Below are 230,686 nucleotides of genomic sequence, written 5' to 3' on the forward strand. Positions count from 1 at the left end.
GTGCTGGTGAGCAGCGCATTTGCGATGGCAGCGAGCGACTCCGGTGACAGGAATCCAGTCTTGTTTGCCGCAATGACGTTACGGGAGAACTTTTCGACATCCAGTGTAGGGTCGGCGCGGCGCAACTGATGCCATTCACGCTCGATCGTCCCAACCCAGCTTTCCATTTGCACGGTGAGCAATCCCTTGGTGAAGAATGCACCTGATTCTAGCTGACCTTTTGTCGATTGCAACCTGCGGATCAGATAGAGACTGCACGAAGACCCTAGCGGTGCGATTTTTCTACATAAGTGGTTCCGCGATGAAGATCGATGGCTGCAGCGCGGTGCCCGTCATCGGAAGAGCGCGTTGAAAATACCTGGGGCAGTCAACGGGTGGTTGACTACAACGTGAAGGTCCGCGTGAAGTCGGACAACACGGGTGTCGACATTGCGAGTGTGAAGGTGTCGATGAACCCGTTCGACGAAATCGCCGTTGAAGATGCGGTACATCTGAAGGAAGCCGGCGTGGCGACGGAAGTGGCCGCCGTGTCGGCGGGCGGTCGCCCAATGTCAGGAAACGCTGCGCACGGCGCTGGCGATCGGCGCATACCGCGCGATTCTGATCGAATCGAATGAAGGCCTGCAGTCGCGAAGCTGCTGAAGGCGCTGGTCGACGAGGAGCAACCGCAACTGGTGAACCTCGGCAAGCAGGCCATCGACGACGATTCGAACCAGACGGGCCAGATGCCGGCTGCGCTGGCGAATCTGCCGCAGGCGACCTTCGCGTCGAAGGTTGTGGTGGCTGACGGCAAGGCGACGACGGTGTCGCGTGAAGTCGATGGCGACGCGGAAACGTTGTCGCTGAAGTTGCCCGTTATGTCGCAGTCCGGACGATAATATTGACTTCATCGCAACGGTGGCTGTTTTATCCCATCCATAAATTGGACGGTCTCGTAGTCACGCACGAGTTTTTCGAAACCGCGGACGACGTCGGCTTCCATCGCGTGAAGACCTTTTTCGCCTTGAAAGTTGGATCTGAAGGCTTGATTGAACCGGTTGTTCAAGTAGGAACTGACTTCCTCAATCTTTTTGGGACTCCCTGAGTTCGTGAAGAGAACTGACTTGGGTGAAGCAGCGTCATAGAAAAGGTTGTGCGGCCACTTGGGTACAAAGTTCGCGGGCCTCTCGTCGATAATCCACATGGAACCGATAAGCTTAAGCTTCCCCTTCATCCCCTTAGGCGTTATGAACGTCCACACCTTGCGCGGCAGCCGCTCCTGAAGTTCAGCCAGCTTGTGAGTATCGGCGCCAAGTGTACCTATCCGCCCTTCGTTTACATCCGATACGAAGTCTTTCCAGTAGTAGAAGATGTCCAAATCTACTCCGTTCTCAAATTGACGATTTCGGGTCAAACGTCGGGACGGTCGACTGGAGGCCGACGCTTGGCAATTCAGTTCCCAAAGGCGCCTCCAATCTTCGAATGACCGGCGCAGCGGACCTGCAGACGGTGGAAGCGGCTCGCGACACCTGGTACACCTCTACCTCTACCGCTTGAACCGTATCCGGTCGAAGCCATCCGGGCGTACCTGAAGGAACATGAGATTGCACAACCGGTGCCCTACGCATCTTCCCGAAGTCAGTGACTTCGCGCGCCGACGGCTGAAGCCGATGCAGCGTCGCCCGAGTGCGCGGCGACATCCGTTAGAGCGAGCCGGTGTCAAGCAAACAGGCGAAGTCAGGCTTGCAGCATCAGGGTGGGGTGATAGCGCCACACCTTCGGGTCGGCGCTCAGCAGGGGCATCCCCTCGTGCAGCGCCTGGGCGATCATGAGGCGGTCGAACGGATCCGCGTGATCCGCATGGAAAGGAAGCATCGAGACTGCCTCCGTATGTTCACCCGTGATCGGCAGTTCGACGAAACCGGACAGGCGGAACGCCGAGCGGGCATCGCGCGGATGCACGCGCAGGTTGCCTTTCGCATGCTTGATGGCAATCTCCCAGATCGCGGCTGCGCTGACCAGCAACGTATTGGCCGGATCCTCGATCAGGCTGGCGGCCTGCGGTGACAGCTGTGGCGCACCTTCGGCGGCCCACAGCGCGATATGCGTATCGAGCAGCACTTTCACGGAGTGAGTCCCTGCTGCGCGCTTGCCTCGAAGTCGGCGGCGATCGCGTCATCAGCGGCGTTGAACGCCTCGACGGTGGCGGGCACGGCCAGGCCGGCCAGCAGGTGCCGCGCGGCGCCGATGCGCCGCGGCGCCGCGAACGGCAGCAGCCGCGCGACGGGCGTGCCGTTGCGAGCGATGATGACCTCGTTTTCCTGGCCGACCTCCAGCCGCTCGACCAAGCTTGATAGTTTCGACTTGGCGTCGTGCATGTTGATCGTGAGCATGGCCCCACCTACGTATTAGCTAATCAATGTTAGCTAGTATGCAGGCATGGGCCGCCAAAGGCAAGCACCAGCATTACTGACAGGTCGCGGCATCGCATGGTTCAGTAGGTGTAGCGAGGCTGTCGCGCGCATGATGTAACTAGATACGTCAGAGTGATAATTTGTATTATGTCAAATCAATGCTCGAGGGAGGGCAGGCGGTCTCATTCTGCGGTCGTGGCCGCCACGTTCATGCGTCGATACAAACGAGCCGAATCGCTTCACGGGCTCGCGCAAGGAATTCTGCGAGCTGAACAGCGGCGGATATCGACGGTCGACCGTTTTCTGGCGCAGCAGTCCGCCGCGCCGGATGGAGAAAGCGTCGCCGCTACAAACCGTGCGACGCCCGATGACGAATTAGACGGCGGTCAACTGGGTGATCGGAACGGATTGACCACCGTCAGCCGGTCGAAGATGACCTGACCGTGTTGCATATCTTCGCTGTAGAGTACTTCGCAATCTTCAAGCAAAGCGAAGGCGATGATGCACGAATCGTAGAACCTGATTCCGTAGTGTTCGGCGATACGGCGTGCTTTCTTGTGGACTTCAAGCGTCAGTGGCACGATCTCGCAAAACTCCTCCACATCGCCCAGGAGAACGTTGATCTCCGGCCACGAGAGCCCCATTTTCCGCCTCATGACGAGCGTAACCTCGTTCATTACCTGCGTGCTGATGACGGGCATCGGAGCCCCCTGCACCACCAGCGCCTCGGCCCGGTCAGCCTTCGCGGCGTCGCTGGAGAACAGATAGGCAATCACATTGCTATCGACGGCAAATCGCGCCGGTGCCTCAACCGTCATTCAGCGTTTCCCCTTTCGCTGAGCGATTCCCGATCGAACTTGAAGTCGGCAGGCAGTCGTCCGCGGTACTTGCGCAGGCGCTCGATCCGCTCAGCGACTGTCGGCCTTTTGCTGACCGAGAACGCGCCGGATTGTTCGGCATAGATCTCAATGTCGTCGCCCTCCTTCAAACCCAGTGCATCGACGACGCTCGCGGGCAGCCGGACGGCAAGGCTGTTGCCCCATTTAGCGACTTGCATCATTATCTCCAATAGATATACATTAACCGTATTGTATATCCAACCCAATGCTTTTCAAGTGCGAAGACGGTTCTGATGATTGCCTCGCGGGCGACTATCCGTGCACGTCGCTCCCAAGCGCAGGCTCATGCTTCGGCGAGCCCAACGGCATACCGCCCCCCGAGGGGTCTTTTTGGTCTCAGGTGCAAGAGGGGCCCCACCTGATCGACGCCTATCTACCTTCGAGGTCCCGTCCGGCCGCGTGATCCACAGCGCGGTATCGACTGGCGGCAGTTCGTGCGTGTCGAACTGGACATCGACGACCGCGCCGCGCACGGCGCTCACGCGCCCGCTTGCGGCGACCGTAGCCGTGGGCGGTGCGGTGTTCTGACAGGCTTTGCTCGCGGCTATCGGCACCTCGCGCTCTCCACGCTCAGGTCAGCAATGCACTCACGATAGCGGTGTGCCCCGCATCAAAACTGATCCTGATCAAAGCTTGTGGCATTGCCTGCGCGTGAACCTCGCGGAGATCCGCACGGCGGCCGAATCATGCTCCGTTGACGACGATCAAGCCTCGAGCGCGCGGGCCCCTATGCTGTCGATGCGCGTCGTCACCGTCACGCACGCACCTGCAGCAAGGGCACCATGAGATCCGCACCGATCGCTTCAATTCTGTTCGCGCTGCTTCTGATGTGCGCATGTCGGTCCAGTTCGATGCCGGGCGCCGATCAAGAAGTCGACGCAGCGTTCGCCGACGTGCTTGACCTCTACAACGAACGTCTTGATCTGACAGCGCAAGCATCTGGCGGCCGACGCGCCAACGCTTGCGCAGGTGAACTCCGCCGCGCGCGTATACGCTGCGCCGGATGGTCGAGCGGGTGCTCGGATCCGCGGTTCAACCGTACATCGAATGCGATTCCCTCGAGCTTAGCCTGCTGCTCGTGTAGCAAGCGACCCGGCGATGCGAGTGGCCGACATCAATGGCGAACTCTTCGCGGCGTCAGGTGAGCAAAGCCGCACGGTCTCGAGCAGGTCAAAGTCGCGGTGCAGGCGGTCGAGCAGGGCAGCTGTCGGGTTCAAGCAGGGGCAGACTACGACCATCGCCTCGATCGAGAGCCTTCTTCGGCCCCAGCATTGCAGGCAGTACGTTCGTTGGACGGCGCTCTGCCGAGTGCGCCAATGGAGATTCATGGCCGTCGGCCAACGGCGGGCGGCGTCACTTTACCGGCACGTTTAGGAGCGCATCGAATGCCAGCCCGCTGCTGCCCTCGCCTCGCCCGGTTTGACGCACAACGCGTAGCCACGTGTAAACGCTGCCGTCGGTCCACCGCGTCCGCTCGAACGCCTGGAACAGGCGCGCACCGGCCCGCGATACTTCTTCCTCATGCACGAAATAGGGCTGCGCGGGGACGGCGTCCAAGCCATCGCGCATGAGCACGGCGCGCGGCTGCACCTTGACCGGTGGATCGGGATCGCCTTCCAGGATTCGAGGCAGCGCCGCGCGTTGGACTTGGATCTCGCGATTGCTCCCGGGAACGTGGACCGGAATGAAGGGGATCCAGTTCTCTGGAACCGTGCTCATCACCGTGTAACGGATCGGCGCCTTTGCCGGGGGCGGCGGCGGCGGTCCGCCGAGCCGCGCCGCCAGCTGCGCTTCGAGGAACGCGCGCGTCTGCCGGGCGGCCTCGATGCCGCGCTTGGGCTCGCCGGTCGCAAGCGGAATCGCCGTCTCAATGCCCCAGACCATGTTGGCAACTTCGTCGCGCACCATCATGACGTCTTCGACTGGGGCGCTGCGCTGGATTTTGGCAAGCGTCGGGGGCAGCAGGAGGCTGGTGTCCGCGACCGCGCCCGGCTTGTTTCGGGTGTCGATTGTGAACATGCTCCAGCGCTGCCAATCAGTATCGGCGCCGCTTCCGGCCGCCACGATCCAGAAGCGCTCGTTGAACACGTTGGTTACGACGAGGCCATCGACCGTGGCCACCGCGCCCGAAGGCAGCGTGAACGGGATAACGAGCCAGTCGTTCGAGTAGACCAGGGCAAATTCCATGAACAGGAGTTTCGCAAGGTCGGTGGTGGCGGCGTCAATGTCCCCGAAGTTGGTGCGGTTGTCCTCGAACGTCCACCAGCGGGTGTTCGGCATCCCGGCGAAGGACACAGGGATGGGGATCATCGCCCGCGTTATCTGCGGCGGAAACCCAGTGACGTTGGAATTCGGGACCGGATCGAGCGCCGCGATGGAGGCATCGACGTCGAAGCTGTACCAGTCCAGCCGGTCCTGATAGAACTCATCAGCCACATAGACTTTCTCGGTGCCGTCTGGCTCGGGGGCGGATGCCGCGAACTGGTATTCGAGCCGCGTCGGTGCCCAAGCATTGTCGCCCGAAGGCGGCGGCTGCATCAGAAGTCGCCCGAACCAGGCGATGAAGCGCACTCCGGCATTGTCGATTGCCGCATGGTCGGCTGCAGCGATGCCCGCAATGCCGTCATAGGCATGGTTGGCGGGATTGGCCGCAAGAAGTTGCAGGAGCGCACCGCCATCCATTGCTCGCCCGGCGACGGCGGCAAGGAACTGCCACACTTCCTGATGGGCGCAGCGGTCGGCATCTTCCTGCTTCGTCGGATCGGGTGCGGCGATCGGGTAGGCGTTGACGAAGGCGTCCCGGAACGGGCCGATGCCAGCAATCAGTCTCAACCATTCACGACCCAAGGCGAGGCGTAGGTCGAACGCCACAGGCCTGCCGGCGACAGTTAGGGGAATCGGCCTCCGTTCGACCTTGGCCTCGAGCGGCACATCCTCTTCAAAAAGCTGCGTCGATCCAGCGTCAGGACGGTACTTGGTGAGCCGCGTCAGGGCGATCTGCAGCTTGGCAAAGGTCGGCGAACCCGCGTCGGAGCCGCGAAATTCGCCCATCTGCCATTGCTTGGTCAGCATCCAGAGAGGATCCCGGATCTCTGCGCGCAAAGCGCGCTCGAAGCTCGGCGTGCGCGGCCGCGCTTCAAGTCGGTTCCAATGTGTGATGGTTGGGAAGAGCCGCTGCTGCAGCGCCGCGACGAGCGGACCCACCGACAGAGAACTAGGCATTGTAGGTAGCTCCCAAATTCCGCAACGCGTCATTCGCGACGCCGAGGCTCGTGCCGATCGAAATGGCGTAGAGCGTCACCGCCATCGTGGTGGCTGGCAGCAGCGGCGCATAGGGCGTCATGTCAAGCTGCGTCGGCTCTACTGCACGCTTCTTGGCAAGATCCAATGTTTCATGCAGGGCGCCCACGAGGTCGTCCCACTGCCACTGTCCCGACGCCGAGGCTGGGGTGACAACGAGGATGGTCTGCGGCGGTTCGTTGTCCGGACGGGTAAAGTTGAAGGTAACGCCCGTGTCCCGGTCCGTGTCCGGAATGACCTCGCTCCACTCGTCGAAGAGCAGGCCGCATTGGTGTGCCGACCTGTCGAAGGGCGTCGCGTAATGCGCCGTATAGAGGAGGCGGTCGCTTGCAATTGTGTAGTCGGGCCGGAACTGCAAGGCCAGCCACGGCGCGGTGGCCTCGAAGGGTAACTGAATGGGCAGGAGTGGCGGCTCTGTCCGGCCAAGGGCGCTGGCCAGGGTCACGATGGTCTCCCAGGCCCGTATCATCGGACGCACCCGCGCCGCGCCGCAGAACCACTCCTCGACTGGGAATTCGATCTTTGCCGTCGTCTTAAGCCAATCGAGCAGCGCGCCTCCAGTCGACGCGGTGACAGCATTGTCCCATTCGTCGGCTTGCACCGCGGCAAGGCCGAATTCGGGGATAAGCGCGAAATCGTCGCCGAGCAAAGCTTTGGCGGCGGCCTGCAGCGCTTCGACCTTGGCGGTCGCCGCCGCAGCTGCATCATGCGCGTCCAACTGAGTCTGGACGGCTTGGCTTCGCGCGGCGATCGCCGCCCGATGCGTGGTCAGGTTGGTTGCAAGGTCATTGGCGAGCGCTACCGCACGGTCCGTGTAGGGCTCGAGATCAAAGGGCTGGAGATCCCATTGCGTTACCGGCAGCAGCGCCGCGACGGCGTTGAGGAACACGCCAAACGTGGAGCCCGGCATCATGCGAATCGCAGCGAACTGATCGCGGCGTGCGACGAAGGACGCACGCTTCGCGTCGAGGTCTCCTCGCAGCGTTGCCGGCAGCGGCGGCAGCGGCTCCACTTGCGTGTCGATGTCGGCTTCGGCGGCGAGTAGCGCTTTGAACCGATCGTCGTCGCTCGTGGCGGCGGGGAGCGCGTCGTAAGACGTGATTTTCGCATCGAAGTCGAGAAGCTTGGCATTCCACCGGGTGAGGAGTTCGGCCACTTGCGCCATGATATCGGCGACGGCCCGCTGTCGCCAGGCAGAGGCAAACCCCCAGCCCGAAAGCGGGATGTTGAAGCGGGCCGCCCGCTCAAGTAGCGCCACAGCGCCATCAAGAAGCTCATCGATCCCCGCGAGGATCGCGGCCCGAGTGGCCGGCAGGTTGGCGAGGAGCGCCTTGAGAGGCGCGAGATAGGCGTCGATGTCCGCCGCAAGCGCGTCGAACTGCGTCTTTGGCGTCTGAATCCGGGCGCGATCGGCAAAGACTATGGCATCGTCGACGGACTTCGCCTTGTTTTGCAGAAGGACATCGGTTGCGCGCAGGGCCCGCGCCCCGGCGATCAGCGTTTTGAGCGCACGGACGAGCGCCATGATCTCGAAGATGCTGATCCGGTACCCACGAAGATCGTCACCGACCAGTTGCGCAGCTACCCGACGGCCAAGGCGCTAGTGCCCGAACTGGCGGGTGTCAAGCATGTGTTTGTGAAGGCCTGCGCGCGGGTGAATAACCGCGCTGAGAATAGCCATCAACCGACCCGCCGACGTGAGCACCAGATGCAGGGTTTTCGCGACCCGCGGCGAACGCAAACGTTTCTTTCCCGCTTCGGACCTATTCGCCAACACTTCGCCTTGCCCCGCCACCGGATGAAGGCGCCCTGCCACCGAGACCAACTCAGGCCCGTTTGCTCGCATGGTACGACTGGGCAGGCGTGCAAACCGCCTTCGCAAATTGATGGGAGAACCTACGGTTTAGTGAAGTTGACCCAGAAAAACGGACATCTATCCTTTGGAGAAGGAGGTGCCGATTATGGGCAAGCATCGTACCCCGTACCCGAATTGGTAAGGAGCGTCGCCTGCCGCTGATGGCATGATCCCGTGCCATCATGGGCTGACATGCCACCATCGTCGTACGGAGAAAGTCATGAACGCCATTGCCCGCATCGGTGTAGATCTTTCCAAAAACGTGATGCAAATCCATGCTGTCGATCATATGGGCCGCGTTGTGGTCCGCAAGGCCGTCACGCGCGCAAACTTCCTCAACTGGTTCGTCAACGTCCCGCCGTGCCTCGTCGCCATGGAAGCATGTAGTGGCGCCCATTACTGGGCGCGGCGGCTGCGTGAACTCGGGCATGAGGTACGCCTGATTCCTCCACAATTCGTGGCGCCTTACCGCAAGGGCGGCGCTCGCATGAAAAATGACGCCCTCGATGCCGAGGCGATATGCGAGGCGGCCAGTCGTCCCCACATGCGGTTTGTGCCGCCCAGGTCACCCGCGCAGCAGGGCGTGCTCGTGCTGCACCGCCTGCGCAGCGGCTACGTCGAGGAGCGAACTGCCCTTGTAAATCGCATCCGCGGCCTGCTCTCAGAATTCGGCGTGTTCATCCCGCAGGGCATCCACCGGCTGCATTCTCTCTTTCTTCAGCATGTTGAAGACGCCAGCAATGAGCTTCCCGGTATTGCCCGAGAAGCATTAATGCGCGCCTGGCAGCACTGGCATGCCCTCGATCTCGAGATAGCCTGGTTTGACCCATCTCGTTATACAGAAGTGTCGTAGCCGTCGCGCAAGATCTGGATGGTGATCACAGCATCCATGACCCGCTGCATGCCGATCCACAGTGTCTTCGCGCCGGGTTCGCCATCGCCTTTGCGGCCCAGAAAGCCGCCCAGTGACGCAATCATCCGTGTCATCTGGTTCAGCGTCGGTAGCTTTGGGGGACGCGGTTTCTTCGAGAGCACATGAGCGCCATGTATCTCGTCAGCAGCGAAGAACAGCGACGCGTCCAGCTCCGGACACGTCCTGCCCAGGCGCATGAGCCGTGCAATACGCCACGAGACGACCATGTACAGCACGAGCGCCTTCTCCACCCGCTCCATCTGCGAGAGCTGCAGCGCCTCAACCCGGCAGGCGTTCTTCAGTACATTGAAGAACATTTCTATTTCCCAGCGCGCGCGGTACCAGTCGACGAGCTCGATGAGTGCATCCGCATCGCCCGCCTGGCGGTTGGTCACAAGACGCCAGATGACGGGTTTCACGCCCGCTGGCGCCTGCACCTCATACGCCTCGACGCAGGTGAGCGTGACACCGGCGCGCCCGGGCAGCGTGATGCGCTGGCTACGCAGTTCCTGCTTCACTTCACGCGCCTTGCGCCCGCTGCGCCCGGGCAGCACGAAGCTGATATGGCCAAGTACGTTACTCGCTTGCACCTTTTCCCACAGCTTTTCTTCGTCCTTCAAGGCACGATTGTGCTGCGACCGGATCAGCCAGTCCGCCGGTTCACCCAGTTCCTGCGCCCGCTGCATGAGCGCGGCGATGTCGCCTTCACGATCGGCCACATACACCAGTCGCGTGTCAGCCAGGGCCCGCGCCTGTTCGGCCACGATCTCGTAACTTTCAATCCACCGTGCACTTTCCCTGACACCGCCACGACTGCCATTTGCGTCGCGTGGCTCGCGCGCTCACATCCAGGAATTGACCATTCCCAGCGGCTCGCGATCCGGTGTCACCGCATAGGTCGCGTGAAGATACATGCCCACCTGTGCTTCGTAACTGAGCGGGCCAGCCCCCTCGATGTCCTGACCGTTAAAGTTCAGCTCTGTCGTATCGGCAATGCACAGCACCACCGGCAACTGGCCCATGCGCGTCGTGGTGCGATCCCAATGCGGCTGCATCATGTCGCGCCAGTCGATGCGCTCGTTGCCCAGAAAGCGATACGCCGCCATGGTTTCGGCCCAGCCGTCGCAGGCGCCTGGGATGCTGGCCGTGGGCCGCGAAGCAAACCGTTTGACCAGCTCCTTCGCCCGCCGGTCTCGTCGTGGATCGCCCAGGTCCAGCGTTTCGAATTCCTCATCCACCCATGCCTCCGCGTCGTCTCGCATCATCATGCCGAAAATACGAGAGTAAACGCGAAATCCGCATCGTTTACAGCTCTTTGTCCGCACTACTTCACCGCGTGTCGCCCGGAGGTGACACGCTTACTTGTGTATAACGAAATGGGTTTGACCGCCTCATTGCAGCACACGCACGCGAGGACGAGCACGCCGCGCGCTGCATGGATATGTGCGGCGTTGGCCCACTTACCGCGTCGGCCACGGTGGCCACGATTGCTGATGTACATCAGTTCAAGAACGGTCGCCAGATGGCAGCCTGGCTTGGCACAGTACCCAAGCAAAAGAGCAGCGGCGGCAAATGTCGGCTCGGGCGCATCACCAAGCAAGGCAATGGCTATCTGCGCACGCTACTCTTTCAGAGCGCACGTGTGGCGGTCCTTGGCGCACACCGACGCAATGATCGGCTCTCGCGCTGGATCGTCCAGCTGCAGGCTCGCGTGGGTTACTACAAGACACTGGTCGCGGTAGCCAACAAACATGCGCGCATCCTATGGGCAATCCTCGCGAAGGGTGAGAAATTTGATCCGGCTCATGCACCTGTCCGACAACGACCAAGTGCTGATGCGTGAGGGTCGATCAACAGTTTCGTCTCCAACAACTTCCACCTAGGAATGCAACGGCAACGATAGCGACAGGTAAGACCGGCAGCAGGCGAACTCGAAAATTCCCCAGGCGCTACACATCGTGTATTCGCCGTTACCCGGATGGAGTCCTGCTGCGCGGTTACTATCCGGGCCCGGGCGCGCACCAATCGCATCCATAAAAGGCCGTTTATAGGTGTGCAGTCTTTCCGCCGCTCAACGCCCGTTCGTCTCGACCCAGGAAACATGATATGAACTAAACCCGCAAAAATAACCTTCCCAAACTGCGACGCTCCTTATAGGCGGAATTTCGGGCACAAATGGTCGAGCTGGTGAAGGCCGGACGCAGGCCGGAGGAACTGGAAAAGGAGTTCGAGCCAACTGCACAGACCATCTACAACTGGGTGGCGCAGGCTGATCGCGACACAGGTGTGCGGCATGACGGTCTGACCACAGCCGAACGGCAGGAGCTCACTCGGTTGCGTCGTGAAGTCCGGCAACTGAAGATGGAGCGCGACATCCTCTCTCACGCGGCAGCCTGGTTCGCGAGGGAGACGGGATCCATTCCACCGAAGGGCGGTACGGATTCATGAAAGCGAACCGGGCCCGCTGGCCCATTGCGATGATGGCGCGGCTGCTCGGCGTCTCGACGAGCGGCTATTACACGTGGCTGGTGCGTGAGCCCGCGATGCACACACGCAGCGATGCGCAACTGCTCTCGCGCATCCGCACGCTACATGCGAGCTCGCGCGGCACGTATGGGGCACCGCGTATCCATGCGCAGCTCGCGCGCGAAGGCGTGCAGGTGGGGCGCAAGCGGGTGGCGCGCCTCATGCGTATGGCGGGTCTGTGCGGGGCAAGCCGGCGGCGCTGGCCGCGCACCACACGGCCACGCGCAGGCGCCCGGCGGGCGCCTGATCTGGTGCGCCGGCACTTCAGTGCCGACGCGACAAACGTGCTGTGGGTCGCAGATGCGACCTATGTACCCACTGGTGAAGGATTCCTCTATCTGGCAGTCGTGCTGGATGTGTTCAGCCGTCGCATCATCGGCTGGGCGATGTCCAACCATCTGGACACCGAACTGATGTTACGCGCGCTGGACATGGCGTTGCAGCAACGACGCCATGACGGTGTGATTCTACATTCCGATCAAGGCTGTCAATACACGTCCATTGCCTTTGGACGGCGCTGCCGCGAAGCAGGCGTACAGCCGTCGATGGGCACGGCCGGCGATGCCTATGACAACGCGATGTGCGAGTCGTTCTTCGGCACACTCGAAGCCGAACTGCTCTGTCGCGAACACTTCGCGACCCACGAACAGGCACGGCGGCGTCTGTTCTCGTTTCTGGAGAGCTGGTACAACATACGCCGCCTGCACAGCAGCATCGGCTACTGTTCGCCGCTCGAGTTCGAAAACCTGCATGCGCAAGGTCAAAGCTTATCGACGCGCGGGTTGTCCACCGCCAGGCAGCGTCGTGGTCGTGACAGGCGACCCGCCGCCCGGCCGTGGACAACCCGCGATTCAACCTTATCGGGAGGTGCCACACCGCATTAAACTCAACTGCAAATCTATCCGTCGAACCGGGTCAACCTCATAGCGGAAAGTATCAAACCATTCTACTCAGATTGACAAAGCCTAATCACGGTTAAAGTGACTCACTTTCAGAAGCGCGTCAGCTGCGGGCACTCTGACAGTGAGACAGCCGTTAATCCGCCCGCGCATCGCGCATCAGCCGATGCGCGGTACGCTCAGTAGTTAACTACCGTGCGAATCGATTCGCCGTTGTGCATCAGGTCAAACGCCTCGTTGATTCCGCTCAGCGGCCTGGTATGCGTCACAAATGGTTCAAGCTGAATTTTGCCGCTCATTGCGTCTTCGACCATGCCGGGCAGCTGCGAACGTCCCTTCACGCCACCAAACGCAGTGCCCAGCCAGCGCCGTCCTGTCACAAGTTGAAAAGGACGCGTTGAGATTTCCTGACCCGCGCCAGCCACGCCAATGACGACGGACTGTCCCCAGCCGCGGTGCGCACACTCTAAGGCGGCCCGCATCACGTTCACGTTGCCGATACATTCGAAGCTGTGGTCCACACCCCAAGTGGTCATCTCGACGATGACCTGCTGGATGGGCTTGTCATAGTCTTTCGGATTGATGCAGTCCGTCGCACCGAAGACATGTGCCAGTTCGAACTTCGATGGATTGGTATCAATTGCGATAATACGACCAGCTTGCGCGAGCTTCGCGCCTTGGATGACGGCAAGTCCAATGCCTCCAAGCCCGAAGACAGCGACGGAGTCGCCGGGTTGCACCTTCGCCGTGTTCTTCACGGCACCAAGGCCAGTGGTCACACCGCAACCCAGCAAGCAAACCTGCTCCGGATTCGCGTTCGGGTCAATCTTTGCGAGCGAGACTTCGGCGACAACCGTGTACTCAGAAAAGGTCGAGCAGCCCATGTAGTGATGGATGGGTTGACCATTGTAACTAAAGCGCGTAGTACCGTCCGGCATCACGCCCTTGCCTTGGGTTGCGCGCACCGAAACGCACAAATTCGTCTTGCCGCTCTTACAGAAGAGGCACTCTTCGCACTCCGCCGTGTACAGAGGAATAACGTGGTCGCCCGGTTTGACGCTCGTCACATCTTCGCCGACTTCGACGACGATTCCGGCTCCCTCATGCCCAAGCACGACTGGAAACAATCCTTCAGGGTCGTCTCCGGAAAGGGTGAATGCATCGGTATGGCATACGCCCGTGTGAGTGATTTTGACGAGCACCTCACCTTTGCGGGGCGGTTCTACATCAATCTCGACGATTTCGAGAGGCTTGCCAGGTGCGAATGCGACTGCGGCTCGTGATTTCATAAAGACCTTAATGACGGTGACGAGTCGACAATGGTCTGACTCGACTAGCGATGTAGGGCAAACGAGGGAAACGGCCTCACATTTGAGGCGATGCGCCGCTTGCCCGACGTTTTACACGCGAGAGCTTGCGGTGACGCGGACCAGGTCCCCGTCTGTTTCGTGCACCAACCGTGATGACGGAGGCCGAGAGCTGAACATCACTGTCTCCCGGCGGAACAATACATCCAAAAAACGGAACTTCCAAGTTCCAAAATAAGCGAGAAGGAGTAGGTATTTTCCCTGTGCATCGGCTGAGGATGGGTGCCTATTCATCGATTTATGTCTTGAAATCGATGATCTATGTCGAAATGTTTGTGCCATTCCACAAAATTTTGATGAACGAAATCTGCTGACGCCGGGTTCCTGCGTCGTTCAGGCCCAACAAATGCCCCGTTGCTGCGCGGAAAGCATGTCTTCACATCTAGGCACGCGATGATGTTCCGAAAAATGGCTGTACCCGTTTCCACTAATCGGGATTGTGTTGACTTTGATTTTTGATAAACGTTTAATCTTCCCACGGGGTTTGCAGCGTCTGGAGCGGCCACCGGAAAGGCGAAGAATCGTTTCGACACTTGTGAGGTGACCAAATGTTTAAGAAGTACGTCATGCAAGCTGTACTGGTGGGTGTTGCGTGCGCAGCATCGGCGTCCGCTCTTGCCGGCCCAACGTTGGACCAAATCAAGAGCAGTAAGGAAATCACGCTCGGTTATCGTGAGGCATCCGTCCCGTTTTCTTACATTGATCAGAACCAAAAACCGGTAGGTTTTTCTCTCGACCTCTGCGCCCATGTCGTCGACGAGCTGAAGAAGTCGCTCAACCTTCCGCAGCTCAACGTCAAATACCTTCCGGTCACTGGCGCGAACCGAATTCCGCTCATTCAGAACGGCACGGTCACCATCGAGTGCGGCGGCACCTCCAGCAGCGCCCAACGCCTGCAGCAAGTCGGCTTCTCCGTCGCCACCTTCGTAAGCCATTCGATGTGGCTGACCAAGGCCGACAGCGGTATCAAGAGCGCGGCGGACCTGAAAGGGAAAACCGTCGTCGTGACGCAAGGTTCGAACGCCGTGCAACTTGCCAAAGAGGTAAGCGAAAAGAATGGTCTGGGCCTCAACGTCGTCCAGGCGCATGACCATGCCGAGTCGATGCTGATGCTTCAATCGGGCCGGGCCGCGGCATTCATGGAAGACGACATCCTCCTGGCGGCGAAGAAGGCCGAAGCGCAAAACCCGGGCCAGTACAAGTTCCTTCCGGACTCGTACAACACGCTCGTCTATGGCCTGATAGTTCCGAAGAATGACCCTGAGTTCAAAGCCATTGTTGATAAAACTCTTAGCAACCTGATGGCGTCGGGTCAGTTCGTCCAGATTTACAACAAGTGGTTCGAGAAGCCGATTCCGCCGAACAACACGAATCTGAACTTTCCAGTCTCCACTGACCTGAAAGAGCGCATCGCCCATCCGAGCGACAAGCTCCCCGCCTGATTGCCAGGCACCTGAATTTGGGGAGAACGGAACATGAGCTTCCTCTTCGAACAAACCACCGACGGCAACACGTACTTCGCCTGGCTCATGTCCGGCTTGTTGTGGACGATTGTGCTGTGGGTGACCGCCGGTGTCGCGGCATTCGCTATCGGTGTTGTGGTCGGCTCGTTCCGTACGGCTCCATCGCTCATCCTGCAGGCAATTGGGCGGTGTTACGTTCAGGTTTTCCGGAATATCCCGCTCATTGTTCAGGCGTTCCTCTGGTACTTCGTTTTCCCCGAAATCGTGCCGGCGTCTTTCGGCAACTACATAAAATCGGTGCCGCCGCCGTGGGCGAGCTTCGTCCCTGCGGTGATTGCACTAAGCCTCTATACCGCGTCGCGTGTTGCCGAACAGATTCGCGCTGGCATCAAAGCACTGCCGGACGGGCAGCTCAAGGCCGGCCACGCACTTGGCATGAGCACGTTTCAGTCGTATCGCCTTGTGCTCATCCCTCAGGCGCTGCGCATCACGGTGCCAACCTTGACCAGTGAAGCTCTGGGACTGCTGAAGAACACGTCCGTAGCGTTGACGATTGGACTGCTTGAGTTGACGGCACAAGCGCAGCAAATCAACGAGTTCACGTTCAAGACCTTCGGCGCGTTTGGCAGCGCAACCATCATCTATCTCGTAACGGCTTTGCTGGTCTACCAGGTGGCGGCGCTCATCGAGCGTTTCGTCGAGATTCCCGGCACCAGCACGACCGCCTCGCGTGGCTAAGGAGTACGACATGCATTTCGATTTCCAGGCCATCGCGAGAGCCTTCCCGTTTCTGATGGACGGACTTGCGTTCACGCTCGAGTTGACAGCAGTCGCATGCATCGGGGGGCTCATTCTCGGTACCGGGATGGCCGTCATTCGGCAACTGCAAGTCCCTGTGGCTTCGAAAATTATCAGCGCCTACATCACGCTGATGCGATGTATTCCACTGATTCTCGTCCTCTTTTGGTTCTTCTTTCTCGTGCCGCTTGTGCTTGGTCATCTGTCGGCGGCAGGCCGGCCGATTCCCTTAGGCCCAAAGATAACTGCCTTTGTGACGTTCACGATGTTTGAGGCGGCTTACTACGCTGAAATCGTGCGCTCGGGCTTCAAGGCAATCAACAAGGGCCAATACGAAGGGGCGAAGGCGCTTGGGTTGTCGACGGCGACGATGTACGGCTCGGTCATCATCCCCCAGGTCCTGCGCGCGACGGCACCAATTATTGTCACCCAGACCATCATTCTGTTCCAGGACACGGCACTCGTGTACGTGCTGTCGCTCAACGACTTCCTCGGCACGGCCGCGAAGATTGCGCAACGTGACGGAAAGCTGGTCGAATTCTACACGTTTGTCGCGTTTGTCTATCTGATTCTTTGCTCTGCGGGCTCCGAACTCGCCGAGCGCCTGCGCCGCAAGACACCGGGCACGGCGCGTCGGGCGAAGTCTTTTCGTGCCCTTGGTCTTCCCCGTCCTTGAATAAACAGTGTTCGTGTCGAGGTCAAGCATGCAAGCAGAAGCAACATCTAACGAAATCATTGTCACGGTCTCGGGGCTTGAGAAGAGCTACGGTGACCACCGCGTTTTGAATGGCATCAATCTGTGCGTCAAGCGCGGGGAACGAATCGTCATCTGTGGGCCGTCGGGTTCGGGCAAGTCCACGTTTATCCGGTGTATCAACGGTCTCGAAACTTTCGAGAGCGGTACCGTCGCGGTGAAGGACCCGGAGACGGGCGAACAGCTCACCAAGCTCTCGGACATTCGTCGTGAGGTGGGCATGGTCTTCCAGAGCTTCAACCTGTTCCCGCATATGACCGTCCTGCAGAACTGCATGCTTGCCCAAATCAAGGTGCGCAAGAAGCACAAGAATGCCGCGCGCGACCGTGCGATGCACTTCCTGCAGAAAGTACGCATCGCCGAGCAGGCGCACAAGCATCCCGGGCAACTCTCTGGCGGTCAGCAGCAGCGAGTCGCAATTGCGCGCGCGTTATGCATGACCCCCTCGGTGATGTTGTTCGATGAGCCGACCTCAGCGCTCGACCCGGAAGTCGTGCAAGAAGTGCTCGACACCATGGTCGGGTTGGCCAAGGACGGCATGACGATGTTGTGCGTCACGCACGAAATGGGCTTTGCACAGGCTGTGGCCGACCGCGTCATCTTCATCGACGGCGGAAACATCGTCGAAGAAGCGCCGCCTTCCGAATTTTTCTACAAACCCAAGCACGAGCGTGTCCGTGCATTCCTGAGCCGCGTCCATGGCCACGGCGACAAAGTCGCCGCGTGACATGCTCAGAGATTTCGACAAAGTGAGACAAGCAAATGATTTCGCCCGAAAAACTCGCCGCCGTTCGTGAACAGTTTCCTGTCACCAAGCGTCAGCTCTACCTCGATTCCGCTCATCAGACGCCGTTGTCGCTGAGCGTCCGCGAAGCACTGTTGTCGTTCCTGAACGAGGGCTATGAAATGGCCGGTCCGAAGCCGGTTTGGGTACGCCGCGCCGAAGAAACACGTGCGAACGTAGCGCGGTTCTTCAATGCGTCGCCATCGGAAATCGCGTTCACGAAGAACACGTCGGAAGGCCTGAACATCGCCGCAAACGCGGTGCCGCTCGAGGCAGGCGACAACGTGGTGCTCATCGAAGGCGACCACCCCAACAACGCGTACGCCTGGCTGAACCTGAAGCGCAAGGGTGTGGAAGTTCGCTTCGCTCCGCTCAAAGACAACGAAGTCGCGACGGCGAAGACGTTCGAGCCGTTCATCGACGAGCGGACCAAGGTCGTCACGCTCTCGCACGTCACATTTCACGCTGGTCAAGTGCACGACCTGACGAGCATCGGCAAGCTGTGCAAGGAGCGCGGCCTCTATCTCGTCGTCGATGCGATGCAGTCTGTCGGCGTCATTCCGCTCGACGTCAAGGCGTTGAATATCTCTGTGCTGGCCGCCGGTACTCACAAGGGGCTGCTGGTTCCGCAGGGTCTCGGCGTGCTGTACGTTGCAGACGGTCTGGACCAGTTGCAACCGGCTTACGTCGCCATGTCGAGCATGCTGAATCCTCCGGCCGACTATATTGCGCGCCCTGAAGACATTGCTGTTCGAAAGGACGCGCTGCGATTCGAGTTCGGCAATGTGAACCTCCCGGACTTGCATGCTCTGGACGCAGCAATCAGGCTTATCGATAGCGTTGGCGTGCCGGAGATTCAACAGCATGTGAACGAGCTGGGCGATACGCTGCTGGCGAAACTGGATGAACTCCGCGTGAGCGTCGTCGGCCCGCGCGAGCGCGGTCAGCGGAATCACATCTATGTTCTTGATTTGCCGGTCGAGATGTGGGCGGACTACTTCGCGCGCAACGACGTTCGAGTCTCTCCGGAGCGCGGTGGCATCCGGGTGTCGCTGGCTATGTTCAACACCGCGGAAGACATCGAGCGTCTCGCTTCGGTGATTCGGGCAGGTCAGAAAGAGAACATGCAGTCTGTCGCTCTACAGCTCGACTGATTGAACGGCGCCGCCCGTACAGTCCCATGGCGGTCGTCGCGGAGGAGTGAGCCGTCCTTTCGGGGACGGTTATTTCTAGAACCATTGATGTTGTCCCTTTGTGCAATGGCGTGTTCGGCATTCTTCGAATAGCTCGGTGGCAATTTCGGTGAGCGCGCGGACAGTCGTTCCCTGGTGGCCCGCGCAGGCACTCCGGCCGCCGACGACAACGTTCACACGGATTTGCAAGCAGCGGTGGCTTGAATTGACTTCGATATGGACCAACAGGGTCCCGCCGGAGGCCCGCGATGGAGCACATCGCACAGTGGTCAGCCAGCAAACTGGACTCGCGGCCGCGATGCGCCACTCGGAATCGAACAGGTTTCCGGCCGACGCGAAACATGGACTGAAGCAGCCAGGCCGAAGTGCCGTTTCTTGACGGTCCTTGCAGCTCCTGTGCTCGCGTCTTGGAGAATGGCGCGCGCGTCGCTGCATCGGACACGCGCGGGGACGGATGGGCTGCAGCGTACCAAGCGGGAAAGAATTAAGGGCTACCCCAGAGGTCACCCTTAATTGTTTCAGGACCGCTTGCGCCGAGGCGACTTCACTTCAGGCTCGTCTTCGGCGTCTGCCGAACCGACCGTGCTTAGAATCTTAGTAATGCGCAGCGAAGCCGCTTGCATCATCGGCACGAGAAGGGTGACCTCTTCAAGGGACTTTCGAGCTTTTGGAGCCGAAATGCTTAGGCACGCGATAACGCGTCCGTTAGGGCCAGAGATGGGAATCGCGGCGCCCACAACGCCGATTGCAAACTCTGAGTCGTTAGTCGCGTAACCCTGCTTGCGCACTTGCTCAATCTCGAGCCGAAGCCGGTCCGGGTCAACAATTGTGTACGGCGTGATTGGTTCCCAGGGACCGCTCAGCATGTAGGCGTCAAGCTGCTTCTTCTCCATATTCGCAAGGAACACGCGCCCGCTGGACGTGCAGTGCGCCGGCGCCCGATGACCCTTCTGGAAATTCAGGGTCAGCGGTGAGTTGCCAATAGCGCTGTCGATGTAGACCACTTCAGAGCCGCGCATCACGCCCAAGCTGACCGTCTCAGCGGTCCGACGAGACAATTCCATCAAGAGCGCGTGTATCGGTCCATGAGATGTTGATGCCGCAAGAATGTTGGTTGCGAGTTCGAGAAGGCGCGGGCCCACCTGGTAGCGGCCGCGTTCCATACCGTGCTCGAGAAAACCAAAGTCTTCAAGATTGCTCACCAGCCGGTGAGCAGTGGTCTTGGGAATGCCCAGCGCCGTCACGATGTCTGAAGTCGTTACGCGGCCAAGCTGAGCCGTCATCTCGATGATGTGGAACGCGCGCTCAGTTGGCGAAACTTCCGGCTCTGGCGTGTCAGGAATCGGGATGTCAACCTTATGCATGGCTTTCGTAGTCTCGCGCTCTTCAGGCAAGCCGGAGCGCTTACTCCAGGCGATATGTACGGTGTGTGGACGCATAAGAATACCCGAAATATTTAAGTGCCTGAGCAACCAGAAGGGTTGCTCAGGCATTTTTTTAGGGTTTATTGAACGGTTTTGGGAACCGGCAAACTGCACCCTCGCTCGGTTCACAGCTGACCGGTATTTCAGGGGTCAGCTGAGAACGAGGTTGGTTTTCGGGAACGGTGAGCGCCAACGGGTCCAGAATTCGGTCGAGGTCTGCCTTCGACAAGAGGCCGTGAGCCAAGACGAGGTCATAGACCGGTGCACCGGTTTCCAGCGCTTCCCGGGCAATCTTGGTTGCATTGGCGTAGCCGATATAGGGATTCAACGCGGTGACTACACCGATAGAACGCTCAACGCTTGCCCGGAGCTGGTCGACATTCGCCAGAATTCCACGAAAGCATCGGTCGGCGAGCGTCTTGCAGCCGGCAGCCAGGTGCTAAATGCTCTTGAACAGGCTGAATGCGATGATGGGCTCGAAGGCGTTGAGCTGGAGTTGGCCGGCTTCGGCCGCCATCATGACGGTCAAATCGTTTCCGATAACTTCGAACACGATTTGATTCGTCACTTCCGGCATGACCGGGTTGACCTTGCCCGGCATGATGCTGGAGCCGGCTTGCATCGGCGGAAGCTGGATTTCTCCCAAAAAGCCGCAGCGAGGACCAGACGAAAGCAGGCGCAAACCGGCACACCCGTACCGGAGTTATGCCGGGAGCACGGGATGAGCAGCGCGAGCATCTACAAGTGGCGCTCGAAGTACGGCGGCATGGACGCGGCGCTGATGACCAGGATGAAGGGGCTTGAGACCGAAAACGCGAGGCTCAGAGGATGTACGCAAAAGAGCGACTAAAGGCTGAGGTGGTGCGTGAGGCGCTCGAAAAAAAGTGGTAAGGCCATCTCGTCGACGCGAGATGGCCATGCGTGCAGTCAAGGAGCGCGCGATGAGCGTACGGGTGGCCTGTGAGGCGTTCGGCATGAGCGAGACCTGCTATCGGTACCAGGCAAAACGCTGTGCAGAAAACGAAGTTATTGCAGAGTGGCTGGTGAGGCTCACGCACAACCAGCGCAACTTGGGCTTCGGTCTGTGCTTCCTGTAAGCCACAGCAGAACGCCTATATCGGGCGTTACAACAAAACGGTTCGGTACGACTGGCTCGCCCATTACCTGTTCGAGACGGTGGCTGAAGTTCAGGAGTATGCGACGAAATGGTTGTGGTCATACAATCACGAACGGCCGAACACGGCGATTGGCGGCGTCCCGCCGAGACAGAAGTTGCCCATCGCGGCCTAACCTCTCCTTCTGACCACCGTTAAAAACGGGGGGACTACCACGCACTGCCGGCCTCGAGCTGACCACGCGGGACGGACAGAAACGCACCTCGAAACGTTTCCGTGAAATATGCACCGTAGATGAAGCCGAGCACAAACACGCCCGCTCCGAAGGGGTCGATGTCAATCTGATTCCAGGCCAACGCGTCAGTCACTTGGTTTAGCCAGATCTGCAGGCCATAGAAGAGCAGCAGCATCAGCACGAGATCGGGCACGCCCCGAACAAGCGTCGTGTAGGCCGTACTGACGGGAAATGTGAAGCGGTTCCTTGACAATTTCGCTGCCGCTCCGAGCAGTCCGAGCACGAACGACAACGTGAGCGACAACAGTGACAACTTGATGGTCTGCGAAGTGCCCGCAAGGATTATCGGGCCATAGCCTTGTAAGAACATACTCGGTCTCCAACTGCATCGTCTGAGCTAACTGCTGGCTTTCCCGTTACCCGTCCAATTTCCGCTCCAGCCGTTGCAAACCGGACGGCATGGCGCATGTAGAAGACACCTCTAGTTCTGCTCTTTACTGTGGTGATCCTCTCGTCCAAGGGATCAACAATATCGAACAGAGAATCCCCCTCATCCACGAGAACGCCAACTTTTGCGAGATAAACGACTATGCCACTATGAGGAGCGTGGTACTCCTCTCGTGAGGCCCACAAGGTCGCCGAGTACGGCAAGGGCGGCAACGGCTTTACCTCCCCTTCAATCACGCCCTGGTACGTCAAATAATCTATGATCGCATCGGCGTCCTTTCTGGCATAGGCATAAGATACGTCTCGCTCACCTCTGAGCTCTACCGTAGCAGCTACCGCACCGTCAGGGACGGGTTTCGAAATGCCGCATTGATTGCGGAGTTCGCACCAGAAGCTACCAATCGTTTCGTCGAAGGCCCCTCCCTCGAATTCATTGCCCAAAAGCTGAGTGGTAGAACCGAGATATCGGGCAAGAGGCTCTATCTGAGACCATCCTGAAATATTCGTGTAGATATGAACGTCAGCCTCGAGTGAACAGTGAAGATCCAAAACGATATCCGCGTCACAGGCCAGTTTCAAAAGCGTCAACTGTAGCGAATCGAATTCCGTCCTGGGAACTTCAAGGTCGATGCCTTCCCGGAGAACTGATCGAATTAGATTCATATTTCCCGCCTTGTCATCGGAAAGCAGCGGCTCGATCTTGGGCACCAGGTGCCTTAATGGATAGAATTGGCGATTAAAGTTTCTGGACGTATTCATCTCGAAACAGCCGAGAAATTGCCCGAGCAGATGCTGATTCAGGCTGATCGGATTGGCCACTGGTACAAGTGTGATCTCTCCTCTAATTTTTCCCGTACTCTCCAATTCCTGGAGACGTTTCTGAAGCATTACGCTCACCAACATCGCAGGGATCTCGTCAGCATGCAACGATGATTGAAGATACACCTTCTTCTCAGCTGGCTTTCCAAACGTCAAGGCCACCACCTCGCGTTGGGTTCCAACCGCGGGCGAGACCAAGGGGAATTTATGCTTCTTCATAGATACTCACCACCTTTCAGTATTCTGTAGAGACAGAAGAGTGCGACGCAGGGTACTCGACGGTTTGCCATCAAGTACCGTCACCGCACTCGACATCGCGAAGTGTCACTTCGCATTTTTAAACGGCAGTCGCCAGCGCCTCATCGCAAGAAAGCTCATTACGCAGGCGAACACACGTCATTGCATTGCCCCAATGCACGGCGGTTTCAAGAGTGAAACGCAACAGGCGGCTAATGTCATGAGTTGGAAATTCATTGTATTTCCCAGATCGCTGATTGTCATTCGCACATCGTCCTTTCCCGGCCAAGAGGCGATAATGGAGCATCATGGGGATGATACGCGGGGCCTGCAAAATTCGCCGCAATTGACGTTGCCCCTGTTTCGCGAATCCCATAGCTGAGAGATTTACGCGGCTCGTCCCTGTTGAGTTGCGAGCCAATTTTTCTCGAACGTCATGGGACTGACGTAGTCGAGCGTCGAGTGTAGCCGGCGAGAATTATACAAGCCGTCAACACAACGCCCATATCAGCGAATCAAAGGAGGTTCTCTACCGCTGGCATCCGTGGTACGGGCACACGGTATGGATTTTCACCACGATAGAGAGGAAGAACGCCGAGTCAGTGTTGCGCTGTGGGCGAGAGCCGTTCGACACGGCAGGCTTGCTGGAGGTGCCGCAATGGATGTTCGATCCCGTTGCCTGCTGTCGCATTACCTCGGCAACGTCTCCCGCCGTCAGCTGTGAAGCATTGAGGGAACTGAAGTACCTGCTGGCGCAGGCGCCTGCTGCCACGCCGCGCGGTATGGTACAAGCCGAGCACCATCCTTTGCTCCGTACAGGAGGTGCTGATGCGACGCCAGACAAACCCCCAACCGGGCGGTCAACTCGACCTGTTCCGTCCCTTTCCGAAGACACCACAATGGGCGCACCTGCCGCAGGAGGTCCGGCAGCAGACGGTGCGTTTGCTGGCGCAACTGCTGCGGCAACACCGTCGCGGGCTGCTCGCCGCCGTACACGAGCCGGAGGTGCGCGATGAGTGACAAGATTCGGGCGCAGCATCTGGCGCGCAAGGCCATGCTGTACGTGCGCCAGTCGTCGGCCTATCAGGTCAGCCACAATCTGGAGAGCCAGAAGCTGCAGTATGCGATGCAGGATCGTCTGCATCAGTTGGGCTGGAACGAGATCGAGGTGATAGACGAGGATCTGGGACGCTCTGCGGCCGGAACGCAAACGCGCACGGGCTTCGAACGGATGGTCGCAGAGGTCTGTCTTGGGCACGTCGGCGCAGTTGCCGCTCGCGAGGTTTCACGATTCGCGCGCAACAGTCGCGAGTGGCAGCAACTGGTTGAGGTGTGCCGCGTCGTCGACACGGTGCTCGTCGATCAGGAGACCGTCTACTCACCGCGGCAGAGCAACGATCGTTTGCTGCTCGGCTTGAAAGGCAGCCTGAACGAATACGAGCTGGATCTGTTGCGTCAGCGTTCGCTCGAAGCTCGTCGGGAGAAGGCCAAACGCGGCGAACTCATTGTCGCGGCGCCGGTGGGTTACTGCAAGACCGAAGACCAGCGCCTGGAGAAGGATCCGGATTTGCGCGTGCAGGACGCCATCCGCTCGGTATTCCGCCAGTTCGGCGCGATTGGTTCGGTGCGTCAGACGTTGTTATGGTTCCTGGAGCACGGCCTGCAGTTGCCGGCATGCATGCCGCGCGGCGAAATCCAATGGAAACGGCCGAGCTACGGCACGGTGTACCGGATCCTGACCAACCCGATCTACGGTGGCACGTATGCCTATGGCAAGACCGAATGCGCGATCCATTACGAGGCTGGGGAACCACGCAAACGTGATCGCCGCAAACCACGGGATCAGTGGCTTGCGCTCATTCCGAATGCCCACGAAGGGTACGTTGACTGGGACGAATTCGAACGGATCCAGTGTGCCATTAGCGGCAACCTGCGTCTGGCCGGACACGCTGGCGCCCCGAAGAACGGTGAGGCCCTGCTGTCGGGACTGTTGCGCTGCAGGCGCTGCGCGAGCAGGCTGACGCTACACTACACGGGTAACAGGCACGACGCCTTGCGCTATAGCTGTCATCGCGGCTGGATGGACAAGGGGCAACCGCGTTGTATTGCGTTCGGTGGCACACGCGCGGACGCGGCCATCGCCGAGGCGGTCTTGCAGGTCGTTCAACCGGCGGCAATTGAGGCAGCAATCGTGGCGCGCGAAGAAGAGACCCTGAAGCAGGACGAAGTGCTGGCCGCGTTGCAGCGGGATCTTCAGGCTGCACGCTACGCCGCGCAACGCGCGCAGAAACAGTACGATGCTGCTGACCCCGAGAACCGGCTTGTCGCCGACGAACTGGAGCGGCGCTGGAATCATGCGCTACTACGCGTAGAGGAACTGGAATCGCGTATCGAGCAACAGTCGGGCACATCCGGCCAGATACCGCCTACCCAGCCAGAGGAGTTTGCCGATCTTGCCACTGCATTGGAATCGATCTGGCCGCAGGCCGACGCCCGCCTGAAGAAGCGCATAGTGCGCACCCTGATCCACGAAGTCGTCGTTGACGTTGACGACGCAACGAGCGAAATCGTGCTCGTCATTCACTGGAAGGGCGGAGTACATACCGAGATTCGCGTGCCGCGGCGGCGCCGCGGAGAGAACACTACGCATACGTCACGTGAAGCAATTGATGCCGTGCGCCAGCTTGTCCGTATCTGTCCGGATCTGGTGATCGCCGGCGTACTCAATCGCAATGACCTGCGAACCGGCCGGGGTAACTTCTGGACCCAGGAGCGAGTCACCGCGTTGCGCAGCCACCATCAGATCCCGGTCTATTCGAGCGAACGACGTGCTGCTGAAGGATGGATGACGTTGACCGAGGCATCGGCGTTCATCGGTGTGAGCCCCGGAACGCTCAGGCTCGCAGTTGAGCGCAACAAGATCCCAGCCGAACATCCGTTACCCAACGGGCCATGGATCTTCAATCGCAATTCGCTGACCGGGGACGCAGTTACCGAACTCGTCGGACGGGCTCGCGCACGGCGTGGACACCCCACAATACCAACGACACAACAGGGCTCTCTAGATTTATCAACAACATAGCGAGGTTGGGCAGTATGAAACGCACTTGTCGAACAGGCGGAAGGCCGGCAGGCCAGCAGTGCCGTTACTGATTGCGTCATTGGCGGCATGCAGGGTTTCGGGACGCAGATAGTTTCGCGCGGTGCTCGCGAGCGAGGCGTAGCTCAGGCCGGAGACCTCCGCCATTTTTCGCAGGCCCATGTTGGTACCCATGGCGACCACGCAGGCGAGGATTTCGCGCGGGTCGGCGTCGTGCTTTACATAGCGGTCTAGCACGTGCGTAAAAGCCTTCAGGAAGCGGGTACGCTCAGCGACGAACCACAGGAGCCTCGCGACGTCGATCCCCGGTAACTGGCTGTAGAACGAATGATTAACCGATTCGTCGGTGTCCGGGTAGACGAGGCTCCAGCGGCGCTTGTCGCCCTGCTGTCGCACCCTGATATGCGGGTTGTCGCGCTGTTCGATGTGGTGGTTGACGAGCTTCAGCTGGGCCTCGATGTCATCATGCAGTGCGGCCAGTGCTTCCTCGATGGGTGCGAGCAGGACCGGCGAGCCGATGTCGCGCAGGATGTCGTCCCGGTTCTGCCAGCGCGCGTCGCTGATCAGGTCATCCTCGAAGCGGCGATACTCGTTGCTGTCGCTGCTGAACACATCGCCCGCCTCGAGTGCGTTGCGCAGCAGCCGATAGACGAGAAACTCGTAGCGATCGACGTCGAGCCGCTTTTTCTTTCCGGCTTCGGCGTGGTAAAGATGAGACTGCAGGGGCTTCGGGATGACCGCCATGGGAAATGAAGCTGGCTTGCACTGACGGGGCGATTTGCCGCCGCGCCGAAACGCGCTTACCACTTCCGACACGGGAAAGAGCCGATACGTCAACGGGTGTGTCGTCGCATCCGAGAGCTGCCTCATCGCTTGCTCCATGACCGTACGAACAAACTCCGGACGGTCGGCGTACACTCTGTCGAGGTCGATCCCAAAGTAAGATAAGTTTTTCCTAAACGGCCTCAATTCTATTTTGCTATTTTCAATAATGTCTCGCTTCCCGATTTCGATAAACCTCCCATATGTCCGAAGGACCGAGAAGCTTTTTGAAATCGACTCGCCAGAGAGTGAATTCAACACGATGTCGACGCCATCGCCACCGGTTTCCTCCAAGATCTCATCGGCAAAGCAAAGCGACCGCGAATCGGCCACGTGACGGATGCCCAATGCACGAAGCAAATCGCGTTTCACCTGGGTGCCCGCAGTGGCGAAAACTTCAGCGCCGGCTGCCTGCGCGAGCTGGATCGCCGCAAGTCCGACACCGCCAGCAGCGGCATGAATAAGCACCCGTTCGCCCTTCTTCAATTGACCTAATGTATGGAGAGCATAGTAGGCCGTAGTGAACGCTATTGGAATCGTGGTCGCTTCTTCGAAGCTGAGGTGAAGCGGCATATGCGCAACCGAGCCCGCGTCGACAACCAGATGGCTGCGAAGGGCGCCCGGAGCGCACGTTACTACTGCGTCACCGATCGCAAATTCGTCCACCCCTTCCCCGACAGTGCAGATACGTCCAGAACACTCCATGCCAAGAGCATGTCCAAAAGCGCCGCCTTCAACGGCTTCATCGGGCAATAGGCCCATTGCAAGCATAACGTCACGGAAGTTCAGCGCCGCTGCCACGACCTGGATCTCCACCTCACCACTTTCCCTGGTGCTGGAATTTCACCGGTGCGTCGACGCCGGGCGGTTCGAAGAGATACCATCCGTACCACTTCCAGCTTGAAGCTGGTGTCAAATTGTCGGCGCCTTCTAGTCATCCCGCTCTTTTTCCTCGTCGATTCCGGATTGTCCTCCTATCGACCTGTCCGAGAAATTTAGACCACTACAGACCTTACTCCGCCGAGTAATTGGGTAGCCGCAGCCCCTCTCGGGAACGCGCCCCCCGAAGAACGCACCATGCGACTTTCACAGCACTGCGCTCGGGCGCGGCATTAAGCGTCACACTGACGCCGGTCTCGTCTACTGTACCGCCCCTTCGCGCGCGTTCACGATGTTGATCCGCCTCATCGCTGAGACGAAGGACGCTTTGAGCGAGAGTTCGTGCGTTTCTGACAGACAGTGCATCTGTCGCTGGATGAACGACAAAGGCAAGCGTACTGACGCCGTGCCTCCTCCTCGATTGACCCGCCGGTGGATCACAGAGTAATTTATGTTGAGGATGTCCACTGACTATTACTCCCTCTCATTGAGGAACAAAGAGCTAGTCCAAATGGTGCGCGATTTTTTCGATGCTTTCATTTCTATGCGTTCATCAAAGCGATAACCGAGTAACATGTTCTTAGAATTTACCCGTTTATTGCCAATACATCTAACCGCGAATCACATCTCACTTCTCTACTGACAAAGATATGCATGCGGATATGATAATCTGGATCGCCACGGCGGAAGACTTGGCTCGCTCCGTCGGGCGCAATCATGTCGATGTCTTGTTCGATATCCTGAGCGATGACGAGCACGCGCGTCTGAATCGATTTCGATACCAGCGCGACCGTGATGTGTATCTGCTCGCACATAGCCTTCTGCGCATAATCTCGGCCGGATATCTCGGCTTGCCCGACCCTGCTGCTCTGCAGTTTAACGCGAACAGCCGCGGCAAACCGGAGCTTGCTGAGCATGTCGAGCGGTTTTCGTTTAATCTCAGTCACTCAGGAACCTGGGTCGCGGTGGGGGTATCCGAACATGGACCATGCGGCGTTGATATTGAGGCACAACGCCAGACTCGGGATTGGCCGGCCATCGCGGATCGTTTTTTCTGTGCTTCGGAGCGGAATGCTATTGCAAATAGCGTCCATCCGTACTCCACGTTCCTTGGAGTGTGGACTTCGAAAGAGGCTTATCTGAAGGCAACTGGCGACGGACTTTCGCGCGGCCTGAACAGTTTCTCCGTGGTAGACGCGACAGGCGCATGGCGTCTGGACGACACGAATGCCGACGAATCGGCAAGCCTCACGCGCGAGGCCGGTACGCATTACCATGTGGCGGCCTGCGTGTTGGGTAAGGAAGATGCGTCTTTTGACTTCAGGAGGGTCGAGATGCTTGATCCTGAGGCACTGTATCACATGGCCAGGCAATCAAGACGCGTCAACATGCAATAGCTGTTGGTGTTCGTTATTTGGCATTTTACGACTAAGTTGTTCCTGGTAAATCCGTTTGAATTTCGCTAACCTGGCCGCGCCACCTCGAGGGCCGTGGCGATCATCGCTTCGGACAACGCCGGTCGGCGACCACCGTTATGACCGCCGATCAGGCCGCACACGCCACTGTCGCGCCGCGCATGCGACCAGTTGTAGACGCTTTGTCCGCTCACACTAAGCTGCCCGGCGATGACCTTGAGTTTGATCCCGCGCCCGAGCAGCAACAGGCCCGCTTCTTTCGCTTTCCTATTGCCGCATCACCATAAGCAGACTTTGCAGTCTGCTGTCCCCGAAGGGAGCGGTACGGCTTTTCCACGTTCCACTTGCAGAAGTATGTTGGGTTAGGTGCCTGCTATCGACCGGGAGGCGTATGGGTCACGAGGACGCAAGTCTGAGGACGTCGCTCCCACCTCCATTACCTTTTTTGGTTCAAGCGTATTAGCCATTTCCGCCTTGTTATCTCTAACGATCTTTAACGCATATTTACATATGTTCACCATACCAACTGTCTGGCACTTATCCGGCTTATGGCTGCCAGAAGGGTCTAGATGCACCCGGTGACACGGGTGGTTCCTCCATTGAAGTGGGAACAACTTCTACAGGCGACTTCGTGTCGCACGATCATCGTATAGGCGCCCCTAGCCCGAATAGCGGCAACCAGTCACGCACTCCGCAGGCGCCGATGACGGCGTCCTTCGGTCTCGACCACCTTAGCGGCCGAATCGCGGCCGTAATTGCGCGCGCAGCGTCTCCGCGAGCGATCGAGTCGGCGGTCGTCGATCTCTTGCTCGCCACCGACGCGCAGGATCTCCCGCGCGAGACGCACACGCAGCTGCATGAGCGGGCAATCGCCCACCACCAGGTCCCGATCGACGGCGCGCGCCTGGCGCACGGCCTCGTCAACGAGCTCGCGCATCGCGAGCAGCGCGAGCCGCTGGTGTTGCACCGTAAGCACCCGGTAAAGGCACCCGAGGTATTGGGCTGCCTGCGTTCAGGCAGTGGCGGGTGTCCAGCGATGCGGCAGCAACTGAGCGATGTCGTCGGCTCGATGGATTGTGGCAATCGGGTGAGGACGTCTTTCAGAGGGTTGGCCTGGATGCGTCGCGCGCGAGCCGATGCTCGTCCCTATCCCGGGATAAACGGCAGAAATACACCCGGGCTAAAGGGCGTGAGGTTGCAAAAAAACCAACGGCGTGCGCCCGCTAGGGTCGCCGCAAAACCGGCATGGGCGCGCGGGCCGGTGGCGGTTGCCGCGCGTCGCAGGCGATCACCGGAAATCGCCAGCCGAAGCAGGTGCCGCTGCCACGGCGCCATGCGCCGCACGCTCACTAACCGGCCTGCAGATTGACGACCGTCCTGCCGTGTCCCTGCCCCTTCGCCAGCTCGCCCGCGGCATCGACGAGCTGCTCGAGGGTCACCTCGCGAATGATTCCGTCGAGCGCCGGGCCCGGCACGCATTGCGCGAGCCGTTCCCACGCCTCGACGCGGCGCGGCGTCGGGCAGCGGACCGAGTCGATGCCGGCGACGGTAATCCCACGCAGCAGGAAGGGAAATACGGTGGTTTCAAGGTCGATGCCGCCCACGAGCCCGCAGACTGCCGCGCAGCCGCCATACGCGAGCCGCGCGATCGCCGACGACAGCACTGGTCCGCCGACCGTGTCGACGACGCCGGCGAACAGTTCCGGTTCCATCCCGTGGCGCCCGGGCTTCAGCGGCGCCGAGTAATCGTCACGCCCGATCGTGCGCGACGCGCCGAGCGACTTCAGATAGCTGTCGTGCTCGGGGCGCCCGGTCATCGCGACGACAGTGTAGCCGAGCCGCGCGAGGATCACGATCGCGAGACTGCCGACGCCGCCGCTCGCGCCGGTCACAAGGATCTCGCCGCTCGCGGGACGCACGTCGTGCCGCTCAAGCGCGAGCGCGCAGAGCATCGACGTGAGGCCGGCAGTGCCGACGCCCATCGCCTGCCGCAGCGTGAGGCTCGCCGGCAGCGGGACGAGCCAGTCGGATTGCACGCGCTCGACCTGCGTGAAACCGCCCCAGTGCCGCTCGCCGATCCCCCACCCAGTCAGCACTACGGCGTCGCCGGGCCGGAACCGCGGGCTCGCGGACGTCCTGACGATACCGGCGAGATCGATGCCCGGTATTGCCGGAAACGTCCGGATGATGCCGCGATTGGCGAGCGCCATCGCGTCCTTGTAGTTGACGCTCGAATAGTGGACGTCGACGACGACGTCGTCGTCGGGCAGATCGTCGACGCTCAGCCATTCGATCGACGGCACGACGCTGCCGCCCGCCTTCTTCAGCATCAATGCCTTGAATCGGGATTCGCTCATGGTCGTTCCCCCCAGGTTCGGGTCGCGGCGGGTTGCGGCGGGTCGTAGCGGGACGTTGTGCGCCCTGGCGGCGTCATGGCGACGCATCGCGTTTTGCGAAACTGTCCGCAGGCCGCATGCCGGGCAGCGCGTCGACGAAGAAATCCGCCTGCAGCGGCGCCCCGGGCTGCATGTCGTATTGCGCGAAATCGCGCACGCCGGCGGCGAGCAGCACCTCGTCGTCAATGAAAAAATTGCCAGTGCACGTCGCCGCCGGCTGCGTCAGGATAGCGTACGCGGCATCGGCGACGATCTCCGGCTTGCGCGACGCGGCGATCATGTCCTCCCCGCCAATCTCGTTGCGCACGGCCGCCGTCGCGATCGTCGTTCGCGGCCACAGCGAATTGACCGCGATGCCGAGGCTCGCGAACTCAGCCGCGAACGCGAGCGTGAAGAGGCTCATCGTGTATTTCGCGATCATGTACGGCGGAAAGTCGCGAAACCATCGCGTGTCCGTCGACAGCGGCGGCGACAGCGTGAGGACATGCGGGTTCGTCGACTGGCGCAGGTGCGGCACGCACGCCTGGACGCAGACGAACGTGCCGCGTCCGTTCACGCCGTGCATCAGGTCGTAGCGCTTCGGCGGCGTATCGAGCGTGCCCGTCAGGCGAATCGCGCTCGCGTTGTTCACGACGATGTCGATGCCGCCGAACGCCGCGACCGTCTCGTCGACGACCGCCTGCACGCGGGCTTCGTCGCGAATGTCGGCGACGAGAGGCAGCGCATGGCCGCCTGCGTCCTCGATCGCCTTCGCAGCGGTATAGACCGTCCCTTCCAGATGCGGGTGCGGCGTCGCGGTCTTCGCGGCGATCGCGACGTTCGCGCCGTCGCGGGCCGCGCGCAACGCAATTGCGAGGCCGATGCCGCGGCTGCCGCCCGACATGAACAAGGTCTTTCCGGCAAGGTTCATCTGTCCCTCCGTTTCGCTTGCGCGTGCTGTCGTTCTCGCGCATGCATGCAGCGCTGGCCTGGCCCTGCTGTAGGCGCTTGTCGCGAGGCGACCGCACGCGTCGCGTCAAGCGGCGCGCCCGTCCGGCGGCCCGGTATCGGCGCGCGCGCCCGGAGCCGGCACGACCGGCAGGTCCGGCGGCACGCGCGGCCGTACGACGCCCTCGTTGAGATCGGGGAAATGCCGTCGCATCGCGCGTTCCAGCTCCGGGACGCTACGTCGCACTGCGAGCCAGACGAGCTTCTTCAGCCGGTCGGGATCGCGCTGATGCATCAGGTAGTCTACGCGCGCGCCGATCAGCCGCCACGGAAAATCGGGCAGCTGCAGCCGGTATTCGGGGCTCAGACACGTCCACGTGTAGCCGATCATCTCGATGTTGCGCACGACGGCGTCCTGCATCAGGTTCGAGTTCATGAACGCGCGGCGCCCGTCCCGCGTGTATTCGCGGATGCGTTGAAGCCGGCTCCTGATGTCGCACAGGTACAGCAGATCGTCGTCCATGGTCGGTGCTCCTTGCGTCGCCGTCGGGCGACGCTCATTGCAGGTCCGCGGTCGTGCTGGACAGTTGCCGCGCGATCGCATCGAGCACTGCCCGCTGTGCATCGCGCAGGTAGAAATGGCCGCCCGGAAAGACGCGCACCGCCACCAGCCGCTCGCACGCATGCCAGCGTTCGAGGTCCGCAGCCCGCACGATCGGGTCGTCGGCGCCGCCGAACACCGTGACCGGGCAGCCGGGCCGCACGACGGACGGCCGGTAGGTGTCGAGCAACGTCATGTCGGCACGCAGCACGCGCACGACTTCCTGCGCGAATTCGGGATAGCGCAGCAGCGCGTCCGGCATGCCCCCGTAGCGACACACCGCGTCGAGCAGTTCCGCGTCGGTCGCGCGGTGCGGCAGCCGCCGCGGCCGCATGAGGTTCGGCAACGGCCACGACGACACGAACAGGTGCACTGGCGCGCCGGCGAGCCGCGTCGCCAGCTCGGACGCAATCGCCGCGCCCATGCTGTGGCCGAACAACGCGAACGGACGGTCGAGATACGGCGCCATCGCCACGGCAATCTCGTCGGCGGCCTCGTCCATGCTGCTGAACGGCACGTCGTCGAGCCGGTTTTCCCGGCCGGGCAGTTGCACCGCGAACACATCGATCGCCGGCGCGAGCGCGCGACTCCAGCCGCGAAACGTCGACGCCCCGGCTCCCGCGTGCGCAAAGCAGAAGAGCGACATCCGCGCAGCGGCCGTCGGCGTCGCCGACGGAAACCACGGGTTTGTCATCGCGGGGGCGGAGTTCACGGGCGCTCACGCCGCAAGCGCGTCCGAAATCGCGTTCAGAATGAACGCGCGGTCCTCGACGACGCCGAAATGTGCACCGTCGCGCGTGTACAGATTGAACGCGTCGGTCGTGAAATCGCGCCACGCGAGCGCATCCTCGTGCGTCACGTAAATGTCGTCCTTGCCCCGAAAGCTCGTGATCGGCACCGGCCACGGCGACGCCGGCACGAACACGTAGCGGCTCGCCATCTCGAACTCCGCGCGCACGACGGGTAGCACCAGTTCGCGCAGCTCCGGAATCGCGAGCATTTGCTCGGTCGCGTCGATCTGGAAGTGCCGCAGCGCTTCGGCCAGCACGTCGTCCGTCTGTCGATAGAGCGGCGCGATGATGTCGAAATCGCGCAGATTGGCGAGCGCCGCGGCGAGCTTGCGCTCGAACGCGGCGTCGGCGACGAGCCGATGCGGCGGCCTCGCGCCGGACGCGAACAGGTGCACCGGCGTCACGCCGTCACGCTCGATCAGCGCACGGGCCGTCTCGTACATCGTGAGACCGCCGATGCAGTGGCCGAAGAACGCTACCGGGCGGTCAAGCAGCGGGCGCAGTTCGGCGAGCAGTCCGTCGACGAACGCGTCGATCCGGTTCACCGGCGGCTCGTTGATCCGCGACAGTCTACCGGGTGGCTCGACGGCGAGAATCTCCGCGTGCGGGTCCGCGCCGTCGGCCCACGCCCGATAGATCGCCGAGCCGCCGCCCGCGAACGGAAAGCAGATGAGCCGGTAGCGCGCGTCGGGATTCGACCTGATCTCGACCAACCAGCGCTCGCGCTGCGCGGCCGGCACCGTCTGCTGCGTCGCGCCCGCGGCAGGCGCGGTGCTCGACGACGCCGGCCGCGGCACGACGGCGACCGTGGCGGTCGACGCTGTCGTTGCGCGCGCAGCGATCGCCGACGGTTCGGATGCCGCCGCGTCGGTCGCGATCTTGACCTTCGGCAGCAGTTCGTCGACGAGCTGATCGAGGCTCGGCCCCTTCAGCATGGCCGCTGCAGGTAGGCGCACCCCGACAGCCGCATCGAGCTGGTTGAGCAGCGTGATCGCCATCAGCGAATCGAGGCCGAGCTCGCGCAACGGCTGTGCCGGATCGAAATCGCCCTTGATTTCGAGTACCGCGCGAACCATCTGGCCGACGATGTCGTGCAGCACGGCACGCCGCTCGTCCTCCGGCGCGGCCGCGAGCCGCGCTTCGACCTGCGCGCGCGTGAAGAGCGCGTTCGCCGCGGGCGCTGGCGCGCCGCGCACGAGCCATTCGAGTAGCGGCGGCCGCTTCGGGTACTGCGCGGCCCATTGCGGCCATTCGGTGAGCGTAGCGACGCTCTGATGGACGCCGCGCGCGAGAATCGCGTGCAGCAGCGCGATCCCGTCTTCCGCGTCGATGTAGTCGGTGCCGCGTGCGCGCCAGATGGTTTCGCCGCGCTCGCCCGATTCGGTGGCGAGCCCCGAACCGCCCCACGGCCCCCAGTTGATGGCCTGCGCCGGCAGACCGAGGCGCCGGCGGTATTCGGTCAAACCGTCGAGAAACGCGTTGCCGGCCACATAGTTCACCTGCCCCATCGCACCCGTCACGCTCAGCACCGACGAGAACAGCACGAAATGGTCGAGCGCCAGATGGCGCGTTTGCGCATGCAGCCCCCAGCCGCCGAGCACTTTCGGATCGGTCGCTCTCGCGAACTTGTCCCAATCCATCTGCACGAGCACGCCGTCGTCCAGATTACCCGCGCAATGAAACACGCCCTTCAGCGGGGGCAACTCCGCGCCGATCTGCTCGATAAGCGCATGCGTGTCGGCTGCATGTGCGACGTCGGCCTGCTTGACCACCACGTTCGCGCCCTGCTGCCGCCACCGTTCGATGACCGCCGCGACCGCGTCGCCGGGCGCACGGCGCGCCGTCAGCACCAGATAGCGGACACCCTGCGCGCTCACGAGCCAGTCCGCGACCTTCAGTCCGAGCGCGCCGAGCCCGCCGGTGATCAGATATGTCGCCGCTGGATCGAACGGTGGGACGATCCGCTCGGGCACCGGCGCGTCGTCGTCCCGATCGAGACGCAACGCATAGCGGCGCCCGCCGCGCAGTGCGACTTCGTCCTCGCCGTCGCCTGCAAGCAGCTCCGCGGCCAGCGCGGCGACGTCGTCGCCCGCGACGTCGACCATTCCCGCCCACAGCTCCGAATGTTCGAGCGCCGCCACGCGGCCGATCCCCCAGACAGACGACTGCAGCGGGTCCGCACCCGGCGTACGTGGTACCGGCGCATGCGCGCCGCGGGTAACGAGCCACACGCGCGGCACGGCATCGGCATGGGCTTCGGCAAACGCGGCGAGCGCGCGCACGATCGCGAGCGTGCCGCCGCTGAACCGGCGTTCGGCGTCGGCAAGACTCTCCACTGTCGTCGCCTCGTCGACGTGTTCGCCGAGCCCGTGCGCGAGCACGACGCCGATGTGGCCGACCGGGCCCGCTGCATCGGCCCGCGCGGCAAGCGCCGCGCTTAGCGTGGCCTGAGTATCCGCGGCATTGAACGCGCCCGTGCCGTCGCCGTCCGGCAGCGGCAGTACGGACGTACGACGGCCGAACGCGCGGAGCCGCGCGTCAAGCGCATCGGCCATGCCGCGCGCCGCGCTAGCGACGATTAGCCACTCGGTCGGCCCGTCCGCCGCCGCGTCGGACACGTCCGGCAGCGACAGCGCCGGACGCTCGACCCACTCGAGCCGATGCAGCGCGCGGTAGCGCGACGCGGCCGCCTGCGGCGCGATCTGCGTGCGAGTGATCGGCTTCACGGTGAGCCCGCCGATCAGCGCGACCGGCGCGCCGTCGTCGCCGTAGATTTCGATGTCGACGGTCACGACGCCCGCCTGCGCGACGTCGCGACGCTTCGCGCGCACCCACACGCGACTCGCGCCGGCCCGGTCGATCTCGAACCGCTCGATCGAGATGGGCAGCCACGTACCGCCGGGCTTCGCTTCGAGGCCGGCGAGGCTGCGGTAATCCGGCACGAGCGCGGGATAGATGTGCAGGCACGCATCGAGCAGCGCCGGATGCAGCAGCGGGTACGCGGTCGCGTCGAGGTGCTCGGGCAACTGCACGCGGCTCACCGCCTCGTCGTCGCCCTGCCACAACTCGACGATGCCGCGAAAGCCCGGCCCGTAGCCGAAGCCGAGCGGCGCGATCGCTTCGTAGTAGCGCGCGGGCTTGACGGGCGTCATCCGCGCGACGCCCGCCGATGCGGGCAGCGGCGTCGCGACCGGCGCAATATGGGGTGCCGCGAGCGCGCTCACGCGCGCGCGGATGTGGCGGCGCCATCCGTCGTCGTATGCTGCGCCGCGGCTGACGAGCTCGCCGTCGACATCGCCGCCCTCGCCCTGCAGCACGGTCTGCACGACGCGCGCGCCGTCGTCGGGGATGACGAGCGCGTCGTCGTACGTCAGCGACTCGACCGCGACGGCCGCACCGCCGAACCGCTCGCGCCCGACCGCCGCGAGCGCGACGAGGCCGGCCATCACGGGCAGCACCGCCATCCCGAAGATGCGGTGATCAGTAAGCCACGGGATCGCGTCGAGGTCATACGTCGACTCGAACTGCCATGCGGCGAGCGGCGACGACAGCCGCTTGCCCGGAATGTCCGCGCCGGGGCCGGCCGCGGCGCTGCTCCGCGCGGCGTCCAGCCAGTAGCGCTCGCGCTCGAACGCATAGGTCGGCGCGGACACGCGACGGCGCGCGTACGGCTGATCGAACGCGCGCCAGTCGACCGGCGCGCCGCTGCGCCACAACGCGGCAAGCGTCGCCGTGAGCTCGCTCCATTCGCGGTCGCGGCCGATCGACGCGAGAAAGCGCCGGCCGCCCGCCTTGTCCGCTTCGCCCGCACCGGCAATCTGCTGCGCAAGCGACACGAGCGTCGTGCCCGGACCGACCTCGACGAAATCGACGATGCCGGCCTGCGCGAGCGTGCGCACGCCGCTGATGAAGTGCACCGGCTGCAGCGCGTGATCGCGCCAGTACGCAGGCGTGGGCGGGCCGTACGCGATCGCGCCGGTCAGGTTCGCGACGAGCGGTATCTTCGGCGCTTGGGCGGCATAGCTGCTTGCGAGCGCTTCGAGCGCCGCGGCCGCGGGTGCCATCAAAGGCGAATGGAACGCGTGCGAGACCGTCAGCTCGCGGCCGCCGATGCCCGCCTGCTGCGCGCGGGCGAACGCGTCGGCGACGGCTTCAGCCTGCCCCGACACGACCGTGTTCTCCGGCCCGTTGTACGCCGCGATGCCAATCGCCTGCGGATCGTTGTCGTCCAGCAGCCGCTCGACGGTCTCGCCGTCGGCGAAGAGCGCGGCCATCGCGCCGCCCTTCGGCAGCGCCTGCATCAGCCGGCCGCGCGCGGCGATCAACGCGATGCACGCTTCGAGGTCGTAGCAGCCGGCCACGCATGCCGCCACGTATTCGCCGACGCTGTGGCCGAGCACCATGTCCGGCACGATGCCCCACGACCGCCACAGCTCGGCGAGCGCCCATTCGACGGCGAAGAGCGCCGGCTGCGCGTACGCGGTCTGGTCGATCCGCGTCTTCGACCGCGCATCGCCGTACAGCACCGACAGCAGCGACTTGCCGAGTTGCGGACGCAGGAGCGCATCGCAGCGTTCGAGCGCGTCGCGGAACACCGGCTGCGTGCGGTACAGCGCAGCGGCCATCCCGGCGTATTGCGCCCCCTGGCCCGTGAAGAGGAACGCGAGCGGCCGCTTGCCGCCGCGTTCCGCGGAAGGCTGCAACCCGGCGGACGACTGCGCGGCGAGCTGCCCGGCAAGCTCGCCCGCACTGCTGCCGATCGCGGTCATCCGCACGTTCAGCGGTGCGCGTCCCGTGTTCGCGGTATAGCAGATGTCGGCGACAGGCTCGTCGGTCCTCGTCAGGTACTGGCCCCAACGGTCCGCGAGCGCGACGAGCGCGTGCTGCGAACGGGCCGACAGCGTCAGCACGTGCAGCGGTCGATCGTCGGCCACCGGCGACGGCACGCGCGCGGGCGCTTCTTCCAGCACGGCAAACGCGTTCGTGCCGCCGAGCCCGAGCGAGTTGACGGCCGCAAACCGCGGCGTCGCGTCACGCGGCCAGTCGCACAGCGCCGTATTGACGAAGAACGGCGTCTGCGCGAACGGAATCTTCGGGTTCGGCGTCGTGAAGTTCAGGCTCGGCGGAATCTGCCCGCGATCGAGCGCGAGCGCCGCCTTGATCACGCTCGCCACGCCCGATGCCTGCTCAAGGTGCCCGATGTTCGTCTTCACCGAGCCGACCGCGCAAAAGCCGCTGTCCTGCGTGTGTCGCCGGAACGCCTTCGTGAGCGCGTCGATTTCGAGCGGATCGCCGACCACCGTGCCGGTGCCGTGCGTCTCGACATAGCCGACCGCGCGCGGCGAAACCCCGGCGCACGCGAACGCGTCGAGCATCGCCTTCGCCTGCCCGATCACGCTCGACGCCGTATAGCTGACCTTCGACGCACCGTCGTTGTTGATCGCCGTACCGCGGATGACCGCATAGATGTGGTCGCCGTCCGCGAGCGCGTCGTCGATGTGCTTGAGCACGATCGCGCCCGCGCCGCTTCCGAACACCGTGCCCTGCGCGTTCGCGTCGAACGCGCGGCAATGCCCGTCCGGCGACAGGATGTCGCCTTTGCGTGCGGTATAGCCGGCGATGTGCGGCACCCGCACGGTCGACGCGCCGGCAACCGCCATGTCGCATTCGCCGTTCAGAATGCTGCTGCACGCCAGGTGGATCGCGACGAGCGACGTCGAGCAAGCCGTCTGCACGGTCACGCTCGGCCCCGTCAGGTTCAGCTTGTACGACACGCGCGTCGCGAGAAAATCCTTGTCGTTGCCGATGTGCTCGACACCGCCCGTCGTGCCGCGCAGCGCCGGGTTCGACGCGAAATAGCTGCTCACCACGCCGCCCGCGCCGGCGAACACGCCGATCGAGCCACCATAGCTGCCGGGCGCGTATCCGGCATCTTCGAGCGTATCGTGCGCGACTTCGAGAAACACGCGGTGCTGCGGGTCGATCACGCGCGCCTCGCGCGGCGAGTACTCGAAAAGACCCGCGTCGAAACGGTCGAAATCGTCGATGACAGGCGACGCCTTCACGTAATCGGGCGCGGCGAGCTGCGCGGGATCGACGCCCGCGCGCAGCAGTTCGGCATCGTCGAAGAAGCGAATCGACTCGACGCCGTCGACGAGGTTCTGCCAGTACGCGCGCCAGTCGTTCGAGCCCGGCAGCCGGCAGCCGATGCCGATGATCGCGACCCCGCCGCCCGTAGCCGGCGCGCTCGCGTTCGCCACGCCTTCCCGTTCCTGCGGGTTCGTCGCAGTCATTCCCGCGCTCCCCGCCGTTGGCGGCGGCGTTCGCTCGCCGCCTGCGCGTCGGCCAGTTCGTCGGGTGCGTCGGCCGGCAACGCCGTGTCGTCGAAGAGCCGCCGGTACGCGCCGACGAGCTGCCCAACGGTCTGGACCGACGTGATCGGCACGAGCGACTGGAACGGGTCAGCGCCGAAGGTCAGTTCGAGATCGAACACCAGTTGCGCGAGATCGAGCGAACTCAGGCCGAGCGTCGCGTTCAGCTTGTCGTCGTCGCGCAGCTCGCGCGCCGGCAATCCGTGCTGACTCATGACCTTGCCCACGGCGGTATGGACGAGACGCTCGGTCTCGTGACGGTCGAAGTGTTGGGTCAGCATGTGATGCCTCCATCCACGGCGATCGTCTGCCCCGTGACGAACGAGGCGCGATCGGATACGAGAAATTCGACGACGTTCGTGATGTCGGTCGTGTCGGCGAGCCGGCCGAGCGGCGTGCGGCGGGCAATCCGCGCGCGCGCGGTCTCATCTAGGTGCTGCACCATGTCGCTCTCGAAGTAGCCTGGCGCGACCGAGTTCACCCGGATATTGCGCGCACCGAGCTCGCGCGTGAGGCTGCGCGTGAGGCCGTCGAGCGCGGCCTTCGTCGCGCTGTAGACGGCGACGCCGGTATGTCCGCGAATCGCGTTCACCGACGCGATGTTGACGATCACGCCGCGGTTCGCGCGGATCATCCATTTCGCGCAGCTTTGCGTAAGCAGGATCGTGCCCGTCAGGTTGACCGCGATCATCTGCTCGATTGCGTCCTCGCGCATCAACGCGAGAAGCCCGTCCTGGCTCACGCCCGCGTTGTTGACGAGCGCGGCGACGCCGCCCCACCGTTCGGCGACGTCCGCGACGAAACGCGCGACCGCCGCGCTGTCCGTGCTGTCCACCTGCCGCCAGTGAAACCCCGCGCCGCGCGTATCGCGCTCGATCAGATCGTCGATCTCAGGCGTGCGCGACCGGCTGAAGGTCGCGACGCGCCTGCCTGCGGCGACGAACGCGCGCACAAGCGCGAGCCCCAGCCCCCTGCTTCCTCCACTGATGATGACCACGTCGTCTGCGTCGCTCATTTGGGTTGCTCCGTAGCTCGTGACACTCTGGCCTTCTTGAACCGGTCGTTGTGATGCGCGCCTTCGTCGATCTCGATGTGGACCGGCACCTTGAAACGTTCGAGGCGGTTCGTGCAGAAATCGCGCAGTCGTGCGACAAGCGCCGCCGGCGCCTCGGGCTCGATCGGCGACACGCGGGCGACGACGACATGCCCGGTCACCGGGTTAGGCCGGCCCGCCACCGTCACGTCGCGGACGTTGCCGGCGGCGAGCAGCGTGCTCTCGACTTCGCTGGGGTAGACCTTCTCACCGCCGACGTTGATGATCTCCGAGCGGCGTCCGAGCACGCGCACGTACTCGCCCTCGGTCTCGACAACGTCCTGCGTGTTGAACCAGCCGTCGTCGTCGAACGGCGTCGGCGCGTTCAGGTAGCCGAGCATCGCCGTCTCCGATCGCACCCACAGCACGCCGTCGACGATCTTGTGCTCGAACCCGTTGGTGCCGAGCTTCATCCACAGCGAGCCGGAGTCTTTCGACTGCGTCGGCAGGATGCCGAGTTCGGACAGCCCGTACGTCTGCTTCAGCTTCACGTCAGGCAGTGCGTCGTGCAGCGCGGCGAGCGTCGTCTCCGGCATCGGCTCGGTGCCGTACGTGATCAGCTTCAGCGACGAGAGGTCGTAGCGCGCGCCAGCATCGGAGATCAGCATCATGTTGATGAACGTCGGGCTCGTCGGCAGCAGTTCCACCCGGTGTCGCGCGATCGCGTCGCATACCGCGTCGGGCGACCGGCTGGCCGGCGTCACGATCGTGCCGCCCTGGGCGAGCACGTTGAGCAGCGTGTTGATCCCGCCGATGTGGTCGAGCATCAGGAAGACGAGCGTCACGTACGCGCGGCCCGTCGCCTTTTCGAGCTTCGCGACGAGCCGGTCGAAGTCGAGCAGCGACGCCTTGCTGCGGCCGGTCGAGCCGGAACTGAAGAGAATCAGCCCGGCCGCGCCGTCGTTGCGCAGGCGCTCGATCAGCGGATGCGCGTCGGCGAGCGTCGCGCAACGTTCGACCTGCGGGCGGCCCGCACCGTCGAACGTGACGACGAGCCCCACTTCGGCGGTCCCGAGAAACTCGTCGCGCTTCACGCCGGCCGATGCGATCGGTACAACGATCGCGCCAGCAAACGCGAGCGCGAGCAGCAACGCGCAGACGTCTGGCACGTAATCGCCGCACACGGCGACGATGTCGCCGCGCCGCACGCCCCAGCGATCGAGTTCCGCGCACCAGAAGTCAATCCGCTCGCCGAACGCTTCGTACGTGACGGTCTCGCCGGCCGACACGAGGCATGCCCGCGTGCCGAACGACCGGATTCGCTGCAGAAGAAAGGCAGTCATTGCGCGCTCCACTCACTTCGCAGCCGGAACGGTCGTCGTATCGTCGTTCGCCGGCGCATACGACGCGCTCCGCACGGCGGCGGTCATCGCCTGCCGCAGCGGTTGACCGAGCAGCTTGCCGGCGGCGTTCTCGTCGATCGCGACGCGCAGCACCGACTGGAACGATTCGAGCGACGCGACGCCGACGTCGAGCGCAAGCTCGCCGATGCGCATCTGCGAATCGGCGAGCCGGCGAAACGCTTCGTACGAGTCGCTCACGCCCTGCACCCATTGCTGATAAACGAACGCCTGACTCGGAATGACTTCGATGGACATCGCGACAGCCTCCTCATCGAAGACAGGCACACACATGGCGTCGCGCGACGCCACGCTGCCTCCTGTCGTGAAATACGGGTACGGGCAAGCGCCCGTCAGGACTCCGTTCGGCGAGGTGGGGCCCGCAGGCCGAGCGTTTCGCGCAACGCGAACAGCTCGCGTTCCATCTCGTCGCCGCGGTAGTAGAGTAATGCGCCGATCTCGCCGCCGACGACGACTTCGAGATAGGGCTCGGCTACCGCCGGCCCCGAGCCGGCGTCCCAACCGGCGTTCAGGACATCTACGCTGTCGCCGAGCGGCTCGCCGACCGTCGTCACGACCGACGCGAGGCCGAGCGTGCGCAGCCGGTCGCTCCACGCCGCGAGCTGTCCTTCGGTGCTATCCGGGCCAGTCGGCACGTACAGACAGAACGACCGCTCATCGAGCCAGATCGCATGGTCGTTCGGCGAGGTTGGAGGCTGCTGGGGCGCCGGCGCGGAACGAACCCCGGACGGCTGCCCGGGTTCGGTTTGCGCTTCCGCTGCTCTTTGCGCGTATTCGACCGCGGCGACTTCGGCAGGCCGACGCCGGCCGGACGGCAGCCCGACAAGACGCGCCACCACTGCCGGCCACGCACGCGCAAAAGCGGATCTGTTCACTTGCGTCATTGAATGCTCCTTCTACCGCCGTTAATCAGGTCGAATTACAGCATTCGCTCAACAAGCGCCATTCCGGTGCAATTTTCATCCACTCGATATGAAAAGCACCGTGACAAGCTTGTTCATGCAACGGAAGTACCGAACCGTTCTTCCGCAGTGCAAAGGCCAAGTTAAACAGACATGGGGATACGCAGCGCGATACGGCACGTCCTCCGCTGGCCCGCCAACCAAGACGGTCGGGGCGGGAGGCCGTTCCCTATGCCGTTGATCATAGGAGCAAATCCGAAAGATGCAAGGCCGCAATCGGACGATATGCTGCTTTGTGTCAATCGAACTAAACATAGAACCGCGGCATCGGCTGAAACCCGCTTCAGGCCGCAACAACGTTGATGAGGGTTCCAGCTCGGTCATCGACATGGTGATCGTCCCAGATGCGTTCATGGCCGGCGCTCCTTAAGGAATGCTGGCCACCAGCCTGAACCCGCAAACACGACATTTCAATTTAGCGGAAACGCGACATCTGAACTTTGGACTAACAGCTTTGACGTTGATAACTTTACTTATGTCAAATTACATAGGAATACGAACTATATGATGCCATGAAAGCGGCTTGCAATCTCCTGCCTGGCCACAGCGCTCATCTGCGCGGCGCCGTTCGCCACCGGCAAATCGCTGACCGGCTCCCTGCTTGATCAGGTGCGCAGCCTCACGTCGCCGGCATCACCATCGACATCGAACGCACTCGATGCACCGGCCGGACAAACCGTTGAAGTGGGGTTTTCTCCGGAAGGCGGCGCCGAAACACTCGTACTGGGGTTCCCTTGATTTTCGTGCGATTTGCCGGCGTAGGCCGATCTAGCTGCGACAAGGCGTAGCGCTTCGGCACTAAAATAATCCTAAATAAAATCAGGTACTTCCTGATGGGGCGAAAGCAGCGCTACTCGCCGCTCTCGATGGCTCATGTAGATCTGCACGCGGCAACGCCTGCCTTTGCCGTGGGTTTGTCGCTTCCTACTAAATGCTGTCGCGATTAATGGAGTTCCGGCGCCCCATTAACGCAGATCGACATCTAACCGCAGCTACGGGGCGGCTCGGTACGTGCATCGCATCGCCAAGACTCGCGCCTCAATCAGAACGACGTCCGCACGCCGACCGTCACCGCCCATGGATCGAAGCCGGGCGTGACCTTCGCCGCCACACTGTTCAGCAGCGCGAAGCCCTGCTCATTCGGCGTCAAATAATTTATAGAATAATTCAATTAAATGTAATGCAAAATGTTCAATCAAAATCAATGTAATGCAAAATGTTCAATCAAAATCACTTGAACTGACGATCTACATTTCATAAGCTTCGTCGAGCGTGCACGAACACTCCCGTTCTGACTGACTGAAGCGAGGATACCCATGTCAAACAGCGATAAATGGCGCGGTGTGGCAGCCAATGTGATTGCGCATGCCTGGCGCGATCCTGCCTACAAGGCGAGCGTCCTGCAAAACCCCAAAGCCGCGCTGGCGGCCGCCGGTCTTACCCTGCCCGACTCGGTCCAGGTCTCGGCATTGGAAAACAGCTCGCAAAACAAGTACGTTGTACTGCCGGCCCAGGACCGCCTCGAAGCGGACCCCGTTGCCGGAGCGAAGCTCCTCAAGGCGATTACTCCGCTGCCCAAGGGCGTGCGCGTCACGCTGCTGCAGGACACCGCGGACACGCGCCATTTTGTATTGCCTGTCCCGCCGGCCCAAACCACGTTGCAGCCTCACACCGATGCGGCGGCGGCCACCGCCATGGCTGCCGGCTGGGAAGCCGTCAATCTGTACAGCTCCGCCAATGCGGTGGGAGAAGCCAATGCGGCCGGCGTCCAGAACGTGGTTGGCGCGGCCGAGGCCGCGGCCGCCGGCGTGGTCGTCGCGGTCGGCGCCGCCGTGCTGACCTGATCTTGTTCGACACGCGGTGAGCGATCCCCGGATCGCCGGCGTTTGGGGATCGCGTGAGCCGATGCGCCCATTGACAGGGCGAACCTACGCCGGCGCCAGCGTTGAACGGACGAGGAGACGGCATGGCCGACATGCGCAAAGAGCGTGAAGAGCGGGCCTGGGAGATCGCGCGCAGCTTTGGCGAGGACGTTGTACCGCTGTTTACCGTTCCCGGCTGCGCCGATTCCGAATACGTCAGCGCCGTCGCCCGGACCAAGCGCCTGCTGGAACGGTGGTCGATGGACAACGTGTTCCGCGCCCGTCTCTACGAGCATCCGCAGGAAGCATGCGACGCCTACGGCATCGACATCGATCCGCAGAACGTTCGGATCCTGTGGCACGAACAGGAAGCGCGTCAACGCAAGCAGGATCGGGCAAACGGCCTGCCCGCCCCCGAAGACTCCCGCTCGGTGCGGCGCTATCGTTCCTTCATTGCCGAAAAGCTGGCGTTTCGCGACTGGATGCGCGACGTCAAGGCAGGCGTTTCCGGCCGGTTCGGCCTGTGGCGGCTGCAGCAGATGCATCGCTGCACGCTGGAACTCGGGCCAGCCAAGTCGGCGGGGCTCGTGCACGCGACGGTGGCCTTCGAATTGCAGAAAGGATGTTCGGTCGGATGTTGGTTCTGTGGAGTGGGCGCGGAGAAGCTGAGCGCTCATTTTGCCTACTCGCCCGAGCATGCGGCCTTGTGGCGCGACACTCTGGACGTGTGTCGCGACGTCATTGGCGATTCTGTCTTCAACGGATTCTGCTATTGGGCGTCCGATCCGCTGGACAATCCCGATTACATCCATTTCATTACCGATTTCCGGCGCGCTTTAGGCCGGTATCCGCAGACCACCACCGCCATTCCGTTGCGCAACGAGGCGAAGACGCGCGAGATCCTCGACATGGTCAGGGATTGCGCCGGCGAGATCCAGCGATTCTCGATCCTCACGCTGAAAATGCTGGACGACGTCCACAGTCGCTTCACCCCGGAAGAACTGATCAACGTGGAGCTGCTGCCGCTCAATCGCGAGTCCGGCGTGCCCAAGGCCAATGCAGGCCGCGCCCGCGTCAAGTCGCCGCGCGGCCATGCCAAGACGAGCGACGAACAGCCGCAGACCATCGCTTGCATGAGCGGCTTCCTCTTCAACATGGTCGACCGCTCGGTCCGGATGGTGACGCCGTGCCATGCATCGGATCGCTGGCCGAACGGCTATCGCGTGCTGGCCCAAGGACATTTCGACAACGCGGAGCAGTTGCGCAAGCTCCTGATCCGGTTGATCGACGGCGCCGGGCATGTCGTGACGCACGACACCACGGTCGCCCTCAACCCCTGCCTCGTCGCCACGACCGTGACCCGGGAGGGCTACGACATTGCGTCCATCTGGGTCAAGCGCACCCTGGTCAACTTCCCCGCGTTCGCGGCGCTGGATCGCCTGCTGCGAGACGGCGTCCACACTGCGGCCGACGTCGCGACCCGCATCGAGGACGAAACCGGCACGCCGTTGGCGGACACGTTCAACATCCTCAACGAGTTGTTGCGCCTCGGCGCACTGGATACCGAACCTGCGGAGGCCGAACCGGTCGTGCAACGCGTCGGCGCCGTCAAGGCCATGGATTCGGCATGACTAGGGGGCCCCAATCCGCGGCCGACGCTCCGCCCCCAGGCGTCGACATCGTATTGATCAACATGCCGTATGCCGGCGTCGAGCGGCCGTCGATCTCGATCGGCCTGTTGCATCGCATCCTGACGGATGCCGGATTCTCGGTTCGCTCGGACTACGCGAATGTGCGTTTTGCCGAGCGCATCGGCATTCAGGCCTATCAGTTCATTGACATCATGCGATCCGAGGATGTGGTCGGCGAATGGACATTCCGGCAAGCGGCGTTCCCCGACTACCAGCCCGATGACGACGCCTATCTGGCGCAATTGCTGGAGCGCATGCTCCCGGAAAGCCGCGAGCGCTTGGGCCTCGACGGCTTGCGCCGCACGCTGCACGGCATGCGTGATGCGGCCAACCGGTTCGTCACCGATACCGCGAACCGGATTCTCGAGATGCAACCGCGCATCGTCGGGTGTTCGTCCACCTTTCAGCAACACCTTGCGTCGCTCGCGCTGCTGCGGCGAATCAAGGAAATTTCACCCGGCACGGTCACCATGATGGGCGGCGCCAATTGCGAAACCGTCATGGGCCGAACCACCCATCGCAATTTCGCCTGGGTGGACTATGTCGCTTCCGGCGAGGCGGACAGCATCATCGCGCATGTCGTCGGCAGGATCCTGCGGGCGAAGCCCGGCGCGGTTCCGTACGGCCTGCCCGATGCGATCCTGACGCCGCGTCACCGAACGGCGGGCTACCCTGTCGATCCCGGCTCGAACGACGGCGTGCCGCGCCACTCGTCGCCCTCGATCGAACATCTGGCGACGCCCGCCTTCGGCGACTATTTCGACACCCTGCGCGACAGCGCGCTGGCCGCCGTGATCGATCCGGGCCTGCCGGTCGAAACCTCGCGCGGCTGCTGGTGGGGGCAAAAGAAGCACTGCACGTTTTGCGGATTGAACGGCGGCGGTATGGCCTATCGCAGCCGCAGCGCGGAACGCGTGCTCGGGCAATTCGACGAGCTGTCGGCATCCTACGGCATTCGCAAGTTCGAGGTCGTCGACAACATCCTCGACATGCGCCACTTCGAGACGTTGCTCCCGCAACTGCAAGGCCGCGGCTTCCGCCTGTTCTACGAAACGAAATCGAACCTGCGGCGCGACCATGTCGCCGCGCTGGCGGCCGCCGGCGTCACGTGGATCCAGCCGGGCATCGAAAGCCTGCATTCCCGGGTCCTGGCGTTGATGGACAAGGGCGCGCAAGCCTGGATGAACGTGCAACTGCTCAAATGGTCGCGCGAATTCGGCCTGCGGCTGTCGTGGTCCATGCTGTTCGGATTTCCGGGCGAAGACGACGCCGATTACCAGGTCATGGCCGACATGGTGCCGAAGATCTGTCACATGCAGCCGCCCGGCGGCATGATCCACATTCGTTTCGACCGCTACAGCCCGTATCACGGCAAAGCGGCGGACTATGGCCTGGAGCTCGTTCCGGCCCGGCTGCTGCAGTACGTCTATCCGCTGTCGCCGGCGGACCTGATGGATCAAAGCTATTTCTTCGAAGAGCGCGGCGTCGCGGACCTGGGCCGCAACCTGTCGGTCGGGCTGACGCTGGAGCGCCCCGGAGCCGATGCGTTGCGCAAGGCGCTGGTCGCGTGGTCCAGGGCGTTCTGGTCCGGCATGCCGGCGGTGCTGTGCGAGGAACCCGACGGCGCCGGGCTTCGCCTGCTGGACACGAGACCGATGGCGGCCGAGCGGCAGGTCCGGCTCGATGGCGCTGCCGCCGCCATCCTCAGGCTGTGCGACGGCGCGCGCAACACCGCCACGCTGCCGGAAAAGCTGCGCTCGGACGGGCGCTTCGCCGGCAGTGACGAACAGATCGCCGACGCCCTCGCCTTTTTGCTCGAACGGGCCTACGCCATCGAACTGGACGGACGGATCCTGTCGCTGACGTTGAAAGGCGATCTCCCCAGCCTGCCCGACGGCTCGGAATTTCCGGGCGGCTTCGTCTGGCGCCCGGACTACACCACGGGCAAGGTCGCCGCGCGCCCCGAAACGGCCGTGGAGGAATGAGGTCATGCCGATGCGGATGGACGCCGACCCTGGATCGAACCACCACGACGACGCCGACGATGGCCCGTGCGACGTCCTGTTCGTCTATCTGCCCTATGGCGCAATCGAACGTCCGTCCATCGCGCTCGGGCTGTTGAAGCAGGTGCTCGTCGATCACGGCTTTTCGGCGGGCGTCCACTACGCGAACATCACGTTCGCCGAGCAGATCGGCTTGCCCGTCTATGACGCGATTTCCCGACTGTCGCGAGAAATGGCCGGGGAATGGACCTTTGCCGGCGCCGCGTTTCCCGGCGCGGAGAGCGATCACGACGGTTACATGCGCACGCTTGGCGAGATACTGAAGCCGTCCGTCGCCGAAGCCGCCGCGCGCGAAATCGCGGCGCAACTGTGGCCCGTGCGCCGGCTGGCCGAGGCGTTCATCGCCCGCACCGTGCGCGAAATCGTGGCGCGGCGCCCAAAGATCGTCGGCGTCAGCTCGATGTTCCAGCAGCACTGCGCCGCCCTTGCGCTGCTGCGGCACCTGAAGCATGCGGATCCCGACATCGTCACGCTGATCGGCGGTGCGAACTGCGAAGAAGAGATGGGGCTCGCGACGTGGCGCAATTTCCCCTTTGTCGACTACGTGGTGTCCGGCGAAGCCGATGAACTGTTGCCTGACCTGGTCGCCAATGCGCTGCGATACCGCGCCAAGACCCCGCCGGCCCTGCTTCCGGCCGGTGTCCTGGGACGCGGGGGGCCGGCGGGCGTCGCCCCGCCCGCTGGCATCGGGCGGGCGCGCGTCGAGCGGCTGGACGGCAGCCCGATTCCCGATTACCGGGACTATTTCCGCCGCTTGTCGCATTCGCCATTGCGCGACCTGATCCGCCCCGGCCTCCCGATCGAGACGGCGCGAGGCTGCTGGTGGGGCGCCGTGCGGCACTGCACGTTCTGCGGCCTGAACGGGAGTTCGACGGCGTTTCGCGCCAAGTCGCCGGAACGGGCAATCGGAGAATTCTCGACGCTCGCGGACCGGCACGGCATCAACCGTTTCATGGTGGTCGACAACATCATCGACCTCGATTATTTCAAGACCGTGCTGCCTCGTTTGCGCGAAGACCACGCCGGCGACTGGCAGATCTTCTACGAAACCAAAGCCAACCTTCGTCGCGACCAGGTCGCGCTGATGCGCGATGCCGGCATCGCCTGGATCCAGCCCGGCATCGAGAGCCTGAACGACAATCTGCTGAAGCAGATGGCAAAGGGAACGACGGCGCTGATCAACACGCGCCTGCTCAAATGGGCGCGGGAAGACGGCTTGTCCGTGTCCTGGAACATCCTGTTCGATCTTCCCCAGGAGAACGATGACGATTACCGCGACATGGCCGGGCTGATCCCGGCCCTCGTCCACCTGCAGCCGCCGCAGGCGATGGTGCGGATTCGCGTCGAACGATTCAGCCCGTACCAGAAAACGCCCGAGCTTTACGAGCTGAACATTGCGCCCGCGTGGCCCTACCGCTACATCTACCCGTTGGCGGAGCAGCCGCTCGCCCAGCTTTGCTACAACTTCGACACCCTCGGCAAGGCGCGCCTGCAAACGACCGGCGACTCGATTCCGGGCGCGAGCCCGCCGATCGAGCCCGGCAGCGGCCTTGCCCTGTGTCATCAGGCCGTGACCGCCTGGCGGCAGCTTCACGACGCCGCCGCCAAGCCGCTGCTGTGCATTACCCCGCGCGCCGACGGCGGCGCCACGGTGCTCGATACGCGTCCCTGCGCGCGCCAGCGCGTGAGCCAGGTGTCGGCGGCGGCAGCCGGGATACTGGCGCTGTGCGACGGCGGAGCGACATCGGCGCAGATCGACCGAGGCCGGCTCGCGCCGGGAGAATGGGACGCGCTGATCGGCAACCGGTGGCTGCTCGCCCTCGGCGAAAAATACCTGTCGCTGCCGGTCAACGGCGACGTACCGGCCTTGCCGGCCCGCCAACGCTTTCCCGGCGGCTACATCACGGCCGGCCCCGAATCGTCGGGGCTGCTGCTGGCGGAATGACGGCGGCATTCCACGGGAACGCGTTGCGTCATGCCGGCCGACACCAGAATTGGTACATCGCGCGAAAGGTATCGGGATAAATCTCTTCGAACGCGGCCCATCCGGCGAGATCCGAATCGTCGTCCGCGGTGAGCAACGCGCGCTTGCACGCATGGATGTCCGGATCGACCTGATCGAAACCGAGGAATGCCAGCCCCAGCGCCGTCAATGCGCGGGCGATGCGGGGAATGTCGAACGGATCTTCATGTTCATTGACCATCAGATCCCGAAAGCCGGCCAGGCTATAGAAATCGGTGTAGCGCCAGACCGATGCGAGGGCATCGTCATGAGGAAGGGCAAGCAGCCGGGCGCGCGCCGCCCGCAACGCATCGTCATCGCATGGCGGAACGACCAGGTCCGCGATGCGCTGGCGCGCCGCCGCCACGCCGCGGCGGGCCAGCGAGCTGTACAACCCGATCCGCATCGTGCCGCCGGGCGCCAGCGTCGGCATCAGCGCGCGCCAGCCGGCCTCGGGATCGGCCAGATGATGCAGCACGCCGCCGCATTCGATGTGGTCGAAGGCCCCGCCCAGCGACGCCGCATCGTGCAAGTCCACGCATGCGAACGAAATCGTCGAGATCCTCAGCGCCCTCGCCCGTGCTTCCGCATATCGCAAACTGGCGGTGCTGACGTCGATGGCAACGATGTCGGCGTCGGGCATCGCCGATGCCAGTTGCGCCGCATGTCGTCCCGTGCCGCAACCCGCCACGAGGATCCGGGGCCGCCCGCGGGGCGCCGGGGACGACGCGTGGCGGAACGGTCCGCAGAATCCGGCAAAGCCTTGCGGCGGCCTGCGCGTGATGCGCTGCCAGACCGGGTAGGCATGCGCTTCGTACTGCGCACGCAGACGTGCGGCAACGTCGCCCGATTCGACGCCCTGCGCCGTGTGCGCCGGTTCGATGTCCGGATACGCTTCGCAGATCGATCGGGCCGCATCCAGCCTGCAGCGCGCCGCTTCGTCGGCCGGCACCGGCCACGCGCCGCCATTCAGCCGGCATTGAGCCGCCAACGCCCAGCACAACGCCGGATAGCGATCGCTCTCGTGCGACAGCAGCAGCCATCGCCGCACCCGGGACAGCATGCGCTCGATCGTTCGATTGGGCGGCAAGCCCTGCGAAATCAGTTCCAGCGCAAGGGGACGCGCATTCAGCAGCGACGCCAGTGCCGCCGGATCCTCGGCGTGCCCATCCGCGCCGATCAGGCGTGCCAGGCCGGGGTCGCGCGCCTGTTGCAGCCATCCCGCCGCCGTCAGTTGCTGTGCGTCGACGTCCGCATCACGCAACAGCGCGACGAGCGGCGCTTCGTCGTCGGCCGAACGCACGATGGCGTCCGGATGAGACTTCAGCAGATCGACCAGTCGCGAACGGACAGACAGATCGGCCGGCCAGCGTCGCACCGCGTCGAACAACAGCGGGAGCGCCGCGGCGTGTTCGCCGCGATCCGCGAGCCAGCTCGCGAGCAACGGATAGGCCGGCGCAAATTCCGGCGCATCGGCGATGCAGCAACGTGCCTGCGCGATGGCGGCATCCAGGTCGCCTTGCGCCGCGAGGGCCGCGCCAAGGTTGAAGCGCGTCGCCACGAGGCCTGGATCGACGGCGAGCGCGCGACGAAAGTCGTTTGCCGCGCTCGCCGCCCGCCCCAACGCAAGCAACGCGCGGCCTCGATCGTTCCACAACGGCGCCGATCCCGCCGCCTGAACCAGCGGCAACGCGGCGTCGAGCCGGGCAAGCGCCAGTTCCGGCAGACCGCACGCCAGCGCGACGGCCGCAGCCAGGTGCAATCCCGCTGCGTCGCCGCGCTCGGCCGCGGCCTCGGCCAGCCGATCGGCGAGCGTTCTGGCGTCCTCTCGCCGCCCCGACGTCCACGCGTCGCGAACGTGTTGCGACAGGGCTTCTCCGCCCGGCGGGAGGGAAGTTCTGGAGACGCTCATGATTGCCCCGTTCGTGTCGTCGGCAAACTCACCGCAGTCCATTCAACCGTGTCCACTCAGTGAACGATGCGTACAGCTCCTTCGCGTGATCATAGCGCGCCGTCATCGGCGTCCGAACTGCAAGCCCGCCAGGCGCGGGTCTGGCGGCAGATTTGCCATATGGCGGAAGGACTGGCCATCGCTCCGGCGATTGACAGCCTGATCCGTCACGATGCAGTGGTCGCGCGCGCGGATACGGACGTCCCGTCCGCGTCATCGCGCAATCCCGGTTTAGTCGGCGTCGCCCGGCGTGCGCTGGCGCAGCAGGGCCGGCTGACACCGGGAGACGCGGCGAATCACGACTGGTTGAGGCGGCTGGACGACTATCGTCACGTGCCCGCCCTGCTGGACCTGTGTCACGCGCTGCTGGCTGGCGAGCCAGGCAACGCGCTGCGCGCGATGGCCCTCCTGCTGCGAGCCTGGAGAGTGGCCAGCGATTTCCCCGACCGCATCGCGACTGAATTGCTCGCGTTCGTGGCGGCGCCGACGCTTCTGACGCTCGCTGATAGCGGGTGCTTGCCGCCGTTTCGGCCTGAATCCTTCCCGTTGCCGGCCGATGTTTGGCCCGTCGGCGCCGCGGGCCGGCATGCGGCGCTGCGATGGCTCGGCTGGGTCGACGGACCGGCGGCGGCCCCGCAGTTGACAACGGAAGGCCGCATGGCGGCCGCCTTTTCCGGGCAGTTCCGCTATCCGCTGTCCTACCTGCCGATGTTGACCCGCATGGACTCGCTCCTGTTCGGCGATCCGGGCATCGCGCTGGCACGCAGCGGCGACGCGACGGAGCGTCACCTGGACCGTGCCGCCGACATTCGCTTCTCGACCGAAGTGTTCCAGCGCAGCTGCGCGCCTATCCTGTCGGCAATGGTCGTGCCGCTCTTTCATCGCAGCCGGGGGGACAGCCGGCCACGGGTCGTCGTCGACGTTGGCTGCGGCGAAGCGACGTTACTGGTGAGTTTGCTTCGTGCCATTGCGGGCGACCCCGCTTCGGCGGACGCCGCGGAAAATCTTCTGCTGGTCGGCGTCGAAAACAATCCGGTGGCGGAGCAGGCGGCGAAGCGCACGCTGGCAACTTGCGGAGCGAAGCACGTACTGATACGCGGAGACATCTCGTACCCGGACGCCATTGCCGCGCGTCTCGCCGTCGACGGAATCGATTTTGCCGATGCGCTCCATGTCAACAAGTCAGTCATCCACGACCGGGAACTGGTTGACGCGTCGCCATCGGAGGCGGCGCATGCGGAACGGCACGGCGCGCGCGCCGGCCTTCCGGGTGCGAATGCCGGTGACGGAATCTTCGCGCGGCCCGACGGCAGCCTCGTCGATGCGTCCGCCGCGCAGGACGATCTCGTTCGTTTCTTTCGGCGCTGGCGCCCCTATCTCTTGCGTCACGGCATGATCGCGCTCGAGCCGCACGCACTCACGGTCGATGCGGCGGCGGCCCTGTCGGGGCGCAGTATGACGGCCGTGATGGAGGCGCTGCACGGATTTTCCGGCCAGTATCTGGTCACCCTGGACCGCTTTACCGAGGCGATCGGCATCTCGGGACTGCGCCTCGCCGCGCAACGGCTTATCGGATCGGAACTGACCGGGCACGTGCACATGAGCTGCAGCCATCTCGTCGCCAAGCGCGATTCACGACATGGCCTGTAGAAAACCGGCCACGACCGGCGCCAGCGCGCTGACGTCGAATTGGTAAGCCCCGTGCCCGAACGGGCTGGTCAGATGATGATGGGAGACGGCGGTGCCGTTGCTCGCGATCGCATCCGCGAGCCGCGCGATCTCGGCACGCGGGTAGCGCCAGTCCGATTCGTAGGACACCAGCAGCATCGGCTTGTCGATGGCCGACACGCCGGACGGCAGGTCGGGATATCCGTCCGCCAGATCGAACAGATCCATCGCTTTGGTCAGGCAGATCAGCGAATTGGGATCGAAGCGCAGGCTTGCGTTCGCGCGCACGCGGGCAAGAAAGGCTTCGACGGCGAATTCGGGTGCCGGAAACGCGAGCGGCGGCACACCGCCATCGGCCGCCGGTGAATCGGCCCGGCGCCTGCCGAACTTTTCCGCCAGCGTGTCCCGGTCGAGCCACAGCACGGACCCGATCATCGCACCCAGCCCCATGCCGGCCAGCGGCCCCTGCGTGTGTCCGTAATAATCGCCGCCCTGCCAGGCGGGATCGGCGTAGATCGCCTGCCGCATCAGCTCCCACAACGCGATGGTGTACGCGGACGTGAACGGCGTCGCGCTGATGGCGATCGCGCACGACAAGCGAGTCGGATGACGTCGCGCGAATTCCAGTACCTGGAAGCCACCCATGCAGCCGCCGGCGACTGCGCGAAAACGGGGAATGTCCAGGCGATCCTGCAATCTGACCCATGCATCGGCCATGTCCGCCATGGTGACGCGCGGAAAGCGCATGCCGAAAGGCCGGCCGGTATGCGGATCCGTGGCTGCCGGCCCAGTCGATCCGGCGCATCCGCCTGGCACGTTCGCACAGACGACGAAGTGGCGATCGGTATCGAACATCCGGCCCGGGCCGATCGCCAGTTGCCACCATGGCTGCGGCGGCCCGCCGGGAAGCGGGGCTCCGGCCGCATTCTGATTTCCCGTCAGTCCATGGCAAATCATGATCGCGTTATCGCGACTGTCGTTCAGCCTGCCATACGTTTCCACGGCCAGATCCAGGCGAGCAAGCATGCCGCCAGTCGCCACGCGCATCGGTTCGTCGAACGAGACCGTGAAGCGGCGTTGGCCCAAGCTCGGTTCCGTTTCTTTCTCGTTCATGGGCGGAGCAACCTCGTCTACCTGCGTTTCACGATGGCGGCAAGATCAAGCCCGGCCGCCGCGCCACATGACCGTATCGAGTTACTCGGCCATCGCCAATTCATCAACCGAGTCTCTCTGACCGGCCACTGAAATCTGAGGCGAACGCGACCGCCGTGGCCGACGATGGCCCGCACGCCGTAGCGTTCGTGCAATCGCGTGGAGCTGTTCCCAGATACGGTCCGCCTCAGGCGGTGCCAAGGTATCCGCAGCGACGCCCAGCGCATCGACGATCGATGCATGCCGCGCTGAGGCATCAGTCAACGCTACGCGCGCGCTCAATCTCGGCCGCGTGCGATACGCGCCGAGCCAGGCCTCCAACGCCCGGCGCTCGCTCTTGTCGAGCAACTCGAGCAGCGACGCGTACGGGATCGTTCGCCACGAACGTGCCGACGACACGCTGTCGAAATCGGCCGGTATCCGCTGCTTTCACTTTCCGGATCACCTTGATTTTCCCGCCCTGCGCTCGAATCAGGATCGGCATCGCCTATCTCCAAAAAATCTCCCGGAAAGGATAGCGCAAACCGCGTGTCGCGTTGATGCCGCGACACGCGGGCCTGCCTGTCCAGTCTCGCGGCCTTTGGGCCGCTCGAAGGGGCGCTCGCCGCACGGCGAGCTCGTGCTGCCTCACGTATCCGCATGCCACCAGTCCCTGAGCTCGTCGTCCCAAACGCGACCGTAGCCCTTGACCGTTCCCGCTCAAGGATGCGCTTCGCCGGCCGCGGCACCCGTTCGGTGCTCGCCCGTTGGGCTGCGCTCCGCGTGCGGCTTTGCGTCCGTCCTTTATCGCCGCCATGTAGGCTCGACCGTGCCGGCGAATGCACGCCTACGCCCGCTGGGGCCCGGCGCAGAGGTGTTGAGGAAGAGCAGAAAGACCAGTCAGGAAGTGGCTGATTTGATTGATTATTGTTTTGGAGGCGGAGCGCTAACCCTCGTCGCAGCTAGATCGTCCTACGCCGGCAAACTGCACCGAAATCAAGGGGACCCCGCACTGAAAGTCATTGATTCCGCGCACACGTCGATCCGGCTCGCAGGCTATTCGTTCACGTCGCCGAAGGTGGTTCGCGGGCTGCTCGATGCGGAACGCCGCGGTGTTGACGTGGCGGTCGTGGTGGATGACAAGGGCAACCGGTCGAAGACTTCGCAACAGGCGCTGAACCTGCTCGTCAACGCCGGCATCCCAACCCGCACCATCGACCGTTAAGCTATCAATCACGACAAATATGTCGTCGTTGACGGGCGGCACGTTCAGACCGGCTCGTTCAACTACTCCGCGTCAACGGCCAGCCGCAACTCGGAGAATGTGCTGGTTGTCTGGAACAACGCGGCCCTGGCCCTTGCTCAACGCTATTTTCAGCATTGGGAGAATCGCTTCGCGCAGGGTAATGACTATCGGTCCGCCTATTAGCGCGTCGGTCACTCTGTCGAACGCTTGCGCGCCGGCTGCGCCGGTCGCGATGCTTCGAATTGGCCACGCAGTTGAGCCGCCTGCTCGCCGGCTGTTTTGGCCACTGCTCGAGCACGCTCGGCATCTGCTGTCGCGGTGGCCACTTCACGCTCGAATGCCTTTGCGCGGGCCTCGGTCGCCTGCAGCGATGCACGCGTGTCGGCGAGCTCGGTAGAGAGCTTGTCGTTGCGCTGCTGCTGCGCAGATAGCATCTCTTCGGTGCGCTCACGTCGCGAGCCGACGTCAATCAGGCGAGCGGTCAAATCATCTTTCTGTGCGGCAAGCACGGCGGCCGACTGCTCTGCCGCCACACGAGCCTGTCGTTCGGTGTCGAGCTCGCCGCGCACGGCCGCGAGGTCGCCTTCGAGTCGCGGCATCGCTTCAAGGCGCAACTGCGCCTTGGCGAGCTCCGTTCTCGCGAGCTCGGCTGCATGACGCTCGCGCGTGGCTTCATCGCGGGCGGTGTCGAGGTCCGCTGAAAGCTGGCCGGCCTTCCCTTCCGCTTCGGCCTTCTCGATCGCGAGCGCTTCAAGCTCTTCGTCGCGAGCGGCGATGAGTTCGGCCAGTCGCTCGTTCTCTGTGGCGAGGTCGGCCGCTTCCTGCTGCTGTTCCGCGAGCTCGGCTTCGAGCGTCGCGCGAGCAGCGGTGAGCTCCGCGTCCATGAAGTCGATCAGTGCCTTTTGAAGCGCGGGCGGGAGCGTGAGCACTGCCGTTGCCTGTCGAGCCTGCCCCGCTTTCCGTTGCTGCAGGAGCTTGTTAATCGTGCCCATGCTGCCGGTATTTCCCAAGCGCTCACGCACGGCGCGCGACGTTGGCTTGATGCCCTCAACCTTCATCGCGTCGACGATGGCATTGACCTGCTCGGCGGTAATGGTGGCTTCGCGTCCCATCTCGGATCCTGTTGATACGTTACGTTATGATTGTTATGATACGATATGTTATCGAAAATCACAAACTCGGACCCCAACCGCAATAGCTAACCCCCGTGGGCCCTCGCACCGCGCTATTTACAGGCTGGAAAAGCCACTTCGAGCAAGACAGCGGTTATCGATCTACCTACGAGGGGACGTCCGGCCTCCGAACGGGACAGCTTGCAAGGGGTGTAACCTACGGGCTACACTTGGTTTTGTTATGGCGCTGGAGCTTGCTCGTGGTCCCTATTCACCCGCAAAAAATCGAAGGCCATTTCCGCTCCGACATTGCGCTGGATCTCCACACCACGAGCAGCACGCCGATTGGATATGACGAAGCCGGCCATATGCAATTTGATACGCTGCGGCCCGAGATAGCGGAGTTGCTATATCAATTCAAATATCACGGCGATCAAGAGGCAGCGAACGGCATCATTGAGGCGGCCGCCGCATACCTTCACCCGCACCGGGGACTATTCGACGCCATGATTCCCGTACCGCCGTCGACCGCCCGAGCCGTGCAACCTGTGCTCGTCCTAGCACACGGAATTGCTAATACGGTGGGGTTGCCCGTTCTCGAATGCATTGGCACGACACGTGCGACAACGCAGCTAAAAGGGGTAACCGACCCCGACGAGCGTATGAGGCTGGTCGCTGGTCTATATGCCGTTGACCCCGCGAACACTACTAACAAGAACATCCTGCTCTTTGATGACCTGTTTCGTTCCGGCACGACGATGAACGCAATCACCGACGTGCTCCTGCAACAAGGCCGCGCCAGGAGTGTGTGCGCGTACACCATCACCAAAACCCGGAGGAACCGATGATGAACACGATTTTCATCGGCGGCTCACGCCATGTCTCACGACTACCGGTCGAGATTAAGCAGAGACTCGACAACGTCATAAACAGCGGCCATCGCGTCATCGTTGGAGACGCCAACGGCGCCGATAAAGCCGTGCAAAAGTATTTCAGCGAAGCCGCCTACGACAAGGTGACCGTGTTTTGCTCTGGTGAGAGTTTCCGTAACAACCTCGGTCATTGGGCAACTCACAAGGTCGATGCGCCGAAGCATCTCAAGGGCTTCCAGTTCTACGCCGCCAAGGATCGCGAGATGGCTCGCGAAGCCGATTTCGGTCTGATGATTTGGGACGGCAAGAGCCCCGGCACAGTTCTCAATGTGCTGCGACTGGTGCTTTCCAACAAAATCGCGGTGCTTTTCAGCGTGCCTGAGAAGCGCGCGATCAACATCAAGACGCGAAGCGATTGGGAGAGTTTCCTGAGTCGCTGCAACGCCGAGTTGGTACACGATATACGTGATCGCGCTACGCCAGAAGAATGGCAACCAAGCACGCAAGCTAGCTTGCTCGGCGCACACGAGGAAGCCACTGAAGCAAGCGGGTGCGATTTCGACGCGGAGCAATCGGTTACACCCGCGGCCAGCTCATCTGAGGATGAACTGGCCGCCTCCCTCGATGCCGCACTGGCAGAGGCTGATCCGGCTGCTGCGATAAAGGCTCTCGGCGGCCTAGCGAAGATGCGAGGTATGAGCAACGTCGCGAAAGAAACCGGCCTCGCTCGCGAAAGCCTTTATCGCGCGCTAAGTAGCGAAGGCAATCCGGAATTCGCCACGGTACTCAAAGTATTGACATCGTTGGGCCTTCACCTGTCTGCGACCAGGAACGTGGCCAGCGGCTAAGTATCCTGCCAGCTATGCCGAATTGCAGCTCGACGCTAGGACACTTGCCTATGCAAATGGCCCTCACTCCGAAAACTTCAGAATAGATCAACTTGTTGCTGGTTTCGCTTTTGTGCGGGCGTGCATGATGTCAGCGACAGGTGAGAGTCGGTGAAGCAGGATCGATAGTTGCGGGAAATGGGGCTATCGGTTTGTCGAAGGCGACAATAGGGTCAGGATGGAAACAGATATGGTGTGACAGTTCATGGCGCGCGGCGCCAGCGATGAACGACGTACCCTGCGATGAAGCTCAGCAGTAGTGGCGCAGATTGATCATCGTATAGGCAAGCGTCTTGAACGCGGTAATGCACATCACTGATGCGTTCGAAGCGCAGCAACAGGCGGCGAAACTTGTCTTCCCAGGCAAAGACGCGCTCAATGGTCCTGAAGCGCTCCTCGAAGATGGCCGGCTCGAAGATCTGCTTGCGACCGCGCTTCGGTGTTTTGCGCCCGCGCGGGTTCTGCGGGATGTTCGGGGTCATGCCGCGATTGAAGATCGCACGGCGGTTGGCCCGGCAGTCGTAGACGCCATCCAGGCTGACGGTGGCGCCTTGCAGGTCCATGCCAATGGCGCGGGCCATCTCGCTCAGCCGTGGTAGCGCATCACGCAGCAAGGGCGATTCGTTGCGGTTACCCGCAGCGCAGATGAACGGCGCGATGATGTTGCAGTGGCGATCACAAAAGGCCACCACCTTGTCGCCTTTCAGGTGCTTGTGACCGCTGTACCCGAGGTTGTCGCCACCTTTCTTCGCCGCCGTGGTCGTGCCGTCACCATGAATGACCGTGAGGTCAAGGAGCTGGTCCTCATGAAGCTTGCGCACCGAGCCAGAAAAGATCCGGTCGATGCTGCCATCGGCGCGCCAGCGGCGCATGATCCGGTAAATGCGCGTGTAGCGGATTTCAGGCAGCCCTTTGGCATCCCTTTCGATCGGCAGCACTTCCACTGGCACCCCATGTACAGCACCCGCAGGATGTAGTTGAAGATCGTGTGCAAGGCCAGCGTGGGCGGCGGTCCGCGCCGACTACGGCGCAGATGCGGCAAGACAAACTGTTCGAACTGCTCAAGGCTTAAATTCACTGGAATTGCCTGCCAGCATGGGTTTCCCGTCATTCGCTGCGTCCAGAAATCTGGACTCTAACCGATCTGGCTTCGCCGATCCCCAACCCAGGCCCGGCGCCGCTCCCAGACAAATGCAATGATCTCGAGAAACTAACAACCAGTTGATCAGTGATGTGCATTACGCGTTCAAGACGCTTGCCTATACGATGATCAATCTGCGCCACTACTGCTGAGCTTCATCGCAGGGTACGTCGTTCATCGCTGGCGCCGCGCGCCATGAACTGTCACACCATATCTGTTTCCATTCCTGACCCTATTGTCGCCTTCGACAAACCGATAGCCCCATTTCCCGCAACTATCAATCCTGCTTCACCGACTCTCACCTGTCGCTGACATCATGCACGCCCGCACAAAAGCGAAACCAGCAACCAGTTGCTAGCCACCGCAAAATGAATCGATATTTCAATAACCGACGTAAGTCATGCTAAACACACCATGCGGCGTGCCTAATACGCTCCATGAATAAACAGCAATGGTTACGTCCGTACGACGCCTCCGTCTACCTGCTAACAATGACAGGTATTAACGAACGCTCTTCCAGCGTTAGATTTGCAAAAAATTTGACGTCGCAGATCACCTGAATGCGACTCAAAAGAAAGGAGACCGTCAATCATCGAGTGGGCCGCCCGGTCACACGCAGTACCGTTTATTCGGCGAGCGCCCCCTTCGTCACGTGCGATTTTGTCGTCAGGCGAACGGACTCCTTGGTCACGTGCAGTTCCCCTTACCTTAGAGGCAAACATGGCAACCCCGTCAAATTTTGTCGATCTCCAGGCCGGTTTTTATAATGCGCTGGCTCAAGGGCTTGGCTATAGCAATCAGGATCCGTTCCAGATTATTCAACCCTCGCCGCCGCTCACGGGAGGCGACGACGCTGACGATCTGCTCTGGGCGTATCTGAACAATTTGCCGGTCGCTTCATTGACCCAGAACACGCAGTTCTCCGGCGGAAATCAATTTCTCGCCGATTATCAAGGCGTCATGTCCGCCTTGCAGTCCGCGCCCAACAATTTTCAGTCGACCATCGGCCCGACCTGCTGGGCCGCCTACCAGCAGGCGCTTAAAGACCACGAAGTCAAAACTGGCGCCGTCGCGTTCCGTAACTGGGCGCTTTACTGCCAACCGTGTTCCGCTGTCGCAACGTCAGGCGCATCCGCCCTGGCCGCCGCCATGCTCGATCCGATTTTTGCGGCGCAGATGAACGTGACACCGTACAAGCCTGTTGGCGACGAACCCGTGACGTTCTCGCCGGGCTACTCGAAGATGCTCACCTTGCTGAAGAAGGCACCGAGCCGTTCGTTCGAAGTAAGCGCAAGCAATTGGCAGACCGACGTCTCAAAGACGTGGACCCAAGGCTCCACCACGGGGTTTTTTGGCTTGTGGGGTGGCAGCAGTTCGTCGTCTTCGATCAGCGAGAAATTTGCGTCGGGCGGCGTGTCGGTCAAAGCCTCGTTCGACAACGTGCTGCCGTTCAACGCCACGCCGGGCGACTGGTACAGTTCCTCGGCGTTCGGCATGGCGTTCAACAACCCCGGTAAGGCGCCATGGACGTCGAACAACCCGATTAACTGGGACACGACCTTCGGCAAGAACGGCAACATGCAACGGTTCGCCTCGAGCCTGCTGATCGCCAACAAGATGAACATCTCGGTCGTTTCGGCGGCGCAGTATAGCCAGGGGGAGCAAAGCCAGATACAGAGTAATCAGGGCAACGGCCTGTGGCCGTTCTATTGCTCCGGCAGCTCGGGCGGTTCCAGCACGAGTGCTTCATTCGACAAGGACGGCCGCATGACGGTGACCATCACAAGTAAAGCCAACGTGCCGATCGTGATCGGCTGCATCGTGCTGACGGCTGGCCAGTATCTCGGGCATGAAGCACTGGCATCGAAGCGTTTGATCGAGGAGTTCTACAGCTAGCACTAGCCATTGGCCGTCTCACGGTCTCGACATGCCCGCCGTGCCGATTACGGCAGGCATGTCGTATGGCGCCGCACGGGATCCTTGCATTTTCCGTGTTTTTTCCGGTCAGGGAAGGGGAGCAATCATGACGTCGTTTGTCGATCTGCAACAGCAATTTGCCAAAACCGAGTTTGCTGCGATTGGCATCGATCCGGGTCGGGGGCAGGTGTTTCAGCCGGCTGCGGCATTGACCGGGGACGATAGCGTTTTGTGGTCGTACCTCGATACTATTCCCGGCGCGCCGCCGATTTTCTCGTCTGCAGGCGGCGGAAGCGGCGAGACCTTTTTTCAGGCGTACTCGGCTTTGATCAACTCGTTGATCGCCGCGACCAATCCACTCGATCCGATCAAGGCTGCAAAGCAGCGCCTGAGTGCCTGGGGGGACAAACCCGCAGCCTGGAGCGTCGGGGTTGCCGGTCTGGCCCGCCAACTCCACTCCGCATCGGCGATTAGTTTTGGTTTTACCAATGATGCAGTCGCCGACCCGGCATTCTGGGGCCTTTGGGGCAATAGCGAACCGGCATCCGGGCCGAGCGCCTTGTTCGCCTCGGGTAGCGTGTCGGGGCAGTTCAAGTTCAAAAACGCGTTGTTATTTGCACCGACGCCATCGGACTGGTACGTATCGTCCGCGCTTTCACTGGCGCATGCCACGAAGACAGGACATCCGTGGAATCCCGATTCGCCGATCAACTGGCAGACGACCTTCGGTCCGAACGGAAATATGCAGTCGTTCGTGGGAGGCCTTTACGTTGCGGCCGGCCTGAATATTCAATTCACGTCGAGCACCGCATTCAGTAAAGCCGATCAGCGCCTGATCAGTGAGGCCGGGACTCAGGGGATGTGGCCGTACTACCTCGGCATCGGTAACGCGATTACCAAGATGCAGTTCAACCCCGAAGGTCAGATGACGGTTGCCGTCATGAGCGGAGCGAATTTGCCTGTCGTCATCGCGGCATCGGTGTTGTCTGCGACGCAGTATTTGGGAGGATGACGACTCTATCAACTGGTTGTTAGTTTCTCGAGATCATTGCATTTGTCTGGGAGCGGCGCCGGGCCTGGGTTGGGGATCGGCGAAGCCAGATCGGTTAGAGTCCAGATTTCTGGACGCAGCGAATGACGGGAAACCCATGCTGGCAGGCAATTCCAGTGAATTTAAGCCTTGAGCAGTTCGAACAGTTTGTCTTGCCGCATCTGCGCCGTGGTCGGCGCGGACCGCCGCCCACGCTGGCCTTGCACACGATCTTCAACTACATCCTGCGGGTGCTGTACATGGGGTGCCAGTGGAAGTGCTGCCGATCGAAAGGGATGCCAAAGGGCTGCCTGAAATCCACTACACGCGCATTTACCGGATCATGCGCCGCTGGCGCGCCGATGGCAGCATCGACCGGATCTTTTCTGGCTCGGTGCGCAAGCTTCATGAGGACCAGCTCCTTGACCTCACGGTCATTCATGGTGACGGCACGACCACGGCGGCGAAGAAAGGTGGCGACAACCTCGGGTACAGCGGTCACAAGCACCTGAAAGGCGACAAGGTGGTGGCCTTTTGTGATCGCCACTGCAACATCATCGCGCCGTTCATCTGCGCTGCGGGTAACCGCAACGAATCGCCCTTGCTGCGTGATGCGCTACCACGGCTGAGCGAGATGGCCCGCGCCATTGGCATGGACCTGCAAGGCGCCACCGTCAGCCTGGATGGCGTCTACGACTGCCGGGCCAACCGCCGTGCGATCTTCAATCGCGGCATGACCCCGAACATCCCGCAGAGCCCGCGCGGGCGCAAAACACCGAAGCGCGGTCGCAAGCAGATCTTCGAGCCGGCCATCTTCGAGGAGCGCTTCAGGACCATTGAGCGCGTCTTTGCCTGGGAAGACAAGCTTCGCCGCCTGTTGCTGCGCTTCGAACGCATCAGTGATGTGCATTACCGCGTTCAAGACGCTTGCCTATACGATGATCAATCTGCGCCACTACTGCTGAGCTTCATCGCAGGGTACGTCGTTCATCGCTGGCGCCGCGCGCCATGAACTGTCACACCATATCTGTTTCCATCCTGACCCTATTGTCGCCTTCGACAAACCGATAGCCCCATTTCCCGCAACTATCGATCCTGCTTCACCGACTCTCACCTGTCGCTGACATCATGCACGCCCGCACAAAAGCGAAACCAGCAACAAGTTGAGACAAAGCGAATATCGCCGAGGGGAAGGAGTCGGTGCTCGACCGCACGAGGCGGCTATTTTACGTCCGCTGCTCGCGTGCGGTGAAGGACCTGGCAGTCGTGCTGTTCGCCGCTGACGTGGCGGCGGCACGAGCTGCAGTGATCGAGGCCAAACTGTTTCCGGATGCTTCGCATCATGGAGTCGAGCAACTCAGCTAAATCGCGAGAAAAATTACTCGACTTGCCCGGCCGTCAGCGGACTATACCGTGCATGAGCGGTCGCCCGATCATCCCGTGACGCAACGTCTGGTCGTGGGAAAAGCGGACTTTGCGCTGCAGGCATCGAATAACCCTAAACGGAGGCGGTGACGCCCACCTTGGATCAGACTCGCGGGCATTCTCGCTGAATGTGGTTCCCGGCGGATGTAATCGGGCTGTTATCACATAAAGGGGGCTCGTTCTAACGTAATGTGGTCCCGAAACGGCCGATGTAATCGGTTCCTACGTCGGATGTAATCGAGCCGCTACAATTATGGAAACTGTCGCGTTTATCTCGACTGAGTACGGGGACGACTTGATTGTGTCCTTTGCGGTCGTCGCCCCCGCGGATGCGACTGAGATCGAAAGCCTTACCCTTCTGCGCACGCCGAAATACGAACACCTGCTGGGAGATTGGGAGCGAGGGGTGACAGTTTCGTTTGAACGGTACGTGGAAGACGAGGAGGAATTGCTGGAGGAACTCCACCTTGACAGAAAATCAGCCGTAGTGCGCCTGACAACCAGCCTGCGGAACTATGATCTGGATATTCGAAAGGTCGACGAGCGAGAGGTCAAGGCGATGCGCGAGGTGCTCATCCAGATGAACTATGATGGTCGGATTCGGCTATTGGGCGTCTAACGAGTTATGAGATCAGGTCAGCTGACGCGATGACGATGCGCAGTCGTAGATGCATCGATGAAAAGAATGGCTCTTTTGAAAATGCAGTGGGTAACGGGGCTCACGAGGCATGCGGGTTGAAGCCGGAGAAATCGAGCTTGCCAGCAACGAGAAAGAGGACCGTGCGCATCGTCGCGAAGCGCGTGTAGCCGCGAGCCTTTCGCTTGGCCGCTTGAAACAAGCCGTTGATTGCTTCGATGAAGCCGTTGGTCTGGCGCGTCTGAGTCCAGGCGACGATGCCGTCGAAGTGCCGACGAATCAGACGCGCGACGTCCTTCATCGGCTCGACTTTCGAGCGCATGACGTTGGTGCACCACTGCCGCAACATCTCGGAGACGACATGGATTTGCTTGCGCTCGAGAATCTCGCGCAGTTGCTCGCGATACAGCCATGCGCGGGCGGTGCGCTTGGTGGCGTACTGCCTGACCAGCGCCTCGAGGTCGGTCAATTGCGCCAGATTCAGTTTGTTGGCGTCCTTGAGCAGCGTCCAGCGCATCCCTTTAAGTTGTGGGTCGGCTTTCTGTTGTTGGCGGCGCACCGTATCAAGCGCCTTGGACGCGTGGGCGACGACGTGAAACTTGTCGAACGTCAGCCGCGCATTGGGCAGATGTTCGCCCACGCCTTTGATGAAGGCGGGCGACATGTCGATGCTCACCGAGGTGACCTGCTCGGGCGTGCCGTGGTGTCGGCTCAGATATGCCGCGAAGCCTTCAATCGTCTTCGCGTCACGCCCGGGCGTGACGAACACGACCCGTCGCGCCTGCATGTCGGCGACCAGCGTCAGATACTCGTGGCCGCGCCGGTACGAGGTTTCGTCAATAGCTACCGTGCTCACGTCCGACAGGTTCGCCGACGCGAGCGCGAGTTCCACATAGCGCGAACAGATGGCGTGCACGCGGTGCCACGACAGATTGACGATGCGTGCCACCGCGGCAAACGGCATCTGCTGCGCCAGCATCAGCACCAGCGCTTCGAACAGCAACGTGAAGCCGTCGAGTTGGCCGACCCAGTCGGGTTCCACCAGCCGTACCGCGCCATCCGGCAAGCGCACTCGCGGTACCCGCACTTCCAGATAGCACTCGTGCTGGAAGAAATTCAGGTGGCGCAGTCGCTTGATTTGCGTGTCATGCACTGGGTGCTCACCGGCGACCCCGGGGTAGGCGAAGCGGCTGCCAGCGACAAAGTCCACGGCAATCGTGAGCTGCCGTTTGGCCGTGTCGAAGTCGACGCCTTGCACGTACCACGGGGCCTTGATTCCCAAGGCGGCTTCAAAGAGTTGATTCGTCATGTTCGCTTCGTCTCGCATGGCTGGTTGCCGCATTCTGCCGCAACCAGCCATGCACCAGCTTGTCGGTTCAGGGCGCCTCAAGGGTTCGCTGCGCCGGGCTCACGCCCGCCCTTGACCCGCCAAATCACCCACTCGGGTTTCAAAAGAGGCAAAAGAATTTCATTCATCGACGTCAATCGCTTCGCGCGTAGCCATGCGAGATGGAATCCGAGTTTAGCGGGACGTACCTTTCACCGGTCCAGTAATGGCGCGTTTCCTTGTTGCAGCCTCTTTCGGGGTTGCAGGCGAGTTCGCCACGTTTGCTTTACCGGCAACGATGTTGCCCGATGTTGATTTACGTGGCCCAGCGGATGGCTTGACTGGTAACTTCTTTGTTACCGATTTATTGTCCTCCGCGGTCTTTGCGTTCGCCGGTGGCTTGCGGGTTGTCGAGACAGCCGACCTGGTCGCCTTCCTTGCTGTCACCTTACCTGCCGGTGGCTTGTTACGTCCGGCAACAGGCTTCGGCGGTGAGTAGGCGTCGGCCATCTCGATGCCAAACACATCGGCCACCAGCGCGTCGTCGAGCACCTTGCTGGTAGCGGGTCGTTTTGTGGATTTGGGCAGGCCAGCGCCGGCCTGCCTGACGAGATCATTGGCATTGACGCGGCGCAAGGCGAAGAGCAATTCCGGCTGTTGGTCGAGCCGCGCGCCGATGCCGTAGAGTACGGCAGCTACGTGCTTGCACATCGATGCCCAGTCCGGGCAACTGCAATTGAACCTGATTTCCTTCGGCACTGGGAAAAGACCCGTTCCGGGTTTGCAGATGCGCTCCATCACGGCAGTCGAGAATTTGCCCTGCAGCAGTTCTACCATCGAATCGATCGACCCCGAGCAGTCGGCACCAATTGTTCGCCATTGCTTTGCCGGACACGCTGTCACGCTCACGCCGACCGTGTAGAGGCTCGAACCCATTACCTGCGCTCGCACTTCGCCTGCCGTAATCTGGAGGTCAAGCACGGAACCGTTGCGCACATAGGTACGGCCGCGCGGCAGGCGGTTGGCATAGTCGCTATAGCCTTCCAGATTGTCACACCAGGCCTTGCCCCAGAAGGTTCTGGCGATGGCGCCTCGATACGACGCGATTGGCGACAGGACCGCACCAGCCTTCCTAGCCTTCGCGGCGGCCCGTTCAGCCTTTTTTCTGCGCTCCGCGACCGAGACATAGGGCTTCCATCCCCCGTAACCGTAACCCATTGCGCTTCCTCTCTCCTGACGATCAGTTTTCTTGCGCGGCATAAACGTCGAGCTTCACGAGATCGAGCAATTCACGATCGCTCATCTCGGTGAGCAGCAGTTCCGCGCCGCCCTCCAGCACATCCTTCACCAATTGCTGCTTCACTTCGATCAACTGGTCGATACGGTCCTCGATCGTGCCACGGCAGATAAACTTATGCACCAGGACGTTCCTCTGCTGGCCGATACGAAACGCACGGTCAGTCGCCTGATTTTCCACGGCCGGGTTCCACCAGCGGTCGTAGTGGATCACATGCGAAGCAGCGGTGAGATTCAACCCCGCCCCACCGGCCTTGAGCGAGAGCACGAAGAAGGGCGTCAACTCATCGTCCTGGAATCGCTTGACCAGCTCCCGGCGCCGGGCCACGGGGGTGCCGCCATGGAGCACCAGACCTTCGCGGCCAAAGATCGAACCCAGAAATGCCGCCAGCGGCTCAGTGGTCTCGCGGAACTGGGTGAATACCAGCACCTTTTCCTGCTTGGCGGCAATGACTTCGGCCAGTTGGCGCAGGCGGGCGAACTTGCCGCTGTCTTCCGCCTTCCAGGCCGCGTCACCCAACCACTGCGACGGATGGTTGCATATCTGTTTGAAGCGCATGAGGAAGCTCAGCACCACACCTTTGCGACCGATGCCTTCGGCGTCCTCAAGCGCGGCGGCCAGATCCTTCACCGCACGCTGGTAAAGCGCCGCCTGGGTCGGGCTCAGGTGGCACCAGGCCTTGAGCTCGGTCTTGTCCGGAAGGTCGTCGATTACCCGCTTGTCGGTCTTCAGGCGGCGCAGGATGTAGGGCCGTACGAGCGTTCGCAGCGGGCCGAAGTGCTCGGCCTTCGCCAGCCGCCTGGTAAAGTTGGCAAAGACCTTGTCCGAGCCCAGCAAACCGGGGTGGGTAAAATCGAAAATGGACCACAGGTCGGACAGGCGGTTTTCCACGGGGGTGCCAGTCAGCGCGATACGCGATTGTGCCTGGAGTTGCTTGACCTGTCGCGTTTGCTTGGCGCCCGGATTCTTGATCGCCTGTGCTTCATCAACGATGGCAAGGCGCCATTGGATGGTCCCCAGTACCGGCTGGCGAAGCAGCGAGCCAAAACTGGTGATAACGAGATCGATGTCCGCAAGCCGCGCGGCGTCCAGCGCACGCAAATCGGCCGCCGGCATGACCGACGGATGGGCGATCAGCAGGCGCAAGCCCGGGGCGAAGCGCTCGGCCTCTGCCGCCCAGTTGGCCAGCAGCGATGCGGGGGCGACCAGCAGGCTGGGCCGCACCTCGGTGCTTTCACGCTTCAGCACGAGCAGCAGCGAGAGTACCTGCATGGTCTTGCCCAGGCCCATATCGTCCGCCAGGCAAGCGCCCAGTCCGAGCCGGGTGAGCAGGTACAACCACCGCACGCCGGCCCGTTGGTAGGGCCGCAGGTTCGCCTTGAGTTCCGGTCCCGGACTGATCTGCGCCAACCCCTCCGGCTGACGCAATTCCTGCAGCATGTCGGCCAGCCAGGGCCCTGCAACAAGCTGCGACCAGTCGAGGTCAGCGGGGTCGGCGTTATCGTCGAGCGAAACACCCGCCAGCAGGCGTAGGGCCTCATTAAAGGGCAGACCGGTTTGTGCCGCCTTTTCCATGGCCTCGAATCGCTTCAGGAGGCGACTGAGCTTTTTCTTGTCCACCTCGACCCAGCGACCACGGATGAGTTGCAAGCCATCGGCGCCTTTGAGCAGATCCCTGACCTCGGAGGCGCTGAGACGCTCGCCGTCGAGGGAGACCTCCATGCTGAAATCGAGCAACGCATCCTTGCCCAGGAGCGAAGGCGGTCGTGCTCCGACGCTGGCTTTCACAACGGGGCGAACAGGGCGGCCCGCCTGCCAGACGCCTGGCGTGCGTACGACAATCCCGGCGGCTTCCAGTTGGGACAGGTCCGAGAGAAAGCGATGGGCGTCAAGCGGCGTCCAGCGCAGCGGATGGTATATCTCGCCGGTATCCACCATTTCGCGAAGCCAATCGCAGTGTTCCGCGGCGCGCTGCACCGGCAGCAATAATGACAGGAGCTGCGCCTTGCTCCTGGCTCCCGAAAATTCCGCCAGGGCTTGCGACAGTGGCTGGTGTTGCGCTTTGCCATGGGCCGACAGGCGCGAGGTGTAAGTCGCAAGGAAGGCGAACGGTGACTCCGTGTCCTTGCGGTTCTCAGCGAGGTTGAAATGCACACGGCCGACCAGATTCCAGGCCGGGTGGCGCAACTTGAGGAAATCCTGAAGCGAGACCATTGCGGTCGCCAGTTCCTGGTGCAAGGCAGTATCGATCTCACCCCACAGCGTGGCTAGCACATCTGGCGTCAGATACTCCCCGCCTGTCATCGGCGGCGCATCGGCAATCAGGGCATCGAAGTCCTTGGCAGCGGGCGTGACGACCGCAATCTCGCCGCCCTCGGGTGTGGCGCACAAGGCGGTGACATAGCGCGCGGCAAAATCTCGCCACCAGGCCCAGGCGGGCGGCAAAATGCGGCCGATTTCCGCCGTTCCCAGATGCAGCAGGCCATGTCCTGCGCCAAGCGCAAAAGAACTGCCTAGCCGCGGTTGTATTTCATCCGCCAATAGTGGCGCGTCGTCCTCTGGAACTGCAAGCAGGTGACCACCGGGCGTCAGGTGTGGCGCGAGAATGTCGGAAGCAGTCAAAACCGCCCGTCCTCATGGCACTGTTGCAACAAGCGCTGAAGCGGCCTGTTTTCACGGAAAGCGGCCTCGGAATCAACCGGCAGGCCCGCTGGCCCAGTGCGAACTGGGCAAAGTTCCGTCTGCCCCTGGTTCGCCGGGATTGTGGGGTGGGCCAAGCGTCCGGGGTATGCCTGGTCGCTGCGTTGAGCATGTCTTGTGAACTGTCTTTTCATCTGCTGTAGGACAACCTGATTGCTACGTATCAACTCACGGAAGCTCGCCCCCGCTCTGCCACCGGCTGACCGACCTTCAACCTTCACGGCGGTCCCCGTGAATTCTCGAATCTGGCCAGGAGAAACAGGGCTCACGATGAAAGGGTACCAAAACCTGACTCATACGAGATGGGATGCCGATGGCGCTCCCACCCGCCCGCCGAAAATCAGTTGCGCTTGTTACAAACGACCAAATGGCAGAGTGTCCTGTTGGACCGGCGGACGTTCGACGCTGCTCCTTGAACCTCCGGAGCCGGGCATCGACCGGGACGCCCCGAAGCCTGGTCACGCGCGCGGTGTAAGGTACAGCGGCGAATAGCCTGCTCGGATGCGCGTTGCGGAATCTCGCCGGGCGTGGTGAGCATCACCGTTAATGCAAGGGGCAGAACCATGGGATTTTCTTGCCGAACGTTTCTGATCGCTCGCGACGATACCCTCTCGCGGCTCTCAGGCACCAAGTTCAACAGGATGCTGCGAGATTCGGAAAGCCACAGTCTGCCCGTTTTTGCGGGGCAACGAGCGCGAATGGCCAGCGTCGTAGTCGAACTCGTGGCCGGAAACCCGGTGCGCGTCGTTCGGAGCACGTTTTCCATGCTTACTTTCGATGCGGAAGATAGCATCGACGCGAGCAGATTCGAAAAGCAGCAATATGCCCTCGCGGAGTCGGTCGTCGCACCTGTCTTTGACGTATTCGATGAAGACATCAACCAAACGGTCGTCGACGCGACTTCCCGATTCATTGCACAGGGAGGCCAATGGGTTCCGTCACGCGCTTTGGCGCCGTCATAGATCAGACCGCGTTGGGCCAACGACAATGCCGACACCTGTAAGCGGTCGCTCAAAGGCTGCTCTGCATCATCGAGTTGTCGATTCTCTCGAGTGTCGGAGGTGGGGCAACGGCGATCAGATCATACGGTCCTCGCGCAAGCTGCCACTCACGAGCGTAAAGTTTATGGTTACCCGAATGGCGGGTTTGGCCGATGATCCGTCTGTGGACTTCGCCCCTCGAACGTCCGCAACCTCATTTTCTGGTGCCGAATGCCAGCCATCTGTCGTGCCCGCTTGACATCATCGCCGTGCAGGTAGATGAAATGCGCTGCAGCACATTTCATCTACCTGCAGGTGGCTACCGACGTGCTGCGCGAAGTTACCAGTCCGCTGGAGCGTCCGCCCTCCGAGTAACGTGGGCGCAGTGTAGTACCCCATGCTGGAGGTCGCGGACATCTTCCGCGCTCAGGGCCAGTATGGCGACGCACGGTGTCGCTGAGCCTGAGGCAGCTGAAGGTCATGTCGGCCATCGAACAGTGCCGCAGCCGCGGCGCTGGGGGGACACTTGCTGCGCTGTTCCGGCTACGCACAGATCGAGGTCGCCTACAACCCCTGTTGCAATCGCGGACGAATCGCGCTCTGCAAGCTCGTCCCACGAATTGTGAAGGCGCGGGTTATTCACGGCTAAGGACCGGCTCGCCCCCGCGCACTTCCCGACCTACCTATTCCGCGTCGTCCTCATGGTCGGCGATGCAGGTTGGAATTCGTGAAATTCCATCTGCATTCCGTATCAAATCGTTGGCAATTCCTTTTATGTCAAATTGGCCGCTCGCGACGTGAAGATCAGTCACGACGGCGCTATCAGGTTATTGGACATGCGGCGGTAAAATGATGCAATGAAGAAGACGAAACCACTGCAATGAAGAAGACGAAACCACTTTATCACGGCCACCGGTTCCCCGCTGTCGTCATCAGTTGTGCTGTTCGCTGGTATTGATATGGCTTTGCGTGTCAATCACGACATTGGTTTTCGGGTTGTTGCATCGACGCATGAATTTCCTGAGGGCGGCGCAGCAGTAAGTCTCGACGGTGGATCACACTTCTATGAGCGAAACTCTGTCAAGACCGCCTATGCCAGAGTTTTCATAAAGTGTCTACTTTTGTTTGGTCTGAAGTCGCTGTTGCGCTCGTGAGAAGAACCAGCATCTCACCACCTTCTATCCGCTGACGGGTCGCCAGCCTCATCCTGCATGCGCTTACGCCGGGATCCTTTCCGGGAACATGCCCCATCTGAAAATATTCGGTTGCTTCAGCAACCCAGTGTGATCACGGGCATGTTCACTCCAACCGTGTTTGCTACGAAACTGCCTGACCGAACCTTTACCTCCTTCCTGCAAAACCTGAGGGGACTCAAGCCGACTTAAGGAGCGCGCCTTCAGGCATGACTCCGTCTTTCAGATAACGCCACAATGAGATGGCAAGACGTCGCGCTACTGCGACGATGGCGATGCGACGTGCGCGTCGGTTCGGTCCCGTGCCCTGTGTGCGTTGGTCAAACCATTTCGTTAACGCGCTGCCAGGCTGGTAGCGCAGCCAGGTCCAGGCGATCTCGATCAGCAGCGCGCGTACCCGCCGGTTTCCCTGTTTGCTGATCCCCTGGTCAACCTGGCTCTCGCCGCTGTCGAAAGGCTGCGGCACCAGTCTGACGCACGCACCGACTTCGCGGCGGTTGTTGAACTCCCGCCAGAACAACTCGAGGGCAAGGCGGGAAGCGCCTACTTCACCAATTCCCTTCAGGCGCGCCAGCGCATCACAACGCTGGCGCGCGAGTGCTGGTACGTTTGTCTGTCGCGTCTTGTCCAGCGCCGCAAGTTGCTGTTCGACGAGTGCCAGCCGTTCGCACTCGCGCAGTAATCGCTCACGCAACTCGCGCGGTAACGGCGCGCCGTCGTGGCAGTGGACCTCCCCGCGCTTGAGTCGGTCGGCGAAGGTGCGGTGGTCGACCGCGTCCCAGCAGCCGACCGTGGTCAGCAGCTTGCGCATCCGGTCGCGGTGCTGCAAAACTTCTTTTTGAAGTTGCCCGCGCTCGCGCAACAGGTGGCGCGATGCCTCGTCCTCCGGTGACGGCATGTGCACCACGTGCATGCGGTCGCGCTCGCCGCGCAGCCAGGCGCGCAGGTTGATGACGAGCTTGATGACATCGAGGCGGTCGGTCTTGGCGCGCCGCTGATGGCGTTCGACCGGAATGCTCGCCGGATCGACAACGTAGCAGTCAACGTGTCGGGACTGCAGCGCGCGACAGATCCAGAACGCATCCTGCCCGGCCTCGTAGCTCACGGCGATTCGTACGTCTTGCGGTAACGACCACTTCTCCCTGTGGGACTCGATCAGGTCCAGCATTGCCTGCAGTCGAGCCGCGGCCTGCGGCTGTGCGACCGTGTGCACGGCCGGCTTCTCGCGCCGGCCATCGTGAAACGCGACTTTCCATTTGGCCGCCGCCAGTTCCAGCGACACTGCCAGCACCGGTACGTCGCCATTACCCGTGTATGCCTGATCGGTAAGCATGATGTTCTCCTATGAGCAAACGTTAGAAAGCTGATTTTAGGCATCAGCTTGTCGAGGGCCTCGCTCATAGGATCTGATATCCGCGGGTTGGATACCGCATTACAGAGGTCCGCCTCATGAGCCTGCCGCTAACTTCCGCCGCAAGTTGGTGATGCCCGTTGCGTAATACCATCGCGGGTTGCTCGGATGCCGGGCTGCGCCGCCTTCAGGAAACTCCTTCCGTTGTTCGGGGATCACACACAGGCCGCGGGCAGTTTGCTGCGAGGTATCGCAAGCGACATGGCCAGTCGACTGATGTCCCAGATGAACGCTGCCAGTTCGCGGGCAATAGCCACGACCGTGATGTTGATGGGCTTGCCTCGCGCGGTCAGCCGGCGGAATCGTCGGCACAGCCGTACCTGGGCGTCCCAGGCGCGGTCGATGATGGCCTTGGGCAGACCTTCGAGACGGGCCTGGATTTCCGGACTGACGCGGGCAGGATGGCGGTAACTCCAGGCCACTTCGACCAGCAGCCTTCGGGCGTAGCTGTTGCCGGTTTTGCTAATGCTGCCCTGCCGGCGTTTGCCTCCCGATGAATGCTCGGATAGGGTTACGCCGAGCCAGGCCATCAGCTGACGCGGGTGTTCGAAGCGGGACAGGTCGCCCACTTCTGAAACCATCCCGACGGCGGTAACGAACTGGACGCCCCGCATGGCCTGCAGGGCCAGCACTACCGGATAGAAGCGCCAGGAGATCACCGCTTCGCGCAGGGCTGTTTCGAGACGGGCGCACTGCGCAAGCCGGTCCTCGATCGTGCGCCGGTGTTCGTCAAAGGCAAGGTGCTGCCAGGCACTGGGAAACGAACAGCGGCCCAGCCAGCGGCGGTGCGCCTCGCCCCAGTTTGCGCTGCCGGTATAGCGAACGCCATGCGCGAGCAGGAACGATTTCAGTCGATGCCGTGCACGCCGCAGATCCTCGCGGGCAGCCGCCCACGCGCGGGCGAGGTTCCGGAATGCCTCGTCTTCAATGCCGGGCACGTACACGGCCGACAGGTCGTCGGCGCGCAGCGAGCGCGCCAGCTTGATGGCATCACGCCGGTCGGTCTTTACGCGCTCGCCCGGCTTACGCGGGATCAGTGAAGGTGCGCAGACCATGCAGTCGAAGCCCTTCTGGACGAACTGACGGTACAGCCCGTAACCACATGGCCCTGCCTCGTACACGACGCGTACGTGCGGCGCCTTGGACTGCAGGCGCGTGTAGAAGGCGATCGATGTCGGCCCCGGTCGTACCGGTCCTGCCCAGCACTTCGACCTCACCCGCGTCGATCGCGTAGGCGACCGTGATCGAGTCCTTGTGAAGATCCAGTCCAACGTACACCGTGCTATCGTTTCGCATGCTGGCCTCCGTGGAGGAAATCGCCGGGGCGTGGCCCAGTCCACGCCCGTGTGGCTCTGACAGCAATGCTAACCCGCGTTCAGTTTCCCCACGGCGGGCCAGCCCCTGCCTCACGCAAAGTCATACTGCCTTCAGGTTTCAGCTCAGCCTGCGCGACATCGAGGAGTTGTTGCTAGAGCGCGGTGTCGTAGTCACATACAAAACGATCCGCTGCTGGTGTGACAAATTCGGCGCCGGATTCGCTCAGCGCGCCAGGGCGGTGCGGCCCAAACCGGGTAGCACGTGGCACCTCGACGAGATGTTCGTGAAGCTGCGCGGCGAGCCGTATCTGTTATGGCGTCCGGTCGACGAACATGGTGCCGAACTGGATGTGCTGGTGCAAAAGCGGCGCGACAAGGCTGCGGCAAATCGCTTTTTCCGGCGGGTGCTGCGTTCGAACCCGGTGCCGCGCAGGATCGTTACGGACCAGTTGCGCAGTTACCCGGCAGCAAAGGCGGATATTCCCGAACTCGCTCAGGTGAAGCACGTATTCGTCAAAGCGGCGGCACGCATGAACAATCGCGCAGAGAACAGATCCTATGAAGCGTCCAAGTCGTCGACTGGCTAACGCCTAAAATTGGCGTACCGAGGTTTGCTCACGGGAGAGCATCATGCGTACAGATCAGGGATACACGCGTACTGAGGAACCGGCGCTGGCGGTGTCACTCGAACTCGCCGCGGCGAAGTGGAAGGTAGCGTTGCACGACGGGCAGCGGGAGCAGCCGGCGGTGTACACCGTAGCGCAACCGCAAGCCCCCGCGCGCCTACAGGCCGTGCTGGAAGTGATCGAACAACAGAAGCTGAAGTGGTCGCTGCCCGCGGGCGTGCACCTTGTCGTGAGTTATGAAGCCGGCCAGGACGCGTTCTGGATCTATCGGGCGCTACGGGCACGCGGTATCGAGTGTCATGTGGTCGATCCCGCGAGCATTCCGGTCGAGCGCCACAAGCGGCGTGCCAAGACTGACCGGCTTGATGCAATCAGGCTGGTGATCAGCCTGCGCGCGTGGCTGCGCGGCGAGCGCGACCGCATGCACGTGGTGCACGTGCCGTCACCGCAGGACGAAGCGTCCCGCCATCTGATGCGCGACCGAGGGGAACTGCAGAAGGAGGTGCTACAGCATCGTGACCGGATGCGCAAACTGCTTGTCACGCTCGGCTGCTGGGATGAGGTTGACCACACGGCCTTCGCCGCCCGCCGCGCCCGTGACCAGGTGCGGTGTCACGACGGTGCGCCACTGCCGCGCGAGCTGCGGGAGCGGCTGCTGCGCGAGTGCGAACGGCTGGCGCTGGCCGTGCAGCAACTCGCGGCACTCGAGAAAACGCAACACGCTGGCCTGCCCGCACCCGCACGCGAAAGGATCGATCTTCTGACGCAGCTAAATGGCATTGGCCCGGTGGGTGGCTCGCGTCTGGCGCTCGAGCTGTTCTGGCGGGACTTCCATAACCGGCGCGAAGTTGGGGCCTGCGTAGGGCTCGTTCCACAACCCTACGACAGTGGCGAGAGCCAGGTGGACCAGGGGATCAGCAGGCAGGGCAACCGTCGCGTGCGCGCACTGCTGATTGAGATGGCGTGGTGCTGGATCCGTTACCAGCCTGGCAGTGCACTGACGCAGTGGTTCAACCAGCGCACGCAAGGCACGGGACCGAATCGCCGCGTGCGGCGCATTGCGATCGTCGCAGTAGCACGACGCCTCGCGATCGCGCTGTGGCGCTACTTGAAGGACGGCGTGATACCCGAAGGCGCACAACTGAAGTCAGTCTGAGCCCGAAAGGTATCGCGACAACGCAATCAAGGGAGGAACGATACCTGTCGATAGAGAGTTTGAAGTGAACATGCCCGTGTTGATGGCGGGTTGCTAACGCGACCGATTAAACAGATGGGGCATGCTCCCGGAACAGGTTCCGGCGTAACGCGCATAAAGGATGAGGCTGGCCATACGCCAGCGGATAGAAGTTGGTGAGACGTTGCTGTCTTACGCGCGCGATAAGCGGCTTCAGGCTAACGACGTCGACCGGCCTGTAGCCATGGTTGAAGTTGAGGGCGGGTGGAATCCGCCGGACTGCCGCGAAAATGCGGCTCGTATGGCGGCGAGCGCCATCACCCGCGCTTGCCGCCATACGCCAGCATGTCACCACTTTGCAGCGAGGAGAAAGAGACTTGACCTATCCTTTGTAAGCCAGTTCGCAAATGGCCTTGACAACTTTCTGCTCATAGAAGCCATCAGCCGACTCGCAGGCGGGAACGACACATGTGCGGCTTTCGCGATGCACGTTGCACGCAGGCGTTTCTCTCATGCTTTGGCCCGATCCGGCAGCACTTCGCCTTGCCCAGACATCAGATGAACGCGGCATGTCATCGCGCCATACTCAAGAAACGCATCGCCGCCTGGTATGGTTGGACAGTCGACGCTGAATGCGAGCAAACTATCTGATCAGGATACCTACGTTTAACCAGGAACATAGCCTATGCTCGTCAAGTTGACAAAGCCCATTTAGGCAGTATGACTTTCCGTGAGCCAGTGGCTGGCCCGCCGTGAGGAACCAAACGCGGGTTAGCATCACTGCCAGAGCCGCACGGTGTGCGCAGGGCACACCCCGGCGATTTCCAGCGCGGAGGCCAGCGTGAACCACGATAGCACGGTGTTTGTCGGTCTGGATGTTCATAAGGAGTCGATCACGGTGGCGTACGCGATCGATATGGGCGACGTGGAACTGTTGGGCAAGATCGGAACGCTGAAGGCGGATGTCGATCGATTGTGCAAGCGTCTTCAGTCGAAGGCGTGCCATGTCCGCGTTGTCTATGAAGCCGGTCCCTGTGGCTACGGACTTTACAGAGAACTCGTTGAAAGAGGATTCGACTGCGTGGTATGCGCGCCGTCCCTGATTCCGAAGAAACCGGGCGAGCGCGTCAAGACGGACCGGCGCGACGCGGTCAAGCTCGTACGCGCACTGCGCGCTGGCGACCTGTCAGCGGTACACGTGCCGGATGTTGAAGATGAGGCGTTCCGGGACCTGGCGCGCGCATGGGCGGCAGCGAAAGCAGATCTCAGACAGGCCCGCCAGCGGTTGAAGTCCTTCCTGCTATCGCATGGAGTCCGGTACTCAGGTAACGCCAACTGGGGTCCCGCGCACCGGCGATGGATAAGCGTATTTGCATTTCCAAACCACTGGCAGCAACTGGCCTTCGACGAGTGCCGTCGCACGATTGAAGACAGGTTTGCGCAATTTGAGCGCCTCGAGGCGACCTTGCACGAAGCTGTCGTCGGCTGGCGATTTTATCCAGCCATACTAGGTCTGCAGACCATGCGCGGCATACAGTTCATCACCGCCGTGGGCATGCTCTCCGAATTGGGGGACCTCTCCCGCTTCGAGCATCCGCGCCAGCTGATGGCCTGGCTGGGCGTGACGCCCTCAGAACATTCTTCGGGTGAGCGGCGGCGTCAGGGCAGCATCACGAAGAACGGCAACAGCTATGCAAGAAAGCTGCTCGTCGAGGCCGCCTGGAGCTACAGATACCCAGCACGCGTGAATCCGGAAATTCAGCGTCGACATGAAGGCATTCCCAAACGCATCCTTGACCGTGCCTGGGACGCACAGGTCCGACTCTGCCGCCGATACCGCAAGCTGGCAGCACGCGGCAAGAATGTGAACATTGCTGTCGTCGCCGTCGCACGCGAACTTGCGGGGTTCATCTGGGACATCAGCAAGCTCGCAATGTCGCTCGCCGTAACGAGAAACGAGCAGCCAGCGTAGCGTTGAGCTTTACTACACAGATTTGCGAGTTTCCTGAAGGCGGCGTAGCCCGGCACCCGAGCAACCCGCGGTTGGACTATGCAACGGACATCATTCGATTTGCGGCTTTAGATAGCGGCAGGCTCAAGGGGCGGACCTCTGTAATGCGGTAACCAACCCGCGGATATCAGTGCGATCCACCGTCGAGACTTACTGCTACGCCGCCCTCAGGAAATTCATGCGCCTACAAAGCGAAAACAAAAACCGATCCCGATTGACACGGAAAGTCATATCAGTCCTTCGTCGAACCGGAACATTCCAGCCTCCCGAGCATTTGCACGATCGTCGTCAGCTCTCTGACGTTAGCTTCGCCAAGGTCGAATTCGACACCGTTGGGTAACCGCACATGTAGCGCGAGTGTCATCGACAACCCCGGAGAAGTTGATGTCGGCGGCAACAACGACGCAGGGGGCGCAGAAACGACGGGCACAAACGCCGGCGCGGTACTCACATGCATCGGGCTTGTGGCTGTCGGAGGGGGGATGTCGATCGAGACATGGGGGTGTCCTGAATTTTGTGTAAACGGGTTGAGGTTTAACCCGGCACCAGCCGCTCTTCGAACTGGATCGTGAAGCGGTTCAGTGCGGCCTTCCAGTCGCGGATCGGCATCGTCCACTTCTTGCTGATGTTGTTCAGGGCCAGGTAAAACAGCTTGGTCACGGCCTCATCGGTCGGAAACGAGCTGCGGGTCTTGATCACTTTGCGCAGGCTCATGTTGATCGATTCTATGGCATTCGTGGTGTCCCCCAAGGAGACTTCCTCCGGGGCGTAAATCACCTTCCTGATCTCCGGTGGGTAATCGAAGAACGAAATCACACGTGCCCAGTTGCGTCGCCAGCTCTGTCCGATGGACGGATAGTCCTTGTCCCACCTGGCCTCGAAGGCGCCCAGCATCTGTTCGGCCAGCTCTACGGTCGATGAAGTGTAGATCGTCTTCAGATCGGCGGCGACTTCCTGCTGCATTTTCCACGGCACGAAGTTCAGGCTGTTGCGCACCATATGCACGATGCACAGTTGCACGGCCGCCTTCGGGTAGACCGCTTCAATGGCTTCAGGGAACCTTTGAGCCCGTCGACGCAGGCGATAAAAATGTCCTGCACGCCCCGCGTCTTCAGCTCAGTGACCACTTGCAGCCAGAACTTTGCACTTTCGGTCTGGGTAATCCACAGTCCCAGGACCTCCTTGTGACCGGCCATGTTCACGCCGATGGCCAGCTATACTGCCTTGGTGCGCACCGCGCCGCTGTCGCGCACCTTGACGTGGATGCAGTCGAGATAGACGATCGGGTAAAGCGCGTCGAGCGCACGGGCTTGCCAGACCTTCACCTCCTCGCTGACGGCGTCGGTGACCGCCGAGATGAGCGTGGGCGACACCTCCGTACCGTACATCTCTTCCAGATGACCCTGGATCTCGCGCACGCTCAGACCCCGCGCGTACAACGAAATGATCTTGTCGTCGAAGCCCGTCCAGCGCGTCTGATGACGCTCCACCAGCTTCGGTTCGAATGCGCCCCTGACGGTCGCGCGGAATATTGAGCGGCAACTCGCCAAACTCCCCCTGCAATGTCTTGGCGCTATGCCCATTACGGGTGTTGCCAGTGGCATTGGTCACCGCTTCGCTCTTGCCATGGCCCAGGTGCTCGGACATCTCCGTCTCAAGCGCTCGCTCCACCAGCATCTTGGCAAGCTGCTTGAGCAACCCGTTCTCGCCTATCAGGTCTCCCGGCTTCTGGTAATTCGCCAGCAGGCCGTCTGCCAGCTTGAAGAGTTCAGGATCGGGTTTCTCTCTTTTGTTGCGTTTCGCTAAACCAACCAACGGGTGCTTCAGGTTGATCTGTTCGCGCAGCGGTTGCCGAAAGAAGTCTCTCTCCGTCACAGGCGTCTTCGGACCCATCTGAACCTCGTCGAATAATGCAGGATTCCCGCGTTAATGTGCAAGGTTCATGCAAATCTCATAACACCATTTCAGGGTCAAAGCCTTGCCATACAGGACTTCGAAGATTGTTCAGGTTCGACTTATTAACCAGCCCTAGGAAAACGAATGCACTTGTACTAGACTCCACTACGATTGCATATCGCCAAACGAAAATGGGTTCATCATTTAGCTCCGTAAACAAATTTGGATATATCCGAACCAGCCGGAAAAGACATTGCCAGCCAGCGTCGGATTGCTTTTGGCACGAATAGGCGTCTGTCTTTCTGTGAACGCACGGGCACGGACTTCTCGGTGCGAAGTTCACCGCATTACAAATTAGGCCGGATTGCGCCGATTTTTCAAGAATACTGGAATTAATTCAAATTCGACCCGCCGCAGCGTTACTGTGTGCGCCGCCGAGAAGCGCATTTAATTTACTGGCTTTAAGTACGCCACGGAATGTGATTTCATGACACACAATCAAGTTTGATTTTATTTGAAATTACACTGCATTCCGGGCATATATTTTTATTCCAACCGACAATTTCGGAATTCTTGCTACCTTAATTGGGGAAACACGTGATAAACGGATACCGAGCAGGAAGCCTGACCCAGTCAGGGACCTTGGTTGACGCCATCCGTCAGCATTCTGAAATCAGACCGCACGAGTTCGCTTATGGCCTCGTTTCATCGGCCGGCGACATCGAAACCTCGCTGACCTATCGTGACCTGATGGCGCGATCCAACGCAATTGCGGCAAGCCTGCAGCGAATATGCAAACCCGGAGATCGCGCCATTCTACTTTTCCCGGGTGGTCCCGACTTTATTACCTCCTTTCTCGGCTGTCTGATCGCAAGCGTTATCGCCGTACCTGGCTATCCCGTACGGGAGCCAGGCTCGTCTGGACGGCCGGCTCGCAACTTTGAGAGGCTGTGCTCGATCATCGAGAACGCGCGCCCCGTCGTTGCGCTAGCCAACCAGCCGGTGGTCGAGCGGCGAGCCGAGTTAAGCGTCGCATCCGACGCATTCTCCGGTCTCCACTGGATCGCAGTCGAACGCATCGTGACAGCAGAGGTGCCCGTTGCGCCCATTGTCGCGCCTTGCGACACTGCGTTCCTGCAATACACCTCCGGATCAACCGCCGCGCCCAAAGGGGTCACGATAAGCCATGCCAATCTGCTATCGTTGTTTAAAGATATGGATGCGAGTTGCCTGCATGACCAGTCCTCGGTGATGGTGACATGGATCCCCGTCTACCATGATATGGGCCTCATCTATGGCACTCTGCTGCCTTTGTACTTCGGCTTCCCTGTCTATTCACTGTTGCCGGCGGCGGTGCTGCAGCAGCCCGTACGCTGGCTGCAGGCGATAAGCCGCTTCCGTGGCACGCATTCCGCTGCACCGAACTTTGCCTTTGAACTCTGCGTCCAGCGCGTCTCGCAAGCATCCAGAATGGAGCTCGACCTCTCATCCTGGCAGGTCTGTATCAATGGCGCAGAAACAGTCCGACCACAAACGCTACAGCGTTTTGCAGATGCGTTTGCGAGCTGTGGAGCGCGGCACGATGTGATTCGTCCAGGATATGGTCTGGCGGAATGTACGCTGAAGGTCACCAGCGTCGCGGCGAGACAACCTGCGCGACGCGTCCGGCTCGATGCCGCAGCTTGCGAGCGAGGCCGCGTGGTCCAGTTGCATCCCTGTTCGGTGGACACGACTGGGCGCAGCTTTCAAAGCTGTGGCTGGACGCATATCGGGGCAGACATCCGCATTGTCGACCCATCCACCGGCGAAGAGTGTGACGACGACGCACTAGGCGAAATCTGGGTACGCAGCCCGAGCGTGGCGCAGGGGTACTGGAACCAACCGGAATCGACTGTGGCTACGATGCAGGCCAGGCTTGTGACCGGGGAAGGACCCTTCTTGCGCACCGGAGATCTCGGCTTCGTTCTCGATCATGAGCTGTACATTGCAGGTCGGGTAAAGGACCTGATCATCATCCGCGGCCGAAACCTTTATCCCCAGGACATTGAATCGACTGCAGAGGCGGCACACTCGGCAGTACGCCTTGGGCGTTGCTGTGCATTTGCGATAGATCTCGGCGACAGAGAGGGACTCGTGCTGGTCGCAGAAGTGGAGCGCACCGAACGACACGGCTTCGACGCAGACGAAGCTTTCGGAAAGCTCATGGAAGCTATCGCCAGGGAGCATGAGGTGCAGCTACACGATGTCATGTTCGTGCGTACAGGCACCTTTCCGCTCACATCGAGCGGAAAGGTGCAACGGCAAGCGGCGCGTGAAGAATATCGTGCGGGCTCACTTGAGGTGGTCGCGCGGATGCGCGCAGCAACAACCTCCGAGCAGATCGTCGTGCCAGATCCGTTTCAGAAGCGGCTGATCAGCCTGCGGAGATGGCTCACCGATTTCGTAGCGAGCCGCTTGCACATCCCCGCAACGCAGGTTTCCAGCGCCGAGTCCTTCTTATCCCTCGGGCTCGATTCCCTCGCGTTGCTGGAGATGACGGGGACACTGGAAGAGCGGCTCGCGCGGGTCCTACCTGCGACAATTGCGCTCGAGCATCCTGACATCAATCGCCTTAGCCGATATCTTGCGGAGCACACCTCATGAAAATTGCCGGAATCAGGGCTGCGGTCCCATCGCGCACCGTAACCAATCGTCACATCGAAGACATGGTCGCTGAGCACAGCACCGAACTTGGCGAACGAGACTTGCGTGAGGCCCTCCGGCGCGTCAGCTTCTTCCTGACCTATTCCGGAGCTAGGGAACGTCGCTGGTTGTCTGACGGCGAGGTACCTTTCGACCTCCTGTCGCAGGCTGTGAGCGAGGCAATCGCGGAAGCGCAACTGCAGCGTTCGGAGATTGACCTGATCGTCTACACCGGCGTCGACCGGGGCTTTCTTGAACCTGCGATGGCCTATCTGATCGGCGCAGCACTAGGTATGTCGCAAGCGCACTGTTTCGACATCGTCGACGCATGCATGAGTTGGACACGCGCGGCGTTTGTCGTGTCAAGCCTTCTGTCCACCAGTCAGTACAGAAATGCGCTGATCGTAAACTGCGAGTTCAACATGCGCACGGATGGCCGGGTCAATCCGCGCTGCTTTCGGCTGGGCAATGTCGACGAAGTGGAGTGGAATCTTGCGGCGTATACACTGGGCGAGGCAGCCAGCGCAACAGTGCTGGTCAGAGACGATACAAGGCTGTGGGAGTTCCATTTTCGCAGTGAGGCGCAGTACAGCGACCTCTGCAGCGTGCCGCTCGACGCCTACATGGGATACTGCGAGCCTCAGCCACGCCTCGGTCGTAATGGGCCGAACTATTTTCACTCCTTCGCCAGCGAAATGTTTCGCGTAGGCAAGCCTCACGCCATCGATATATTCAATCGCCTTTCTGTACCTCACGAAGAGATCAAGGCGATTTTTCCGCACGCGGCGTCCATGCAGGCGTGGTGGGAAATGGGCACAAAACTGGGGGTGCAGGACAAGATCCAGTTTATCTATCCGGACCTTGGCAACCTCGTGTCCGCCTCGGTCCCTGTGGCACTGGCACGGGCTCGCGAGGCACGGTCGGTTCGCGAAGGGGACCAGCTAGCAGGCTGGGTCGGCAGCGCAGGTATGTCGTTCGCGTCGTTTGCTTTCGCGTTGTAGAAGATCGCACGGAGCGAACATGGACTTCGCCAATTTCACGACCCCAGACTTCTACGAGAACCCCTACCCCTTCTACACCGATCTGCGGAACGAGGGGCTCTTCGTCAGTCTGATGCCTAAAATCTGGATGACAGGCAGGTACGCCGTTGCAGAAACGGTGCTCCGGGACCGGCGTCTCGGCCGGTGGCACGAGGAGTACGTGCGACTGCGCTACGGGGAGGATCGCAAGGACGATCCTGTTTTCCAAGTCTTCTACCAGATGGTCCTGATGCTGAATCCGCCCCAACATACGCGAGTTCGGGCGCTGCTGATGAAAGCGTTCAACGCGAGTCACACGGAAGAATTCGCCCACCTCTCCCTGACCGTCGCCGACGACCTGATCGACCGGTTTATCGATCACGGCTCAGCGGATCTGGTCAGTACCTACGCGCTGCGGCTGCCGATCATGGTGATCTGCAAGCTCCTCGGCCTGGACGAAGCGGATACCGGACCGTTTGCCGAGGAAATGTGGGCGCTCACGGTTCCATTTTCCCGGGCTTTCGAAGCATCCGGCATGTCGAGTCGCGAAGTCGATGACGCCAATGCCTCGACACTCAAGTTGCAGGCATTCTTTCGCAGTGAACTCGACAAGCGCCGGCGGCAGCCCAAAAATGACCTCATCTCCCGTTTTCTGCAAGTTGAGGAAAACGGGCAACGAATGAGCGACGACGAAATCGTCGCCAACATCGTTTTCCTGTTCGTCGCGGGCCATGAAACGACGGCCAATATGATCGGCAATGCGCTCGTCGCCCTGCACCGGCACCCCGCCGAACTGGAGCGGCTGCGATGCGCCCCATCGTTAATTTCAGCTTGCGTTCTTGAGTGCCTGCGCTTCGACAGTTCCGTGCAGATGGCATTTCGTGATGTGCTCGAGGACATGGAGTTAGACGGTTACCGCTTTTCCCGGGGCGATACGATCTTTCTCTGCTCCGGTTCCGCCAACCGCGATCCCGCGCGCTTTATGGAGCCGGATCGATTCCAGATCGGCCGCGCCGACGTCGACAGCCGGCAGTTGCTGAACTTTGGTGGAGGACTGCACTACTGCCTGGGCGCACGACTGGCGATGATCGAACTCGAAGCTGCGATTGGCACGCTTTTGAGGCGCCTGCCGGACCTGCGCATCCCTGATCTCGACCGTCTCGCCTGGCATCCATCGAACACGCTGCGCGGAGTCGAGTTGCTGCAGGTCACATGGAATTTCCGGTCTCGGCCGAATTTCGCATGAAGCAAAAATATTGACGTAATCGGAACGCATACGACCGGCTGACCGAATTCCCCAATTCAGGAGCGACCATCGTGCATTTCGCTGATTTCGGTGAGCCCTCGTTCCACGAGAGCCCCTATCCGTTCTACGAACAGTTGAGGGCGGCTGGCCCCCTCGTTAGTCTACTGCCCCAGCTATGGATTACCGGCCGCTACGCGGTAGCCGAAAGCTTGTTGCGCGACCGCCGCATGGGTAAGGGTTATCTGCAATACATTCGCTCCCGTTATGGCGACGAACTTGCGTCGGGCGCTGCGTTTCAGACGTTCGACCGCTCATTGCTGATGATGAATCCGCCCGATCACACGCGCTTGCGTGCACTGCTGATGCAGGCATTCAACGCCCGGCACATCGACGAGTTCACGCAACTGGCAACAGGATACGGCCGACCATCTGATTGATCAGTTCGCTGCTGCGGGCAACGCTGATCTTGTGAATGGCTATGCACTGCAATTGCCACTCATCGCGATCTGTCGTTTGCTCGGCCTCGATGAGGCGGAAACCAGCCTGTTCACGATCCGGATGTGGCGCCTGACCCAGTCGTTCACCCGTGCGCTCGAAGTCGCGAACATAAGCGGCGCGGACATCGATGACGCTAACGAAGCAACCCGCAGTCTTCATGAATTTTTCAAAGAGAAACTCCATCAGCGCCGCAACAGTCCGGGGGAAGATCTGATCTCGCTGCTCCTGCACCTTGAGGAACGTGGCGCACGAATGAGCGATGAGGAAATCGTCGCCAATATCATTTTCCTGTTCGCTGCAGGTCATGAAACGACGTCGAACATGATAGGAAACGCGCTGATCACGCTATTCAGGCATCCGGAATCACTCGATCGTGTTCAGCGCGATGAGTCTCTGTTGCCCGCATGTGTACTCGAATGTCTTCGTTACGACAGCTCGGTTCAGATCGCTGCGCGCGAGGTGATCGAAGATTTCACGTTCGAAGGCGTGTCGCTTCGGCGCGGAGACACGGTCGCGATATGTCTGGGTTCCGCTAATCGCGATCCCGAAAAGTTCGCCGACCCAGACCGGTTCATGATCGACCGCCCCGCCCTTGATGCGAGAGAGCTCGCCAGCTTCGGCGGTGGCCTGCACTACTGTCTCGGCGCACGTCTTGCAATGATCGAAATCACCGTTGCGCTGCGAACCTTGTTAAAACGCTTACCCGGTCTTGCACTAACGAATCTGGACAAGCTGAACTGGCACCCCGCGAACACGCTACGCGGGGTCGAATCATTGCATGCAATGTGGGCTCTTCGGCGCGAGCGGGAACCGATGGGAACAATAACCTCTGGAGACCAGTATGCGCACGAATCAGAATACCGGAATGGATGCCGGTCACGCTTCGTTGACGGTACCTGAAACGGTCGTACGGCAACCCGTGCTGTGGTGGGCGGGCGCCGGCGCCGTGTTTCTCGCGTTGCAGGCATACGTGTTGCTGTCATGGGTATTGTCGCCAGATTTTGCATCCCGTGGCACAGGCGTCGACCCCGTTCCAGCGCAGGTCAGGACGTCGGCGTGGATATCCCAGTTCAATTCGGTCGTCGCGTTCCTCGTTTGCGCTATCTACTGCGTGCGCAGGTCACGCCGAGAAGGCTGTCTGACATGGGACGCGCTCCTGATGATCGGCGGGCTTTCAGTATGCTGGCTTGACACGGCCATTAACTACTTCCGCTCCGTCGTCCTGTACAACGCCTACATGCTGAACTGGGGATCGTGGAACGCGCATATCCCCGGTTGGGCATCCGGATCGGCGCACCCGACGCCCGAACCCTTGGTCTTCGTCACTGGCCTGTATGGGTGGTGGTTTCTGCTATTCAGCGCGGTATTCTGCGGTGTCGCGCGTCGGCTGGAACTGCACTGGCCACGCATTGGAGTACTCGGGTTAGTGCTAGCGGGCGTTGTGACGCTCAGCCTACTGGATGCGCTGCTTGAACTGATCTTCGTTTTCTCCGGCCTGTATGCGTATGCAGCTGTCGTTCCTGGATGGACGCTCTGGTTGGGCACCGTTCATCAGTTTCCGCTTTACGGTCCACTGATCCTCGGGGTGCTTTGCACGATTGTAGCGATGCTGCGATATGGCGCGCGCAAGCAGCGCTACTCATTTGTTGAGCGCGGCTCGGACGAATTACCGGTATCAGCTCCCGTGAGAACGGCCATCCGGATCCTCGCAATAGTTGGATTCATGAATACCGTGTTCGTCATCGCGGTGTTCGCGCACTGGTGGATTGGATCTCATGCTGAAGGGCCACTACCCGTTCCAAGCTATCTGGTCCTCGACAATGCGGACAGTACATTCAACTGCGTTACGTGAAGCGTTGGTCGGGTACTGTCACGTCAGATACTATGAGGGCAGTAGAAGCGAAGCCTGAGGAGTAAAACGGAATATGCAAACCGTTTTCTTCATGGGAGCACGCAAATGGACACGCCCGGCATGACCCGTAGTGGGCAGGATGTAAAGGTGCTCGGCTCGTTGTATGTCGCTTTCGAGTTGGGCGACAGGAGCTGGAAGCTTTGTCTTGGCGATGGCGTTCGCTCGCCGAGCGGGGAGCTAAAGTCGGAAGTGGTGTACGGGGGGATTGAGGCGGGAGATTGAAGGCGGTGGAGGTTTCAGCTGAGAATCTGATTGTCGAAGTCGGAAACCAGCAAACAACAAACCATCCACCATGAGCAAGTTTACGGAAAAAGAAGTCGTCGGTCTATCGGAAGTCGGCCTGGGCCTGGATGATCTGGTGCGCCAAGGTGCGCGGCAGGCGATCCAGCAGGCAATTGAAGCGGAGCTGTCGGCGCTGCTGGAGCGATTGGAGAACGTCAAGACCTTGCACGGCCAGCGTGCCGTGGTGCGCAACGGCTATCTGCCGGAGCGCGAAGTGTTGACGGCGGCCGGACCGATTCCGGTGAAGGTGCCGAAGGTTCGTGATCGGTCAGGCTCAGGCGTGAAGTTCAATTCATCGATCGTCCCGCCGTATGTGCGCAAGTCGCCGCGCGTGAGCGCAGCGCTGCCGTGGCTGTATCTGAAAGGCATTTCGACCGGCGACATGAGCGAGGCGCTGAGTGTGCTGCTGGGTGAAGACGCCAAAGGCTTGTCGGCGAACATGGTAAGTCGTCTGAAGGCGCAATGGGCCGATGAGCATGTCAACTGGAGCCGGCGTGATCTGTCGAACTCGCGCTACGTGTATTGGTGGGTCGACGGCATTCATACCGGCCTGCGCAGTGAGAACTCAGACGGCCAGTGCCTGCTGGTGATCATCGGCGTGAGGCCGGATGGGCGCAAGGAGCGCGTAGCAATCGGCGACGGGTATCGCGAGTCAAAGGCGTCCTGGCAGGAGCTGCTGCTCGATCTGAAATCGCGTGGCTTGCAGGCGGGGCCGTTGCTGGCAGTCGGCGATGGCGCGATGGGCTTCTGGGCTGCGCTGGAAGAAGTGTTCCCTGCGACACGCGGCCAGCGCTGCTGGTTTCACAAGATGGGCAACGTGCTCAACGCGCTGCCGAAGTCGCAACAGGGGCGCGCGAAGGCAGACCTGCAGGCGATCTGGATGGCCGCGACGCGCGCCGATGCGTACGCCGCGTTCGATCGTTTCGTGACGGTCTATGCGGCGAAATATCCAAAGGCGACCGAAACGCTGAAGAAGGACCGGGAGAGCCTGCTGGCGTTTTATGACTTCCCGGCCGAGCACTGGCAGCATTTGCGGACCACGAATGCGATCGAGTCGACGTTCGCGACCGTGCGCCACCGCACTACGCGCACGCGTAACTGCGTGTCGCGACCGACCTTCCTTGGTCTGGCATTCAAGCTGATCGAGGAAGCCGAGAAAACCTGGCGCCGCATCAACGGCCCCGAACAGATCAAGCTGTTGCTGGAGGGCATTGCCTTCAGGGACGGCGAACCGGTGCAAGACGATCGACCGGTTCAGCAGAAATTCGCCGCTTGAAATCGCCGACCATCAAGCTGCCCATACACCACTCTTGACGTTAGCTCCCGAGCGGGTGTACGGTGGCTGCCGGCAATACCGCGGCAGTCCTGAAAGCGATTGCGAGAGCGAAGGGGCATTGCCGCCTGCCCGACGACGCTCCGGTTCGCAACTGCTACGAAGCCGGACGTGATGGTTTCTGGCTGCACCGCTGGGCGAGCGCGCAGCCGATCTCCAACCGTGAGGTTGACCCGGTTCGACGGATAGATTTGCAGTTGAGTTCAATGCGGTGTGGCACCTCCCGATAAGGTTGAATCGTGGGTTGTCCACGGCCGGGCGGCGGGTCGCCTGTCACGACCCCGACGCTGCCCGGCGGTGGGCAACCCGCGCGGCGATAAGCTTTGACCTTGCGCATGCAGGTTTTCGAACTCGAGCGGCGAACAGTAGCCGATGCTGCTGTGCAGGCGGCGTATGTTGTACCAGCTCTCCAGAAACGAGAACAGACGCCGCCGTGCCTGTTCGTGGGTCGCGAAGTGTTCGCGACAGAGCAGTTCGGCTTCGAGTGTGCCGAAGAACGACTCGCATATCGCGTTGACGCTCCTATGTCAAGCGAAGGCTGTAGAGTCCGCTAGATCGGCGAGAATGAGAGGGTAAAGTTCTCGCACTATGTACGGGGGTGTCCTGAATTTTGTGTAAACGGGTTGAGGTTTAACCCGGCACCAGCCGCTCTTCGAACTGGATCGTGAAGCGGTTCAGGGCCGCTTTCCAGTCGCGGATAGGCATCGTCCACTTCTTGCTGATGTTGTTCAGCGCCAGGTAGAACAGTTTGGTCACGGCCTCATCGGTCGGAAACGAGCTGCGGGTCTTGATCACTTTACGCAGGCTCATGTTGATCGATTCTATGGCATTTGTGGTGTCCCCCAAGGAGACTTCCTCCGGGGCGTAAATCACCTTCCTGATCTCCGGTGGGTAATCGAAGAACGAAATCACACGTGCCCAGTTGCGTCGCCAGCTCTGTCCGATGGACGGATAGTCCTTGTCCCACCTGGCCTCGAAGGCGCCCAGCATCTGTTCGGCCAGCTCTACGGTCGATGAAGTGTAGATCGTCTTCAGATCGGCGGCGACTTCCTGCTGCATTTTCCACGGCACGAAGTTCAGGCTGTTGCGCACCATATGCACGATGCACAGTTGCACGGCCGCCTTCGGGTAGACTGCGTATTCCACGCAAAGAGAACAGCCATTCGACGGCAAAGTGAATCGTGATTCCACGGCAAAGTGAACAAGGATTCCACGCCATCGCGAACAAACGGAGCGCAGCGACGCGGGACCTTTACCTTTTTACTCGGACTGCGGCTTTGCGGTCAATCGACTGCGCGTCTTGCGCAGCGATTCGCCCGCGAGCGTGATGCGATGAGCGTTGTGCACCAGCCGGTCAAGGATCGCGTCGGCGACAGTGGGTTCGCCGATCGCCTCATGCCAGTGGTCCACCGGGATCTGGGAGGTAGCGAGCGTGGAGCGGTGCCCGTGACGGTCGTCAAGAACCTCAAGCAGATCGCGCCGCGCGGAATCAGTCAGCGGCGCCATTGCCAGATCGTCGAGAATCACGAGATCCGTCTTGGCAAGTTGGGCGAGCCATCGCGCGTAGCGCCCGCTGCCGTGTGCGATCGCCAGTTCCTCGTTCAGTTTCGGCACGCGCAGATAGCAGGCGGAGAACCCCTGGCGGCACGCCTGGATGGCGAAGGCGCAACCCAACCAACTCTTGCCGAGCCCGGTCGGGCCAACCAGGATCAGGTTCTGCCTCTCCCGAAGCCACTCACCGGTCAGCAGTCGGGCGGTGAGCGCCCGGTCCAGGCCGCGGGCGGTGCGATAGTCGATGTCCTCGGGCGAAGCGTCGGGGACCTTCAGTCTGGCCCGGCGCAGCCGGGCCGCCGTTTGTCGCGAGTCACGTTCACTGGATTCACGCTCGACCAGCAGCCCCAGACGTTCTTCAAAGCCCAGTCGGTCAATGCCGTCCTGGGACTGTTGCTCGGCAAGCGCCGCCGCCATGCCGGGCAGGCGCAGCGCGTGCAGTTTGTCGACAGTGGGATGATGCAGCATATAGACTCCCTTTCAGCTTCAGTGGTAGTACGAAGGCCCGCGCACGTTGGCATGCACAAGCGGCAGGTCGGCCTGCCCGGTGGCAGGTTCGGGCTCCCGGTCCAGGCCGTTCTTCAGCGTCGAGTCAATGAACCTGTAGTTCGGCGCTTTCAGATCGATCGCGCGGCGGCAGGCAGCTTCGAGCCGGTCGCGTCCGTAATCCTTGCCCATGCGCAGCACACCCAGGCAGGTGCGATACGACTGCTGGGGGTGCTTGCGGGCACCCAGCAGGTGCTGGATGACAGCCGCCGTATGCGGGCCGATGTCGGCGGCCCAGTTGCGCAGCCGCTCCGGGTCCCAGCCCTTGGCGACCGCCAGGTGCTCCGGCGGCATGTGCGCGTCGATCGTGGTGTGGTAGCGACGGCGAGCGCTTTTGCCGTGAGCGGCAATGCGTTGGCCGCGATGGAAGATCTCGACGGTGTTGATCGTGTGGCGCACGTCGACCTGTTCGCGCGCGTAGCGATATGGGACCGAGTAATAGTGCTGATCAAGTTCAACGTGATAGTCAGGGCCGATACGCGCGACCTTCCACTCAGCGTACTGATAGGGCTGCTCGGGCAAGGGCCTGAGTGCCGGACGATCGATTTCGTCGAAGACGCTACGGCGGGAGCCGGGCAGTTTCTTGAAGGGCCGGTTGTTCAGATCGCCCAGTAACGCGGCGACCGCCCGGTTGGCCTCGCCCAGGCTGAAGAAGCGCTGGTTGCGCAGGCGGGCGAGGACCCATCTCTGCACCAGGAGGACCGACAGCTCTGCTTTCGGCTTGTCCCTCGGCTTTTTACTGCGAGCCGGGATCACAGCCACGGAGTAATGCCTGGCCATTTCCTGGTAGGTTGGATTGATGTCCGGATCGTAGAACCCCGGCTTGTGGACGCCCGATTTTAGATTGTCGGGCACCAGGATCTCGACCAGGCCGTCATAGAACGCGAAGGCGCGCACGTGCGAGCCGATCCAGTCGGGCAACTGCTGGGTCCAGGTGAGCTCAGCGAAGGTAAAACCGGACACGCCGAGCGCGGCGACGAACAGTTCAGCCTCGCGGACTTCACCGGTGTCCGGATTGATGATGCCGAGCTTCTTGCCCGAGTAGTCGACGAACAGCTTCTGGCCCGGCACGTGCGTTTGCCGCATCGTGTGAATATTCCACGCCAAAGTGAACAGGGATTCCACGGCAAAAAGAACACGAATTCCACGGCAAAGTTAATGCCGATTCCACGGCAAAAAGAACAGGGTTTCCACGCCATCGCGAACACGGTTTCGGGGTGGCGGCGACGCGGGTCAACGGTGGCACGATCGACAGTTTTGTCGGGAGTGCCGAATGGCAAATGTCAGGTTGACCATGCGCAAAATCAGGGAAGTGCTGCGGCTGCATTTCGAGTGTGACCGCAACCAGAGGGAGATCGCCGACGCGGTCGGTGCCTCGACAACGACGGTGTGGCATTACCTGCGCCGCACGCGGCTGGCGGGGCTGGGCTGGCCCCTGCCACCGGAACTGCTGACGGACGACGCGGCGCTCGAGGCGAGACTGTATCCGCCGCCGGCACGGCGCGAGCCAACGCGCGGCATGCCGGACTGGCCGGCGGTGCATCGCGAGATCGGCAGGAAAGGCGTCACGCTCGATCTGCTGTGGCAGGAATACAAGGCGCAGCATCCGGACGGCTGCGGCTATAGCTGGTTCTGCAAGGCTTACCAGGAATGGGCGCAGCGGCTTCCTGTCACGATGCGGCAAACGCACGTGCCGGGCCAGAAGCTGTTCGTCGACTACTCGGGCAAGAAGCTCGGCATCATCAATCCGGACACCGGTGAAGTCCGCGAGGCTGAACTGTTCGTCGCCGCGCTCGGCGTGTCCGGTTTTACCTTCGCTGAGCTCACCTGGACCCAGCAGTTGCCCGACTGGATCGGCTCGCACGTGCGCGCCTTCGCGTTCTATGACGGCCTGGTCGAGATCCTGGTGCCCGACAATCTAAAATCGGGCGTCCACAAGCCGGGGTTCTACGATCCGGACATCAATCCAACCTACCAGGAAATGGCCAGGCATTACTCCGTGGCTGTGATCCCGGCTCGCAGTAAAAAGCCGAGGGACAAGCCGAAAGCAGAGCTGTCGGTCCTCCTGGTGCAGAGATGGGTCCTCGCCCGCCTGCGCAACCAGCGCTTCTTCAGCCTGGGCGAGGCCAACCGGGCGGTCGCCGCGTTACTGGGCGATCTGAACAACCGGCCCTTCAAGAAACTGCCCGGCTCCCGCCGTAGCGTCTTCGACGAAATCGATCGTCCGGCACTCAGGCCCTTGCCCGAGCAGCCCTATCAGTACGCTGAGTGGAAGGTCGCGCGTATCGGCCCTGACTATCACGTTGAACTTGATCAGCACTATTACTCGGTCCCATATCGCTACGCGCGCGAACAGGTCGACGTGCGCCACACGATCAACACCGTCGAGATCTTCCATCGCGGCCAACGCATTGCCGCTCACGGCAAAAGCGCTCGCCGTCGCTACCACACCACGATCGACGCGCACATGCCGCCGGAGCACCTGGCGGTCGCCAAGGGCTGGGACCCGGAGCGGCTGCGCAACTGGGCCGCCGACATCGGCCCGCATACGGCGGCTGTCATCCAGCACCTGCTGGGTGCCCGCAAGCACCCCCAGCAGTCGTATCGCACCTGCCTGGGTGTGCTGCGCATGGGCAAGGATTACGGACGCGACCGGCTCGAAGCTGCCTGCCGCCGCGCGATCGATCTGAAAGCGCCGAACTACAGGTTCATTGACTCGACGCTGAAGAACGGCCTGGACCGGGAGCCCGAACCTGCCACCGGGCAGGCCGACCTGCCGCTTGTGCATGCCAACGTGCGCGGGCCTTCGTACTACCACTGAAGCTGAAAGGGAGTCTATATGCTGCATCATCCCACTGTCGACAAACTGCACGCGCTGCGCCTGCCCGGCATGGCGGCGGCGCTTGCCGAGCAACAGTCCCAGGACGGCATTGACCGACTGGGCTTTGAAGAACGTCTGGGGCTGCTGGTCGAGCGTGAATCCAGTGAACGTGACTCGCGACAAACGGCGGCCCGGCTGCGCCGGGCCAGACTGAAGGTCCCCGACGCTTCGCCCGAGGACATCGACTATCGCACCGCCCGCGGCCTGGACCGGGCGCTCACCGCCCGACTGCTGACCGGTGAGTGGCTTCGGGAGAGGCAGAACCTGATCCTGGTTGGCCCGACCGGGCTCGGCAAGAGTTGGTTGGGTTGCGCCTTCGCCATCCAGGCGTGCCGCCAGGGGTTCTCCGCCTGCTATCTGCGCGTGCCGAAACTGAACGAGGAACTGGCGATCGCACACGGCAGCGGGCGCTACGCGCGATGGCTCGCCCAACTTGCCAAGACGGATCTCGTGATTCTCGACGATCTGGCAATGGCGCCGCTGACTGATTCCGCGCGGCGCGATCTGCTTGAGGTTCTTGACGACCGTCACGGGCACCGCTCCACGCTCGCTACCTCCCAGATCCCGGTGGACCACTGGCATGAGGCGATCGGCGAACCCACTGTCGCCGACGCGATCCTTGACCGGCTGGTGCACAACGCTCATCGCATCACGCTCGCGGGCGAATCGCTGCGCAAGACGCGCAGTCGATTGACCGCAAAGCCGCAGTCCGAGTAAAAAGGTAAAGGTCCCGCGTCGCTGCGCTCCGTTTGTTCGCGATGGCGTGGAATCCTTGTTCACTTTGCCGTGGAATCACGATTCACTTTGCCGTCGAATGGCTGTTCTCTTTGCGTGGAATACGCACATCGTGACAGGAAGCCGCTGCGCCCATTCCTGGTAAGCCTTGCAGAACCAGCTATAGCCGCAGCCGTCCGGATGCTGCGCCTTGTATTCCTGCCACAGCAGATCGAGCGTGACGCCTTTCCTGCCGATCTCGCGATGCACCGCCGGCCAGTCCGGCATGCCGCGCGTTGGCTCGCGCCGTGCCGGCGGCGGATACAGTCTCGCCTCGAGCGCCGCGTCGTCCGTCAGCAGTTCCGGTGGCAGGGGCCAGCCCAGCCCCGCCAGCCGCGTGCGGCGCAGGTAATGCCACACCGTCGTTGTCGAGGCACCGACCGCGTCGGCGATCTCCCTCTGGTTGCGGTCACACTCGAAATGCAGCCGCAGCACTTCCCTGATTTTGCGCATGGTCAACCTGACATTTGCCATTCGGCACTCCCGACAAAACTGTCGATCGTGCCACCGTTGACCCGCGTCGCCGCCACCCCGAAACCGTGTTCGCGATGGCGTGGAAACCCTGTTCTTTTTGCCGTGGAATCGGCATTAACTTTGCCGTGGAATTCGTGTTCTTTTTGCCGTGGAATCCCTGTTCACTTTGGCGTGGAATATTCAGGGTAGACCGCTTCAATGGCTTCAGGGAACCTTTGAGCCCGTCGACGCAGGCGATAAAAATGTCCTGCACGCCCCGCGTCTTCAGCTCAGTGACCACTTGCAGCCAGAACTCTCCGTTTCAAGCGCTCGCTCCACCAGCATCTTCGTGAGCTGCTTGAGCAACCCGTTCTCGCCTATCAGATCTTCCGGCTTCTGGTAATTCGCCAGCAGGCCGTCTGCCAGCTTGACGAGTTCAGGATCGGGTTTCTCTCTTTTGTTGCGTTTCGCTACGGTCATCTGTGCTCCTGTTGCTGACAGTCTCCTGCCAAATGACCGTTTACACAAAAATCTTTACACCCTCCAGTAGTGCGACGAGCCGCACGCTTGCATGCCAATCACGCACGGTTCAAGCGTTGCGAAATACCGAAGCACATCCGCGCGTCTCAGCTGTTTGCGTACAACAATGTGGCCTTGCAAATCCACTGCGTGAACCTGCAGCAGATTCTTGGCCAGATCCAGTCCAACAATCGCTATCTTCATGATGAACGCTCCTTTGCCGTGGATATCACGACCTCTCCACTCTGGCATAAATCTCTCGCTGCGTAGCGGGAGTCGTCCATCACATCAGAACGCACGGCGAAACGGCCGACGGACAGCGCAAAGCGCTCGCGTTCGCGTTCGCGTTCGCGTTCGCGGAAAACTATCTCGCGGTTGACACGGGTCAACCAGCTTCTGACTGCCTCGTGTACATTGGACGCACTGCTGCCGCGCACGCATTTTCCGCAGCCTCTCGTTGCATGCATGCGGACCGCTTCATCACGTCAGGATGATCCATCATGGCAGGCAAATCCGTCACACGCTTCGATCTGTACCGCGCGAATCTCTCGTTTGCGCTGCAAATGGTGAGTTTCAGCCACGAAGCCCGGCAGCAGGTTTCCGAGTTCGAGATGCAGCGCATCCGGCGCGATCTTGCGGCGGCGCATGCCATTCGCAATGCGGTGTCGACCGCTCATGACTGGAGCGAACTCTCGGCGTCTGAAGTTGACCCAGAAAAACGGACATCTATCCTTTGGAGAAGGAGGTGCCGATTATGGGCAAGCATCGTACCCCGTACCCGGCGGAATTTCGGGCGCAAATGGTCGGGCTGGTGAAGGCCGGACGCAGGCCGGAGGAACTGGAAAAGGAGTTCGAGCCGACTGCACAGACCATCTACAACTGGGTGGCGCAGGCTGATCGCGACACAGGTGTGCGGCATGACGGTCTGACCACAGCCGAACGGCAGGAGCTCACACGGTTGCGTCGTGAAGTCCGGCAACTGAAGATGGAGCGCGACATACTCTCTCACGCGGCAGCCTGGTTCGCGAGGGAGACGGGATCCATTCCACCGAAGGGCGGTACGGATTCATGAAAGCGAACCGGGCCCGCTGGCCCATTGCGATGATGGCGCGGCTGCTCGGCGTCTCGACGAGCGGCTATTACACGTGGCTGGTGCGAGAGCCCGCGATGCGCACGCATAGCGATGTGCAACTGCTCGCGCATATCCGCACGCTCCATGCAAGCTCGCGCGGCACGTATGGGGCACCGCGTATCCATGCGCAGCTCGCGCGCGAAGGCGTACACGTGGGGCGCAAGCGGGTGGCGCGCCTCATGCGTATGGCGGGTCTGTGCGGGGCAAGCCGGCGGCGCTGGCCGCGCACCACACGGCCACGCGCAGGCGCCCGGCGTGCGCCTGATCTGGTGCGCCGGCACTTCAGTGCCGACGCGACAAACGTGCTGTGGGTGGCAGATGCGACCTATGTACCCACGGGTGAAGGATTCCTCTATCTGGCGGTCGTGCTGGACGTGTTCAGCCGTCGCATCGTCGGCTGGGCGATGTCCAACCATCTGTACACCGAACTGATGTTACGCGCGCTGGACATGGCGTTGCAGCAACGACGCCATGACGGTGTGATTCTACATTCCGATCAAGGCTGTCAATACACCTCCATTGCCTTCGGGCGGCGCTGCCGAGAAGCCGGCGTACAACCGTCGATGGGGACCGCCGGCGACGCTTACGACAACGCGATGTGCGAGTCGTTCTTCGGCACGCTCGAAGCCGAACTGCTCTGTCGCGAACACTTCGCGACCCACGAACAGGCAAGGCGGCGTCTGTTCTCGTTTCTGGAGAGCTGGTACAACATACGCCGCCTGCACAGCAGCATCGGCTACTGTTCGCCGCTCGAGTTCGAAAACCTGCATGCGCAAGGTCAAAGCTTATCGCCGCGCGGGTTGCCCACCGCCGGGCAGCGTCGTGGTCGTGACAGGCGACCCGCCGCCCGGCCGTGGACAACCCGCAATTCAACCTTATCGGAGGTGCCACACCGCATTGAACTCAACTGCAAATCTATCCGTCGAACCGGGTCAACCTCAGTCTTACCAGTCCACGGTGCGCGATTACATGGCGACCACCACAAACCTCTGGCAGCAAGGGCTGGACTCTGCCGTGCGACTGCAAAGCCAATTCAGCGAAGGCCTGCGCGAAGCGTTGGCGACCTGGCAATCGGCCTGGAGCGAGCAATGGCCGACGCATGCCCCCATGAATCCGGTCATGCTGCCGTGGCAGGAATGGCTGCGACGTATGGCAAGCACGGCGGCGGGCATGGCCTACGGACAAGCGGGCCGAGGCGACGTCTCCAGTCAGGTTACGCCGGTGACTTCGGCTAAATCGCCGGCCTCCAGCAACCGTCCGGAGCAGGGAGAGCATCATGCCGGCTAAGCGCGTAGCTTTCATTACCGGTGGCATGGGTGGCTTGGGCGCCGCGATCAGCCGGCGTCTTCACGATGCGGGCATGGTGGTCGCCATGTCGCACTCCGAGCGCAACGATCACGTTGCCACCTGGCTCATCCATGAACGCGATGCCGGTCGCCATTTCGTCGCCTATGAGGCCGACGTCTCCAGCTTCGATTCGTGCGCCCATTGCGCCGAGCGCGTGCTCGCCGAATTCGGTATGGTGGACATTCTGGTGAACAACGCGGGCATCATCCGCGACTCGACTTTTGTCAGGATGAACAAGGAAGATTGGGACAAGGTGCTGCGCACCGATCTCGATTCCATGTTCAACATGACCAAACCGCTGCTCGGCGGGATGCTCAAGCGGCAGTTCGGGCGGATCGTCAATGTCAGTTCGGTGAACGGCGCGCGCGGCGCGTTCGGGCAGACCAATTACGCGGCGGCCAAGGCAGGCATTCACGGCTTCACGATGTCGCTCGCGCTGGAGGTGGCCAGACACGGCGTGACCGTCAACACGGTATCACCTGGCTACCTTGCCACGGCGATGACTGCGGCGGTCCCCAAGGACGTGATGGACACGAAGATCCTCCCGCAGATTCCGGTGGGCCGCCTCGGTCAACCGGACGAAATCGCAGCCCTAGTGGCCTTTCTCTGTTCTGACGACGCCGGTTTTGTCACCGGCGCGGATTTCGCCATCAACGGCGGCATGCACATGCGATGAAAGACGACAATCTGGCGCGCGTCACACAACTTCCGGCTAGGACAGCGGCATTGCCCGGCAACGGGCAGGACTCGGCGCGGTGCCTGCCTCATGATGCGAGGTTAGGAGGCACGGACGGTTCATACGGCGGTTCTGATGTGATGGACGACTGCCGCTACGCAGCGAGAGATTTATGCCAGAGTGGAGAGGTCGTGATATCCACGGCAAAGGAGCGTTCATCATGAAGATAGCGATTGTTGGACTGGATCTGGCCAAGAATCTGCTGCAGGTTCACGCAGTGGATTTGCAAGGCCACATTGTTGTACGCAAACAGCTGAGACGCGCGGATGTGCTTCGATATTTCGCAACGCTTGAGCCGTGCGTGATTGGCATGCAAGCGTGCGGCTCGTCGTACTACTGGGGCCGGGAGCTCGCGAAGCTCGGGCATACCGTTCGACTGATCGCCCCGCAGTTCGTCCGGCCTTACGTAAAGAGCAACAAGACCGACGCGGCCGACGCTGAAGCGATCTGCGAGGCAATACAGCGACCGCACATGCGCTTCGTACCGGTCAAGACGCAGGTGCAACAGACAATTCTGTCGCTGCACCGCGCACGCGCCGGGCTGGTCAAGTCGCGCACAGCACTGGCCAACCAGATCCGTGGTCTTTTCGGTGAATTCGGCATCGCGCTGCCACAAGGTATCCGGCTGCTGGGGCAGCGGGCCATAGCGGCGCTATCCAGTCACGACAGTGAGCATTGCGAGCCGTTCCGTGCGTTAGTCCAGATGCTCGTCGAGCACCTGCGCGAACTTGGCGACAAGGTGGCTGAACTGGAAGGGTGTATCCGCGCGATCCATCGTACGGATGCGCCCGGCCAACTTCTCGAGACCATACCCAGAATCGGCCCGCTCACCGCATCGGCCCTGGCAGCCTCAATCGGGAACCCTCGAGCCTTTCGCAGCGGCCGTGAACTCGCTGCATGGCTGGGTCTGGTCCCACGCGAGCATTCCTCGGGCGGGACACCGCACCTGCTGGGCATCAGCAAGCGCGGCGATACAGCACTACGAACGCTTCTGATTCACGGCGCCCGCGCGGTTATACGCATGGCAGCCTCCAAGCCCGAGGTGGCTGACTCCTGGCTGATGAAACTGTGTCGACGCCGACACAAAAACATCGCTGCCGTAGCGCTCGCGGCAAAGAATGGTAAGCGATCCATTTTCGGCGTCTAGCCGCTGGGGACAGGAGCGAGGAGCATAGGTGTCCACCTATTCGGAGGTGGACACCTATGGCTGACAAAGATCCAGAGTTAAGAGTAGTTCGACGCAGCAGCGACGGTCGCCGTCGTTACGACGATAAAGGCAAGCGTGCGCTAGTTGAGGAAGCGCTGCGTTCTGGCGTGTCGGTTGCCCGCCTGGCGCAGGAGCACGGGATCAACGCCAACCTGCTACGCAAGTGGATCACGAAGTACCTGCTGGAGCGCGAGAAAGGCATATCGCCGGCATCGCAGGATGATGCTACCGGCGAACAGGAACGTCCGCATGCCCCGGAGGAAATCGTACTGGAGGGCGCGCTCGCGGTGATTGATGGCGCGCCCATTGACATCCCGGGTTCGCGCAAACGCTCCCCACCTGTCGCCTCGCCCACGGCATTCGTGCCTGTCGTTGCAGCACCACCAGCACTGCCAACCGCACCGCCGTCGCTGTCGCCGTCACCGTCACCATCGCCATCGCCATCGCCATCGCTGACGCTCGCACTGCATGTGCGACTGTCCAACGGCGTCGAGTTTGATCTCGGCGAGGCGAGCATCGACGAACTGACCGCCGTGGTCCAGATGCTGGGGAGGATGCCGTGTTCCGGTTCGACGAAGGCCTGAAGGTCTACCTGCATCGGGAACCAGTCGACTTCCGCTATGGCATGAACAGCCTGTCGATTCTCGTGGAGCAGGCCATGCATTTGAACCCGATGGATTCCTCGCTCTATGTGTTTACCAACCGGAGATGCGATCGCATCAAGATCCTGGGCTGGCAGGGCAACGGTTTCTGGCTCATGCTCAAGAGACTCGAGGCAAACGATCGCTTCGTGTGGCCTGACAGCGCGAACCGGGTCGCGACACTGAGCGTCGAGCAGTTGCACTGGCTTATCGAGGGCATCGACATTGCCGCAGTCCAGCGACATCCCAGTCGAAATTATGCACGCGTGAGCTGAACACGTCACCGGCGTGCCGGTCTAAGCGGTATGCCGATCAACGTGATCATCGACGCCGACGAACTCAAGGCACTGCTCGCGATGCGAGAGGCCTATGGTTCGCTTCAGCGCGATCATGAGGAGGTTCGCAGCGCACTGCGCCTCGTGACAGCTGAGCGCGATCTCGCCGAGGAACGACTGCGCGCTTACCGTCGCGAACTGTTTGGCGCGAAAAGCGAAGCGCGCGCCTCGGACCAGTTCGGCCTGTTCAACGAAGCCGAAGCGCTCGGCGCGAACGCCACTCCCGCGCAGGAAGATACCCCCGGAACCGAGGTCGCGGCCCACAAGCGCAAGAAGCGCGGCCACCGCAAGCCTCTCGATCCCAATCTGCCGCGTGATGTCGTGCGACACGAACTCCCTGAGGCAGAGCGCTTCTGCGATCACGACGGACACGCGCTCGTCGAGATCGGCGTCGAGATCAGTGAGCAGCTCAATGTCATTCCCGAGCAGTTGCGAGTCACCCAGCATCAGCGTATCAAGTACGCCTGCCTATGTTGCGATCTCGGCATCAAGGTTACGCCGGCACCGCCCCGTATCATCCCGCGGGGGCTGCTGAGTGAATCGGCGCTCGCGTGGATCGCCACCGGCAAGTACCAGTTCGGCATGCCGCTCTATCGCCAGGCCGGTCTGCTGCGTCGCTTCGGCGGCGACATCTCGTCGAACACGATTGCCGCGAGCATGGTCCGCGTCGGTCTTGCGACGCAACCCGTCATCAACCTGATGCGCGATGCGCTGCTCGATGCCGAACTGATCTACGGCGACGAGACGACGTTCCAGGTCCTGAAGGAGCAAGGGCGAAAGCCGCAAACGAAAAGCTATCTGTGGGCGCAGATGACCGGTTCGGGCATCCCCATCCGTTGCTTCACCTATACGCCAGGTCGTGGCGCCAGGCTGGCTGACAGGCTGTTTGCCGGTGTCCGTAAAGGTGCCGCCCTGATGACCGATGGATACGAACCCTACAACGGCATCGCTGAACAGTACCAGCTCGTGCACCTCGGATGCTGGACGCACGCAAGACGGTACTTTGTGAAGGCGGAAGACAATGTCCCCAAAGCAGCGCGCCCGCCCGATCTGCTCGCGACACGCTTCATCAGCCTGATCGGAAAACTGTTCGCGGCCGAAGCGCGAAGCCAGACGTGGACGGCTGGGCGACGACAGCGATTGCGACGACGATACAGCGCGTGCGTACTCGATGTTATCGAAAAGCTGATGCTTGAGCACTCGCCTGGCGTCGTCCCCAACAGTCTGCTCGGCAAGGCGCTGACCTATCTGCACGGGCAGTGGCCGAAGCTGATCCGTTACGTTGAAGACGGCAACTGGCCCATATCGAACAACCCTTGCGAAAATTCCATTCGCCCGTTCTGCCTGGGACGCCGCGGCTGGTTGTTTGCTGACACCGTCGATGGCGCAAACGCGAGCGCCAATCTCTACTCACTGGTCGAAACCTGCAAGGCGAACAGCATTGATCCGTATCGCTATCTCACCTGGCTGTTACAGCGTCTCCCGCTGGCACAGACCGTCGACGACTACGACGCGCTCTTGCCCTGGAAGATGCCCATCGATCTCCGCTGACTGAGCCCTGTACCACATCTCATGACAACCGCGCCCTTACTCTGAGGGGTGTCGTCAATGGATCGCGTACAAAGAATGCGCGAACAGCCTGGGCCATGCTGATACGAGGTCAGGCCTATCAGGCTAGCCACGTGCCGACACGATCCAGCACGACGGATTGACAGATCCAGCGTTTAACATCGCGACAGCGTCCACTTTCCAGAGGTTGCTTGAGCAGACTTCAATTCGATGACACAACGGTCGGACCATGGTGGGTCAAACCCGCTTTGCACCATGGGCAACCGGGCCCGAGGTTCTGATGGGGTACCCATTCGCGGATATACATCGCGGGCCAGCAGCGAGTGCTGCGAACTGAGCCCGGATACATGGCTGCAATCTCGACCCAATGCCAGAGAACCCGGACTGCTTGACAACAGGGAGTCGTCCATACATGGTGCAAATGGCTGGTCAGGCCGAGATTTTTCCTATCGGTATGGATAGCTTATCGATTGAACAGGACGGCATTCCAGACAGCGGGAGCAGCGACAAACCGCGCCCGGCCATCATCTCGACCAGGTCGCGCAGGCTGAGCTTGTAGGGGTATGCGTCCTTTTCGTGCAAAACCTGGAGCTTTGCTCTGAAATGCCCTCATTTTTCAACGACTTGCAAGATCGAGCTTGGTGCATCGCCCGCGCAAACAGAAAGCCTTGCTGGATGCGGCTCACCGGGGGGAGACCGCCAGATTTTGCACAAAAAGGACGCATACCCCTTGAAGGCCTACCGCGAAGAGGAAGAAGGGCATACCGCCGCGCACGCGGCCGCATCGTAGTTTAACTGGCGGGCGTCCAGCTCATCACCACGCATCGTCAATCGCCTAGAGTCTTTGAATCATGCCGTCTACCATCCCCTACGATCCGGCGCTAGCGCTCGGAAACCTCGTCAGTGCTGCCCGCCTGGCGACGTTGGAGCAAATCTCCCAAGCGCAGGCGCCCGCGGATGCCGCCGAGGACACGCTCAACTCGATGATCTCGACCAAGCGTTCCCTCGACATGACCTCGCAAGAACTCGCGGGCATGGGAGTGGACACGTCAGCCGTCGACTCAGAGTCCGTCGATATGGGCAAGCAGATCGCCACTGCGGCGGGAGAATATGCGAAAGCCAAGATCGCATCGCTCAAAGCGATCCAGCCGCTGAAGGCAAAGCTTGGCTCGATCACTGACTCCGTCGAGAGTCCGATCGATTACAACCGCACGCAAATCAAGCAGATGCCGTTGTCGGCCGACAGCCTGAATATGAACTGCCAGTACTTCGCGCTTGATCAGAATACGCAGAATTCCGGCACGCATGCGTCGAAGATCGCAACATTCATCAGCGGTCAGGTTGGTATTTTTGGCGATGATTTTGCATCGCAAGCGTCTAGCTCGGCTGCTGGTCAGGTAAACAGTCAAACCCAGAATCACAGCATCGCTGGCACGCTGGTCGTAGCTGTGACATGCACGCACAAAGATGCGCTGCTGCTTGCACCATTTATCTTGGACGTCGACAAAGGGATCCGCGCTTTCAACGCATATTTCCCCGACGACATGATCAAAACGGACTCGATTGCGTCAATCTCGAAGATCGCGGCGCAGGCCAACACGAAGGACGAGAAATCGTTGACACTGCTATCGGGAGCTACGGTCGGTTCTTGTTTCATCGGCATGGTCCACATTCTCAACTCGACTGAAACGGAAAGCAGCGAGACGATGGAAAGTGTCGCTGACTCTCTACAGTCGCAGTTCAAGATCGCGGGGTGGTTCGAAGATGTGTCCGGCGGCTTCGGCGTAAATGCCTCGTTCAGCGATGACGCGAAAGCACTTCTGTCCACGCAGAACGTCACCTCCCACTGGACCTTGACCACGATCGGCTCGATCCCGTCGATCCGATCGAATCAGGTCAAGATGGGTGTGCAGCAGTTTACGAACTTCGACGGCGCGTCGTCGATGGCTGCGTTGCTTAAGCTGCAGGGGGGCACTGCGAGCGTTCAGGAGTCTGTGGCGTCGTCGGCTGAGGCAGCCCGCACTGGTGGACAGTTCATTGCCATGAAGTCCAGCCAGATGGAGAGCGCACTCTCCGCGCTGGCGCAGATCGACGATGGCCAGAACAAAATGATCGATACCAACTCGATGATGGACGCGCTGGATGACTACATCCAGAAGTGCATCGCCGGGAACATTGGCGCTCCGATCACTTACTCTCTCAAGAGCATCACGGCCTCGCAACTCGCAAAAATCTGGATGGCCAAGTACTATCCGAACAAATTCCTCTCGATCTCTGGTGATGACTCAGGCACTACTGGCGGCGGAAGCGGCAGTGGTGGTGGCACCGGAGGCACAGGTGGTGGTGGGGACAGCGGTACGTCTGGTGACGGCGGTGGCGGTGGTAGTGGCGGCAGCGGCAGCTGAGTCTGGCGCAGTTCGTAACGGCCCGGCGGGATCTTCTGCCGGACACCAACATGCGTCACGGGTAGCGTTCAGACGCCTACTTTGGAAGTTTAAAACATTATGATCAGTACAGGTAAGGATGATGTGATTATTGTTGGACACGGCACGTATAGGGGGGGTGCAGCAACCTTTACTGTTCCGGCCGGTGTTGAATTGCACATCTCACAGACGGTCGGCTCAGCAATGACGGTCAGCGCTGCCGGGATGCTGCTGTCGAATACCCCGGTGAACCGCGGTGCGCTGATTCATCCGCCGAAGGGCTATGACGATTTCGCGGCGTTGGGTTTCGTCACGGTCTACGCTGCCGGCGCAAAGGCACCCAACCTAATCCTGCACGACATCGGCGCGCAGGCAGGCGCAATCAACGGCTGGGCAGCCAAAGGGAACAGCGCAGTAGTTCTCGTCAACGCGGACGCCCTTCTCGCCGACCTTCTCACGAGCAACCCGATTGTGACTGGTCGTGTAAAGGCTGCTGTATCGGCTGGGAAAACGGTCAGAGTGTTTTGGGCGGCGTGCGCAGTACAGGAACAGAGGCCCCAGTTCCCGAGCGTCTACTTCAATGGTCGCGCAGTGGCGCAAGCGGCATTGGCCTATTCCAGAGCGAATCCGACGAATATACCTGCAAAGAACGCCGCAGCAGCAGCGGACCAATGGTCTATGAGCCGCCCGGGCGATACGGCCGGCACTGTTGCGGCGGCGGCCAAAATCGATGTGACGACGGCGAGTCTCCTCAAACCGCTATAGCACAGGACGATTAGAGTCGTCTCCGATGCCCGCCGCCTAGCATCGCTGTCAGGAGGCGACGGCGAGGCAGCTGCCGACCGTCCCTAACCGGAAACGATCACGCGCATCCTCGCCACACCATGTCATGACTGTATCGAATATTGACCGCCTCACGCGCTCACTCGGTGGCTTCGAGCGGACGTGGCTCACGACCGTTCTGGAGATGACCGCTGAAGGTCCTGTGTCTCTCCGCGATCTTTGGCGTGCTGGATGGTTGTAAGCGCTCATTCAACCCGCGTCTGTCAGCCCCTTGCGCTCTGATATCGAATCAGCTAAGCAGTGACATCGGTGCCGGGCGCAGGCTTGCCCAGTTTCCACGGCAAGAGGGCCTCGTAGTCGTCGGCACTATTCGCATACGGCAATGCCTTGAACAGATCAATCAGGTATTGATAGATATCGACGTTGTTGGCGCGACACGTTTCAACAAGCGAATACAAATTCGCACTTGCCTTCGCGCCAGCCACCGTGTCGCTGAAGAGCCAGTTTTTTCTTCCAATTACATATGGACGAATCGAATTTTCACAGGCGTTGTTGCATATTGGCCAGAGACCGTTTTCAACATAACGGCATAGCTTCGGCCACTGTCCGCTGAGATAGCCCAGCGCCTGTCCCAGCTTGCCCGAAGGCAATGTCGTTTCAAGATACTGATCCAGCAACGTGTGGATCCTGTTCAGCACCTTGCTGCTATATCGCCGGCGAAGTACCGTACGGCGTTGCGGCGTCATTTCCGCTTCCTTCGCGCGCGCCTCCGCGGCATAGAGCCGGCCGATCAGAAGAAGAAACTGCGTGGCGGGCTGATGGGGACCGCGCGATTCCTTGGGCAGCAGTGCTTCAGCCTCGAAGAAATAACGACGGCAATGACTCCAGCAACCCAGATGGACCAGGTCATTGGCTTTCGCGATGATGTCGTAGACATCACCGCCGTCGCTCATCAGCGCTGCGTGCTTACGCATGCCGGCCCACAGGGCGACACCATATTTTGCATCATGGCCTGACGCGTAGCTGAACAGCCGCACGGGTGGCCCGACGACATTCATCTGCACCCACATCGCACTTTTCGTCTGCGCGGCCTTGCCCGATTCCTTGAGAACCTGTACGTTGGTTTCATCGCCTTGCGCGACCTCGTCGTCGAGCAGCACATCGCGCATCAGATTGATAACCGGCTGGATCGACTGGCCGAGCCGGATCACACTCGCGGCCAACGTATTACGCGAGATGTTCCCACCAAAGCGACGCAGCAGCGCCGCGATCCGGTATAGCGGCAGCCCGTCCATGAACTTCGACAGTACGATCCATGCCAGTGCCGCTTCAGTGAACAACCCTCGGGGAATAATGCGAAGTGGTGCCGGGGCGACCTTCAGACCATGATCGCATTTCCTGCACGCATACTTGACCCGCTCGTGACGGATCACCTGGATCTTTTGCGGGATGATGTCGAGCTGCTCGCTGACCTCGACGCCGATCTCGAACAGTTCGGTGCCATCCTGCGCACAGAACCGCTCGGCCTCCGGTATCTCGTAGCGAACCACTACGCGCGGCAACGCCGGATCCAGCGGCTTACGACCGCGCTTCTTGCGTTTGTGCGCCGCCACCTCGGTGTCCGGACCGTCTTCCAGTGCCGGCAGCGTCGCCGCTGTCGGCGCCAGCATCTCGGCTTCGTTCAGGAACAGATCTTCTTGCCGGGGATCGCGCTTCTCGCTCTTCGCACCGAACAACCTGCGCAACATGACCTGCAGCTGCTCTTTTGCGAGATCGCGTTCTACCTTCGCTACCCGCAACTCGCCGCGCAGTTCATCGTGTTCGACGCGCAACGCCTCAAGCGCATCGCGCGCGGCGATGAGCGCGTTGAATTCTTCGACGGTAATCGAGAGGCGTTCGCGGGTCATGCCGCAACCATAGCGAATCGCTGGGCCTAATGGGTATACGTATTTTTGTAGCAGCCCGAACTCACTCGAAGCTCGCCTCAGCAGCAAACGCTACGAGCGATCAAACTCGCTCGTAGCGTCGTACGGGATGCCTGTGCATTGCCTGCAGATCGATACCTTCGAGCAACCAGTGCAACTGCTCGGCGTTCAGCTCAAGCACCGTTTCGCCGCCACGTGGCCACGCGAACCTGTCAGCTTCCAGGCGGCGCAGCATTAGCCAGAATCCGTTGCGCTCCCACAGCAGCAGTTTTAGACGGTCGGTACGTCGGTTACGAAATACGTAAACCGCTCGCGCGAATGGGTCCAGCCCCAGCGCGTGCTCCACGATCGTCGACAAGCCGGCAATGCCCTTGCGGAAATCTACAGCGTCGCGATGGACGTAAACTTTCACATCAGCGTCGAAGCGGAACATGGCGGCTCCCCAGTGTCTCCACCATCGCTGTCACCAGCGCCGCATCATGACTGGCGCACTCCAGCCGCAAGACAACGCCGTTGGGCAGTTCGGCGACCAGCCATGAACCCTGAGCCGCCTGTGCGGGTATCGACATCTCGCGCGGCTCGCAGGCCACCGCATGAGCCCGGCTGACCGCAACCACGGGAACAAAGGCGGGCGAGTTCTCGACAACCTGGTCCGTGGCTACGCCGCCGGGTTGCTGCTGCTCGTACTTGCTAATCCACTTGCGCAGCAGATTTGCATTCAGCCCGTGCTCGAGAGCAATGCGGGCCACGGAAACGCCCGGCCGCAAGCAGGCCCGCACGAGTTCATCCTTGGCTTGAGGATCGAAGCGACGACGACGCCCCTCGCGCTCAAACCCCGTTACCAGGCGTTCCTTCAGTTTGCTGTCCTCTGGCATGGTGTCCACCTATTCGTTGAAGTGGACACCAGCTTGCCCTGGCATTCATCGCGACGAAAGTACGTGGTTCATTGAGCGCTTACGGATGGTTCACTGAACCATCCGGTCGGGCATTGGTAATTCAGCGGGGCGCGCGCGAGCGCATTTTTGTACCTCTCGGAGAATTTCGAGAAGGACTGCGCGCGCGAAGCCGAGCGTACGCTGGCGCTTGCGATGTTAATCGAAGGCTTGGTGGCAGATGGGTTCGCCTTCAGATTTCAGACATCATCAACGCAGCGCGGACAGGGGCGCTGTATCGGCGCGGCATTTCAGGATCCCCACGTGGAGGTCGCGACCGGTCGTCCTCGGATCGTGATCAATTCCGCCGGGGACTATACCGATGACCCGGCAACAATTTTGAACCAGAAGGGGGAGGTCGTTTACCGCAGCATCTGCTTGTCGCAGGACGCGTACGACCTGATCAGCAGCGCCACGCACGGCATGCTGATGCTGCGCGCACCGGAGCGAGCGGCGTTGCAGGCGGCGCTTGCACCACCGACGCCGCGCGATCTGGCGCCCCCTCATGGAAGCGCCCGCGAGCGACAACATGATGCGTTGACTCATGGTTCAACGGATACGCAGTCGGACAACGCGCCAGGTTCTGCCGAGACGACGCCAGATGCATCGACCCGGCGCCGGCGCGTTCTGCCGCGGGCGGGGACGATCGCCGCCGCGGTCGTCCTCGGCGCAAGCGCTTTGACTGCGATCGCTGCGTGGTGCTTTCGCATACCGGATGAGGTGAATTCCGCCGTGATGCTTGGCGTGTCGACGGCGTGTTCCGCCGCGGTCGGCCGCGTGTTGTCTTCTGCCCCAGTTGCAGTCGCGTCACAACCGGTTGGTCGCGGGTCGGTTACGACCCAGCCGGCCTCCACCGGCGTAGCTTCGAACGCGTTGCCGGCGCCCGCGCCGCGCGCCGCCGTGGCTGCACCAACTCTTGGCGCGCTGGATGCGACAGGCGTTCTTCCCTTGCGAAACGGCGACGACGCCGTGGTAAAGGTGGACAGCATGCCAGGCAACGCCCACGGCCTGGATGTGTCGCAATGGTCCGGAGGAGGCAAGGCCGGCGCGGAGGCCGTCTTTGCCGCGGTGCCGCATCTCGACTTTGCGTTTGCCCGAGTCGCGTATGGAACCCGGCTTGACCCGGAATTCAGCATCAATTGGGCGATCATGGGACACCGTTCGTTGTACCGGGGCGGCTATCTCTTCCTGCGGCTCGACGAGGACCCCGTCGAGCAGGTCGACGGTGCGGTGCGAGCTCTGGGCGAGGCCCGAGCGCGAGATCTCTGCCTGACCATTGACTTCGAAGAAATGAGCCTCAACAAGCCTCAGGCCTATCCTCCCGTAGAGCAGGTCCAGCGCACGATCATTGCGGCGCTTAAGCACGTCTCACAGACGATGAAGTGTACGCCTGTGATCTACACGGATTGGGCCTTTGGTCAGCGGTACCTGAACTCGCCGGCATTCGCTCGCTATCCCCTCTGGATTGCGGATTGGACCCAGGGCCGCCAGCCACGCGTGCCCCCTCCGTGGACGAGTTTTGCCTTCTGGCAGCGTTCCGATCACCTGAAACGCAGCCTCGACCCGGCGGACTTCGATGTATTTAACGGGAACGCTACCGATTTAGGTCAGTTTTCGCGCGTAGCAGGCAGTCGGAATCTCGACACTGGACACGAGGGGGTATTGTCAAGTTGGCGCCGGGGTCGACGAATATAATGGGGCATAAAGAAAGCTTCCGTTTCCGTTTTGCTGTCGGCCGAGGCGCCGATTTCGTTCAAGGGCTATCGATTTCCGCCGGACATCATCAGCTACGCGGTGTGGCTGTACTACCGCTTCCCGCTCAGCCTGCGCATGGTTGAGGAGATGCTGGCGGCACGGGGAATCGAGCTTACGTACGAAACGTGCGGTGCTGGGCGACGAAGTTCGGTCTGGCGGTCGCGAAGCGTATCCGTTCGACAGCGCCGGGTCGCGGCGACAAGTGGCACCTGGAGGAGGTGGTCGTGACGATGTTCAGCCAGTCAATGGTTTGATGCCCATTTCCCGGCAAAGCGATGCGGCGTCTGCTGCACTTCTCTCGCCCAATGCTTTATCTCCGCCCATCTTTTGCAGCCAAGACAGGCCATATAGGCACTGTGCTTGCAAAGGACGCACCGAGGTCGTGGGCGATCATCAACGCCATGCGATAGTGATTGTGAGCTTCCTCAATCCGAGGTGCGGTAGCGTTGCCATCCGAGACAAGATCGCCCAACAGGCACCAGGCCCAGGCTTCGTTGCCTCGCTCGCCGGAGGCTCGAGCAAGATCAATGGCGTCTTGTGCATGAGTGAGCGCTTCATCTTGTCGGCCTGCGAGCTGGCACACTTGACCGAAAATTGAGAGCACTAGCGAATGTCCGAACGTTAAATTGCTCGCCGCTGCCTGGCGAACTGCCTCTTCCAGAAGAACCAGTGCCTCCTTGGTCCGGCCCAGCGAGCCATACGCCGCCCCCAGACAGGAGGCTATTCGGGGAACGTAGTATGGAAACTCAGCCTTGCACATGGCCAATGCGGGCTCAAGTGTCTCGACAGCAACGTCGAGATTGCCTTGAACAAGGTGCATCCGTCCGACACCGTGGCCAGCAAAGATCAGTTGCTCTGGCTCATTTATCCCTCGGGCCATGTCCATCGCCTCCTGTCCAAGGGCAGCAGCCTCGTCGAACCGGCCAAGTTCGGCAAGACACAGCACCAGCCAGATACGAGCGTTGACGCGCGTGTATTTCACGTAAGTCTCATCGGGTCCGAGGCCGTGGCCATGGCCTTCATGTAGGAATGCCAGCGCCTGCCGAGCATGCACCATCGCGCGCTCATAGTTTCCGCAGCCATACCGTGATCGTGCCAGCATCATGGTCGCCCAAGCCTTCGCATCGGGGTCGCTTCGCCGCTCCGTCAACGCGAGGGCGCGTTCCCCTGCCTCGACGGCGCCGATCGAATCGCCTAGCGAACCGAGCGCGAAAGCCAGCCTTGATAGAACACGCGATAGGCGTACCTCTTCACCAAGCCCTTCGGCAACATCTTTCGCGTTCTCCAGATTCGCGCGGTCCCGTGTCACTTCTCCGAGCGCATGCAGGGAGTGGCTAAGATCCCATCGGATGTCGATGATTTCTCCGAGTGTGTCGGCCGAGGACGGCAGGACCGCAAAGGCAGTCAGGGCTTTCTCGAACAAGACCGACGCCTCCCGATGTGCGGCGCGTTTTGCAGTATTGTGACCGGCACGCAGCCACAGCCGGGCTGCCTTTTCAGTCAATCCGGTCTGGGCGCAGTGTTCAGCCAGGATTTCCGGTTGTTGCTCCGCTACGTCAGAAAAATGATTCTCGAGCTCCATGGCGATGCGGGCATGCAGTTGCTGTCGCCGGTCCCGCAGCAGGGAGCTGTACGCGGCATCTTGCACCAGGGCGTGCTTGAAGGTGTATTCCGCATCCGGTGGTGCCCCGTGCCGGAACACCAGTTCGGCACCGACGAGATGGTCCAATGCGTCGTCCAGGCGCTCCGCGCCTGGAGAAGGATCCGGATTTGCGCGTGCAGGACGCCATCCGCTCAGTATTCCGCCAGTTCGGCGCGATTGGTTCGGTGCGTCAGACGTTGTTATGGTTCCTGTTGACGGCGGCGTAAATCCGCACATAAATGGCGGCACAAGGTTCACCAGGACCGTCAACAATGAAGCGCCGTTGACGGCCTCGGTCGGGGTGGCCGGTCCCAATCAGAATGGATCGCCGATGTCGTTGAGATTGGGATCCTCGGGAGGGGAATGCTGTTCGTGCAGCAGGTCATGCAGGGCGAGGTCATAGTGCATGCAGATCCGGGCACGCAGATCCCCGATGAGTTCGACGACGGCGAGCGCCTGTTCCGGCGACCAGTTGTCCGGTATCAGGAAGTCGAGCCCACGGGTGATGCCCGAAGGCAGGTGTGCCAGGCGCTTCATGATTTCTTCTCCGCACGCGCGCTACTGCGTCTGCTGGCGCGTTGCTCGGCCCTCTCGCGCGCTTCCTTGACCCGGTAGGACTCGCCCTCGATGGCAATGACTTCGGCGCGATGGACCAGCCGGTCAACGAGCGAGACGACACAGGCGGCGTTCGGGAACACCTCGTGCCATTCGGAGAACGGTCTGTTGGTTGTGACCACGGTACTTGCCGATCCGTACCTGCGGCTGACCAGTTCGAACAGCAGATCGGCGTGGCGGTTTGAGTACGAGAGGTAACCGACCTCATCAATCACCAGGACGTCAGGGGATGCATAGCGGCGCAGGCGTCGACGCAGCGCCGAATCGCTGTCCAGTGCGGCCAGTTCGCCGAGCATCTGACCGGCGGTAGTGAACAGCGCGGTGTGACCGTGCACGAGCGCCTGATAGGCGAGATTGAGCGCGAGGGTTGACTTGCCGACACCATTCGGGCCGATCAACACGACGTTGGCGGTATCCCTGACGAACCCGAGCGACATCAACTCTTCAACGGCAAGCCGGTCGCAGCGCGTGGGCCAGCTCCAGTCGAAGTCGCACAGCGGCTTGAAGTTGCCCAGGCGGGCATCGCGGATACGTCGCTCCAGTGATCGGCGGGCGCGCTCATCCTCTTCCCACTGCAACAGCGGCGCGACCCACTGTTCGGCGGCCACATCGGTCCAATGCGCGAGCAGTCCGTACAGACGCAGGGCGTTCGCGCGCCCATGAAGGTTCTCAGGCGTGTTCATCGGCGCCTCCCGCAAGCTGGTCGTAGATGTCGAGCCGGTGTGGTGTCACCAGCGTGTCCTTGTTGCGCACGTGTTCGGGCAGGATGAGGGTGACTGGCGGCGGGGCCTGCCGTGCCTCGCGCCGGCGCTCAAGCGCCAGACGTACCGGATTGGGATGAGGCGCCGCGTCGCTGGCAAGGGTTTCCTCGATCGCGGCCTGCAGTTCGGCCGGGCCATAGCGGTCGAGCAGTCGCAGCAGGTGCGTGGTGATATTGCCCAGATTGCCGCCACGCTCAGCGGCGTGCAGCATCAGGGTCCGGCTGGCCGGCGCAGCCCGGGCCAGATGATCAAGACCGCGATGGTGACGGGCCTCGTGCTTCCTTGCGACGAGCGCATCGATGTGTGCGGCAATCTCGATCTGCGCGCCGCGATCGTAACTGCGTTCATGGGTGGCGAGCAGATCGGCGCCGTCGAGAATGCGTACGCGCCGGGGATCAGCTCGTACCGTGAGCGTGCGTCGCACATGGGTATACGGGATCGTATAGTCGTTCAGGTCGAAGCGCACGTAGGGCGTCTTGCCGACCTTCACGGCGAGAAGCAGCTCACACGGGTACGGATTCTCCGGCAACGTGAGCAGGCTGGGCTGTTCGCGCCCGAAGGCCTCGCGCACGGTGATCATGGGTTCTTCGCGGCAGGGCCGCTCAGCAGCGGGTCCCGCGCACCAGATTGCCGCCTGGGCGTTGAGATCGTCGAGGTCCGTGAATCTGCGAGCGGCAAAGAAGCTCTCGCGTACAAAGCGGATTGCCCGTTCAACGCGCCCCTTCTCGTTGCCCCGTGCGACAGCCACCGGACGAGGCTCATAACGATGATGCGCGGCGAACGCGAGCAATGTCGGGTGGAAGCGGATCGCATCGCCCTGACGCTCAAGCACGGCGCTACGCAGGTTATCGTAAAGCAGAACCCTGGGGACCCCGGACCATGCTTCGAAGGCGCCGGCATGTCCTGCCAGGAAACTGTCCATACGGGCATCGAGGAAGAAGCGCAGATAGATCTGCCGTGACCACGACAGCACCATCACGAAGGCCATCAGCGGTCGTCGTGCCCGACCGATCTGCAGGTGACCGAAGCTGGCCCAATCGACCTGCGCCTGTTCCCCGGGCAGCGTGCGCAGGCGCAGGTAAGCCTCAGGTACCGGGCGTGGCCGGTGCAGCGAGATCAGGTGCCGGAAGTGGTGGTGACTGCCCCGGTAGCCGCGCTCATACACCATCGCATACAGGCGACTGGCCGTGAGCGAGGGAAACTTCTTTAGCGTCTCGTGGATGAACGGCAGGTAAGCATCGATCTGTGAGGCTCGCTGCACGGCGCCAATCCTGGGCAGGCCGGCCTGGGCCAGCACGCGCTGGACGGTGCCGCGGTGCACGCGCAACTGGCGCGCGATGGTGCCGCAACGCCACTTCTCCACGTGGTAATAGCGCAGGATCTGCGCCTCGAGTTCAGCTCCAATGGTCATGGGTCGTTTCCTGTTCTGTCAGTAGTAGTACGAACATCACGGAAGACCCGACGGCGCAGTGGCCCGATGCGTACAAGGCCCGAACAGATGCGGCGACAGAAGCAGCAAGGCGTCGATCCGGGCGCGGCGACAGTGGATGTCGATGCGGTGGCCGTCGTCGTCGAAGTCAGTGGCAGTAGAGCATTGGCGACGGGTGTCGGGGAACGCTGATGCGTCACTTTATTGAGGCGCTGACGATAGCGACGCATCCGTTCGGCATGTGCAAAGCGGCCACGACGACTGAGTTGATAGCGTTGGCCAGCCTCGCGCAGGCGGGCGCGGCGCGAGGCCTGTGAGCAGTCGCCACCGCAGTAAATCTGGCCGCGATCGCAACGGCGGCACACGACGACCTGCGCCCGGCAGCGGGCGCACAGAAAGAGGCGGCCAGTGGCCGGCATCGGCAGTCCCCGTCAATGCCGAAGCGGAATCGACGAGGCGGATCAGCCGTGCCATACTGGCCCGGCACCCGTACCCCGTTGTGCGCGTGTGGGGCTCGACACTGGAATGAACTTGGCGGTTAGGACCGGTGTCGGGCCTGTTTCTTCGGCGGTCAGTTGTAGTCGTTCTTCTACCGCATCCCGATTCCCGCGTCATCCCCCTGCCGAACCGAACATCCCCGGTGCGTCTGCGCTCGCCCTACGGGCTCCCTCCGACGCACCCGAATGTGAGCCTCATGAAACGTCCCAGAGTCGCCGGGCTGAACAGCAATCGCGTCGCCCGGCTGTCCGACGCCGCCATCCAATGTCGGATTCCGACCGCCATTCACAGTTCCTGAAGCACGGCCTGCAGTTGCCGGCATGCACGCCGCGCGGCGAAATCCAATGGAAACGGCCGAGCTACGGCACGGTGTACCGGATCCTGACCAACCCGATCTACGGTGGCACGTATGCATATGGCAAGACCGAATGCGCGATCCATTACGAGTCTGGGGAACCGCGCAAACGTGATCGCCGCGAACCGCGGGATCAGTGGCTTGCGCTCATTCCCAATGCCCACGACGGGTACGTTGACTGGGAGGAATTCGAACGGATCCAGTGCACGATCAGTGGCAACCTGCGTCTGGCCGGACACGCTGGCGCCCCGAAGAACGGTGAGGCCCTGCTGGCGGGACTGTTGCGCTGCCGGCGCTGCGCGAGCAGGCTGACGCTACACTACACGGGTATCGTCGCGTTACAGGGCGAAGTTTCGCGGTTTGGCGTCGGTCTGCCGTTGTTGAGAGCTAGCGAGGAGGTGCATGCGGCATCGACTGAAGCCGACGCCGACCGAATCTCGACGAACCAGGTTGCGGCCCCCAGCGAAGCCAGGCTCAACGGTGAGCAGATCCAGAAGGACCGAGAAAATGTTGAGACCAGCGCCCGCTGGCCGTGGAAGTCCGGCGTTAAGTCGTGAGTTCGGTGCACGGAGTGGTGGCAGGCTGCCGAACCATCGCGATCACTCACAACCGTCCGAGAAACCTGTATCACATAACGGCCGCTAGCGTCGACCGGCGACAGTCCCCGTGGCGCACCGCACGCGTACTGTGAGCGATAGACTTCATTAATGATGATCTTCAGCACCCAGCGATCGCGCAGTTGCAGCGTTGTCCATCACCGCGGCGCCATTCAGGCGACAACCAAATTGACACAGCTTGCCGGTCGCGCCGAACCTGCTCGATCAGGCGTTTGCCGTCACCGTGCTGAATCAGGCCTGGTGTGGCGATATACGTTATATCGCCACAAAACCCTCGAAACCCCACAAATCCATGCCGCAAAAACCTTGCTGAAAAATGCCATTTTCTAACTTGGGTGGATTGGTCTTCGCGTGGTCTCACGCGGAGGAGTCAGGCGTGACGCCTCCTGCAATATTATCTCCCGCATCCAATTGCTTGCCGGATCACTGTTGTGAAGGGCAGACCATTGGACGGCCTCGGTGAATGCGGGAAGTGGCAGCGGAAGTTCGACGATCCGCAGAGGCATCGTTTTTTCGAAATACTTGACCAGCCTCAAGGGCATCGTCCCTATACGGTCAGTGTTTAATAGCATAGGCGGGATCATGCTAAAGCTCGGCACGATGACCTCGTCCCGTCTCTTGAGACCGTGCTGACGCAAAAACCATTCCTCGATGGAGGGCTGCCGCGTACGCCCGAACCTGACCACAACGTGCCCCATCGACATATATCTCTCGAATGTAAGCTGCCCTGATAGCTGCTTGTTCGCGCGGCAGCCTACGCACACGAGCGTCTCCTCGAACAGCTTCGCTTTAGGGTGCGCGCTCGTCATGAACAATTCCGGCAAGATAAGAAAATCGGCTTCGCCGCGCCGGAGAACCTCATCGGGGTCATCGGCAAGTGGCAGCAACTCGAAGCTGACGGCGGGAGCTTCCCGTGCAATACGCTCCACGATCTTTCGAAAAAATACGACTGTCATGAAATCGGAAAGGATGATCCTGAAGCGGCGATCCGATTTGGCTGGGTTGAAGACGTCCCGGGAAATAACGCAGAGCTGGATGTGCACCAGAGCCTCGCGGATTGGAGCAGCGAGCCCTTCTGCACGCGGCGTTGGGACAAATTCCCGGCCCCTCATCGTAAATAGTTCATCGCAAAAATAGGCGCGTAGCCGGGCGACGGCCGCGCTCATGGCCGGCTGGCTCAGGTTGATGCTGCGTGCCGCCGCGGTCAGATTACGCTCGGTCATCAGAGCATCGAGCGCGACGAGGAGATTTAGATCGAGGCCCTTGAAACGCATGATCCCAAGTTATCCATAATGTAGATGTCTTCCATCAAAACAATCGATTTTGCGAATTGTACGGCATGGAGGACAGTGTTCCTGGTAGATCCACTTCAATTTCGCAACCTGCTGGCGCCTTCGTGGTGCCGGGATAGTGGATGAAGTGTGTCGTGGAACTGAGCAAAGCCGAGGAAATGACGTCGCAGCAGTTGTCGATCAATCACATGCATCGGGAGCCCTCCTCGCGAACCCGCCGCATGTTTGGCAACGATTGGGGATTTCCTCGGGGTTCCAGCGCTTCAGCTTTCTGGTCGCGCCATCCTTCAGCGCCAAGAAACGCGCCCCCTGGACCAAACGGTACAGAATTTTCATGAATTGCGGCGCCATTTTGCAGACGGACCCTACGCGAGATTCTTTGGGGCTGGTGACGTCTGACCGGTGTTCGCAGCGGCAAGCGATACCCTACCTTCCTTATGTGGTAGGGGTTCGAGTCTTGCCAATAGGGGCTTCCTACCACGATGGCATAGGCGGTCTTGACAGAGTTTCGCTCATAGAAGTGTGATCCACCGTCGAGACATACTGCTGCGCCGCCCTCAGGAAATTCATGCGTCGATGCAACAACCTGAAAACCAATGTCGTGATTGACATGCAAAGTCATATCAACACCAACGAACCGCGCAACTGATGATCGCCGCCGGGAAATGAAAGCCGTGGTACGGTGATTTGCTCTTCTTCATCCCGACATTCTATCTGGCAGCGGTCTCAAGTTGACAGTGACAGCCAGATGGGCTACGAGTGCAAACGTCCACACCCGACGTCCGGGTATCTGCATCGATGAAGCGGCTGCAGTAGATGTTCAATCAATTCGACGAAAAGACTGTTTGTGCGGGAGCGAACGAAGCGAAAAAACCGATCGCATCAGGCTTACTAAGCCGAAACAAAGTAACCGGACATGGGTCAAGCCGCGTAGCGGACTGACGGATGTTGAAACATGGATCGGACCAAGGCTGGAATCTTCTGCAACGAGCGCAGAACCGCTCGAACACGCTGCTTGAGATGCCCGGGACCTTTGATGGCAAGCTTGCCGATCTTGTGATGTTTGAGATAACCCCATACCAACTCGTCCGGGTTCAGGTCTGGCGAGTAAGCAGGAAGGAAGAACAGACAAAGGCGCCCATTCGATTCTGCGGCAAGCTGCCGGATCGCTTTGCAACGATGTACCGGATGACCATCGGCAATCAGGAAGACAGGCGCATCGGCGGTGAGCATCAGCCGTTTGACGAAGTCGACGTACACGGAGATCTTGAAGCTGCCTTCGAAACACATGAATCGAAATTGGCCACGCGGGCTGATCGCTGAGATCAGGTTCACCTTGAAGCGCGCGCCAGTGACTTCGACTACCGGTGTTTGACCGACCGGTGCCCAGGTCGTGCCGCTGTGATAGTCCGATCGCACTGTCGATTCGTCGACGAAGAAGATCTGTGCCCCGCAGCGTTTGGCCTGCCCGACAATGGCCGGGTATTCGTCGCGCATCCATGACTCGACCAGTTCAGGGTCGCGTTGGTAAGCACGCGCAAGCGGAAATTTTCAAGCTAGTTGTCGCCTCAACGAATAAATTTCAGGCGGCCTTTCGCTCCAGATTGCGGCGTTGTTGATGGATGCCCTGGTCATCGATGCGATCAGGGTTCAGATGCACAGCATCGACGCGCTGCCAGTTGCGCGTGCGGCCCTTCCATCGAAGCGGATTGCGCTGCCGAGCACTCGCGTAAAGCGCCGTGCGTCGTTCCAGAATATCCTGATCGAGGTTGGCATGACGCTGCGCGGGCGTCACAAACCGGATTGCGCTGTGACGATGCTCATCGTTGTACCAGCGCACCAGTGCGCCGACCCAGGTACGTGCGGCCAGCAGGGTATCGAACGCTTTGAGCGGGTAAGCGGGCCGGTACTTCAGGGTCTTGAACAGCGACTCGGAATAAGGGTTGTCGTTGCTCACGCCCGGGCGACTCAACGACGGCATGACGCCCAGCGCCTGGAGGGTGGCGAGCATCGTCGCGCCTTTCATCGGGCCGCCGTTATCCGAATGCAGAATCACCTGGTTGGGCCGTATCGCTTCGCGCGCGCAGAGGTCCCTGAGGACTTCGCTGGCCAGTACGCTGCTTTCCTCGGCATAGACCTGCCAGCCGACGATCTTGCGACTGAAGACATCCAGAAACAGGTAGAGATAAAAATACTGTCCACGGATCGTCGTCGGCAAATACGTGATGTCCCAGGAATACAGCTGGTTCGGCGCGTCGGCGCAAACTGAACGGGGTTTGCTGCGAGCGTGGGCCGGCCGTTCGCTGCGCCGGTGGGCGAGTTGCTTCTCGGCCTTCAGTACCCGGTAGAACGTCGATTCGGAGGCAATATAGCGTTGCTGGTCTGCCAGTCGCGGCACGATCTGGCTTGGCGGCAGATGACCGAATTCGGCCGAGTTCGCGACTGCCAGAAGCTCGGCGCGTTCCTCGGCAGAGAGCTTGTGGCGCGGCTCGTGGTGCCGTAACGAGCGCCCGTCCATCGCGTCAGGCTCGCCCCGCTGCCAGCGCTGAACTGTGCGCGCGCTGAGCCCCAGAATCTCGCACGCGTGCGCCTGCCGAGCCCCGGCCAGGGTCGCCTCGTTGATGAGGCCGATCAATGCCTTGCGCTCTTCAGGGGCCGTCATTCGGCCTCGTCCCCGAGGAGCGCGCGGTACTTTTTTTGCAGCACCAGTAGCGCCGCAGCTTCGGCCAGCGCCTGCTCCTTGCGCTTCAGTTCGCGCCGCAGTTGAACATTGGCCTGCTTCAGATCCCGTACTTCCTGGGCGCTCTCACGTCGGCTACCGGCTGCGCCAACGGCGCAAAAATCCGCTCGCCACTGCGCGAGATGATGCAAAAACAGGCCGCGCTCCCGACACCAGCCGTTCAATGCTTCGTCCGCCAGGCCGTGGCTCTCCTGCAAGGCAATCAGGCGTTCTTCCAGCGACCAGTCTTCCGGACGCCTTGTGTGCCCAGAACTCGAGCTCCGGTTCGCGGCGGCGGTGCCTCTCATCCAATTCCTTAATGTCAGTACGTTCACGTTCAATTCGTCAGCCACGGCGCCAACCGTTCGGCTCCCGCGCTGCAGAACCTTCGACAGCGCCTGCTCCTTGAACTCAACAGAATACGTTTGTTTCGTCTTCAACTTGTACCTCTGACTCTTCTTGATAAGAAAGTTCAGAGGCGACAACTACTATGACGCCGGGGGCAAGCGGCCGCTGGGGTGAAAGCCCGAGCTTGCGCAGCAGTCGACCGACAGACACCTCGGAGAGCCTGACGTTGAAATGTTCGCGAATCAACTCCCGCACCATGTCTCGCGTCCACAATGCAAACTCGAACTTCATCTGCATGGGGTTCTTCGTTGTGACCGTCTGATAGACGAAGCGGATAGCCTCGGACGACAGCTTCATCGGTCGACCAGGGATTGCCTTGGCTCGTAACGCCTCGATGCCCCCTTCGCGCCAGGCCGCCAACCACTCGTAAATACGCGCCCTCGAGAATCCCAGCGTGCGGATCACGTCCTCCGGCGACTCGCCCGCTTCGACGCGCTTGACCGCCCGAATACGGATCTCTTCAAGCGTTGCATGTGAAAGCTGCCGGCCGTCGTCCTCGCGCATCTCGCCTCTCCCTAAGCCCCTTAAAGCTTAGACCATGGCGTCGCTTTATGTTCGCTTATTTATGCACTGGTTAGTAAGTCTTACTGCATCGTATAATTAGTGTGTAGTCTATTTCCGCACAGGAAGAGTGCCATCTTTGTATGAGGCGTAGTCCAAGCAGGATACGCAACGTGGTAACAAATCAGGAACGTGGCGTTGTGCGCGCTGGACTGCCCCGTGGGATGTAATCCGGGGGAAGGACAGGCAGCGTGCGTTCAAGGAAGTTTTTTTATCGCCTTCGTCTGATCCCATGCTGAGTCGCTGAGCCATCATAAACCCATATGCAGTGGTACTCAGTCTGGCGTGGTGGTGAAAGCCACGCCAGTCGCGCCCCTCGTAATGACCGAGCGCGAACTCCTGTGAGCTAACGTCAAGAGTGGTGTATGGGCAGCTTGATGGTCGGCGATTTCAAGCGGCGAATTTCTGCTGAACCGGTCGATCGTCTTGCACCGGTTCGCCGTCCCTGAAGGCAATGCCCTCCAGCAACAGCTTGATCTGTTCGGGGCCGTTGATGCGGCGCCAGGTTTTCTCGGCTTCCTCGATCAGCTTGAATGCCAGACCAAGGAAGGTCGGTCGCGACACGCAGTTACGCGTGCGCGTAGTGCGGTGGCGCACGGTCGCGAACGTCGACTCGATCGCATTCGTGGTCCGCAAATGCTGCCAGTGCTCGGCCGGGAAGTCATAAAACGCCAGCAGGCTCTCCCGGTCCTTCTTCAGCGTTTCGGTCGCCTTTGGATATTTCGCCGCATAGACCGTCACGAAACGATCGAACGCGGCGTACGCATCGGCGCGCGTCGCGGCCATCCAGATCGCCTGCAGGTCTGCCTTCGCGCGCCCCTGTTGCGACTTCGGCAGCGCGTTGAGCACGTTGCCCATCTTGTGAAACCAGCAGCGCTGGCCGCGTGTCGCAGGGAACACTTCTTCCAGCGCAGCCCAGAAGCCCATCGCGCCATCGCCGACTGCCAGCAACGGCCCCGCCTGCAAGCCACGCGATTTCAGATCGAGCAGCAGCTCCTGCCAGGACGCCTTTGACTCGCGATACCCGTCGCCGATTGCTACGCGCTCCTTGCGCCCATCCGGCCTCACGCCGATGATCACCAGCAGGCACTGGCCGTCTGAGTTCTCACTGCGCAGGCCGGTATGAATGCCGTCGACCCACCAATACACGTAGCGCGAGTTCGACAGATCACGCCGGCTCCAGTTGACATGCTCATCGGCCCATTGCGCCTTCAGACGACTTACCATGTTCGCCGACAAGCCTTTGGCGTCTTCACCCAGCAGCACACTCAGCGCCTCGCTCATGTCGCCGGTCGAAATGCCTTTCAGATACAGCCACGGCAGCGCTGCGCTCACGCGCGGCGACTTGCGCACATACGGCGGGACGATCGATGAATTGAACTTCACGCCTGAGCCTGACCGATCACGAACCTTCGGCACCTTCACCGGAATCGGTCCGGCCGCCGTCAACACTTCGCGCTCCGGCAGATAGCCGTTGCGCACCACGGCACGCTGGCCGTGCAAGGTCTTGACGTTCTCCAATCGCTCCAGCAGCGCCGACAGCTCCGCTTCAATTGCCTGCTGGATCACCTGCCGCGCACCTTGGCGCACCAGATCATCCAGGCCCAGGCCGACTTCCGATAGACCGACGACTTCTTTTTCCGTAAACTTGCTCATGGTGGATGGTTTGTTGTTTGCTGGTTTCCGACTTCGACAATCAGATTCTCAGCTGAAACCTCCACCGCCTTCAATCTCCCGCCTCAATCCCCCCGTACACCACTTCCGACTTTAGCTCCGGACGCGGGGGCAGCGAAACTTTTTGAAACCCAGCACGAGCCATGTTTGTCGCTTTATCGACTTGATCTGATTGGATGAGGAACTGGACACGTTGAAACGCTGACAAGCTACCTGTGCCGCGCTGCGGCAACGCTCAAGTGCCTGTGACCCGGCTCGTCGCAAACTATTTTTACTCCTCGCGCGGAACGCGATATGGGTACTCGTCTTTGGGGGAACCGGGTCCCCTCCTTTCGGCAATAGCAACGGGACAGTGGCGCACGCCTCGGCTGATAGTGCAATTGATATCTTCTACCGTGAAGACCTGGTACTGCGGACACTGCCACCATGGAAAATTGAACGGATTTTCTTCTTTTGCGTCAGCGCTGACTCGACGCAAAAATGACGGAGCAGTCGGCTCAGACAGTGTCAAACGTGCCTGTGACGCGTGGGGGGCCGATGGTACTGCTAGCTTGCGCGACCTGCAGCGGGGTGCGACGACGGCAGGCGGCGACGCCCGATATTGCGCGTATCGACTGCGCGATAGATCACCTCTTCGATGGAAACGACGAGGCTTTGCAAAAACCTACGATACCCAACGCCTGCAAAACACTTCGTCCCGTTGCCCTGCGGTGCCGGAGGTGCGGTGAGCAGCTTTGACCTGCCCGCGCGAAGCCCGCGTCGAATTGTTTGGTGCTGACGACAACACCGCGTTCGAACAGCAAGTCCTCGACGTCGCGCAGGTGCAACTGAAACCGGCAGTACCATCGCACGACGCGATTGATGACGATCGCCGGAAGGCGACGGCCACGATAGACCGATTCGATGTTCTGAGTCCCGGATGTTATCCGAACCACTGAGCAACGTGACAACTCTCTTTGGACTGCGGGTGATCCGGCGTCTGAATCCGACAACGCCGCGTGGACAATTGACGCACCGCAAGGTTTGCGTATGTTCAAAGTGTTCAGCTTCTCAATTCCTCGTATGATTCACTCAGGCGGCCCGAGGTAATGTCAAACCAAGCATAGTGCTGGTCAGAATGCCATTAGGAAGAAAAGCGATCGTCATCTACGGCTTTCGTTTTCCTGCAGCGGGCATCGGCTACGCAGTACGCCGGCACCACCGCCTCAACCTTAGTCCACGGGAATTGCGCTGCACTATATCGGTTGGCCAATTCCCCTCTAACGGCGGAACAAGGTCCTATGGACATGCTAGACGTCATCGGTATTGGTATCGGACCGTTCAATCTAAGCCTCGCGGCGCTCATTCAGCCGACCGGTTTGCGAGCGCTCTTCTTTGAGAAGCGCATCAAATTCTCCTGGCATTCGGGGCTCATGCTGCCCCAAAGTCAACTCCAGGTGTCGCCGCTCAAGGATTGTGTGACCCTGGTGAATCCCACAAGCCCATATTCCTTTCTCAACTATCTCGCTGTACATCGACGCCTGTACAGTTTCGTGAATAAAGGTGGAAACAGCACGTCGCGACGTGAGTTCACCCACTATTACCAATGGGTCGCGCAATGCCTGGACACGCTTCGATTCGGCGAGGAGGTGATCGATATCTGGCCTTGCAATAAGGGCTATTGCGTAACCACTACCGCGCGCACCTATCATGCGCGCGCGGTAGTGGTCGGGGTCGGCGTCGAACCCAAGGTGCCGGCATGTGCGCGGCAGGTGGTTGGCGAGACGGTCTATCACGTAGACGACTACCTTAACCGGAAACCGTTCAGCGAAGACGAACATGTGCTGGTGGTGGGCGGCGGGCAGAGCGGCGCGGAAGTCGTCGAGCACATGCTGACCGAGTCAGGTCCCGACAAGATCACGTGGGCGACGTCGCGCGCCAATCTGTTTGCGATGGACGACAACGCATTTGTCAATGAAGCATACATGCCCAGTTATAGCCAACGCTTTCACATGCTGCCGATCCAGCAGCGCCGGGCCATTGTCGAAAGCGAAAAGCTCACCAGCGACGGCATCTCCGCCAGCCTGTGCAACCGGCTCTATGAAGCGTTGTACGAACGCAGCGTCCATGGCACGCTAGCCGACTGCTTTCGTCTGTTGCCTTCGGTGACAATGGACGAGATCACCCGCCGCAGCGGTCGCTGGCATATCGGGTTGACCTCGCTCGTCACGTCGCAGCGCAACGGCATAAGCGCGGACAGAATCATCCTGGCAACCGGTTTTCAGCCGCGCCATTTGCCATTCGTTCAGAAGCTGCTCGACGGCGCAAGCCGTGAAGACGGTCTGCCAACGCTCGATCCCGATTACGCCGTGCGCTTCGATGCGCCAATGCCCGGTCCCGTGTATCTGCAAAACCAAAGCCGCGTGCAGCATGGCCTGCAAAGCGTCAATCTTTCGCTGGTGGCGTACAGGAACAGCCGCATCATCAACAGTCTGCTAGGTCGTGCGTTCTATCCGGATGTTCCGGACCGGCAACTGCTCGACAGCCTTGAGGATCAGGAGACTGAAGCAGGATCGGTACTGTGCGACGCGCCTCAGGCCTCGCGTCAACCGGCAGTGGCGTAAGCGCATGACTGGCTCCTCCATTTATCTATCGACTGGCGAGCGTGCGATCTCACACGCCGAGCACTTGCCGGCATCCCTCCAATTACGGGCGTTCATTCCGTTTCTGATCGCGTCACTGGTGATCGCCGCTTCGTACGGGACGAGTTTTCTCCTGCCCGAGTACCTGCAATCCCTGGGCATGAAGAGCGATGTCGCCGGCGCCGTGATTTCGAGCGGCATGCTCTCGACCATGATCTGCTGCTGCGTGGCTGGGCGCATAGCCCAGCATATCGGGGTCATGCCGACCATCGCGCTGGCCTCGCTCGTCATGGCAGGCAGCATGCTCTGCTTCGCCGCTGCGCCAATGGACATTCGTGCCGTCTATGCAGGCGGTTTGCTGTTGGGCGCTGGGTGGTCCGTGTTCTTCATACTCGCGCCGCTGCAAATCATCCATCATCTGTGCCCCAACGCGCGTATCCAGTACCTGACCTTCGTCTCCGGCACGCAAATGGCCGGCCTAGGCATGGCGGCGCCTTTGAGCCGCCTGATCGCCCAACATACCGGCTCGATCGCGCTGGCCTACCTTCTGTTCGCTGCGGCATGCGCGGTGGCGGCAGTCTGCGTCAAGATCGCCAGCGAGGCGATGAGGGATAGGTCCTGTTTGCCGATGACGCGCGTGGCCATTACCGCGACCGACACGTTGGCCCTGCTCAGGGCACGAACAGCAGTGCCGATCGCAATGATCGCATTGGCAGCCTGTGTCTTCGCCGGGCTGGCGACTTACCAGACACCCTATGCCGTCTCGCGTAACCTCAGGCCAGACCTGTTCTTCCTGACGTTCACGATAACCAGCGTGGCACTGCGCTTGTCGCTCGCGAGAACCATGGGACGCATCAAGCCCGCGCGACTGGCGCTCGCATTGTTTTTGCTGACCGGCGCCTCGCTCGTACTGTTCCTGTTGAACCACGGCAGCACGACGCTTTATATGGTCGCTACCGCGCTGTTCGCCACGGGCTACGGACTGAGCTACTCGACCCTGAACGGCATGGCCGTGAACCTCGCCGGAGACCACGCCGTTTCGGTGCCGGTGACTTCGCAAATCTTTACGCTTGCCTATTTCATCGGTCTGTTCGGATGCCCTTTCCTATGTGGCGCCCTGATTCACGTTTTCGGCGCCGATGCAATGCTCGTCGCCCTGCTAGGCGCCGTACTCGCCAATGTCGTGCTACTCGGCGTCATGCGAATGAAGGCGCATTTCGCCGCCTGACTTCTCCTTGAAAACTCCGTTCCTTAACGAGGTGGTTCGTATGCTGAATGAAACGCAAAAATCCAAGTGGCACGAAGATGGATATTTAAAAGTAGAGGGCTTTTTCGATCCGGTCACCCGCGAAAAGATTTCTGCCTCTTTTGAAACCCGAGTGGGTGATTTGGCGGGTCAAGGGCGGGCGTGAGCCCGGCGCAGCGAACCCTTGAGGCGCCCTGAACCGACAAGCTGGTGCATGGCTGGTTGCGGCAGAATGCGGCAACCAGCCATGCGAGACGAAGCGAACATGACGAATCAACTCTTTGAAGCCGCCTTGGGAATCAAGGCCCCGTGGTACGTGCAAGGCGTCGACTTCGACACGGCCAAACGGCAGCTCACGATTGCCGTGGACTTTGTCGCTGGCAGCCGCTTCGCCTACCCCGGGGTCGCCGGTGAGCACCCAGTGCATGACACGCAAATCAAGCGACTGCGCCACCTGAATTTCTTCCAGCACGAGTGCTATCTGGAAGTGCGGGTACCGCGAGTGCGCTTGCCGGATGGCGCGGTACGGCTGGTGGAACCCGACTGGGTCGGCCAACTCGACGGCTTCACGTTGCTGTTCGAAGCGCTGGTGCTGATGCTGGCGCAGCAGATGCCGTTTGCCGCGGTGGCACGCATCGTCAATCTGTCGTGGCACCGCGTGCACGCCATCTGTTCGCGCTATGTGGAACTCGCGCTCGCGTCGGCGAACCTGTCGGACGTGAGCACGGTAGCTATTGACGAAACCTCGTACCGGCGCGGCCACGAGTATCTGACGCTGGTCGCCGACATGCAGGCGCGACGGGTCGTGTTCGTCACGCCCGGGCGTGACGCGAAGACGATTGAAGGCTTCGCGGCATATCTGAGCCGACACCACGGCACGCCCGAGCAGGTCACCTCGGTGAGCATCGACATGTCGCCCGCCTTCATCAAAGGCGTGGGCGAACATCTGCCCAATGCGCGGCTGACGTTCGACAAGTTTCACGTCGTCGCCCACGCGTCCAAGGCGCTTGATACGGTGCGCCGCCAACAACAGAAAGCCGACCCACAACTTAAAGGGATGCGCTGGACGCTGCTCAAGGACGCCAACAAACTGAATCTGGCGCAATTGACCGACCTCGAGGCGCTGCTCAGGCAGTACGCCACCAAGCGCACCGCGCGCGCATGGCTGTATCGCGAGCAACTGCGCGAGATTCTCGAGCGCAAGCAAATCCATGTCGTCTCCGAGATGTTGCGGCAGTGGTGCACCAACGTCATGCGCTCGAAAGTCGAGCCGATGAAGGACGTCGCGCGTCTGATTCGTCGGCACTTCGACGGCATCGTCGCCTGGACTCAGACGCGCCAGACCAACGGCTTCATCGAAGCAATCAACGGCTTGTTTCAAGCGGCCAAGCGAAAGGCTCGCGGCTACACGCGCTTCGCGACGATGCGCACGGTCCTCTTTCTCGTTGCTGGCAAGCTCGATTTCTCCGGCTTCAACCCGCATGCCTCGTGAGCCCCGTTACCCACTGCATTTTCAAAAGAGCCAGATTTCTGCTCTGGTCAACGATGTCTCGCGCTGGGAAATCAGCGACAGCAAATGGATGATGTGGTTCGAGAAGACCGAGGACGACCGCAGGATCGTTTCAAAGGTAGAGAACTTTTTTGGACTTCAACAACAAGCTGCGCGACCTGTTGCTGGCCGACAAGCGCATCCAGACGGCCGTCGAATCGCTTCTCGATGAAGATACCCGCATGCTCAAGGAACTGCTCATCTTCAAGTACCCGGACAGCGGCGGCTATCGTCCGCATCAGGACATCTATCACATCCCGCACAACATTCCTGAACGCATGGTGCATGCCGTGGTCGCCATCGGCATCGATGATTCCGATCCGGACAACGGCGGCCTGTTCTTCAGTCCGGGCAACCATCAGAAAGGTGTGTTTCCGATGGACGCCGGCGGCGTGATTCATCCGGAAGTGGCCGAGACGTTCAAGTGGGAACCCGTGCCCTGGAAGGCCGGCGACATCTTCGTCTTCGACGACTACGCGCCGCACTATTCGCAGCCCAACAAAAGTAACCGTTCGCGCCGCGCGCTCTATCTGGTGTTCCAGCGCGCCTCAACTGGTGGCCCCACGCGTACGGAATACAACAAACTGAAGCGTGCCTACCCCACCCGAAGGAAAGGAATCGAATATCCACGATCTGAAGCCGCCAAATGGCATTTTCTATCGCACCTAAGGAAACACTGATTTATTTGGTGCGACCGTCATCGCAGATGTGATCGAGGGCGTTGTAGAAGAAATTCACGGGACGGACGATCGACGATGAAGCGGCAGATCAGCTTTGCGGAAGCGGAAAGTGCGGGCAAGAAACGTGTGACGAGACGCCAGCGCTTATCTGGCCGAAATGGAGCGCGTCGCGCCTTGGCCGCGCTTGCTGGCGGCGATCGAGCCGGACTACCCGAAGGGCGGGCGAGGTCGGCCGCCGATCGGCCTGGAGCGTATGCTGCGCATCTACTTTCTGCAGCAGTGGTACGGTCTGTCGGACGAAGGTCTGGAAGATGCGTTGTATGACAGCATCGCGCTGCGCGCCTTCGCCGGTATCGACCTGGCGCTCGAGAATGTGCCGGATGCGACCACCTTGCTGAAGTTCCGTCGCCTGCTGGTCGAGCATGATCTGACGAGCAAGTTGTTCAACGAGATCGGCATCTCGCTGTGCGAGCGCGGGCTGATGATGAAGGAAGGTACGCTGGTCGACGCGACAATCATCGAAGCGCCACCGTCGACCAGGAACGCCGGGAAGAGCCGCGACCCGGAGATGCATCAGACGAAGAAGGGAAACGAATGGCACTTTGGGATGAAGGCCCACATCGGTGTCGACGCCGATTCGGGGCTGGTGCATACCGTGGTTGGCACGTCGGCCAACGTGTCGGATGTGTCGCAGGCCCATGCCCTGCTGCACGGACATGAGCAAGAAGCGTTCGGCGACGCGGGCTACATCGGCGTGGACAAACGCGACGAAATGAAGGGCAAGCCGGTGAAGTGGCGCGTGGCGGCCAAGCGCGGAAAGATCAAGGCGATGCAGGACGGTCCGCTGAAGGACCTGGTGGTTGCGGTCGAGCGAACCAAGGCGCAGATTCGCGCGCGGGTCGAGCATCCGTTTCATATTGTCAAGAACCTGTTCCATCATCGCAAGGTGCGCTACAAGGGGCTGGCCAAGAACACGGCGCAACTGTTCAGTCTGTTCGCCTTGGCGAACCTGGTGATTGCGCGAAATCTATTGCAGCCGGTTCATGGGGGCAATCCGTCATGTGTGTGAAAGATGCGATAAGTGAGGCTCGCTCCAGAGCCAAATTCACCGAAACCGATCCTCATTTACTTCGTCATCCGGAAAAAATCCGCGCCATCCCATGTGCAAGCTCGGCAGCCCGGTCAATTAATCAGCGCTTCCCTAATGTAATTCACCGGAGGATGTGCGTGTACACAAAGCAGATTGACCCATCCATGATGCGGCCGGAATACGGCGTTCTTGTTTGCCGGCTGCTCGAACATCTGCCCGCTGGCCTGACAAAAGCGTTCGGCACGTCGATTGTTGAGGTCGTGCCGGCGGCCGCTGTCAATCTGCACTCCCATTCCGAGCATGAACTGTGGGTACTCATTTCAGGCAAGGGAGTCTTCGAGGTGAATGGCCAGGCGCGGCCAGTGGCAGATTCAACGCTGCTCTATATCGAGCCGAATCAGGAGCACGCGATTCGCAATGCCGATCCGGCAGCGAGCCTGAAATTTCTATCGATATGGTGGGACTAACTTGACCACACGCACCTTTTTCGTTTGCCCCGCACCGCCCTGCCCGAACGGCAAGCTGCATCTCGGCCATATCGGCGGGGTCTATCTGCTCACCGATCTTTTCGTTCGCTTTCAACGCATGAGAGGTCACCGCGCCTACCACGTCACAGGTGCGGACGAGCATGGCACCTATACGGTAGTGAAGCCGCGCAAGCTCGGTCGTCCGATTGACGAAGTCGCGCAGTTGCATATTGACGAGATAATGGATTGCTTGCGGGCAATGCACATCGAGCCCGATGTCTTCATCGGAACAACGGACGCTACGCACAAGCAGAACAGTCTGAAGATCTTTCGCGAGCTGGAAGCTGCAGGCTACATTGATGTGCGTGATGGCCCAGCGAAGACATCCACTGCGCCGCCCTCTACCGCAAACAAGTCGACGAGCGCTTTTCAGCATGGCACTACGTCACTGATTTCGCTCAGGATCCGTCCGTTATATAGGCAGACACCCCCTTCGCGCGTGTCTCGGAACCAGTCAATTCCTGTGCGTTCTGTACGATCAGCACGGCATCGCTCTGCAGCCGATATCAACATCAAGACCTACCCGATGTAAACGGTATGGGATTCCGACCAAAATCGAAACAGGAGAGCAAGTGAAGAAACTGCTGATCGTATCGATCGCCGTCGTGCTGATAGGCTATCTCTGCATCAGCGGCATTGCGTACATACACGACAAGGACTATGCGGAAAGAGCGGCCGCGAGACTGGCCGCGTCCCCACAAGCGTACGGCATCCGCAAAGTGTTAGATCGAAACGCGTGCTATTACTGCCACTCGACGAAAACTGTCCTGCCCAACTATGCCGCGCTACCAGGCATTCGTCAGCTAGCCGAGCACGACATACAGACGGGCCTCGCCTACTTCCGCATCGACAGCCTGTACGCGGCGCTCGGAAGTGGCGTACCGGCCCCCGAAGCCGATCTTGCAAAGCTGGAAACCGTTGTGAACGAACGCACCATGCCACCAAAGCTGTTTCGCTTCGTACACTGGACCACCGGCTTGAGCGCTGACGATCAACGCGCGCTTCTCGACTGGATCGCGTCACAGCGACACAGCGCATATGCGACGCCCGGCGTTGCACCAGAGTTCGCTAACGAGCCGGTACAACCGTTGCCACATTCCTTGCCGACTGACGCGGGCAAGGTCGCGCTCGGGAACCAGCTTTTCAACGATGTCAGACTATCGGCGGACAACACGATATCGTGTGCGAGCTGCCACAACCTAGCGATCGGTGGCGTAGATGGAAAAAAGGTTTCGTCCGGCGTGGGCGGCCAGTTGGGTGCAATCAACGCACCGACAGTGTTCAACTCGGCACTCAACCGCACGCAGTTCTGGGACGGTCGCGCCGCCACGCTGCAGGAACAGGCCGGCGGCCCACCGCTGAATCCGGTCGAAATGGCGTCCACGTCATGGAGTGAGATCATCGATAAGCTGAAACAGGACTCATCGCTGACGCAACAGTTCTTGCGGGTGTACCCGGACGGTTGGTCAGGCGAGAACATCACAGACGCGATCGCCGAATATGAGACGACACTGCTAACGCCGAGTCGCTTCGATGCTTACCTGCGCGGCGACAGGGATGTGCTGAATAGCGAGGAACTGCGCGGCTACCAGTTATTCAAGGCAAACCATTGCGCGACCTGCCACGTTGGCAAGAATCTGGGCGGGCAGTCGTTCGAACGGATGGGCCTCGCGGCCGACTACTTCGCCGCGCGGGGCCACGCGCGCACCGACGCGGACAACGGCCGCGCCAACGTTACGAAAGATCCGCTCGATCGCCATGCGTTCAAGACGCCGACGCTGCGCAACGTTGAGCTGACCGCGCCCTATTTCCACGACGGCAGCCGCATCGATCTGCGCGAAGCTGTACGTGACATGGCGACATATCAGGTCGGCAAACAATTGGCGGAATCGGACATTGACGCAATCGTCGCGTTCCTGAGGACGCTAACGGGTACGCACCAACCCGCCGCGACATCCGTACGGCCACGCGACTACCCGTGAATCTGAACGACGGCCGCGAGGTCAACAGCACGACGTACAGCTTCGACGGGCTGTCCGACGGCAAGGAGCATTGTGCGGTGACAACTGGCGGCATCGTGTGAAGGGCGAGAAGGTCCTGCCGCCTGATCCTGAGTTGCTCTCGCCCATCTGCCCGGACGGCCGCAACGTCTGTCCGCCGGAAGATGTTGGCGGCGTACCCGGCAATATCGATCTCCTCGACGCGATCATCGATCCCGCTTATCAGGAACATCGTGAAGGGCCGCTCCAAGAGTGAAATTGCCACTCGAATGACCTCGTGCCGACAGTGTTCAACGACTGCTTCTGGCCGATCTCGGTCCGACGCCGATCGGTCCCACCGGGGGGTGCCGCCTTCCTTGCTGTTAGCAGCGGGCGACACGAACGACTGCGGGGCTGTCGCTACAGCCCGCAGGCCGGGGCGTCCGTTGCGAGACCCATCCTTGGCGCTCGTCGCGAACCAATTCGCCCTAAATGTAGTGCGTGCGTTGCCGTTATACAGTCGTTTGCCACGGCTCGCGGCTCCTCCCTGTAACGGCTTACTATGCTGGTTCGCAACGATTTGCATGACGGCGTTGTTCCGCCTACCGTACCCACGGTCGACGAATTAGCACCGACAACGGCCAACACTGAATGTCAGGCGTTGGTAAGGCTTGCGCGGGCTCATTTCGGCGTCGCAACTTCTCTCGTCGCCTTATCGACCCCTTGGGGCAAAGGCCAAAAGCAGTGGACGGCGTCTTGCCTGACGCGCTGCCTCCGGACCTGACAGGTGTGTCGTCACAAGCATGCTCAATGATGGACAGGATGGTCATCGTGCCGGATACGCACGACGACGAGCGCTTTCGCGGCGGGCCTTCCGATCTCACGGTGCGATTGCCACGCTTCTACGCTGCCTGTGCGCTGACGGACGCCACCGGACGCCATCTTGGCGCGCTATACCTGCTGGATGATTTGCCCCGCGCGCTAGATGACGCGCAACGGAGGTTTCTGTACGAACTGGCTGGGGTGATCGCCCGCGGGCTTGAACGTACGGATGTGCTCACGGACCTAAGCGACCGCGTGAAAGCACTGGAGGAACGCGCGGAACTGATGACGCTGGCGCTTGACGGTAGCGGAACCGGCGTCTGGGACCGCAATGTTGCCAGCGGCGAAATTCATTACTCGCCTGCATGGAAAGCGATCCTCGGCTACGAGTCCCACGAGCTTGGCAACAGGATCGAAGACGCCTATCTGCGTTTGCATCCAGACGACCTTGCTTACGTCAGCACAGCGATGCAGGCGCACTTTGAAAGCAGATCCGACAGCTACGCGGTCGAGCACCGGATCCGATGCAAGGACGGCAGCTACAAGTGGATCTGCAGCCGCGGCAAGGTGGTCGAGCGCGACCGCAACGGGCGAGCGCTGCGCATGGTCGGTACGACGACCGATATTACAGCGTTGCGGGAAACGGCCGGGCAGCTCCAGCAGTCCGTCGAACTGGTCACGAACCTGACCGACGAGGTGCCGGGCCTCGTCTTCCAATACAGGTGGATGCCCGATGGACGCTCCTTCTTCTCCTATGCAAGCGACGGTATCCGCGACATTTTCGAATTGATGCCACAGCAGCTCGCGACAACCGCAGAAGCCATCGACGCACTGGTCGATCGGCGTGATCTGGCCGCGTACCGCCAGTCGCTCAGGCAATCTGCCGCAAGCCTATCGCCGTGGCACCTCGAATTTCGGGTGCAACTGCCCCGACAAGGCTTGCGCTGGCGGCAAGGGGATGCGCGGCCGCAACGGCTGGCTGACGGCAGCACATTGTGGCACGGCTTCATCACGGACGTGACCGAGCGCAAGCAGATCGAGGCTGAACTGCAGGAACTCTGCGACTATCGACTTCCTCACGCAGTTGCCTAATCGCCGGTACTTCATGAAGCAGAGCGAGGCCGAGTTGGCGCGCATCCGCAGCACCGACAACGACGTGGCCGCGATTGTGATGTTTGATCTGGACTACTTCAAGGCGCTCAACGACCGATGGGGGCATGCAGTTGGCGATCTTGCGCTCGCGCATTTCGCCATGCTTCTACGTGCCGAAATGCGGGTCGGTGACATCGTTAGGCGCTTGGGCGGCGAGGAATTTGCAATGGTGCTGCCGAATACGGGTCTCGACGCTGCGATCAAGGTCGCCCGGCGCGTCCAGCAGCGTGCATTTCGAACCCCCTTGATTCATGGCGACGTGCGCATCGAGCTGTCCGTCAGTATTGGCGTCGACATTATGCGAGCGACCGATGCAGGGATCCACCAGCCGTTGTCGCGTGGCGACAAGGCGCTGTATCGAGCAAAGGAGCGGGGCCGCAATCGAATCGAGGTTTCTCTGGACTAGCTCAGCCTGCGGCGCGTTCCGATAAATACCTTATGCGCGATGCAATGGTCCGCCATGTCCACTTATGGATCAACCCGGTCCGATTACGAACTTCCGTAGACGACCCCTATGCTCAGGTCGCAACTATGCGCAGATGGTCATCGCGAGCGCGGCCAGCCCCCTAAGGGGTGCGGTAGGAGCTGGCGAAACCTACGCATAGTTACAGCGTCCGCAGGAATGTTGACGGCGGCGTAAATCCGCACATAAATGGCGGCACAAGGTTCACCAGGACCGTCAACAATGAAGCGCCGTTGACGGCCTCGGTCGGGGTGGCCGGTCCCAATCAGAATGGATCGCCGATGTCGTTGAGATTGGGATCCTCGGGAGGGGAATGCTGTTCGTGCAGCAGGTCATGCAGGGCGAGGTCATAGTGCATGCAGATCCGGGCACGCAGATCCCCGATGAGTTCGACGACGGCGAGCGCCTGTTCCGGCGACCAGTTGTCCGGTATCAGGAAGTCGAGCCCACGGGTGATGCCCGAAGGCAGGTGTGCCAGGCGCTTCATGATTTCTTCTCCGCACGCGCGCTACTGCGTCTGCTGGCGCGTTGCTCGGCCCTCTCGCGCGCTTCCTTGACCCGGTAGGACTCGCCCTCGATGGCAATGACTTCGGCGCGATGGACCAGCCGGTCAACGAGCGAGACGACACAGGCGGCGTTCGGGAACACCTCGTGCCATTCGGAGAACGGTCTGTTGGTTGTGACCACGGTACTTGCCGATCCGTACCTGCGGCTGACCAGTTCGAACAGCAGATCGGCGTGGCGGTTTGAGTACGAGAGGTAACCGACCTCATCAATCACCAGGACGTCAGGGGATGCATAGCGGCGCAGGCGTCGACGCAGCGCCGAATCGCTGTCCAGTGCGGCCAGTTCGCCGAGCATCTGACCGGCGGTAGTGAACAGCGCGGTGTGACCGTGCACGAGCGCCTGATAGGCGAGATTGAGCGCGAGGGTTGACTTGCCGACACCATTCGGGCCGATCAACACGACGTTGGCGGTATCCCTGACGAACCCGAGCGACATCAACTCTTCAACGGCAAGCCGGTCGCAGCGCGTGGGCCAGCTCCAGTCGAAGTCGCACAGCGGCTTGAAGTTGCCCAGGCGGGCATCGCGGATACGTCGCTCCAGTGATCGGCGGGCGCGCTCATCCTCTTCCCACTGCAACAGCGGCGCGACCCACTGTTCGGCGGCCACATCGGTCCAATGCGCGAGCAGTCCGTACAGACGCAGGGCGTTCGCGCGCCCATGAAGGTTCTCAGGCGTGTTCATCGGCGCCTCCCGCAAGCTGGTCGTAGATGTCGAGCCGGTGTGGTGTCACCAGCGTGTCCTTGTTGCGCACGTGTTCGGGCAGGATGAGGGTGACTGGCGGCGGGGCCTGCCGTGCCTCGCGCCGGCGCTCAAGCGCCAGACGTACCGGATTGGGATGAGGCGCCGCGTCGCTGGCAAGGGTTTCCTCGATCGCGGCCTGCAGTTCGGCCGGGCCATAGCGGTCGAGCAGTCGCAGCAGGTGCGTGGTGATATTGCCCAGATTGCCGCCACGCTCAGCGGCGTGCAGCATCAGGGTCCGGCTGGCCGGCGCAGCCCGGGCCAGATGATCAAGACCGCGATGGTGACGGGCCTCGTGCTTCCTTGCGACGAGCGCATCGATGTGTGCGGCAATCTCGATCTGCGCGCCGCGATCGTAACTGCGTTCATGGGTGGCGAGCAGATCGGCGCCGTCGAGAATGCGTACGCGCCGGGGATCAGCTCGTACCGTGAGCGTGCGTCGCACATGGGTATACGGGATCGTATAGTCGTTCAGGTCGAAGCGCACGTAGGGCGTCTTGCCGACCTTCACGGCGAGAAGCAGCTCACACGGGTACGGATTCTCCGGCAACGTGAGCAGGCTGGGCTGTTCGCGCCCGAAGGCCTCGCGCACGGTGATCATGGGTTCTTCGCGGCAGGGCCGCTCAGCAGCGGGTCCCGCGCACCAGATTGCCGCCTGGGCGTTGAGATCGTCGAGGTCCGTGAATCTGCGAGCGGCAAAGAAGCTCTCGCGTACAAAGCGGATTGCCCGTTCAACGCGCCCCTTCTCGTTGCCCCGTGCGACAGCCACCGGACGAGGCTCATAACGATGATGCGCGGCGAACGCGAGCAATGTCGGGTGGAAGCGGATCGCATCGCCCTGACGCTCAAGCACGGCGCTACGCAGGTTATCGTAAAGCAGAACCCTGGGGACCCCGGACCATGCTTCGAAGGCGCCGGCATGTCCTGCCAGGAAACTGTCCATACGGGCATCGAGGAAGAAGCGCAGATAGATCTGCCGTGACCACGACAGCACCATCACGAAGGCCATCAGCGGTCGTCGTGCCCGACCGATCTGCAGGTGACCGAAGCTGGCCCAATCGACCTGCGCCTGTTCCCCGGGCAGCGTGCGCAGGCGCAGGTAAGCCTCAGGTACCGGGCGTGGCCGGTGCAGCGAGATCAGGTGCCGGAAGTGGTGGTGACTGCCCCGGTAGCCGCGCTCATACACCATCGCATACAGGCGACTGGCCGTGAGCGAGGGAAACTTCTTTAGCGTCTCGTGGATGAACGGCAGGTAAGCATCGATCTGTGAGGCTCGCTGCACGGCGCCAATCCTGGGCAGGCCGGCCTGGGCCAGCACGCGCTGGACGGTGCCGCGGTGCACGCGCAACTGGCGCGCGATGGTGCCGCAACGCCACTTCTCCACGTGGTAATAGCGCAGGATCTGCGCCTCGAGTTCAGCTCCAATGGTCATGGGTCGTTTCCTGTTCTGTCAGTAGTAGTACGAACATCACGGAAGACCCGACGGCGCAGTGGCCCGATGCGTACAAGGCCCGAACAGATGCGGCGACAGAAGCAGCAAGGCGTCGATCCGGGCGCGGCGACAGTGGATGTCGATGCGGTGGCCGTCGTCGTCGAAGTCAGTGGCAGTAGAGCATTGGCGACGGGTGTCGGGGAACGCTGATGCGTCACTTTATTGAGGCGCTGACGATAGCGACGCATCCGTTCGGCATGTGCAAAGCGGCCACGACGACTGAGTTGATAGCGTTGGCCAGCCTCGCGCAGGCGGGCGCGGCGCGAGGCCTGTGAGCAGTCGCCACCGCAGTAAATCTGGCCGCGATCGCAACGGCGGCACACGACGACCTGCGCCCGGCAGCGGGCGCACAGAAAGAGGCGGCCAGTGGCCGGCATCGGCAGTCCCCGTCAATGCCGAAGCGGAATCGACGAGGCGGATCAGCCGTGCCATACTGGCCCGGCACCCGTACCCCGTTGTGCGCGTGTGGGGCTCGACACTGGAATGAACTTGGCGGTTAGGACCGGTGTCGGGCCTGTTTCTTCGGCGGTCAGTTGTAGTCGTTCTTCTACCGCATCCCGATTCCCGCGTCATCCCCCTGCCGAACCGAACATCCCCGGTGCGTCTGCGCTCGCCCTACGGGCTCCCTCCGACGCACCCGAATGTGAGCCTCATGAAACGTCCCAGAGTCGCCGGGCTGAACAGCAATCGCGTCGCCCGGCTGTCCGACGCCGCCATCCAATGTCGGATTCCGACCGCCATTCACAAGGAATCGAATCAACGCGTCCGGTGCTTGATACCGGCGAATCCTGGCATCGGGCGCCTCGAGCCGACCGAGTGCTTTCTCCTTCATCGGGAGGTCAGCTTCGACGTAGCGATGGGTTGTCATCGGGCTCTCGTGACCGAGCCACAAGGCGATCACGTTGAACGGAACGCCCGCCTGCAACAGGTGCATCGCGGTCGTATGGCGCCTATGTCGCTGGGTAGATAGAGCAGAATTGTGTGCGTAGCTCGTCCGTCAGGTTTTGGAACAATGCAGCCAAACCCACCGGGGGTTCCTCGGAGCACTGCAGGGCAACTCGTGGCCGACTGTACGCGTTTAACCTCGTTCACCGTATGCCGCCGTTTGCAACGTTGGGGTTGAACTTGGAAAATCGGACAACGCCAGCAGCTACTCTTGATCAATCGTGCGTCGCGTGCGTCTATTTCCGCTTCATGGAGAGGCTGACGCATCGGATGCCGGCATTGCCCCTCGTCTATAATTCCCGAGTCGGAACCTTAATGATCGCACGGAGCCCTATTTTATGAGTCAACCCCGCGGACGATATGCGGGACCTCGGGACAGCGGCCAACGCCAATCTCGCCACGCGAAAAAATCTCCGCCCAACCGGCAGGGACAACCGTACGTGAAGGCACCTCCTCGAGACTCCGCCCAGACTGCGTCGATTTTCAAAACACGATCGTTTCAGTTTCTCGTCGATGCGGTGGGTGCAGAGAATATCGCGTTAGGACTCGAATCGAACATGACGAGGGTGGCTGAACTGATGAAGGGCGAAGGATTCACGCCCGAGACCGCTTTTCATATGGAAACTACGCTTGGGCTGCCGCATGGTTTTTTTGACCAGCCCCATCCTGTCCTCGCGCCCGAAACCATCGCCCGCCTCAAATCACCGCTCGACTTTGTCAAAACAGACAGCGAGCCAGAGGTTGAGTCTGAAACGCTCATACCGGCTTCCGCCGCGAACGGCGGCCATCAACCATTTCTTGAAGATAACCTGTCCGAGGAAACGGAAATGCCAAAGAAAGCAACGGGCGGGTCGTCGGGGGCCGCCAAAAAGAGTCGAAGCCAGTTGGCCAGACAAACTGACGCTCATACGCCACGAAAAAAAGCTTCACCTTCGAAATCCAGGACCTCTTCCGAAACGACCCGGCAGCAACCGCTGGCGTTAGACGACAGCGCCACGGTCGAAAACGTTCGGCGGCAGAACCTTCACGTCCTCACGAGTCGTAACGGGTCCAAGGCAAGACTCGGTGTAGTCATGGAGATAACCGGTTCCAACATTGCCCATCGACTGTATGGCAAGAAACGCATGGACGATGCCGAAGCAAGCCGTTTCACGGAGCGACTTGGTTTGCCAACTGGCTGGCTGGACACGCCGCGCTCTGAAGCTGAGATTCCCGAGTCGGTGTCGCGTTTGCTGACCCCTGCTTCGCGCGGTCGTGCCGTGGAACAACACGAGCCGATCTCGGCCGCAACGAAGGATGATGCATCTGGCAAGTCCGCAACTGCGAAGGCGCACACGCGGCGCACGCGGGCGGGCGTCCCGATCGAGCCGGAAAGCTCCTCACCTGCTCCAGCGGATGTCGCACGAGAGAAAGAGGCGATCGTCGTCAACCAACAAGATCACTTAAGCGGTGGCCCCGCCGAGGGCGCCGGTCGCTCTTCTGAAGAAAGTGATGGCAAGCTGCTGGCGTTCACGTCGGCAACCGTTGAGACGCATCCGCTGACCGCACTACCGCAACAGAAGCTCGCGTCGCTCCCCGCCTCCGTCACCAGCCTGGACAATCTCTGCGGTATCGCGCCAATCGCGGAAGCATTGATCAAGACTCTGGCAGGCAAGGCACGCACGGGTCGACTGGACGAATTGAAGGCTCTGGAACTTTTGCAGCAGGCAGTCCTGTTGTAAGTCGGCCAGTGTCTACCTCCTCGACTGGGGCAAGGATCCCCCATTCTTCACGGGCAATCGCTATTGCTCGACTAAGCAGCACCAGAAAGGCTACAAGCAGGTATAGGCGATTGCGAAGCATTTGGGTGAAAGGCTCGCGACACCACCCCCCAGCTCGCCCCCGTTGCCCAAACTCGCGGCGACGATTTGCGACGCATCAAGGGTGTCAGCCTCGAAAGCGGTCGGATTTCAAATCTAACGCTTGCAGCGCTCGCTGCTCTCGGCTTGAAAGTCGTCATCCTAAAGCAAGACGGTGCTGATGCCACGCTTACCGGCTATCGATTAGATGTGTGATTCACAGAGATCGTTTCAACTAAAATGAAGCGATGGACCGAGAGATTTCGTCGACTCGATTGCGTTGGATGCTGATGTATAACGAGACCTGCAACGCAGGTCTCGTCTGTGCGCGGCGTGGCATCTCGAGGCCGACATTTCGCAAGTGCCTACGTCGCTATCGGGATGCTGGAGAAGTAGGCCTTCGCTCTCAAAGTCGTCGCCCACTTAACAGTGGGAGAGGCACTCGAGACATGTGTGACTCACCTAGCGTTCAGTGCGGAAGTGGCCACTCGAGCGTCCTCGTGCGTATTTCGGCGAACGTGACCGCCGATTTCGGGAACGTGACCGATTCGGCAAGGTCGGGCGTTGCGCGGTGTCGATTGTTATTTCCTCGCTAGTTTTGGTCGAATTCTGGTTCCAGCACGCTGGGCTTCGGAGATGCTTTTCTCAGAGATTCACCCGTCAGTTTGATGCAGTGATGACGCTGCATGAGGCGATCAAGCATTGCGTCGGCGATGGTCTCGTCGCCGATCCAACCATGCCAGTGTTCGATTGGTAACTGGCTGGTCACGATCGTGGCTTTGCCGGCAGAACGGTCATCAATCATCTCGAGCAAATCGTTTCGAACCATCGCGTCGAGCGGAGCCATACCCCAATCGTCCAGCAGGAGCTCGCAACGGCGTAATCGGAAAGCACTCAGGACACCGCGCTTCCCGATTCTAACGTTCGACGAATGGCAACTCAGGCTCGCGCTGGGCAGCGACTTCAGCATCGTATGGTTGATGCCGGGGGGAATCCCTCGTCTCGATCCTGTGGAAGTTCGCCTGCGCCAATGCGCTGCCGGGTGATGTGCCGCTCCGCCTGATGAGCCCCGATGTTGACCCGCGTGAAGGCGTCGCACCGCGGCGGGACGCTATCGATATTGCGCTCCTGCACCACCTGGTGCGGCCACCCAGAAAAGTATTGGACGCATCGTTGATCGATGCGACTGTGCATGAACGGTATCACACGGTCTTCCGGTTTTGCCGGCAGTGCGCGGCGCACGGCTACCATCAGTGTGCTGCATCAGCTTGAGGAAGAACATCACTGTCCGGCGCATCGACAATTACTCCAGACTCGTTGTCCGCAATGCCTGCGCGAGAGCCCGTTTATCATTAACAACAATGCGATCGAGGCGCCATTCCGATGTGTATGGTGCCGTTCGCACTTCTGCTACGGCCGCCTTTCGCTCCTGTCGACAACACCTGCGATGTGCAGGCGAGACCGCCTCGCCATCAGGCGCCGAGTGCTTCTACGACTAGGCAGCGAAACCCGCGGCGTGCCGAACGGATGATCGTCGCAGTTCGTTGACGTCCGCCGGGTGGCAACTGCCCTCCTGTTTGCAGGACGGTTTGCGGCGAAGCGGTGGAAGTGGTTACGCGGACTGACGGTTAGTTGCGACTTCGAGCGCCGACGCGAGTTGACAAATTTATTCACGCAACTGAGACAGATTTAATACGTTCTACGTGATCGGCTCAATTCATCGGATCTAGTTGTTGCATCGTTTGATCTCCACTCAGCGGATCTGGCGCCGCTAAGTGGAGGTGCGAAGCCAAGGGACACGTCAAACTGCCGATACGCTGTCCGCCCGTCGCATGTCAAGACGTTAACTCCGACTGCAAAAACCGAACTTACGCACCCGGGGTCCGTCGTTCCAGCTCTTCCCTGGTCCGTTCAAGCTCTCTCGCAATCGTCGCCTCATCGGGCAAGACCGTTTGATACTCCGCCGCAAGGATCTTGTTTGGCAGGTTGTCGAGCGCGTAGTGCGCCTCAGCGGAGCCCTTTTCTGCGCACAGAAGGAGGCCAACCGGTGGATTCTCGCGGGGCTTCATCCAGTGTTCGCGCGCATAGTTCAGATAGAGGTGCATCTGCCCGGCGTCCGCGTAGCTGGAGCGGCCGACCTTCAGATCGATGATCACGAGACACTTCAACCGCCGGTGGAAAAACAGCAGATCGACGCGGAACCATGTATCGTCGATCCGCAAGCGACGCTGACGGCCGAGGAACGCAAAGTCGTCGCCGAGTTCCAGCAGAAAATCCGCGAGATGCTGAATCAGGGCAGCCTCAAGATCCGACTCCGAGTACTCGTCCCGCAGATCGAGGAACTCGAGGACAAACGGATCGCGGATCGCCTGCTCGGGTGCGCATTGACTCAGGATATTTGTTACCCGGCCGTGGTCGTTGCCCCATGTAATTTGCTACCCGTTCAGAATGCTGACGGAAATCGGGCTGCTCGGCACGTTCGACGCCGCGGCTTGCGGCTTTGCAGACTGCCTCGCGGTGCCGCCTACTCTCAAGGTAACGTACGCGCTTGACGGTTAGTTGCGCAAATTTAAATCGTATTGCGAAGCCGCGAGCGCCGAAAGCATCCCACGCCTACCGCGTCGGGGCGCGCCGCGGAACGTCCGGAAAGCCGTCGGCCAAGAGCCTCATGCAGCGCTACAGATTACGTAATGTCCACTACAAACAGACCTGAGTCACACATGACTTACTGTCCAACCCTCGCCCACTCGCCATTTTTTCTGGACCTCGTATGGTGCGCCGTGAAACAATTTCCGGGAACTGCAGCGAAGCGCCGACGGACGGGGCTTTCACGCAAGTGAATATTGTTCGACTATGTTTCACGGAGACTGCAAGTAATAATTATGACGTTAAGGTTTCGAATATCCAGCTACGGCTCAGGTTGGAAGGGGACGATAACTTAGGTCTACGAAGAAATCTCCTGCAACTAGCTCCATACCGGCTATCGATTAGTCACGGACCAAACCCTGAGCTCCAGGCTTTATATATACCGGAAACGCGCCTCCGCATCGGGGCGCGTCGGTCGAGTTCCGGGGCGCCAGAGCCAACGGCTGGTCAGCTGAGCGCCGAATATGTGTGGCTGGAACGGCGTTCTCGAAGCGGCCGTGGTTTCGCGGTGTTGGACGCCGTCGCGCGATGTCGAGGCACTGCGGCTCGCGCGACGTGTCGACACAGACCGAACGTTACCCGTTCGATCAGAGATCGTGGAGGCAGCGCACCACTCGTGGCCCCGCATGAAAGCGGCGTGTTTTCCCCACGTGATTCGGGTTCGCGTTTCAGTCACGGCCGCTCCGCCACCAAGCCAGTGTCGGCTCGTGAGACATCTGAGAAGCACATCTTGCAAGGAGACAAACCTTCCCGCGCTTAAGTAGGCGGTTCGTATCTGCGTCGTGGTCCTTGGGTTTGGGAAAGTTGATAGGGCGGCAACCAACCTAAGGCGCCCTTTTGCTCTTCGACTCAGCTGCCTGATGTGGGCTGTCCGTTTCCCCTGGCACAAGCAACCGGGTGAAAAGGTTTTTTGGCTCGCCGCTTCGAGTTGTGCAGCGCGTCGGATTTCACAGGGGGATCCAAATGGTTCTAGGCCGGTGGGTCGACGCGTCCGCTCCCTCGAGGTCAGGGCCTCGATGCGCGTCGCGCCTGGGACGCGTAGTGTGTCGGAGGAGACGTCCGTGATTCAGGTCTCTCTGAGAAACGTTTCGCCCTATCGCGTTGCCCACGATTTCTTGTGGTGACGGCGCACAATCACCGCCTACGGGTCAACTTGTGTACAGGCAAAGTCCAAAGTTTCTCCGACCGAAGAGCTCGCAAATATCCAACAAGGACGATTGCGCGCTTGATGCCAGACAAACTGCCAGCCCCTGCTTGCAGTCGAGCAGTATCCGGAAATACGGGGAACGCTGTGCTGCGGATCCATTTCCCGCATCGGCTCGTCGACTGACTCGCGTTGCATCTCCAGGGAGGGCAGTGCCTTCTTTTTTGCGCGGTGCGGTGCTCCCTGCGTTGAGCATCGCGGTTGCCTGCACTCGGTGACGGGCCAGTCAAAGTATGTAGATCGCGCCTTAGAACGACAGTCACCCACGCTTGACGCGATCAGTGAACCAGTGCGTTCGCGCAGTCCAGAACTAATTGATGCTGTGGTCGACGCATCCGTGTTCAGCGGATGCGGGCGTCCGGATCTGGTTTCGGGAGCTTGAGTTCAAGGCGCCTTATCGTTGGCGACCACGATGGTTTTCGTCATCTCCCGTGGCGATAGAGCGCCTTTGCAACTGTTCGAGATACCAATTGCCCAACCGATGATCGTTTGGTTCGAACTATCACGATTTGCATCTCTCCCCGTCAGCACGTTCGCAGCGCAGGTAAGCCGGGACTCGAGGAGCGTCCGCCTCTGGTGGTTGAAAATCAGGCAGACGCGTCCCGCTTGGAGTGTCCCAACTTGGGACACGGACTCAAGGATTAAAGCGTGACACCATCGGAAAGCGCGTCCTCATTTGGCCCGTGGATTCCGCTCTGTGCACTGAGACGCAAGTCTATCGATCTGCAACAGGTTTCGATCAACCCGTACGAATTTGCGTCCTCACATGATGACATAACCGTGGCGGCTTCGCGCCACCACGGGAATCGTGTCCCAACTTGGGACACGACCGAGTCCGCAATAGCATGGCGACCAAAATAAAAAGGTGCATCGTGGGCACCTTTACCGTTCGCCTCAATCGGCGCTAACGCTGCTAGCGGAAAAGAGTTCTGATATGAGCCTACGTATCTGCTTCTCTTTCTCTGACGTGAGCATGCCTGCTCTGATTTTCACCGTGAGGCCTACAGCATCCTTCGTTATTGACCCTGCCTGACTTTTCCCGGCAAAGATCTTCTCAATACTACGATCACTGACGCTGCGCGCTCCGTCGTCGCCGCTCTGGATAGCCTGCTTGATCGCCCTAGCGAGCTTCAATTGATCGAGGTCCCCTGCGACCACCCTTGCCCACATCTCTCTAGCGACATCGACCGCCCTCGGGTTCTTGTCGCGCAGAATTGACACCAAGCCCTCCGCTGCGGTCGCGCCCAATAGCCTAGGCTGTATATCCAGATCTTTGATCACAAAGTCCGGAAGGTCAGCAAACGCCAGGAAACGATACAGCTCCGAACGAGAGAAACCCAATGCCTCTGCCATACGTTTTCTGTTGGGAAATTCTTTCTCGGTGCTGCGGATAGAGCGAGCGATCTCGTAATCCGACAAGTCGTCGCGCACGATGTTTTCCACCAAGGCCAACATCGCCATCTCCTCATCAGAAAGGTCGATGATCACGGCCTTGATCGTCTCCTTATCGATCATCTTGTGAGCTCGCCAACGTCTTTCGCCCGCAACGATCTGGTGACCGTGCGCAGCGCGGCGAACGATGATCGGTTGGACCAACCCCGTTTCGCGAATTGATTCCGCAAGTTGTGTCAACTTCGCTTCATTGAACACTTTCCGCGGCTGCCACGGGTTTGGAACGATCTCCGAAACGGTCACGTCCGACGCAGTACCTGCTTTCTCAAGTTCGACGATTCGCTGTTGTGCCTGGGCCAATGCCCCGGCCATCCCCGGCGCGGTTCGAGGGCTAGTGGGCTTCTCTTGATGCTGGTCGAGCTGAATGTCCTTCGCGGCTCGAACTTCAGCAGTCTTGCTCATCATGCGTTCACGCAGGTTGCTCATTGTCCAGCCCTCCATTGCGCGACATATTGATCATCGATCCATTTGCAGTAATCGAGCAACGGTTGCTTGACCCGAGCTAGAGTCTTCGCGACAGCATCGGAACGCGAAAGGTCAAAGACTGTCGAAAAGGCCAACGCACCGTTGCTCATGACAGAACTGGCCGGAACCTCGGTTGTATGAAGCCAATCGCCGTATGCACGCTGCGACCAGGAGCGAACAACCGGCGCCGACGACGTCGTCCCATAGTCCACACGTGACAGCAGGACGGAGATGAAGTCGTACGTTTTGTCGACCTCGTGCTCTACAAACCCGTGCGCGACCTCGGCGAACAGTGACCAGAAAGATACCGAGGAGATGAAGTCCAAGCTTTCTGGGACTAACGGCATAACCATCGAATCAGCTGCCATGAGACCATTAAGGGTCATGTAGGACAGGGACGGTGCCGTATCCAGAATGATGTAGTCGTACTGGGCTCGAAGTGGTTCGACTCCCTTGCGAAGCACAGACCAGAACTCGAAGCCAGGGTTAGTCTGTTGTGCTGTCGGAAGATGAAATTCCGCGTCGTGCAGGTAGTTGTGCGCAGGGATGACATCTAAGCCATCCCAATATGTGCTTTGAACCTTCGACGCTAGTCCGCCCTCCATGTTCGGGTCATAGATGAACGGGAGGACTGTGTCCTCCCAGGTCACATCTTTTTCGGCATACAGACCGCACAACTCCGACAGAGATGCTTGCGGATCGAGGTCAATGACAAGTACTTTGCGACCACGCAAGCTCAAAGCTTGCGCGATGCACATTGTTGTTGTGGTCTTACAAGAGCCGCCCTTAAAGTTCGCAGTGATCAATACGCGCCCGCGATGCTCTCGAGTGCCAGTGACGAGCGGAGTCTGATAAATGTCGGATACCTGCTGTACCCACGTGCGTACGTCTTTCAGAGAGAAAATGCGCGCCCTTCCGGTACCATGAGCCATACCCGCCGGAAGTTCGCCACCTTCCTTGGTCGCCAGGTAATTTATCTTCTGACGGTCGATACCACATAGCTCCGACAATTCCCCGATCGTGAAGACCGGAGGATTCTTACGAGGCCTGGGCGCCAAAATTTGGTCGCGCAGCTCATTCGCCATCACCGACAGACGCTCGGCAAACTCCCCCAAGTTGGAGAGCTTTACGCGCCGGTCAATTCCGGGCAATTCGCTCAGATTCATTTTGCAGTTCCTATGTTTTATCGACGGTGAGATGATTTCTTCACGCTCACCATCTGTTTGTACGGTTTCTGGCGGCTAACGCGTCGAACCGTAGAATACTCATCCCGGCGGAGAATTGCCATTGAAATCTGAGGGCGAAAGCTAGCTCAACCAAAAAATGAAACCATTCCCTTTAGATTCAATGACTTGCATCACATGATGAAAGGACAGCCTCCCGTCAATAATCGAGACGACCAACCACAACGCGGGCGCACGCTGCTCCGCAGGCACCATCGTTAACACAGAACACCTCACCTTAGCGCGCGCAAAGCGGCGGGATTAGCCCCGATTTATGGACGACACACAATTTGCCTCACCTTCGATCGGTCTCCATCTGATGATCTTTTGGCAAAAAACCGTCGTGCGGCCGAACACGTCCGCGCTGCCGCCCAGAGAAAGACTTCCACGCCGTTGGCCGCGGACGAATCGGTTAGAGCTTGACCGATCTGTTGGCTGAGGCTCCGGTGGTTAGTGTTTATCAAAAAACAAAACCCACAGACAACTAACATAAGCGCACAACCCTATAAAAAACAATTGGTTAGGCTCGCAAGGTGAGGCGAATTGTGCCAAAGGTGCTGTTAATTGAGCGCGAAGGTGAGGCGTTTACCACTGGAAGGTGAAGCAAATTGATCCGCAAGGTGAGGAGTTTTGGCGCTGATGGTGAGGCAAATTGTGCAGAGCGGCTCTGCAAAGGTGAGGTGTTCTGTGAAGACCACTGCGCAAGGTGAGGTGATCTGTGTTGACGTGGCACCTTCCCACCGGTACCGTACCGCTCCAGATATCCTTGAACACGAGCTTGGGGGCCGTATGACAACAGCAGGTCAGGTAGCCACATCGCGGCAACTGGCCTTAGCTTTGTTCGACGATGCAACTGGTCAGGACTTACCAGTCGACACAGCGCGGTCCGACATTGGCTTCCCGAGAAAGAACGTTCTCATCCGAATTATCGATCTGGGGGTTGCAGCTCGACGTCTGATCGATGCGGCGTATTTCATCGTCGCTCAGGACGAACAGGTACGAGATCTGTATGACGTTGAGCTGGACTACTTCAAGTGGCTCATGCGTTACTCGAGTCGCAACAACACACATCTCGAGCAGGTCATCACCGAAGCCCAACGGGCATTGATTCAAGCGACCACCGCGCCTGACGCCGACGGCGAAAAGCCCTTTGGCTCAGTGCAGCTGATCGGCCGTATCTCGTACTCAGGCGGCCGCTTCCAGTTTCGAGTACCCCCCGATCTCGTAGGCATCATACGTGGCCCGGGCAAGTCGCATTGGCTTAGCCTGCGCATTACGTCTCTCTTTACTCTGAGCTACGCACGTGTCATGTATGACCACTTGCTTCCCTACGCGGATGAAGGAGAAACGGATTGGCTTACGCTCGACGAATTGCGTTTGTGGCAAGGTGCAATGGGTGCCAAGGCAAACGAGTTCAAGTATTTCAAACGAGACTGGCTAGTCCCTGCCATTGACCAGATCAACGAGGTCTCTGACCTGAGGCTCTCGTATGAGACGCGCAATGAGCAGGGGTCCCGGAAAATCGGCCGCTTGAAGTTTCGCATCGAGCGCAAAGAGATGGCTGAGCGCATCCTTCATACCCACGAGCAGGCGCAAGCGATCTATCAAACGTTGAAGCAGGAGTTCGGGCTGTCCAGCGCTCAACTCGACCAGATTGCGGCATCGCGCGACACATACAACGATGAACGATTGGAACAGGCGATCGAGCGGACGCGTTTCAGTTTGAAACTGGGCAAGGTGTCGAAGAGCCCAGCCGGATTCTTTATGAAGGCACTGAAGGAACAGTGGATCGTCTCCGACGCTGAGCGCCAGATGGTCGAGATTCAGAAAGACCTTGCCCTGACAGAGCAACGAGAATTGGAAGCGAAGGAGCAGGTCCAGAGTAGGATGGCCTTGCAGATAGCCGCCCAGAACGTGCACGCGCAGGACCGTATGGTCGACGAAATCCGGCGCGGCTGGGAAGCATATGAAGCCGCTACATCCAAGCAGCGGGAGGACTGGCGACGGACCTACAAAGGGACACCGGCTGGCAAGCTCACGCTACGCCGGTTGGGCATTGATCCTATGACCGACTTGGCCGAGGCCACGATCCAGAAGTACCCCGACCTGAAAGACGGATTCGCGGGCTACGTATTCAACAGGTCGAGGTCGGGCAAGTCTCGCTAGTTCGAGTTTGCTACTGGCTTGCCGTATGTTGCGCAGCGAACATTGTGAATTTCAGCAGGCGTCTTTCCTGTGTCGAAATTTGCGGAAAGTTGGGCACATGGCTTTTTCCAAGAGCATCGCAGCGCGGCCGGCAAGTAAGCAAGGTCAGCAAGCGTCACCGAAAGGTGACGCATTCCGACTTGGCTACGAAAACGCTGAGACTTAACAGACGCGCGGTTCTCGACCGGAGGCCTCTCAGATCAGTTGCAAGACTCCCTCCAAAACAGCGTTGATCGCCTTCTCAAGACGCGGAAGATCCGAGGACATGCGGCTCAACTGCGCCGAGTACAGCCTGATGTAATCTTCCTCCTTATGGCGCGCGAGTCTCACGACTTGTTCGCGGGTCGGCGCCACAAAGCCAGTAGCGAAGGCCGCGAGTATCTCTTGCACCTTTAGGTCCCGCCGGGTGCCAAAGCTCCCTGCGCGAGCTATCAAAAGCAGCCGCCCGATCTGGTTTTCTATCTTCGCGAGTGTCCGCACGGTTTCAAACGAAATGCGATGTGCGTCGCCAAAAGTATGGATAACCTCGTCTGGAACTCTTGCTGCGTGCAGCAACCGAGTAACGTGCGGTTTTGAAATGCCCAAGGCCGCGGCCATTTCAGATTGAGATTGCCAGAATTGCCGATTCAAAAAAGAGCTGCATAGCCGCCCTAACGTGATGATCGACGTGTTCCGCTGGCGCAACTCGCTGTATTGAGCGAAAGCCTCTTGCTGATGCGGCGTAAGTGAATCTGGTTTCATACAGCCTTTTTCAAAATGAGTTGAAGCTAGGCTAACTCGTACGTTTGAATGTCAAGGGAAGCTCAAACGTGAATGGGGCGATCACATCTCGTGAGTTGAAGAACGGGGCACGATGTTCCCGAGCACGCCGTCAGCCGGCTGACGCCAAAAAGTCTACTTTTTCTTTCTAAATCAATGACGTGATCTACCGATTTCATGTAAATCATGTAACAAGCCGAAATCCTATCCTTATCCACTCGCATTCGCTTCCCCAAAAGCTATCGTTTTTCCGCACCTTTCCGGGATAAGGGTGTTAGCCGGCTGACGGGTTGTGGTGGCTGCGTTTCGGCACGCAGCCGTTCCTCAAAAGCCTCCGTAAATCGCATCTCTTTTGCATGACCTGGTTCCCATGCGGGCTGATTCAATGGAGTCGGCCCAAATGGATCGACCGTTATGCCCCTTTTCCGCAGCAAAAAGCAGATCGCACTGTCTACCGCCCCCGGCGGGTACTCCGAAGACGACCCCGAGAAGATCATCTTCGACAACGGCTCGCGTCTGCGCGTTGAAGCGAACCACTGGAAGACCTTCTGTTTCATCCTCGTGTTCATTGCTGGTGGTGCGATCTACACGCGTGACCCGGCACCGTCCGTCGTCAAGGCCTATGGTGTGTCAGGGGACGCGAACGGCCATGCTGTCGTCGCGCAACTGACGGCATACAAGCCGGATGATCAGGCTATCCGCACCTCACTTCGTGAGACCGTCGAGCGATGGTTCACGATCGAGCCGGTGCTCACCGATGACATCCAGACTTCGCGCATGGCCCGCAACATCAACGGCGTGAAGGCCATGATGGTCGGCAATGCACGGAACCAGTTCGGCGACTGGCTCAAGATCGATGCACCGTTCCAGCAGATCACACTCAACCCTAAGCTGGTGCGTGAAATACGCGTGACCAATGTCGCGATGCTTGAAGACTCGACTGCGGTGGTGGAGTTCACGACAACCACCACGCAATCCCCGACCGACAAGCCGGCCGTGCAGAAGTACGCCCTGACGTTCCGCTACCAGATCATTCCGCCCACATCAGAAGACGCGTTGGGCCTCAATCCCTTCGGCATCTTCTATCCGTTGTTCTCCATCCAGAAGACTCAATGATGATCGACTCCCGTACGCTCGCCTCGTGGGTCACGGCCTTTGCCTGCGTCACGGTGGCTTGCTCGCCAGTGTTCGCTGCAAGGAAGGGCAGCCCTGTGTCGTCCGCATCCTTCGATATCGCCAATGCGATGAGTGATCCGATGAGCCCGGTGAATCCCTATAACGCCGGTACCGATCCGATCACCATGCCAGGCGACGCCCGCATGGCGGTGTTCCCCTATAGCCGGGACCAGATCTACCGCATCATGACTGCGCCACTCAAGACGACAACGATCGAGCTTGCGCGCGGTGAGGTGCTGGCGACAGAGCCGGCACTTGGCGATTCGGTCCAGTGGATCGTCGATACCGACGGTTCGAATCACGTCTTTATCAAGCCGGTCAAGCCTGGCCTTGTCAACACGCTGCACCTGACGACGAACCAGCGCGAGTACGACATGACGCTGGTCTCATCGCCGATGGGCGGGGCTTTTCTATCAGACCGTGCGGTTTAACTATCCGCATTCGCTGATGGCCAAGGTCCGCGCACGCGAGGAGGGCAACGCCGACACGACGGACGCGGGGCAGGGCGGAGCCAATGCGAATGACTCTGGCCCGCTCGGTGTGTCGCCCGACAGGCTGAACTTCGACTACAAGGTATCCGGTTCGGCGCCGTTCCGGCCGGAGACCGTGTTCGATGACGGTAAGTCGGTGTGGTTGCGCCTGCCTGCGAACGCGCCTTTCGCAGTGCCGATCGTCAAGGACCACGGCGACAGCGTCAGCCCTAACTTCATCCGGCGGGGGCAATACATCGTCGTTCAGGAAATGGCCGACGAGATTGTCCTGCGCGCTGCCGATGACCAGGTCACGATCAGGCGGGGTCGCCCCGGCGTCTTCGGCTTCTGAGGGGAGGCGCACATGACAGGGCCAAACGGACAGCCGACGGGCGCGCAGGCGCAGATCGTGAAAGGGAAGTCGCCGCGGAACGCGCTGATCAGCGCGGGTGCAGTCGCGGCGGTCGTCATTGCGGCACTGGGCTTTTACTATCAGGTCAAGGAGAGCGCGAAAGCCGACGACGAAGCGAAACTCGCAAAGAAGGCAAAACAGGCGGAAGTGGTCGACAAGTCGACCAGCACCCAGGACGTCGACAAGATCATTGAGGACCAGCAATCGGCCGCACGACGGATTGCGGCGTCCGAGGCGCGAGCTGCCGCATTGCCGCGTGCTGCATCGGCCGCAGCGCCGAGCCTCGCGCCAGGTCTGACGGCGGACAACTTCGTCGCTGACGAGCACACGCGCGAAATCAAGGCCCAGTCGGATAACGATGCGATCTACGCGTCGGCGATCTTCCGTCCCGGCGTCAAGGTCAAGGATAACGGGCCCGTGCAGGCAATCCTTCGAACGGGCATCCTCACGCCGCAGCAGATTGCCGCGCAACAGGCATCCGCACAGCAGTCGGCCGCCGGTTCAGCCGGTGCACAGGTCGCGGCAGCGCTGGCGGCAGCGGGCATTGGCCCGCAGGCGGGGCATGGCACCACTCCAACGACGCAGGATCGCGATACGGCGTTCATCAAGACCGCAGCAGGGCAATCAGGCAACGGCGAGGATTTTTCTCGGGGCGGTTTCGTTGGACAGGCGCATGGTTGCGTGCTGTCTCCGCCGCATCATATTCCCGTGCTCTCCATCGAAGGGCTCGATTCGGATCGTCCCGGCACCGCTGCGTTGATGGTGGAAAAAGATGTCTACGACAGCCTCCGCGGCGATTGCCTGATGATTCCGAAGGGCACGATGATCACCGCGCCCTACAGTTCGGATATCCAGCCGGGCCAGCAGACCATTCTCGTTGCGGCAACCGAAATGCGGCTGCCCAACGGCAAGCATGTGCCGCTCTATGGCGGGCAGGGCGCGGATGCCGATGGATCTGCCGGCTTCTCGGGCGACGTCAACAGCCACTTCCTGAAGATCTTCGGCACGTCGTTCCTCACGGCGATCCTTCTGGGTGCATTCGACAAGGGCGGCACTTCGTCGACCACCACTGGCCCGCTCGGCGTCACGCAGGTTGGAACTACGGCCGGACAGGTTGCCGCGCAGACCTCGCAGTCGGTTCTTGATCGCTACAAGAACATCCCGCCCACGATCACGACGGGTCCGGGCGAGCGCCGCTTCATGATCAAGGTCAATCGCGACATCTACATGGAGCCGTACCGCGGTGACTAGGCGCCTTGTTTTGATTCTCTCGCTGGCGGCGCTTTCGACCGGAAGCCGCGCTGCGACCATCGGGAATGTCATCAGCCCGACGAGCGTCGTGCTGACGCAGGCCGGCGCGCGCTCGGTCGCGAACTTCGATGGCAAACCCGTTTTCTACTGCGGGCTGAAAGCGTTCGAATCGTGGGCCGCACCGCTCGTTGGTCAGCCGGTTGGCAGCAGTCCTGACACCGGTATCACCGTATCTGTCGATGCGCGCAACGTTTCGCTCGAGCGTTTGCTGGTGAGCAAGGGCTGGCTGCAACCTGTCGTGCTTGATGACGATGCACAGGCTGCGATCGCGGAAGGACGTGGCGGCTGGGCGTGCGCAGGTGCGACGGCGCCGTTCGAGCTGATGCACACAAGCGTGGATCCGAAGGTGCTCGCGGGCATCGCGCTGAATGAATCGGGCTTCAATGGCCGTGCATGGCCATGGACCCTGAACGTCGCAGGGCAGGGCTATTTCTTCAGGTCGCACGAGGATGCATACCGCGTGATGCAGTCGCTGATTGCGCGCGGACGGTGCGACTTCGACGTAGGCCTGATGCAAGTGAACTGGTGCTGGCACGCGCGGCGCTTTGCTTCGCCGTGGGAAGCACTGGCACCTGCGACCAGCATCCGCGTTGCTGAGGACATTCTCAACGAGAACTACAGCAAAACGCGGTCGGTCGCGAAAGCAATTGCGTATTACCACAGCGCCAATCCGGCTCCGGGGCAGGCGTATCTCGCGCGTTTCGCGCGACACCTCAACCAGATCGAAGCGGGCCTATGAAGCGCACCTTCTCACGAATTGCTCTCGCATGTATCGCCGCGCTGGGAGCGGCAGCTTCAAATGCGGCCAATACCGATCCGTTCGATTTCGACTACGAGATCGCGGGCGGTATCGCCGAGCGTCCTGCGCTCATCTTCAACGATGGATCGAAGACCTACATCCAGCCTCGCGCGGGCCAGGTCATTTCCGCAGTCGGTGGCCATACGGAAGGCCCCTATGTCGTTGTCGATGGCACGCCCGAAACAATCACCTACTCGGTGGCCGGCCGCCCGGCCAGTGCGCGCTGGACAAAGGCGAACACGTTCATCGGCGGCGGGGCGCGTGGCACGCTCGCGGCGTTACGCGACGATCAGCCCGCTGGCTTTGATGGTTTCACCAATCGCCTCGTCCTCATCGGCACGCATGGTGCGCTCGAACCGGTCCGCGCGCTCAAGGCGAGCATGCCCGTCGCCAGTTTCGTCAAGGCGTTGGCTCCGCAGGGCTGGACGGGGTCTGCACAGAAGGACGTGGACATCACGGATGCACGCGCGTTTGCCACGCGTGCGGGCGAGAACTGGATGCAGGCGCTCGATCGCCTCATGACGCAAAGCGGACTGTGTGCGGACGTTGATTTCACGTCGCGCCACATCCGCCTGCACCGCGATGCGCCGAAGTCCGGCGCGCTCAACTATGCCGCTGGAGAGAAACCGCAAGCTGATCCGATCGCGCAGACCGTGGCGGCGAAAACCGAGGAACCGGCACAGCCCACTCCGCCCGCTTCGCTGCTGGCCGAATACTTCGGCGCGCAGGCGATCCGCGACGGCGACGACACGCATACGCAGATCCGCTTCGCATCGAAGCCGTCGGGGGGGCTCACCTTCAAAACGCCCGAAGGCCGCTCGCTGCATCCGAAGTGGGATGCTGCTGCGAACGTGATGACAGTCGAGCGCGCTGAGCGCATGGTCGTGTCGGACGGCACGAAGGCGGTCGAGCTCGCGCGTTCCGCAGGGATAGTCTATGACTTCGACGCGGCAAGCCCGGCACGACTCGAAGCTGTGTTCGATCGCGACGGCCACACCTATTTCAAGTTCGCTGAGTCGGTGGTGCAGATCAACGTGGCGGACGTGAAGCACCTGGGGTCCGGTGAGCAGAAGGGCCGCTACTACATGTTCAACGGCACGTCCGAACAGTTCATCGTCACCGCGGACGGCAATACCGTGAACGTCACGCGTCGCCACGATGTGAAGTACTTCGAGCGCCCTGCGCCCGGGTCTCCTACCGCGCCGACGGCACCCGCAACAGCGGTGGCGAAATCGTGATGCACGCTGCGCCCGTCTCCATTGCCTGCGTGGTGTTGCTTGGCTGCACCGCCGTTGCGCGGGCTGACTGCCTTGATGACGCCGCTGCTTACCGGCACATCAGCGCGCAACTGGTGCGCGCGATTGCACAGCACGAATCGGGCATGCGGCTGAACGCAGTGAACGCTAACAGCAACGGGACCGAAGACATTGGCCTCATGCAGATCAATTCGTCGTGGCTCCCACGGCTCGCGCAGTACGGCATCCGGCGCGAGCACCTATTCAACGCCTGTGTGAACGCTTACGTCGGCACCTGGATTCTGGCCTCAAACATCAAACAGTTTGGGCCGACCTGGAAGGCCGTGGGTGCCTACAACGCGGTTTCGACCCAGAAGCAACTGACCTATGCCAACGCTATCTATCGCCGCCTGCAGCGGCAGGGGCAATAACAAGTGAATGTGATCATCGAACGCAATGAACGGACACGCGTGATCGCGCGTGTGCTTGTCGCACTGGCGCTAGTGGGTGTCTCGGGATGGAGCCATGCCTCAATCGACCCTGACCAGTCGCACGTTGCTCCTCCCGCGGGCGATGGATGGCAGATCCTGTCAGCAGTCCCGGCGTCGCGCACGACGACTGCGAGTGCCACGCCTGCCGCCGCGGCCCCAGTCGTCGCAGCCGCGCCAACCGCGTCGGCCGGATCGTCTGCACCGACTGCGACCGGCGTTGCATCGGTGGTTCTGCCTGGAGCGCCGACGACACCGGCTGTGCTGACGCTTTCCGTCTCGCCGCAGGACCTCAATCTGAGAAACGCGCTCGACCGCTGGTTGCAGACGCAGGGCTGGCAACTCGCGTGGAAGGTCGATGACGATCTGCCGCTCGAATTCAACGCGACTTTCTCTGGCGACTTCACTTCTGTCCTCACTCAGGTCATGCAGGCGACCAATCACATGCGCGTGCCTACGCGTGTCTGCCGTCACACGAACAACGTCATCCGCGTCGTCGCGCGCGCGGCCAACTGCCAGGACTAATACCATGCGTCACGCATCCATTATCAGAACTGGGCTCGCCGTAGCCTGCTCGCTGATGATCGCGGGTTGCGCGGTCAATCAGAACGACATCAACTCGGCTTACGAGGGGGCGCATCACACCGCGAGCGATGCGATGGCCAACCTGCCTGGCTCGATGGCGCTGGTCGAAGACGTGTCGACGGCGTTTCTCGGCGACCGGCTTGTCCCGGTCGCGTATGAAGCCACGCTGCCCGCGACGTTCCGCGAGAAGAAGGTGACGATGCCGGCGAACATCGGTATCAGGCAGATTTCGACCCTCATCTCGGGCGCAACGGGTTATCCGGTCCATCTGAGCCCCGACGTGTTCGTGCCTCGCAGTTCGCTGGTGCCACGCGAGTCGGCGGGCGGCAAGGGCACAACGACAGGATCGAACGGCAATGCCTATGAAGAGGCTGTCTACGGCCAGGTTTTCACGGGCTATGCCGGCGCGTATCTGACCCGCATGACCGAAGACCTCGGTCTCGACTGGTCGTTTGACGGCTCGACCATCAACATTACGCGCTTTGTGACTCGCATGTACCAGATCGCCGCGATCCCGGGGAAGGTGTCGATCAAGTCGACCATGTCGAAGGGGATGGACACCTCGACGGGCAACCAGGCGAACGGCACCGGTGGATCGGGCGGCAATACGGGCTCGTTCGCCGCACAGACGTCAACGGGGCGGGAGGGGGATTTTGATCAGATCAAGGCGATCAGCGACGCACTCGACAAGCTGCGCTCGCCAATGGGTCGCGTGACCGTGAATCCGCAGAGCCGTCTCGTCATGGTCTACGACACGCGTGAGGCGGCGGACCGGATGGGCAAGCTGCTCGCGCAGGAAAACGCTGTATCGACGCGTCAGGTGATGCTGCGCGTGCGTACGCTGCAGATCTCGCTGAACACGGGCAGTCAGGCGGGCGTGAATGCCGATGTCGTATTCAACTATATCCAGAACGGTCTGGCCAAGTATGCGGTGAGCTTCACGTCGCCGACGTCGCTCTCATCGGGCGGAGGTACGGTCGGCCTGTCAGTGCTGCAATCGAATGCGCCGTTCTCCGGCACGAACGCCGTCATCAATGCGCTGAACCAGTATGGCCGCACGGTGCAGGACAGCACGCAGACGAAAATGACGCTCAACGGCCTGCCGGTTTCCATCGCCTCATTCCAGAGCGACGACTATCTGCGCTCGACCACTCCATCTGCGGGGAGCCTCACGGCCACGTCCGGAGGCGTGCCGGGGCTCACGCCAGGAACCGTGACAACGGGTGACTTCGTCAACATCCTGCCGGCGGTCAACGACCATAACCAGATCATCCTCTCGTACTGGGCCGACAGTTCGAAGCTCAATGGCCCGTTCACGTCGGCCTCGGTCGGCTCTGGCCAGACACTGCAACAGATCCAGCTTGCACACACGACCGGCAGCAAGGAGGATCAGACGATCGCGCTGTCTGACGGCCAGACGGTGGTGCTCTACGGTCAGATGACGGACCTTGCAAACAGCACGACGAATGGCGGTATCGCGGGTATCACGGGTCTGTGGAACAGGTCGAAGACTTTTCAGGTGATCATGCTGACGGCTACGGTCGTCCCGTCGATGTGAGCGCGGGCATGCACATTACCGATCCACTGCCGCGTGACAGGAAGGCGCGCCTCGTCTTCGGGCTGGACTGGCGCGCGTATCCGGCGAAACAGATGCGCGCCGAGCGCCGCCGTTATGCCGACGACTTCGGTGCGACGCACTACGTCGAATACCGGAGCGGCAAGGACGTCATCGGCGGCTTTTGCGCACCTGAGACGGGTGAGATCAAAGGCGCGAGGCTTTACTCGGGTGCGGCGCGCATTGCGCAGCATGAACGCGTGAAGGGCAGGCCTGCCGCACTGGTCCTGCTGCAGGACGACCAGCGCGTGCATGTCGTCTTCGTGGTGCGCGGTGTCGTGCGCAGCGACGAAGTCCTGACCACCCCGAAGGCGCACGAAAGGCGTCTGGCCATCGAGCAGGAATGCCTGCGCCTTAACCTGACGCTGACGACGCTCGGTTCCGGCCAGGCCGTCGGAGACGTGGACGAGAGCTTCGGCGCTGCGGCGCTGCTTGACGATCGCAAGACTGGCCGCGTCGCGACGGTACCGGTCAACCTGCCGACACTCGTGCCGGTGCTGGTGATATTCACGGCCGTCGTTTTCGGTGGCATCCAGTTGCTCGACCTGTTGAATCCTTCCGCACCGCCTGCGCCGAAAGAGCCGTCGCTCGAAGACAGATATGCAGCGCTTGTGCGTCAGACCTTCGCCGCAAAGATGCCGCGCGCCAATCAACTGGCGCCAGCGCTTCTTTCTACCCTTGGCAATAGCGAATCCGTCGTGGCCGGCTGGGTCTTTGAGAAGGCTGTGTGCGCAACGCAGGGCTATTGCGCGCTGACCCTTCGCCGGTACGGCGGCAGTTTTGAGGACCTCCGCAAGGCGGCGCCAGAGGCGATGCGTCCGCTGCACTTTGACGCGGATGGTCTGCATGCCGGAGCACGCGGCCCCCAGATTCCAGACGTCGCTTTCGTGACGGGCAATGACCAGAAAGCCTGGCCGACCGAGCAGGGACTGATCGACGCTGTGCAGACGCCGCCGCAGAAGCTTTCTACCAAACCGTTCGAGCTGATCAGCTACGGCTACACGGTTCACATCGAACCGGCCACGCCCTTACTCGCGGTCCCGCCGGGCACAACTGGACCGCGGCCCGCGCAGATGATTCGCGTCGGTACCTGGGAGATCAACGGCTTTCGCTGGCAATCGCCGTTGCTCGCGAAGCTGCCATCCAACATGACGCTCGACTCCATGACCGTGGAGCTGAAGCTGAACGAACAGGGCGCAACCGGGAAGGCGAACAGCGGCGTAGGCGACCAAGGCGGAATCCATTTCACAGCGAAGGGCAAATATTATGTTCTCGACTAAACGGCTGACAGCGATTGCCAGTGCATTGACGCTGGTGTCCGGCGCTGCGCAGGCGCAACAGACAAAGCCGGCTGCGCCGCACATGCAGACGGTCAGCGTGCGCGAACCTTCAGCCACTCTCGACATGGGTACGCCCGTGTCGGCAGGCGCTGCACCGGCAAGCGGAGCGGCGACAGGCGGTTCGCTCGCCAGATCGACTCCAGTGGGCTTACAAGCGGCGGCCTCTCAACAGGTCTCGCAACCGGCAGCGCAGACGTTACCGGCCGGGACTGCGCCGCACCTGTCGATCGATGAGATCGACCAGATTACCCGTTCGAAGATCGCGCGCCAGCTTGCAGGCGATGGCGGGCTGCAGGGTACTGCAGTGACGCTCAGCGCGCCCGCCCCTGCAACCGTGCCCGCAACCGCGCCGGTCATCAGGGCGGCACCGCCGGCTTCCCGCACGGAACCGGTGCGCTTCGTTGGCGCTTTCAGCGATATGAGCGGTCCGTCGGTGCTTTACGAGTACCGCAAGGCCTCCTATCCCGCGCAAGTCGGCGCAAAGCTGCTCAATGGCTGGACCGTGAAGCGCGTTGATGGATTCGTCGTCACCGTCACGGATGGCAGACGTACCTGGACGGAAACCATCAGCGGCGGCACGGCCAATACGTCGGACAACGCGCAGCAATCCGGCAGGCCGACGCGAACGCTGAGTGATCTGGGTGGGCCGCTGCCTTCTTCCTTTCCTTTGACCGGTCAATAACGATGAGCCTGTTCAACGGTATTGAAAACGATGAGCCGTCTTCGCGCGGCATCCTTGGACGGTTCCGCGCGTTGTGCGCCGGGTTCACTGACGAATCCCCGGCGTCGATGCCTATCGCCGGTGCAGACGGCAAGGAGAACGCCGACCGCGAGCGGCGCTTCATGCGCAAGGGCAAGCCGGTCAAGGCAGAGCCTGTGGACACCAGGCCGGGCCAGCCGATGACGCTGGGCATGAGGCTGAGGATAGCGGAAGTCACCGACGTCGACGCCAATGAAAGCAACCCGCACGAGGCGGCTGGCGTTGATCCGGCACAGCCGGAAGCAACCGGGCGCCCGGCGCGAGTTGAGCCGGCGATTCATCACTCCACTGAAGCGCAACCGGCGGCTCCCAACTTTGCTGAAGCGACGCACGACGGTGGTTCCGAGTCAGCGATGGCGTCCAACACGTTGGAGCGTCCTGTTGCTGAGCCCGGCGAGCCGCGGGTCGGAGCGCACGACGTCTCACCACGGGCCCTGCCGCCGACAGAGTCCGCTGACGAGACGCAGGAGGTGCACGAGCTCCATGCGCAAGCGGACGTGGTCCCGCAGCAAACGGAGTTTCTGCCGTCTGGGCTGCCGCAACTGGTGGCCGCTGATGCACTGGGTTTCAAGCGCATTCTGAGTGATCGCGGCCAAGATGCGACGTTGCGCATCACGGATTCCGCACGCCGTGAGTTCGTGGCCGTCGAAGTACAGGCCGGGATGGCAATCGTCGTCACGACGCGGACATTTCATGAGTCCGCGCTTTACCCGACCTACGTGAAGGATCTCGAGCGCGCCGACATCAAGGTGCATGAGGAGATGATTGCGACGGACGCGGTGATTGCGGCGATCTACGCGCGCGAGCGCAACCGGTCGACGGCGATCATACCGGAGAGTTCGCGCGCCATCGGCACGTTCCGTGACGTGACCGAAGCCGCTCACACCTACGGGGCAGGCGATATCCACTACGAATACCGCGATTTCAACGACGATGTCGAAGTCCGGTTCCGTGTGAACGGTGACCTCTACACGTACCGCAAGCTTCCCAAGGCGCTGGTGCGTCGTGCGCTGTCGGCCTCCTATCAGGATCTCGTCGCGCGCAATACGAACTCGGGCGAGACGTTCCAGCCCACTGCGTCGCAGTCGGCCATGATCCCGCTCGTCGTGCAGTCAGATATCGTCAACATCCGCTGGCAGAGCTCACCGCTCGTAGGCGGCTTCGACGTCGGTCTGCGCCTGCTCGACGGCAACTTCCGGAACCTCAAGGTGCTGATGCCGGAACAGATGGGATTGCAGACGTCCCAATTGCGCATCGTCCAGGCGCTGGGCAACGTCAGCGGCGGGGTCACGGTCCTCACCGGCGAGACGGGGTCGGCCAAGTCCACGTTGCTGCGCGCAATGTCCTTCATGCTCGCGTCGCGCGACCTGCGCAAGCAGTTCGCGGTCAACGAGCCGTCCGAGTATCCGCAACCTTGGCTCTCGGACATTTCGATTCCCCGTCGTCCCGATGAGACCGATGAAGAAGCGAACCGTAAATGCGCTGAAGTTATCCGAACGCTAATGCGGATGGACCCTGACGATGTGACGGTCGGGGAGATACGGGATCGTGTTGTCGCAGGGCTCGTGGCGGAACTCGCACTCACCGGACATCCGGTGCGGACCACGCTTCACGCAGACAGCTTGATCGGTGCCTTCATGCGGCTTGCCGGGGGGCGCCTGCAGTTGCCGATGGACGAAGTGTCCTCAGAGAAGTTCATCAATGCTGTCGCGAACCAGAAACTGATCCCCTTGCTGTGCCCGCACTGCAAGGTGCCGGCACGTGACGTGATGTCCGCAGCGCAGATTGAAACGCTCGAACGCAAGTTCGGCCTGGACACATCGAAGATGGCGTGCCGCGACGAAGCCGGTTGCGAACACTGCCGCCTGAAGGGACTTTTCACGCGGGCAGGCAAGGTGGCGGCCGGCACGAAGGGGCAGACGCTTGCCATGGAAATCTTCCGGCCAACGATGGAGTTTCTCGACCGCGTCGCCGAACGCGACTGGCGCGGCGCGGAGCAGGTATGGCGATCGGCGCGCACGACCGGCTTTGACAGCGACGACATGACGGGCAAGACCATCTATGAGCACGCGCTCTACAAGGCGTCGCAAGGCATCATCGATCCGCGCTTCATCGACACGGCGATGCGTCCGTTTGACGAATACCGGATCTTCGCTGACCGCGACGGGAGGATGCCCTCGTGATCCGCAGACTGATTCATACGCTGTTCATGGCGCTGCCGCAGAAGGAGCGCATGCGCATCGCCAGATGGCGCTTCCAGAAGATGCGCGAGACCTTCTATCGCGAGACACGTCTGGACGTGGCGGCCAAGGGGCTGCGCAATCGTGAGACGCTGCTCGAGCGGCTGACGACTCTCGAAAAGCGTCATCGCTCGCGCAAGTGGCTGACGTGGCCAGTGTTCAATGCGGTTGCGAAGCGCATGGTCGCCGGCGATGACTTTGCTGCCGCGCTCAAGCCGTTCATCCCGAGCCAGGAACACGCGCTCCTTGATATTGCCGGTACGTCGACGCGCGAAGACGCTGCGGTGCGGGGGCTGGAACTCGCGGAAATGGCTGCGCGCGCCGAGGGGGTGCTCGCGTCGACGACATCGCTGGAGATGGCCTATCCGGCATTCCTGATCGTCTATCTGTACATGTTCTGCATGCTCTTCGGCGGAGAAATTTTCCCGGCGGTGGCGGACACGAAGCCGGTCGATCAATGGCTGCCAATGGGCCAGGCGCTTTATGCGATCGACACGTTCTGCTACGAGTACTGGTGGCTGAGCGGTGCGATCGCTGCAGGTCTTGTGTCGTTGTACTTCTGGACGCTCAAGCGCTGGACCGGACACTTCCGTAACCGCGTCGATGCATTGCCGCTGATGTGGCGTAACCGGCGCGACCTGCGTGCGGCCCTGCTGATCGTGTCGCTTGCAGGTCTCTTCGATTCGAACCTCGTCCTGCGTGCGGCGCTCGACCGTCTCGCAAAGACTGCCGACCCGTGGCTCCGGTGGCACATTGACCGCATGAACCGCCGGCTCACGCAGCGCCCCGATAAACCGATGCTGGCGCTCGATACCGGCATCTTCTCCGAGGTGGTGATCGACACGATCACCGACGCAGCCGGTCGCGACCAGTTCGTCCAGGCCATCAAGAGTCTCGGCCGCAATTCGCTGGATCGCGTCGTCGCCACTGTGCGCCGCAATGCACGCATCACGCATTACGTTCTGCTCGGCTTCGCCGTCACGCTGTTTTTTGTGCTGGGCATCGGATCGTACGCTGCGACCGGCGCTGCGAGCTTCGATTCTTCCCCGACTACATCCGCTGTATCCAATTGACTGAGGTTAGAAAAATGAACAGGAACCCGATACAGAATCAGACCCAGGAACAACGCAAGGCAGCGATCCTGCGCATGGGCCGCCGGCGCCGGCAGTCCGGCGAACTTTCGATCATCGAAGGCGCAGCCGTCATGGCGGGTGCCGCGCTGCTCGCACTCATCGTTTATGAGGGCCGCAGCTTCGTGATGGATCGTATCCACGCGCACCAGTTCAAAAGCGAGTCCCAACTCTTCCGTAGCGGTATTCAGGACGCGACGGCGAGCGACACTGATTTTTCCGCTGAATCGCTGCTCACGCTCGCGCAGAATCACGCGTTCGATTCGGCAGGTAGCCGGGTGAACAAGACGTCCGGCACGCTGACCGGTATCTTCGGTGGCTCGGTGACAGCCGCGACCGCCACCATCGCAACGACGGACGATGCAATGGTGCTGACCTATCCGGTTCCGGCGACGGTCTGTTCGCTCGCGGTGGGCGCTGTGGCGGGCGCCTATACCAAGGTGACCGTCAATGGGACGACCGTCTCCGATCCCAACACGGCCTTTAGCCAATCGACTGCGGGGACGGCGTGCAGTTCGAGTGGTGCGACGGCGAGCATCGCGATGTACGCGACGCACAACAACTAAGGGTCGTCGCCCATGTTCAGCATCGTTGAGATGGTGGTCGTGCTGGTGGCCGCTGCGCTGATGACGACGGTGGCGATCAAGGAAGACGCAGCGAAGCGGCGCTCGCAGGTCATGACGGCCGAAGGCCAGAACGAGGCGGTCATCAACTCGGCGTTATCTGACTGGGTGACTAACCGCTACGCGACGCTGACTGCTGGCGGGCCCGTCGCTGTGGTCGCCAACCCACCGACGCTTGATGATCTTTTTACGCAGGGGAACCTGAAACAGCCCCACGCGCCGGGGCCGTTCTGGGGCGGGGCATACGTGATCAGCATGAGTGTGGGGCCCGCAACGTGTACGGCCAGCGCCGGCGACTGCCACGTCACGTACGTCATGTATCCGTCGAAGCCGCTCACGCGCGGCGGAGTACCGGATGTCGTCGGCGCGTCGCAGATTGCGCAGGCTGGCGGCAATTCGTTCGGGTACTCGAAAGCGCAGAACGCGGGAACGATCACTGGCCTGAACGGTGCGTGGACCGCGACAAATCCGCTGGGCAATGTCGCGGCCGCCATTCTCGCGACCAATGGGCCAGCCTCGGACGGCAACTCGGTCTATATCCGGCGTGACGGCGCGCTGACGTGGACTGGCGATCAGAACGTCAATCACGTGAGCCTGCACAACGTTCACGATCTGGATGCCGAGGGGACGATCAGCGCTGCGAATGTTGGTGCGACGGGCGCTGTGGCCGCAAGCGGTGCGGTAGCCGCTGGCACGAGTGTCACCGCCGGTACAACGATCGGGATGGGCAGCGTTGGCTGGCCACGAACCGCTTGCCCGGCGGTGAATGCCATGGCCGGGGCAAGCGACGGGTCGGGGCTGATGCTGTCGTGCCAGAACCTGTCGGGCGTTCTGCAATGGATGCCCATTGGCGGGCAAAAGCTCTGGTATGGCTACACCGCCATTCCCAACGGGAACGGTACGTTCGTGCCCAGTCCAGTGTGTCCCGCGGGTGGGACGCCGGGGATCGTCGTGTCAGGACAGAGCACCTACACCGACCCGACCGCCTCGATCCATTACAGGGTCGACGGTACGGGGCCGTGGACGGTTTATATCGTGGACGGGAGCCCAGGCGACAGCACCTTCATCCCCGGCAGCGCGGTTGCGACGACATATTGTGCTTATTAAGGAAAAGGGATGAATCTCACAAAGATTATCGTCAGGATAGCGCTTGTAGTATCCGCGGCGCTCGGGAGCCACGCTGCGATGGCAGGACCGGTCAGGTGTTCGGTCAACAATCAGGACTCAACGTGCGTCGGTCACATCACAACGGCCTGGCAGACTGCACCGACGTGTCCGACAGATGCCGGGTGGACGACCATTGCTGCGGCGCGGTGGATCGGTTCGCAATACACCGCTCCGCAGTGCAACTTTCAGGTAAAGCCGACCTGTCCTACGGGGTACGACCAGACGTCGGCGCCTGCATGGAACGGTTCGAGCTGGTCTGCGCCAGGTTGCTCACTTCCGCCCTTTACTCCGCCTCCCACACAAACGCCCGATCCGGCTAGTACCTGTAACGCCTACGCTGCGTCTATGGGATATCCAGAGAACTGGACCCACGCGGATGGGGTTCCAGACCCAAGAATGGGCACTGAGTTTGCAAACGAGACCACGAACCAAGCCTGGGGTCAAGGTGGCCTGATCACGACGGTAATTTGCGGCGCGAACAATGGAGTCATCACTTATTGGGCCGTACTGACGGCCACCGGAGGTGACGGTGGCTAGTGTGTGATCGCTGAAGACGCTACACCGACCCAACAAAAAGCGCCCACTGGGGCGCTTTTTGCTATCGGAACCTTTTGGCTAGCTACGAGGTTTACCGTCATGAATGTGAATAACGACGACCGCTCATTCGCGGGGTCAAGAACGATGTCGCCGCGAGGCGGCTTACGACACGGGCTTCAGCGGGGCGGAAGCTGACGAGAAACCCGCGCCAAATGAAAAAAGCCCCATGCCTTAAACATGGGGCTTTTGATGCAGCATTCAAACCATTATGACCCGGTCGTGAAACTCCAGCTTTGGCTGACGGGCGTGCCGTCCCGCTGGCCGGAAAATGAGGCCTTATAGACGGTATTGGCCGCAAGCGGAGCAAGTGGCAGCAGGAATACGACGCCAGCCGCAAGCCCGTTATTAACGTCCGCCGTTGCTCCCGTCGATCCGGTCATTGCCGCCGAGGGAACGATGATCCGCGCTGGTACGACTGAACCATCCGGCCCTGTCAGCGTGAAGCTACTGACTGTCAACTCGTCACCGGCACTGGCTGCGTTCACTCGCACCATTACCGGACGGCCGGGCGATGCGAGATCCGGCGCAGGATTCGGACTTTCCGCAGCCATTGCACGCGCAACATTCGTTTCGTTCGAAATCGGAGAATGCGCTATTGCCGTGCTAGTTATCTGCTGGCCACCAGCACCATAGAACCCATTGTCGATCGGAGTGCCCACTACATCGGTCGTTTCACCGAAGTCGAGCACGCAACCATAGGTTCCCTGTACAGCGGTACCCTGTGCCGCAAGCGTCTGGATGCCCACGCCAACCGTTTCTTGCGTGGACGTCGCTCCTTGCAGGTGATACACGGAACTGAGGTATCGACCGAGACAGTCTGCGCCGTTTGCGGCAGGCGTCGCAAGATCCAGCCCTACGGCCGCGTTTTCGCCGATCCATTCGGTTGCAGGAACACCGGCCTTGCGGGCGCGGCTCAATGGCGTTGCTTCGTAGTAGTTCGCAAACGTCGAGACTTCGTTATGTGTAACGCTAGTGATGTTTGCATTCGCGAAGTTAGTGACGAGATATAGCGCATGCGCGTCCGCAGACGTGTCGAGTATCGAATCCTGTTTCAGTAGACCTACGCCCATTGCCGAACGATAAGCGTTCAGTTGCGTGAAGACGGTCGCCTGAGCCGTGCCGTTCGCATAGCTCGCCGTCGGCACGGAAGTTTGCAGATTTCCTGCGCTCGACGGCGTCGTAGCCGGGGTTGTCGAACTGCCGGTGGTGGTGTCACTGCCGCCGCCGCCACCACACGCCGAAAGGGCGAGAGCGGCTGCAAGCGAAACGGCGGTCAGTGCTGAAATGTTCTTCTTCATTATTGAGAATCCTTGGATTTGTTGTTGGCCGCGCCCCTTGCACGACCTTGATTCCATGTTATCGACGCCGCGCGAAAGTCAAGTCGCCGCGCCACTGCGGCGTTTCCTGCCTCGATTCCGCATAAATGCTCATGTCCAGCGCGTCGGCATTCTAGATTTAACGGAAATCATTTGTAAGTCTTGAGCCGGGCGGCTTCAGGAAACGAAAAACCCGTCTCGCGACGGGTCCGGGCCGCTCGTTCATTGGCGACGGCTAGTTCGTCTTGCGTCGCCGCCGGTGGAAAATGCGTAGGCCGATGAATACGGCTACAAGCATTGCGCCCGTTGCTTCCGGCATCGCCATTGCAAGCCCGGGAACCAGGGGGCATCCCATATAGAGGCAGAAAAAGACAACGGCGACCCGGCCAAACCACGGTGCACTGACCAAGGAGAGAAGGCCCGAAGGCTGGCGACTCGCCCATTCCTTGTATCCCTCGTTGGTCCTCTCGAGATCGAAGCCAGCGGCGTCGACGGCACGTTCGCTCTGATAAAAGCGCTCGTAGCGTTCAAAACGACCGTCGCCGCGGCCGTCGAGCCACGCGGCATTACTCTCCGGCACGAGATAGTCGAAGTCTTCCATGGCCCTCTTCATCAATGGACGCGTCCGGCATGCCAGGCGACGGCGCCGACAGCATCGGCTATCACGTTTCCGTCGGTCTCGGAATGGAACGTACCGGTTTCGGGATTCTGCCAGCCGAACTGAGCCTTGCCGTCCGCGCTGAAGATGACGAGCCCGGCTGGCAGTTCCGGTGTGGCCGGGTGATCAGGCGTCACGTGTTCTCCTCCTTTTTCTTGCGCGCGGCGCGCTTTCTCTCGTTGAGTTGCTGCAGGCATGCCGGGCAGGCGAACCGGTTATGCACCTCGATCTTCGTGTCGTTGTTCGAGACAACATAGTGCGTGGTACAGGAACGGCAGGGCGCGACGGTCAGTCGGGTGTCGGCGCCCATCGAGCGGGTCAGGTTCCAGCCGCGATCGGCAGAGATGAGCCGGCTTTCAAACAGGCGCGCATAGATATCGTTCGTCGCAATGAGCGCCTCGGGTGCGTTTGCATCCATCGCAATCGCCGACCGATACAGCCACATATAGGTTGTGGCGTGCAGGCGGTGAAATGGACTCTCGACGAACCAGGGCAGTGACGTGGCGACGTTTCCGCATGGCGAGCTTCTGCCATGGATCTTCTGGTACAGCGTTCGCATCTGGTGCTGGTTCAACTGGAAGAGCGTCGAGGCTGTCGAGGCGCGCAGGCCATGCGCCATCATGGCGGCCGCGAAAATTTCATTGGTAGCCCGTCCCAGCCGCAACCCGCTCCAGTCGGCCCTGATCGGCAACTCGCCCGCGCGCGCCGGCGACGTGCGCATGATCAGATGCGCAATCATTTCATCGGTCAGGCTGCTTGCTGCAAACTCGTACCAGAAGGTGGGACTGTTAAAGCGCCAGCGGAACAGCGGCAGGCCTTGCATGCCACCCAGTGCGAGATTGAGCTTGTACTGGGGAACCGACCTGAGATATGTCGCCAGTTCCGTCGTGATCCCGAGCAGCGGCGCACACAGCACGCTCATGTTCAGCACCTGCGTGACCAGATTCAGAAAGGCGACATTCTGATGGTTGACTGCATACAGGGACAGGTGATCGAGCGGCGGAGTCTTGCGACGCAGGATGTCAACGGCCACGGTCGTCGGCGTCTGGTCGACAAAACAACGCCAGTCTTCGACGGATTGCAGCGTGGGCTCGACCATCAGGAAAGGCGTGCGCAGCAGGTTGCGCAATGAGGCGTGATTCAGTTTGAGCTGGTCGATCTCCTCGCGAGAAATGTTCAGAACCTCGCTGAAGCGGCTGTCGTGCCGCAACATCAGCTTCAGGTGGTCGACCAGGTTGAAATTCGTCACCTGGATGACTTCGTTCAGCCAGTCCGGGACGTAGAGCCGCTCGACGGCGCGGTAGTTGTCTTTATTTTCCATCGCTTATTTCTTTTTCTCTCTTATATCCAGCGGCCGACAATCAGGCTGCGCGTGCAGCGGCTTGCAGCTCTCCGTGAAACTTGCCAACGAGTTCGGCGAGGGCGGTGAACAGACCGGTGAAGGCCTTATGCGCGCCCTCTGCCGTGACCAGAAGCTGGGCGCTGTGGTAGTCCTGCATGAAATCGCCGAACTTCTGGAGCAACCCCTTGATCTTCTTCTCAAGCAACTCCTGCGCTTCGATCTTCGCGGCCTCCGCGTCCCGTCGTTGCTCGAGCGTGGCCACCTCTGCCCGCATTGCATCGGCCCTGGCACGGGCTTCGTTGAAATCGCTCATCGCGTTCTGCGTCGCTTCCTGAAGATTCTTGATGTGTTCAGGCAGCGTCGGCACAGCGACTTCTTTCGTCTGCACTTTTTCCGACGCTTCGCGCAGTTCGTTCGTCCGGGTGTTTAGTTCGCGCTCGGTGTTGGCAAGCTGGTTCTGCAGGACACTCAGCATCCGTTGTGCTTCGGCGAGTTCAACGAGCGTGCCGCTCGCGTTCTTCTTCTCCTGCTCGATCTGCCGTTGCAGGCGCTTGGCTTCCTCAGTCAGGCGGTCCCGGTCGGATTTCGTGTCGTCAAGCTCGCCGGCGATATCGGACAGCTGGTTGGTCACGAGGTCAAGTCGGGTGTTCTTTTCCGCAATCTGATCTCGAAAATCGCTGATGAGCTTCTTGATTTCCCTTTTGCTTAGCTCAGGGTTCTCCTTCCTCGCTTCGATGACCATCTCAATGATGTCGTCACCGATGTCGTTGCTGATCAGGGCCTGCATGTCGGTGAGCTCAAGGTATTGCACGGCGCCAGCATTTGAGCTGAACTTTTCGTAGGAGCGGATGTAGAGGTCCACCCATGAACGGGAGCGTCGGAAAGCATGCTGAAGGTAGCGGTAGACGAGTTCCTTTGCCAGGCTCCGGGACTTCGGCGTATCCCCGAGGCGCCTGACAAAATCGTTCTGCACGGCAATCATGATATGGGCAAAGTTGCCGCCGATACGCATATGCTCCCCAAGGATCTTGCGGGTCGAGTGCGCGACTTCTTCGCTTTCGGCCACAATAGAGGCGATGAGGGCTTCATCCAGCTGGCCGGCAAAGAACTGCCGCGCGGCCTGACTGAGTTCGCTCTGGTTAGGGATATGCACGAAGGTGGGAGGCAACGACTCTTCCAGCGCATCAGATCCGTCTGCACCGCCTGCTTCGAGGCGGGTCGGATCGAACTCGTCGTTGTTGACTTTCTTCAGGTCCTTGCTGTTGCTCATTATGGGTCTGTCCTTGCTCATTGCTTGAGAAGCCGGTTCGCAGGAGGTGTTGCGCGCGCGAAGCCGACGGAAGTTTGTCGGTGACGCTATGCGTTCGCGGGCGCCTGGTGGTGGCCCGGCCCGCGATACGCGTCGATCAGTCTTTTGACTTCGCTACGCGGAAGGTGCGGGTCAGCTTTTTTGGCTTCCACGATGAAGGCGACGAGTTCATCGCTCGCACCGTTGAGCAGGCCCATATCGGTCAGGCGGAGGTGCTGGATGGCTTCGGGGTTGGTTCCGAACCGTTGGTGGCACCGGATATAGAGCCTGGCGCTGGAGCGGGACAGGTTCAACTCGCGTTCAATGACGCCGAATGCGCAGTTGGTGGCATGCTGGCGCACCGCAGGCGTGTCGCCCAGATTTTGCGTCCAGTCTTGCTGGAGACGTTGCACGAGGTCGGCGACCGCCTTTGCGGTCGTCTGAGGCCCGGCCGGAGAGCGGTCCTCGAAAGAGTTTTTAACGTTTTTCATTGTTTGGTTTCCGTGTGGCGGGACACTGCATTCCGACCTTCCTGATGTGCGGTTAAGCACTCATCCCCTGGCCAGAATACGCTTCGTTTTCTGCCTGCTTCGCCCGAAAGACGCACAACTAAATGCAGCTTTCGTGACAAACCGGGTAGTTGTTGCCGAAGCAATCGTGGAATCGGCAAAGATTTCATAATCTTTAGAAATATCTCGCTTTTTTGTTAGGGTTTACTCTCAGTTAGGCGGATCTCATGACGTTTATGCGATGCGCATGAATCGCAGCGTCGTCTGTTACAGCCACCGCCTGAATGGCGCGCCACGCGTGATGCACGTTCACAGGGAGACTACCGTTCGCGTCGTGGCGAATCTTGCGGGCTCGCAGCCATTGATGCAGGTCTGCGCGACGAATGAGATTGGCGGGGAGGGCGGCCGAAACTTCGCACCGGTCACTGGCGAATACACCCAGACCTTCGACCGGCCACATACGCGGCAGGACACCCCGCAGGAAACCCACCTTGGACCGGTTCTGGCGAAGCGGCGAGCGGCGTGTTTCGCGTTGGCCATCGACACCGACGCGCACAACGGTTTCCGCGTCTGCGCCGGGAAGGATGCTGCCTGCCCAGTTCTTGGTTTCGATTACGAAGATGCCGAAGGGCGTGATCGCGAGATGATCCAATTCTGCCGTCGGAAACTCGGTCCCGGGCGCGTGGTTGAGGAGCAGGGCGCCCGGGTGGAGATAGAAGTTCTCGCCGCACAGCCATTGCAGCGCGGAGCGAAGATCCGCCTGCACGCGAGCCTCGCCTTCGTCGCCGCTTTTCTGGTTGCGCGTGGCGGGTGGATTGCTGGAGTTCGGTTTGCGTTGGCGCGTGAGTGCCCGCCAGGCGAATACGCAACCAGATACGAGAAGGATATACGTCAGCATCGTGGGAACCTCGTTGAGTGGAGATGAGTTCCAGTCTGCCGCGTAATTTTCGAAGTCAAGTCGTCGCGGAATTGACGCACAAACATCGAAGCTTTCTTCTCGCCTTCATTCAATCCCGAAAAGCTATATGGTTTAGTCGAGCTTTCCGGGTTAAGCCCGTCAGCCGGCTGACGAAACTCGCTATCGACCAATAGCCGGGACACCATGCTGCTTTTAAGCTGCACGAGTTTCTTGAGCATTCAGATCTCTTGCGGGGATCGGTCGCGGTAATCTAGGCTCATCCCCGCGTCGTCCCCGACGCATCGACATGCGTGACGGTAGTCGCGCGTCTGCACTGCATTCCCCTCATCTTTTCTTCTGCGCTGGTGTTCTCGTACGGGCCTTTCCCGGGTTCCTTCGAAAGCGCCTCGCGCCGAGTTTCCTTGCTCGTCCCGAGCATCGAAACCACCGGACGTTGTCCGGACATTCCCTTGTGCGTGAATTTTTCTGGAGAGAAAAATGCTGAAAGTTCTGTTCAACGGTGCCTTGAAGGCGCCGGGCAAGCTGGTCGCCCTCTGTCTGGTCGCCTACCTCGCTACCATTTCGTTTGTGGTCTCGGGCTTACTCATGTTGCTCGCCGCTCGCTGGGTCTACACGGCGATGATGAAGAAGGCCAAGGCAATTGAAACTGCCGAAGCCGAAGCCGAAGCTGAAGCCGCACGCATCGAGACCGAAAAACTCGCTGCTGCTGCCAGAGCTGCTGACGCCGCGAAGGCTCGCACCGCTGCCGTTGCACACGCAACTGCGGCTGCGAACGACCCGGCTGCCAAACCGGCACCGATGAAGCATTACGCAAAATCGGCCGTCGTTGTTCCGTTCAAAACCGGTACCCAATAAGCGGGTGCTCTAACCACCTACCGTCGCCCTGGGCTTATGCCCTCGGTGACGGCACCTCAACCCATGCCGGGAATCCATTCCCGGTTACGGGTCATGGGATTGCCGGCGCGACAACGGAGCAATCCATGGAAACGCATGTGGCTGCCTGGCAGCTGGACATGTTCGGCGATTCATCGCCTGTTGTCGTGACCCCTCCCAAGCCTGATCCGCTGCTCGATCCGCAGTTCTGGAGCGATGAGGTGCGCGCAAAGATGGTCGATGCGCTCATCTCGTTCGCAAGCGACAGTCGTCGCGGCGATAACATGCCCGATTCGCTGATGGATTGCGCGGACCTGTTGTCCGACCGTCTACGCAACCGCAAGATCGACGTCGACGACTACCGCGCGACCCTGGGCTGGATCATGAGGTATTGGGATGGCGCGCTGCCCTATGTCTATGTGTGCAAAGTCAACGGCGTTGACCCGGAGATTCTGCAGGACGTAATACTGGGCACGCCCCTGCTTCTGCGCGATCTGCACGAAGTCCGGCGCATGTGCTTTGGTACGCTGCTATAGGAGCTGGCATGGCAAACACTGGATCACTCCTTACCCGCGTACTCGCGGACCTTTTCCCCGGCAAGTCCGTGGCCCAACCCATCTCACCATCACCCGAGGCCAGCGCACCGGCCGCACCCGTCCAGACGCCTGCGCCTCACCCGACCGGTGGCGTCGGTGTACCGCACGAGATAGGACAGGGAGCGGCAAACGAAACCGTGGTGACGATCGGTGACACGCCGCATCTGTTCGTCGACGAGGGCGATCACATTGTTGAGTTCGTCCCCGCTTTCGATGACCACACCGAGGAAACCGAGTTCGGACTGAAGATCGTGCCGGATCTCGCTCCCCACTGGTCACAGGTGGCTTCCCATCGTTGCGCACTGAAGGACGCGATCGTGACCGCGATTCGTGGGGGCAGCACATCGCCCGCTATCCCGAAGTCGGAGCCACGTGAGACGAATGACGCGCCGACGCCTGAAGCTGGGCTTGCTGCTTCGCACGTGAGTGGCGATGAGGACCGGCCCGCACGCGGCAGCGTCACGCGCGCTCGAACGCGAGGGGAGTCGAATGACGCCGCGGTGACGGGTCGCATCCTGTCATGGGGGGAAGAGCGGTTCCCGGATCGAAACAAGCCGGGGCGCTTTTACAAGTCATTCGCCATGCACATCGACACGACAACGGGCGAGCGAACGCTTCAGGGTGAGGGCCTCAAGGAAGCAATTGCGGAATGTCGCTGCGTCGTCGGTGATGTTGTTTCGGTGCGGCGCCTGCGCAAGATCAAGGTCCCGGCAATCCGAAGCGATGGCAGTCCGGCCATGGTCGAAGGCAAACAGCTCATGTGGGACAAGTGGCTATGGTCAATTACTAAGTAGAGGAAATCAGAATGGCATCTGTCAATAAGGTAATTCTCGTCGGAAACCTCGGGGCGGACCCCGAAGTTCGCTATCTTCCAAGCGGCGACGCAGTGGCAAACATCCGTCTTGCGACGACCGATCGCTACAAGGACAAGGCGTCAGGCGAGATGAAGGAAGCCACCGAGTGGCACCGGGTCTCGTTCTTCGGGCGCCTCGCCGAAATCGTGTCGGAGTATCTGAAGAAGGGCTCGTCGGTGTACATCGAAGGGCGCATCCGCACGCGCAAGTGGCAGGCGCAGGACGGCACCGATCGTTACTCGACCGAGATCGTCGCGGAACAGATGCAGATGCTCGGCGGCCGCAGCAGTGGCGACAGCGGTGACTTCGAACAGCGTGGCGGCTCGCGGGCTGGCCGGCCCGCGCCTGCCTCGCGTTCCAATGATTCGCGTGCGCCGGACAATATTGGCACCCGCGCGCAACCTCCGCAGCCGTCTCATGGCGGTGGTGGTGCTCCGCGTGGCGGCGGCTTCGATGAAATGGATGATGATATTCCGTTCCAACCGGCGTACCCGCGCGCAGCATGGTCCGCAAGCTGATCCCGGAAAGGCTCACCGTTTTGCCGATTCTGCTCCCGTAACACCTCACCTTCGCACCGACACGCCTTCGGGCGTGTCGTGCGACGGATCTTCTGCAACGGCCGTTCGCGCCTGTCTTCCTTCTCTATCCAGCCAGCACATCTGCTGAAAAAAGCCGCCCGCCATTGCGCCGACAGCTTTTTTGAGCATGCGTTCTTACGCCTGTCTCAGGCACCGACCTAACCCACTTCCGCAAAGGAGAGTGACTTATGAGTTTGAATGGAAGGGAACTCACGCCCGAGCAGTACGCGTGGCTACAGCGCAAGCTGAAGGAGTTCACGCGCTCCCCGGAGCAATGGATCTCGTTACTCGTGACCTATGGCGTGCCTGCTGACCGTCTGACGGGCAAGGCGTGTGCATGTCCCGTCTGTGGCGGCGACGATCGGTTCACCTACGACAACAAGCGTGGGCGAGGCGACTGGGTGTGCCGCCATTGCAACAACGGCGATGTGATGGCGGGCGACGGCCTTCAGTTGATCACACGCGTCAACCGGATAGGGCTGTACCGGCTGATGCGTGAGATTGACGGTGGTCCTGCGCCGCGGGCAATCCGTATGGCTGGAACTGCTGAGCCACCAAAGCCGAAACGTAAGGCAAGCCCGGGGTTCACTGCCCGGCGTCTGAGCTCGATGTGGGATGCTGCAAAACCACTGTCGGCGGGCGACCTTGTGATGCGTTATCTGGGCGCCCGCGTTCCCGGCTTGTGTGTTGCACCGTCGCCGGCGCTGCGACTCGGCATGCTCGAGTACCGGCACGAGAAGAAGGTTATCGGCAACTGGCCAGGCATTCTCGCGCGGTTCGAATTGCCCGATGGACGTCTGGGTACGCTGCACCGGACATTTCTTGAACGATCGACGCCCGCAAAGGCGCAGATCGTGTCGGCCGACGGCGAAATCCTCGACCCGAAACTCAACGACATGACGCTCAATCCGCTTGCGGGCGGAGCAGTGCGTCTGATGGAGCCAGTCAATGGCGAAATCGGTGTCGCCGAGGGGCTCGAGACGGCCTGTGCTGCGCACATGCTGTTTGATGTGCCGACGTGGTACTGCCTGAACATCGGTCTACTGCGTCAGTTCGTTGTGCCGGAAGGTCTGGGTATCCGCGTCGTGCACATCTTCGTTGACTTCGACGCGGTCGATCCAAAGACCGGCAAGTCGGTCGGCGTTGCGGGTGGCGTCGAGCTCGCGAAGCGTCTGAGAGCCGAAGAGTTCACGGCCATCGTTCACCGGCCGCGTGTACGCGGAACCGACTTCGCTGACGAGTGGGTTGCACGGTGCGCGAATGCCGTGCCGTCGATGGAGACTCGTCGCGGCGTTGCGGAAGCTGCGCACCTTGCAGCGCTCGTCTGAACCATTGCAGTAGGCGCGGCTTTAGCCGCTCATCTTTTATCTCGCCCGGCGGGGATTTTCCCCGCCGGGGAATGTCACGTCGGGCTATTTTTCTGGAAAAGAAAATGCGCTCGTTTCAAGTACTCGTCGGTGGTTTTGCGATCGTTGCCACGAACGGTGCCGAAGGCGGCCGTCAGCCGGTTGCCAAGTCAGAAGCAGTGACGTTCGATGTGATTGCCAGGAAGGCAGCAGGCAATACGCAATACGCCAGCCGCGATCAGACATTTACCGAGGCGTGGGATTTCTGCACACGCCGTCTTGCTATCGTTGCAGCCAAGCGGCCGCATTGATACGTTGGAAAAGAAAGCGGCTCCCCCGGAAAGGGGAGCCGCTTTTTTTTTTCGTCTGCGCGTTCTGTTCGTTTTTTTAGGATTTCAGGATGGTCAGGCAAATTGCGACAACGATAGCGAAAACCTTCCACAGCCGCCAGATTTCGCTCGACCACACCGCGCCAGCCGCGCCAGTGAGTAGCAGCACGACGCACAGATCCATGTCCACCACGTGCTTGCTCGCGAGCATCGCGGCGAACCACCACAGGGCGACCGACGCAACAAAGATGATCCCGCGGCGTGCGAAGAACGGCAGCGCCATGAACTTGCTGTAATACGAAGTCGACCAATCGATAGGGCCCATTACTCAGCACCCTTCTTCCGGTTCGTGTACCACACGAGCACATCGTAGCTGTACCAGCCCGCAACGCAGGTAGCCGCAGCCGTCGCGAAAAACAGCCACGTACGCGGTTCGCTGAGCGGCAGGCCGCCGCGCACGATTTCGATCAGTTCCAGCATACAACCTCCAGTTATTGTTGCACCGGTGCAAGGCGCCCCCGCGCCATGAACACTGCTGCCATAACCCATTTTCGCATCCCCACACAGAAGTCAAGTCAGCCAAGGAACGCTGCGAACTGGTCGGCAATATCCTCGACGTCGTGCGACTCTTCGGCCGTCGCTCCGTTGACCGGTTGTTCCGCTCTGTAACCGACCGGTTGCTTGACGTCGCTCAATGATTCTGTCGGGGCAGGCGTCGAAGCAGAAGGCAAGCGTGACCCTGGTGTATCGGAAGCCTCAGGCATAGCGACCGGCCGGCTGTCGGACACGCCCGCGCCCTGAAGCGCGGACTCAGCGAGCAGTCTAAGGATCGTTGCACGCTGGCGCGCTGAGCTGGCCGCGCTCAATCGCGCGTACAGTGCCGGCGTGGTCACCTCGTCGATGACTAGCTTCATCCTGAATTTTTCGTTCATGCTTTAGCGGTGGCCGTGCGTTCGCGGGTGAGCCCCGCCTCGCCAACGATCAGGAAGCCTTTGACGTTCGCCGTGCAGGGCGTCTCGATCACTTCAAGTGTGACCCGCGGGAACGCTTTGCGGATGACCGGGGCGTACAGAGCGCCGCCGCCGCCCGAAAGGATGAGGGACCGCACGTTGGTGAGCTGGCCGACGTTGTTTTGCATTTCCTTGACGACGCCTGCGATGACCGGCTGCGACTGTTCAAGATAACCGTCCAGGTTGATGTTGTTTCCGTAGAAGAAGAACGGCTTGCGTTCACGCAATGCCTTGTCGATGAGTTCGATGTCTTCGACCTGTTCGTCCTGGTCGCGCGAGATCAGCGCCGCGATGCGCTGGTAGATCTGTGAAGCACCGCCCGGGATGCCGTCGCTGCGCTTGTCGTCCATCGTGAAGCCGTTCGCATAAACCCAGTCGGTCGTGAAATAGCCGACGTCGACGACAAGGTGAGCGCTGTCACGTCCGAACTCGCTTTGCCGGTTGGTGGATGCGGCGACGAGCGAGCCGAGTGGTTGTGGGATGACCACCACCTTGTCGACGCTGACGCGTCCCGCGCCGAAGTCGAGGGTGCCCGTGAAGCGGTCTCGCAATGCGCTCGAGTACTTGCTCATGTTGTGTACGGGCAGGCCAAGAACGAGCCGTTCGATGTGCGTCACACCCGCGAAGTGGATCGCGCCAGCAAGAAGCGCAGCGTAGTTGTCGGACAGCACGAAGTCGTTGGACAGTGCGCGCCCGGTATTGCCATAGGCTGCGGTAAGCGATACGTCGGGGCCGACTTCGTATTCGATCTGCTCGATGACGACAGTTGCGACCTTGCGAGACGCGAGCACGCTATCACCGTAACCCGAGAGGGCGCGGCTGGCAGCGAGTGGCGCGAGAGACGGGAACATGCCCGTGGCGATGGTGCCGCTTGCCGCACGGTGAGCGTGTTTCGTGTTGCCGTAACCGACGTCGACAGCGAAGACAGAAGTTTTCAAGTTGACTCCGTTTTTCCAAAATGAAAGGCAAAGTGACACTTTGGATGGCTCGTACAGGTTTGCTCGGCGAAAAGTGTCACTTGAGTGCCACTTTGAACGGCCTGATCGCGATTGCTTCGAGCAAAGTGGCACTCATGTGTCACTTCAACCTCGTTTGAGTCTATCGAGCGCCCATCAAAGTCAAGTCAACAAAAGCCAGCGGGTTCTGCGCAGCTTTCGGGCGGTGCATGTGTTCAATTCGCCTCTATCCTTGGTTCACCTACCGCGTCGATGACGCATCGAATCAGAGTGCAAGGCACTCGCACGTCCATATCCCCAGGCCCGCAACGGGCCAGAAACAGGCAAGTGACCGGGCCGCACAATGAAGCGGCCTTTTTCTGAAGTAAATCAAGTCCACGATGGTCCACCATGAGGACCCCCGGACAGTGCGATATCCATACGATTGGCGGCGGTTTGCCGCGATGTGACGCAATGAGGACATGTGGAGAGGCCGGACACCGGACACTTTTCGCATGCTCATCTGCGTTTGCACACGCCCTTTCAGCAATAGCTGGGTGTGCTCACGAAGCCCGATACACCGCGGCGGAGATGAGCGACTTGGGGGCGGGGGAAGTCTTGCGGGCCGGTAGAGACCGGAGCGCCGCGATTCCCTGACGGAAGAGGACACGGCGTACCGCGGCCGTACAAGAACGCGTAACGGGTTTTGCCCGGCATGAGCACGAAGTTGAACAACTGTAGTGCTGGCAGGGTAGCCACGAAGCTGCACGGCGCGGGAATCCTCCGCGCAGCGCGTCGGCAGGGATGCCTCGCGCGGAACACATCGGTAGCGGATTGCGCGAAGCGCGACCCCTGCCGACAGGCGGCAGGTTGGACGGTCGGAATGCATGCTCTTCCCATGCGTCTGGTCGATCGGATGGAATCGCTAAAGGACAGGAAGGCAGGACCCACGCGACGGGGACACGGCGCAGCCGCGACAGTGGCGGCAACAAAAGGGCAAACCCGGGCGGTCGGTAACGGCATCAGGTAGGGATGCTGCGACCATCGGGTCGGATGTGATGGCACCGAGGCAGCGCGGCAGCGTTGCAAGGGATTTCGGATGGCTGCAATTCTCAATGTAAGAGCAATCGTCAATAGCTACGGTTTTGGTCCCGAGTTCCGGGATGCGCTGCTCGCGCTCTTCGACACGCACGTCGCGCAGATCCACAGCACCACCCGGATCAGCCATAAGGCGCTGTCGGTCAAGACGCAGGAACGGCGGGCGACCGGGCTATGCAAGTCGTTCAGGGAGTTGCGGGAGAACGGCTATGCGCTGCAGACACCGTGGTCTCTCAAACACAAGCACATCGGTTTTCTCGTCAGGCACTGGGTCGCTGACGGCCAGAGCGGTGGCACGATCGAGAACAAGCTGACGTACCTGCGGGCGATCGCGCAGTGGATGGGCAAACCGAAGCTTGTGGGAACACTCGCGGACTATGTTGACCGCCGCGAGCACGGGATTGTGCGCAGCTATGTCGCAACGGAGGACAAGTCGTGGGAGGCACACGGCATCGATGCAGCAGCGAAGATCGAGGAGATCGCCCGGACCTGCCCCTATACGGCGGTGCAGCTGAAACTGCAGGCCGCGTTCGGTCTGCGCATCGAGGAAAGTTTCATGTTGCGCCCGGTTGAGGCGGTGCGCAATCCACAGATGCTGGCCGTCGTACGTGGGACAAAGGGCGGACTTCCACGCGAGGTGCCGATCGAATCGAAGATGGCGATTCTTGAAGAAGCGGCGAGGTTGAACAATGGCGTGACGGGTTCGACCGTGCCGGCTGGCCGCACGCTCAAGCAATGGCGTGACTGGTATTACTACGTGCTGGAAAAGCACGGCGTGACGAAAGCGGGCCTGGGTATCACGAGCCACGGCCTGCGTCACGGATATCTGCAGGCGCTCTATGAGCGGACTGCGGGAACGCCGGCGCCGATCAAGCGGGCCGGTGAGCGCCCGGATCCGCAGGTGCATCACGAAGCGATGCGCCGCGTCGTTGAAGCGGCGGGTCACAGCCGCGTGACCAAAGCGAATGCGTACCTGTCGACATTCGCCAGACAGGAGCGGCTACAAAAGAAGTTGCCCACGGTGGAGGAGGTGCGCGAGGCGCTCAGGATTGCCGACGGCAACAAGAGCCACGCGGCCACGGCGCTTGGTATATCGCGTCAGGCGCTCTATCGGATACTGGGGGCGGCAGCGGGCGCGATTGAGCCAGTTTAGTCGCGGAATGAAAGGGAATTTGAGATGCCATATGCCCGCTCGGGAGTAACCGGAGTGGAACACAATGGAGTCTCTCTCTGAACCGCCCCGGATTTTGTGGAGGCTCCAACTCTTGAGAGAATGGAGCCATGAACAAGAAGGTAACCAAGTTTTTCCCGGAAGTCCGGGAGCGCGCAGTGCGGCTGGTGCGCGAGCAGCGTAGCGAACATCCGTCGATGTGGGCGGCGGTCGAATCGATTGCGCCCATGATCGGCTGCACACCGCAGACACTGCACGAGTGGATCAAGCGCGACCAGGTCGACCACGGTGAGCGCGATGGCGTGACCACAGACGAGCGCGAGCGCCTCAAGGCCTTGGAGCGCGAAGTCAAGGAGTTGCGTCGTGCCAACGAGATTCTCAAGGTCGCGAGCGCGTTTTTCGCCCAGGCGGAGCTCGACCGCCGTTTCAAGTCCTGAAGGCCTTCATCGATCAGCATCGCGACACCTTCGGGGTCGAGCCGATCTGCAAGGTCTTGCGGATTGCCCCGTCGGGTTACCGACGCCATGCCGCGCAGCTTCGTGATCCGTCGCGGCGCTGTGTTCGCGCAATCCGCGATGAACGTCTGCGGCCGGAGATCAAGCGTGTGTGGCAGGCCAACATGCAGGTCTACGGCGCGGATAAAGTCTGGAAGCAGATGAACCGGGAGCGTATCGCGGTGGCGCGCTGCACGGTCGAACGGTTGATGAAGCAACTGGGTTTGCGCGGCGTGATGCGAGGCAAGCGTGTTCGCACGACTGTTCCTGATGCCATAGCCCCGCGCCCGCTGGATCGGGTCAATCGCCAGTTCAAGGCGGCACGGCCGAACCAGCTCTGGGTTTCGGATTTCACCTACGTTTCGACGTGGCAGGGCTGGCTGTATGTGGCTTTCGTGATCGATGTGTTCGCTCGCCGTATCGTCGGCTGGCGAGTCAGCAGCTCGATGACCACGGACTTCGTTCTGGATGCACTTGAACAGGCGCTTTACGCGCGGCGCCCGGGCGACGACGGAACCTTGATACACCATTCGGACAGAGGGTCCCAATACGTCAGCATTCGCTACAGCGAACGGCTGGCCGAAGCGGGCATCGAACCGTCGGTCGGCAGCCGGGGCGACAGCTATGACAACGCCTTGGCTGAAACGATCAACGGTTTGTACAAGGCTGAACTGATTCATCGCCGCACCTGGAAAACGCGGGAATCCGTTGAACTAGCAACGCTGGAGTGGGTGGCCTGGTTCAATCATCATCGATTGATGGAACCCCTCGGCTATATCCCGCCCGCCGAAGCTGAGGCAAACTACTATCGGCAACTTGAAACAGCTGCCGCAGAACCCGCATCAACTTAAACCAACCAGCCTCCACGATTCCCGGGGCGGTTCAGAGTAGGTGGAGTGCTTGTTGCAGAGGCCATTTTTCATAGTGAGGCAGAGAGATTCGGCGGTCGCATCGGTTTGCATGCGCTGCCTAGAGCCGAAGATTTCTACAGGACTCAATGGAAGATGGAGTCCCTCGGGCCGGATCCCAATTATTCCAATCTGCTTTACTTCGAAATGACCACGGAGCGCGCCACCGAGTTCTTGAGCCCTTGATGGGTGAACTGAACCGGAGACAGATATGGCACACAGAATTCGTCCGTCCGCGGACTGGTACCGTCGGAAGATTTTTTCGATGGAAGACAATGACTATCTCATTGGGCCCGCTCTTGATCCCGAAACAGAAGAGCAGTCTTTGGAAGACAGCGCCAACGCTGTGCTTGCGTTTGGGTCGCTTCTTCGCCTGGAGCGTCGCAATAGTCGCCTGACGGTTGCTGAACTAGCCAGAGCGATCGACGTTGACGAGGCAGAGATCCGCAACATCGAGCATGACCCCAACTACAGGGCACGGCCGCGTACCATCCTCGGTATTGCAAAGCATTTTGATCTTCCGCCAAAGGAAGTCATGAAGCTAGCAGGAGCAGCAGCCTCGAATGACGACCGCTTTGTTGAAAAAGCGATGCTCTTTGCTGCACATTCCGATGATCTGGGTGGCTTGACCAGAGAAGAGAAACAGCTTCTGAAGGCGTTTGTAGAATACTTACGAGAGAACAAATAGGGAGGCGCCGTGAAGGCGTTGGTCGGGGCAAGAGAGCAGCGGGATATTGAACGGCTTGTGTCGAAAATTTTGCGCGATCTCGGTAATCCCGAGCCGCCGCTACATCTGGACCAGGTGAGGGATGTGCTCGCGCTCGACCTCAAATACTACTCCACAACGGACGTTGGTCCGCTGGCCGAGATTGCTCACCGAATCAAGGTTGCCGGAAAGCAACTCGTCGCTCGACCGGGGCTTATGCTGGATGTGCTGAAGAAGGCGAAGCTAAGCGGACTTTGGCTACCTGACGATCGCCGCATTTTCATCGATCAAGAGCTGCCGCCGGCCAAGCATCGTTGGATTGAAGCGCACGAAATTACCCATAGCGTTGTACCTTGGCACAAGGAATTTTTGCTGGGCGACGACGAGTTGACGCTGGACCCTAGTTGTCACGCGATGATTGAAGCTGAAGCCAATTTCGGAGCCGGGCGGCTAATCTTCTTCGGCGATCGCTTTGCAAGGGACGCCTTGGATTGTGATCCAACCTTCAAAAGCATCAAGCGACTCCAAGGCAACTACGGGAACACGCTGACTTCCACGTTCTGGCGATTTGTTGAGGACCGCGACCCGGAGATCGCGTCTTTCGGTTTGATCAGTCAACATCCGCATCACGCTGATATCGGGCAAGGCCCGGGAGGAGAGCCTGTTCATCGATTTGTGGCGTCCGCCGGGTTTCTCGCCCGCTTTCCGCACATTGGATCAATGGACGTCTACTCTCTTGTCCGGCGTAACGCGTCATGGCGCAGAAAGGGGCCGGTTGTTGATGGCATTGATATCTTGACAGACGCCACCGGTTCGGCCGTCAAATTCGCCCTAGACGGCTTCTGCAATTCATACCAGGTTTTAACGTACGGACGCTGTATTTGATCTCGGGCACCGAGGTGCGTTTCTGTACATATCAACTCTCAGGTTGAAAGTCGTGGGTGCCCTGCCTCTATTGCACTGAGTCACCTCGACTGACAAGTTGAACACCAGCGCTCAATATCCTGTTTCTGGTCAGCAGGACCTCATTGATTGAGGCCAGCTTGGCGACTTGCGCGCGTAGGGTCTCAATCTCCTGTCGGAGGTTTGGGTTCTTCTCTTTCTCCAAACTGAGCGCATGGTGCTTGGCGTCCCGCTGATCCCGACTGGCGCGCCCCTGCGCCGTGCACTTCGCCGCCAACTATCCACAGTACGGGATGGAGGGCGTCGCACGGCTCGCGGGTCTGACGAGCAAGCAGCGCGCGGTCATTGCCCGTATGCGGGAAATTGCCGCAAAGGGGCAGCAGGCGATCGTGTTTGCTGAGAATCCCGGCGTGCTTAATGCGATCGCCAGGGAATTGTCATCCGGTGGTGTGGATACGGTTCTGTTTCATGGCGAGATTCCGATCAGCAAGCGGGTCGCCGACAAGGACCGGCGGTTCATCACCGGTCGGGCAACGGGGCTGCTGTCAACGAAGGCCTCCGGTCGTGCGGGTTACAACCTGCCGAACGCGGACTACGTGCTCTTTTACGAGCGGTCGTGGACGTGGCGCATCGAGTATCAGGCGATGCGGCGCGCGCTGCGCTGGAACCGCAAGGGCGTGCTGAATGTGGAGTATTTCCATCTCCCGGGTAGCATCGATGAGTATCAGGCGCAGATGGTTGCGCACAAGCGCGATTCGATGCAGGCGGGACTGGACTGGGCGACCCCCGAACTCGAGGACGAAACGTTTCTGCACATGGATTCGCTTCTGGATCGCTTCGTCGAGGATCTGGCAAGCGTACATGATCACACCGCACGCGATATGCGAGCAATTTTGAAGGTAGGGCTGCATGAAGGAGTCACAGGTAAGCGTGTTAGTCGGCGACGGTGTCGTGACGCTCAAGCGCGAAGGCACGAGGCGCGCAGTCGTGGCGAGTGTGCTTGGTCGCATCGAGCGCGACGGCATCGAGCTGCTGTGTCTTGATCGCCTGGGACACGAAGCCCATGAAAAGGCGTTCGTCGGCTGGAGCGTTTCAGGCGCCGTGACCACGATGCTCTCACGTGCAATCCCAACGGGCGTCGAGCCTGCTGTTTGAGTTCTCCCGTGATTTCCAGGAACCATGTCATTTAATCAGCCCGGCAGATCATCGCCGGTTTTTTTTTGCCGAAAGCGGGGTCGATTTTCCAGGCTTTCCAGGCTTTCCCGACATGTGTCAGCCGGTATCGTTGGTGAACCTACCGCGTCCATGACGCATCGACCCGCCGGAGATCCGGCAACAAGTCCGCCCCTGGGGATCACGTCCTTTGGGGCGTCGTTCAGGGGCGCTTCCTTCGAGGACTTCCCATGAACCATCCGAGCGCTGTTTCCGGAACACAGGACGTTTCGATCGCCCAGATCGAAGGCGCAATCGACGTGTGGCGCAACCGCAATCCGGCAATCTCCGACGAGGACGTGCTGGTGCTGTGCGCTGAAGCACGCTGTCTCGCCAATCTGTACGGCACGATGATTTTCACCCGCGCGACCGCTGTACCGCGCGAGACGCTTGCCGAAGCTCAGCTGGCCGCTCTGGCTGGCGCGCAGGCGTAAGGCACAACCGTTTCCCCGCGTCTGTCGGACGCATCGAAGCGCCGCATCTGCGGCACATCCAGCTCGCCCCTCAGGGACCACGTCCCCCGGGGGCGTCGTTTCGTGGGGCATTTCCTTTTCAGGTACCCCATGAAAATATCTCCCTCGCAACTTCGCGAACTGCTCATCGCCTACGTTCCGGCCCGTCTTCCGGTGCTGGTCACCGGCGCACCTGGCATTGGCAAGAGCGACATCGTCGATCAGGCGGCTCGCGAAACCGGCCATGATCTGCTCATCAGCCATCCCGTCGTTGAAGACCCGACCGACTCGAAGGGGCTGCCGTTCCCTGACGGGAGCGTCGCCCGTTTTCTGCCGTTCGGGGATCTCGAGCGCGCGTTGAACGCGACAACACCGCTGCTCTGGTTCCTTGACGATCTGGGACAGGCGTCACCGACCGTGCAGGCGGCCAAGATGCAACTGCTGCTGGCACGCCGCATTGGCGAACACGTGTTGCCCGATTGTGTCACGTTCGTTGCGGCCACCAACCGGCGCAACGACAACGCAGGCGTGTCAGGCATTCTCGATCCCGTCATCTCGCGTTTTGCGACGGTGGTGGAGCTCGAGCCATCGATTGCCGACTGGACAGCCTGGGCGGTACGCAACGGGATTCCGGCTGAACTGATCGCGTTTCTGCGGTTCCGGCCGGATCTGCTGTCTGTGAAGAAGACCTCGCGCGATATCGAAAACGCACCGAGCCCCCGCACCTGGGGTTTTGTTGCGAAGACGATGCCGGTCGTACCGAAGTCGCTCGAACTCGTCTCCTACGCGGGTTCGGTGGGCGAGGGTGCAGCGAGCGAACTGATGAGCTTTCTCGCCATCTACCGCGAGCTGCCATCGCCTGACGCCATCATCCTGTCGCCGGACACGGCGCCGATCCCTGGAACACCGGCCGCGCTGTATGCGGTCAGTTCGGCGCTTGCGGCGCACTCGACTGAAGGCAACTTCGAGCGGGTGCTGACCTACAACCAGCGGCTGATCGACGAGGGCCACCGTGAATTCGGTGCGCTCCTCGCCCGTGACGCCGTCCGTCGCAAGCCGGAACTGCAGAACACCCATGCGTTCATTCGCGCGCAGGGTGGTCCGCTCGGTCAGATCATCCGCGGCGAGTAACACGGCCGCATTTTTCGCTTCCATCTTTCCTGTTGCCACGGCCCGCCTTTGCGCGCGCCGTGGCTTTTTTCTTTCTGCGCAATCCAATCCCTTTCTATTCTGGAGTTTTCCATGAACATCACTGAACTGAAATCCCGCGTCATGCTGTCGGCCGTCACGGTCTCTGCCTGGCAGGCGCGCTGCTTTGACGTGAAAGCGACTGAAGAAGTCGAGAAGAACCATCAGGCGAAGGACATCGGGCGCTTCAACAAGCGTCTGTTGCCCGAGCATGCGCCGAGCTACAAGGAAGTGGTTTCGATCGGCAATCGCATTCGCCGCTATCACTACGATCACTCCCTGAAGTACGAACAGCTGGGCGTGCGGCTGCTGCCGACAACGATCTATATGGACTTCGCCGACCAGATGCGCAAGATGAAGGATGAATTCGACCTCGCTGTTTCCGTCTTCCTGACCGACTACCCGAATCTCAAGGAACAGGCACGGGTAGAACTGAACGGGCTGTTCAACGAGGCGGACTATCCCACGCTTGCCCGCATGTCGGAGAAGTTCGGCGTCAAGCTGGCGGTGCTGCCGTTCCCTGACGCGAGCCAGTTTGGCGTCGATCTGCCCGCCGACGTGCTGACGGATCTTCGTTCGGAAATCGACCAGCACGTGCTTGCCTCGATCTCGACGGCAAATAACGATCTGGTCGGGCGTCTGTATGAAGCGGTCTCGAAACTGGCCGACAAGCTGTACGGTGCCACCGATGTTCGTCTGGGCGTCACCAACCAGGTGCGCGAACTGTGCGAACTGCTGCCGAAGCTGAACTTCACGAACGATCCGAAGCTCAACCACATCCTCGAGCAGGCGAAGACGCATCTCGCGGTTCACACCGGCGCGGATCTGAAGGAATCGCGCGTGCTGCGTTCGCAGGTCGCCGCCAAGGCCTCGGAAATCGAGGGGCTGATGGCAGCGTTCATGGGCGGAGCACCGGAGCCGATGGCGCATCAGGTTACGACGTTCGCGCCGCTGGAGCAGGTTGTCCAGCCGGAGCCGACGCCGCTTCTGCGACTCGTCGCCTGAGGTGGCCATGGACCCGCGTATCTCGAAGCAACGCACCGCGCTGGTTCTCGATCAGCCTTTCTTCGGGGCGCTCGCGCTCCGGCTGAAGGTTGTCGAAGATCCATCGTGTAAGACGTTCTGGACCGACGGGGAATCGCTGGGCTACAACCCGGCGTACCTCGGTGGTCTGAACGATCTGGAGACTCGGGGCGTGATTGCGCATGAAGTCCTGCACGTGGCCAACGGCCACTGCTGGCGTCAGGGCGATCGCGATCCGAAACTCTGGAACGACGCCTGTGACTACGCGATCAACCCGATCGTGTATGACGCAGGCATGCTGCTACCGAAAGGCGTGCTCGTCGACGCCCGGTTCAAGGGCAAGTCGGCCGAAGAGATTTACGGCATCCTCGCGCAGGAGAAGCGGCAGAAGGAGAAACAGCAGGAGAAGCAGCAGGGCAAGGGCAAGCAGGACGGTGGCAAACCGGATGCGCAGTCTGGGCAGCAATCGGCTCAACCGCCGAAGCAGCCGGACCGCGCACCCGGGGGCAACAGCCCGCCACAGTCCACCAACGCGAACGGCGCGACCACACCGTCCGCGAGCCCCGACCCTGGCGCGACTGCAGATGCCGCTCCCTCCTGTGGCGAGGTCCGTCAATACAGGGGTGACGACAAGGCGCAGAAAGAAGCCGACTGGAAGGTCGCCGTGCTGCAGGCCGCGAAAGCGGCAAAGATGCGCGGCGTCCTGGGCGGTTCTCTGGAAGGCATGGTCCAGCTGGCGGTGGAACCGGTGGTCGACTGGCGCACGATCCTGCAACGCTTCGCGCAGGAATCGTCGCCGACTGACTACAGGTTCGCGATGCCCAATCGCCGGTATCTGCACATGGGACTGTATCTGCCATCGCTCAATGAACCGGCGGTCGGCGATGCGGTGTTCGTGCGCGACGCGAGCGGTTCGGTGTTTGACGCGACGCAGGCTCAGTTCGACGCTGAAATCCTCGTTGTCAATGAGACTGTACGGCCACGCCGGCTGATCGTGCTGGACTGCGATACGCGCGTAAAGCAGGTGCAGATCTTCGAGCGCGGCGACGCTGTCGAGCTGCTACCGGTGCGCGGCGGTGGAGGCACTTCGTTTGTCGATCCGTTCAAACGGCTGGCCGACGAAGGCATTCACCCCGCGTTTCTGGTCTATCTCACCGACATGGATGGAACGTTCCCGACTGATGAACCGTCGTATCCCGTGCTGTGGGCCTCGACCAAGCCGCTCAGGCGCGCGAAGAAAGCACCGTTTGGCGAGATGATGGAAGTGATCTGCTGAGGGGCGATGTGACTGCCCATTCTTTTGAACGAAAGCCCGCCGATGTGCCGGGCTTTTTTTTCGCCCGTTGGTTTCCGTTTCAGGCGAAAAGGTCGAGCTGGCGCGGGTCGGTCTTCCCGCTGGCGGCCATGGACTACGACTGCGGCGCTGGCTTCGGCTCGATGCGAAAAAAATCAGGGCTGACACCGGCGTTTCTGGCAGCCCGTAGCCAGTCGGGCATGTCGCCCAGTCCATTCCATTCGTTGTCCCGCGCGTCGCGATAGAGGGGCGCATTGTCGAGATCGTGCTGGATAGATGCCGCGAGTGCCTCCGGCGTGATGCCGAACTCGTCCATGCGCCGGCGAAGCCAGATGATGAGCCGCTCGCGCGCCTCGCCGTCGGCGATTTTTCCTTTCATCGTTGTGCAGTGGAAGCAGGCAAGAAAAAAGCCCGCACGGAGGCGGGCTGAATCCATATCGGAGGAGACATGGAGGAGACGGGAGTGAGTATAAACCCGTATTCGAAAACGTGCACGTTGGGTGCGGACTGGCGTTCACGCCCGCTTGCGGGCGATCTGATGATCGAATGATTCGCCGGCGCGGAAGCGGGCGAGTCTTTCGCTCGCGTCGGCGATCGCAGCGACTGGCGCCCGCTGAAGCTGATAGTCGTAGGTAGCAACGATCGTCGCGAACTGCGCAAAGCCATCATCATCGAGCATCCACACGCCGCTATCGCGGCCGCGGTCGAATGCCGATGTAATCGCCCGTTCGGCGCACTGCATCTGTTCGAACGTTGCTGAGCCGTATCCAGCTTCCGCCAGCAGCCCCGTCAGGATCATCACCTGGCACAGGGTCTGGGCAGCGTTCACGTTGCCTTGACCTCGTCGCATTGCGTCGAGGGCTATGTGCACCTGCAGGGAAAGTTCATCCGCCTGGGCGCGCGGCATCGGCAACAGCAGCGTTTTCGCGCGGCGGGCGCGGGCGGCCTGCGGGTTTCTGGAAAACGGGAGGGTTCTTGCCATTGAAGCAGGGTGGGGTGGATGGGCAATCGCGCCGCAGACATATATCACAGTTTTCCGGTTGCGATCAGACCGAAAGCTATACGGTTTAGTCGAGCTTTCTGGGTTAAACCCGTTAGCCGGCTGACGCACACGGGAGCCGGGTGCCGGAGTCGAGTGGCGTCACGCATGCCTATGGTCGATTACATCCAGCGCGACGCTTGCCCCGAAAGCTCGCTGATTTGACCGTTCTTTCGGTCTGCTTCAGGGCCTGGCCAGCCTGAACAATAGCAACATGTCAGAAGCCGCCGATAATCCCCTGCTCAAACTGCGCCCGCTCGAAGAGAGCGCGGTTCGCATGTTTTTCGAGTCACTGCGTCCGTTGCGCGAGTGCTTTGACGCGCCCGACGTTGCCGAAATCATGATCAACGATTTCGGCAACATCTGGATCGAGCGCCGCGGCCAGATGCACCGGCTGGACCTCACGCTCAACGAAGCGGTGCTTGACGGCGCGATCAGCGCGCTCGCGGCATCGGTCGACAAGTCCGCGGTCGCTGGCACCGCACAGGGGATTATCAACGCGGGTCACAAGAATCTCCGTATCGCATCGGTGATGCGGCCGACCGCAATCGACGGCAACGCGATGTCGATCCGCAAGCACCGCGACAAGCACCTCTCGCTTCACGACTACGTGAACATGGGCGCGTTCTCCCTCGTGAACGCTCGCCAGGAAAAGGAACTCGATCTCTTCCCGCCGGGCATCCAGGACGATGCACTGCGCGAGGCCCTGACCGCGATGGTGCGAGCCCGGCGCAACGTGCTCGTCGCTGGGGGCACGTCCTCGGGCAAAACCACATTGCTCAACGCGCTCAACGCCCAGATTCCTGAGGACGAACGCGTCATCACGGTCGAGGACACGATGGAACTGAAGCTGAGCGCGCCAAACCGCGTCCGGCTTCTGTCGAACCCCGACAAGGGCGTGACGACCCAGCTGCTTGTCGCCCTGTGTCTGCGCTTCAGGCCCGACCGGATCATCGTCGGCGAAGTCCGAGGCGGCGAGGCCTATGACTTCATCCAGGCATTGAGCACCGGCCACGACGGCGGCATGGGCTCGATCCACGCCAACGACGCGCGTGGCGGTCTGAGCCGCCTCGAAAGTCTCGCCATGCTCGGCGTGCCGCCGGGCAGCCGGTGGGAACTGGCGGATATGCGAAAGGCGGTGGCCGACTGCTTCCACTACGTCATCCACCTTCGCCGCACAGGCGAGCTGCGTCACGTTTCGGAAATCCTCGAAATCAGGGGCTTCAGGGACGGCGACTACGTTCTCAACCGCGTTTTCTAACCTATCGGAGTGCCTTTAATGAAGAAGTATCTGCCCGAGTTTCTCGCTACCGCGCGCGAGCGCACGCGAGCGTTGAGCCGTTTCATCTGGACCCGCTTCCTGACGCGCCGGGAACTGCGTTCGACGGTAGTGGGCGCATCGCTTGCAGCATTGGCACCGTTCGCCTCGGCCACCGACCTGACCGATCTCGGTTCCGCGACGGACGTCATCTGTCTGATCTCGGCCTATATCAGCGGTCCTTGGCTGTACGGCATCGGCATTGTGCTGATCATCGTCGGCGCCGTCGCGATCGGCAACTCCGAAAGCACGATCGGCAAGATCATCTCGACGGTCTTCGTCGGCCTCGGCCTCGCAGCGTGTGCGATTCCGATTGTGAAGAACCATCTCCACATCACCTACACCTGTGCGTAAGCCCACCCGCGTCAGCCGTTCGCTTTCGCTGCCTCGCCAGATGGGCGGGGCAGATCGCGGACTCGCGATCGCCAACGGCACGATGACCATGCTGCTCTGCTATAGCAGCATGACGCCGACTTTCCTCGTCGTGGGCATCGCTGTTCACTGGCTGTTGCGCTGGAAAAGCTCGAAAGATCCGTGGTGGAAACAGGTCATGCTCGTCTACAACCGCTACGCGGACGTCTATGAGCCACTGCCGACCGCGAAGTTTTCGGCCCGGTTCAAACGTCCCTATGGATTCGATCAGGACCTGCCATGCTGAAGAAGCGCCTGAAGCGCCGCTCAATCCAGGAAATCGCCCCCTGGGCGACGATGGTCACGCCCGAACTGATCCTGGACAAGGACGGTTCGCTGCTGACCGTCTATACGTTTGATGGCGTGGACGCCGACAGCCCGAACGCCTCCGATATTTCGGCCGCGCGCGACAACCTGGATCACGCCTGCAAGAACTTCGACCACCGGATCACCGCATGGTGGAAGCTCTCGCACCGCCGCATCAAAGGGGATATCGGCGGGACGTTCGACTCGTCCATGGACGCGCGCGTCGACAAGATCAACCGCGCCCATGTCGCTAGCGGGCGATATTTCCGCAACACGCACTCACTTGCGCTTGCCTTCACGCCCGAAACCGGCGTCAACAAGATCTTCGAGAAGGTCGCGTACCACATGACAGTGGGCGGCAAATCGATGCCGCTTGCCATCTTCGAGACCGTCAAGGACTCGGTACTCGCGCGTAGTGCCTTCGCGTTCGATATCGAGCGGCTCACGTCGGACATCAAGCGGTTCGAAGGCGTGATCGATGCGTTCAATGGCGGCGTCACGCGCCTGAGGATGAAGCGTTTGCAGTTGCAGAGCGCGCTCGCGTTTCTGCATCAGGCGGCCAATCCGTCCGTGCCGCCCCGGCGCGTGCGCTATCCCGTCACGATGCTGGATACGCACCTGACCGAGAGCGAAGTCACGATCGGCGCCGACACGCTGATGTTCGAATCCGCGCACGGCAAACGGTACGCGAAGGTCATCGCCGTCAAGGAGTGGATGGGTTTTCAGGAGGCGGCACTGGACGTACTCGCGGAAGTCGACGCCGAACTGGACGTGTGCGTCATGTTCCGCTTCCTGGACACAACGAAGGCGAGCGCGTACATCGGGAAGATCCGCAAGTTTTACAAGGTCGCCGCGTTCAACCCGTGGTCGATCATCAAGGCGTATTTCTCGCAGGAGGAGCAGAAAAACGACGAAGGACGCGAGCGTCTCGCTGATGAAGCGGAAAAGGCGCTGGCCAAACTGGTCGCGGAAGGTCAGCAGTATGGGTTTGCGAACGTCTCGGTGATCGTCTATGGCGATACGGTCGACGAATGCGACGACGCAACGCGCGAAGTGATCGGCCGCATCGGCAACGCTGGCTTTGGCGTGATCCTCGAGCGCGACAATCTGTTTGCCGCATGGCAGACGACGCTGCCGGGTCGCTGGGACCAGCAAAGACGCCTGCAGTTTGTCGAAACGCCGGCTGTGTCCGACATTGCCCCGGTGCGCAGCGTCTCGGAAGGCGACACGGTCAATGCGTGGCTCACGCAGCAGTCCGGCGAGAAGACGGGGCCACTCACGATGTTGCCGACGCGTCACAAGACGTTGCAGCGCGTGAGTCTGCACCATCCGGGCGGTAAGTCGCACGCGCTCGTGATTGGTCCGATTGGAGCGGGCAAGTCGATCTTTCTGAATTTCCTCGTCTCCCAGACCGCGCGCCACAAGGCGCGGCGAATCCGATTCGACAAGGACCGTTCGACCCGCATCCCGACCATTCTGGCGGGTGGAAAATTCGTCGATGCAACGGGGCGCTTTGAGGCGTCGACCTCGGTCAATCCGCTCTCGCTGCTGCACGATGAAAAGCACTTCCCGTACGTCGCCGAGTGGGTACAGATGGCGATCGAGGACGATGACTTCAGATGCTCGCCGCAACAGCAGCGCACGATCTTCGAGAAGGTTACCGTCCTCGGGAAGGGCTACCCGCGCGAGCTGTGGACACTATCCAACCTCAACACCCTTCTGCCGGTGGAGCTGCGCGAACGGCTTGCGGTCTGGACCCAGGGCGAAAAGAACGGCCGTTTCTTCGATCACGTCGACGACGCATTCTCGCTTTCCGACGACATCTCGATCGAAATGGGGGATCTGTTCCAGAACTATCCGGTGGCTGCGGCGCTTTTCATGGACTACGCGTTCTACCGGATCGCTCAGTGGCTCGATGGCAAGCGCTACACGGTCATCGAGGTCGAGGAGGCGGGCTTCTTCTTCCAGTATCCGCGCTTCTACCAGCGACTGGAAATCTGGGCGGTGACGATCCGCAAGCTCAATGCCACGTTGCTGCTCGCGACGCAGTCGCTGTCCCAGGTAGCCCGGATTCCGAACTTTGAGATTCTCAAAGAGAACATCCCCAACATCTTCTATCTGCCCAACAAGGATGCAAAGAACAACCTGCATCTGTATCGCGATCTGTTCGGGCTGACGGAACACCAGATCGACATGCTGGCCAACGCTGTGCCCAACCGGGACTACCTGTGGGTGACACCGGACCAGACGCGCATGCTGCAGGCCAGCTTCCCGAAGGAAACGCTGGCGATGCTGCGCTCGGACGGCCGCGCGCAAGCCGTGCTCGACAGGCACTACACGTCCGGCGCACCGGACTGGCGCGACGCATACCTGCGCGAAATGATGACACTCGACTAACCCGACCTGAAAAAAGGAAATCAACGATGAAACAGATCCTTGGCCGCCTGACGCTCGCCGCAGGACTGATGCTCGGTATGTCGCACGCTGCGCAAGCCGTGCTGCCCGTCATTGACGCGTCTAACCTCGCGCAGAACATCATCACCGCGGCGAAAGCCGTCAAGACCGAGATCTATCAGGACAGCAACATCGTCTACCAGTACCAGATGATGGCAAACCAGCTGCTGCAGGCGACGAACCTCGACCCGGCTGCCATGAAGGCACAGTACGACCAGATCACGGGCGACATCAGCAAGTACAGCCAGCTTGCGAGCACCCTGAGCGATATGTACGGCGACCTCAACCAGGGCAGCCAGTGGATCAACCACGTCCAGACCCTGATTTCGCGCTCGGGCAAGTCGAGTTCACAGTGGTTCGCCGACATGGCAACGCTCTACAACCAGCGTGACAGCGAGGCCACGCGCCTGTTCCAGACAGGCAATGACGTCATGGTGCATGCCCAGACGCTGGCCAGGCGCCGCGAGGAGCTGCAGTCGCAGATGTCGCTCACGCCGACAGCACAGGCAACCGCTGAGATGACTACGCATTATCTGGACATTGTGTCGAGCCAGATGAGTGATCTGCTCCAGATGACGGCCGGCAAGCAGCAGCAGGATGCACAGAGACAGTCGGTTGCCAACCAGGACGACAAGGAGCGTGCCGCGGCCGCGCAGAGCTTCCAGGACAAGCAGACCGCCGAACGCGCGTCCTATGGCTTGTGAAGCGGCAGGGCAGAACAGCATGCTTCGTTATCTGAACCGGCTTTTCCTCACGGTGCTTGTGCCGCTGTGTGTGTTCGCGTGCCCTGGGTTTGCGCTTGCCGACGATGTCACGACTTTGCCGGACGGCACCGTGGTTCCCGCTTCCAGCACACCCAGTGCGTCGGGCTCGAGTACCTCATCAGCCGCTTCGTTGCTTGTAAAGCCTGGCGAGTTGGCTAAAGGAAACGCGTCCGCAATGGACAAGATCACCGCGATGTTTGCGGCGGTGATCAGCACCGCCGCTGACGCGAGCAGGAGCATCAGCCAGGAATCGGACAAGTTCGCCAGTGGTCTCGCAGTCATCACGATTGTGCTGGCCGCGATCCGCTTTGCTGCGACGAAAGACCCCGTCATGGCGTGGGTCGCGCTGTTCGAGGAACTCGGGATGCTCGGCATTTTTGCATCGTTCTATATCGGGTACGCGACCTGGGTGCCATCGTTCTACAAGTGGTTCCAGACGCTGTCGTCAGAGATTGCCGGTGGCACGAACATGGGCAGTTCGCTCAGCGTTATCGGCAACGCCGCCGGTCAGATCTTCGACTCCGTTGTACAGGCATTCTCCGGCGCGAAATGGTACGAATACATATCGGTGCTGATTGGCGTCTTCCCACTCCTTGCCGCGTACATTCTTCTGTCAATCACGTCGGTAGTGTTCCTGTTTTTCGTCAACGTGGGGCAGCTGCAGTTCGCGTGCGGCGCGGTCATGGGTCAGATCGCGTTTGCGCTCGGTTTTTCATCGTTCACGCGCGGCTATTTCAAGTCGTGGCTCGACTTCATGATCAGTTCGGGCATGTATATGGTCGTGGCCGCGATCATGATGAAGCTCGTGACGGGAAGTCTGGTCAACGCAGTTCAGGCCGCGGCCAAGGCGGGATTGACCACCGCGTTCTCGGCAGGCTACGTATTTGACCTTGCATTCTTTGTGTTCCTGGTGTCGTTTGAGATTCCGAAAATTGCCGGGATGTTCGGGGGTGGGACGGGCGCAAGCGGCGCGATGATTGGCAAGGTCGCGAAGGCAGCGACGAAGGTGCCGATCGGATGACCCTGCATACCCCCATTGAACACGCAGCGCTCGTCAGCGAATACCAGCGACGGGTGGACCTGATTGCCCAGTGTGCGAATGAAGCCAGCCAGAGCGAGCTGAACCGGAAGTGGCTCGTGATGCTGCGCGCCTGCGCGTCGTGGTTCTCGTCGTTGCCGTTGAGCCCGGATCTGTACCGTGAACGGGGTGGCGCCTTTCGCGCCACGATTGAGACGGCGTTCTACGCAATGCGGCTGGCTGGCGGCCAGAAGTTCGGCACCAACCTGCCTTCGGAAAAGCGCCGTCGCATCGAGCCGCAGTACAACTACGCGGTGTTTCTGGCCGCCGTGTGTTCGCGGCTTGATGAACCGTACCGGCACTTCGCCATCGAGCGGGACAGCGACCGTGTACTGTGGAATCCGCCGGTTCACGGTCAATTCGGTCCGTGGCTGGCCGGATCGTCCTATCGCCTGACGTGGCGCGAAAGCCCGCTGCCGGTCGAACGGATGCGTACTGGCATGCTGGCACAGATGCTGGTGGGCTCGGAACTGCTTGCCGGTCTCGACGCCGAAGTGCTCGCCGAACTGTTTGGCGCAATCAACCCGAACATGCGGCCGATCGAGGCAGAGTCGCTACTGCACAAGGTGGTCCGCCAGGGCGTCAGCACCGCCGACGAGTTTGATCGAAAGGCGCAGCGTGGCGTGTTCGCACCTGTGCAGTTCGCCGTGCCGTCAGCCGTACACGTCGCGGCCGAGCTCGAGCCCGTTGCAACGCGGGGGACACCTGTCACAGTCGCGCCGGCCGCGACGGCATCGACCGATCCTGCCCCCGCGTCGGCCACCCCCGTCTCGGCGCCCCAGCCAGCACGAACGACGCAGACGGCGGCAGCGGCAGTTGCAATGCCGCCCGGCATGGTCGTTGAGCCATCGACGGGCGAAATCCTGCCTTCGCCGGGACGTGCCGACACGGCAACCGGGCCTTCACCGGCGCCAGTGTCCGCCGCGGTCGATCCCGCTGCCATGCGCTCACCGGCAACCACGGCCAGTCAGGCGAAGCCGGCAAATGCGCCAGCGTTCGACGAGGTACTCAAGGGTCTGCCTAACTCCGTACGTGAGTTCTTTCAGGCACTCAGCGAAGACGTTGCCAGTGGCAAGGCGACCGTGCAGTGGACCGAAAAAGGGCTCGTCGTGCCCAAGCGTCTGATCGGCAGCTACGGCATCGCCGCCAGCACGCTCGTTGAACACATGCGCAAGCGCAGCCTGATGGTCGCCGACGCGGCGACCGAAGTCACCCTCGCGCCCCGCGCGGGACAACTCATACTCGCGAGCCCTCAGTGAACAGCTACATCAACCATTTCAGGCCAATCCACGAAGTGCGCGCGGCGGCTTTCTGGCTGGCGGCGATCGTGCTGTTGCCTGTGTCGGGCATGCCCTATGGCTGGGCGTTCGCACTGGTGGCGCTGGCGTTCTTCGGTGTGCGCTTCCTCCAGATCTGGCGAGCCCTGAAGTTCCGCATGGCCATCTCGACCAAGTGGCTGACGACGCTCGAGGTGCCGAAGCTGCTGCAGATCCAGAAGCGCATGCGCGCCGAAGCGAATTCGATGTACCTCGGCATCGGCTACGAGTGGACACAGAAGCATTGCCAGATCGCGCATGACATTCTGCGCATGCCGACCACGGATATTCCCGGGCTGCCGCGCTGGCTCAACCGCACGAAGACGGGCCGCAGGATCGAAGAGGCCATCGAGGGCATCTTCGCGCCGAAAGACAGCAAACGCGATCGCATGCCGCAGGGTTCGTCGTGGATTCACGGCATGGAGCCGAAAAAAGCGTTGGTGCCGTTTCACTATAAGGCGATGGGTGGTCACACCCTGGTGGGCGGCACGACCGGCGCCGGCAAGACGCGCACCTATGAGGTGATCTCCACCCAGGTCATCCACCTCGGCGACGTGCTCATCATCGTTGACCCGAAAAACGATGCCGAGTGGAAACTGCGCGTCGAGAAGGAATGCAGGCGTTCGGGCCGGAAATTCCTGTACTTCAACCAGGCCAAGCCGTTTGAGTCGATCCGCCTGAACCCGATCGAGAACTGGTCGCAGCCGTCGGAAATCCCGAGCCGGATTGCACAGCTGATGGAGGAGGGGCCGTTCCGCGACTTCGCGTTCCTGTTCATCGACCGAGCGGTGAAGGGCGAGCTCTACATCGGCGACAAGCCGACCCTGCGCTCGATCCTTAAGTATGCGCAGTCGGGCATCACTTCGCTGCTAGAAAAGGCGCTAAAGCGCTTCTTCGTTGAACAGCGGCTGCTCGACTGGGAGCAACAGGTCGCCACCGAAACCACGCGGCAGGGTCAGCGCAACAATGCCGCTTTGCTCGTCGACGGAATGATCGGGTTTTACAACGCGCAGTTCGCGTCACAGGAACGTGGCAACGAAGCCATCGACGGGCTGATTGCCACGCACGTGCATGATCGCGAGCACTACATGCGCATCATCGCGTCGGCGCTGCCACTGCTGCAGATGCTCGCAACGGGCGAGACGGGCCTGATGCTCGCGCCCAAGGCCGACGATTTCGACGACGAGCGCGAGATCTGGGATATCGACAAGGTCATCAAGCAGAAGGCCGTTTTGTACATGGGGCTCGACTCGCTGTCGAACAACATCGTGCAGAAAGCCATCGCGTCGATGATCCTGTCCGATGTGGCTGCCGTGTGCGGCTCGATCTACAACTTCTACGATTCGCCGCCCGAAGTCGTGCTGATCATCGACGAGATTGCAGAAGCGATCAACGAACAGGTGATCCAGATTCTGAACAAGGGCCGCGGTGCGGGCTTCAAGGCGTTCGTCGCATTCCAGGCACGAGCGGACCTGGAGGCCCGACTTGGAAACGCCGCCAAAATGCTGCAGGTTTTGGGCAACTTGAATAACCAGATAGTCCTACGATTGGAGGACAGCGATACCGCGCAGTGGTTCTCCGACAAGGTCGGGGAGACCGCGATTCGCAACGTGACGCTCACTGGCAGTACAAGTACAGGCAGCGAGGCGCATATCGGTGAATTTACTGGGTCCGTTTCACGTTCGCTTCAACTGGAGAAGGTTCCGCTGATTCCAACCCGCCTGATTCACGGCCTGCCGAACCTGCAGTACTTCATGCGCATTTCGGGAGCCGCCGTCTATCAGGGCCGTATTCCAATCCTTCAAGGCTGAAAACCACGCATGTCTGCCGTATTCAAAAAAATCATCCGCGAACACAAGCTGCCCTCCCGCCTGATTCCCGTTTTTACCGTGGCGCCGGAGCTTGAGCTCGCCTGCGCGCGTGTGGCCGATTTCATCGGGGAGAAGTTCATGGGCGAGCGCGAGCCACTCGTCAAGGAGATGCTGGAGTGCGGGCTGGCCGCGTACAAGCGGACCCGCAAGACGGGCAACCCGCACATTGCGTTCATGCAGGGTCTGTTCTCCCGAGCACACCTGCTCTATGCGCGCCGTTACGTGGCGATTGACGGCGATCGCTATCACGTCTGGCCGCCGATGTTCGAGCCGGTGACCACGTTCGAGGCACGCTACGGGAAGTTCGAAACGGGCATGTTCGACGAGCGCTGCCCGGAAGCGGTCACGCAGCGCTCTGCCGCGTTCCAGCTGGCCGCGCGCGCATTGACGGGTGAAAATTTCCGACTCTATTTCGAGGACTATGATGTCGCTCACGCCTTTTCTGATAGCGAAGCTCTCGAGGGTTGAACCGGACGTCGCGCGCCGTGCGATATCGACTGCCAGCGCGATCGACGAGATCGAAGGCGGGCGTCCAGCTGAGTTTTCACGCGGTCCGAACGCGATGGCCTTCGCACTGGCGCTCTTTGTCGCGCGGCGGCCCGTGCATTTCTATCTTGGCCTGGCGGGGTTAATCGGCTTTCCGGTCTACCTTCTGGTGCGGATTGGGTCGTTCCTCATCGAGTGGGGGATGCACGCCTATGGCCAATAGCCGGTTCGTCTCCCATGTCAAATGGTGGTTCTTCTTCGTCCCGTTGATTGCCGTGTTCATCATGCCGGCCATTCCTGACCCGTCGCTGTTCTCGGTGCCGCTTGCGGAAGCGGAATCGGTTGCAGCGATTGTCGGCGTCGAGCGGGCCGACGAAGTTGTCGGGAAGACCAACGAGCGGTTCAAGGCCTGGTTCGTGCAAACGGGTCTCGTGCGCGCAACCATCAACGCGACGGGATCTGGCGATCTTGGTGACGGCGGCGTTTCCGACTTCGCCCGCACCTGGGGCCAAAATTTCTGGCACGAGTTGTATCGGGTCGTGTACCGGGCGAGCGTCATGAAACTCTGGATTTTCGGCACGATGATCTTCTGTCTTGCGGCGTTCTTCGACGGTGCGATGCGTCGCAAGATCAAGGCGTCGGCTGCGGGCTTTGCCAGTCCGCTGTCGTTTCACCTGGCCGGTCACGGCATCCTGCTGGTGTTCGGCGTTGCCTTTGCGGTTCTCGTCGCGCCGATCCCCGTGCTCGCGCCGTGCTGGATCGCCATCGCGGCGGTCCTCGGTGCACTTTTGTGGCACGCGGCGTCGTCCTACCAGTGATCGACTAGCCCGAAAGCTACGTCAAAAACCGCATCATTCCGGGTTAAGGCCGTCAGCCGGCTGACGGCACATTCATTCGGGCTCACCTTGCGGGGCAGAGCTTTTTCAGCGCCCCATAAAGCCACGGCTCGTTGATTCGGCCCCAGGCGGCCCTATCAAACCGCTGTCTGGCCACCACCTCACCCGATTCATCGAGCAAAGTCGTTTCCGTGCGCATGATTGTCAGACGCTCGCAATTCAGGAGCTGTTCAGAGACCGCCTGACTGAAGAAAATCTGTTGCTGATATGTAGGAGGGAGTCTGGTGTTGACCGGGGTTGGAAAGGTTTCCTTCTCAAGAAAGCTTGTGAGTCCATCCTCATGGCGTATCGAATCGAAATCTATGTAAATGCGATGGGGCCTGTCGACCTGCTGAATCCAGTTCTCAGCATGTGCGGCGATGGCACTGCAAAGCATGCATAAGCCAACGATTGTCTTTCTCATGGTCTCGCTCTGAACTTGTGAGGACCGCAAGGCCGCCCTCAAATTCCTGTAGTCAAACACGCGATAGCTTACTCGAATGTGGATCGGCGTCGGCATCGATGGACGCTTCACGCGCTCGCAGCCGTTTCCCAAGACCACAGAGATTGACGCGGCTCGCACTGCGAGCATGGGCGAGTGAGTGGGACTCTGCCTTGGTCCGATCATCAACTGGTCGGAAAGATGCTTCAAATCACACATGTTTTGACGGCCCGGGCGAGGTGAGGCTCGCAACAATAGGGACATGCCGCGCGTGTGCGCGTGCACCTTTCCAAAGGGACACCCTATATGAGCACCATCTCCGAAGAGACGAACCCAGAAGCCGCAAGCCAGTCGTCGGCGACCAACATCCCCGCAGCGGCGGACCGCGCGGCAACCGGTGATGATGCCCCGAGTGTTTCGTCGGCGAGCCAGAATGCGACGACAGATGGCGCGGACGGCGGCGAGATCGAAGTCGAGTTGCAACAGATGGAAGACGCGGCGAACACCCTTCAGAAGGAAGGGATGATCAGCGACTCCGAAGCCGCGCAAAAGCGTGAGCAGGTCGCCCGTACGCGCAAGCTGTTCCGCGAGCTGTCCCCGGCCGAGCGCGCCGCGATCGTGCGTCGCCGGCGGGAAATCGGCCGGGAATTGATGGAGCGCCAGCTTTCCGGTGCGGCGGTGGTGGCCGCGACGGTGCGCCTGAATCACACCCGCCTGAAGCCGCTGTTCGAACAGTGGTGGCCGTACCTGAACCGCATGAGCATCAATATGCAGCGGTTTGGCCGCTCGACGTTCGGAGCGGAGGACCAGGGCACGGTCACCGCGTGGCTGGAAAAGCAGGTCACCGAGCTCGAAGCGTATGTTGATGAACAGCTTGGCGTGGCTCAGGACTTCCGTGAGAAGACCGAGCAGAAACTGCGTGATCAGGGCGACATCGTGTTCGCGCCGACGGTGACGAAGCCGTCGCTCGCTATCGAGGTAGAGGCGTACTCGCGTTTCTCGATGCGTCTGCTGTCACTGCTGATGAAGTTCGACCGCGTGATGGACAACTTCGATTTTCTCGTCTGGAACGGCATTCGCGACCAGTCGGACGTCGACGAGGAAACGACGCGCTTTCTGCGCAAGTTCCACCCGATTGGCGTGCGTGGGTACATGACCCACCTGCGTCTGATGACCACGGTGCGTGGCCGCTAACCGGTGACGCGATCATGCTTGACGGCCTGAATCCCCAGCAGTGCGAGGTTGCCGAGTACCGCCGGCACTGCGTTGCGATCGCGTGTCCGGGCGCGGGCAAGACGAAGACGATTGCTGCCAAGGCCGCTCTGCTCCTGGCGCAGCCCACGGCGATCGTTGGTGCCGTGACCTTCAGCAAGGATGCGGCCGTGCAATTGCGCGATCGTATCCTTGCGCTGGCGGGCACTCAGGCAAAGCGTCGGCTGGTCGCTGGTACCTTCCACTCGTTGGCGTTCCGGCAGTTGGGGCAGCCCGGCGGCAAAAGACAGGACATCGCATCCGATGGCGATCGCATGGGTCTGATTGCCCGTGTGATCGCCGAGCTCGGTCTGGAATGGAAGCCTGAAGAAGTCGTGCCCGTGATCGAGCGGATCAAGACCAATTTTGGTCGTGTCGAGGCCGGCTCCGCCGATGCCCAACTCTATGTGGCCTATCAGGAAGCGCTTGCCCGCAACGGCAAGATCGACTTCCAGGACATGCTGCGCCTCGCGGTTGCGGGCATGGAAGCCGGAGACATCACGCCGTACCGCTTTACGGACCTGCTCGTCGACGAGTTTCAGGACACGGACCCGTTGCAGTATCGGTGGGTCGAACTTCATGCGAAGGCGGGGGCGCAGGTGACGGTCGTGGGCGACGATGACCAGAGCATCTATGGCTTCCGCGCCGCGCTCGGCTTTCGCGGAATGGAAAGCTTCGCCGAGGCGTTCAATGCGCAACGGGTGGTGCTGGGCAGCAACTACCGGTGCCGCAGCGAAATCCTCTCGGCCGCCGACCGGGTCATCCGCAATAACGCGGATCGCATTCCGAAGGTTCTGCAGGCCGAACGCGGCGCCGGCGGCTCGGTCGCGACGAAGCGGTCCGACGACGAATATGCGGACGCCGTTGCCGCGGTGGAATTTCTGCAACCGCTGCTCGCGTCCGGCAAGTCGTGCGCCATCCTCGCGCGCACGAACCGCATTCTCGATCCGATCGAAGCGGTTTGCCGGTCGCATGGCGTACCGTACTTCCGCGCGTCCGGCAGTTCGGTACTGAACCGGCCACAGGGCGCGCTGATGTGCAACCTGCTCGAAATCGTCGAGGGCCGCAAGCAGAACGGGCTTGATGCGGTCCTGGGCTACATGGGGATGAATTCAGCGCATCTGGGTTCACTGCACCGCGACATGGGGTCCGCGCTCGTACAACGGCAGAAAAAGGATCTGGTCGCGCTAGGTCTGCCTGAAGAGACAGCAACCGTCTACCGCGCGTTCATGAAGCGTCTGGGCGAATGGCAGCTGATGTGCGAGCGTCAGTTTTACTCGCTTGCGCTTGATGGCGTGCTGGAACTGATGATGACCTATGCGAAGGCCGATCCGGCGATTCGGGCAATCCAGGGCACGTATGACGTGCTGTCGCGACTTAACCGCACGTTTGCCGAGCGGATCGAATATCTCAAGCGGGATAACAACAAGCCCGCGGACGGTGCGCTGGTGCTCACCACCATGCACAGTTCGAAAGGGCTGGAATGGGACCACGTCTGGATCACGCGTGCCGAAGAGGGTATCGTGCCCGACGAGAAAAGCACCGAATCGGAAGAACGGCGTCTGTTCTATGTCGCGATGACGCGGGCGCGCGACAGCCTTGTCATCGCCACGATCAAGAAAAATCCCGTGTCGCGATTCGTCATCGAATCGGAAGCACGATAGGAATCTCTGGAGTTTCCATGCTCGATCGACTGCTTCGCAGGCTTGGATATGTACCTGTCTCATCGCTAAACCTTATGCCGCCTGAGACCGCATCGCAGACGCCAGCGGTTGCACCGCATTGACACCGGGCATCGGCCTTCGAGTTCGACAGGGCAAAGCTCGACGGCCTGTGCTATTCGTACTGCGACGGCGACTTTCACTACTATGCGGTCGGTCGTGATGACTGGATACCAATGGGGGTCGCGGGCTTCTCGCTGGTTAGCCAGCAGCAATGTCGTACATGGCTGAACGAGAACCTGCGTTTGCGCGTCTGGGTCGGAACCGGAACGCTGGAATCGTGGCATGCGGAGAACCGGCCGGTGCTCGACAGGATTGGCTCGCGGGAACTCGTGTCACCCCTGGATCTGGCGATGGCTACAGACATCGGAGAAGAGGAACTGGTCCCGTTCGTGGAGGCCATCGAGATGGCGGAACTGTTCGCGTTGGCGTGGCAGCGCGCCCGCGTCGCATCGCCGTTTTTCTTTCTGGCCAATTCGGAGCATTATGCCGCCTTGCGCGATCACCACGCGCTTCGCTTCGCGCATGAGGCGAACGCTCATGCCCTGGAAAGGGTCACTGAGTGGCTCGCCACCTGGTTCGCGGCACGCGGCCTGACGGTTGACGAAACGCGGTGCCTCATCAATCTGCCGGGCTACCGCGCGCTCTTTTATAGGGCACCGGCAACGCTTTGACCGGCCAGCATTCCGGTCGTAGATGGAGTAAAAAAGGGGCGCTCCCCGTCAGGAAGCGCCCTTTGTCGCTACGCGGCGCGGAAACTAAAGGTCCGCGTGGTGCAGCTTCAGGACAAGGCGATAATGAGCGTCGCCGAGCGGCACGTCCACGCTCTGGCCATCGGCCACGTCGACCGTCACGTTGGTGGCTTCGAGGCCCTTGACGTCCACCACTTCCGAACGGCATTCAGCCGTATCGACTTCGCGCTTGCCTACGAACTCGGTATCCTGTGCCCTCACCGAAAGACGCATCCTGTTAGCGTTGACATCGACTGGCTTCACCACGAGCGAGAGGCCGACGAACCGGCTTTCGCTCTGCAGGCGCATCGTTGCGCCTTCCAGATGGCATGTCCCGAATCAGACGTGCGTGCCGCTGGAATACGCGAACGGACTCTGCCCGAACTCGTGGGCGATGATCGAGGTTCCGGCCGAAACCAGGTGACCGTCCTTATAAAACGCGACGTCGACCTGTTGCGCCGGCGACGCGGCCGATGCGTTCGCAATGGCAGAAGCGCAAAGCGCGATTGCGCCGAGGGTTTTCGAAAAGCTATGCAAGGCTAATGCTCCCTTTGACTTAGTGGGTGGGTGATTCTGCTTCGGGTCGTTGCGAGTCAGACGGTTGCCGCAGTCCGCGAGAGCTGCTGGACGTTGCTCGCCGCGTTTTCGATCGTGAGGTCGCTTTTGCGCCTGACCTGCCCTTCGAGCGATGCATGCGGGCCGAGCCGGATGGTGCCGTAATAGAACACGTTGCCCTTGACGCGGCCGTGGATCTCGAGGATGCCGCGCGCGTGCACGTCGCCCTCGACCGTGCCGTCGATCCGGACGTGCTCGCCCTGAATCTGCCCTTTGACCATGCCGCCCAGACCGACGTGCAGCAGGCCGGCATTGGAAACCACATCGCCATCGACGATGCCGAAGACGCTCAAGCCGTGGTCGATAATCACGCTGCCATGAACGGACAGGCCTGCGCAAAGCAGAGTGACGTTGGGACCTTGTGACTTCATGAACACTCCTAGAAAAGTTGAACGTCGCCGGATTTCGCAGCGGGTGCTTTCGACGGCGCGGGCGTTGTGGTCGCCGGCGCGGCGGGCTCCTCGTTCGCCGTCGGCTGGTGACGGGTGAGGTGATGCAAGGGCCGCAAGGCCGGCTTTGCCGGTCCATGCGACTGCTCTGCCGGGGCGGCGGCCGCCGTTGTGGTCGGTGTTGCGGTTGGGGCTACGGGCGCCGACGCGTTCTGCGATGGCGCCAGAGCCTGCGGTGCGATCGCCGGTTGCGCTGTCTGTGTGGGCGCGGTCGGGCGTTGCGCGTGGATCGGGGGCACCGCGGCGCGCTGTTCCGGATTGGTGGACTCAGTTGCCGTGCGCGGATCGATCCGGGGGGCCGCAGGCGGCATCGCGAGCGAGCGAGCGTCGACGTTCGCGAGTCCAGACGAGCCGGTCGCTTTCTGCACGTCGAAGTCACTCGCAGTCAGTGGTTTCGCGCGAACCGCATTGACGGGCATCGTGCTGTCGTCCATGGACTGTGCCGCGGTGGGAAGGCGAGCTGGTGCGGGAGCCACAGCCGCTGGTGCCGGGTGAAAACTCTCGTGTGTCGCGTGCCACACGCGCGCTGCGCTCATTCCGGCCAGACCGGCAAGGGCCGCAACGGCAATACCGATCAGGGCAGGGCGTCTTGCGGTGCTCAGTGCTGCGGTCAGCGCGGCACCGTGGGAGCGCAGGGATTTGCCGCCTTCGGGCGCTGGTAGCGCCGGCATCGCGGCGGTGTGGCTGGTTATGTCGATGACGACGGGTTGTCCCGAATACTGGGCGTGCAGTGCCTGAATTTGCCGTAGATCCATATTTTTCCTCAACAAGGTGACAAGTCGAGCGTATCCATCCGGTCACCAAGTCAAGTGAGCCGGAATTTAAAGAAGGCGTGAGAGGTCGATGCAGTCAGCTTTCGCGGCGCTGGCCATCGAAGTCGTACTGGTCGTTGTCGGGCATGCACACCTGAACGATGTGCTTCAGGCGCCGCTCGGCGTTCGCGAGAATGTTCGCGCGATCCTTGTCCGTGATCTTTCGCTCGATCATTCGCTCGGTTGAGCGCACGAAGACCCGGTCATACTGGGTCAGGCATCGCACCAGCAAACCTGCGAGCGGACGCGTGATCGTCAGTTCGATCAGTTCGTGCGGCATTTCGAGTGGACGCGCTTCGTGGCGCGCCAGCCACTCATCTGTCTTGCCGAGCCAGTTCGAGGTATCACGCAACGCCTTCTCCAGGGCCTTGACCTTGCCCCCGCGCGCGACAGCAATCTTCGACGCGCAGAAGTTGTAGTCGGACCTGATGTAGTTGCGGGCGAACTGCGAGCTGTACCGAAGCACCGTTTTCGCATCGGTCTCCGGATTGATCCGCTCAATCCGGCTGTCGCCCGTCAGGCGTTCGATGGGCTTCAGGCCGCTACCGGATGACGGGGTAGCCTCTGAAGCAGGATTGGCAACACTGAGCGCTGGACGCCCGGTGCTGCCTTCCGGCTGCCGGTCGGGCTCGGAGGAAAGTTCAAGGACTGCGGCTATGGTCTATTCGGATGTGGTCTCTCTCACCGTCCATTGTCAACGCGAGTCGTCGGACGAATTCAGGCAAAAGCTATGCCGTTTTCGTTATCTTTCGGGGGATTTGAGGCAGGGTTTTGCGCAATACTGACTTTACTTCTCGCGTCACTGACGCATCGACACTGACCCGGCTAGCCCGGAGTCCATCTTCTGTCCAAGTCGTGCCTCTGCGCATGCTCCGACCAGCCGGCAACTGGTGTGGAATCTTCTGCTGATGAGCGCCTAGCCCGCGCTCCCCATCTTTCAGTCATAAAACTCGTTGCTGGCCGCATTCATTTGCGCCGCGACATCGTTCGGACCCGGATCATTCGGGTGTTCTCTCTCCAGAGCCCGTCTGGGTAGAACGATCGTAGTGGACTGATCCGTGAACCTGCGGCGGAATGTATTTTCCGAAAATGGGCTGTTGCGCAGCGTGACCATGCTGCGCGGGAACGACCTAACGTTCCCGACTGTGAGCCTCACGGCTCCCTGAGCGCCACGACTCCGGAAGGGTTGTGGCGCTCGGGTCATTTGATCCGAATCCCGAAGCGCGCTCCTCTGACCGAGGAACGCGTTTTTTTTCGTCCTTTAGTTCCTGTCCCGTACGGAGGTCTTCCATGCTTCCCGACCGTCTTGACCAGCGCATTGCCCAAGCGATCAGCGACACGATTGCCCAGGAACGCGCATCTGCAGATACCGCATCGCCTGCATGGCGCACGCGGTGCGAGGTAGCACGGTTCGCGACGTTCAGCGATCCCGAGCGCCGCGTTTTTCTTTCACATGTTGCTGGACGCCGCGGCGAGGCGGCGGCGCACGAACTGGAGCAGTCGGCCAGCGAACTGCGCACTACGGCAATCTTTTTCTTGGCAAGGAAACTCTCATGAACGCAGTTGTCAGCATGCTCAACGGCCCTGTGCGTAGCGTCGTTGAAGAACGGGCATTGCGCCCGCCGGTGATCGGACATATCCGGCCCGGCATCAAGGTGCTCACGTCCAGCGCACGCAAGAACAACCGTGCCGTGGAAATCTACAACGACATGGTGGCAGCGGGCGACTCATTCGACACGATCGGCAAGTCGATCGAATCGAAGTGCGGACTGAAAAACGCGCTCGCGCCGAAGAACACGCCCTATTTCACATGCCGCCGCTCGGACTTCACCAATCCAGACGTCGCCGACGAAATCCTCAGGCTGTACGGCGAGGACCGTGGCGAAGGCCTGAAGCTGTACCGCTTTCCGGTGCTGTTTGCGTTCAACGACTGGATGCAGAATCTGCCCAACCAGATGGCCGTCTACGGCACCAACGGTCGCAAGTTCTTCTCGCAGTACGAACGCGATGGCATCCGCTACTGCATGACGTACGCGAAGATGGAACGCGACCAGCGTGCCCAGCGGGCGGTTCGCCACTTCGGCGGGCGCACCGTCATCCGGCGCCAGGACGAAGCGATCCCTGACGGCATCTGTGACCCCGAACAGTGTCCGCAGTATCAGGCGCGACAATGCAATCTGTCGGCGAGCTTCATCTTCGCTGTGCCGGATATCAAGGGTCTGGGACTCATCGAGTTGCCGACGAATTCGATCTACGTGCTTCAGAAGGCGTATTCGGCCATGCAGACTGTGCAGCTTGCCAGAGGCAAACTGACCGGGACCCGCTTCTGGATCACCAAGCGCGAGTTCGATATCACGCGGATCAACGAGAACGGCGAAGCGGTTCGGGCAAAACAGTTGCTGACCGTGCTCGATGCTGACATCGACATCGGTGCACTGCTCGACGGCGCCGATGTCGCGGTCCCGGCAATCGAAGCGGCCGGACGCGCCGTCGCTTTGCTCGAAGCAGGTGGCAACGTTGTCCCGATCGGCGCTGGATTGCCGGTCGCTGTCGCAGAAGGCGCCAGCGCGAGCGTCGCCGATGAAGTCGATGACCGGGTTGCCGCCCAAACCGCAGGAGGGCAGCCACAGTCAGTAGTTGACGATGGCGCATCCGAAGCGGGTCGTGCGCATCAACGCGCAGTGTCGTCGCAAGCTGATGTCGGGGCGGACAGTGTGGTGGAGACACTCGTAGACAAGCTGGACCGTATGTCGGACCTGCTGAAGCGTCTCGGGTTGAGCGCGGAAAACCGGAAGGAGGATTTCCGGGTCTTTGCGCACAACACCTATGGACGTGGATGGGTCGAGCGGCCACAGGATGTCGACAGCATGAACGAGCGTCTTGAGAAGGCACTGACTGATCGCGCAGCACTCGATCGTGACATCGCGGCGACCAGGCAGACGAAGTTCTTCGACTGACCGGCTTTCCGCGCCCCCTTCCGTCAGCCCTTCTGGGCTGGCTTTTTCCGTTTCTGTCCCTGCGTCCTCCTGGGCGCGCATTCCAACAATGGCTGCCGTATGGCGGCCGTTTTCATTATGGAGACGATTTTGCAACTCGCACATTTTTCTGACCTGCATTACGCGCCGGACAATCTGGCTGAGTCGGATCGCTGTTTCAGCTTCGCTGTAGGCAACGCGATAGTCAGCGGCGCGACAGTCGGGGTCGTCTCGGGTGACGCAACCGATCACCGGCTCGACGCGCATGCACCATCGCTGAATGCATTGGCGACCCAGATTCACCGGCTCGCCAAGGCTATGCCCGTTCTCATGCTTCAGGGAACGTTTTCGCACGAACCACCCGGTACGCTCGACAACTTCACGCTGATGGGCGGCACGCATCAGATCTTCGTGGCCAACCGGTTCTCACAGGTCGCGCTCGTCGACGGGCGATTCTGGGTATCGACGGGGTCGGTGTTCTCGGATGACGAACTGCGAGGGTTCATCAGCGTGATTCCGGAAGTCGTCTTCACCTGCCTTCCCACGGTCAACAAGGGCCAGCTGGCCGCGAGCGTTGGCGCGCTCGAGGCCGGTACGGGACTGGGCGATGTGCTCGCCGCATTTCTGGCGGCGGCGGGCCGGGTCAACAGGCAGCTTCGCGCAGCGGGGATTCGTACGGTCGGTGTTTCGCACGGGACGGTCAACGGTTGTACGACCGAACATGGCGTCGTCATGGCGGGCTTCGATCACGAGTTTTCGTTGACGGCGCTGTTCGAAGCCGAATGCGATGCCTTCATGCTCGGCCACATCCACAAGGCGCAGCAGTGGGAGCGCGACGGCAGGCTTGTCGCGTACCCGGGCTCGATTGGCCGGTTTCACTATGGCGAAGAGGGCGACAAGGGCTATCTGTCGTGGGACGTTGAACCGGGCAGTGCGACAGCAACGCTGGTCGCAACGCCGTCGCGTCAGATGATCTGTGTGGACTTCGACGGGCCACCGGATATGGCGAAGCTCGAGGAGATCGCAGCGCACGCCGGCGACAAGTTCGTGCGTGTGCGCTGGCAGGTCGATGAAGAGCATCGCCAGGTGGTGGATCGTGAAGCGATCAAGGCGCTGTTTTCCGGCGCAGCAGATCTGAAGATCGAGTCGCGCGTGTTGCCGGTGGTTCGCAGTCGTGCCCAGGGCATCAGTCTGGAGACGACCGTCGAGGGGAAGCTCGGGCGCTGGTGCGAACTGGCCAGCGTCGACGCAAGCCCGCTTCAGGACCGGTTGCAGCTGCTCGCCTCCGGCGACGTGGACGCGATCGCGGCCAGTGTGCTCGCCGGTATTGATTCGCGGCCTGAATCGCCCGCGTTCGCTACGGTGCTTGCGCACCCGGCTGCGTCGCTGGACACGGCAGACGAAGCTGCGGCCGGGCCCGTCGAATCCGACACGAAGGCGACCGGCGTACCGGCGTCGCTCGACTGGCTCAACGACGATCTGTTTGCGGCCTAGCCGCCATAGCGGGAGTGTCCTGCAGGACACTCTCGCGCGGAACACAGCCGTGTTCCGGAAGCCCGTCAACCACGACACCCCGGCGGGCTCCAGGAACAAGGTTCACCCGCGTCACTGACGCATCGATTGCAGTTTGCTGCATCCATCTTTTTCCTTAACCCTGGCGGGGATTCATCCCCTCAGGGATGCACTCCGCCGATTTTCTTCGGAGTGTCATCATGTTTGGTCTTTATCCCGCCGGCGCCCAATGGGTCCGGCACTTCACAGCCAACCGCACGCCGCGCGAGATCCAGAAGATCCTGACGGATCATGCTGGCTATCGCGCGAGCATCTTTCACCTTCCGTTTGGCGAACAGCGCGGCGCGGTGATTGCGCAGTCGGACCGCTTCCTGATCCTCGCTGCAACCGTCAACGCGGCAACGGCGGATCTGGCCATTGTGCCCGACGTACAGTTACAGAACCTGCTGTGGTCGTTTAACACAGGCTACGCAAACCAGTGGGGCTCGCGCGAGCTGCTCGCGCTGACCGGTAGTGATAACTGGGACGGGCTCATCCGGCGTACCAGCGCCGCGTATGCCGCCGTCTGCAGGACGGTCGGCGAAGCGGTCGACGGGTCGCTGGAGAAGAGGGCGGCTGAGAGGGCGGCTGAAAAGGCCGCTGCAAAAGCTGCACACGTATCTGATCCGATCGTTGGACGGATGTTGTCCAACGACGATGATGCGCCGTGGCTGCCATCGGACTATCTGTACGACGCGCCGCTTCAGGAGGTGCCGACATGCGCCCACTGAAACTGACACTGACAGGCTTCATTGGCGTTCGTGACGGGATGAAGCGCGACACCATCACGCTCGATCTCAAATCGCTTCCGGCAGGCCTGATTGCGCTGACGGGTCCGAACGGGGCGGGAAAGTCCACGATCATGGACAACCTGCATCCGTACCGGATCATGCCTTCGCGAGCCGCAAAACTGTCGGTCGACGCGTTCTCGTACTGGGACCACGTCTACGGCGCGCACGCGCTCAGTGAGTTCGAGTGGGAGCATGGTGGTGTGCGGTACCGCTCGTCGTTCGCGTTCCGCAAGCCCGGCAAGACCGGCAAGGCCGAGTACTACCTGGCGTGGCGCGATGCGGACGGGAACTGGCAGCCCATGCAGACAGGGGACGGCACCGTCTCCGATGGCAAGGCAGAGTCCTATGACCTGTGCGTCGAGTCGGTGTGTGGCTCGCTGGAATCGTTCTTTACCAGTGTGTTTTCCGCGCAGAACCGGCGTCCGCTCGCATCCTATGGTGCAAGTGAGATCAAGGCACTGCTCGCGGAACTGCTGCACATCGATGACCTGCGCACGCTGTCGGCGAAAGCCGCTGATGTCGCGAAGGCGCTTGGTCGCGCGCTCGATTCCACGCAACAGCAACTCGTTGCGCTCGGATCGAAGCGCGATCGCATCGCGCAGATCGATCAGGCCATCGCTTCCGATGCACAGTCTGTCATCACGACTCGCGAGAGCCGGGAGACGCTGAACGCAAAGGTGGGAACCCTGACCGACCAGCGCGCCGTGCTCGCGGCAAAGCAGACTGCCAATGCCAGTGCGCAGGCCCGCTTGCGGGAACTCGGCACGCGGCGAAGCCAGATCGCGACGGCCATGCAGGTGCTTGTTACCGATGCGAGCGCCGACGAACGGCGCCTGAACCAGCGGCGCGCGTCGTTGCGCTCATCCATCGCGGAACACAACGCAGTGATTGCGCAACGTGACGCGATTCTGGGTGCCGTCACAGCACGCGATGCTGCCCAGGCGCGTATCGCGAGCGAGGAGGCGCGGGTCGAGCCGATCCAGCGGGAGATTTCTGCCCTTGAGGAAAAGCAGCTCGCGCTGACCGCGGCGACCTCCCGTCTGAAAGGGCTGGAGTCGGAGGGGACGTCGAAGATGACTCTCCTGAGGTCGCTGGAACAGCAGGCGAGTGTGATCAGTACCGTGCCCTGTGCCGGTCATGAGATGCACACCGCCTGCCCCTTGCTAGCGCAGGCCCGTCAGGCAGACGTACAGGTTCAGGAGCACCGTATTTCGCTCACGAATCTTCGTGCGACGTTTCGTGCCAAACGCGATGAGATCGAACTTCTGACGCCTCAGGTGCAGCATCTTGCTGGCAGGCGCACGGAGCTGAAGGCGGTCAATGATGCGATCGCGGCCGCGCGCCGTGACCTTCAGAAAGCCGTCGATCTCGCCGCACGCAAGCCGCTGCTCGATGCCGCAACCGAAGGTCTCAGCAAAGCCAGTGAAGAACTGGCCGCGCTCGGGACTGAGGAAGCAACCCTACGTGCCCGTCGCGAGGCGCAGCAGGAGCGTCTGTCGGAGGAAGTGAAGGAACTGGATGCGGAAGTCGCACGCCTCGGCGTCGAGGACGTGACCGGTGCCATCGCCGATATCGATCGGCAGCTCACGCAGTTCCGTGAAGCCATCACCGCAGCCGATGCACGGATCGAATCGCTGATCCGCTCGCAGACGATGCGTGAGGTTGAACGGCAGGCGATCGCAAACGAGCTTGCGGGGTTCGACGCGACACAATCGCGTGCGAACCGCATCTCCGATGAGATTGCCCAGTGGAAGCTCCTTGCCAAAGGCCTCGGCAATGAAGGCGTCATCGCCCTGACGATCGATGATGCCGGCCCGGCACTCACGAAGATGGTGAACGACCTGCTGCTCGCCTGTTACGGCATGCGCTTCACGGTCGAAATCCAGACGCAGCGTGCGCTGGCCAGCGGAGAACTGCGCGAGGGGTTTGAAATTCTCGTGCACGACGCCGATCACGACAGCACCAAGGCAGTCACGGTGATGTCAGGTGGCCAGAAAGTCTGGATCAACGAGTGTCTGACGCGCGGCATCGCGCTGTATCTGGCGAGCAACGCAGGGCAGCCGTATCAGACCCTGTTCAGCGACGAGTCCGATGGTCCGCTCGATCCGCAGCGCAAGCTGCAGTTCATGCGGATGAAGCGGGAAGTGCTGCGGCAGGGCGGGTACGAGCGGGAGTACTTCATCTCGCAGACACCCGATCTGGTGGCGGAAGCTGATGCAGTCATTGACGTCGAGGCGCTCGCTGCCTGACGTCGTTTCTTTTAACCCTGTGGCGAAACGCTCCCCACAGGGGCGTCCCCTCGCCTGTTTTCACAACAAGGAATCCCATGCTGAACTTTCTGATGCTGCTTTTCGCGGCAGGCAGTTCGTCGCTGTGCGCCTGCACGACTCAAGCCGCGGCGCATGTTGAACCGGCGAAGCCGGCACCGACGATCATTGTCCAGAAGCCGCGCGGCGAGCCCGGCGACTTCGTGCTCTGCAAGGATGGTCGCGTGCTGGTGTTCCCGGCCGCGCATCCGAAAACCTGTTCCTGATCTCGCGAACCCCGACCTCGACAGAGTGTCGGGGCCTATCGCATCAACCTTGGAGGCGAACATGAAGAAGCAGATCGCAGCCGCAACCGTGATCGGGGCAATGCTGGCACTTGCATGCCTGCTTTGGGAACAGCAGTCGTTTGCTGCACTTCACAAACATGCGACTCGCGCACCAGGTATAAGTCCGTCGCCGTTCGACCGGCAACTTCGTCGCGCCTGACTGCCGTCATCGCATTTTCTTTACCCCGACCGGGCAGACCTCCCGGTTGGGGTGGTCTGCCCGGCATCCTTTAAGGAGCCGAAATTGACCTATTCATGCAGTGATTTTCTCGATGATGTCATGTGCAGTCTCGTCCACTCCCGTGCGATCACTGAGGCGGAAATTCCTGCCGATGATCCCGGCAAAGCCTCCGACGTCGCGACCGCGGCAATCCTGATGATGCACCGTGCAGGCCTGTCCTCGCGGTTCATGCGCGAACTCCTGAACGCAGAGGAAACGCTGGGCGGAATCGCTGAAGTCCACGGAGTCGACGCCCCAAATAGCCGACGGGCAATCCAAGGCTATTGCTCTCCTGGAAAGCCAGAAACTGCCTGACAGCGCGGTTCCTCGTCGTGTTCAGGACAGAGTCAAATGGGCGCTGAACCGGCTGCGTGAGCATGAAGCCGCGCTTGACGGGGTGCGGTCGGCTCGCGGGAACAGCCAGATTCTGGCACTGGAGCTCAAAGATCGCGAAGACATGATCAGGCAGGCAATGGACAGGCTCGATGAATTTCGAAACATGGCTGCGAAAAAAGGCGTGGATGCCGACGCGTTTATCCAATCCATCGGCGGTGCTCCCGATCTGGCGAGATTCGGATACAAGCCTCAATCAACGGGGAAAGTGCCGGAAAAGCGCATCGTGGCCACGCCTACTCTGCCGCAAGACATGCGACGCGGATTGTTGACGGATGACGGTTACCTGCTGCTTGAGGTAAATGGCAAGTGGACAGACGGCGACATGACGTTCCGTCCAGAGGAAGTCGAGGGCGAGATCATCCGGGATGTGCATGTTCGCCCAGACCTGGCTGAACGTGTGGCCAGGATTCTCTCGGCGAGCCAGCGCGATGCAATTGAAGCCCGGGACTTGCCGGAAAGCCGCACGCCTCGGTCGGAAACTGTAGTCGCGGAATTGCACGAGCGGCAGTAGCGGCCGGTGAACCTCGCGCTAACCAACACCCTTAAACCGCCCGTCGAGCATCCCCATCTTGGGGCGCTCCACGGGCTTTTTTTTGACACTCGCGGAGCCGATGCTGGATCTACGGCTCGTAGATGGTGGAAGGCATCGGGTCTCGGTCGAAAGACGCCACAATTCCCGCATCTTTTCACGTGGCCACACGCGCGCGTTGGAATTACTCTTTGGAAATCTCTGCGCCACTGGCGCATCGACCGGCCCGCCTCGCGGGCTTTTGTTTGGTGCGCCGAGCATGCACAACAGCTTGGGGGTGAGAGTCCCCTGTCCAACCTGATGGTGGTGAAGGACTAGCGAAACGCAAGGGCGTCGTCGCGAGGCGGGGTCTGAAGGAAGCGTGTAGCAAAGCCATGACCTGACGAACAGAAACCAGATGCGAGGCCTACCCGGGCGGACGAGCGAGCTAATGATCGCGAAGTCCATAGCCATCAAGGCCCGGGGTGGTAAATCTGGCGGGTGTGTGGTGAAGGCGGTTGTGCTTACCTCGGGAGGCCTGCCCGGTGTCCTGGATTCAGGACTGAACGGACCGTAAGGGACGTTGACCACCGTGCAGGAGTCAGCAGCGGGCATATTAGGGCGGCGACGCCTGAAGGCCCAAACGGAGAGGAGCGGCAAGTAAGCCGGAGAACTCGACATGGGAGCGCAGCAGAAAACGCATCGCGTCCTTGATGGCAGAGACAGGGGTGAAGCCCCGGTGGTTGCTGATCGAGGGGCTGAACCTATGGCGGCGAACCCCGAGCCTGAAAGCCCGTCGGCTTGTGACCGACTGATGGAAGAAGTCTGTGAACGGGAGAACCTGAAGCAGGCGTTGAAACGTGTGAAAGCGAACAAGGGTGCACCGGGCGTGGACGGCATGACGGTTCAGGCACTACCGGCGTATCTGCGAGAGCACTGGCCGTCGATACGGGCCACGCTGCTGAACGGCACGTACAAACCACAACCTGTGAGACGGGTCGAGATACCCAAGCCGGATGGAGGTGGCGTGCGCAAGCTCGGCATTCCTTCTGCGCTCGACCGATTCGTTCAGCAAGCGGTGTTGCAGGTGCTGCAAAGGCAGTGGGACCCGACGTTCTCGGATGCCAGTTTCGGCTTCCGTCCGGGACGCTCGGCGCATCAGGCGGTGGAGCGCGCACAGGGTTACATCCAGGCGGGAGACCGCTGGGTTGTAGATCTGGACCTCGAGAAATTCTTCGACCGCGTGAGCCACGATATCCTGATGAGCCGGGTGGCAAAGCGAGTTAGCGACAAGCGAATGCTGAAGCTGATCCGCTCCTTCCTGACGGCGGGCGTGATGGAGCACGGGCTGGTTGGCGCAACGGATGAAGGGACACCCCAGGGCGGTCCGCTGTCACCGCTGTTATCCAATCTGATGCTCGATGATCTTGACCGGGAGCTTGAGCGACGCGGACTGCGATTCGTGAGGTACGCCGATGACTGTAACGTCTACGTACGCAGCGAACGCGCAGGCCAGCGGGTGATGGCGGGGCTGAAAGTCTTCCTCACCGGCAGGCTGAAGCTGAAGGTCAACGAGTCGAAGAGCGCGGTCGCGCGGCCACACACACGCAAATTCCTTGGGTTCACCTTCTCGGGTCAGCCACAGGCCAAACGTCGCATTGCGCCCAAGGCCCTGATCCGTTTCAAGGAACGAGTCCGGGAATTGACCCAACGCACGCGCCGGGTCAGCGTCGACCAGATGATCGGCGCGCTGAAACGATATCTGACTGGTTGGCGCGGCTACTTCGGTTTCTGCGAAACGCCGAGTGTTCTTCAGCGACTGGATGAATGGGTACGTCGCCGCATCCGCTGCTTCTTCTGGAAGCAGTGGCGACGCGGCCGTACCCGCTTCCGGGAGTTGCTGGCGCGCGGTGTCGATCGGAATCTTGCCGCCCAGACTGCTGGATCCCCGCACAACGCCTGGCGGCTGAGTAATAGCCCCGCGGTGCAACGGGCACTGACCAATCGCCTTCTGCGATCGCTTGGTCTTCCATCGTTGAATATCTAGCCGGGCAACCGATCCGAACCGCCGTGTACGGACCCGTACGCACGGTGGTAATGGAATGGACGCCCCCGTCCGAAACGGCATCGATGTGCCAAAGTGGTAGTGCGTCGAAGCACGACCATCATCGGAGGAGGCGTCATCATGAACGTTACTACAGTCGGCATTGACCTTGCCAAGAATGTCTTCCAGGTCCACGGCGTCAACGAGCACGGCAAGCCGGTATTGACGAAGCAACTGAAGCGACACCAGATGGCCACCTTCTTTGCGAACCTTCCGGCGTGCCTCGTCGGTATGGAGGCTTGTGCCAGCGCTCACTTCTGGGCGCGGAAACTGCAGGCGTTCGGGCACACGGTGCGGCTTATGGCTCCCCAGTTCGTTAAGCCCTACGTGAAGACGAACAAGAATGACGTTGCCGACGCTGAAGCTATCTGCGAGGCCGTAGCTCGGCCGAATATGCGATTCGTGCCTGTCAAGAACATGGATCAACAGGCGGTTCTGGCATTGCACCGTGCCCGCCAGGGCTTTGTGCGCGCGCGTACTGCTCAGGCTAACCAGATCCGCGGGCTGCTAGGGGAATTCGGTCTCGTGATTCCTCGTGGGATTACGAGCATTGCGCCGCACGTGCCGCAGCTCATTGAAGATGCCAGCAACGAACTGCCGGGCTCGTTTCGGCTGTTGATACAGCGCCTGACCGATCACCTCAAGGAACTGGACCGGCAGGTGGAAGAGCTCGAGAAGCAGATTAAAGCCTGGCATCACATCAATGATGCGAGTCGCAGGCTGGCAGAGATTCCCGGCATCGGCCCGATCACTGCAAGCGCTCTGGTCGCCTCGGTGGGCGACGGCAAATGCTTCAGCAACGCTCGGCAATTGGCCGCCTGGCTCGGTCTCGTGCCGAGGCAGCATTCGAGCGGTGGCAAGCCGACGCTGCAGGGAATCAGTAAGCGCGGCGATACCTACTTGCGTACCTTGATGGTGCATGGTGCGTGTGCTGTCGTCCGCTACGTCGCCAACAAGTACGATGCGTCCTCGAGCTGGCTCCGTCGCCTACTGACGCGACGTCACACGAACGTTGCCGTGGTGGCGGTGGCCAACCGAAACGCTCGAATTGCCTGGGCGCTGCTGACCCAAGGCAGTACGTTCCGATCAGATTACGCGCCGTCCAAAGCCGGCGCGTAATCTGATCGGCTTAAAACAGGTTCTCCCCAAGAGGTTGCTCGGGCAAACGTGACGTGATGGCAAGATAGGTCAGACCGGGATCGGGAAACTCTGCCCTGCCACAGGCGCTTCGAGCGCGAGGTGGTGATTAGAGCCCGATCAGCAGATTCCATCAGGGACAGAGGCGTCGTCCGCCTCACAAACAGTCCGGATGTATGGCCGCAATCTCATCCCATCTGTCCATCGTTCACGAAGGCCTGGCAAAACGGGGGCGTCCATGTATGTGGGAGGGGTCGGGCCGTGAGGCCTGCCCCTATCCCGATTCCGTCTTTTGCCGTCGACATCGACTGCATCTTCAGGGTAAATGGGGTGCACGGTCAGCGTGGCAATGGCATACGTTGGGCGCGAGGCGTTAGAACCTTGCCCGTTGCGATGTTGCGGCGTTCGATCACGAACGAAGTTCTGACCTTGTTCCAGGACAATTCGAATACCCGATATCTGCATCAGCCAGAGGCGTCATCCCCGAACTGTATTAGCTCCTTTCGGTGTCATTCGGGATGTTGTATTCGTTGGGGGATATGGCATAGTGCCACTCATCATCTAATACAAAGGAAAGCAACCTATGGCAACGCTGGAATCCATTCAGGAAAAAATCGCAAAACTTCAGGCCCAAGCGGCAGCGGTAGCAACGAGAGATTCCGCCAAGGTTATCGCGAAGATCCGAGGTCTGATGGATCAGCACGCTTTGACCATTGCTGATATCGAAGCATCTGTGGGCAGGCGTCGCGGTCGAAAACCCGGCGTGAGTTCGTCGGCGAAGCAGGAGGCATCGGCTGCGAAATACGCTGACCCAAAGACGGGCGCCACATGGACTGGCCACGCTCGGGCACCGGCCTGGCTGGCGAACGCAAAAGACCGCAACAAGTTCCTGATTGCGGGGACTACTGCGAAGTCAGCAGCGCCTGCCCAGAAAGCGCCGAAAGCCGGGAAGTCCGTCCGGGCGCCCCAGGCTCCGATGTATCAGGATCCCAAAACGGGCGCGACGTGGAGCGGTCGGGGTCGGGCACCGGCGTGGATCGCGAACGCAAAGGACCGGATGAAGTTCCTGATCACCACAAGCTCGAAGCCCGCAGGTTCGCCGAAGACGAACGCCGGCAAAGCAGTCCTTTCCAGCAAGACAGTTGCGAAGAAGGCAACTGGCAGGAAGGCGACAGCAACGAAGCCGGCCGCCAAGAAGGTTTCTGTAAAAAGAGCTGCTACACCAGCGCAGAAAAGCGCGCCGAAGAGTGCTGGAAAAGCCAGGCCACCTGTATCGCGAAAGCCCCGCGCGGCGAAAAGCGCTGTGAAGTCGGCGGCTGCGGTCGAGGCTGTTTCGCCGCAAGCGGTGCCCGAGGCCGTGAGTACGACTGCCGAGGCATAAGTATCAAAAGACGGGTTGCAAGTGAGTCTTCGCAGCCCGGCCTCTCTCTGCACAGAACTGCCGCCTTTCGGCACGGCCCGCATGTTCATCTCAAACCTGCCCCTCGCAGTTGCTTATTGATGAGCGATGTGGCGCAAGGGTCGCAAAGGGAATGCTGACGGCACGCTGCTTATAGGATCCTGAGGTTGCGAATCTTTCCGATTGTCGGCGACCGCTTGATGATCAGGTTCGCGATGTACTCGGGCAGTAATGCGCGCGGAAGGTTGGCAGGAACATCGCTCACGAGTTGCGATGGAACCTGAACAATGAACTGGTCCGGAGACGAAGCAAGGCTGTGTTCGTAACTGACGCGCATTTCCATGTTTTTTCGTTAGAGCGACGTGTTCAACAGTGCCTCGCAGGCAGGCGCCGGAGGTGCATTGCTGCGAAGGCAGTGTAACGCGGTAAGCCCGTAGAAGCCTGAGCAACGGTTCCTGATCGCGCAGTTGTGTGCGCTCCCGCGCATGGCCGGCAAGCGGCGAGGTCTGACGATCGCAGTCTTATTCGCGGGCGGATCCGCTTATGGGCGAACCTTCGCGCATGGCCGGCCGATGTCTGTTCCCCGTGCACCTGAGCCGAAAGGTTACTGTGCCAGCTGGACGCGGCTGTTGGCGGCGCGGGTGTCGCGTGCTGCTGCCCGATGGGCAAGCCTGTCCAGATAATCACTCGCGCGGACGAAGATCTCCATGCGGGTGGCGCAAACCTGCCGGTCGTACTCGTTGATCACGTCAGTGAGACCATCGATCAACGTTTCAGGAACATTCCAGGTCCCGGTGCTATCGGCCTCGACGAGCACGTCTTCCAGACCGCGCTTAGCGGCTTCAAGGACCTCGATCTCAAGCTTTCCGTGTCCTGCCTGGACGACAAACCTCGCGATAAGCGTGACCTGCGAAACCAGATTGATCAGGGGGCGATCCGCGTCGCCATTGCGCAAACGCTCGAGGGCGATCCTTGCGCGCAGCACCAGATCAGAGGCCTCCTTTCGCGGCATAGGGAGTAATAGCGCTTTTGAATGTGCTGCCGCCGATGGCTGAATTAGCGAACGGCGTTTTTTCTTTCGGCATGTCCGGGACCGGGCAATTCAGTTCGAAACAACATGTTGGGGTCGTTTTTCTCCGATCAAGAGTCGCAGGCAAATTTAGCGTTTCTCATCGAACTGTTCCGCGAGGGCAGATGGCCTCAACCAACTTAGCTGGAAGCGACCCTCCTCGCGAAAGTGAGGGGCGTGGCAGGTAGGCCCGTGCGCCCGCTCCGGGCCGGGAAGCAGCTGACTGAAGCCGTCAGGCAGGCGCTTCGTCGTGAGTCGGGCAGCGGACGGTCCTGAAAAACGGCGCAGGAGATCACGGGTTAACGCAACTAACGGTCGGGCCCGCGTCCGCCCCAACCACCGCCTCCCGGCGGCAGCATTCGAGGAGCAGGTGGGGCGACTCGGTAAGTGCTGAAGCGTTTCCCGTCGCCTCCCGGGAGCGGAGGCAGGCGACAACGGCAAAGGTTCACTTCCTTTACTACCTTGACAACTTGGACGGCATTGCCATCTTCGGATTACCCTCATCGTTCCCAGGGAGAGACGTCATGTCTACGGCAACGATACGAGCGTCAGAGTTTTCGCGGCTACTCGTGCGTGCTGCGAAGGTGCTCGATCGTACCGGCGCGCGGACCCCGGAAGCGATCCCACGGTCGTGGCCAGTTCAATGCAGGCCGATATCGGTCAGCTTCCCGAGAAAAAGCAGCAGAAGTTCGCGCAGTCGATCGCGCTATTTGCGCAGGGTTTCGATGATGCGCTTGCGGCCGTAACCGACGCGGCGGGCGAGATCGCGCCGGCTTCGAAACCGGGACCCGGCCACCGCAGCCGTGCGCCCGCGCAGCGCGCCCGTTCCGCAGCGGACTCCAGGGCGGGGCGGCGTGCAGGCATGTCCTCCGTGGAATCGGATATGTTTGCGGAGGCGATGGCAGCCCGAGCGAAGCTCGCAAAGGAAGGGCGGTTGCTCGAGCCAGCGGAATTCATAAGACGTGCGGGCGTCACACGGCAGGCAATCAACCAGCGGCTGAAAACGGGATCGCTGTTCACCCTCGACGGCCCCAACGGGATCAGCTATTACCCTGCCTTTTTTGTGGACGAGAGCCTCGACCGGCGCACGGTTGCCCGCGCGTCCCGGGCATTGAAAGCACTGCCCGGCGCAAGCAAATGGGCGTTCTTCACGAATCCGCGGCGCTCGCTCGGCGGCCTTAGCCCCGCTGGAGGTGATTGGCGGCAAGCAGCCTGGGCGCAGGCGAGGCGGTCGCAACAGCCTTGATCCGGTCGAGCAGGTAAACCTGCCGATGGTCCAGCGGGCCGCAGCGGGCTACGCGGATGAATAGCATTTGCCTGCTCGCGCCATTAAAAGTCCCGTGAAGCCCTTTGATATCGCGTTCGGTTGGCGGCAGGAGAACCGACACGTTGGTCGAGGCGGTGTCGTCGTGCTGTTCAAGAGCGAAGTACAGAGCTGGGTGAAGGCTGCACAATCTGGAGCACTGGCAACCGGAATGCATCGCGGTCGACGAGGAAGATAACACCTGGACGATGATTGCGGGCAACGTGCGCGTCGGCGCAATGATGTGGCTAGCCAATGACGAACTATAGGCAAACGGGGAGAGTGCGTGACGCAGCTCTGCTGGCACTGACGTCTCCTCACTGGAGGGATACCGTTCGGGTGATGGCGCACGAGGCGCCTGGTGACCGATTAAGCGAGCCGTTTCTCATCGACGTGCACCGAACCGTGATCGAACAGCTTCCGGGGGAATCAGTCCGTATGCTGCGCCCATAAGGCGGCGGGCGACATGGAATGGCAGATAGTTGGCGAAGCCGCGCGGCGACAGCGCGAGATCGATGTCCCGCTCGACACGATCAGGTCTGAAGCAAGGAAAACGGGAGAGCGGGATGTCGCGGTCTGGCAAAGTCCTTTACGTGTATAGGTGCACGGTATGCGGTCATCGTGGTGAAGCACGTCTGGATGAGGGCTCCCACGACGGCGAGGCATCCACGTGTGCCATTTGTGGTGCGCGTGTAAAGCTCGAATGGGATGGCGGCGTGATATTTGAAACGCCGAAATCGATCGCAGACGAGGCGATCGAGCGCGCTCGCCAGCGAAAGTAGTTGGACACCGGAAACGTGGGAGCATTGGACGTCTGTCGGCACTGGGCTCAAGGTGCCTCGATGAAGCTGCCGAGCATGGTTCGCCGACATCCTGCGGCGCCGCAATGGCAGCTGTACTGTGCGCGGATTTCGTCGGTGATCGAGCCGTCGACCGCCAGACCATAATTAATGAAAAGCTCGTCTCCCGGCGCGATCGGGGAGAGCGCGTGAATGAACACCCGGTCGCCCGTTTCGACGGCCTCGCAGTTGGGGGCGCAGGCGTGGTTGAGAAAGCGGGCGCTGTTGCCATCGCGGCTGCCGTCGATCACCCGTCCACCGGACAGGCCAAACACGAAGGTATGGCCGGCGTCGGAGCGCTGCCGGGCGGCGGCGCGGGGGTGTCGGCGCGTCGCCAGCTCGTCACTTCCCCCTTGTATTCAATGACTTTTTCTCCAGCGGCGATCGGATGAAGCGCGAACAGTCCCATGCCATGCACCGGTGAATGTCGTGCGGTGATGCGTCGCAATCGCATGGCGTAGCTTCCTTCCCGACCCAGGGTCGTTGAGTCCTGTTGATGAGCGATGCGCAGCATAGCCCCACGCCAGCAGACGATCAATGTCTTTCTTGACTGTGTAGTAACTGTCAACACGCGACGGTCCATGATCGGATTCCCGTGTCGCCACAATTCGCTTCCCGGAACGTAGTCAGGTCGGTTCTGCGCCGCCACGCAATAGATGTCTTGATCGACGCCGATGCATTTCGCTTCGGAACCGTCAACTGCCAGGGCTCGATATCGTCGCGGGTCGATCACATTTCGGGAATTGCGCCCATTTCGATCGTCTGTTTGCCCGACGGCGAATTTGAACCAGGCGATATGCTGATAAAAGTCGCAACGAACAGGGCGCGATCGGGGTACTGGGGAGAAGAGCGCACCCCGCGGCACAGAACTCGCCGCGGGGAATGCGTCGTTATCGGCGTGATCCATGCGTGTCGTGGTCACTCAGCCGCCGGTCAAATACATTCGAGCAGGTCGGTGGCTCCCGGGGGGCGTCATTGCTCAGATTCGGAACGTCCGCTTTGTATTAGACTCGCGCCACGACGCAGGCGGCGATCATCCGCCAGCAATGAGCGAGCCAGAAAATCAGATCCGGGGAGACCAAATGATCCGAGCCGCGCTTCTTGCTTCCATCCTAGTTCTCGCAGGATGCGCAAGCGTTTCAGATATCGATACCAGCCAACTCGAACCGGGTTGCGCACAGGCCTGCACTGCCCGTTATTCGGAATGCCTCGGCAAGTTCACCCTCTTTCCGATTCAGGCGCAGCATCAGTGCACAGACGCCATGCATCTTTGCGCGAAAGCATGTCCGGCGCGTACTGTCAATGCGGCGCCCGCAAGCAACACCCAGCGATTGTCGGATCTTAACGACCTTTACAAGCACGGCCTGATTACTAAGGATGAGTACGATGCGAAGCGGGCGTCGATTATTCAAGGACTTTGAGGCGTTGAGAGAAGCCGTCGAGCGCAATCGCGTGCAGGGTAGAATAGCGCCGGCTGCATCGACAGCTGGCCAATGATTACCGTTCGCGAGAATCCCTGAGCCGTCATTTCAACGGCCAGTTTGCTCCGGAACCTGCCAGATGCTGGCAGTCAGCAACTCGGCCTTATGCGAAGCTTTCCATAAGATTGACTATCTCCCGTGCCGAACTACGTCCCGTACTCACTGGGAAGCCCAGTCCGTGTGGGACTCGCCGCATGCGTTCTGGACATTGCTATTGTCTCTTGCAGGCCCTGTTGAGTGGAACGATGCACAGTTGCTCGCGATCGTGAATGGCATCGCGGCGATCGACCGGGATTTCCCGCTCGACAACGCGCGCTTTCTGGATGGACTGATCGCGGAAGTCCGGGCGATTACCGGCCGCGTGTTTGGTGCCACCACCTATAGCCGGCTGCTGCGCGATGTCGCGCCGCAGGTCGGCGTCCAGCGCCATCCGAGTGCCCCGACGCTCCAGCAGGCGATCCTGCGTGCGCAGGCGCTCGCGCCGATCTCACAGCCGGGCAGTGCAGACAAGCGGCCGGTCGATCTCGAACTGATGCGACAGGCGCTGGCCCCCGTGGTGCGCGAGGCGCTCGCGCCGCTCTACGCGTCACAGCGCGAGCGGGCCGTCGAGCACGGGACGGTCACGGCACGCGATGCGGGCGGTGAGGGCGAGACTCGCCAGCCGGCCCTGGCGCGGTTGCAGGCGGCGCTGGAAGATGCCCAGGCGCGGATCCGGCGTCTTGAACAGGCGAACGCCCAGCTGCACCGCGAACTCGGCGAAGCGCATGCGGCGCGGGATCTGGCCGGTGAACACGTGAACCGGCTGCTCGGTGAGCTTCACGCGTCGATCGAACGCGCCGGCCTGGGCACGACGACCCTCGCGCAGACGGCCGCACAGCTGGCCGGCACCGAACGCTTCCTCAAGATGCAGAACGATGCCGTGCGGGCTGCAGGCGAGCGGTGAGGCGGACGCGCTGCGCGCGCAGAACGGCCAGCTGCGTGAGCGGATCGACCATCTGCTGCTCGAGGTCGATCAGTACCGGCGCACCCTGTCGAGCCGGCCGCCCGGGAGTCGCTGAGCGCGCAGCACGCCGGCGCAGTGCGCCACCCATCGGGCGTGTGCGCGGGTTCCTGCTGGCAGCCCGCCGCTCGCGCCAGTGCCGGATCGCGATGACGCCGGTTATCAGATGTGGCGATTTTGCTTGCGCCCACCTTTCGGCCGCCGACACCGGGACAACGCAGCAGGGGAGGGGCGCTACTTTCGGCAGGCACGCGCGTTTGCGTTCCGGCGGCCCAATGCGGTACGTTGCGGGTTTCGCTGATCAGATAGAGGCAGACATGAACAAACAGGACCTGGTTGACGCCGTCACGTCGCGCACCGGCGACAGCAAGGCCACCACCGGCGAAGCCATCAATGCCGTGCTCGCGGCGATCACGCGCGCGGTGACCGCTGACGACACGGTGCAACTGGTCGGTTTCGGCTCATTCTCGACGGGACAGCGCGCCGCACGCACCGGCCGCAATCCGGCCACCGGTGCCGAAATGCAGATCGAGGCCGCGAAGACGGTGAAGTTCACGGCGGGCAAGGCATTCAGGGAGGCCGTGAACGCGTCATGACGAAGCATCTCGTCGAGGCCGACATTTACGCGGGCCTCCACCGCGAAATTGTCAGCGTGCTCGAGTCCGCCCGACTCTCGGCTGCGCGCAGCGTGAACGCGGTTATGACCGCGGCCTACTGGGAAATCGGTCGACGGATCGTGACGGTAGAGCAAGGCGGCCGGGAGCGGGCGCAATACGGGCAGGCGCTCCTCGCGCGGCTCGCCGGTGACCTGACCCGGCGCTTCGGGCGCGGGTTCAGTCGGGCGAACCTCGTCAGCATGCGTGCGTTCTATCTGGCGTGGCCCGCCAGCGAGATTTGCCAGACACTGTCTGGACATTCTGCGTCGGCGCCGATTTGCCAGACACTGTCTGGCAAATCACCGGCGGACAAACCGGTCACCGATGCAGCGGACGACGCGCCGGATTACCTGGC

General features: G+C 61.0%; 193 protein-coding genes, 37 pseudogenes and 1 other annotated feature (1 of these 231 cut by a window edge). Of the genes and pseudogenes, 135 read left to right on the forward strand and 95 right to left on the reverse strand.

Annotated features, from left to right (window positions below; genetic code table 11):
• Positions 1-233, reverse strand: a pseudogene (locus tag OKW30_RS37960) (sel1 repeat family protein); the annotation flags it as partial.
• A 78-nt stretch (positions 234-311) separates the two neighbouring features.
• Between OKW30_RS37960 and OKW30_RS37965 the strand changes: the two are divergent.
• A pseudogene (locus OKW30_RS37965) lies at positions 312-860 on the forward strand (electron transfer flavoprotein subunit beta/FixA family protein); the annotation flags it as partial.
• A 26-nt stretch (positions 861-886) separates the two neighbouring features.
• Here OKW30_RS37965 and OKW30_RS37970 read toward each other — a convergent pair.
• The 7 genes from OKW30_RS37970 to OKW30_RS38000 form a co-directional block, all read right to left on the reverse strand.
• Entirely contained in the window at positions 887-1,357 is a 471-nt protein-coding gene (locus OKW30_RS37970; RefSeq protein ID WP_429349244.1) for a hypothetical protein, read from the reverse strand.
• Between the two features lie 359 nt (positions 1,358-1,716).
• Positions 1,717-2,106 carry a type II toxin-antitoxin system VapC family toxin gene (locus tag OKW30_RS37975; protein ID WP_132460036.1) on the reverse strand — a complete coding sequence of 130 codons (390 nt, stop codon included), beginning with the start codon at positions 2,104-2,106 and terminating at the stop codon, positions 1,717-1,719.
• Positions 2,103-2,372 (reverse strand): type II toxin-antitoxin system Phd/YefM family antitoxin, encoded by a 270-nt coding sequence (locus OKW30_RS37980; protein ID WP_090812518.1) that lies wholly within the window; start codon positions 2,370-2,372, stop codon positions 2,103-2,105. The genes OKW30_RS37975 and OKW30_RS37980 overlap by 4 nt, the downstream gene beginning before the upstream one ends.
• Positions 2,373-2,779: 407 nt before the next feature.
• Positions 2,780-3,211: a PIN domain-containing protein gene (locus OKW30_RS37985; protein WP_429349245.1), complete on the reverse strand. Its 432-nt coding sequence runs from the start codon at positions 3,209-3,211 to the stop codon at positions 2,780-2,782.
• Positions 3,208-3,450 carry an AbrB/MazE/SpoVT family DNA-binding domain-containing protein gene (locus OKW30_RS37990; RefSeq protein ID WP_027803752.1) on the reverse strand — a complete coding sequence of 81 codons (243 nt, stop codon included), beginning with the start codon at positions 3,448-3,450 and terminating at the stop codon, positions 3,208-3,210. Before OKW30_RS37990 ends, OKW30_RS37985 begins: the two co-directional genes overlap by 4 nt.
• 1,195 nt (positions 3,451-4,645) lie before the next feature.
• On the reverse strand, positions 4,646-6,514 hold the full coding sequence (locus OKW30_RS37995; protein WP_429349246.1) for a hypothetical protein: 1,869 nt from the start codon (positions 6,512-6,514) through the stop codon (positions 4,646-4,648).
• Complete coding sequence (locus OKW30_RS38000) at positions 6,507-8,117, reverse strand: hypothetical protein (protein WP_429349247.1); 1,611 nt, start codon at positions 8,115-8,117, stop codon at positions 6,507-6,509. The genes OKW30_RS37995 and OKW30_RS38000 overlap by 8 nt, the downstream gene beginning before the upstream one ends.
• A 12-nt stretch (positions 8,118-8,129) precedes the next feature.
• Between OKW30_RS38000 and OKW30_RS38005 the strand changes: the two are divergent.
• Together OKW30_RS38005 and OKW30_RS38010 are read left to right on the forward strand one after the other, a co-directional pair.
• A pseudogene (locus tag OKW30_RS38005) lies at positions 8,130-8,479 on the forward strand (DDE-type integrase/transposase/recombinase); the annotation flags it as partial.
• Between the two features lie 188 nt (positions 8,480-8,667).
• On the forward strand, positions 8,668-9,300 hold the full coding sequence (locus OKW30_RS38010) for an IS110 family transposase (protein WP_429349248.1): 633 nt from the start codon (positions 8,668-8,670) through the stop codon (positions 9,298-9,300).
• On the opposite strand, the pseudogene OKW30_RS38015 reads toward OKW30_RS38010, so the two are convergent.
• Positions 9,282-10,622: pseudogene (locus OKW30_RS38015) on the reverse strand (IS4 family transposase). The gene OKW30_RS38010 and the pseudogene OKW30_RS38015 sit on opposite strands and share 19 nt — an antisense overlap.
• Before the next feature lie 179 nt (positions 10,623-10,801).
• Between OKW30_RS38015 and OKW30_RS38020 the strand changes: the two are divergent.
• Complete coding sequence (locus OKW30_RS38020; RefSeq protein ID WP_429349609.1) at positions 10,802-11,203, forward strand: transposase; 402 nt, start codon at positions 10,802-10,804, stop codon at positions 11,201-11,203.
• A 332-nt stretch (positions 11,204-11,535) separates the two neighbouring features.
• Positions 11,536-12,638 (forward strand): annotated as a pseudogene (locus tag OKW30_RS38025) (IS3 family transposase); the annotation flags it as partial.
• Positions 12,639-12,964: 326 nt separating this feature from the next.
• Here the strand turns inward: OKW30_RS38025 and OKW30_RS38030 are convergent.
• Positions 12,965-14,074 carry an S-(hydroxymethyl)glutathione dehydrogenase/class III alcohol dehydrogenase gene (locus OKW30_RS38030; RefSeq protein WP_429349249.1) on the reverse strand — a complete coding sequence of 370 codons (1,110 nt, stop codon included), beginning with the start codon at positions 14,072-14,074 and terminating at the stop codon, positions 12,965-12,967.
• Between the two features lie 644 nt (positions 14,075-14,718).
• On the opposite strand from OKW30_RS38030, the gene OKW30_RS38035 reads away from it, so the two are divergent.
• Genes OKW30_RS38035 through OKW30_RS38055 form a run of 5 tightly spaced genes read left to right on the forward strand, consistent with a single transcriptional unit; the run spans position 14,719 to position 19,105 of the window.
• Positions 14,719-15,594, forward strand: a complete 876-nt coding sequence (locus OKW30_RS38035) for an amino acid ABC transporter substrate-binding protein (RefSeq protein WP_429349250.1) — start codon at positions 14,719-14,721, stop codon at positions 15,592-15,594.
• A 33-nt stretch (positions 15,595-15,627) separates the two neighbouring features.
• The gene (locus tag OKW30_RS38040) at positions 15,628-16,353 is read left to right on the forward strand and encodes an amino acid ABC transporter permease (protein WP_429349251.1); all 726 of its coding nucleotides are present in this window, start codon (positions 15,628-15,630) and stop codon (positions 16,351-16,353) included.
• A 10-nt stretch (positions 16,354-16,363) separates the two neighbouring features.
• Positions 16,364-17,089, forward strand: a complete 726-nt coding sequence (locus OKW30_RS38045) for an amino acid ABC transporter permease (protein ID WP_429349252.1) — start codon at positions 16,364-16,366, stop codon at positions 17,087-17,089.
• A gap of 28 nt (positions 17,090-17,117) precedes the next feature.
• Positions 17,118-17,894, forward strand: a complete 777-nt coding sequence (locus OKW30_RS38050; RefSeq protein ID WP_429349253.1) for an amino acid ABC transporter ATP-binding protein — start codon at positions 17,118-17,120, stop codon at positions 17,892-17,894.
• A 35-nt stretch (positions 17,895-17,929) separates the two neighbouring features.
• Positions 17,930-19,105, forward strand: coding sequence for an aminotransferase class V-fold PLP-dependent enzyme (locus tag OKW30_RS38055; RefSeq protein ID WP_429349254.1), 1,176 nt, complete (start codon positions 17,930-17,932; stop codon positions 19,103-19,105).
• Between the two features lie 557 nt (positions 19,106-19,662).
• Here OKW30_RS38055 and OKW30_RS38060 read toward each other — a convergent pair.
• The gene (locus OKW30_RS38060) at positions 19,663-20,682 is read right to left on the reverse strand and encodes an IclR family transcriptional regulator (protein ID WP_429349255.1); all 1,020 of its coding nucleotides are present in this window, start codon (positions 20,680-20,682) and stop codon (positions 19,663-19,665) included.
• Positions 20,642-21,259, reverse strand: a pseudogene (locus tag OKW30_RS38065) (lyase family protein); the annotation flags it as partial. The pseudogene OKW30_RS38065 and the gene OKW30_RS38060, both read right to left, overlap by 41 nt.
• On the opposite strand from OKW30_RS38065, the pseudogene OKW30_RS38070 reads away from it, so the two are divergent.
• Positions 21,200-21,858 (forward strand): annotated as a pseudogene (locus OKW30_RS38070) (integrase core domain-containing protein). The pseudogenes OKW30_RS38065 and OKW30_RS38070 sit on opposite strands and share 60 nt — an antisense overlap.
• Before the next feature lie 37 nt (positions 21,859-21,895).
• On the opposite strand, the pseudogene OKW30_RS38075 reads toward OKW30_RS38070, so the two are convergent.
• A pseudogene (locus OKW30_RS38075) lies at positions 21,896-22,288 on the reverse strand (ABC transporter permease subunit); the annotation flags it as partial.
• Complete coding sequence (locus OKW30_RS38080) at positions 22,261-23,403, reverse strand: succinylglutamate desuccinylase/aspartoacylase family protein (protein WP_429349256.1); 1,143 nt, start codon at positions 23,401-23,403, stop codon at positions 22,261-22,263. The gene OKW30_RS38080 and the pseudogene OKW30_RS38075, both read right to left, overlap by 28 nt.
• 846 nt (positions 23,404-24,249) lie before the next feature.
• Here OKW30_RS38080 and OKW30_RS38085 point away from each other — a divergent pair.
• Both OKW30_RS38085 and OKW30_RS38090 read left to right on the forward strand, forming a co-directional pair.
• Positions 24,250-24,441: a hypothetical protein gene (locus tag OKW30_RS38085; protein WP_133660304.1), complete on the forward strand. Its 192-nt coding sequence runs from the start codon at positions 24,250-24,252 to the stop codon at positions 24,439-24,441.
• A 34-nt stretch (positions 24,442-24,475) separates the two neighbouring features.
• Entirely contained in the window at positions 24,476-26,503 is a 2,028-nt protein-coding gene (locus tag OKW30_RS38090) for a recombinase family protein (protein ID WP_429346561.1), read from the forward strand.
• A 27-nt stretch (positions 26,504-26,530) separates the two neighbouring features.
• Here the strand turns inward: OKW30_RS38090 and OKW30_RS38095 are convergent.
• Together OKW30_RS38095 and OKW30_RS38100 are read right to left on the reverse strand one after the other, a co-directional pair.
• Positions 26,531-27,307, reverse strand: a pseudogene (locus OKW30_RS38095) (Tn3 family transposase); the annotation flags it as partial.
• 12 nt (positions 27,308-27,319) lie between these two features.
• Positions 27,320-28,159 (reverse strand): annotated as a pseudogene (locus OKW30_RS38100) (zinc-binding dehydrogenase); the annotation flags it as partial.
• Between the two features lie 725 nt (positions 28,160-28,884).
• Between OKW30_RS38100 and OKW30_RS38105 the strand changes: the two are divergent.
• On the forward strand, positions 28,885-29,619 hold the full coding sequence (locus tag OKW30_RS38105) for a 4'-phosphopantetheinyl transferase family protein (RefSeq protein ID WP_429349257.1): 735 nt from the start codon (positions 28,885-28,887) through the stop codon (positions 29,617-29,619).
• A gap of 65 nt (positions 29,620-29,684) precedes the next feature.
• Here OKW30_RS38105 and OKW30_RS38110 read toward each other — a convergent pair whose 3' ends face one another.
• The 13 genes from OKW30_RS38110 to OKW30_RS38170 all read right to left on the reverse strand — a co-directional run bounded on the left by OKW30_RS38110 (position 29,685) and on the right by OKW30_RS38170 (position 45,310).
• Positions 29,685-29,882, reverse strand: coding sequence for a hypothetical protein (locus tag OKW30_RS38110; protein WP_176078992.1), 198 nt, complete (start codon positions 29,880-29,882; stop codon positions 29,685-29,687).
• Positions 29,883-30,319: 437 nt separating this feature from the next.
• Positions 30,320-30,604, reverse strand: coding sequence for a hypothetical protein (locus OKW30_RS38115; protein WP_429349258.1), 285 nt, complete (start codon positions 30,602-30,604; stop codon positions 30,320-30,322).
• A 382-nt stretch (positions 30,605-30,986) separates the two neighbouring features.
• Entirely contained in the window at positions 30,987-31,994 is a 1,008-nt protein-coding gene (locus tag OKW30_RS38120; RefSeq protein WP_429349259.1) for an acryloyl-CoA reductase, read from the reverse strand.
• A 73-nt stretch (positions 31,995-32,067) separates the two neighbouring features.
• The gene (locus OKW30_RS38125) at positions 32,068-32,943 is read right to left on the reverse strand and encodes an SDR family oxidoreductase (RefSeq protein ID WP_429349260.1); all 876 of its coding nucleotides are present in this window, start codon (positions 32,941-32,943) and stop codon (positions 32,068-32,070) included.
• Between the two features lie 105 nt (positions 32,944-33,048).
• Positions 33,049-33,483 carry a HepT-like ribonuclease domain-containing protein gene (locus OKW30_RS38130; protein WP_429349261.1) on the reverse strand — a complete coding sequence of 145 codons (435 nt, stop codon included), beginning with the start codon at positions 33,481-33,483 and terminating at the stop codon, positions 33,049-33,051.
• A 34-nt stretch (positions 33,484-33,517) separates the two neighbouring features.
• Entirely contained in the window at positions 33,518-34,273 is a 756-nt protein-coding gene (locus OKW30_RS38135; RefSeq protein WP_143037362.1) for a thioesterase II family protein, read from the reverse strand.
• A 6-nt stretch (positions 34,274-34,279) separates the two neighbouring features.
• Positions 34,280-40,645, reverse strand: coding sequence for a type I polyketide synthase (locus OKW30_RS38140; protein WP_429349262.1), 6,366 nt, complete (start codon positions 40,643-40,645; stop codon positions 34,280-34,282).
• On the reverse strand, positions 40,642-41,004 hold the full coding sequence (locus OKW30_RS38145) for an acyl carrier protein (protein ID WP_090812663.1): 363 nt from the start codon (positions 41,002-41,004) through the stop codon (positions 40,642-40,644). The genes OKW30_RS38140 and OKW30_RS38145 overlap by 4 nt, the downstream gene beginning before the upstream one ends.
• Positions 40,998-41,738: an SDR family NAD(P)-dependent oxidoreductase gene (locus tag OKW30_RS38150; RefSeq protein WP_429349263.1), complete on the reverse strand. Its 741-nt coding sequence runs from the start codon at positions 41,736-41,738 to the stop codon at positions 40,998-41,000. The genes OKW30_RS38145 and OKW30_RS38150 overlap by 7 nt, the downstream gene beginning before the upstream one ends.
• The gene (locus tag OKW30_RS38155) at positions 41,735-43,099 is read right to left on the reverse strand and encodes an ANL family adenylate-forming protein (RefSeq protein WP_429349264.1); all 1,365 of its coding nucleotides are present in this window, start codon (positions 43,097-43,099) and stop codon (positions 41,735-41,737) included. The genes OKW30_RS38150 and OKW30_RS38155 overlap by 4 nt, the downstream gene beginning before the upstream one ends.
• A 12-nt stretch (positions 43,100-43,111) precedes the next feature.
• Entirely contained in the window at positions 43,112-43,414 is a 303-nt protein-coding gene (locus OKW30_RS38160; RefSeq protein WP_143037363.1) for a hypothetical protein, read from the reverse strand.
• Between the two features lie 95 nt (positions 43,415-43,509).
• Positions 43,510-44,061 (reverse strand): hypothetical protein, encoded by a 552-nt coding sequence (locus OKW30_RS38165; protein WP_429349265.1) that lies wholly within the window; start codon positions 44,059-44,061, stop codon positions 43,510-43,512.
• 1,120 nt (positions 44,062-45,181) lie between these two features.
• A complete protein-coding gene (locus tag OKW30_RS38170; RefSeq protein ID WP_279613317.1) occupies positions 45,182-45,310 on the reverse strand; it encodes a hypothetical protein in 129 nt (42 codons plus the stop codon).
• Between the two features lie 145 nt (positions 45,311-45,455).
• Here OKW30_RS38170 and OKW30_RS38175 point away from each other — a divergent pair, with 145 nt between their 5' ends.
• From OKW30_RS38175 to OKW30_RS38190, 4 genes are all read left to right on the forward strand, one after another.
• Positions 45,456-45,983 (forward strand): NHLP leader peptide family RiPP precursor, encoded by a 528-nt coding sequence (locus OKW30_RS38175; protein ID WP_429349266.1) that lies wholly within the window; start codon positions 45,456-45,458, stop codon positions 45,981-45,983.
• A 122-nt stretch (positions 45,984-46,105) separates the two neighbouring features.
• A complete protein-coding gene (locus OKW30_RS38180; protein WP_429349267.1) occupies positions 46,106-47,632 on the forward strand; it encodes a radical SAM family RiPP maturation amino acid epimerase in 1,527 nt (508 codons plus the stop codon).
• A gap of 53 nt (positions 47,633-47,685) precedes the next feature.
• Positions 47,686-49,677 carry a RiPP maturation radical SAM C-methyltransferase gene (locus OKW30_RS38185; RefSeq protein ID WP_429349268.1) on the forward strand — a complete coding sequence of 664 codons (1,992 nt, stop codon included), beginning with the start codon at positions 47,686-47,688 and terminating at the stop codon, positions 49,675-49,677.
• 16 nt (positions 49,678-49,693) lie between these two features.
• Positions 49,694-51,700 (forward strand): RiPP maturation radical SAM C-methyltransferase, encoded by a 2,007-nt coding sequence (locus OKW30_RS38190; RefSeq protein WP_429349610.1) that lies wholly within the window; start codon positions 49,694-49,696, stop codon positions 51,698-51,700.
• Positions 51,701-51,728: 28 nt separating this feature from the next.
• Here the strand turns inward: OKW30_RS38190 and OKW30_RS38195 are convergent, their stop codons facing one another.
• Complete coding sequence (locus OKW30_RS38195; protein WP_429349269.1) at positions 51,729-53,669, reverse strand: methyltransferase domain-containing protein; 1,941 nt, start codon at positions 53,667-53,669, stop codon at positions 51,729-51,731.
• A 159-nt stretch (positions 53,670-53,828) separates the two neighbouring features.
• Here OKW30_RS38195 and OKW30_RS38200 point away from each other — a divergent pair, with 159 nt between their 5' ends.
• Positions 53,829-55,358, forward strand: a complete 1,530-nt coding sequence (locus tag OKW30_RS38200) for a hypothetical protein (protein ID WP_429349270.1) — start codon at positions 53,829-53,831, stop codon at positions 55,356-55,358.
• Here OKW30_RS38200 and metX read toward each other — a convergent pair.
• Together metX and OKW30_RS38210 are read right to left on the reverse strand one after the other, a co-directional pair.
• Positions 55,341-56,489 (reverse strand): homoserine O-acetyltransferase MetX, encoded by a 1,149-nt coding sequence (metX, locus tag OKW30_RS38205; RefSeq protein WP_429349271.1) that lies wholly within the window; start codon positions 56,487-56,489, stop codon positions 55,341-55,343. The genes OKW30_RS38200 and metX overlap by 18 nt on opposite strands.
• Before the next feature lie 295 nt (positions 56,490-56,784).
• Positions 56,785-57,012, reverse strand: a complete 228-nt coding sequence (locus OKW30_RS38210) for a hypothetical protein (protein WP_429349272.1) — start codon at positions 57,010-57,012, stop codon at positions 56,785-56,787.
• A gap of 507 nt (positions 57,013-57,519) precedes the next feature.
• Between OKW30_RS38210 and OKW30_RS38215 the strand changes: the two are divergent.
• A pseudogene (locus tag OKW30_RS38215) lies at positions 57,520-57,936 on the forward strand (phospholipase D-like domain-containing protein); the annotation flags it as partial.
• An 8-nt stretch (positions 57,937-57,944) separates the two neighbouring features.
• On the opposite strand, the gene OKW30_RS38220 reads toward OKW30_RS38215, so the two are convergent.
• Positions 57,945-58,865 (reverse strand): DNA-binding protein, encoded by a 921-nt coding sequence (locus OKW30_RS38220; RefSeq protein WP_429349273.1) that lies wholly within the window; start codon positions 58,863-58,865, stop codon positions 57,945-57,947.
• Positions 58,866-59,125: 260 nt separating this feature from the next.
• Here OKW30_RS38220 and OKW30_RS38225 point away from each other — a divergent pair, with 260 nt between their 5' ends.
• Together OKW30_RS38225 and OKW30_RS38230 are read left to right on the forward strand one after the other, a co-directional pair.
• Positions 59,126-59,713 carry a ComF family protein gene (locus tag OKW30_RS38225; protein ID WP_429349274.1) on the forward strand — a complete coding sequence of 196 codons (588 nt, stop codon included), beginning with the start codon at positions 59,126-59,128 and terminating at the stop codon, positions 59,711-59,713.
• Entirely contained in the window at positions 59,710-60,585 is an 876-nt protein-coding gene (locus OKW30_RS38230) for an addiction module antidote protein (protein WP_429349275.1), read from the forward strand. The genes OKW30_RS38225 and OKW30_RS38230 overlap by 4 nt, the downstream gene beginning before the upstream one ends.
• A gap of 242 nt (positions 60,586-60,827) precedes the next feature.
• Here the strand turns inward: OKW30_RS38230 and OKW30_RS38235 are convergent, their stop codons facing one another.
• Positions 60,828-61,568, reverse strand: a complete 741-nt coding sequence (locus tag OKW30_RS38235) for a transposase (RefSeq protein ID WP_429349276.1) — start codon at positions 61,566-61,568, stop codon at positions 60,828-60,830.
• Positions 61,569-62,485: 917 nt separating this feature from the next.
• Here OKW30_RS38235 and OKW30_RS38240 point away from each other — a divergent pair.
• From OKW30_RS38240 to OKW30_RS38260, 5 genes are all read left to right on the forward strand, one after another.
• Positions 62,486-63,661, forward strand: a complete 1,176-nt coding sequence (locus OKW30_RS38240; RefSeq protein WP_429349277.1) for a hypothetical protein — start codon at positions 62,486-62,488, stop codon at positions 63,659-63,661.
• Between the two features lie 127 nt (positions 63,662-63,788).
• Entirely contained in the window at positions 63,789-64,694 is a 906-nt protein-coding gene (locus tag OKW30_RS38245; protein ID WP_429349278.1) for a hypothetical protein, read from the forward strand.
• A 289-nt stretch (positions 64,695-64,983) separates the two neighbouring features.
• Positions 64,984-65,724, forward strand: a complete 741-nt coding sequence (locus OKW30_RS38250; RefSeq protein ID WP_429349279.1) for a transposase — start codon at positions 64,984-64,986, stop codon at positions 65,722-65,724.
• 188 nt (positions 65,725-65,912) lie between these two features.
• Positions 65,913-66,077 carry a hypothetical protein gene (locus OKW30_RS38255; protein ID WP_429349280.1) on the forward strand — a complete coding sequence of 55 codons (165 nt, stop codon included), beginning with the start codon at positions 65,913-65,915 and terminating at the stop codon, positions 66,075-66,077.
• Positions 66,078-66,390: 313 nt separating this feature from the next.
• Positions 66,391-66,756: a hypothetical protein gene (locus OKW30_RS38260; protein ID WP_429349281.1), complete on the forward strand. Its 366-nt coding sequence runs from the start codon at positions 66,391-66,393 to the stop codon at positions 66,754-66,756.
• Positions 66,757-66,856: 100 nt separating this feature from the next.
• On the opposite strand, the gene OKW30_RS38265 is transcribed toward OKW30_RS38260, so the two are convergent.
• The 4 genes from OKW30_RS38265 to OKW30_RS38280 all read right to left on the reverse strand — a co-directional run bounded on the left by OKW30_RS38265 (position 66,857) and on the right by OKW30_RS38280 (position 73,027).
• Positions 66,857-68,083, reverse strand: a complete 1,227-nt coding sequence (locus OKW30_RS38265) for an ISL3 family transposase (RefSeq protein WP_429348030.1) — start codon at positions 68,081-68,083, stop codon at positions 66,857-66,859.
• A gap of 213 nt (positions 68,084-68,296) precedes the next feature.
• On the reverse strand, positions 68,297-69,319 hold the full coding sequence (locus OKW30_RS38270; RefSeq protein ID WP_429349282.1) for a hypothetical protein: 1,023 nt from the start codon (positions 69,317-69,319) through the stop codon (positions 68,297-68,299).
• Between the two features lie 22 nt (positions 69,320-69,341).
• Positions 69,342-72,020 carry a DEAD/DEAH box helicase gene (locus tag OKW30_RS38275; protein WP_429349283.1) on the reverse strand — a complete coding sequence of 893 codons (2,679 nt, stop codon included), beginning with the start codon at positions 72,018-72,020 and terminating at the stop codon, positions 69,342-69,344.
• A gap of 698 nt (positions 72,021-72,718) precedes the next feature.
• The gene (locus OKW30_RS38280) at positions 72,719-73,027 is read right to left on the reverse strand and encodes a hypothetical protein (RefSeq protein WP_429349284.1); all 309 of its coding nucleotides are present in this window, start codon (positions 73,025-73,027) and stop codon (positions 72,719-72,721) included.
• 448 nt (positions 73,028-73,475) lie between these two features.
• Between OKW30_RS38280 and OKW30_RS38285 the strand changes: the two are divergent.
• Positions 73,476-73,664 (forward strand): annotated as a pseudogene (locus OKW30_RS38285) (transposase zinc-binding domain-containing protein); the annotation flags it as partial.
• A gap of 294 nt (positions 73,665-73,958) precedes the next feature.
• Positions 73,959-74,033 (forward strand): annotated as a pseudogene (locus tag OKW30_RS38290) (IS6 family transposase); the annotation flags it as partial.
• Between the two features lie 416 nt (positions 74,034-74,449).
• Here OKW30_RS38290 and OKW30_RS38295 read toward each other — a convergent pair.
• Together OKW30_RS38295 and OKW30_RS38300 are read right to left on the reverse strand one after the other, a co-directional pair.
• The gene (locus OKW30_RS38295) at positions 74,450-75,604 is read right to left on the reverse strand and encodes an IS110 family transposase (protein ID WP_429349285.1); all 1,155 of its coding nucleotides are present in this window, start codon (positions 75,602-75,604) and stop codon (positions 74,450-74,452) included.
• Between the two features lie 233 nt (positions 75,605-75,837).
• Positions 75,838-76,978 (reverse strand): annotated as a pseudogene (locus OKW30_RS38300) (IS110 family transposase).
• A 130-nt stretch (positions 76,979-77,108) separates the two neighbouring features.
• Between OKW30_RS38300 and OKW30_RS38305 the strand changes: the two are divergent.
• The 4 genes and pseudogenes from OKW30_RS38305 to OKW30_RS38320 all read left to right on the forward strand — a co-directional run.
• Positions 77,109-77,549 (forward strand): annotated as a pseudogene (locus tag OKW30_RS38305) (IS6 family transposase); the annotation flags it as partial.
• A gap of 79 nt (positions 77,550-77,628) precedes the next feature.
• Positions 77,629-78,780 (forward strand): IS110 family transposase, encoded by a 1,152-nt coding sequence (locus OKW30_RS38310; protein ID WP_429349286.1) that lies wholly within the window; start codon positions 77,629-77,631, stop codon positions 78,778-78,780.
• Between the two features lie 444 nt (positions 78,781-79,224).
• Positions 79,225-79,449: pseudogene (locus OKW30_RS38315) on the forward strand (IS6 family transposase); the annotation flags it as partial.
• Between the two features lie 190 nt (positions 79,450-79,639).
• On the forward strand, positions 79,640-80,770 hold the full coding sequence (locus OKW30_RS38320; RefSeq protein ID WP_429349287.1) for an IS110 family transposase: 1,131 nt from the start codon (positions 79,640-79,642) through the stop codon (positions 80,768-80,770).
• Between the two features lie 573 nt (positions 80,771-81,343).
• Here the strand turns inward: OKW30_RS38320 and OKW30_RS38325 are convergent.
• Positions 81,344-82,413, reverse strand: a pseudogene (locus OKW30_RS38325) (IS256 family transposase).
• Positions 82,370-82,702, reverse strand: a pseudogene (locus OKW30_RS38330) (transposase); the annotation flags it as partial. The pseudogenes OKW30_RS38325 and OKW30_RS38330, both read right to left, overlap by 44 nt.
• A 645-nt stretch (positions 82,703-83,347) precedes the next feature.
• On the opposite strand from OKW30_RS38330, the gene OKW30_RS38335 reads away from it, so the two are divergent.
• The 7 genes from OKW30_RS38335 (at position 83,348) to OKW30_RS38365 (ending at position 91,620) form a co-directional block, all read left to right on the forward strand.
• A complete protein-coding gene (locus tag OKW30_RS38335; RefSeq protein ID WP_429349288.1) occupies positions 83,348-85,348 on the forward strand; it encodes an AMP-binding protein in 2,001 nt (666 codons plus the stop codon).
• A complete protein-coding gene (locus OKW30_RS38340; protein ID WP_429349289.1) occupies positions 85,345-86,388 on the forward strand; it encodes a 3-oxoacyl-[acyl-carrier-protein] synthase III C-terminal domain-containing protein in 1,044 nt (347 codons plus the stop codon). The genes OKW30_RS38335 and OKW30_RS38340 overlap by 4 nt, the downstream gene beginning before the upstream one ends.
• Positions 86,389-86,407: 19 nt before the next feature.
• Positions 86,408-87,652 (forward strand): cytochrome P450, encoded by a 1,245-nt coding sequence (locus OKW30_RS38345; protein WP_429349290.1) that lies wholly within the window; start codon positions 86,408-86,410, stop codon positions 87,650-87,652.
• A gap of 71 nt (positions 87,653-87,723) precedes the next feature.
• Positions 87,724-88,089 (forward strand): hypothetical protein, encoded by a 366-nt coding sequence (locus OKW30_RS38350; RefSeq protein ID WP_429349291.1) that lies wholly within the window; start codon positions 87,724-87,726, stop codon positions 88,087-88,089.
• Between the two features lie 31 nt (positions 88,090-88,120).
• A complete protein-coding gene (locus tag OKW30_RS38355; RefSeq protein WP_429349292.1) occupies positions 88,121-89,050 on the forward strand; it encodes a cytochrome P450 in 930 nt (309 codons plus the stop codon).
• Positions 88,992-90,002, forward strand: a complete 1,011-nt coding sequence (locus tag OKW30_RS38360; protein WP_429349293.1) for a spirocyclase AveC family protein — start codon at positions 88,992-88,994, stop codon at positions 90,000-90,002. Before OKW30_RS38355 ends, OKW30_RS38360 begins: the two co-directional genes overlap by 59 nt.
• 352 nt (positions 90,003-90,354) lie before the next feature.
• On the forward strand, positions 90,355-91,620 hold the full coding sequence (locus tag OKW30_RS38365) for an IS256 family transposase (protein WP_429349294.1): 1,266 nt from the start codon (positions 90,355-90,357) through the stop codon (positions 91,618-91,620).
• A gap of 260 nt (positions 91,621-91,880) precedes the next feature.
• Here the strand turns inward: OKW30_RS38365 and OKW30_RS38370 are convergent, their stop codons facing one another.
• The 4 genes and pseudogenes from OKW30_RS38370 to istA (OKW30_RS38385) form a co-directional block, all read right to left on the reverse strand.
• Complete coding sequence (locus tag OKW30_RS38370) at positions 91,881-92,186, reverse strand: IS3 family transposase (RefSeq protein ID WP_429349611.1); 306 nt, start codon at positions 92,184-92,186, stop codon at positions 91,881-91,883.
• Between the two features lie 121 nt (positions 92,187-92,307).
• Positions 92,308-92,814 (reverse strand): annotated as a pseudogene (locus tag OKW30_RS38375) (transposase); the annotation flags it as partial.
• A 123-nt stretch (positions 92,815-92,937) separates the two neighbouring features.
• On the reverse strand, positions 92,938-93,696 hold the full coding sequence (gene istB, locus OKW30_RS38380; protein WP_184071868.1) for an IS21-like element helper ATPase IstB: 759 nt from the start codon (positions 93,694-93,696) through the stop codon (positions 92,938-92,940).
• A gap of 18 nt (positions 93,697-93,714) precedes the next feature.
• Positions 93,715-94,863 (reverse strand): annotated as a pseudogene (gene istA / locus OKW30_RS38385) (IS21 family transposase); the annotation flags it as partial.
• Positions 94,864-95,047: 184 nt separating this feature from the next.
• On the opposite strand from istA (OKW30_RS38385), the gene istA (OKW30_RS38390) reads away from it, so the two are divergent.
• A complete protein-coding gene (gene istA, locus OKW30_RS38390; protein WP_184071870.1) occupies positions 95,048-96,595 on the forward strand; it encodes an IS21 family transposase in 1,548 nt (515 codons plus the stop codon).
• Between the two features lie 18 nt (positions 96,596-96,613).
• Positions 96,614-97,372 carry an IS21-like element helper ATPase IstB gene (gene istB / locus OKW30_RS38395; protein ID WP_184071868.1) on the forward strand — a complete coding sequence of 253 codons (759 nt, stop codon included), beginning with the start codon at positions 96,614-96,616 and terminating at the stop codon, positions 97,370-97,372.
• Between the two features lie 114 nt (positions 97,373-97,486).
• On the opposite strand, the pseudogene OKW30_RS38400 reads toward istB (OKW30_RS38395), so the two are convergent.
• From OKW30_RS38400 to OKW30_RS38415, 4 pseudogenes are all read right to left on the reverse strand, one after another.
• Positions 97,487-97,903 (reverse strand): annotated as a pseudogene (locus OKW30_RS38400) (IS21 family transposase); the annotation flags it as partial.
• A gap of 179 nt (positions 97,904-98,082) precedes the next feature.
• Positions 98,083-98,198 (reverse strand): annotated as a pseudogene (locus tag OKW30_RS38405) (transposase); the annotation flags it as partial.
• Positions 98,198-98,362: pseudogene (locus OKW30_RS38410) on the reverse strand (IS256 family transposase); the annotation flags it as partial. The pseudogenes OKW30_RS38405 and OKW30_RS38410, both read right to left, overlap by 1 nt.
• A gap of 63 nt (positions 98,363-98,425) precedes the next feature.
• Positions 98,426-98,605, reverse strand: a pseudogene (locus OKW30_RS38415) (IS110 family transposase); the annotation flags it as partial.
• A 296-nt stretch (positions 98,606-98,901) separates the two neighbouring features.
• On the opposite strand from OKW30_RS38415, the gene OKW30_RS38420 reads away from it, so the two are divergent.
• The 9 genes and pseudogenes from OKW30_RS38420 (at position 98,902) to OKW30_RS38460 (ending at position 108,556) form a co-directional block, all read left to right on the forward strand.
• Complete coding sequence (locus tag OKW30_RS38420; protein ID WP_429349295.1) at positions 98,902-99,216, forward strand: hypothetical protein; 315 nt, start codon at positions 98,902-98,904, stop codon at positions 99,214-99,216.
• Positions 99,156-100,303, forward strand: a pseudogene (locus tag OKW30_RS38425) (IS3 family transposase); the annotation flags it as partial. The gene OKW30_RS38420 and the pseudogene OKW30_RS38425, both read left to right, overlap by 61 nt.
• Before the next feature lie 506 nt (positions 100,304-100,809).
• On the forward strand, positions 100,810-101,556 hold the full coding sequence (locus OKW30_RS38430; protein WP_429349296.1) for a beta-ketoacyl-ACP reductase: 747 nt from the start codon (positions 100,810-100,812) through the stop codon (positions 101,554-101,556).
• A 220-nt stretch (positions 101,557-101,776) separates the two neighbouring features.
• Positions 101,777-102,763 (forward strand): IS110 family transposase, encoded by a 987-nt coding sequence (locus OKW30_RS38435; RefSeq protein WP_429349297.1) that lies wholly within the window; start codon positions 101,777-101,779, stop codon positions 102,761-102,763.
• Positions 102,764-102,819: 56 nt separating this feature from the next.
• Positions 102,820-103,407 carry a transposase gene (locus OKW30_RS38440; protein ID WP_429346843.1) on the forward strand — a complete coding sequence of 196 codons (588 nt, stop codon included), beginning with the start codon at positions 102,820-102,822 and terminating at the stop codon, positions 103,405-103,407.
• Entirely contained in the window at positions 103,383-103,739 is a 357-nt protein-coding gene (tnpB, locus tag OKW30_RS38445) for an IS66 family insertion sequence element accessory protein TnpB (RefSeq protein ID WP_090812713.1), read from the forward strand. The genes OKW30_RS38440 and tnpB (OKW30_RS38445) overlap by 25 nt, the downstream gene beginning before the upstream one ends.
• A 30-nt stretch (positions 103,740-103,769) precedes the next feature.
• Complete coding sequence (tnpC, locus tag OKW30_RS38450; RefSeq protein WP_429346844.1) at positions 103,770-105,350, forward strand: IS66 family transposase; 1,581 nt, start codon at positions 103,770-103,772, stop codon at positions 105,348-105,350.
• A gap of 869 nt (positions 105,351-106,219) precedes the next feature.
• Positions 106,220-107,773: a hypothetical protein gene (locus OKW30_RS38455; RefSeq protein ID WP_429349298.1), complete on the forward strand. Its 1,554-nt coding sequence runs from the start codon at positions 106,220-106,222 to the stop codon at positions 107,771-107,773.
• A gap of 99 nt (positions 107,774-107,872) precedes the next feature.
• Positions 107,873-108,556 carry a putative adhesin gene (locus OKW30_RS38460; protein WP_429349299.1) on the forward strand — a complete coding sequence of 228 codons (684 nt, stop codon included), beginning with the start codon at positions 107,873-107,875 and terminating at the stop codon, positions 108,554-108,556.
• A 311-nt stretch (positions 108,557-108,867) separates the two neighbouring features.
• Here the strand turns inward: OKW30_RS38460 and tnpC (OKW30_RS38465) are convergent, their stop codons facing one another.
• The 3 genes from tnpC (OKW30_RS38465) to tnpA form a co-directional block, all read right to left on the reverse strand.
• A complete protein-coding gene (gene tnpC, locus OKW30_RS38465; RefSeq protein ID WP_429347739.1) occupies positions 108,868-110,481 on the reverse strand; it encodes an IS66 family transposase in 1,614 nt (537 codons plus the stop codon).
• A 100-nt stretch (positions 110,482-110,581) separates the two neighbouring features.
• Positions 110,582-110,932, reverse strand: a complete 351-nt coding sequence (tnpB, locus tag OKW30_RS38470) for an IS66 family insertion sequence element accessory protein TnpB (protein WP_429346560.1) — start codon at positions 110,930-110,932, stop codon at positions 110,582-110,584.
• Positions 110,913-111,374, reverse strand: a complete 462-nt coding sequence (gene tnpA / locus OKW30_RS38475; protein WP_429346559.1) for an IS66-like element accessory protein TnpA — start codon at positions 111,372-111,374, stop codon at positions 110,913-110,915. The genes tnpB (OKW30_RS38470) and tnpA overlap by 20 nt, the downstream gene beginning before the upstream one ends.
• 147 nt (positions 111,375-111,521) lie before the next feature.
• Between tnpA and OKW30_RS38480 the strand changes: the two genes are divergently transcribed.
• Entirely contained in the window at positions 111,522-113,126 is a 1,605-nt protein-coding gene (locus tag OKW30_RS38480) for a GH25 family lysozyme (RefSeq protein ID WP_429349300.1), read from the forward strand.
• A gap of 30 nt (positions 113,127-113,156) precedes the next feature.
• Positions 113,157-113,419 (forward strand): annotated as a pseudogene (locus OKW30_RS38485) (IS6 family transposase); the annotation flags it as partial.
• 77 nt (positions 113,420-113,496) lie between these two features.
• Here OKW30_RS38485 and OKW30_RS38490 read toward each other — a convergent pair.
• Positions 113,497-114,915, reverse strand: coding sequence for a tetratricopeptide repeat protein (locus OKW30_RS38490; RefSeq protein WP_429349301.1), 1,419 nt, complete (start codon positions 114,913-114,915; stop codon positions 113,497-113,499).
• On the opposite strand from OKW30_RS38490, the gene OKW30_RS38495 reads away from it, so the two are divergent.
• The gene (locus OKW30_RS38495; RefSeq protein ID WP_429349302.1) at positions 114,915-115,055 is read left to right on the forward strand and encodes a hypothetical protein; all 141 of its coding nucleotides are present in this window, start codon (positions 114,915-114,917) and stop codon (positions 115,053-115,055) included. The genes OKW30_RS38490 and OKW30_RS38495 overlap by 1 nt on opposite strands.
• Before the next feature lie 88 nt (positions 115,056-115,143).
• Here OKW30_RS38495 and OKW30_RS38500 read toward each other — a convergent pair whose 3' ends face one another.
• The 3 genes from OKW30_RS38500 to istA (OKW30_RS38510) are packed head-to-tail and all read right to left on the reverse strand — an operon-like array spanning position 115,144 to position 117,615.
• A complete protein-coding gene (locus tag OKW30_RS38500) occupies positions 115,144-115,365 on the reverse strand; it encodes a hypothetical protein (RefSeq protein WP_429345678.1) in 222 nt (73 codons plus the stop codon).
• Positions 115,362-116,126: an IS21-like element helper ATPase IstB gene (istB, locus tag OKW30_RS38505; protein WP_429345679.1), complete on the reverse strand. Its 765-nt coding sequence runs from the start codon at positions 116,124-116,126 to the stop codon at positions 115,362-115,364. The genes OKW30_RS38500 and istB (OKW30_RS38505) overlap by 4 nt, the downstream gene beginning before the upstream one ends.
• The gene (gene istA, locus OKW30_RS38510; protein WP_429345680.1) at positions 116,113-117,615 is read right to left on the reverse strand and encodes an IS21 family transposase; all 1,503 of its coding nucleotides are present in this window, start codon (positions 117,613-117,615) and stop codon (positions 116,113-116,115) included. The genes istB (OKW30_RS38505) and istA (OKW30_RS38510) overlap by 14 nt, the downstream gene beginning before the upstream one ends.
• Positions 117,616-117,681: 66 nt before the next feature.
• Between istA (OKW30_RS38510) and OKW30_RS38515 the strand changes: the two genes are divergently transcribed.
• From OKW30_RS38515 to OKW30_RS38530, 4 genes are all read left to right on the forward strand, one after another.
• Complete coding sequence (locus tag OKW30_RS38515) at positions 117,682-117,825, forward strand: hypothetical protein (RefSeq protein ID WP_176133875.1); 144 nt, start codon at positions 117,682-117,684, stop codon at positions 117,823-117,825.
• Complete coding sequence (locus OKW30_RS38520) at positions 117,825-117,950, forward strand: hypothetical protein (RefSeq protein WP_256211476.1); 126 nt, start codon at positions 117,825-117,827, stop codon at positions 117,948-117,950. The genes OKW30_RS38515 and OKW30_RS38520 overlap by 1 nt, the downstream gene beginning before the upstream one ends.
• 445 nt (positions 117,951-118,395) lie before the next feature.
• The gene (locus OKW30_RS38525; protein WP_429349303.1) at positions 118,396-119,043 is read left to right on the forward strand and encodes a recombinase family protein; all 648 of its coding nucleotides are present in this window, start codon (positions 118,396-118,398) and stop codon (positions 119,041-119,043) included.
• 150 nt (positions 119,044-119,193) lie between these two features.
• Complete coding sequence (locus OKW30_RS38530; protein WP_429349304.1) at positions 119,194-119,433, forward strand: hypothetical protein; 240 nt, start codon at positions 119,194-119,196, stop codon at positions 119,431-119,433.
• On the opposite strand, the gene OKW30_RS38535 is transcribed toward OKW30_RS38530, so the two are convergent.
• The 7 genes and pseudogenes from OKW30_RS38535 to OKW30_RS38565 all read right to left on the reverse strand — a co-directional run bounded on the left by OKW30_RS38535 (position 119,430) and on the right by OKW30_RS38565 (position 125,739).
• Positions 119,430-120,377: a LysR family transcriptional regulator gene (locus OKW30_RS38535; RefSeq protein ID WP_429349305.1), complete on the reverse strand. Its 948-nt coding sequence runs from the start codon at positions 120,375-120,377 to the stop codon at positions 119,430-119,432. The genes OKW30_RS38530 and OKW30_RS38535 overlap by 4 nt on opposite strands.
• Before the next feature lie 647 nt (positions 120,378-121,024).
• Positions 121,025-121,096, reverse strand: a pseudogene (locus OKW30_RS38540) (IS6 family transposase); the annotation flags it as partial.
• A 220-nt stretch (positions 121,097-121,316) separates the two neighbouring features.
• Positions 121,317-121,925: pseudogene (locus OKW30_RS38545) on the reverse strand (IS630 family transposase); the annotation flags it as partial.
• A gap of 52 nt (positions 121,926-121,977) precedes the next feature.
• Positions 121,978-123,554 (reverse strand): annotated as a pseudogene (locus OKW30_RS38550) (IS3 family transposase).
• A complete protein-coding gene (locus OKW30_RS38555; protein WP_429349306.1) occupies positions 123,526-124,026 on the reverse strand; it encodes a winged helix-turn-helix domain-containing protein in 501 nt (166 codons plus the stop codon). Before OKW30_RS38555 ends, OKW30_RS38550 begins: the two are co-directional and overlap by 29 nt.
• Positions 124,027-124,207: 181 nt before the next feature.
• Positions 124,208-124,425: pseudogene (locus tag OKW30_RS38560) on the reverse strand (IS701 family transposase); the annotation flags it as partial.
• A 48-nt stretch (positions 124,426-124,473) separates the two neighbouring features.
• Positions 124,474-125,739 (reverse strand): IS256 family transposase, encoded by a 1,266-nt coding sequence (locus OKW30_RS38565; RefSeq protein WP_429349307.1) that lies wholly within the window; start codon positions 125,737-125,739, stop codon positions 124,474-124,476.
• A gap of 1,298 nt (positions 125,740-127,037) precedes the next feature.
• On the opposite strand from OKW30_RS38565, the gene OKW30_RS38570 reads away from it, so the two are divergent.
• The 12 genes from OKW30_RS38570 (at position 127,038) to OKW30_RS38625 (ending at position 137,829) form a co-directional block, all read left to right on the forward strand.
• A complete protein-coding gene (locus OKW30_RS38570) occupies positions 127,038-128,360 on the forward strand; it encodes a lysine N(6)-hydroxylase/L-ornithine N(5)-oxygenase family protein (RefSeq protein ID WP_429349308.1) in 1,323 nt (440 codons plus the stop codon).
• Between the two features lie 4 nt (positions 128,361-128,364).
• The gene (locus OKW30_RS38575; protein WP_429349309.1) at positions 128,365-129,606 is read left to right on the forward strand and encodes an MFS transporter; all 1,242 of its coding nucleotides are present in this window, start codon (positions 128,365-128,367) and stop codon (positions 129,604-129,606) included.
• A 40-nt stretch (positions 129,607-129,646) separates the two neighbouring features.
• A complete protein-coding gene (locus OKW30_RS38580) occupies positions 129,647-129,790 on the forward strand; it encodes a hypothetical protein (protein ID WP_429349310.1) in 144 nt (47 codons plus the stop codon).
• 99 nt (positions 129,791-129,889) lie between these two features.
• Positions 129,890-131,116: an ISL3 family transposase gene (locus tag OKW30_RS38585; RefSeq protein WP_429348116.1), complete on the forward strand. Its 1,227-nt coding sequence runs from the start codon at positions 129,890-129,892 to the stop codon at positions 131,114-131,116.
• 149 nt (positions 131,117-131,265) lie between these two features.
• Positions 131,266-131,853: a phytanoyl-CoA dioxygenase family protein gene (locus OKW30_RS38590; protein WP_429349311.1), complete on the forward strand. Its 588-nt coding sequence runs from the start codon at positions 131,266-131,268 to the stop codon at positions 131,851-131,853.
• A gap of 75 nt (positions 131,854-131,928) precedes the next feature.
• Positions 131,929-132,922 (forward strand): IS5 family transposase gene (locus OKW30_RS38595; RefSeq protein ID WP_429349312.1). Its coding sequence is split into 2 segments (ribosomal slippage): positions 131,929-131,997 and positions 131,999-132,922, totalling 993 coding nucleotides; the frame shifts between segments, so codons are not numbered across the junction.
• Positions 132,923-133,074: 152 nt separating this feature from the next.
• On the forward strand, positions 133,075-133,410 hold the full coding sequence (locus OKW30_RS38600; RefSeq protein WP_090812753.1) for a cupin domain-containing protein: 336 nt from the start codon (positions 133,075-133,077) through the stop codon (positions 133,408-133,410).
• 1 nt (position 133,411) lies between these two features.
• Positions 133,412-134,002 carry a class I tRNA ligase family protein gene (locus OKW30_RS38605; protein WP_429349313.1) on the forward strand — a complete coding sequence of 197 codons (591 nt, stop codon included), beginning with the start codon at positions 133,412-133,414 and terminating at the stop codon, positions 134,000-134,002.
• 40 nt (positions 134,003-134,042) lie between these two features.
• Complete coding sequence (locus OKW30_RS38610; protein ID WP_090812754.1) at positions 134,043-135,452, forward strand: cytochrome c peroxidase; 1,410 nt, start codon at positions 134,043-134,045, stop codon at positions 135,450-135,452.
• A 97-nt stretch (positions 135,453-135,549) separates the two neighbouring features.
• The gene (locus tag OKW30_RS38615) at positions 135,550-135,726 is read left to right on the forward strand and encodes a plasmid pRiA4b ORF-3 family protein (RefSeq protein WP_244145146.1); all 177 of its coding nucleotides are present in this window, start codon (positions 135,550-135,552) and stop codon (positions 135,724-135,726) included.
• Between the two features lie 533 nt (positions 135,727-136,259).
• Positions 136,260-137,363 (forward strand): PAS domain-containing protein, encoded by a 1,104-nt coding sequence (locus tag OKW30_RS38620; RefSeq protein ID WP_429349314.1) that lies wholly within the window; start codon positions 136,260-136,262, stop codon positions 137,361-137,363.
• A gap of 13 nt (positions 137,364-137,376) precedes the next feature.
• Positions 137,377-137,829 (forward strand): GGDEF domain-containing protein, encoded by a 453-nt coding sequence (locus OKW30_RS38625; RefSeq protein ID WP_429349315.1) that lies wholly within the window; start codon positions 137,377-137,379, stop codon positions 137,827-137,829.
• A gap of 322 nt (positions 137,830-138,151) precedes the next feature.
• Here OKW30_RS38625 and OKW30_RS38630 read toward each other — a convergent pair whose 3' ends face one another.
• The 3 genes from OKW30_RS38630 to istA (OKW30_RS38640) are packed head-to-tail and all read right to left on the reverse strand — an operon-like array spanning position 138,152 to position 140,623.
• Positions 138,152-138,373 carry a hypothetical protein gene (locus tag OKW30_RS38630; RefSeq protein ID WP_429345678.1) on the reverse strand — a complete coding sequence of 74 codons (222 nt, stop codon included), beginning with the start codon at positions 138,371-138,373 and terminating at the stop codon, positions 138,152-138,154.
• Positions 138,370-139,134 (reverse strand): IS21-like element helper ATPase IstB, encoded by a 765-nt coding sequence (gene istB, locus OKW30_RS38635; protein ID WP_429345679.1) that lies wholly within the window; start codon positions 139,132-139,134, stop codon positions 138,370-138,372. The genes OKW30_RS38630 and istB (OKW30_RS38635) overlap by 4 nt, the downstream gene beginning before the upstream one ends.
• Entirely contained in the window at positions 139,121-140,623 is a 1,503-nt protein-coding gene (istA, locus tag OKW30_RS38640; protein WP_429345680.1) for an IS21 family transposase, read from the reverse strand. The genes istB (OKW30_RS38635) and istA (OKW30_RS38640) overlap by 14 nt, the downstream gene beginning before the upstream one ends.
• Before the next feature lie 66 nt (positions 140,624-140,689).
• Here istA (OKW30_RS38640) and OKW30_RS38645 point away from each other — a divergent pair, with 66 nt between their 5' ends.
• Both OKW30_RS38645 and OKW30_RS38650 read left to right on the forward strand, forming a co-directional pair.
• Positions 140,690-140,833, forward strand: coding sequence for a hypothetical protein (locus OKW30_RS38645; protein ID WP_176133875.1), 144 nt, complete (start codon positions 140,690-140,692; stop codon positions 140,831-140,833).
• The gene (locus OKW30_RS38650) at positions 140,833-140,958 is read left to right on the forward strand and encodes a hypothetical protein (protein WP_256211476.1); all 126 of its coding nucleotides are present in this window, start codon (positions 140,833-140,835) and stop codon (positions 140,956-140,958) included. The genes OKW30_RS38645 and OKW30_RS38650 overlap by 1 nt, the downstream gene beginning before the upstream one ends.
• Before the next feature lie 470 nt (positions 140,959-141,428).
• Here the strand turns inward: OKW30_RS38650 and OKW30_RS38655 are convergent.
• Positions 141,429-141,632, reverse strand: a pseudogene (locus OKW30_RS38655) (tyrosine-type recombinase/integrase); the annotation flags it as partial.
• Between the two features lie 334 nt (positions 141,633-141,966).
• On the opposite strand from OKW30_RS38655, the gene OKW30_RS38660 reads away from it, so the two are divergent.
• On the forward strand, positions 141,967-143,349 hold the full coding sequence (locus OKW30_RS38660; protein ID WP_429349316.1) for a hypothetical protein: 1,383 nt from the start codon (positions 141,967-141,969) through the stop codon (positions 143,347-143,349).
• A gap of 365 nt (positions 143,350-143,714) precedes the next feature.
• A pseudogene (locus tag OKW30_RS38665) lies at positions 143,715-143,897 on the forward strand (helix-turn-helix domain-containing protein); the annotation flags it as partial.
• A 161-nt stretch (positions 143,898-144,058) separates the two neighbouring features.
• On the opposite strand, the pseudogene OKW30_RS38670 reads toward OKW30_RS38665, so the two are convergent.
• The 4 genes and pseudogenes from OKW30_RS38670 to OKW30_RS38685 form a co-directional block, all read right to left on the reverse strand.
• Positions 144,059-144,334, reverse strand: a pseudogene (locus OKW30_RS38670) (ATP-binding protein); the annotation flags it as partial.
• A 1,000-nt stretch (positions 144,335-145,334) separates the two neighbouring features.
• Positions 145,335-145,847: pseudogene (locus OKW30_RS38675) on the reverse strand (PDDEXK nuclease domain-containing protein); the annotation flags it as partial.
• Positions 145,848-148,210: 2,363 nt separating this feature from the next.
• Positions 148,211-149,194 carry a ParB/RepB/Spo0J family partition protein gene (locus tag OKW30_RS38680; RefSeq protein ID WP_429349317.1) on the reverse strand — a complete coding sequence of 328 codons (984 nt, stop codon included), beginning with the start codon at positions 149,192-149,194 and terminating at the stop codon, positions 148,211-148,213.
• Complete coding sequence (locus OKW30_RS38685; protein WP_429349318.1) at positions 149,191-150,399, reverse strand: ParA family protein; 1,209 nt, start codon at positions 150,397-150,399, stop codon at positions 149,191-149,193. Before OKW30_RS38685 ends, OKW30_RS38680 begins: the two co-directional genes overlap by 4 nt.
• An 846-nt stretch (positions 150,400-151,245) precedes the next feature.
• Between OKW30_RS38685 and OKW30_RS38690 the strand changes: the two genes are divergently transcribed.
• Positions 151,246-152,622, forward strand: a complete 1,377-nt coding sequence (locus OKW30_RS38690) for a replication initiation protein (protein ID WP_429349612.1) — start codon at positions 151,246-151,248, stop codon at positions 152,620-152,622.
• A 234-nt stretch (positions 152,623-152,856) separates the two neighbouring features.
• Here the strand turns inward: OKW30_RS38690 and OKW30_RS38695 are convergent, their stop codons facing one another.
• Positions 152,857-153,402, reverse strand: coding sequence for a hypothetical protein (locus OKW30_RS38695; RefSeq protein WP_429349319.1), 546 nt, complete (start codon positions 153,400-153,402; stop codon positions 152,857-152,859).
• 432 nt (positions 153,403-153,834) lie between these two features.
• On the opposite strand from OKW30_RS38695, the gene OKW30_RS38700 reads away from it, so the two are divergent.
• From OKW30_RS38700 to OKW30_RS38765, 14 genes and pseudogenes are all read left to right on the forward strand, one after another.
• On the forward strand, positions 153,835-154,536 hold the full coding sequence (locus OKW30_RS38700) for a type IV secretion system protein (RefSeq protein WP_429349320.1): 702 nt from the start codon (positions 153,835-153,837) through the stop codon (positions 154,534-154,536).
• A pseudogene (locus OKW30_RS38705) lies at positions 154,533-155,418 on the forward strand (TrbG/VirB9 family P-type conjugative transfer protein). Before OKW30_RS38700 ends, OKW30_RS38705 begins: the two are co-directional and overlap by 4 nt.
• 12 nt (positions 155,419-155,430) lie before the next feature.
• Positions 155,431-156,729 (forward strand): TrbI/VirB10 family protein, encoded by a 1,299-nt coding sequence (locus OKW30_RS38710; protein ID WP_429349321.1) that lies wholly within the window; start codon positions 155,431-155,433, stop codon positions 156,727-156,729.
• Positions 156,722-157,528: a transglycosylase SLT domain-containing protein gene (locus OKW30_RS38715; protein WP_429349322.1), complete on the forward strand. Its 807-nt coding sequence runs from the start codon at positions 156,722-156,724 to the stop codon at positions 157,526-157,528. The genes OKW30_RS38710 and OKW30_RS38715 overlap by 8 nt, the downstream gene beginning before the upstream one ends.
• Positions 157,525-158,826: a TrbG/VirB9 family P-type conjugative transfer protein gene (locus OKW30_RS38720; RefSeq protein ID WP_429349323.1), complete on the forward strand. Its 1,302-nt coding sequence runs from the start codon at positions 157,525-157,527 to the stop codon at positions 158,824-158,826. Before OKW30_RS38715 ends, OKW30_RS38720 begins: the two co-directional genes overlap by 4 nt.
• Positions 158,826-159,254: a lytic transglycosylase domain-containing protein gene (locus tag OKW30_RS38725; RefSeq protein ID WP_429349613.1), complete on the forward strand. Its 429-nt coding sequence runs from the start codon at positions 158,826-158,828 to the stop codon at positions 159,252-159,254. Before OKW30_RS38720 ends, OKW30_RS38725 begins: the two co-directional genes overlap by 1 nt.
• Before the next feature lie 3 nt (positions 159,255-159,257).
• Entirely contained in the window at positions 159,258-159,836 is a 579-nt protein-coding gene (locus OKW30_RS38730; protein ID WP_429349324.1) for a toxin co-regulated pilus biosynthesis Q family protein, read from the forward strand.
• 4 nt (positions 159,837-159,840) lie between these two features.
• The gene (locus OKW30_RS38735) at positions 159,841-161,454 is read left to right on the forward strand and encodes a type II secretory pathway protein (RefSeq protein ID WP_429349325.1); all 1,614 of its coding nucleotides are present in this window, start codon (positions 159,841-159,843) and stop codon (positions 161,452-161,454) included.
• Between the two features lie 8 nt (positions 161,455-161,462).
• Positions 161,463-162,791, forward strand: a complete 1,329-nt coding sequence (locus OKW30_RS38740; protein WP_429349326.1) for a hypothetical protein — start codon at positions 161,463-161,465, stop codon at positions 162,789-162,791.
• Between the two features lie 34 nt (positions 162,792-162,825).
• Complete coding sequence (locus OKW30_RS38745; protein WP_429349614.1) at positions 162,826-163,533, forward strand: hypothetical protein; 708 nt, start codon at positions 162,826-162,828, stop codon at positions 163,531-163,533.
• 2 nt (positions 163,534-163,535) lie between these two features.
• Positions 163,536-165,794: an ATPase, T2SS/T4P/T4SS family gene (locus OKW30_RS38750; protein ID WP_429349327.1), complete on the forward strand. Its 2,259-nt coding sequence runs from the start codon at positions 163,536-163,538 to the stop codon at positions 165,792-165,794.
• Between the two features lie 26 nt (positions 165,795-165,820).
• Positions 165,821-166,924 (forward strand): type II secretion system protein, encoded by a 1,104-nt coding sequence (locus OKW30_RS38755; RefSeq protein WP_429349615.1) that lies wholly within the window; start codon positions 165,821-165,823, stop codon positions 166,922-166,924.
• Between the two features lie 14 nt (positions 166,925-166,938).
• Entirely contained in the window at positions 166,939-167,547 is a 609-nt protein-coding gene (locus OKW30_RS38760) for a type 4 pilus major pilin (protein WP_429349328.1), read from the forward strand.
• Between the two features lie 12 nt (positions 167,548-167,559).
• Complete coding sequence (locus OKW30_RS38765) at positions 167,560-168,711, forward strand: hypothetical protein (protein WP_429349329.1); 1,152 nt, start codon at positions 167,560-167,562, stop codon at positions 168,709-168,711.
• Positions 168,712-169,574: 863 nt separating this feature from the next.
• On the opposite strand, the gene OKW30_RS38770 is transcribed toward OKW30_RS38765, so the two are convergent.
• From OKW30_RS38770 to OKW30_RS38800, 7 genes are all read right to left on the reverse strand, one after another.
• Entirely contained in the window at positions 169,575-170,666 is a 1,092-nt protein-coding gene (locus tag OKW30_RS38770; protein ID WP_429349330.1) for a CAP domain-containing protein, read from the reverse strand.
• A 253-nt stretch (positions 170,667-170,919) separates the two neighbouring features.
• Entirely contained in the window at positions 170,920-171,285 is a 366-nt protein-coding gene (locus OKW30_RS38775) for a hypothetical protein (protein WP_429349331.1), read from the reverse strand.
• An 11-nt stretch (positions 171,286-171,296) separates the two neighbouring features.
• Positions 171,297-171,479 carry a hypothetical protein gene (locus OKW30_RS38780; RefSeq protein ID WP_429349332.1) on the reverse strand — a complete coding sequence of 61 codons (183 nt, stop codon included), beginning with the start codon at positions 171,477-171,479 and terminating at the stop codon, positions 171,297-171,299.
• Entirely contained in the window at positions 171,476-172,663 is a 1,188-nt protein-coding gene (locus tag OKW30_RS38785; protein ID WP_429349333.1) for a FlhC family transcriptional regulator, read from the reverse strand. Before OKW30_RS38785 ends, OKW30_RS38780 begins: the two co-directional genes overlap by 4 nt.
• A gap of 40 nt (positions 172,664-172,703) precedes the next feature.
• On the reverse strand, positions 172,704-173,954 hold the full coding sequence (locus OKW30_RS38790; RefSeq protein WP_429349334.1) for a hypothetical protein: 1,251 nt from the start codon (positions 173,952-173,954) through the stop codon (positions 172,704-172,706).
• Between the two features lie 86 nt (positions 173,955-174,040).
• Entirely contained in the window at positions 174,041-174,463 is a 423-nt protein-coding gene (locus OKW30_RS38795) for a hypothetical protein (RefSeq protein WP_429349335.1), read from the reverse strand.
• 232 nt (positions 174,464-174,695) lie between these two features.
• Entirely contained in the window at positions 174,696-175,379 is a 684-nt protein-coding gene (locus tag OKW30_RS38800; RefSeq protein WP_429349336.1) for a nuclease-related domain-containing protein, read from the reverse strand.
• Positions 175,380-175,877: 498 nt separating this feature from the next.
• On the opposite strand from OKW30_RS38800, the gene OKW30_RS38805 reads away from it, so the two are divergent.
• The 6 genes from OKW30_RS38805 (at position 175,878) to OKW30_RS38830 (ending at position 179,958) form a co-directional block, all read left to right on the forward strand.
• Entirely contained in the window at positions 175,878-176,255 is a 378-nt protein-coding gene (locus OKW30_RS38805; protein ID WP_429349337.1) for a hypothetical protein, read from the forward strand.
• Positions 176,256-176,380: 125 nt separating this feature from the next.
• Entirely contained in the window at positions 176,381-176,809 is a 429-nt protein-coding gene (locus tag OKW30_RS38810; RefSeq protein ID WP_429349338.1) for a hypothetical protein, read from the forward strand.
• Positions 176,810-176,817: 8 nt separating this feature from the next.
• Positions 176,818-177,663, forward strand: a complete 846-nt coding sequence (locus tag OKW30_RS38815; protein WP_429349339.1) for a hypothetical protein — start codon at positions 176,818-176,820, stop codon at positions 177,661-177,663.
• Positions 177,664-177,674: 11 nt separating this feature from the next.
• On the forward strand, positions 177,675-178,241 hold the full coding sequence (locus tag OKW30_RS38820; protein WP_429349340.1) for a single-stranded DNA-binding protein: 567 nt from the start codon (positions 177,675-177,677) through the stop codon (positions 178,239-178,241).
• A 248-nt stretch (positions 178,242-178,489) separates the two neighbouring features.
• A complete protein-coding gene (locus OKW30_RS38825; protein ID WP_429349341.1) occupies positions 178,490-179,629 on the forward strand; it encodes a primase-helicase zinc-binding domain-containing protein in 1,140 nt (379 codons plus the stop codon).
• Between the two features lie 104 nt (positions 179,630-179,733).
• Positions 179,734-179,958 (forward strand): hypothetical protein, encoded by a 225-nt coding sequence (locus OKW30_RS38830; protein WP_429349342.1) that lies wholly within the window; start codon positions 179,734-179,736, stop codon positions 179,956-179,958.
• 76 nt (positions 179,959-180,034) lie between these two features.
• On the opposite strand, the gene OKW30_RS38835 is transcribed toward OKW30_RS38830, so the two are convergent.
• The 4 genes from OKW30_RS38835 to OKW30_RS38850 form a co-directional block, all read right to left on the reverse strand.
• Complete coding sequence (locus tag OKW30_RS38835) at positions 180,035-180,259, reverse strand: hypothetical protein (RefSeq protein WP_429349343.1); 225 nt, start codon at positions 180,257-180,259, stop codon at positions 180,035-180,037.
• A gap of 41 nt (positions 180,260-180,300) precedes the next feature.
• Positions 180,301-180,456: a hypothetical protein gene (locus tag OKW30_RS38840; protein WP_429349344.1), complete on the reverse strand. Its 156-nt coding sequence runs from the start codon at positions 180,454-180,456 to the stop codon at positions 180,301-180,303.
• A gap of 95 nt (positions 180,457-180,551) precedes the next feature.
• Positions 180,552-180,908, reverse strand: a complete 357-nt coding sequence (locus OKW30_RS38845) for a hypothetical protein (RefSeq protein WP_429349345.1) — start codon at positions 180,906-180,908, stop codon at positions 180,552-180,554.
• Positions 180,905-181,924, reverse strand: coding sequence for a PRTRC system protein D (locus OKW30_RS38850; RefSeq protein ID WP_429349616.1), 1,020 nt, complete (start codon positions 181,922-181,924; stop codon positions 180,905-180,907). Before OKW30_RS38850 ends, OKW30_RS38845 begins: the two co-directional genes overlap by 4 nt.
• A 1,096-nt stretch (positions 181,925-183,020) precedes the next feature.
• On the opposite strand from OKW30_RS38850, the gene OKW30_RS38855 reads away from it, so the two are divergent.
• The 9 genes and pseudogenes from OKW30_RS38855 (at position 183,021) to OKW30_RS38895 (ending at position 192,352) form a co-directional block, all read left to right on the forward strand.
• Complete coding sequence (locus OKW30_RS38855; protein ID WP_429349346.1) at positions 183,021-184,172, forward strand: phage integrase N-terminal domain-containing protein; 1,152 nt, start codon at positions 183,021-183,023, stop codon at positions 184,170-184,172.
• Positions 184,173-184,300: 128 nt separating this feature from the next.
• Positions 184,301-185,535 (forward strand): IS3 family transposase gene (locus OKW30_RS38860; RefSeq protein WP_429349347.1). Its coding sequence is split into 2 segments (ribosomal slippage): positions 184,301-184,592 and positions 184,592-185,535, totalling 1,236 coding nucleotides; the frame shifts between segments, so codons are not numbered across the junction.
• Positions 184,582-184,698 (forward strand) — a sequence feature (AL1L pseudoknot). It overlaps the preceding gene by 117 nt.
• 268 nt (positions 185,536-185,803) lie before the next feature.
• Complete coding sequence (locus OKW30_RS38865) at positions 185,804-186,280, forward strand: helix-turn-helix domain-containing protein (RefSeq protein ID WP_429349348.1); 477 nt, start codon at positions 185,804-185,806, stop codon at positions 186,278-186,280.
• A gap of 9 nt (positions 186,281-186,289) precedes the next feature.
• On the forward strand, positions 186,290-187,183 hold the full coding sequence (locus OKW30_RS38870) for an ImmA/IrrE family metallo-endopeptidase (RefSeq protein ID WP_429349349.1): 894 nt from the start codon (positions 186,290-186,292) through the stop codon (positions 187,181-187,183).
• Positions 187,184-187,443: 260 nt separating this feature from the next.
• Positions 187,444-188,100, forward strand: a pseudogene (locus OKW30_RS38875) (helicase-related protein); the annotation flags it as partial.
• A gap of 504 nt (positions 188,101-188,604) precedes the next feature.
• On the forward strand, positions 188,605-188,847 hold the full coding sequence (locus OKW30_RS38880; RefSeq protein ID WP_429349350.1) for a DUF3717 domain-containing protein: 243 nt from the start codon (positions 188,605-188,607) through the stop codon (positions 188,845-188,847).
• 129 nt (positions 188,848-188,976) lie between these two features.
• Positions 188,977-189,996 carry an ATP-binding protein gene (locus tag OKW30_RS38885; protein WP_429349351.1) on the forward strand — a complete coding sequence of 340 codons (1,020 nt, stop codon included), beginning with the start codon at positions 188,977-188,979 and terminating at the stop codon, positions 189,994-189,996.
• A 111-nt stretch (positions 189,997-190,107) separates the two neighbouring features.
• Positions 190,108-191,058 (forward strand): hypothetical protein, encoded by a 951-nt coding sequence (locus tag OKW30_RS38890; protein WP_429349352.1) that lies wholly within the window; start codon positions 190,108-190,110, stop codon positions 191,056-191,058.
• Between the two features lie 7 nt (positions 191,059-191,065).
• Positions 191,066-192,352, forward strand: coding sequence for a vWA domain-containing protein (locus OKW30_RS38895; RefSeq protein ID WP_429349353.1), 1,287 nt, complete (start codon positions 191,066-191,068; stop codon positions 192,350-192,352).
• A 133-nt stretch (positions 192,353-192,485) separates the two neighbouring features.
• On the opposite strand, the gene OKW30_RS38900 is transcribed toward OKW30_RS38895, so the two are convergent.
• Complete coding sequence (locus OKW30_RS38900; protein WP_429349617.1) at positions 192,486-192,749, reverse strand: hypothetical protein; 264 nt, start codon at positions 192,747-192,749, stop codon at positions 192,486-192,488.
• A gap of 135 nt (positions 192,750-192,884) precedes the next feature.
• The gene (locus tag OKW30_RS38905) at positions 192,885-193,352 is read right to left on the reverse strand and encodes a hypothetical protein (protein WP_429349618.1); all 468 of its coding nucleotides are present in this window, start codon (positions 193,350-193,352) and stop codon (positions 192,885-192,887) included.
• 271 nt (positions 193,353-193,623) lie between these two features.
• On the opposite strand from OKW30_RS38905, the gene OKW30_RS38910 reads away from it, so the two are divergent.
• The 11 genes from OKW30_RS38910 (at position 193,624) to OKW30_RS38960 (ending at position 204,231) form a co-directional block, all read left to right on the forward strand.
• Positions 193,624-194,670, forward strand: a complete 1,047-nt coding sequence (locus OKW30_RS38910) for a CpaF family protein (RefSeq protein ID WP_429349354.1) — start codon at positions 193,624-193,626, stop codon at positions 194,668-194,670.
• 18 nt (positions 194,671-194,688) lie between these two features.
• Positions 194,689-195,081, forward strand: coding sequence for a conjugal transfer protein TrbC (locus tag OKW30_RS38915; RefSeq protein ID WP_429289884.1), 393 nt, complete (start codon positions 194,689-194,691; stop codon positions 195,079-195,081).
• Between the two features lie 40 nt (positions 195,082-195,121).
• Positions 195,122-195,385: a conjugal transfer protein gene (locus OKW30_RS38920; RefSeq protein ID WP_429349355.1), complete on the forward strand. Its 264-nt coding sequence runs from the start codon at positions 195,122-195,124 to the stop codon at positions 195,383-195,385.
• The gene (locus OKW30_RS38925) at positions 195,379-197,841 is read left to right on the forward strand and encodes a VirB4 family type IV secretion system protein (RefSeq protein WP_429349356.1); all 2,463 of its coding nucleotides are present in this window, start codon (positions 195,379-195,381) and stop codon (positions 197,839-197,841) included. Before OKW30_RS38920 ends, OKW30_RS38925 begins: the two co-directional genes overlap by 7 nt.
• A 26-nt stretch (positions 197,842-197,867) precedes the next feature.
• Complete coding sequence (locus tag OKW30_RS38930; protein WP_429349357.1) at positions 197,868-198,602, forward strand: type VI secretion protein; 735 nt, start codon at positions 197,868-197,870, stop codon at positions 198,600-198,602.
• 235 nt (positions 198,603-198,837) lie between these two features.
• A complete protein-coding gene (locus OKW30_RS38935; RefSeq protein ID WP_429349358.1) occupies positions 198,838-199,683 on the forward strand; it encodes a type IV secretion system protein in 846 nt (281 codons plus the stop codon).
• On the forward strand, positions 199,680-200,999 hold the full coding sequence (locus OKW30_RS38940) for a TraI domain-containing protein (protein WP_429349359.1): 1,320 nt from the start codon (positions 199,680-199,682) through the stop codon (positions 200,997-200,999). Before OKW30_RS38935 ends, OKW30_RS38940 begins: the two co-directional genes overlap by 4 nt.
• Positions 200,996-202,867, forward strand: a complete 1,872-nt coding sequence (gene traD, locus OKW30_RS38945; protein ID WP_429349360.1) for a conjugative transfer system coupling protein TraD — start codon at positions 200,996-200,998, stop codon at positions 202,865-202,867. Before OKW30_RS38940 ends, traD begins: the two co-directional genes overlap by 4 nt.
• A gap of 9 nt (positions 202,868-202,876) precedes the next feature.
• Positions 202,877-203,395, forward strand: a complete 519-nt coding sequence (locus tag OKW30_RS38950) for a hypothetical protein (protein WP_429349361.1) — start codon at positions 202,877-202,879, stop codon at positions 203,393-203,395.
• Positions 203,352-203,636, forward strand: a complete 285-nt coding sequence (locus OKW30_RS38955) for a hypothetical protein (protein ID WP_429349362.1) — start codon at positions 203,352-203,354, stop codon at positions 203,634-203,636. The genes OKW30_RS38950 and OKW30_RS38955 overlap by 44 nt, the downstream gene beginning before the upstream one ends.
• On the forward strand, positions 203,626-204,231 hold the full coding sequence (locus tag OKW30_RS38960) for a DUF4400 domain-containing protein (RefSeq protein ID WP_429349363.1): 606 nt from the start codon (positions 203,626-203,628) through the stop codon (positions 204,229-204,231). The genes OKW30_RS38955 and OKW30_RS38960 overlap by 11 nt, the downstream gene beginning before the upstream one ends.
• A gap of 82 nt (positions 204,232-204,313) precedes the next feature.
• Here the strand turns inward: OKW30_RS38960 and OKW30_RS38965 are convergent, their stop codons facing one another.
• On the reverse strand, positions 204,314-204,712 hold the full coding sequence (locus OKW30_RS38965; protein ID WP_429349364.1) for a hypothetical protein: 399 nt from the start codon (positions 204,710-204,712) through the stop codon (positions 204,314-204,316).
• A gap of 324 nt (positions 204,713-205,036) precedes the next feature.
• On the opposite strand from OKW30_RS38965, the gene OKW30_RS38970 reads away from it, so the two are divergent.
• The 3 genes from OKW30_RS38970 to OKW30_RS38980 all read left to right on the forward strand — a co-directional run bounded on the left by OKW30_RS38970 (position 205,037) and on the right by OKW30_RS38980 (position 208,376).
• The gene (locus tag OKW30_RS38970) at positions 205,037-205,924 is read left to right on the forward strand and encodes an ATPase (protein ID WP_429349365.1); all 888 of its coding nucleotides are present in this window, start codon (positions 205,037-205,039) and stop codon (positions 205,922-205,924) included.
• 14 nt (positions 205,925-205,938) lie between these two features.
• Positions 205,939-207,645, forward strand: coding sequence for an ATP-dependent helicase (locus OKW30_RS38975; protein ID WP_429349366.1), 1,707 nt, complete (start codon positions 205,939-205,941; stop codon positions 207,643-207,645).
• Between the two features lie 233 nt (positions 207,646-207,878).
• Entirely contained in the window at positions 207,879-208,376 is a 498-nt protein-coding gene (locus OKW30_RS38980; protein ID WP_429349367.1) for a hypothetical protein, read from the forward strand.
• An 84-nt stretch (positions 208,377-208,460) separates the two neighbouring features.
• On the opposite strand, the gene OKW30_RS38985 is transcribed toward OKW30_RS38980, so the two are convergent.
• From OKW30_RS38985 to OKW30_RS39005, 5 genes are all read right to left on the reverse strand, one after another.
• Positions 208,461-208,742, reverse strand: a complete 282-nt coding sequence (locus OKW30_RS38985; protein WP_429349368.1) for a hypothetical protein — start codon at positions 208,740-208,742, stop codon at positions 208,461-208,463.
• Positions 208,743-208,772: 30 nt separating this feature from the next.
• Positions 208,773-208,970, reverse strand: coding sequence for a hypothetical protein (locus OKW30_RS38990; protein ID WP_429349369.1), 198 nt, complete (start codon positions 208,968-208,970; stop codon positions 208,773-208,775).
• Between the two features lie 56 nt (positions 208,971-209,026).
• Entirely contained in the window at positions 209,027-209,419 is a 393-nt protein-coding gene (locus OKW30_RS38995) for a bactofilin family protein (protein ID WP_429349370.1), read from the reverse strand.
• Positions 209,420-209,427: 8 nt separating this feature from the next.
• A complete protein-coding gene (locus OKW30_RS39000; protein ID WP_429349371.1) occupies positions 209,428-210,252 on the reverse strand; it encodes a hypothetical protein in 825 nt (274 codons plus the stop codon).
• Between the two features lie 94 nt (positions 210,253-210,346).
• Complete coding sequence (locus tag OKW30_RS39005) at positions 210,347-210,775, reverse strand: DUF1845 domain-containing protein (RefSeq protein ID WP_429349372.1); 429 nt, start codon at positions 210,773-210,775, stop codon at positions 210,347-210,349.
• Between the two features lie 824 nt (positions 210,776-211,599).
• Here OKW30_RS39005 and OKW30_RS39010 point away from each other — a divergent pair.
• From OKW30_RS39010 to OKW30_RS39065, 12 genes are all read left to right on the forward strand, one after another.
• Positions 211,600-211,866 (forward strand): DUF7696 family protein, encoded by a 267-nt coding sequence (locus tag OKW30_RS39010; RefSeq protein ID WP_429349373.1) that lies wholly within the window; start codon positions 211,600-211,602, stop codon positions 211,864-211,866.
• A complete protein-coding gene (locus OKW30_RS39015) occupies positions 211,863-213,266 on the forward strand; it encodes a hypothetical protein (protein WP_429349374.1) in 1,404 nt (467 codons plus the stop codon). Before OKW30_RS39010 ends, OKW30_RS39015 begins: the two co-directional genes overlap by 4 nt.
• A gap of 129 nt (positions 213,267-213,395) precedes the next feature.
• Complete coding sequence (locus tag OKW30_RS39020; protein WP_429349375.1) at positions 213,396-214,778, forward strand: metallophosphoesterase family protein; 1,383 nt, start codon at positions 213,396-213,398, stop codon at positions 214,776-214,778.
• A 218-nt stretch (positions 214,779-214,996) separates the two neighbouring features.
• Positions 214,997-215,566 (forward strand): hypothetical protein, encoded by a 570-nt coding sequence (locus OKW30_RS39025; protein ID WP_429349376.1) that lies wholly within the window; start codon positions 214,997-214,999, stop codon positions 215,564-215,566.
• On the forward strand, positions 215,554-217,875 hold the full coding sequence (locus OKW30_RS39030; RefSeq protein ID WP_429349377.1) for an SMC family ATPase: 2,322 nt from the start codon (positions 215,554-215,556) through the stop codon (positions 217,873-217,875). The genes OKW30_RS39025 and OKW30_RS39030 overlap by 13 nt, the downstream gene beginning before the upstream one ends.
• Before the next feature lie 77 nt (positions 217,876-217,952).
• Positions 217,953-218,159, forward strand: a complete 207-nt coding sequence (locus OKW30_RS39035) for a hypothetical protein (RefSeq protein ID WP_429349378.1) — start codon at positions 217,953-217,955, stop codon at positions 218,157-218,159.
• Between the two features lie 61 nt (positions 218,160-218,220).
• Positions 218,221-218,379, forward strand: coding sequence for a hypothetical protein (locus OKW30_RS39040; RefSeq protein WP_429349379.1), 159 nt, complete (start codon positions 218,221-218,223; stop codon positions 218,377-218,379).
• Positions 218,380-218,463: 84 nt separating this feature from the next.
• A complete protein-coding gene (locus OKW30_RS39045; RefSeq protein WP_429349380.1) occupies positions 218,464-218,754 on the forward strand; it encodes a hypothetical protein in 291 nt (96 codons plus the stop codon).
• Positions 218,755-218,896: 142 nt separating this feature from the next.
• Entirely contained in the window at positions 218,897-219,346 is a 450-nt protein-coding gene (locus tag OKW30_RS39050) for a hypothetical protein (protein WP_429349381.1), read from the forward strand.
• Between the two features lie 676 nt (positions 219,347-220,022).
• Positions 220,023-221,390 carry a group II intron reverse transcriptase/maturase gene (ltrA, locus tag OKW30_RS39055; protein WP_429349382.1) on the forward strand — a complete coding sequence of 456 codons (1,368 nt, stop codon included), beginning with the start codon at positions 220,023-220,025 and terminating at the stop codon, positions 221,388-221,390.
• A gap of 138 nt (positions 221,391-221,528) precedes the next feature.
• Positions 221,529-222,566 (forward strand): IS110 family transposase, encoded by a 1,038-nt coding sequence (locus tag OKW30_RS39060; protein ID WP_429349383.1) that lies wholly within the window; start codon positions 221,529-221,531, stop codon positions 222,564-222,566.
• A gap of 601 nt (positions 222,567-223,167) precedes the next feature.
• Positions 223,168-223,965 (forward strand): H-NS family nucleoid-associated regulatory protein, encoded by a 798-nt coding sequence (locus tag OKW30_RS39065; protein WP_429349384.1) that lies wholly within the window; start codon positions 223,168-223,170, stop codon positions 223,963-223,965.
• A 169-nt stretch (positions 223,966-224,134) separates the two neighbouring features.
• Here OKW30_RS39065 and OKW30_RS39070 read toward each other — a convergent pair whose 3' ends face one another.
• Together OKW30_RS39070 and OKW30_RS39075 are read right to left on the reverse strand one after the other, a co-directional pair.
• The gene (locus tag OKW30_RS39070; protein WP_429349385.1) at positions 224,135-224,326 is read right to left on the reverse strand and encodes a hypothetical protein; all 192 of its coding nucleotides are present in this window, start codon (positions 224,324-224,326) and stop codon (positions 224,135-224,137) included.
• A 261-nt stretch (positions 224,327-224,587) separates the two neighbouring features.
• Positions 224,588-224,968 carry a hypothetical protein gene (locus tag OKW30_RS39075; RefSeq protein ID WP_429349386.1) on the reverse strand — a complete coding sequence of 127 codons (381 nt, stop codon included), beginning with the start codon at positions 224,966-224,968 and terminating at the stop codon, positions 224,588-224,590.
• A gap of 727 nt (positions 224,969-225,695) precedes the next feature.
• Here OKW30_RS39075 and OKW30_RS39080 point away from each other — a divergent pair.
• Positions 225,696-226,298, forward strand: coding sequence for a hypothetical protein (locus OKW30_RS39080; RefSeq protein ID WP_429349387.1), 603 nt, complete (start codon positions 225,696-225,698; stop codon positions 226,296-226,298).
• A gap of 886 nt (positions 226,299-227,184) precedes the next feature.
• On the opposite strand, the pseudogene OKW30_RS39085 reads toward OKW30_RS39080, so the two are convergent.
• Positions 227,185-227,648, reverse strand: a pseudogene (locus tag OKW30_RS39085) (SET domain-containing protein).
• Between the two features lie 451 nt (positions 227,649-228,099).
• Here OKW30_RS39085 and OKW30_RS39090 point away from each other — a divergent pair.
• The 4 genes from OKW30_RS39090 to OKW30_RS39105 all read left to right on the forward strand — a co-directional run.
• Positions 228,100-228,615 carry an SHOCT domain-containing protein gene (locus OKW30_RS39090; RefSeq protein WP_429349388.1) on the forward strand — a complete coding sequence of 172 codons (516 nt, stop codon included), beginning with the start codon at positions 228,100-228,102 and terminating at the stop codon, positions 228,613-228,615.
• Between the two features lie 313 nt (positions 228,616-228,928).
• Entirely contained in the window at positions 228,929-229,618 is a 690-nt protein-coding gene (locus tag OKW30_RS39095; RefSeq protein WP_429349389.1) for a hypothetical protein, read from the forward strand.
• 374 nt (positions 229,619-229,992) lie between these two features.
• Positions 229,993-230,271, forward strand: a complete 279-nt coding sequence (locus OKW30_RS39100; protein WP_429349390.1) for an HU family DNA-binding protein — start codon at positions 229,993-229,995, stop codon at positions 230,269-230,271.
• Positions 230,268-230,686, forward strand: the 5' portion of a protein-coding gene (locus OKW30_RS39105) for a PDDEXK nuclease domain-containing protein (RefSeq protein WP_429349391.1). It continues 757 nt past the right edge of the window; 419 of the gene's 1,176 nt are visible here — the first part of the coding sequence; it begins with the start codon at positions 230,268-230,270; its stop codon lies beyond the right edge, outside the window. The genes OKW30_RS39100 and OKW30_RS39105 overlap by 4 nt, the downstream gene beginning before the upstream one ends.

This window comes from Paraburkholderia sp. Clong3, assembly GCF_050436485.1.
In the GTDB taxonomy this organism is placed as follows: domain Bacteria; phylum Pseudomonadota; class Gammaproteobacteria; order Burkholderiales; family Burkholderiaceae; genus Paraburkholderia; species Paraburkholderia tuberum.

Bases quoted from the DNA above. Each gene is read 5' to 3' on its own strand.
- OKW30_RS37980 (WP_090812518.1), bottom strand. From the start codon at position 2,372: ATGCTCACGATCAACATGCACGACGCCAAGTCGAAACTATCAAGCTTG.
- OKW30_RS37985 (WP_429349245.1), bottom strand. From the start codon at position 3,211: ATGACGGTTGAGGCACCGGCGCGATTTGCCGTCGATAGCAATGTGATT.
- OKW30_RS37990 (WP_027803752.1), bottom strand. From the start codon at position 3,450: ATGCAAGTCGCTAAATGGGGCAACAGCCTTGCCGTCCGGCTGCCCGCG.
- OKW30_RS37995 (WP_429349246.1), bottom strand. From the start codon at position 6,514: ATGCCTAGTTCTCTGTCGGTGGGTCCGCTCGTCGCGGCGCTGCAGCAG.
- OKW30_RS38000 (WP_429349247.1), bottom strand. From the start codon at position 8,117: ATGGCGCTCGTCCGTGCGCTCAAAACGCTGATCGCCGGGGCGCGGGCC.
- OKW30_RS38010 (WP_429349248.1), top strand. From the start codon at position 8,668: ATGAACGCCATTGCCCGCATCGGTGTAGATCTTTCCAAAAACGTGATG.
- OKW30_RS38020 (WP_429349609.1), top strand. From the start codon at position 10,802: ATGTGCGGCGTTGGCCCACTTACCGCGTCGGCCACGGTGGCCACGATT.
- OKW30_RS38030 (WP_429349249.1), bottom strand. From the start codon at position 14,074: ATGAAATCACGAGCCGCAGTCGCATTCGCACCTGGCAAGCCTCTCGAA.
- OKW30_RS38035 (WP_429349250.1), top strand. From the start codon at position 14,719: ATGCAAGCTGTACTGGTGGGTGTTGCGTGCGCAGCATCGGCGTCCGCT.
- OKW30_RS38040 (WP_429349251.1), top strand. From the start codon at position 15,628: ATGAGCTTCCTCTTCGAACAAACCACCGACGGCAACACGTACTTCGCC.
- OKW30_RS38045 (WP_429349252.1), top strand. From the start codon at position 16,364: ATGCATTTCGATTTCCAGGCCATCGCGAGAGCCTTCCCGTTTCTGATG.
- OKW30_RS38050 (WP_429349253.1), top strand. From the start codon at position 17,118: ATGCAAGCAGAAGCAACATCTAACGAAATCATTGTCACGGTCTCGGGG.
- OKW30_RS38055 (WP_429349254.1), top strand. From the start codon at position 17,930: ATGATTTCGCCCGAAAAACTCGCCGCCGTTCGTGAACAGTTTCCTGTC.
- OKW30_RS38080 (WP_429349256.1), bottom strand. From the start codon at position 23,403: ATGAAGAAGCATAAATTCCCCTTGGTCTCGCCCGCGGTTGGAACCCAA.
- OKW30_RS38085 (WP_133660304.1), top strand. From the start codon at position 24,250: ATGCGACGCCAGACAAACCCCCAACCGGGCGGTCAACTCGACCTGTTC.
- OKW30_RS38090 (WP_429346561.1), top strand. From the start codon at position 24,476: ATGCTGTACGTGCGCCAGTCGTCGGCCTATCAGGTCAGCCACAATCTG.
- OKW30_RS38105 (WP_429349257.1), top strand. From the start codon at position 28,885: ATGATAATCTGGATCGCCACGGCGGAAGACTTGGCTCGCTCCGTCGGG.
- OKW30_RS38120 (WP_429349259.1), bottom strand. From the start codon at position 31,994: ATGAGCGAATCCCGATTCAAGGCATTGATGCTGAAGAAGGCGGGCGGC.
- OKW30_RS38125 (WP_429349260.1), bottom strand. From the start codon at position 32,943: ATGAACCTTGCCGGAAAGACCTTGTTCATGTCGGGCGGCAGCCGCGGC.
- OKW30_RS38130 (WP_429349261.1), bottom strand. From the start codon at position 33,483: ATGGACGACGATCTGCTGTACCTGTGCGACATCAGGAGCCGGCTTCAA.
- OKW30_RS38140 (WP_429349262.1), bottom strand. From the start codon at position 40,645: ATGACTGCGACGAACCCGCAGGAACGGGAAGGCGTGGCGAACGCGAGC.
- OKW30_RS38145 (WP_090812663.1), bottom strand. From the start codon at position 41,004: ATGCTGACCCAACACTTCGACCGTCACGAGACCGAGCGTCTCGTCCAT.
- OKW30_RS38150 (WP_429349263.1), bottom strand. From the start codon at position 41,738: ATGAGCGACGCAGACGACGTGGTCATCATCAGTGGAGGAAGCAGGGGG.
- OKW30_RS38155 (WP_429349264.1), bottom strand. From the start codon at position 43,099: ATGACTGCCTTTCTTCTGCAGCGAATCCGGTCGTTCGGCACGCGGGCA.
- OKW30_RS38160 (WP_143037363.1), bottom strand. From the start codon at position 43,414: ATGTCCATCGAAGTCATTCCGAGTCAGGCGTTCGTTTATCAGCAATGG.
- OKW30_RS38165 (WP_429349265.1), bottom strand. From the start codon at position 44,061: ATGACGCAAGTGAACAGATCCGCTTTTGCGCGTGCGTGGCCGGCAGTG.
- OKW30_RS38175 (WP_429349266.1), top strand. From the start codon at position 45,456: ATGTCAAACAGCGATAAATGGCGCGGTGTGGCAGCCAATGTGATTGCG.
- OKW30_RS38180 (WP_429349267.1), top strand. From the start codon at position 46,106: ATGGCCGACATGCGCAAAGAGCGTGAAGAGCGGGCCTGGGAGATCGCG.
- OKW30_RS38190 (WP_429349610.1), top strand. From the start codon at position 49,694: ATGGACGCCGACCCTGGATCGAACCACCACGACGACGCCGACGATGGC.
- OKW30_RS38195 (WP_429349269.1), bottom strand. From the start codon at position 53,669: ATGAGCGTCTCCAGAACTTCCCTCCCGCCGGGCGGAGAAGCCCTGTCG.
- OKW30_RS38200 (WP_429349270.1), top strand. From the start codon at position 53,829: ATGGCGGAAGGACTGGCCATCGCTCCGGCGATTGACAGCCTGATCCGT.
- metX (WP_429349271.1), bottom strand. From the start codon at position 56,489: ATGAACGAGAAAGAAACGGAACCGAGCTTGGGCCAACGCCGCTTCACG.
- OKW30_RS38210 (WP_429349272.1), bottom strand. From the start codon at position 57,012: ATGCCGATCCTGATTCGAGCGCAGGGCGGGAAAATCAAGGTGATCCGG.
- OKW30_RS38220 (WP_429349273.1), bottom strand. From the start codon at position 58,865: ATGGGACGCGAAGCCACCATTACCGCCGAGCAGGTCAATGCCATCGTC.
- OKW30_RS38230 (WP_429349275.1), top strand. From the start codon at position 59,710: ATGATGAACACGATTTTCATCGGCGGCTCACGCCATGTCTCACGACTA.
- OKW30_RS38240 (WP_429349277.1), top strand. From the start codon at position 62,486: ATGGCAACCCCGTCAAATTTTGTCGATCTCCAGGCCGGTTTTTATAAT.
- OKW30_RS38245 (WP_429349278.1), top strand. From the start codon at position 63,789: ATGACGTCGTTTGTCGATCTGCAACAGCAATTTGCCAAAACCGAGTTT.
- OKW30_RS38260 (WP_429349281.1), top strand. From the start codon at position 66,391: ATGGAAACTGTCGCGTTTATCTCGACTGAGTACGGGGACGACTTGATT.
- OKW30_RS38265 (WP_429348030.1), bottom strand. From the start codon at position 68,083: ATGACGAATCAACTCTTTGAAGCCGCCTTGGGAATCAAGGCCCCGTGG.
- OKW30_RS38270 (WP_429349282.1), bottom strand. From the start codon at position 69,319: ATGGGTTACGGTTACGGGGGATGGAAGCCCTATGTCTCGGTCGCGGAG.
- OKW30_RS38295 (WP_429349285.1), bottom strand. From the start codon at position 75,604: ATGCTTACCGATCAGGCATACACGGGTAATGGCGACGTACCGGTGCTG.
- OKW30_RS38310 (WP_429349286.1), top strand. From the start codon at position 77,629: ATGCGTACAGATCAGGGATACACGCGTACTGAGGAACCGGCGCTGGCG.
- OKW30_RS38340 (WP_429349289.1), top strand. From the start codon at position 85,345: ATGAAAATTGCCGGAATCAGGGCTGCGGTCCCATCGCGCACCGTAACC.
- OKW30_RS38345 (WP_429349290.1), top strand. From the start codon at position 86,408: ATGGACTTCGCCAATTTCACGACCCCAGACTTCTACGAGAACCCCTAC.
- OKW30_RS38360 (WP_429349293.1), top strand. From the start codon at position 88,992: ATGCGCACGAATCAGAATACCGGAATGGATGCCGGTCACGCTTCGTTG.
- OKW30_RS38365 (WP_429349294.1), top strand. From the start codon at position 90,355: ATGAGCAAGTTTACGGAAAAAGAAGTCGTCGGTCTATCGGAAGTCGGC.
- istB (WP_184071868.1), bottom strand. From the start codon at position 93,696: ATGCTGCATCATCCCACTGTCGACAAACTGCACGCGCTGCGCCTGCCC.
- istA (WP_184071870.1), top strand. From the start codon at position 95,048: ATGGCAAATGTCAGGTTGACCATGCGCAAAATCAGGGAAGTGCTGCGG.
- istB (WP_184071868.1), top strand. From the start codon at position 96,614: ATGCTGCATCATCCCACTGTCGACAAACTGCACGCGCTGCGCCTGCCC.
- OKW30_RS38420 (WP_429349295.1), top strand. From the start codon at position 98,902: ATGGCAGGCAAATCCGTCACACGCTTCGATCTGTACCGCGCGAATCTC.
- OKW30_RS38430 (WP_429349296.1), top strand. From the start codon at position 100,810: ATGCCGGCTAAGCGCGTAGCTTTCATTACCGGTGGCATGGGTGGCTTG.
- OKW30_RS38435 (WP_429349297.1), top strand. From the start codon at position 101,777: ATGAAGATAGCGATTGTTGGACTGGATCTGGCCAAGAATCTGCTGCAG.
- OKW30_RS38440 (WP_429346843.1), top strand. From the start codon at position 102,820: ATGGCTGACAAAGATCCAGAGTTAAGAGTAGTTCGACGCAGCAGCGAC.
- tnpC (WP_429346844.1), top strand. From the start codon at position 103,770: ATGCCGATCAACGTGATCATCGACGCCGACGAACTCAAGGCACTGCTC.
- OKW30_RS38455 (WP_429349298.1), top strand. From the start codon at position 106,220: ATGCCGTCTACCATCCCCTACGATCCGGCGCTAGCGCTCGGAAACCTC.
- OKW30_RS38460 (WP_429349299.1), top strand. From the start codon at position 107,873: ATGATCAGTACAGGTAAGGATGATGTGATTATTGTTGGACACGGCACG.
- tnpC (WP_429347739.1), bottom strand. From the start codon at position 110,481: ATGACCCGCGAACGCCTCTCGATTACCGTCGAAGAATTCAACGCGCTC.
- tnpB (WP_429346560.1), bottom strand. From the start codon at position 110,932: ATGTTCCGCTTCGACGCTGATGTGAAAGTTTACGTCCATCGCGACGCT.
- tnpA (WP_429346559.1), bottom strand. From the start codon at position 111,374: ATGCCAGAGGACAGCAAACTGAAGGAACGCCTGGTAACGGGGTTTGAG.
- OKW30_RS38495 (WP_429349302.1), top strand. From the start codon at position 114,915: ATGCGTCGTCCAGGCGCTCCGCGCCTGGAGAAGGATCCGGATTTGCGC.
- OKW30_RS38500 (WP_429345678.1), bottom strand. From the start codon at position 115,365: ATGAAGCGCCTGGCACACCTGCCTTCGGGCATCACCCGTGGGCTCGAC.
- istB (WP_429345679.1), bottom strand. From the start codon at position 116,126: ATGAACACGCCTGAGAACCTTCATGGGCGCGCGAACGCCCTGCGTCTG.
- istA (WP_429345680.1), bottom strand. From the start codon at position 117,615: ATGACCATTGGAGCTGAACTCGAGGCGCAGATCCTGCGCTATTACCAC.
- OKW30_RS38515 (WP_176133875.1), top strand. From the start codon at position 117,682: ATGCGTACAAGGCCCGAACAGATGCGGCGACAGAAGCAGCAAGGCGTC.
- OKW30_RS38520 (WP_256211476.1), top strand. From the start codon at position 117,825: ATGCGTCACTTTATTGAGGCGCTGACGATAGCGACGCATCCGTTCGGC.
- OKW30_RS38525 (WP_429349303.1), top strand. From the start codon at position 118,396: ATGTCGGATTCCGACCGCCATTCACAGTTCCTGAAGCACGGCCTGCAG.
- OKW30_RS38530 (WP_429349304.1), top strand. From the start codon at position 119,194: ATGATGATCTTCAGCACCCAGCGATCGCGCAGTTGCAGCGTTGTCCAT.
- OKW30_RS38535 (WP_429349305.1), bottom strand. From the start codon at position 120,377: ATGCGTTTCAAGGGCCTCGATCTAAATCTCCTCGTCGCGCTCGATGCT.
- OKW30_RS38555 (WP_429349306.1), bottom strand. From the start codon at position 124,026: ATGCGCGAGGACGACGGCCGGCAGCTTTCACATGCAACGCTTGAAGAG.
- OKW30_RS38565 (WP_429349307.1), bottom strand. From the start codon at position 125,739: ATGAGCAAGTTTACGGAAAAAGAAGTCGTCGGTCTATCGGAAGTCGGC.
- OKW30_RS38570 (WP_429349308.1), top strand. From the start codon at position 127,038: ATGGACATGCTAGACGTCATCGGTATTGGTATCGGACCGTTCAATCTA.
- OKW30_RS38575 (WP_429349309.1), top strand. From the start codon at position 128,365: ATGACTGGCTCCTCCATTTATCTATCGACTGGCGAGCGTGCGATCTCA.
- OKW30_RS38580 (WP_429349310.1), top strand. From the start codon at position 129,647: ATGCTGAATGAAACGCAAAAATCCAAGTGGCACGAAGATGGATATTTA.
- OKW30_RS38585 (WP_429348116.1), top strand. From the start codon at position 129,890: ATGACGAATCAACTCTTTGAAGCCGCCTTGGGAATCAAGGCCCCGTGG.
- OKW30_RS38600 (WP_090812753.1), top strand. From the start codon at position 133,075: ATGTGCGTGTACACAAAGCAGATTGACCCATCCATGATGCGGCCGGAA.
- OKW30_RS38620 (WP_429349314.1), top strand. From the start codon at position 136,260: ATGATGGACAGGATGGTCATCGTGCCGGATACGCACGACGACGAGCGC.
- OKW30_RS38625 (WP_429349315.1), top strand. From the start codon at position 137,377: ATGAAGCAGAGCGAGGCCGAGTTGGCGCGCATCCGCAGCACCGACAAC.
- OKW30_RS38630 (WP_429345678.1), bottom strand. From the start codon at position 138,373: ATGAAGCGCCTGGCACACCTGCCTTCGGGCATCACCCGTGGGCTCGAC.
- istB (WP_429345679.1), bottom strand. From the start codon at position 139,134: ATGAACACGCCTGAGAACCTTCATGGGCGCGCGAACGCCCTGCGTCTG.
- istA (WP_429345680.1), bottom strand. From the start codon at position 140,623: ATGACCATTGGAGCTGAACTCGAGGCGCAGATCCTGCGCTATTACCAC.
- OKW30_RS38645 (WP_176133875.1), top strand. From the start codon at position 140,690: ATGCGTACAAGGCCCGAACAGATGCGGCGACAGAAGCAGCAAGGCGTC.
- OKW30_RS38650 (WP_256211476.1), top strand. From the start codon at position 140,833: ATGCGTCACTTTATTGAGGCGCTGACGATAGCGACGCATCCGTTCGGC.
- OKW30_RS38660 (WP_429349316.1), top strand. From the start codon at position 141,967: ATGAGTCAACCCCGCGGACGATATGCGGGACCTCGGGACAGCGGCCAA.
- OKW30_RS38680 (WP_429349317.1), bottom strand. From the start codon at position 149,194: ATGAGCAACCTGCGTGAACGCATGATGAGCAAGACTGCTGAAGTTCGA.
- OKW30_RS38685 (WP_429349318.1), bottom strand. From the start codon at position 150,399: ATGAATCTGAGCGAATTGCCCGGAATTGACCGGCGCGTAAAGCTCTCC.
- OKW30_RS38690 (WP_429349612.1), top strand. From the start codon at position 151,246: ATGACAACAGCAGGTCAGGTAGCCACATCGCGGCAACTGGCCTTAGCT.
- OKW30_RS38695 (WP_429349319.1), bottom strand. From the start codon at position 153,402: ATGAAACCAGATTCACTTACGCCGCATCAGCAAGAGGCTTTCGCTCAA.
- OKW30_RS38700 (WP_429349320.1), top strand. From the start codon at position 153,835: ATGCCCCTTTTCCGCAGCAAAAAGCAGATCGCACTGTCTACCGCCCCC.
- OKW30_RS38710 (WP_429349321.1), top strand. From the start codon at position 155,431: ATGACAGGGCCAAACGGACAGCCGACGGGCGCGCAGGCGCAGATCGTG.
- OKW30_RS38720 (WP_429349323.1), top strand. From the start codon at position 157,525: ATGAAGCGCACCTTCTCACGAATTGCTCTCGCATGTATCGCCGCGCTG.
- OKW30_RS38725 (WP_429349613.1), top strand. From the start codon at position 158,826: ATGCACGCTGCGCCCGTCTCCATTGCCTGCGTGGTGTTGCTTGGCTGC.
- OKW30_RS38735 (WP_429349325.1), top strand. From the start codon at position 159,841: ATGCGTCACGCATCCATTATCAGAACTGGGCTCGCCGTAGCCTGCTCG.
- OKW30_RS38740 (WP_429349326.1), top strand. From the start codon at position 161,463: ATGCACATTACCGATCCACTGCCGCGTGACAGGAAGGCGCGCCTCGTC.
- OKW30_RS38750 (WP_429349327.1), top strand. From the start codon at position 163,536: ATGAGCCTGTTCAACGGTATTGAAAACGATGAGCCGTCTTCGCGCGGC.
- OKW30_RS38755 (WP_429349615.1), top strand. From the start codon at position 165,821: ATGGCGCTGCCGCAGAAGGAGCGCATGCGCATCGCCAGATGGCGCTTC.
- OKW30_RS38760 (WP_429349328.1), top strand. From the start codon at position 166,939: ATGAACAGGAACCCGATACAGAATCAGACCCAGGAACAACGCAAGGCA.
- OKW30_RS38765 (WP_429349329.1), top strand. From the start codon at position 167,560: ATGTTCAGCATCGTTGAGATGGTGGTCGTGCTGGTGGCCGCTGCGCTG.
- OKW30_RS38770 (WP_429349330.1), bottom strand. From the start codon at position 170,666: ATGAAGAAGAACATTTCAGCACTGACCGCCGTTTCGCTTGCAGCCGCT.
- OKW30_RS38775 (WP_429349331.1), bottom strand. From the start codon at position 171,285: ATGGAAGACTTCGACTATCTCGTGCCGGAGAGTAATGCCGCGTGGCTC.
- OKW30_RS38785 (WP_429349333.1), bottom strand. From the start codon at position 172,663: ATGGAAAATAAAGACAACTACCGCGCCGTCGAGCGGCTCTACGTCCCG.
- OKW30_RS38790 (WP_429349334.1), bottom strand. From the start codon at position 173,954: ATGAGCAACAGCAAGGACCTGAAGAAAGTCAACAACGACGAGTTCGAT.
- OKW30_RS38795 (WP_429349335.1), bottom strand. From the start codon at position 174,463: ATGAAAAACGTTAAAAACTCTTTCGAGGACCGCTCTCCGGCCGGGCCT.
- OKW30_RS38800 (WP_429349336.1), bottom strand. From the start codon at position 175,379: ATGCTGACGTATATCCTTCTCGTATCTGGTTGCGTATTCGCCTGGCGG.
- OKW30_RS38805 (WP_429349337.1), top strand. From the start codon at position 175,878: ATGCTGAAAGTTCTGTTCAACGGTGCCTTGAAGGCGCCGGGCAAGCTG.
- OKW30_RS38810 (WP_429349338.1), top strand. From the start codon at position 176,381: ATGGAAACGCATGTGGCTGCCTGGCAGCTGGACATGTTCGGCGATTCA.
- OKW30_RS38815 (WP_429349339.1), top strand. From the start codon at position 176,818: ATGGCAAACACTGGATCACTCCTTACCCGCGTACTCGCGGACCTTTTC.
- OKW30_RS38820 (WP_429349340.1), top strand. From the start codon at position 177,675: ATGGCATCTGTCAATAAGGTAATTCTCGTCGGAAACCTCGGGGCGGAC.
- OKW30_RS38825 (WP_429349341.1), top strand. From the start codon at position 178,490: ATGAGTTTGAATGGAAGGGAACTCACGCCCGAGCAGTACGCGTGGCTA.
- OKW30_RS38830 (WP_429349342.1), top strand. From the start codon at position 179,734: ATGCGCTCGTTTCAAGTACTCGTCGGTGGTTTTGCGATCGTTGCCACG.
- OKW30_RS38835 (WP_429349343.1), bottom strand. From the start codon at position 180,259: ATGGCGCTGCCGTTCTTCGCACGCCGCGGGATCATCTTTGTTGCGTCG.
- OKW30_RS38840 (WP_429349344.1), bottom strand. From the start codon at position 180,456: ATGCTGGAACTGATCGAAATCGTGCGCGGCGGCCTGCCGCTCAGCGAA.
- OKW30_RS38845 (WP_429349345.1), bottom strand. From the start codon at position 180,908: ATGAACGAAAAATTCAGGATGAAGCTAGTCATCGACGAGGTGACCACG.
- OKW30_RS38855 (WP_429349346.1), top strand. From the start codon at position 183,021: ATGGCTGCAATTCTCAATGTAAGAGCAATCGTCAATAGCTACGGTTTT.
- OKW30_RS38865 (WP_429349348.1), top strand. From the start codon at position 185,804: ATGGCACACAGAATTCGTCCGTCCGCGGACTGGTACCGTCGGAAGATT.
- OKW30_RS38880 (WP_429349350.1), top strand. From the start codon at position 188,605: ATGAACCATCCGAGCGCTGTTTCCGGAACACAGGACGTTTCGATCGCC.
- OKW30_RS38885 (WP_429349351.1), top strand. From the start codon at position 188,977: ATGAAAATATCTCCCTCGCAACTTCGCGAACTGCTCATCGCCTACGTT.
- OKW30_RS38890 (WP_429349352.1), top strand. From the start codon at position 190,108: ATGAACATCACTGAACTGAAATCCCGCGTCATGCTGTCGGCCGTCACG.
- OKW30_RS38895 (WP_429349353.1), top strand. From the start codon at position 191,066: ATGGACCCGCGTATCTCGAAGCAACGCACCGCGCTGGTTCTCGATCAG.
- OKW30_RS38900 (WP_429349617.1), bottom strand. From the start codon at position 192,749: ATGAAAGGAAAAATCGCCGACGGCGAGGCGCGCGAGCGGCTCATCATC.
- OKW30_RS38905 (WP_429349618.1), bottom strand. From the start codon at position 193,352: ATGGCAAGAACCCTCCCGTTTTCCAGAAACCCGCAGGCCGCCCGCGCC.
- OKW30_RS38910 (WP_429349354.1), top strand. From the start codon at position 193,624: ATGTCAGAAGCCGCCGATAATCCCCTGCTCAAACTGCGCCCGCTCGAA.
- OKW30_RS38915 (WP_429289884.1), top strand. From the start codon at position 194,689: ATGAAGAAGTATCTGCCCGAGTTTCTCGCTACCGCGCGCGAGCGCACG.
- OKW30_RS38920 (WP_429349355.1), top strand. From the start codon at position 195,122: ATGGGCGGGGCAGATCGCGGACTCGCGATCGCCAACGGCACGATGACC.
- OKW30_RS38925 (WP_429349356.1), top strand. From the start codon at position 195,379: ATGCTGAAGAAGCGCCTGAAGCGCCGCTCAATCCAGGAAATCGCCCCC.
- OKW30_RS38930 (WP_429349357.1), top strand. From the start codon at position 197,868: ATGAAACAGATCCTTGGCCGCCTGACGCTCGCCGCAGGACTGATGCTC.
- OKW30_RS38935 (WP_429349358.1), top strand. From the start codon at position 198,838: ATGGACAAGATCACCGCGATGTTTGCGGCGGTGATCAGCACCGCCGCT.
- OKW30_RS38940 (WP_429349359.1), top strand. From the start codon at position 199,680: ATGACCCTGCATACCCCCATTGAACACGCAGCGCTCGTCAGCGAATAC.
- OKW30_RS38950 (WP_429349361.1), top strand. From the start codon at position 202,877: ATGTCTGCCGTATTCAAAAAAATCATCCGCGAACACAAGCTGCCCTCC.
- OKW30_RS38955 (WP_429349362.1), top strand. From the start codon at position 203,352: ATGTCGCTCACGCCTTTTCTGATAGCGAAGCTCTCGAGGGTTGAACCG.
- OKW30_RS38960 (WP_429349363.1), top strand. From the start codon at position 203,626: ATGGCCAATAGCCGGTTCGTCTCCCATGTCAAATGGTGGTTCTTCTTC.
- OKW30_RS38965 (WP_429349364.1), bottom strand. From the start codon at position 204,712: ATGAGAAAGACAATCGTTGGCTTATGCATGCTTTGCAGTGCCATCGCC.
- OKW30_RS38970 (WP_429349365.1), top strand. From the start codon at position 205,037: ATGAGCACCATCTCCGAAGAGACGAACCCAGAAGCCGCAAGCCAGTCG.
- OKW30_RS38975 (WP_429349366.1), top strand. From the start codon at position 205,939: ATGCTTGACGGCCTGAATCCCCAGCAGTGCGAGGTTGCCGAGTACCGC.
- OKW30_RS38980 (WP_429349367.1), top strand. From the start codon at position 207,879: ATGGGGGTCGCGGGCTTCTCGCTGGTTAGCCAGCAGCAATGTCGTACA.
- OKW30_RS38985 (WP_429349368.1), bottom strand. From the start codon at position 208,742: ATGCGCCTGCAGAGCGAAAGCCGGTTCGTCGGCCTCTCGCTCGTGGTG.
- OKW30_RS38995 (WP_429349370.1), bottom strand. From the start codon at position 209,419: ATGAAGTCACAAGGTCCCAACGTCACTCTGCTTTGCGCAGGCCTGTCC.
- OKW30_RS39000 (WP_429349371.1), bottom strand. From the start codon at position 210,252: ATGGATCTACGGCAAATTCAGGCACTGCACGCCCAGTATTCGGGACAA.
- OKW30_RS39010 (WP_429349373.1), top strand. From the start codon at position 211,600: ATGCTTCCCGACCGTCTTGACCAGCGCATTGCCCAAGCGATCAGCGAC.
- OKW30_RS39015 (WP_429349374.1), top strand. From the start codon at position 211,863: ATGAACGCAGTTGTCAGCATGCTCAACGGCCCTGTGCGTAGCGTCGTT.
- OKW30_RS39025 (WP_429349376.1), top strand. From the start codon at position 214,997: ATGTTTGGTCTTTATCCCGCCGGCGCCCAATGGGTCCGGCACTTCACA.
- OKW30_RS39030 (WP_429349377.1), top strand. From the start codon at position 215,554: ATGCGCCCACTGAAACTGACACTGACAGGCTTCATTGGCGTTCGTGAC.
- OKW30_RS39035 (WP_429349378.1), top strand. From the start codon at position 217,953: ATGCTGAACTTTCTGATGCTGCTTTTCGCGGCAGGCAGTTCGTCGCTG.
- OKW30_RS39040 (WP_429349379.1), top strand. From the start codon at position 218,221: ATGAAGAAGCAGATCGCAGCCGCAACCGTGATCGGGGCAATGCTGGCA.
- OKW30_RS39050 (WP_429349381.1), top strand. From the start codon at position 218,897: ATGATCAGGCAGGCAATGGACAGGCTCGATGAATTTCGAAACATGGCT.
- ltrA (WP_429349382.1), top strand. From the start codon at position 220,023: ATGGGAGCGCAGCAGAAAACGCATCGCGTCCTTGATGGCAGAGACAGG.
- OKW30_RS39060 (WP_429349383.1), top strand. From the start codon at position 221,529: ATGAACGTTACTACAGTCGGCATTGACCTTGCCAAGAATGTCTTCCAG.
- OKW30_RS39065 (WP_429349384.1), top strand. From the start codon at position 223,168: ATGGCAACGCTGGAATCCATTCAGGAAAAAATCGCAAAACTTCAGGCC.
- OKW30_RS39070 (WP_429349385.1), bottom strand. From the start codon at position 224,326: ATGGAAATGCGCGTCAGTTACGAACACAGCCTTGCTTCGTCTCCGGAC.
- OKW30_RS39080 (WP_429349387.1), top strand. From the start codon at position 225,696: ATGCAGGCCGATATCGGTCAGCTTCCCGAGAAAAAGCAGCAGAAGTTC.
- OKW30_RS39090 (WP_429349388.1), top strand. From the start codon at position 228,100: ATGCGTGTCGTGGTCACTCAGCCGCCGGTCAAATACATTCGAGCAGGT.
- OKW30_RS39100 (WP_429349390.1), top strand. From the start codon at position 229,993: ATGAACAAACAGGACCTGGTTGACGCCGTCACGTCGCGCACCGGCGAC.